This window comes from Candidatus Delongbacteria bacterium, assembly GCA_020634015.1.
Taxonomy (GTDB): domain Bacteria; phylum CAIWAD01; class CAIWAD01; order CAIWAD01; family CAIWAD01; genus JACKCN01.
The window spans coordinates 403,701-634,386 of record JACKCN010000002.1; the positions used below are offsets into that span (position 1 = coordinate 403,701).

The 230,686-nt window shown below is 63.7% G+C and carries 168 protein-coding genes, 2 tRNA genes and 2 pseudogenes (1 of these 172 running past the window's edge); 147 read left to right on the top strand and 25 right to left on the bottom strand.

The window, feature by feature from the left end; translation table 11 throughout:
* Positions 1-309: the 5' portion of a thioredoxin gene (gene trxA, locus H6678_05755; protein MCB9473296.1), read on the bottom strand. 57 nt of this gene lie to the left of the window's left edge; only the first 309 of its 366 coding nucleotides appear in the window; it begins with the start codon at positions 307-309; its stop codon lies beyond the left edge, outside the window.
* Between the two features lie 239 nt (positions 310-548).
* Here trxA and H6678_05760 point away from each other — a divergent pair, with 239 nt between their 5' ends.
* The 8 genes from H6678_05760 to H6678_05795 all read left to right on the top strand — a co-directional run bounded on the left by H6678_05760 (position 549) and on the right by H6678_05795 (position 10,494).
* A complete protein-coding gene (locus H6678_05760) occupies positions 549-1,319 on the top strand; it encodes a TetR/AcrR family transcriptional regulator (GenBank protein ID MCB9473297.1) in 771 nt (256 codons plus the stop codon).
* A 58-nt stretch (positions 1,320-1,377) separates the two neighbouring features.
* Positions 1,378-2,430 carry a 3-deoxy-7-phosphoheptulonate synthase gene (aroF, locus tag H6678_05765; protein ID MCB9473298.1) on the top strand — a complete coding sequence of 351 codons (1,053 nt, stop codon included), beginning with the start codon at positions 1,378-1,380 and terminating at the stop codon, positions 2,428-2,430.
* A 137-nt stretch (positions 2,431-2,567) separates the two neighbouring features.
* Positions 2,568-3,776: an isochorismate synthase gene (locus H6678_05770; protein ID MCB9473299.1), complete on the top strand. Its 1,209-nt coding sequence runs from the start codon at positions 2,568-2,570 to the stop codon at positions 3,774-3,776.
* On the top strand, positions 3,760-5,508 hold the full coding sequence (menD, locus tag H6678_05775; GenBank protein MCB9473300.1) for a 2-succinyl-5-enolpyruvyl-6-hydroxy-3-cyclohexene-1-carboxylic-acid synthase: 1,749 nt from the start codon (positions 3,760-3,762) through the stop codon (positions 5,506-5,508). The genes H6678_05770 and menD overlap by 17 nt, the downstream gene beginning before the upstream one ends.
* Positions 5,505-6,284 (top strand): alpha/beta fold hydrolase, encoded by a 780-nt coding sequence (locus H6678_05780; GenBank protein MCB9473301.1) that lies wholly within the window; start codon positions 5,505-5,507, stop codon positions 6,282-6,284. Before menD ends, H6678_05780 begins: the two co-directional genes overlap by 4 nt.
* A 23-nt stretch (positions 6,285-6,307) precedes the next feature.
* Entirely contained in the window at positions 6,308-7,129 is an 822-nt protein-coding gene (gene menB, locus H6678_05785) for a 1,4-dihydroxy-2-naphthoyl-CoA synthase (GenBank protein MCB9473302.1), read from the top strand.
* Positions 7,130-7,156: 27 nt separating this feature from the next.
* Positions 7,157-8,032: a 1,4-dihydroxy-2-naphthoate polyprenyltransferase gene (locus H6678_05790; GenBank protein ID MCB9473303.1), complete on the top strand. Its 876-nt coding sequence runs from the start codon at positions 7,157-7,159 to the stop codon at positions 8,030-8,032.
* On the top strand, positions 8,029-10,494 hold the full coding sequence (locus H6678_05795) for an AMP-binding protein (GenBank protein ID MCB9473304.1): 2,466 nt from the start codon (positions 8,029-8,031) through the stop codon (positions 10,492-10,494). The genes H6678_05790 and H6678_05795 overlap by 4 nt, the downstream gene beginning before the upstream one ends.
* Here the strand turns inward: H6678_05795 and H6678_05800 are convergent.
* Positions 10,475-10,876 (bottom strand): acyl-CoA thioesterase, encoded by a 402-nt coding sequence (locus tag H6678_05800; GenBank protein ID MCB9473305.1) that lies wholly within the window; start codon positions 10,874-10,876, stop codon positions 10,475-10,477. The genes H6678_05795 and H6678_05800 overlap by 20 nt on opposite strands.
* A gap of 75 nt (positions 10,877-10,951) precedes the next feature.
* Between H6678_05800 and H6678_05805 the strand changes: the two genes are divergently transcribed.
* Together H6678_05805 and H6678_05810 are read left to right on the top strand one after the other, a co-directional pair.
* On the top strand, positions 10,952-11,716 hold the full coding sequence (locus H6678_05805; protein MCB9473306.1) for a TSUP family transporter: 765 nt from the start codon (positions 10,952-10,954) through the stop codon (positions 11,714-11,716).
* A gap of 410 nt (positions 11,717-12,126) precedes the next feature.
* A complete protein-coding gene (locus H6678_05810; protein ID MCB9473307.1) occupies positions 12,127-12,663 on the top strand; it encodes a hypothetical protein in 537 nt (178 codons plus the stop codon).
* A 60-nt stretch (positions 12,664-12,723) separates the two neighbouring features.
* On the opposite strand, the gene H6678_05815 is transcribed toward H6678_05810, so the two are convergent.
* The 3 genes from H6678_05815 to H6678_05825 all read right to left on the bottom strand — a co-directional run bounded on the left by H6678_05815 (position 12,724) and on the right by H6678_05825 (position 17,126).
* The gene (locus H6678_05815; GenBank protein MCB9473308.1) at positions 12,724-13,644 is read right to left on the bottom strand and encodes an isoaspartyl peptidase/L-asparaginase; all 921 of its coding nucleotides are present in this window, start codon (positions 13,642-13,644) and stop codon (positions 12,724-12,726) included.
* Positions 13,645-13,733: 89 nt separating this feature from the next.
* Positions 13,734-15,152, bottom strand: a complete 1,419-nt coding sequence (locus tag H6678_05820; GenBank protein MCB9473309.1) for a hypothetical protein — start codon at positions 15,150-15,152, stop codon at positions 13,734-13,736.
* Positions 15,153-15,773: 621 nt separating this feature from the next.
* Complete coding sequence (locus H6678_05825) at positions 15,774-17,126, bottom strand: SpoIIE family protein phosphatase (protein MCB9473310.1); 1,353 nt, start codon at positions 17,124-17,126, stop codon at positions 15,774-15,776.
* A 268-nt stretch (positions 17,127-17,394) separates the two neighbouring features.
* Between H6678_05825 and H6678_05830 the strand changes: the two genes are divergently transcribed.
* Complete coding sequence (locus H6678_05830) at positions 17,395-18,927, top strand: DUF2235 domain-containing protein (protein MCB9473311.1); 1,533 nt, start codon at positions 17,395-17,397, stop codon at positions 18,925-18,927.
* Between the two features lie 43 nt (positions 18,928-18,970).
* On the opposite strand, the gene H6678_05835 is transcribed toward H6678_05830, so the two are convergent.
* Entirely contained in the window at positions 18,971-19,357 is a 387-nt protein-coding gene (locus H6678_05835) for a hypothetical protein (GenBank protein ID MCB9473312.1), read from the bottom strand.
* 207 nt (positions 19,358-19,564) lie between these two features.
* On the opposite strand from H6678_05835, the gene H6678_05840 reads away from it, so the two are divergent.
* Positions 19,565-20,254 (top strand): VIT family protein, encoded by a 690-nt coding sequence (locus tag H6678_05840; GenBank protein MCB9473313.1) that lies wholly within the window; start codon positions 19,565-19,567, stop codon positions 20,252-20,254.
* Positions 20,255-20,663: 409 nt separating this feature from the next.
* On the opposite strand, the gene H6678_05845 is transcribed toward H6678_05840, so the two are convergent.
* Positions 20,664-21,203: a hypothetical protein gene (locus H6678_05845; protein MCB9473314.1), complete on the bottom strand. Its 540-nt coding sequence runs from the start codon at positions 21,201-21,203 to the stop codon at positions 20,664-20,666.
* An 825-nt stretch (positions 21,204-22,028) separates the two neighbouring features.
* Complete coding sequence (locus H6678_05850; protein ID MCB9473315.1) at positions 22,029-23,066, bottom strand: cytochrome-c peroxidase; 1,038 nt, start codon at positions 23,064-23,066, stop codon at positions 22,029-22,031.
* Between the two features lie 421 nt (positions 23,067-23,487).
* Between H6678_05850 and H6678_05855 the strand changes: the two genes are divergently transcribed.
* The gene (locus tag H6678_05855) at positions 23,488-25,518 is read left to right on the top strand and encodes a hypothetical protein (GenBank protein MCB9473316.1); all 2,031 of its coding nucleotides are present in this window, start codon (positions 23,488-23,490) and stop codon (positions 25,516-25,518) included.
* A gap of 2 nt (positions 25,519-25,520) precedes the next feature.
* On the opposite strand, the gene H6678_05860 is transcribed toward H6678_05855, so the two are convergent.
* The 4 genes from H6678_05860 to H6678_05875 form a co-directional block, all read right to left on the bottom strand.
* A complete protein-coding gene (locus H6678_05860; protein ID MCB9473317.1) occupies positions 25,521-25,889 on the bottom strand; it encodes a hypothetical protein in 369 nt (122 codons plus the stop codon).
* A complete protein-coding gene (locus tag H6678_05865) occupies positions 25,890-27,779 on the bottom strand; it encodes a methyl-accepting chemotaxis protein (GenBank protein ID MCB9473318.1) in 1,890 nt (629 codons plus the stop codon).
* A gap of 100 nt (positions 27,780-27,879) precedes the next feature.
* Positions 27,880-29,139 carry a substrate-binding protein gene (locus H6678_05870; protein ID MCB9473319.1) on the bottom strand — a complete coding sequence of 420 codons (1,260 nt, stop codon included), beginning with the start codon at positions 29,137-29,139 and terminating at the stop codon, positions 27,880-27,882.
* A 40-nt stretch (positions 29,140-29,179) separates the two neighbouring features.
* A complete protein-coding gene (locus tag H6678_05875) occupies positions 29,180-30,283 on the bottom strand; it encodes a hypothetical protein (GenBank protein ID MCB9473320.1) in 1,104 nt (367 codons plus the stop codon).
* Positions 30,284-30,676: 393 nt separating this feature from the next.
* On the opposite strand from H6678_05875, the gene H6678_05880 reads away from it, so the two are divergent.
* Genes H6678_05880 through H6678_05895 form a run of 4 tightly spaced genes read left to right on the top strand, consistent with a single transcriptional unit; the run spans position 30,677 to position 37,103 of the window.
* A complete protein-coding gene (locus tag H6678_05880; GenBank protein MCB9473321.1) occupies positions 30,677-31,285 on the top strand; it encodes a TetR/AcrR family transcriptional regulator in 609 nt (202 codons plus the stop codon).
* 41 nt (positions 31,286-31,326) lie between these two features.
* Positions 31,327-32,508, top strand: a complete 1,182-nt coding sequence (locus H6678_05885) for an efflux RND transporter periplasmic adaptor subunit (protein MCB9473322.1) — start codon at positions 31,327-31,329, stop codon at positions 32,506-32,508.
* Positions 32,509-32,523: 15 nt separating this feature from the next.
* On the top strand, positions 32,524-35,706 hold the full coding sequence (locus H6678_05890) for an efflux RND transporter permease subunit (protein MCB9473323.1): 3,183 nt from the start codon (positions 32,524-32,526) through the stop codon (positions 35,704-35,706).
* Positions 35,703-37,103: an efflux transporter outer membrane subunit gene (locus tag H6678_05895; protein ID MCB9473324.1), complete on the top strand. Its 1,401-nt coding sequence runs from the start codon at positions 35,703-35,705 to the stop codon at positions 37,101-37,103. The genes H6678_05890 and H6678_05895 overlap by 4 nt, the downstream gene beginning before the upstream one ends.
* A gap of 109 nt (positions 37,104-37,212) precedes the next feature.
* On the opposite strand, the gene H6678_05900 is transcribed toward H6678_05895, so the two are convergent.
* A tRNA-Arg gene (locus H6678_05900) sits at positions 37,213-37,286 on the bottom strand.
* A gap of 258 nt (positions 37,287-37,544) precedes the next feature.
* Between H6678_05900 and H6678_05905 the strand changes: the two genes are divergently transcribed.
* The 3 genes from H6678_05905 (at position 37,545) to H6678_05915 (ending at position 41,486) form a co-directional block, all read left to right on the top strand.
* Positions 37,545-38,750 (top strand): hypothetical protein, encoded by a 1,206-nt coding sequence (locus H6678_05905; GenBank protein MCB9473325.1) that lies wholly within the window; start codon positions 37,545-37,547, stop codon positions 38,748-38,750.
* Complete coding sequence (locus tag H6678_05910; protein ID MCB9473326.1) at positions 38,747-40,084, top strand: cation:proton antiporter; 1,338 nt, start codon at positions 38,747-38,749, stop codon at positions 40,082-40,084. The genes H6678_05905 and H6678_05910 overlap by 4 nt, the downstream gene beginning before the upstream one ends.
* Before the next feature lie 73 nt (positions 40,085-40,157).
* Positions 40,158-41,486, top strand: coding sequence for a cation:proton antiporter (locus H6678_05915; protein MCB9473327.1), 1,329 nt, complete (start codon positions 40,158-40,160; stop codon positions 41,484-41,486).
* 319 nt (positions 41,487-41,805) lie between these two features.
* Here the strand turns inward: H6678_05915 and H6678_05920 are convergent, their stop codons facing one another.
* Positions 41,806-45,516, bottom strand: coding sequence for a T9SS type A sorting domain-containing protein (locus H6678_05920; protein MCB9473328.1), 3,711 nt, complete (start codon positions 45,514-45,516; stop codon positions 41,806-41,808).
* Positions 45,517-45,990: 474 nt separating this feature from the next.
* On the opposite strand from H6678_05920, the gene H6678_05925 reads away from it, so the two are divergent.
* The 11 genes from H6678_05925 (at position 45,991) to H6678_05975 (ending at position 55,068) form a co-directional block, all read left to right on the top strand.
* Positions 45,991-46,491: a DUF177 domain-containing protein gene (locus tag H6678_05925; protein MCB9473329.1), complete on the top strand. Its 501-nt coding sequence runs from the start codon at positions 45,991-45,993 to the stop codon at positions 46,489-46,491.
* 36 nt (positions 46,492-46,527) lie between these two features.
* The gene (gene rpmF / locus H6678_05930; GenBank protein MCB9473330.1) at positions 46,528-46,704 is read left to right on the top strand and encodes a 50S ribosomal protein L32; all 177 of its coding nucleotides are present in this window, start codon (positions 46,528-46,530) and stop codon (positions 46,702-46,704) included.
* 148 nt (positions 46,705-46,852) lie between these two features.
* On the top strand, positions 46,853-47,887 hold the full coding sequence (plsX, locus tag H6678_05935; protein MCB9473331.1) for a phosphate acyltransferase PlsX: 1,035 nt from the start codon (positions 46,853-46,855) through the stop codon (positions 47,885-47,887).
* A gap of 62 nt (positions 47,888-47,949) precedes the next feature.
* Positions 47,950-48,939 carry a ketoacyl-ACP synthase III gene (locus H6678_05940; GenBank protein MCB9473332.1) on the top strand — a complete coding sequence of 330 codons (990 nt, stop codon included), beginning with the start codon at positions 47,950-47,952 and terminating at the stop codon, positions 48,937-48,939.
* Positions 48,940-48,964: 25 nt separating this feature from the next.
* On the top strand, positions 48,965-49,903 hold the full coding sequence (fabD, locus tag H6678_05945; GenBank protein ID MCB9473333.1) for an ACP S-malonyltransferase: 939 nt from the start codon (positions 48,965-48,967) through the stop codon (positions 49,901-49,903).
* Positions 49,900-50,631, top strand: coding sequence for a 3-oxoacyl-[acyl-carrier-protein] reductase (fabG, locus tag H6678_05950; protein MCB9473334.1), 732 nt, complete (start codon positions 49,900-49,902; stop codon positions 50,629-50,631). Before fabD ends, fabG begins: the two co-directional genes overlap by 4 nt.
* A 178-nt stretch (positions 50,632-50,809) precedes the next feature.
* On the top strand, positions 50,810-51,049 hold the full coding sequence (locus tag H6678_05955; protein MCB9473335.1) for an acyl carrier protein: 240 nt from the start codon (positions 50,810-50,812) through the stop codon (positions 51,047-51,049).
* Positions 51,050-51,166: 117 nt separating this feature from the next.
* A complete protein-coding gene (gene fabF / locus H6678_05960; GenBank protein ID MCB9473336.1) occupies positions 51,167-52,414 on the top strand; it encodes a beta-ketoacyl-ACP synthase II in 1,248 nt (415 codons plus the stop codon).
* Between the two features lie 16 nt (positions 52,415-52,430).
* Complete coding sequence (gene rnc / locus H6678_05965; protein ID MCB9473337.1) at positions 52,431-53,207, top strand: ribonuclease III; 777 nt, start codon at positions 52,431-52,433, stop codon at positions 53,205-53,207.
* Positions 53,204-53,824: a YigZ family protein gene (locus H6678_05970; GenBank protein MCB9473338.1), complete on the top strand. Its 621-nt coding sequence runs from the start codon at positions 53,204-53,206 to the stop codon at positions 53,822-53,824. Before rnc ends, H6678_05970 begins: the two co-directional genes overlap by 4 nt.
* Positions 53,821-55,068: an HlyC/CorC family transporter gene (locus H6678_05975; GenBank protein ID MCB9473339.1), complete on the top strand. Its 1,248-nt coding sequence runs from the start codon at positions 53,821-53,823 to the stop codon at positions 55,066-55,068. Before H6678_05970 ends, H6678_05975 begins: the two co-directional genes overlap by 4 nt.
* Before the next feature lie 11 nt (positions 55,069-55,079).
* On the opposite strand, the gene H6678_05980 is transcribed toward H6678_05975, so the two are convergent.
* Positions 55,080-56,033 (bottom strand): helix-turn-helix domain-containing protein, encoded by a 954-nt coding sequence (locus H6678_05980; GenBank protein ID MCB9473340.1) that lies wholly within the window; start codon positions 56,031-56,033, stop codon positions 55,080-55,082.
* Between the two features lie 673 nt (positions 56,034-56,706).
* Between H6678_05980 and H6678_05985 the strand changes: the two genes are divergently transcribed.
* The 22 genes from H6678_05985 to H6678_06090 all read left to right on the top strand — a co-directional run bounded on the left by H6678_05985 (position 56,707) and on the right by H6678_06090 (position 80,094).
* Positions 56,707-57,414: a peptidoglycan DD-metalloendopeptidase family protein gene (locus tag H6678_05985; GenBank protein MCB9473341.1), complete on the top strand. Its 708-nt coding sequence runs from the start codon at positions 56,707-56,709 to the stop codon at positions 57,412-57,414.
* A gap of 18 nt (positions 57,415-57,432) precedes the next feature.
* Positions 57,433-57,882, top strand: coding sequence for a polymer-forming cytoskeletal protein (locus H6678_05990; GenBank protein MCB9473342.1), 450 nt, complete (start codon positions 57,433-57,435; stop codon positions 57,880-57,882).
* A gap of 6 nt (positions 57,883-57,888) precedes the next feature.
* Positions 57,889-58,125 carry an AtpZ/AtpI family protein gene (locus H6678_05995; GenBank protein ID MCB9473343.1) on the top strand — a complete coding sequence of 79 codons (237 nt, stop codon included), beginning with the start codon at positions 57,889-57,891 and terminating at the stop codon, positions 58,123-58,125.
* Positions 58,118-58,414: a hypothetical protein gene (locus H6678_06000; protein ID MCB9473344.1), complete on the top strand. Its 297-nt coding sequence runs from the start codon at positions 58,118-58,120 to the stop codon at positions 58,412-58,414. The genes H6678_05995 and H6678_06000 overlap by 8 nt, the downstream gene beginning before the upstream one ends.
* Complete coding sequence (gene atpB, locus H6678_06005) at positions 58,411-59,541, top strand: F0F1 ATP synthase subunit A (protein MCB9473345.1); 1,131 nt, start codon at positions 58,411-58,413, stop codon at positions 59,539-59,541. The genes H6678_06000 and atpB overlap by 4 nt, the downstream gene beginning before the upstream one ends.
* 50 nt (positions 59,542-59,591) lie before the next feature.
* Positions 59,592-59,813: an ATP synthase F0 subunit C gene (gene atpE / locus H6678_06010; protein MCB9473346.1), complete on the top strand. Its 222-nt coding sequence runs from the start codon at positions 59,592-59,594 to the stop codon at positions 59,811-59,813.
* A gap of 54 nt (positions 59,814-59,867) precedes the next feature.
* The gene (gene atpF / locus H6678_06015) at positions 59,868-60,371 is read left to right on the top strand and encodes a F0F1 ATP synthase subunit B (protein ID MCB9473347.1); all 504 of its coding nucleotides are present in this window, start codon (positions 59,868-59,870) and stop codon (positions 60,369-60,371) included.
* Positions 60,368-60,910 (top strand): ATP synthase F1 subunit delta, encoded by a 543-nt coding sequence (gene atpH / locus H6678_06020; protein MCB9473348.1) that lies wholly within the window; start codon positions 60,368-60,370, stop codon positions 60,908-60,910. Before atpF ends, atpH begins: the two co-directional genes overlap by 4 nt.
* An 81-nt stretch (positions 60,911-60,991) precedes the next feature.
* Entirely contained in the window at positions 60,992-62,533 is a 1,542-nt protein-coding gene (locus H6678_06025) for a F0F1 ATP synthase subunit alpha (protein MCB9473349.1), read from the top strand.
* A 3-nt stretch (positions 62,534-62,536) separates the two neighbouring features.
* On the top strand, positions 62,537-63,403 hold the full coding sequence (atpG, locus tag H6678_06030; protein ID MCB9473350.1) for an ATP synthase F1 subunit gamma: 867 nt from the start codon (positions 62,537-62,539) through the stop codon (positions 63,401-63,403).
* Between the two features lie 59 nt (positions 63,404-63,462).
* A complete protein-coding gene (atpD, locus tag H6678_06035) occupies positions 63,463-64,938 on the top strand; it encodes a F0F1 ATP synthase subunit beta (GenBank protein ID MCB9473351.1) in 1,476 nt (491 codons plus the stop codon).
* Entirely contained in the window at positions 64,935-65,345 is a 411-nt protein-coding gene (gene atpC, locus H6678_06040) for an ATP synthase F1 subunit epsilon (GenBank protein ID MCB9473352.1), read from the top strand. Before atpD ends, atpC begins: the two co-directional genes overlap by 4 nt.
* 695 nt (positions 65,346-66,040) lie before the next feature.
* Positions 66,041-68,236, top strand: a complete 2,196-nt coding sequence (locus tag H6678_06045) for a tetratricopeptide repeat protein (GenBank protein MCB9473353.1) — start codon at positions 66,041-66,043, stop codon at positions 68,234-68,236.
* A complete protein-coding gene (locus H6678_06050; GenBank protein ID MCB9473354.1) occupies positions 68,233-73,125 on the top strand; it encodes a tetratricopeptide repeat protein in 4,893 nt (1,630 codons plus the stop codon). Before H6678_06045 ends, H6678_06050 begins: the two co-directional genes overlap by 4 nt.
* Positions 73,126-73,129: 4 nt before the next feature.
* On the top strand, positions 73,130-73,465 hold the full coding sequence (locus H6678_06055) for a hypothetical protein (protein MCB9473355.1): 336 nt from the start codon (positions 73,130-73,132) through the stop codon (positions 73,463-73,465).
* The gene (locus H6678_06060) at positions 73,466-73,864 is read left to right on the top strand and encodes a hypothetical protein (GenBank protein MCB9473356.1); all 399 of its coding nucleotides are present in this window, start codon (positions 73,466-73,468) and stop codon (positions 73,862-73,864) included.
* 56 nt (positions 73,865-73,920) lie between these two features.
* Positions 73,921-74,571 carry a MotA/TolQ/ExbB proton channel family protein gene (locus H6678_06065; GenBank protein ID MCB9473357.1) on the top strand — a complete coding sequence of 217 codons (651 nt, stop codon included), beginning with the start codon at positions 73,921-73,923 and terminating at the stop codon, positions 74,569-74,571.
* Positions 74,572-75,207, top strand: a complete 636-nt coding sequence (locus H6678_06070; protein MCB9473358.1) for a biopolymer transporter ExbD — start codon at positions 74,572-74,574, stop codon at positions 75,205-75,207.
* 9 nt (positions 75,208-75,216) lie between these two features.
* Positions 75,217-75,744, top strand: coding sequence for a biopolymer transporter ExbD (locus tag H6678_06075; protein MCB9473359.1), 528 nt, complete (start codon positions 75,217-75,219; stop codon positions 75,742-75,744).
* 10 nt (positions 75,745-75,754) lie between these two features.
* Positions 75,755-76,792 carry an AgmX/PglI C-terminal domain-containing protein gene (locus H6678_06080; protein MCB9473360.1) on the top strand — a complete coding sequence of 346 codons (1,038 nt, stop codon included), beginning with the start codon at positions 75,755-75,757 and terminating at the stop codon, positions 76,790-76,792.
* A 132-nt stretch (positions 76,793-76,924) separates the two neighbouring features.
* A complete protein-coding gene (locus H6678_06085) occupies positions 76,925-79,444 on the top strand; it encodes a hypothetical protein (protein MCB9473361.1) in 2,520 nt (839 codons plus the stop codon).
* Positions 79,444-80,094 (top strand): RpiB/LacA/LacB family sugar-phosphate isomerase, encoded by a 651-nt coding sequence (locus H6678_06090; protein ID MCB9473362.1) that lies wholly within the window; start codon positions 79,444-79,446, stop codon positions 80,092-80,094. The genes H6678_06085 and H6678_06090 overlap by 1 nt, the downstream gene beginning before the upstream one ends.
* A gap of 51 nt (positions 80,095-80,145) precedes the next feature.
* Here H6678_06090 and H6678_06095 read toward each other — a convergent pair whose 3' ends face one another.
* Positions 80,146-80,379, bottom strand: a complete 234-nt coding sequence (locus tag H6678_06095; GenBank protein MCB9473363.1) for a hypothetical protein — start codon at positions 80,377-80,379, stop codon at positions 80,146-80,148.
* Positions 80,380-80,883: 504 nt separating this feature from the next.
* Here H6678_06095 and H6678_06100 point away from each other — a divergent pair.
* The 7 genes from H6678_06100 to H6678_06130 all read left to right on the top strand — a co-directional run bounded on the left by H6678_06100 (position 80,884) and on the right by H6678_06130 (position 88,652).
* A complete protein-coding gene (locus H6678_06100) occupies positions 80,884-82,542 on the top strand; it encodes a SpoIID/LytB domain-containing protein (protein ID MCB9473364.1) in 1,659 nt (552 codons plus the stop codon).
* Positions 82,543-82,596: 54 nt separating this feature from the next.
* Positions 82,597-83,695 (top strand): peptide chain release factor 2 gene (gene prfB / locus H6678_06105; GenBank protein ID MCB9473365.1). Its coding sequence is split into 2 segments (ribosomal slippage): positions 82,597-82,668 and positions 82,670-83,695, totalling 1,098 coding nucleotides; the frame shifts between segments, so codons are not numbered across the junction.
* 37 nt (positions 83,696-83,732) lie between these two features.
* On the top strand, positions 83,733-85,289 hold the full coding sequence (gene lysS / locus H6678_06110; protein MCB9473366.1) for a lysine--tRNA ligase: 1,557 nt from the start codon (positions 83,733-83,735) through the stop codon (positions 85,287-85,289).
* On the top strand, positions 85,286-86,521 hold the full coding sequence (locus H6678_06115) for an ABC transporter permease (protein MCB9473367.1): 1,236 nt from the start codon (positions 85,286-85,288) through the stop codon (positions 86,519-86,521). Before lysS ends, H6678_06115 begins: the two co-directional genes overlap by 4 nt.
* Positions 86,508-87,197, top strand: coding sequence for an ABC transporter ATP-binding protein (locus H6678_06120; GenBank protein ID MCB9473368.1), 690 nt, complete (start codon positions 86,508-86,510; stop codon positions 87,195-87,197). The genes H6678_06115 and H6678_06120 overlap by 14 nt, the downstream gene beginning before the upstream one ends.
* Positions 87,198-87,240: 43 nt before the next feature.
* Positions 87,241-87,627 carry a hypothetical protein gene (locus H6678_06125; GenBank protein MCB9473369.1) on the top strand — a complete coding sequence of 129 codons (387 nt, stop codon included), beginning with the start codon at positions 87,241-87,243 and terminating at the stop codon, positions 87,625-87,627.
* Entirely contained in the window at positions 87,624-88,652 is a 1,029-nt protein-coding gene (locus tag H6678_06130) for a hypothetical protein (protein ID MCB9473370.1), read from the top strand. The genes H6678_06125 and H6678_06130 overlap by 4 nt, the downstream gene beginning before the upstream one ends.
* A gap of 11 nt (positions 88,653-88,663) precedes the next feature.
* Here the strand turns inward: H6678_06130 and H6678_06135 are convergent, their stop codons facing one another.
* A complete protein-coding gene (locus H6678_06135) occupies positions 88,664-89,299 on the bottom strand; it encodes a hypothetical protein (GenBank protein ID MCB9473371.1) in 636 nt (211 codons plus the stop codon).
* A gap of 966 nt (positions 89,300-90,265) precedes the next feature.
* Here H6678_06135 and H6678_06140 point away from each other — a divergent pair.
* The 8 genes from H6678_06140 (at position 90,266) to H6678_06175 (ending at position 103,966) form a co-directional block, all read left to right on the top strand.
* Positions 90,266-91,333, top strand: coding sequence for a HAMP domain-containing histidine kinase (locus H6678_06140; GenBank protein MCB9473372.1), 1,068 nt, complete (start codon positions 90,266-90,268; stop codon positions 91,331-91,333).
* A gap of 83 nt (positions 91,334-91,416) precedes the next feature.
* Positions 91,417-93,741: a HAMP domain-containing histidine kinase gene (locus H6678_06145; GenBank protein MCB9473373.1), complete on the top strand. Its 2,325-nt coding sequence runs from the start codon at positions 91,417-91,419 to the stop codon at positions 93,739-93,741.
* Between the two features lie 183 nt (positions 93,742-93,924).
* The gene (locus tag H6678_06150; protein ID MCB9473374.1) at positions 93,925-95,367 is read left to right on the top strand and encodes a sigma-54-dependent Fis family transcriptional regulator; all 1,443 of its coding nucleotides are present in this window, start codon (positions 93,925-93,927) and stop codon (positions 95,365-95,367) included.
* A 170-nt stretch (positions 95,368-95,537) separates the two neighbouring features.
* Positions 95,538-98,357 carry an SUMF1/EgtB/PvdO family nonheme iron enzyme gene (locus H6678_06155; GenBank protein MCB9473375.1) on the top strand — a complete coding sequence of 940 codons (2,820 nt, stop codon included), beginning with the start codon at positions 95,538-95,540 and terminating at the stop codon, positions 98,355-98,357.
* Between the two features lie 1,089 nt (positions 98,358-99,446).
* The gene (locus H6678_06160; GenBank protein MCB9473376.1) at positions 99,447-102,146 is read left to right on the top strand and encodes an SUMF1/EgtB/PvdO family nonheme iron enzyme; all 2,700 of its coding nucleotides are present in this window, start codon (positions 99,447-99,449) and stop codon (positions 102,144-102,146) included.
* Positions 102,147-102,329: 183 nt separating this feature from the next.
* Positions 102,330-102,734 carry an HRDC domain-containing protein gene (locus H6678_06165; GenBank protein MCB9473377.1) on the top strand — a complete coding sequence of 135 codons (405 nt, stop codon included), beginning with the start codon at positions 102,330-102,332 and terminating at the stop codon, positions 102,732-102,734.
* 211 nt (positions 102,735-102,945) lie between these two features.
* Complete coding sequence (gene avd, locus H6678_06170) at positions 102,946-103,284, top strand: diversity-generating retroelement protein Avd (GenBank protein MCB9473378.1); 339 nt, start codon at positions 102,946-102,948, stop codon at positions 103,282-103,284.
* Positions 103,271-103,966: a group II intron reverse transcriptase domain-containing protein gene (locus tag H6678_06175; GenBank protein MCB9473379.1), complete on the top strand. Its 696-nt coding sequence runs from the start codon at positions 103,271-103,273 to the stop codon at positions 103,964-103,966. Before avd ends, H6678_06175 begins: the two co-directional genes overlap by 14 nt.
* Here the strand turns inward: H6678_06175 and H6678_06180 are convergent.
* Positions 103,963-104,385, bottom strand: a complete 423-nt coding sequence (locus tag H6678_06180) for a hypothetical protein (protein MCB9473380.1) — start codon at positions 104,383-104,385, stop codon at positions 103,963-103,965. The two genes, H6678_06175 and H6678_06180, sit on opposite strands and share 4 nt — an antisense overlap.
* Between H6678_06180 and H6678_06185 the strand changes: the two genes are divergently transcribed.
* Together H6678_06185 and H6678_06190 are read left to right on the top strand one after the other, a co-directional pair.
* Positions 104,270-104,608 (top strand): SUMF1/EgtB/PvdO family nonheme iron enzyme, encoded by a 339-nt coding sequence (locus H6678_06185; protein ID MCB9473381.1) that lies wholly within the window; start codon positions 104,270-104,272, stop codon positions 104,606-104,608. The two genes, H6678_06180 and H6678_06185, sit on opposite strands and share 116 nt — an antisense overlap.
* 66 nt (positions 104,609-104,674) lie before the next feature.
* Positions 104,675-105,952, top strand: coding sequence for an SUMF1/EgtB/PvdO family nonheme iron enzyme (locus H6678_06190; protein ID MCB9473382.1), 1,278 nt, complete (start codon positions 104,675-104,677; stop codon positions 105,950-105,952).
* A gap of 208 nt (positions 105,953-106,160) precedes the next feature.
* Here the strand turns inward: H6678_06190 and H6678_06195 are convergent, their stop codons facing one another.
* On the bottom strand, positions 106,161-108,419 hold the full coding sequence (locus tag H6678_06195) for a hypothetical protein (GenBank protein ID MCB9473383.1): 2,259 nt from the start codon (positions 108,417-108,419) through the stop codon (positions 106,161-106,163).
* 1,690 nt (positions 108,420-110,109) lie between these two features.
* Between H6678_06195 and H6678_06200 the strand changes: the two genes are divergently transcribed.
* The 48 genes from H6678_06200 (at position 110,110) to H6678_06435 (ending at position 172,573) form a co-directional block, all read left to right on the top strand.
* Positions 110,110-113,505 (top strand): SUMF1/EgtB/PvdO family nonheme iron enzyme, encoded by a 3,396-nt coding sequence (locus H6678_06200; GenBank protein ID MCB9473384.1) that lies wholly within the window; start codon positions 110,110-110,112, stop codon positions 113,503-113,505.
* Between the two features lie 1,081 nt (positions 113,506-114,586).
* Positions 114,587-115,864, top strand: a complete 1,278-nt coding sequence (locus H6678_06205) for a tetratricopeptide repeat protein (GenBank protein ID MCB9473385.1) — start codon at positions 114,587-114,589, stop codon at positions 115,862-115,864.
* A 136-nt stretch (positions 115,865-116,000) separates the two neighbouring features.
* Positions 116,001-123,233 carry a gliding motility-associated C-terminal domain-containing protein gene (locus tag H6678_06210; protein MCB9473386.1) on the top strand — a complete coding sequence of 2,411 codons (7,233 nt, stop codon included), beginning with the start codon at positions 116,001-116,003 and terminating at the stop codon, positions 123,231-123,233.
* Positions 123,230-125,089, top strand: coding sequence for a hypothetical protein (locus H6678_06215; protein ID MCB9473387.1), 1,860 nt, complete (start codon positions 123,230-123,232; stop codon positions 125,087-125,089). The genes H6678_06210 and H6678_06215 overlap by 4 nt, the downstream gene beginning before the upstream one ends.
* Positions 125,086-125,829: a MotA/TolQ/ExbB proton channel family protein gene (locus tag H6678_06220; GenBank protein MCB9473388.1), complete on the top strand. Its 744-nt coding sequence runs from the start codon at positions 125,086-125,088 to the stop codon at positions 125,827-125,829. The genes H6678_06215 and H6678_06220 overlap by 4 nt, the downstream gene beginning before the upstream one ends.
* A gap of 3 nt (positions 125,830-125,832) precedes the next feature.
* Positions 125,833-126,261 carry a hypothetical protein gene (locus H6678_06225; protein MCB9473389.1) on the top strand — a complete coding sequence of 143 codons (429 nt, stop codon included), beginning with the start codon at positions 125,833-125,835 and terminating at the stop codon, positions 126,259-126,261.
* Positions 126,261-126,809: a hypothetical protein gene (locus H6678_06230; protein MCB9473390.1), complete on the top strand. Its 549-nt coding sequence runs from the start codon at positions 126,261-126,263 to the stop codon at positions 126,807-126,809. Before H6678_06225 ends, H6678_06230 begins: the two co-directional genes overlap by 1 nt.
* Positions 126,806-127,816, top strand: coding sequence for a hypothetical protein (locus H6678_06235; protein MCB9473391.1), 1,011 nt, complete (start codon positions 126,806-126,808; stop codon positions 127,814-127,816). The genes H6678_06230 and H6678_06235 overlap by 4 nt, the downstream gene beginning before the upstream one ends.
* Positions 127,817-127,854: 38 nt before the next feature.
* Positions 127,855-129,375, top strand: a complete 1,521-nt coding sequence (locus tag H6678_06240) for a hypothetical protein (protein ID MCB9473392.1) — start codon at positions 127,855-127,857, stop codon at positions 129,373-129,375.
* 188 nt (positions 129,376-129,563) lie between these two features.
* Complete coding sequence (locus H6678_06245) at positions 129,564-131,186, top strand: hypothetical protein (GenBank protein ID MCB9473393.1); 1,623 nt, start codon at positions 129,564-129,566, stop codon at positions 131,184-131,186.
* The gene (locus H6678_06250; protein ID MCB9473394.1) at positions 131,183-131,911 is read left to right on the top strand and encodes a hypothetical protein; all 729 of its coding nucleotides are present in this window, start codon (positions 131,183-131,185) and stop codon (positions 131,909-131,911) included. The genes H6678_06245 and H6678_06250 overlap by 4 nt, the downstream gene beginning before the upstream one ends.
* Positions 131,911-132,945 (top strand): SUMF1/EgtB/PvdO family nonheme iron enzyme, encoded by a 1,035-nt coding sequence (locus H6678_06255; GenBank protein MCB9473395.1) that lies wholly within the window; start codon positions 131,911-131,913, stop codon positions 132,943-132,945. Before H6678_06250 ends, H6678_06255 begins: the two co-directional genes overlap by 1 nt.
* Entirely contained in the window at positions 132,942-133,679 is a 738-nt protein-coding gene (locus H6678_06260; GenBank protein MCB9473396.1) for a formylglycine-generating enzyme family protein, read from the top strand. Before H6678_06255 ends, H6678_06260 begins: the two co-directional genes overlap by 4 nt.
* Before the next feature lie 134 nt (positions 133,680-133,813).
* A complete protein-coding gene (locus tag H6678_06265; protein MCB9473397.1) occupies positions 133,814-136,417 on the top strand; it encodes an SUMF1/EgtB/PvdO family nonheme iron enzyme in 2,604 nt (867 codons plus the stop codon).
* 323 nt (positions 136,418-136,740) lie between these two features.
* Positions 136,741-137,430: a TetR/AcrR family transcriptional regulator gene (locus tag H6678_06270; GenBank protein ID MCB9473398.1), complete on the top strand. Its 690-nt coding sequence runs from the start codon at positions 136,741-136,743 to the stop codon at positions 137,428-137,430.
* Complete coding sequence (locus H6678_06275; protein ID MCB9473399.1) at positions 137,427-138,725, top strand: TolC family protein; 1,299 nt, start codon at positions 137,427-137,429, stop codon at positions 138,723-138,725. The genes H6678_06270 and H6678_06275 overlap by 4 nt, the downstream gene beginning before the upstream one ends.
* Positions 138,726-138,743: 18 nt before the next feature.
* Complete coding sequence (locus H6678_06280) at positions 138,744-139,640, top strand: efflux RND transporter periplasmic adaptor subunit (protein ID MCB9473400.1); 897 nt, start codon at positions 138,744-138,746, stop codon at positions 139,638-139,640.
* Complete coding sequence (locus H6678_06285; GenBank protein MCB9473401.1) at positions 139,637-140,560, top strand: ABC transporter ATP-binding protein; 924 nt, start codon at positions 139,637-139,639, stop codon at positions 140,558-140,560. The genes H6678_06280 and H6678_06285 overlap by 4 nt, the downstream gene beginning before the upstream one ends.
* Positions 140,557-141,303 carry an ABC transporter ATP-binding protein gene (locus tag H6678_06290; GenBank protein MCB9473402.1) on the top strand — a complete coding sequence of 249 codons (747 nt, stop codon included), beginning with the start codon at positions 140,557-140,559 and terminating at the stop codon, positions 141,301-141,303. Before H6678_06285 ends, H6678_06290 begins: the two co-directional genes overlap by 4 nt.
* The gene (locus H6678_06295) at positions 141,300-142,406 is read left to right on the top strand and encodes an ABC transporter permease (protein ID MCB9473403.1); all 1,107 of its coding nucleotides are present in this window, start codon (positions 141,300-141,302) and stop codon (positions 142,404-142,406) included. The genes H6678_06290 and H6678_06295 overlap by 4 nt, the downstream gene beginning before the upstream one ends.
* Positions 142,407-142,415: 9 nt before the next feature.
* The gene (locus H6678_06300; GenBank protein MCB9473404.1) at positions 142,416-143,528 is read left to right on the top strand and encodes an ABC transporter permease; all 1,113 of its coding nucleotides are present in this window, start codon (positions 142,416-142,418) and stop codon (positions 143,526-143,528) included.
* Between the two features lie 1,191 nt (positions 143,529-144,719).
* On the top strand, positions 144,720-145,076 hold the full coding sequence (locus H6678_06305) for a winged helix-turn-helix transcriptional regulator (GenBank protein ID MCB9473405.1): 357 nt from the start codon (positions 144,720-144,722) through the stop codon (positions 145,074-145,076).
* A 53-nt stretch (positions 145,077-145,129) separates the two neighbouring features.
* Positions 145,130-146,395, top strand: coding sequence for a permease (locus tag H6678_06310; protein MCB9473406.1), 1,266 nt, complete (start codon positions 145,130-145,132; stop codon positions 146,393-146,395).
* A gap of 31 nt (positions 146,396-146,426) precedes the next feature.
* Positions 146,427-146,672 carry a TM0996/MTH895 family glutaredoxin-like protein gene (locus H6678_06315; GenBank protein ID MCB9473407.1) on the top strand — a complete coding sequence of 82 codons (246 nt, stop codon included), beginning with the start codon at positions 146,427-146,429 and terminating at the stop codon, positions 146,670-146,672.
* Positions 146,673-146,679: 7 nt separating this feature from the next.
* Positions 146,680-147,153, top strand: a complete 474-nt coding sequence (locus H6678_06320) for a hypothetical protein (GenBank protein MCB9473408.1) — start codon at positions 146,680-146,682, stop codon at positions 147,151-147,153.
* A complete protein-coding gene (locus H6678_06325; protein ID MCB9473409.1) occupies positions 147,153-147,854 on the top strand; it encodes a sulfite exporter TauE/SafE family protein in 702 nt (233 codons plus the stop codon). Before H6678_06320 ends, H6678_06325 begins: the two co-directional genes overlap by 1 nt.
* Positions 147,855-149,166: 1,312 nt before the next feature.
* Positions 149,167-149,523, top strand: a complete 357-nt coding sequence (locus H6678_06330) for a winged helix-turn-helix transcriptional regulator (protein MCB9473410.1) — start codon at positions 149,167-149,169, stop codon at positions 149,521-149,523.
* The gene (locus H6678_06335) at positions 149,511-149,984 is read left to right on the top strand and encodes an arsenate reductase ArsC (protein MCB9473411.1); all 474 of its coding nucleotides are present in this window, start codon (positions 149,511-149,513) and stop codon (positions 149,982-149,984) included. The genes H6678_06330 and H6678_06335 overlap by 13 nt, the downstream gene beginning before the upstream one ends.
* 53 nt (positions 149,985-150,037) lie before the next feature.
* A complete protein-coding gene (arsB, locus tag H6678_06340) occupies positions 150,038-151,192 on the top strand; it encodes an ACR3 family arsenite efflux transporter (GenBank protein MCB9473412.1) in 1,155 nt (384 codons plus the stop codon).
* Between the two features lie 366 nt (positions 151,193-151,558).
* Positions 151,559-154,090, top strand: a complete 2,532-nt coding sequence (locus H6678_06345; protein ID MCB9473413.1) for an ATP-dependent Clp protease ATP-binding subunit — start codon at positions 151,559-151,561, stop codon at positions 154,088-154,090.
* A gap of 131 nt (positions 154,091-154,221) precedes the next feature.
* Complete coding sequence (rlmD, locus tag H6678_06350) at positions 154,222-155,619, top strand: 23S rRNA (uracil(1939)-C(5))-methyltransferase RlmD (protein MCB9473414.1); 1,398 nt, start codon at positions 154,222-154,224, stop codon at positions 155,617-155,619.
* A gap of 4 nt (positions 155,620-155,623) precedes the next feature.
* Positions 155,624-156,607, top strand: a complete 984-nt coding sequence (locus H6678_06355; GenBank protein MCB9473415.1) for a D-glycero-beta-D-manno-heptose-7-phosphate kinase — start codon at positions 155,624-155,626, stop codon at positions 156,605-156,607.
* A 302-nt stretch (positions 156,608-156,909) separates the two neighbouring features.
* Positions 156,910-157,536, top strand: coding sequence for a ComF family protein (locus H6678_06360; protein ID MCB9473416.1), 627 nt, complete (start codon positions 156,910-156,912; stop codon positions 157,534-157,536).
* 115 nt (positions 157,537-157,651) lie between these two features.
* Complete coding sequence (locus tag H6678_06365; protein ID MCB9473417.1) at positions 157,652-159,901, top strand: LysM peptidoglycan-binding domain-containing protein; 2,250 nt, start codon at positions 157,652-157,654, stop codon at positions 159,899-159,901.
* Positions 159,898-160,197 carry an HU family DNA-binding protein gene (locus tag H6678_06370; protein MCB9473418.1) on the top strand — a complete coding sequence of 100 codons (300 nt, stop codon included), beginning with the start codon at positions 159,898-159,900 and terminating at the stop codon, positions 160,195-160,197. The genes H6678_06365 and H6678_06370 overlap by 4 nt, the downstream gene beginning before the upstream one ends.
* Positions 160,198-160,498: 301 nt before the next feature.
* Complete coding sequence (xseA, locus tag H6678_06375; GenBank protein MCB9473419.1) at positions 160,499-161,926, top strand: exodeoxyribonuclease VII large subunit; 1,428 nt, start codon at positions 160,499-160,501, stop codon at positions 161,924-161,926.
* Positions 161,923-162,216 carry an exodeoxyribonuclease VII small subunit gene (gene xseB / locus H6678_06380; GenBank protein ID MCB9473420.1) on the top strand — a complete coding sequence of 98 codons (294 nt, stop codon included), beginning with the start codon at positions 161,923-161,925 and terminating at the stop codon, positions 162,214-162,216. Before xseA ends, xseB begins: the two co-directional genes overlap by 4 nt.
* Positions 162,213-163,112, top strand: a complete 900-nt coding sequence (locus H6678_06385; protein ID MCB9473421.1) for an NAD(+)/NADH kinase — start codon at positions 162,213-162,215, stop codon at positions 163,110-163,112. Before xseB ends, H6678_06385 begins: the two co-directional genes overlap by 4 nt.
* A complete protein-coding gene (gene ftsY / locus H6678_06390; protein ID MCB9473422.1) occupies positions 163,109-164,032 on the top strand; it encodes a signal recognition particle-docking protein FtsY in 924 nt (307 codons plus the stop codon). Before H6678_06385 ends, ftsY begins: the two co-directional genes overlap by 4 nt.
* Positions 164,025-165,368, top strand: coding sequence for a 30S ribosomal protein S12 methylthiotransferase RimO (gene rimO, locus H6678_06395; GenBank protein ID MCB9473423.1), 1,344 nt, complete (start codon positions 164,025-164,027; stop codon positions 165,366-165,368). The genes ftsY and rimO overlap by 8 nt, the downstream gene beginning before the upstream one ends.
* A 40-nt stretch (positions 165,369-165,408) precedes the next feature.
* Positions 165,409-166,707: a GWxTD domain-containing protein gene (locus H6678_06400; GenBank protein ID MCB9473424.1), complete on the top strand. Its 1,299-nt coding sequence runs from the start codon at positions 165,409-165,411 to the stop codon at positions 166,705-166,707.
* Complete coding sequence (locus H6678_06405) at positions 166,707-167,678, top strand: LD-carboxypeptidase (protein MCB9473425.1); 972 nt, start codon at positions 166,707-166,709, stop codon at positions 167,676-167,678. The genes H6678_06400 and H6678_06405 overlap by 1 nt, the downstream gene beginning before the upstream one ends.
* A 67-nt stretch (positions 167,679-167,745) precedes the next feature.
* Positions 167,746-168,525, top strand: a complete 780-nt coding sequence (locus H6678_06410; GenBank protein ID MCB9473426.1) for a triose-phosphate isomerase — start codon at positions 167,746-167,748, stop codon at positions 168,523-168,525.
* A gap of 20 nt (positions 168,526-168,545) precedes the next feature.
* On the top strand, positions 168,546-168,950 hold the full coding sequence (gene secG / locus H6678_06415) for a preprotein translocase subunit SecG (protein MCB9473427.1): 405 nt from the start codon (positions 168,546-168,548) through the stop codon (positions 168,948-168,950).
* A gap of 9 nt (positions 168,951-168,959) precedes the next feature.
* A tRNA-Leu gene (locus tag H6678_06420) sits at positions 168,960-169,043 on the top strand.
* 133 nt (positions 169,044-169,176) lie between these two features.
* Positions 169,177-170,217, top strand: a complete 1,041-nt coding sequence (locus tag H6678_06425; protein MCB9473428.1) for a tetratricopeptide repeat protein — start codon at positions 169,177-169,179, stop codon at positions 170,215-170,217.
* 91 nt (positions 170,218-170,308) lie between these two features.
* Positions 170,309-170,941 carry a carboxymuconolactone decarboxylase family protein gene (locus H6678_06430; GenBank protein MCB9473429.1) on the top strand — a complete coding sequence of 211 codons (633 nt, stop codon included), beginning with the start codon at positions 170,309-170,311 and terminating at the stop codon, positions 170,939-170,941.
* A gap of 72 nt (positions 170,942-171,013) precedes the next feature.
* On the top strand, positions 171,014-172,573 hold the full coding sequence (locus H6678_06435; protein MCB9473430.1) for an endonuclease: 1,560 nt from the start codon (positions 171,014-171,016) through the stop codon (positions 172,571-172,573).
* A 245-nt stretch (positions 172,574-172,818) separates the two neighbouring features.
* Here the strand turns inward: H6678_06435 and H6678_06440 are convergent, their stop codons facing one another.
* Positions 172,819-176,472 carry a right-handed parallel beta-helix repeat-containing protein gene (locus tag H6678_06440; GenBank protein MCB9473431.1) on the bottom strand — a complete coding sequence of 1,218 codons (3,654 nt, stop codon included), beginning with the start codon at positions 176,470-176,472 and terminating at the stop codon, positions 172,819-172,821.
* A 336-nt stretch (positions 176,473-176,808) separates the two neighbouring features.
* On the opposite strand from H6678_06440, the gene H6678_06445 reads away from it, so the two are divergent.
* On the top strand, positions 176,809-177,060 hold the full coding sequence (locus H6678_06445; protein MCB9473432.1) for a hypothetical protein: 252 nt from the start codon (positions 176,809-176,811) through the stop codon (positions 177,058-177,060).
* A 227-nt stretch (positions 177,061-177,287) separates the two neighbouring features.
* On the opposite strand, the gene H6678_06450 is transcribed toward H6678_06445, so the two are convergent.
* Entirely contained in the window at positions 177,288-180,944 is a 3,657-nt protein-coding gene (locus tag H6678_06450; GenBank protein MCB9473433.1) for a right-handed parallel beta-helix repeat-containing protein, read from the bottom strand.
* Between the two features lie 419 nt (positions 180,945-181,363).
* Here H6678_06450 and purL point away from each other — a divergent pair, with 419 nt between their 5' ends.
* The 14 genes and pseudogenes from purL to H6678_06520 all read left to right on the top strand — a co-directional run bounded on the left by purL (position 181,364) and on the right by H6678_06520 (position 204,539).
* Complete coding sequence (gene purL / locus H6678_06455; protein MCB9473434.1) at positions 181,364-183,607, top strand: phosphoribosylformylglycinamidine synthase subunit PurL; 2,244 nt, start codon at positions 181,364-181,366, stop codon at positions 183,605-183,607.
* Positions 183,600-186,995 (top strand): hypothetical protein, encoded by a 3,396-nt coding sequence (locus tag H6678_06460; GenBank protein MCB9473435.1) that lies wholly within the window; start codon positions 183,600-183,602, stop codon positions 186,993-186,995. Before purL ends, H6678_06460 begins: the two co-directional genes overlap by 8 nt.
* A gap of 124 nt (positions 186,996-187,119) precedes the next feature.
* Positions 187,120-187,719: a DUF1318 domain-containing protein gene (locus H6678_06465; protein ID MCB9473436.1), complete on the top strand. Its 600-nt coding sequence runs from the start codon at positions 187,120-187,122 to the stop codon at positions 187,717-187,719.
* 21 nt (positions 187,720-187,740) lie between these two features.
* Positions 187,741-194,670, top strand: coding sequence for a PD40 domain-containing protein (locus H6678_06470; GenBank protein ID MCB9473437.1), 6,930 nt, complete (start codon positions 187,741-187,743; stop codon positions 194,668-194,670).
* Positions 194,621-195,556, top strand: a complete 936-nt coding sequence (locus tag H6678_06475; GenBank protein MCB9473438.1) for a CHAT domain-containing protein — start codon at positions 194,621-194,623, stop codon at positions 195,554-195,556. Before H6678_06470 ends, H6678_06475 begins: the two co-directional genes overlap by 50 nt.
* 40 nt (positions 195,557-195,596) lie before the next feature.
* Positions 195,597-195,996, top strand: a pseudogene (locus H6678_06480) (VOC family protein).
* Positions 195,997-196,047: 51 nt separating this feature from the next.
* Positions 196,048-196,918 (top strand): annotated as a pseudogene (locus H6678_06485) (hypothetical protein).
* 143 nt (positions 196,919-197,061) lie between these two features.
* Complete coding sequence (locus H6678_06490) at positions 197,062-198,015, top strand: hypothetical protein (protein MCB9473439.1); 954 nt, start codon at positions 197,062-197,064, stop codon at positions 198,013-198,015.
* Between the two features lie 78 nt (positions 198,016-198,093).
* Positions 198,094-198,537, top strand: a complete 444-nt coding sequence (locus tag H6678_06495) for a hypothetical protein (GenBank protein ID MCB9473440.1) — start codon at positions 198,094-198,096, stop codon at positions 198,535-198,537.
* The gene (locus H6678_06500) at positions 198,534-198,785 is read left to right on the top strand and encodes a PqqD family protein (GenBank protein ID MCB9473441.1); all 252 of its coding nucleotides are present in this window, start codon (positions 198,534-198,536) and stop codon (positions 198,783-198,785) included. The genes H6678_06495 and H6678_06500 overlap by 4 nt, the downstream gene beginning before the upstream one ends.
* Positions 198,785-199,909: an ATP-grasp domain-containing protein gene (locus tag H6678_06505; protein MCB9473442.1), complete on the top strand. Its 1,125-nt coding sequence runs from the start codon at positions 198,785-198,787 to the stop codon at positions 199,907-199,909. Before H6678_06500 ends, H6678_06505 begins: the two co-directional genes overlap by 1 nt.
* On the top strand, positions 199,906-201,345 hold the full coding sequence (locus H6678_06510; protein ID MCB9473443.1) for an alanine racemase: 1,440 nt from the start codon (positions 199,906-199,908) through the stop codon (positions 201,343-201,345). The genes H6678_06505 and H6678_06510 overlap by 4 nt, the downstream gene beginning before the upstream one ends.
* A complete protein-coding gene (locus tag H6678_06515) occupies positions 201,342-203,531 on the top strand; it encodes an urea transporter (GenBank protein ID MCB9473444.1) in 2,190 nt (729 codons plus the stop codon). The genes H6678_06510 and H6678_06515 overlap by 4 nt, the downstream gene beginning before the upstream one ends.
* Before the next feature lie 60 nt (positions 203,532-203,591).
* A complete protein-coding gene (locus H6678_06520) occupies positions 203,592-204,539 on the top strand; it encodes a hypothetical protein (GenBank protein ID MCB9473445.1) in 948 nt (315 codons plus the stop codon).
* A gap of 380 nt (positions 204,540-204,919) precedes the next feature.
* Here H6678_06520 and H6678_06525 read toward each other — a convergent pair whose 3' ends face one another.
* Entirely contained in the window at positions 204,920-206,335 is a 1,416-nt protein-coding gene (locus H6678_06525) for a hypothetical protein (protein ID MCB9473446.1), read from the bottom strand.
* 509 nt (positions 206,336-206,844) lie between these two features.
* Between H6678_06525 and H6678_06530 the strand changes: the two genes are divergently transcribed.
* Positions 206,845-207,933, top strand: coding sequence for a hypothetical protein (locus tag H6678_06530; GenBank protein ID MCB9473447.1), 1,089 nt, complete (start codon positions 206,845-206,847; stop codon positions 207,931-207,933).
* A 26-nt stretch (positions 207,934-207,959) separates the two neighbouring features.
* Here H6678_06530 and H6678_06535 read toward each other — a convergent pair whose 3' ends face one another.
* The 3 genes from H6678_06535 to H6678_06545 all read right to left on the bottom strand — a co-directional run bounded on the left by H6678_06535 (position 207,960) and on the right by H6678_06545 (position 214,955).
* On the bottom strand, positions 207,960-210,320 hold the full coding sequence (locus H6678_06535) for a hypothetical protein (protein MCB9473448.1): 2,361 nt from the start codon (positions 210,318-210,320) through the stop codon (positions 207,960-207,962).
* Positions 210,321-210,480: 160 nt separating this feature from the next.
* Positions 210,481-213,834 (bottom strand): AAA family ATPase, encoded by a 3,354-nt coding sequence (locus tag H6678_06540; protein MCB9473449.1) that lies wholly within the window; start codon positions 213,832-213,834, stop codon positions 210,481-210,483.
* Positions 213,831-214,955, bottom strand: coding sequence for a saccharopine dehydrogenase NADP-binding domain-containing protein (locus H6678_06545; GenBank protein ID MCB9473450.1), 1,125 nt, complete (start codon positions 214,953-214,955; stop codon positions 213,831-213,833). The genes H6678_06540 and H6678_06545 overlap by 4 nt, the downstream gene beginning before the upstream one ends.
* A 240-nt stretch (positions 214,956-215,195) precedes the next feature.
* Here H6678_06545 and H6678_06550 point away from each other — a divergent pair, with 240 nt between their 5' ends.
* The 13 genes from H6678_06550 to H6678_06610 all read left to right on the top strand — a co-directional run bounded on the left by H6678_06550 (position 215,196) and on the right by H6678_06610 (position 230,641).
* Positions 215,196-217,778, top strand: a complete 2,583-nt coding sequence (locus H6678_06550) for a PAS domain S-box protein (GenBank protein ID MCB9473451.1) — start codon at positions 215,196-215,198, stop codon at positions 217,776-217,778.
* 264 nt (positions 217,779-218,042) lie between these two features.
* The gene (locus H6678_06555) at positions 218,043-221,975 is read left to right on the top strand and encodes a T9SS type A sorting domain-containing protein (protein MCB9473452.1); all 3,933 of its coding nucleotides are present in this window, start codon (positions 218,043-218,045) and stop codon (positions 221,973-221,975) included.
* 30 nt (positions 221,976-222,005) lie between these two features.
* Positions 222,006-224,666 carry a T9SS type A sorting domain-containing protein gene (locus H6678_06560; GenBank protein ID MCB9473453.1) on the top strand — a complete coding sequence of 887 codons (2,661 nt, stop codon included), beginning with the start codon at positions 222,006-222,008 and terminating at the stop codon, positions 224,664-224,666.
* Positions 224,667-224,693: 27 nt separating this feature from the next.
* The gene (locus H6678_06565) at positions 224,694-225,107 is read left to right on the top strand and encodes a hypothetical protein (GenBank protein ID MCB9473454.1); all 414 of its coding nucleotides are present in this window, start codon (positions 224,694-224,696) and stop codon (positions 225,105-225,107) included.
* Positions 225,108-225,160: 53 nt separating this feature from the next.
* Positions 225,161-226,213, top strand: a complete 1,053-nt coding sequence (locus H6678_06570; GenBank protein ID MCB9473455.1) for an alkaline phosphatase — start codon at positions 225,161-225,163, stop codon at positions 226,211-226,213.
* Between the two features lie 236 nt (positions 226,214-226,449).
* Complete coding sequence (locus tag H6678_06575; protein MCB9473456.1) at positions 226,450-226,824, top strand: DUF2255 family protein; 375 nt, start codon at positions 226,450-226,452, stop codon at positions 226,822-226,824.
* A 57-nt stretch (positions 226,825-226,881) separates the two neighbouring features.
* The gene (locus tag H6678_06580; protein MCB9473457.1) at positions 226,882-227,424 is read left to right on the top strand and encodes a GNAT family N-acetyltransferase; all 543 of its coding nucleotides are present in this window, start codon (positions 226,882-226,884) and stop codon (positions 227,422-227,424) included.
* Between the two features lie 183 nt (positions 227,425-227,607).
* Entirely contained in the window at positions 227,608-228,345 is a 738-nt protein-coding gene (locus H6678_06585) for a hypothetical protein (GenBank protein MCB9473458.1), read from the top strand.
* A gap of 104 nt (positions 228,346-228,449) precedes the next feature.
* A complete protein-coding gene (locus H6678_06590) occupies positions 228,450-228,887 on the top strand; it encodes a hypothetical protein (protein ID MCB9473459.1) in 438 nt (145 codons plus the stop codon).
* A gap of 145 nt (positions 228,888-229,032) precedes the next feature.
* Positions 229,033-229,248 (top strand): hypothetical protein, encoded by a 216-nt coding sequence (locus H6678_06595; GenBank protein MCB9473460.1) that lies wholly within the window; start codon positions 229,033-229,035, stop codon positions 229,246-229,248.
* A 109-nt stretch (positions 229,249-229,357) separates the two neighbouring features.
* Positions 229,358-229,780: a nucleotidyltransferase substrate binding protein gene (locus H6678_06600; protein MCB9473461.1), complete on the top strand. Its 423-nt coding sequence runs from the start codon at positions 229,358-229,360 to the stop codon at positions 229,778-229,780.
* Entirely contained in the window at positions 229,773-230,096 is a 324-nt protein-coding gene (locus H6678_06605) for a nucleotidyltransferase domain-containing protein (GenBank protein MCB9473462.1), read from the top strand. The genes H6678_06600 and H6678_06605 overlap by 8 nt, the downstream gene beginning before the upstream one ends.
* A 101-nt stretch (positions 230,097-230,197) precedes the next feature.
* Positions 230,198-230,641 carry a hypothetical protein gene (locus H6678_06610; GenBank protein ID MCB9473463.1) on the top strand — a complete coding sequence of 148 codons (444 nt, stop codon included), beginning with the start codon at positions 230,198-230,200 and terminating at the stop codon, positions 230,639-230,641.
* Positions 230,642-230,686 lie beyond the last annotated feature (45 nt).

The following is a 230,686-nucleotide window of genomic DNA, read 5'->3' on the forward strand; positions in this document are numbered from 1 at the left end:
GATCTTGCCGATCAGGTCCTCGAATGCGGCCTCGGGCAGTGCGCCCGCCTGACGGAAGACCATGATCCCGTCGCGGAAGCCCATGATCGTGGGAATCGACTGGATCTTGAGCTGCGCGGCCAACTGAGGATTGTTCTCCGTATCCAGTTTTCCGAAGACGTGGTCGGGATGCTTCTCGGCAGCGGCTTCGAAAATCGGGCCGAACATGCGGCAGGGGCCGCACCAGGAAGCCCAGCAGTCCACCAGCACGATGCCGTCCTTGGTCACGGTTGCTTCGAAGTTTTCCAGGTCCAGATTTTGAGTTGCCATTGGTGGCCTCCGTTGTTTTTGAATTGCGCCCTATATAACCCAAAAGTTATTCAGATGCAAGTGGCAACGAGATTTTTTGTCCAATTGTGGCCTCTGTCCGGTCGTGGCCCTGGAATGCCTGTCCATCCCGATTGAGGATCCGGAGCGTCGGCAGTAGATTGACCACCCGGTCACTGACCACCTGGTCAGTCGTGCCGATCGATCCGGAACAGGCACTGCATGTATGGAAGGCCCGGCCGATGTCGCTGCCCGATCCAGACCTCGACCTGAGTCCCGTAAAGGTCTCACCCGAGCTGGCCAACGCCACCACGGCCTACCAGCAGCTGGACCCACGCAAGCAAGCCAGTATTTTCGCGGCGGCTGCCGAAGAGTTTTCTCGCAAGGGCTACAGCTCGGCCTCGATGAATTCGCTGGTGCGCAATGCGGGAATCAGCAAGGGAAGCCTGTTCCAGTACTTTCGCAGCAAACAGGATCTGTTCCTGGGCTTGCTGGAACTGGCGACCAGCGAGGTGCGCCACTGGCTGCGTGCCGTGCGCGACGAAACCCGCGAACAGCCATTGCCCCTGAGGCTGAGACGCCTGCTGTCCAGCGGGCTGGTATTCATCGACGGTCATCCACGCCTCGCGCGTCTCTATTTCCAGTTGCTGCAATCGGGCGACGCGCCCTTCGGCGGCGAGCAGCTGAAAGCCCTGCATCGCCGCAGCCGCCGCTTCCTCGCGGGAATCCTGGAAGAGGCGGCCGCGCGTGGAGAACTGCGCCCCGGGCTGGACATCGAGCGCGCGTCCTTCCTGGTCAATTCGGTCTTCGAACGCTTCCTGCAAGCCTGTTACATGGAGCACCTCTCGCCCATGGATCACGGCAAGGACCATGACCCGCTGGCATTGGAAGCCTGGATCGATGATCTGGTGGACATGATGACCGGCGGCCTCTGCCAACAGCCCGAACCGGGCGCCGAGCCCAGCGACACTCACCCTTCTGCCCCGTCCGGAAAGGATGCCCCCAATGGCTGATCGACCCGCGTCCTCCCAGGGCGCTCGCCGTACCCTGCTGGTGCTGGAATTCGTCCCCATGCCCGATCCGGAACTGCGGGACCGCCTGCTCGAGAGGGCACGCCAACTGGGGCTGGACCTGCAACTGCACTTCCAGGGGGCCCGGCCCTTCGCATTCGCTGAGCTGGCCCAGGCCGATCCACGCCTCGTGCGCGAACTGGCGGCCCTGACCGGCATCCGCCGGGCCTGGACCCAGTCGCTGCCCTGGATCCTTGCGGGGCGTGACTGGCAGAGCGAGGACACCCGGATTCCCGTGGGGCGCATCACGTTCGGCGGAGACCAGCTGGTCCTGATGGCCGGCCCCTGCAGCGTGGAAAGCGCTCCGCAGATCCTGGAGCTGTCCAGTCTGCTGGCACGCGAGGGCGCGCACATTCTGCGCGGAGGAGCGTTCAAACCCCGCAGCAATCCCTACTCCTTCCAGGGCTTGCGTCACGAAGGATTGACACTGCTGCGACAGGCTTCCCAGGTCTCCGGCCTGCCGGTGGTCACCGAGGTGATGAGCATTGCGGACCTGGATGCCGTGGCCGCTGTGGCCGACGTGATCCAGGTGGGCGCTCGCCTCTGCCAGCACTTCGAGCTACTGCACGAGCTGGGCCGCATCCAGCGACCGGTGTTGCTGAAGCGGGGCTTTGGCACCACGCTCGAGGAACTTCTGCTGGCCGCCGAGCACATCATGGCGCACGGAAATCCCCGTGTGATGCTCTGTGAACGCGGGATCCGCACCTTCGAGACCGCGGCACGCTACACCTTCGACCTGAATGCGATTCCCATTCTCAAGCAGTGGAGCCACTTGCCCGTGATCGCCGATCCGTCACACGCCACGGGCAACGCCCGCTGGGTGGGGGCGGTGGCCCGGGCCGCGGTGGCCGCCGGCGCCGATGGCCTGATGCTTGAAGTGCACGAACGCCCGGACACGGCGCTCAGTGACGGGGAGCAGAGTCTCACACCCGCGGCATTCTCCGGCCTGCGGCGCGAACTGGAAGCACTCTGCGAGCCTCTCGGACGACGGATGGCCCCCGTGGGCCAGGGTGCACCCGGCCCGGAGCGATATCTGGCGGGCAGCCCGCGGTGACCGAGCGCGGACATGAGCCCTGGCGGGAGCTTCGCGATCGATTGGCCTCTCAGCAGCCACTGAGTTGCCGCGGGGCCAATGGATTCCGACTGGAGTGGCTGCTGCCGGCGATGGCCCCGGAAGGCTGGATCCGCTGGATGCGACAACGCAATGACGGCTCGCGGTGGTTCTGGCAGGCCCGGGAAGGACACTGGCAACTGGGGCTTGGGCAGGCTCGCCGTGTGGACCTGTCTGCGCCCGACGCGCGCCTGCCCGCCGAGATCCGGGGACTGCTGATCTGGCCTTTCTCCTCGAGTCCGGAGAATGGAGACTGGGGCGAACTGGCCCATCCGCGCCTGCTGGAGCCCAGGTTTCATCTGTGTGGTGACTCTCGCGGGCTGGAGCTGAGCTGGACCTGCGATGCCCCTGACACGGCGTCTGCCCTGGCCAGATTGCAGGCGCTGCTGGCCGAACCGGTGTCCGACAGGCCCTCGCGTGTCCTCAAGGCGCACCTGCTGGCCGACTCATCGCGCGAGCAGTGGAATCAGGGCGTGGCCAGGATTCTGGAAAGATTCGACTCGGGCGCGCTGGAGAAGTGTGTGCTGTCCTGCTGGCGCGACTACCAGTGGGATGCGGCACCCGATGTCTTCGAACTGCTGGAGCGTTTGCCCGCCGACCAGGGCACACGATTGGTGGTTGCCGCGGGCGACGCGGGCTCCTTTCTGGCGCTCAGTCCCGAGAAACTCTACCGCCGTGGCGGTCACGAACTTTGGTGCGATGCGCTGGCCGGCACGCGCCAGGCCGGACACGCAACCGCCAGCCCGGATCTGGAGTCCGAGCTGATGGACTCGGACAAGGATCGGCGCGAACAGGCTCTGGTCAGCGCGGCACTGGTGCGCGAGCTGCGCGAGGCCGGCGCCACCCGGATCGACTGCGGGCCCGTGCACACCAGCCAGGCGGGTTCCCTGCTGCACCTGCGCAGCACGGTGCACGCCGGACGGACGCCCGACTCGGGCGACCTGGCGCTGGTGCGGACCCTGCATCCCACACCCGCCCTCTGTGGCACCCCGCGGGAGGCCGCGCGCACATTGCTGGCCAGTCTGGAAAGCCACAGTCGGGGCCTGTACGGAGGACTGGTCGGGCCACTGAGCCCTGACTGGACCGAGTTGAGCGTGGGGATTCGCAGTGCCCGACTCCAGGGGCGCACCCTCAGGCTGTACGCGGGTGCCGGACTGGTGCCCGGGTCCGATGTGGACGCCGAATGGCAGGAAACCCGCCACAAGCTGGCCGTACTGGAGTCGGCGCTGGGGCTGCAGCCCGAGTCATCACCCCGTTCGAGGAGCACCATGCATGCCCATCGGCACTGAGAACCGCAGCCAACTGGTGGCCAGCCTGGTGGTGGAAGAACTGCATCGCAAAGGCCTGCGCTTTGCCGTGCTCTGCCCGGGCAGCCGCAACACGGCGCTGACCATCACACTGGTGGAACACGGCGGCTTTCAGCTTCAACGCGCGCATGACGAGCGCGCCGCTGCCTTCATGGCGCTGGGGTGGGCGCGGGCCAGCGGTCAGCCAGCCCTGGTGCTGACCACTTCGGGCAGCGCGGTGGCTCACCTGCTGCCCGCGGCCGTGGAAGCCGATCAGGATGATCTGCCGCTGCTCTTGCTTTGCGCCGATCGCCCTCCTGAGCTGCGTCACACGGGTGCCAACCAGACCGTGGAGCACGCGGGACTGCTGGCCTCCGTTCTGCGCGCGTCTCTGGACCTGCCCCTGCCCGACGACCGCCGCCCGCTGGACTGGCTGCTGGCCTCGGTCGACGAGGCCGTGGACCGCTGCAAGGGCCCACAGGCTGGCCCCGTGCTGCTCAATCTGCCCTTCGAGAAACCTCTGGAACCGACGCCGTCCCCGCTTGAAGTGGCCTGTCTCACGGGACTTGAGAGCTGGCGTGCCAACGGACAACCCTGGCGAGCCGGTGGCTACGGAGCACCCGCGCCCAACCCCGATGCCAGTGCGCAACTGGCCCGCTTGCTTGCAGATGCTCGCCATCCGGTCTTCCTGCTGGGATACACGCGGCGTCACGAAGATGCGCTGGCGGTCGCGGCACTGGCCAGCTTGCTGGGGGTGCCCCTGCTGGTCGATCTGCTCTCGGGCCTGCGTCTGGATGGCACACAGCGGAATCTGGTCCGACACGGCGACTTGCTGGCGCGTCTGAAATCGCCCCTGCTGGAGCGCTGCGACGCGGTGATCCAGTTCGGCGCGCGCCTGGTGTCGTCCGCGCTGGGCGAGTTCGTATCCCAGCGGGAGACGCGTGCCCTGGCCTGTCTGGATCCTTCGCCCCGGCGTCTGGACCCCACCCACAGCCAGGCCCTGCGGCTCTGTGTTCCGGCCGGGCAGGCTGCGGACCTGGTCGGCAATGCCTTCGCAACGGCAGGACAGCCGGATCGAGCCTGGGCGGACGAGCTGATGAACGCGGATCGGCGGATCGAACGGAAGCTCAGCCAGGAATGCGACACACTAGGTACCGGGGGTGAAGTGGAACTGGCGCGCCTGCTGGCTCGCGAGCTGCCTGCCGGACACGCCATCTGGTGTGCCAACAGCATGCCCGTGCGCGACATGGCGCGCTGGGCCGGCGAAGGGCAGTGCCGTCAGGTGCTGGCCGCGCGAGGTGCCAGCGGCATCGACGGCACGCTGGCCTCGGCCCTGGGAGCCTGCCAGGCCCTGGCTGGGCCGCTGACCCTGTTCTGCGGCGACCTGAGCCTGCTGCACGATCTCAACTCCCTGCTGCCCGTGGCCCGCAGTTCGGCTCCACTGACCATCCTGGTGGTCAACAACGAAGGCGGCGGCATCTTCCATCATCTGCCCGTGGTTGCCAACCGGCACTTCCATCCCTGGTTCGACACCCCGCACGATGTAGATATCCAGCAGGTTTGCGGGGCCATGGGACTGCCTTCGTGGTGCCCAACCGGGCTTTCCGGCTTGCGTGATGCGCTGGCGGCCGCCTGGAGCAGCGGACGGCCCGGTCTGGTGGAATTCCGCTGCCCGCCAGGAGCGGCCGCCACACGCCAGCGGGACCTGCTGGAAGCCTTGGCGAACCTGGCATGACCCGTGACACGCGCGCCACCGACGCGCCACGCCCCAGCCTGCTCCTGCTGCACGGCTTCATGGGATCCGCGGACGACTGGAGCCCGCTCCGACTGCAGGACGTGGCGCGTGTCACCGCGCTGGACCTGCCCGGACACGGCCTGCCACCCCAGAGCTGGCCTGCCGGTGGCTCGGGTTTCGAGCGCACGCTGGACTGGCTCGAATCCGCGCTGCGCCAGTGTGGACCGCGGCCCCGCTTTCTGGCCGGCTATTCCCTCGGAGGGCGCCTGGCGCTGGCGCTGGCCCTGCGCTGTCCGCATGAGCTGGACGGACTGATTCTGCTGGCATCGTCCGCAGGACTTGCCGGAAATGACGCACGCACCGCACGCCTCCGGCTGGACGAGCAACGGGCGCGTGAGTTGGTGCAGGACTTTCCGGGATTTCTGGACAGCTGGTACCGCCAGCCATTGTTCGGCGAGCTGAGACACCGTCCCGGATTCCCGGCGGTGCTGGAACGGCGCCTGCGCAGCGATCCCCGTGAACTGGCGCGCGCGCTGGTCTTCTTCAGCCCGGGCAAGCTGCCCGTGTTCCAGGAAGAACTGGCGCGCCTCGATCTGCCCGTGCTGCTGCTGGCGGGCGAAGAGGATGCGGCCTATGCCACGCTCTCGCGGAGTTTGCAGCAGCAGCTTCCCCGGGCACAGCGAGTGGTGTTGACCGGCGTCGCCCACGCCCTCCTCGAGGAGGACCCCGCGGGCTGTGCGCGGGAGATCACACGATTCATCAATCAGATCGGCTGACGGTCAGCCAGAAGGAGGACGGCATGAGTGCGGTGGACTGGCAGGCCAGCGGAAGCTGGCAGGACATTCTGTACCACAAAGCGGAAGGCATCGCCCGGATCACGATCAACCGGCCCGAAGTGCGCAACGCCTTCCGGCCGAAGACGGTCATGGAAATGCGCGCCGCGCTCCAGGATGCGCGCGAGGACAGCCAGATCGGAGTGATCATCCTCACCGGTCAGGGGGAGCTGGCGTTCTGCTCCGGGGGCGACCAGCGTGTGCGTGGCGATGCGGGTTATGACGATGGCAGCGGCGTGCTGCGACTGAACGTGCTGGACTTCCAGCGTGAGATCCGCAGCTGCCCCAAGCCCGTTGTCGCCATGGTCGCGGGCTATGCGATCGGCGGCGGCCATGTGCTGCACCTGCTGTGCGACATCACCATCGCGGCCGACAATGCGCGCTTCGGCCAGACCGGTCCGCGCGTGGGCTCCTTCGACGGCGGGTACGGAGCCAGTTATCTGGCGCGCTGCGTGGGGCAGAAGAAGGCCCGCGAAATCTGGTTCCTCTGTCGCCAGTACGACGCCCAGCAGGCCCTGGAGATGGGCCTGGTGAACACGGTGGTGCCATTGGCCCGGCTGGAAGAGGAGACCGTGGCCTGGTGCCGCGAGATGTTGGCCAATTCGCCGCTGGCCCTGCGCTGCCTGAAGGCGGCCTTCAACGCCGACTGCGATGGCCAGGCCGGACTGCAGGAGCTGGCCGGCTGCGCGACGCTGCTGTTCTACATGTCGGAAGAGGGCCAGGAAGGACGCAATGCCTACCTGGAGAAGCGAGCCCCCGAGTTCGGTCAGTTCACGCGTCACCCCTGAGCACTCGCGGATTTCGTGGAAGGTGAGATGCACAAGCTGACACTCTGGCTGGGCGCCTTTCGTCCGCGCACTCTGGGAGCGGCGCTGGCACCCGTGGCGATGGGAGTTGCCTGGGCGGCCGCGCATGGCACACGCCAATGGATGCTGGCGGTCCTGGTGCTGCTCTCCGCCCTGCTGATCCAGATTGGCACCAACCTGGCCAACGACTACTTCGATTTCCGCAAGGGCGCGGACACGGCGGAACGCATCGGGCCACGACGTCTTTCCCAGAGCGGGTTGATGTCACCCCGGGATGTGCGCCGGGCCTTCGTGCTGGCCTTCGCGCTGGCCGTTGCCATTGGCGCGGTCCTGCTGGCCCGGGGCGGGTTGCCGATCTTCGTGATCGGTGTGCTCGCGGTCGCCTTCGGGGTGCTCTACACGGGCGGCCCGTTCCCGCTGGCCTACAATGGACTCGGTGACGTGTTCGCCTTCGTGTTCTTCGGGCCGGTGGCGGTGGCCGGCACGGTCTGGGTACTGGCGCTGGAATGGGTGCCCCGGGCGGCTCTGGCCGGAGTGGGTCCGGGACTGCTCTCGGCGGCCCTGCTGGTGGTGAACAATCTGCGCGACCGCGAGCAGGACCGGGTGGCCCGCAAGCGCACCCTGGTGGTGCGGTTCGGTGTCGGTTATGCCCGTTCGCAGTACATGGTCTGCCTGGTGGGGGCCGCGTTGATTCCCGTGTTCCAGGTCTGGACGGGCGCGGCGGGACCGGCCCTGCTGCTGGCCAGCGCGTCCATTCTGCTGGCACTTCCCGCGGCCCGGCTGGTCCTGACGGCCCAGGGACCGATTCTCAACCAGGCCCTGGCGGGCACCGGCAAGACTCTGCTGCTCTACGGGCTGGCCTGGTCCGTGGGAATCCTGGTGTGAGCCACCTCAATCTGGAATGGGGCAGCCTGGAGCTTCCGCTGGTTCGCCCCCTGCCCGTGCGTGGACGCGCCGTGTCCCGCCGAACCGTGCTGTACCTGCGCTGGCGCAATGCCCAAGGACACGAAGGCTGGGGCGAAGCCGCACCCCTGCCGGGCTTGCACCGCGACACACCCGCACAGCTGCAAGGTCTGCTGGCACGCCACGCCCGAGCCTGGGGCCAGCAACTGTCGTTGTGGCTCGACAGTCCCCAGCAGCCCCTGCCCGGATGGTCGCCCGCGGCACCCGCCTGTCTGGAGTGCGCCCTGGACCAGGCCGCGCTCGGTCTCTGGGGAGATATCCACTCGCAACGTCCATGGCAGTGGCTGGGCGCGCCCCGCGAGAGCACCCTGCACGTGGCGCCCCTGCTGGATCACGCGGGTCTTCCCGCCAGAATCCCGGTCCAGCCCGCGGTGTACAAGATCAAACTGGCAACGGAATCCCTGGTCGAGCAACGTCTGCAGCTGACTCGCCAGCTCCAGCGACTGGAGCTGGCGCCCGGCTCGCTCTTGCTGCGTCTGGATGCCAATTGCCGCTTGACCGAGCATCATCTGCCGGAGATCGCGCGCTGGCGGGATGACTTGCCCGTGCAGTGGCTCGAGGACCCCTGTGCATCACCGGCACTCAGTCGCGCCTTCTGTGATGCGCTGAATCTGCCGCTGGCCCTGGACGAAGGGCTTCCGCTGGACGCCGATCAGGCAGAGCAGGCGGCCTTCATCGCTCGACACCGTCCGCAGGCAGTGATCCTGAAACCAGCCCTGGCCGGAGGAGTGAACAGGCTGCGCCAATGGCATGCGCTCTGCGCGGACGCGCGCTGTTCCCTCGTGTTCTCCAGTTGTTTCGAAAGTGCCTGGGGACTCCAGCAGCTCGCGGGCTGGGCAGCCGCGATTGCGGCGCGGACCGCCCACGGTCTGGGCACCCATGGCTGGCTGGCGCCCGAGCCCGGCACACCCATGCAGCGTATGATGACTCGTTGGCCACTGTGGCACGAGCCTCGGCGTCCGGTTCTGGCCTGGCAGCGCGTGCGCAGCTGGTTCCGTTCCCAGAAGCCTCTCGTGCTGGGCCAACTTCCGGGGCTGTCGGGTGCCGTGGCTGGGCGAGGTCCGGCGCACGCCCTGGGTCTTCCACTGCCTTCCGGGTTCGTGACACCTCCGGCGGGCCACCGGATCGCCTGCCGCTGGCCCGCACCGGGCATGCTGCCCCAGGCTCCGGGCCAATTGCTGGAGCTGCTGCACGCCGGATGTGATGTGTTTCCCCAGGACGCGCGCCAGCCGCTGGTCCAGGCCGACGCGCGTGCACACCTCGCGGGCTGTGATCTGCGGCTCGAGCTTGAAACCGGTCAGTGGAGTCCCTTCGAGCCCGGCCCGGCGCGGGTCCCGATTCCCGGACCGGCGCCCCATCTGCTGGTGGCCACCGGGGGATCCAGCGGACGCACACGCATCGTCTGCCATGGCCTGCGCTCGCTGCTCGCCAGTGCGGCGGGAGCCAACGCACGCATGCCCTTTGCCCCCGGCGATCGCTGGTTGCTGGCCCTGCCCCTGCATCACGTGGGGGGGCTGGCCCTGCTCTTCCGGGCCCTGCTGGGCGGTGGGGCGCTGGTGTTGCCCCGGACTGGCGAAAGTCTGGCTGCCGCTGTGATCCGCACCGTTCCCAGCCATCTGAGTCTGGTGCCGACCCAGTTGCGTCAATTGCTGGCCAACCCGGCCTGTGTGCCTGCGCTGCGGGCCGCACGCCTGGTACTGGTCGGGGGCGCCGCGCTGCACGAGGAGCTGCGCAGGCGATCGCTGGCCCTTGGGGTTCGGGTCGCACCGTCCTGGGGACTGAGCGAGAGCGCCAGCCAGGTCTGCACGGCTGTGCCCGGAGCGGCACCCGCGGGATCAGATGTTCGGGCTGGATGTGGCGAGGTGTTGCCGGGCAGGGAGGTGCGTGTCCGAGCCGGGGAGCTGCAGATTCGCGGCAGCATGCTGTGTGAAGGCTGGATCGAGCAAGGAGGTTTTCGCCGGGCGCCCCGAACCGATGGCTGGTTCCCGACTGGCGATCTGGGACGCGTGGATCGAATGGGACGCCTGCAGGTCCTGGGGCGCCGCGACCGGATGCTGGTTTCCGGCGGCGAGAACCTGTATCCCGAGATGATCGAGAGCCATCTGCTGGCCCATCCATTGGTCGAGGAGGCCTGTGTGCTGGGCATTCGGGATGAGCACTGGGGACAACGGCCGGTGGCCGTATTGCGCCTGCAGTCCGGTGTGATGGAGTTGCCCGCTGACTGGCGAATCTGGCTGAACTCACAGCTGGCCCGCCCGGCTCAACCGGATGCATGGTACCGCTGGCCCGAAGGACCTGGCGCATTGAAGACACCCTGGGGTGAGCTGGAGCGGCGGCTGGCACGGGGCGAACTGGACCGCTGGCTCAGTCCTGGAGTGCGCTGAGTCCCTTCCGCAGGGAGTCCGGCAAGGGCCGTGGGCGTTTGTCATCGGCATCGAGGAAGACATGCCAGGTATGGATCTCGCTGGCCAGGGTCTCATCCAGCATCAGGCTGCTGCGGAGGGTGAAACTGGACTCTCCCAGTCGCGCCGGCACGATCCGGATGCTCAGGGCATCGCCCATGCGCAAGGGATGCCGATAATCGGCTTCGACGCGCACCACCGGAAGCAACCAGCGCCCGTCCGTGAGCATGCCTTCGATGCCCCAGCCCAGATGGCGCATCAGCTCTTCGAAGGCGATGTGTGCCAGTTCCAGGTGCCGGGGAAAGAAGACCACACCGGCGGCATCCGTGTGTGACAGGTTGACCCGGGTCTTGACTTCGAACATCTGGACTCCCTTGGTTTGGGATGCAATGTATCCAGCGGCAGTCGCCCGGACAAGGCGACAGACAGAGGAGACGGAATGCTGCCGGTTCTCGCGGATTCACCCATGCTGCTGCTTCTGCTCTTCGGCACGGGCTTGCTGGCCGGGTTCACCGACTCGATCGCCGGGGGTGGCGGTCTGCTGACCGTGCCCGTGTTGCTGGCTGCCGGTCTGCCGCCCCAGGTGGCGCTGGCCACCAACAAACTGCAGAGTTCCTTCGGCAGTGTGACAGCCAGCACGGTCTATCTCCGCAAGGGGGTCGTGAGCTTCAAGGGCCTGCGCCCGGCGATCCTGCTGGTGATCCTGGGAGCTTCAGCGGGCACTCTGCTGGTGCAGCGCCTGGATGGCAGCCTGCTGCGTTCCATGATCCCCTGGCTGCTGCTGGCCGTGTTTCTGTTCTTCCTGTTTCGCCCCCGGCTGGGCCTGGTTGAATCGCGCAGCCGCCTTGCCCTGTATCCGCTGCTGCTGGTCTTCGCGCCGCTGCTGGGGTTCTACGATGGGTTTCTGGGTCCGGGCACGGGCAGTTTCTGGACCTTCGCCCTTGTGCTGCTCGGTGGACTGGAACTGCGTCGCGCCACGGGCCTGACCAAGGTGCTGAACATGACCAGCAACCTGGTGGCCCTGTTCTGGTTTCTGCTGGGAGGGCAGGTCTGGTTTGCCGGGGGCCTGGTGATGGGGGCGGGCCAGCTGCTGGGCGCGCGGCTGGGCGCGGGGCTGGTGGTGCGCCGTGGTGCGGGATTCGTGCGCCCGGTCTTCCTCGTGGTGGTCTTTCTTACCCTGATCAAACTGTGGAGCAGCAACTGACCCTCGTGCACCCGGTTGACCGGGAGTGTGGCAAGCGTGTGTCGGCCGCGAATTATACCCTTTCCAGAATTTTCCCGGAAGTCAGGGCCGTGTTATTCGTGTTCCCGGAAATCGCTGCGCCGCGAGAGTTCCATTTTGATCCGGCATGACGTATTATGGGACCTGCGCGGGAAAGCACCGCTCACCGGCGCGCTGCGGCCACTGCACTGAACATTTTCTACGGACGAAGATGGCAGTCGCTGACGCTGCGTTTCTGCAAGGATTCTTGCGTTGACGGAAGAAAATTGAATGTGGCCGGTCTGTTTCGTTGTAGCACATTGGCGTTACACAGCTTGCACAGTTAAACCGGTTTCACCCCGCGACAACCCCACTCGCCCCGGTCCGGACGGGAGAATTCCAGGAGGTACTTCATGGCCCGCAAGTTCGGAACGGTAACTGCCGCCATTGCCGAAGCCCTGCGCCACCACTACCGCAAGGATGACGGTATCGAGATCTTCAACGACCCCAAGCAGAAGCGCAAGCGCATGGAACGCATTCCGCGGGTCTATTCGGCACCCCGCTTCGACGAGGAATCCGTGCTGGTCGGTCTGGACATCGCCGTGGTCAAGGGCAAGCAGGTGCTGGCCCTGGCACGCATCTTCGAGGGCGTCCAGACCGAAATCAGTGAGGTGCTGGGTGTGCTGAACGCGATCATGCTGTCCGACAAGCTGCGCGTTGACGGACGCAGTTTCGTCCTGCAGGATACCCGGGTGGTGGTGGCCATTGCCACCTCGGGCCGGGGAGTGGGGCAAGGTGTCTATCCGCGTCTGGAAAAGCGCCTTCAGGCCCAGCTCGATGCCCTGCAGAAGCAGGATCAAGCCAAGGGAATCGGCAGCCTCAGCCTGGCTGTGGCCACCGCGGCCGGCATCGAGAACCTGATTCTGGAGTCACCCGCCCGGCAGGACTGAGAGTTCGCGACCCCGCAACGGCGCCCCCCACGATCAGCCCGGTCGTGGGGGGCGTCGTGCTCAGGGAAACCGCAGCGGAACGCATTCCTGCACGGAACCGACCTCACCCGCGAAGTAGCGCGCCACCGTGCCTTCCAGGTCGTTGGCTGCCACGCATATTTCGCCCGCGGCGCTCATCAGGTGCAGGAACACCGGGCCAAGATACCCGCCTTCCAGGCTGCGAAGATCTTCGAGCGCCAGGCGACAGGCATTGCGCACAGAATGCCCCTGCTGAAGCAGCGCCACCGCCAGACGGGCCGTGCCCGCACGGATCGTCATTTCCCCCGTGTGTGTGCAGGCGGCGGCGCCGTAGCGCTCATCCACGTACAGGCCGGCACCGATCACGGGCGAGTCACCCAGCCTGCCCGGATATTTCCAGGCCCAGCCCGTGGTGCTGGTGCCACCCGCCATGCGGCCCTTTCCGTCGCGGACAAGCAGAATGGTCGTGCCCCGCGCGATGTCCGGGCGTGCCCCCGGCCAACTGAGCGGTGCCAGGGGGCGCGGTTCCTCCACCCCCGAGGCATCCAGCCCGAGTCCCGACAGCCACTTGACGTGCTCCTTGGCTGCCTCGTGTGACAGGGGAGGTTCGGTGGCCAGGCCACACTCGCGCGCGAAACGTTCGGCGCCCTCGCCCGCCAGCAGCACATGGGGCAGGCGCTGCATCACCTGACGGGCCAGGCTGATCACGTGCAGGCAATTGCCCACCGCGGCCACCGCACCACTGAGGCGGCCCGCCCCTTCCATGATCGCCGAATCACACTGCATGCCGCCCAGCAGATTGGGAGAGCCGCCCAGCCCCACCGAGCGCACGGCGGGGTCCGCTTCCACGGGGCGAATGCCCGCCTCGACCGCATCCAGTGCGCTGCCCCCGGCCCGCAAGACCTCTTCCGCAGCCCGGATGCCGGGGCCTCCTTCACTGCCTGCCAGGATCAGACTCGCCATGCTTGCTCCTTGTGTGTCAGGCGCTGACAATACAAAACGGGGTCCGGAAATCCGGACCCCGTCTTCAGGTCGATTCGAGATGCTGCGGACTACTGCAGGCTGTTCATGTAGTCGATGGCATTCTGCAGCAGGGACATCGAGTAGGCCGGGTTGTGGGCGCCACGGCTGCCGTCCACGGTCACGAACTCGTAGGCATAGGCGGCCATACGCATGTCGGGGGTGGTGGCGGTGGGGCTGCCCAGACTGTCTTCGGGCACGCCGATGGCGGCCAGCAGCTCAGCCAGCTTGTTCTCGATCTCGGTCTGGAAACCGTTGACGTTGAAGTCAGGCGGGTTCTGGTGGCAACCGGCGCAGGCGGCGACACCCGGGTTGAAGTCGTGGATGCGCTCGGTGCTGCCCTGCACGGACACCATGTGGCAGCTCAGGCAACCCTTGCCCAGGTTCTGGTGGGTGTGGTCACGGTCGTAGGTATAACCGGCGATCTCGTAGCTGCCGTCGCCCAGGAACATGTCCATCTGGGGACTGCTGTGGGGGCCGAAATGGGCGTTGCCGTTAGCAATCTGGCCTTCGACATTGGCCACGTTGCGGCGGGCATGGTGGCACTGCACGCAGGACTGGCCCGTGCCATAGCCGGTATAAGTGCGGGCTTCGTTGGCGTCATACACGACAGTGTAATCATTCAGGTCGCGCAGCTGAGCTTCGTTGGGGCCGCCATGAGGATCGTGGCAGGCCACGCAGCCGATCAGGCTGGCGTTCTCGGGGTTCGGGGCACCCGCGTAGTCGGGGTCATTCAGGCGAATGAAACCTTCGGCGGTGTGGCATTCCACGCAGGAACTGCGGTTGAACTCGCTGTCGAATTCTTCCTGATCGGTGAAGCCATGGGTCTCATAGACCATGCCGTGACCGGACTCGGCCCACTGCTCGATCTGGTGGGTGTGGCAGCTGCCGCAGATCGCCTGGGATTCGCCGTTGACGAAACGGGTGGCGAAGGAGATTTCGGGATCATGCTGGTAGATCGTGGGGCCCATGTTGCCGTGGCAGGCTTCGCACTGCACACCCTCGAGGGCAGCCATGCGGGACATGTCTTCGGCGGTCTCACCGGGCCAGAAATCGTCGAATCCGCTATTGTCCGCGCCGTTGCCGGCGGTCAGCACCGTGTCACCGAAGGCGACGGGGGCGTCCCAACCGGTGGTGTGGCAATGCAGACAGTAGGGATTGTTCTCGTTGCCACCGTCCACCAGAGTCTGGTAGGCCATGGCGTGACCCGTGGTCGCCCACTGGTCGATGGTCTCGGAATGGCAACCATGGCACGATACCGCATCGTTGCCGACATACGTGTAGGCCGGATATCCCGGACCCATCGGACCTTCGGGACCAGCGGGACCCTGAGGTCCTTCGATACCCTGCGCACCCTGCAGCCCGTTCGCACCGTCGTCACCCGCGCAGCTGAACATCATCAGCGAAAGGCCGCACGCGATCAACAGCGACAGGTTGAGTTTCTTCATCATCTCACACACCTCCAGTTTCCAATTGCTTCGCGCGCTCTATCCTGATTGTCACGGAAGCGTCTCGCGATTGGCCCCAGAATAACAATCCGGGCTTTGGGAGGAAATTGACTTTGGTCAAGAGTGGGGGGTATGTGGTGAAAAAATTCACATTTCGATGACTTTCTTGCGGGAGCCACACGCGCCAACACCCTCTAAAGCCAACAATGGCAGGGATTTGTGCCGAATCTGTCTCCATTGTGTGTGCCTGTTTCAACAGGCATTGCAACACATGGCAATCAAGGGCTGGATTTCCGGAGATCCTGCCGTCAAGTCTCGGTTGTGGGAAGTTTCCGGCTGGATTCTGTGCCGCAAGCAGGGCGACATGGTGTGGTCGCACACCCTCGCTGGATGATTGGGGCAGTTCCCTGGGCAGAGGCGGCATCCATTACATCATATGGTGAGCATCAGGGACCCGGGGCGCGTGGGCATTCTGGTCACGTTCCAGCATTGACGGGCATTGCGGCCAGGCAGGCGTTCATTCATGGGCTTGAGGAGGGGGCAGGGCGGCTGGACAGCGTGCGACAGGAGCCGGGCGAGGGGCCCGGGTCCGTTGCTGGCCGGAAGAATCCGGTCAGATCCAGGTCACTCGGCGGGTTCGGGCTGATCCAGGACGAGCATGGTCAGGTCATCCAGCTGGGGCTGGTCGCCGGTGAACTCGGCCAGGGTCTCGAAGAGTTCCTCGATCACCATGGACGGCGAGGTGCCGGCCTGCAGATTGCCCAGGCGTTCGATCAGGCGGGCTTCGCCGTACTCTTCCTCTTCGTCGGCCTGGGCTTCTGTCACACCGTCGGAGTAGACGACCAGTCGTTTCCCTGGGCTCAGCACAAGACTGCCCGATTCATAGCCGACTCCGTCGAAGGCCCCCACCAGCATGCCGCCACAGTGCAATTCCTCGTAGGTCCCGCTGGTGTGATCCAGCAGCAACGGCGGATTGTGGCCCGCGTTCACATACTCGAGTTCGCGAGTTGCGGGGTCGTAGACGGCGAAGAACAGCGTGGCGAACTGGCCGTCGGTCGTGTCCCGCACGAGTGTCCGGTTGACGTGCGCCACCACCGTGGCCGGTGATTCACAGTGCTCGGCGTGGGCCCGCAGACTGGCGCGCAGAGTGCACATCAGCAGTGCCGCGGCCGGACCCTTGCCGCAGACATCGGCCAGGGCCAGTCCGATGCGTCCTTCCGGCAGGGGAAAGAAGTCGTAGTAATCACCACCCACATGGCTGGCGGGAATGCTGATGCCGGCCACGCGCACACCGCCGCTGAACTTCTCAGGACGGGGCCAGAGACCGTTCTGGATTTCGCGGGCCAGTGTGAGCTGTTCCATCACGCGGGCGTGTGCCAGGGATTCCCCGTGCAGACGTTCCCGTTCCAGGGCAATTGCCGCCTGATCGGCCAGGGCTTCCAGCAGGGCGCGGTCCTCGCCATCGAAGGGGCGATTGCCCGAGCGGTTGAGGGCCTGCAGCACGCCGATCACCGCACCATCCGGGCGCCTTACGGGCACGCAGATCAGGTTGCGCGTCACGAAGCCGCCGCGGGAGACATCCCCGAAGAAGCGCGGATCCGTGGCGGGATTGTTGATCGTGACGCTCTCGTCGTGTGCGGCCACCCAGCCGCAGATTCCCTGCCCGGCAGGAATGCGCACTCCCTGGATCTCGCCCCGGGCCGGGCCCGTGGGAATCTGAAGCACCATTTCCCCGGTGGCCGGGTCATGCAGGAAGAGCGAAGCCGCTTCGCTTTCCACGATGCGGGCCACGGAGTTGAGAATCGAGAGCAGCAGTTCGTGGGTATCGGGGCTGGAACTGATCAGGGCGATCTGCTCGACCAGCATGCTGAGACGTTCCTTGGAGCAGCGGGACAGCGCCAGACTGAGGGCGATCCTCGAGGGAGTGGTTCCAGGAATCAAGGCCCGTTGTGCCGAGGAGGAGAGTGAGGGGTCCATGGGATTCCTTGCCTGCTGAACCGGCTTTCCGCCGGCACGGATGTCCAGTCGATCCCGGGCGCCTCGCTGTGTGACAGGCTGCCCGGGGGGTGGGGGCCTCAGCCGGCAATGATCGTGAAAGCCCTTACAATAGACAAGGATTTCACGACCCGCCATGATTGGCAGCGTCTGGCAGCCCCTGTCCACGCTTGCTATTGTTCGGTGCCCCAGGGCATATTGACCCGCCCCCCACGACGCTCAGCCTTGATTCAAATCGAAAGGACCTCCCATGCGCGATCTCATCGTCTGCTGTGACGGTACCTGGAACACTCCGGAACAGATGGACCAGGGGGTGCCGGTACCCACCAACGTCGTGCGCCTGTACAATTCCCTGGCCGAGCGCACCAGCACGGGACGTGAGCAGCTGCGTTACTACCACCCGGGTGTCGGCACCGAGGGGGGCTGGGTCCAGCGCCTCAAGGAAGGCGGCATCGGGGACGGCCTGGCCCGCAACATCCAGAGTGCCTATCGCTGGCTGGCGGGAAACTGGCAGCCCGGCGACCGGATCTTCCTCTTCGGATTCAGTCGGGGTGCCTACACTGTCCGCTCCCTTGCGGGCATGCTGGGCACCTGTGGTCTGGCGGATCTGCGCGGCTGCGAGGAGGGTGTGCTCTGGAAACGCGTCGAGACCGTGTTCACCCAGGGCTACCGCAAGGGCAGGCCCGCGGCCGACTGGGGCAAGGAGTGGGTCTTTCACGAGCCGGTGCCCGGGGACCGGCGCATTCCCATCGAGCTGGTGGGCGTCTGGGACACGGTAGGCGCGCTGGGCATTCCCGACGACATGGCCCTGCTGAATGTCTTTGATGACCGCAACCAGTACACCTTTCACGACACGCGGCTGGGAGCGTCCATCCGGCATGCCCGTCACGCGATCGCGCTGGATGAGCGGCGCGAGACCTTTGAACCCACCCTCTGGGAGGACGCCAACGACGGCGACCGTGTGATCCAGCTCTGGTTTCCGGGCGTGCACAGCGACGTGGGAGGTGGATACGCCGAAACCGGGCTCTCCGATGGTGCGCTGAGCTGGATGATCGAGCAGGCCCGCACGCTGGGGCTGGAGTTTCGTCCCGGCATGCTGAAACAGATCCATCCGGACCCGCGTGGTGTGCTGCATGACAGCGCCACGGGTGTGTTCAGTCACCTGCGGTCTCGCCCACGCTCGATTCCCGATCTGAACGGATCTGCCGACTCACTCCTGCATGCCAGCGTGATCGATCGGCGCGAGGATCCCCCGATTTCCCAGGCGCCCTACCGTCCCAGCCGTCGCCTGGACGCGGGGCAGAGCATCGAGCTGACCGTCTGGGCCAACGAGCGCTGGAATGCGTCCGAGTTGTTCCTGGAAGCGGGTGTGCCGCTGGAATTGACGGCCAGCGGCCAATGGCTTGACCGCAAGGTTGCCTGTGGCCCCGCGGGGACCAGCGATGGCAAGTTCCAGGTGGCCGAGCTGGCACACCTCGGAGGAGCGCTGATGGGCAAGCTGGAAGGCATGTTCAAGTCTCTCAGCAAGAATCGCCAAGCCGACTTCATCGCCACTCGCCGAGTTGAGAAGCAGCCCTGGATGTGTCTGCTGGGCATGCTGCTGCCCGCGCCAGACGCACTGGGGCAGGCAGTGGGCAAGGAGCCGGAACTGGTGGTGATAAAGGAAGGCGTGCGCTGGACACCCAGCGTGTCGGGCTATCTGTACACCTTTGCCAACGATGCCTGGCACTTCTATGGCAACAATCGCGGCAGCGTCCGGTTGCGGATCACACGCTCGGTCTGAGCATCGAGGGCCAAGGAGTCGACCCGGTCCGGAGGAGTCAGGTTCAGGACAGCGTGACACCTTCGGGCAGTGTTTCGACAACCATGTCCGCAAGGTCTTCCAGGGGCGTGTCCGGCGCCAGGACTTCAGCACGCAACCATCCGCGCAAGGATGACTCCGCCAGTTCCACCTCGACCCACAGATGGGTATCGCCTCCGAAGGCGAAGTGTCGGGACTGGATCACGCGCACCGCCTGGCCCGGAGCCAGTTCGGCACGGACCACGAATCCGTCGGGGCGATCGAGCATGGGCGAGTTGAACACCAGCGCGTGCTGATGTCTGGCTGTGACGACCGCCGGTCGCTGCAGTTCGGGTGGTGTGAATCGGATCTCAAGAAAGGCCAGGGCAAGCGCGAGCACAAAGATGCCGCCGACGACGACGAGGGGTTCCATGAGTACCTCCGTGGGGTGAGGACTGTGGCTGCGAACAACGAGCTTCCGCGTTGAATCGGCTTGCGCAGACAGTTTGTTCAGGCGATCGCATGACCCGCAAAAGCAATGATCAAGGTGCCTATATCGACAGCGCCAAAGCAAGATGAACCTCGCCGCCACAAATTTTTCTGATTCCTGCCCCGAATCCAGCCTGGAGATTCCATGAGCATGTCCCATCGCGAGCGCCACCGCTCCCATCGCAGCGGTTGGCTGCGGGCCGCCGTCCTTGGAGCCAACGATGGTCTGGTCTCCACCGCCAGTCTGGTGGTGGGAGTGGCCGCCGCGGGAGCCGATCGTTCCAGCATTCTGCTGGCGGGCGTGGCCGGGCTGGTGGCCGGGGCCATGTCGATGGCCGCGGGCGAATACGTCTCGGTCAGCTCCCAGGCTGATACCGAAGGCGCGGATCTGGCCCGCGAGCGGGACGAACTGGAGCACGACTGGGACTTCGAAGTGGAAGAGCTGGCCCAGATCTACCACCAGCGTGGAGTCGAACTTGAACTGGCCCGGGAGCTGTCCGTGCAGCTGATGGCCCACGATGCCTTGGGTGCACACGCGCGCGAAGAACTGGGCATCAGCGAACTGACCACAGCGCGTCCTCTGCAGGCGGCCCTGACATCCGCCGCGACATTCGCGGCCGGAGCTGCTCTGCCACTGCTGCCGGCAGTTGTGATCCCCGTGACCTGGCTGGCCTGGGCCGTCAGCGGACTGACCATTGCCTGTCTGCTGCTGCTGGGCAGTCTGGCGGCCCGCACGGGAGGTGCACCGGTCTGGACCGGAGCCTGGCGTGTCACGCTCTGGGGCGTGATGGCACTGGTCCTCACGGCGCTCGCCGGCCACTTTGTGGGCACGGGCGTCTGAGCGGACCCGTGCCCGGCGAGAGTTCAGAATCCGGCGGGACTGGACACCTGCCGCTCTCACAATCATGTGCGTCACGAACAATCGCCAGGGCCGACAACAAGTTGCGTGCTGGGTGGAACTTCTGAGAATTCAAGTGTCCAACAGCCACTTCGCGATGCGTCGGACACGCCGGATTCCCACACGGACATCGTAGGGACTCGGAGCGCACGCGGGGTGCGTCTGGCCCGCGAATTGCTTGGCCAGCCAAGGGTCCGCGCAGCCCGGGCTGACTCCGGGCAACCGCGTTCGCTGCCTGGTTCACCATTGTTCTCATCAGCGTACACACAGCGTGGGGGCGTCCGGCTGGGACGCCCCCTTTTTGTTTCTGGGCGCCGGGACTCCCAGCGGCGGGGCATGCGCGACTGCGAGTTCAGTTCCTGTTCAGGTGTCCGATATCCAGTTCCCGATTGGCAAGGCGCAGTTTCTCACCCGGGCTCAGCTTGCGATAGTCCCTGGGCAGTGGGTCACGCATGTGCGCGTATCGCGGATTGAGGTCCGACCATTCGAAATGGTCAGGGCGCACACACAGCCCCGCGATGGACGGCACGCAGTGCATCTCGCGCAACGCTTCGTCCAGTTCGTCCGGCGGGATCTCCTGGATTTCGTAGGGGCCGTCCCACAGAGGGCCTCGGCGCATGAACCAGGAATTGTAGCGCCGTGTGTGCCGGATCTGGACATGGTTCATCAGGCCGGAAATGCTGCCGATTTCCCGCTGTGACACCATCAGCGCAGCCATGCCCGGCATCAGGCACCAGGCGTGGAGTCGGCAATTGTGCAAACGGCAGCCGTCCTCGAGCAATTGCAGGTATTCCAGTGCATTCCAGACTTCCCGGTAGAGCATTTCGCGTGCCACCACCCAGGCCTGTATCCGGTAGACCCGATCCTGAACCAGTTCCCTTCTGCGTGCCATGCCGCCCTCCATTTCCGTGTGACGCCCCAAGGACGGATCCGCCTTTCGACTGCACAAGATCCGGCCGGCGTGGGACAGCAATCGCCGGGGCGCGTGTCAGGGGAACTGGACGGTGGCGGCTTTGTGGCGGGCGCACCTGTCAGAAGATTCCATGGCCCGCGCGCCCAGCATTGTCCCGGCGAAATCTGTACCCCCCACGCGCGTCATGCCTCCCAGCGTACTGGCGGCCGCCACTGGATGGCCGTGCTGATCTTCATCGGATTCATGCTGGCGGTGGGTTGGTTGTGTCACCAGTCGCTGCGCGAGCCACCCTTCGACCTCTTCGGGCTCACGGAACGGACGATCACTTCGAAAAGACCCCAGCCGATGTCTGACACGGAACCCCGCATTGGCTTATCGCCCCCATGGGCAAAGGGTGACTGCAGAGCTTTCAAGCGCATCCATGCTGCGGGGCAGAGGCCATTGCGCAGCGCCACGATGACGGATCATTTCCCTGGAGTTTGCGTGAAGGGTCACAACCGAATGAATGCAACAGTCTCTCATTGCGCTGAATCGCGGGGTCGGGAGTGACGTCGTTCAAGCGTTCACACGTGTCCACATGATTCCTGAGTGATTGGATGTGAGACCGTCCCGGCGCCTTCGTGCGCTGCAGGAAGGGCGGACCCGCGCCTGCCACAGCAAGATCCAGCGGGAGTGGGACAGCGATCGTCGGGCAGGCAATCAGGGGAAGTGGACTGTGGCGGCATCCGGGCAGGCGGGCTTGTCGGCGAAAATGTCACGCGGGAAAGGTGTCTTTCCCGCGTGACATGCATGTGAACCGGACGGTCAGATTCCGCGGTCGGGTCTGGGAGTGTCGACCGTGGAAGGCGGCAGAATGGGCAGGGTGATCTGCGGCTGCTCGCCCGTCAGGGTCTTGAGGAAGGCCACGATGCGGGTGGCTTCCTCGTCCGTGACGGGCAATCCCAGCTGGATGTCGGCCATGGTCATCACGGCTTCCTTCAGATCCCAGACACTGCCGTCGTGGAAGTAGGGATAGGTCAGTTCGATGTTGCGCAGAACGGGCACCTTGAACACGAAGCGGTCGGCCTCGTTCGCGGTGACATTGAAGCGACCCAGGGTCGTCGAATCGCGATAGGGCTTCTTGAGGCCCATCTTCTGGTACATGGCGCCACCCACGGCGAGGCCGTTGTGACAGGTCACACAGCCCTTCGCCTTGAAGAGGCGATATCCTTCCAGTTCGGTTTCGGTCAGAACTCCATCGTCGCCGTAGAGCCAGCGGTCGAAACGGGAATTGGGCGTGGTCAGGGTTTCCTCGAAGGCCGCGATCGCGTCCTGGACCGCATCCATCGTGGGGGGCGCGGAGTAAACGGCGTTGAACTGTGCCACATACTCGGGGATGGTGACCAGCACGTCGAGGGCGGCTTCATGCGTGAAGGCCATTTCACCGGGGTTGGCCACCGGTCCGCCGGCCTGTTCCTTCAGGTCCGCCGCTCGGCCATCCCAGAACTGGGCCAGATTGTAGCGCGCGTTGAGCACGGTGGGGCTGTTGATGGGACCCAGCTGCCAACCATGGCCAATGGAACTGGGCAGGTTGTCCACTCCACCCGTGGCCAGATTGTGGCAACTGTTGCAGGAGAGGAAACCGCTCTTGGAGAGGCGCGGTTCGAAGAACAGCTGCTTGCCCAGTTCCACCTTGGCCGGGTTGGCCACGGTCTCGGTCAAGGGCAGGGGTGCCAGGGGCTCGCCTTCGCGGATCGTGGGTGTTGTTGCGGATTCGGCCATCGGGGCGCCGGACTCCTGCTGACTGCAAGCGGTTGCCAGGCCCATTGCAGCCAGGCAGATCAGGAACAAGGATCGGTTCATGGTGGACTCCATGGTTCGGAAGGTGGTCGGTGGGCTGGCGGGATGCAGCTCAAGGCAAGAAAGTCCGCCCGCCCCAAGTCTTTACGTCACAATGATTTGTGGCGTGTCACAAAGGTACGGAGGGGGTCGGTGTCGCACAAGCGCGTCGGGCACTCGATCGCTGGTCTGCGTCGAATGCGGGATCAGCGGACGGCGTGCGAATGTTTGCTCAGGACACGATTTGTTGGCGATGTCATGGTCTCCCGGGACCATCACCGATGGCAAGGGTGCACGTGCGAAGTGTGTCCAGTGAAGGATTGAGGCAGGCATCGGGCATCCGTTCCATTGACACCCGACCCGGGGAATCGAATCTTCGGCGGCAGAAAAACAAGACCGCGCCCCCACAACAACCGTCAGCGCTCAAGATTCCCGGGAGTCCGCCATGCACGCCTCTGCGTCCTCGTTGTCCCTTCGTCGGCTCTGCTCCAGCGGCTGGATTCTGGCGTTGCTGATTCTGCTGCCATTGCGCGGTTCCCTGGCCACCGAAGTATTCTCCCAGCCTTTCAATGGCACGGGCACGATCCATCGCTCCTGCTTCATGGATCCCGACGGCAGCAACTGGGACGAGTTCGCCTGGGACAGTTTCCAGCTTGCCAGCGCCGAGGCGATCACCGAAATCCACTGGCGGGGCGGTTTCTCGCCCGCCTACAATCATTCGGGTGGTCCGGTTCAGGAGTTCGAGGTGGCGCTGGTGGCCAACAACCTGTCGCTCTGGGAACCCGATGTGGTGCATCCTCCGCTGGTTCGCTGGTTCTCGGGCGACAATTGCGGGCAGACCCTCGTGGGCACTTTCGGTGGCACCCAGCTCTACGATTACCACTTCACCCTGCCCTCGCCCTTCCAGGCTGCGGCCAACACTCGGTACTGGATTCACATCACCGCGTATCAGAACGGTGTGCCCGACTGGGGCTTCGCGGCCGCCAGCGGGGGCAACGGCTCCCATTTCCGCAAGCAGTCGGAATACATGTACCAGTCGGTGCCCGGGGACTTCGCCTTCAGCCTGTTCACGTCCGCAGCACCCACGGCCCTGATCGTCGCGGATGTCAATCCGGTGAACGGCGGTTCGGTCTTCGGAGATGGAGTGTATCCACTGAATGCCAGCGCCCTGCTCAGCGCGACTCCTGCCTCGGGCTTTGGCTTCGATCGCTGGACCGAGGCCGGCAGCACTGTCAGCCATTCGGCCAACTACACGTTCACCGTCACGGGGGATCGCGACCTGGTGGCCAACTTTCTGCCCGCCTGGCAGGTGAACACGGTGTCCTGGCCCAGCATGGGCGGCACCACCAGCGGTGCGGGACTTTACAACGCGGGGGCCAGTGTCACGGTTGAGGCAACGCCCGTGCCGGGCTACGAATTCGTGCAATGGCTGCAATGGGGAAGTCCCGCCAGTTCCACTCCAGTCTGGACCTTTCAGGCCACGGCGCACGTGGAACTGGAAGCCCGGTTCGCCCAGTTGCCGGCTACGGCCACCTTCGATTTCGACACGGGCACGCCGGCCTGTTTTCCGTCCCAGATCATGCCTGCCTCCCAGAGCCATTCCGGGCTGACAGCCTTCCTCAGTCCCTGGAGCGGCTCCTGGTCGATCCAGAATTCCTTCCTGGGCTGGGTGCCGTCCGTGTTCGACGGGAACTTCCTCTATCCCTCCAGTTTCAACTGCACCCTGTTGATCCAGTTCAGCCAGCCATTGACCGACCTGGGGCTCTGTTTCATGAGTGGCGAAGTCTCCAGCGAGTTCGACACCGCCTCGCTGCTGAGGATGACGGCCTACATGGACTCGCCGGCCTCTCCGGCTCTGGCCAGCGTGTCCGGTCGGGGAGACTGGATGTCCGGTGCCTACCCCGAAGGCCGGCTTGAACTGGCGTCCGCCCAGCCGTTCAACACGGTGATTGTGGATGTGCCGTCGGGGCAACCCTATCCCGTGAGCAACTGGTTCTTTCTGGACAACCTGATCGCCCAGCGCTGGCAGGCACCGCCCGTGATGCTGACGGTGACTGTGATTCCTGCGGGAGCGGGCACTGTGGAGGGAGCGGGAGTGTATTCCGCGGGTGACACCGCCAGTCTGCTGGCCAGTGCGGCGCAGGGCTTCGTCTTTTCAAGCTGGAAGGAAGCGGGCCTCGAGCTGGGCAATCAGTCCGCTCTGGACCTGCTGATGGACGGGGACCGGCAGCTTCAGGCCGTGTTCGCTCCGGTGCTGGGTATCAGCCGTGATCCACTGGCCGACCCCGGGCTGCTGGATCTGGGCTGGGCCTGGCCCGCGGAGGGCTTCGTGCTTCAGCAGCGCAGCGACTCGCCGCCCTTCGCCTGGTCCGATGTCCTGCTGCCGGTTGAGGTGGTCAACGGGCGCAATCGGGTGCAGGTGCCCGAGGAGCTGGGCGTACATGTTTTCCGTCTGGCATACGTGCTGGCACCATAGACTCAGAAGCGGAAGCGCGAGATCGTCTCCTGCAGTTCGCGGGTCACGGCATCCAGTGCATTCGCTGAATCACGGGTCTGGCCGGCGCCCTGATTGGTCTGTTCCGCGGCACTCGCCACCCGTTCCATGCTCTGGCCGATCCGCTGATTGTTGTCCACGGCGCTGCCCATCAGGCGACCGATCTCGTTGGTGGTCACGCTCTGCTCTTCCACGGCGCTGGCGATGGTGGTCTGGGTTTCATTGATCCGATCGATGATCGTCGAGATCCGCACGATCGCCTCGGCCGTGCCGCAGGAATCCTGCTGGATCGTCTGCACCAGCCGCGCGATTTCCTCGGTAGCGCCAGCGGTGGCTTTGGCCAGTTCCTTCACCTAGTTGGCCACGACGGCAAATCCCTTGCCCGCTTCCCCGGCCCGGGCCGCCTCTATGGTGGCATTCAGGGCCAGCAGATTGGTCTGACCCGCGATCGTGGAAATGACCGTGATCACCTTGCCGATCTCCTCGCTGCTCACCCCGAGACGCTCGATCGTCTCGTTCGTCTCACGCGCGGAGTTGACGGCGTCACTTGCCGTGGTGGCCGCGACCTGGGCATTCACCGAGATCTCGCGAATGCTGGCACCCATTTCGGAGGTGGCCGCCGCCGCCGCCGTCGTGGACTCATTCACCTGCTGGAGCGCATTCACCGTATCCGCCGCTTCCGCCAGCGTGGTCCTGGCCTTTTCGCCCATGCCGTCGCTGGTACCCCGGATGTCGTGCGAAGCCGATTCCAGATCCTGCATGAAGCGCCCCAGCAACTGGATCACGCCACTTGTGTTTTCCACCGCGTGATTGATGCCCTGGCAAAGGCGACCGATGGCGTCTTCGCGTTCCACCGCGATGTTCACCGAGAGGTCTCCCTCGGCGAAGCGGTTCACTCCATCCAGAATCCGGATCACCGATTGATTGAGATAGGCTTCCTGCTGCTCGATCGCTGCCTTGGCACGGGTGGCCTCCTCGGCAGCCAGTTGGGAGTCTTCGGCGGCCCGTGTGATGGTCGCCTGCTGTTCGTGCAGGGCCAGGCGCGACTGCTCGGCCTGTTCGGCAGCCTCGCGGCTCTGCTGCAGGGCCGTGCCGATGTGTTCCACCATCTGGTTGAATGCGCCGGAGAGTTCGCCCAGCTCGTCGGACGTGGTCACGGGCACACGCACATCGGTCTCTCCACCGGTGACCTTGCCCGCGAAGTCCTTCAACAGGGCGATGGGTTTCAGAATCGTGGTGATGCGTGCCAGCGTGAACAGGATCACGCTTGCCCCCAGCAGACAGAAGAACAGACTCATCCAGAACAGCCGCGTGGCCTCACCGAGGATCGCCTTGCGCGGCAGGCTGGCCAGCAGTACCAGTTCGGGCGCATTGGCACGTTCGCCCAGAGTGCCCAGAGTCAGCGGTTCGTAGAGTGCGAAGACCTTTCTGCCCTCGGCGGTGACTTTGGTGATCTGGCCGTTCTGGGTGCTGTCGGCCAGGAAGCTTCTGAACGCCTCGGTCATGCCGGCATGGCTCCCGGCATTGCCCTCGATCGTGTCCAGCAGCAGTCGGGTGTTCTTGCGGTCGACACACATCAGTTCGGTGCCCGTGAGGCCGCGCCCGGCCATGTCGGTCGCGATGTCGGACAGCCGATCCGAGATCGAGGCCATGTCCAGCCAGGCCACCAGAAAGCCGTTGCTGTCGCCGGAAAAGCTCTGGCAGGCGAAGCTCAGACAGAAGCCACCTTCGTCCAGCGCGCCCAGATTGCGACCTTCGGCCGCCGTCTCGAAGCTCAGGCACTGGGCGCCGGGACTGAGGCCCAGCCCGGCGGCAAAGTCCAGCCGCTGCCCACGGAGTTCCTCGAGCTCGCCGGACCGGCCTGCCGCCCGCAGGATCGTTCCATCCGTATCACAGAGCATCAGCCCGGTGATACCATCCTGGGTGGACAGCATCTCGCCGAAACGGGCGACCAGATCATCCACCGTGTCGAACTCGATCGACATGCCGTAGATGTCTTCCTGAACCCAGCCCTGGAAGCGCTGGACCTGCTGATCCAGGTAGTTTCCAATCGTTTCGCCCGTGCTGTGCATCGAGAACCCCGCCAGATTGCGGGCCCCGTCAAGGGCCTGCCTGCGGGCGCTCGAGTAGTACATGATGTTGATCATGAGAATGATCAGCAGGGTGGGCGACACCGCCAGCATCACCTTGTGTCCGATGGTGCCGCGGGCGGGAATCCGGAGAGTGCTTCTGAAGTCCGTCATGATGAGTCGTCCTGCAAGCGAATGGAATCAACCGGTGGTCAGGAACGCAATCCACGGGCGGAGCCGCACTGGCGCCACTCCGCCCGTGGACGTCACGCGATCAGTTGAGTGCTTCAAGCGTGGTGGGCAGACCGGCGGCCTTGCGGGTGGCGTCCCATTCGGCACGCGTCTTGAAGGCCTTGCTGCCGTTCATGGTGGCGATGATCTCGAAGTAGTCCAGCTTGTACTTGTCCTTCAGCACCTCGGCTTCCGGCTTGCAGCGCACGGCGTAGACCGTCTGGATCGACTGATGGTCGAAGTCGCGCCAGACCTGCTGGTCCTTGAGCATGGTGTAGGCGTGGCCCTCGAGTTGTTCGATCACGCCCTTGTCATCAAAACTGCCCGCGCGCTCGACCGCCAGTTTGTACTGGAAGAGGATCGTGTAGGCCGACCCGCCCGAGCTGCTGGGATAGCGCCCGTACTCGGCGGCATAACTGTTGACGAATTCCTTGCCCTGCGGGTAGTTCTTGGCAAAGGGAACCTGCCAGCACCAGGGCAGCGCACCGACCACGCCTTCCATCACCTTGGGGCCCCCGCCTTCGGCCATGCCCAGAGTCAGGTTGGGTACCACGATCTGCATCTGGGTCTTCAGGCCCATGCTGGTGGCCAGGCGCACCGCGTTGACCATGTCGTCACCGAAGAGCACCAGCACCAGCACATCGGGCTTGATTATCTTGGCAAAGCTCAGCGCCTTCTTGAAATCGGCTTCGGTGGCACCGGGGAAGGGGGTCTTGACACCCTTGTGGGCCGCCTTGTCCTCGGTGCGGGTGAACTTCCTGAATGACTCCTCCGTGGAATGCCCCCAGGTGTAGTCGGCCGTGATGTAGGCGTAGCTCTTGCCGGAGAAATTCTGGTTCATGTAGTCGGCAAGGACCTTGGCCGCGGACCAGGAGTCGTAGCATTCGCGGAATGTGTGACGATGCGCCTTGGTGTCGGTGGTCTCGTTGGAATAGGTCAGGGTGCCGAAGAACGGCACCTTGTACTGCTCGCAGACCTCGCCCACCGCGACGGCCACGCCGCTGGAAGACCCGCCGAAGATCATCTTCACGCCATCCTTGGTGATCAGATCGGTGGCGTTCTGGCGCGAGAGATCCGCCCTGGACTGACTGTCCTTCCAGACCAGTTCCACCTGTTCACCCAGGATGCCGCCCCCGGCGTTGATCTGCGACACCGCCAGATTGGCGGCACGCCACTGATCCAGCCCCTGCACGGAGTACGGGCCGGTCTTGGGATAGTTGAGGCCGATCTTCACCGCCTCGGCCGCGGACACCATCACGGTGCAGCCCAGCAGGGCCATCATGAGTGTCTTGCATGCATTCATCGTGATTTCTCCTGTGATGTCGGAATCCGGTGGCCCTGGCTCAGAATGAGAACAGCAGGGACGACTGAAGGCGCAGCGCATCCACGGATGTGGTGGCGGTGGCCGTTTTGTACTCGGTGCTCCAGCTGCCGGCTTCCAGACCAAGCTTGGTGTTCCTGTCCAGCGTGAACCAGCCGTTGAGCCAGATGGAACTGTTGAGGGCCCGGGCATCCACGGCCAGATCCTTGTCGTCCGGGTCATCCTGGCTGTAGCCCAGATTGCAGCTCAGCCGGGGGCTGAGGGCCAGCGAGGCCATGAACCAGAAGCCGGTCGCCTGCAGAGTCTCGCCCGTGGCCGTGAGACCCTGCCCGATGCCTCCCGTGTAGGCGGCCAGATTCTCGCCGGTCCAGTATTCGCCGGACACGCCCAGAGCGCTGGTCAGTGGCACGCTCAGGTCCACGTTGACGCAGTTGGAACTGAGGGTTCCGTCCTTGTCGTAGTCTCCCTGCATGCCGGACACGCCAAGAGTGGTCTTTCGTTCGGTCAGTCCGCTGAAGGACCAGGCTGCGCGGTACTGGAAGGTGGGCATGCCGGAGGCTTCGCCCCCGATGGTACGGGCCAGCGCGACGGCCGTTGTGATGCCGCCGAACTGCTTCGTGACACGCACCTGCGGGCGGCGGAAGCCGATGTTGCCTGCCCACCAGGCCACGGGAAAGTTCACCGTGTTGGGGTAGAGCGGTGAGACCAGATCCCAGGTCTGGCCCGCCAGCAGGTTCCAGCCCGAGTCCTTCCAGTCCAGCTGCATGTAGGCGTGACGCATGCGGGGAGTGGCCTTGTTCTCGGTGCCACCGGCACCGTAGAAGTCCATCTCCACATTGGCGGAACTGTGGAATGTCTCACTGGGGCCTTCCAGCCTGAAGCCCAGTCGGGTCTGGTTGGCGGTCATGCTCAGGTGGGGTTCCGCCTCGGCATCCGCGGCCCGTACCGAGACCCACTGGGTGTAGTTGTCCAGGCTGGTGGGCTCGGAGGTCCAGGACAGGTCTCCCTTGACATAGCCATAGAAGGTGATGGGAATGGACGAGGAGAGGGACTCGGCCGCGAGAGGCGTCTCCAGACAGACAAGGCACAGCAGACCGAACACAATGCAATGGCACAATTGTTTCATCGATCACTCCATCATTACAAGCGGTTTCCCGGTTTTACCGCTATCGCGAAGATTGATCTTGAGGCTCGCAGTCAAGTGCTGGAGCCAGTTGGCGGATGCAAAGCTGATATCCCGATGATTTCGCTGTTATGATTGTGCGTGATACGCATCCTGTCGGCGGGGGACAAAGGCGCATTCTGGTCACGCTGCAACAGGGTGCAACGCTCAGCATTCCGGCATTTCGGGGCCCATGCGGCACCCAGTGCATCGGGAATGTGGGTGTGCGTGAAGCGGGAATCCCGGGGCTTGGGGATCCGGAACGGTCTGCTATCTTGAGCGCAAATTCAAAATCTGAACAGGCATTCAATGAATGAACAGTCTGTCAATTCTTGCGCTGGGTCCGTGAATCGACGGGTGCCGACACGCAAGGAACGGGAGCGTCTGGCGAGACGGGCCGAGATTCTGGCGGTGGCTCGCGAACTGTTCGCCGAGAAGGGCTTTCACAATGTGTCCATGCAGGAAGTGGCGGCCCGCTCCGAATTCTCCACCGGCTCGCTCTACGCATTCTTCGAAAACAAGGATGCCCTCTATCACGACATGATGCTGGATCTGACCGACGACTTTCATCAGCGCATCGCCCTTGCACTGGATGAGGCCGAGGATGAGCTGGCCGGTCTGCGTGCCTATCTGGCCGCGAAGGCCGAGCGTTTCCAGCAGAATGCCGGGCTGCTGCGTCTGTATTTCAAGGAGTCCGGCGGGCTGAGCGCCAGCATTCGCGAGGATCTGCGCGAGGAGATGTGCACACGCCACAATCGTCTGATCGAACGCTTGGGAGCGATTTTCCAGTCCGGCATCCAGCGGGGCGTGTTCCAGCCGGTGGCCCATCCCCGCATGCTGGCACTGGCACTGGTCTCCCTCAGTACGGCGGTCCAGCTCGACGGCTTCGGGATCGGGCCGGACGACACGATTCCCAAGGATCCCGACAGCGTGTTGAATGTTCTCTTCAAGGGCTTGCTGGCATGACACATTCCGCCCGCCCGTCTTCAAACATCACAGGAGTTTCCATGCGGAATCACAGTGCAGGACCGTTTCGACTCATCACGGCCGTCGCCCTGGTGTGCAGTGCCCTGCTGGCAGGATGCGGCGCCCCGCCCACTCCTCCCCAGCCCGGCGGTGTCCCGGTGAGCGTGATCCCCGTGAGCCTGCAGGATGTGAGCCTGACCACGAGTCTCACCGGGCGCATCCAGCCCTTCCGGGTGGCCGAGATCCGGCCCCAGGTCAGCGGTGTGATCCAGGAACGTCTTTTCGTTGAAGGCAGTCTGGTCAGCGAAGGCCAGGTGCTGTACCGAATCGACCCTGCCCTCCATCAGGCCGCGCTGGACAATGCCAGCGCCGCTCTGGCCCGGGCTCGCGCCAGTGAAGGGGCCATCAGTGCCCGCCAGCAGCGCATCGAGGGCTTGCTGCCCACCAAGGCCGTGAGCCAGCAGGACTTTGACAATGTGGTGGCCGAACTGGATGCGGTGCGTGCCGAGATCCAATCCTGGGAAGCCCAGGCAGAACTTGCCCGGATCAATCTGGGTTACACCGAGGTCAGATCGCCCATCGCGGGGCGCATCGGGCGCTCGGCAGTCACCGAAGGAGCCGCGGTCACCGCCTACCAGCCGATTCCGCTGGCTACCGTGCAACAGCTGGACCGCGTGTATCTGGATCTGCCCCAGGCCACCTCGGATGTCCAGCGCCTGCGCACCCAGCTGGCCGCGGGCCGTCTGGTACAGGAAGAGAATGCCGAAGGCAACGTGCGGATCACGCTGGAGGACGGCAGCGAGTATCCCCTGGCGGGCACTCTGCGCTTCCGGGATGTGAGCGTCAATCCCGCCACCGCTTCGGTGATCCTGCGGGCCATCGTGCCCAATCCGCAGGGCGTGCTGCTGCCGGGCATGTTCGTGCACGCCGAGCTGACCGAGGGTGTCAACACCGGTGCGGTGCTGATTCCGCAGCCCGCCGTGTTGCGTGACCCCAAGGGCAATCCCTTCTGCTGGGTGGTGGCCGAGGACCAGACCGCCGCGATGCGCACCCTGGTGCTCGACCGGGCCATCGGCGACCAGTGGGTCGTGCTCGATGGGCTCAGTGGAGGCGAATCCCTGATCATCGAGGGACTCCAGCGCCTGCGCCGTCCGGGCACCCCTGTGGTGGTCACGCCCAGGGATGATGGGGCCACCGCGAACACGCCCGCCACCGGTCACTGAGCGAGGAGCCCGATGCTGTCCCATTTTTTCCTCAAGCGCCCGGTCTTCGCGTGGGTGATTTCCATCGCCTTGATGGCCGCGGGCCTGCTGGCGATCCGCAACATGACCGTCTCACAGTACCCGCCCATCGCGCCGCCCTCGATCGCGATCCAGGCCTACTATGGTGGTGCCTCGGCCGAAACGGTGGAGAACACCGTGACCCAGGTCATCGAGCAGAAGATGACCGGGCTGGACGACCTGCTCTACATCTCGGGCAAGAGTTCCTCCTCAGGTCTGGGGCGTCTGGAACTGACCTTCGCGCCTGGCACCGACCCGGATCTGGCCCAGGCCAAGGTCCAGAACAAGCTGCAGCTGGCGATGGCCAGCCTGCCCGAGGTGGTGCAGCGCCAGGGTGTCTCGGTCAGCAAATCCACGCGCAACTACCTGATCATCGTGGGGCTTGTCTCACCGGACGGCACCCTGGATGGTGACGCCCTGCGCGACTACGCGGCCACCAACCTCGAGAAGGTGCTGGCCCGCGTCGAAGGTGTGGGCGAGGTGCAGAACTTCGGCACCCAGTACGCGATGCGGGTCTGGCTGAACCCCGACAAGCTGGCCCAGCTGCAGCTCACCTACGAGGATGTGGTGGCCGCGCTGAAGACCTACAACGTCGAGATCTCGGCGGGCCAGTTCGGCAGCCTGCCCGCGGTGGAAGGCCAGCGGCTGAACGCCTCGATCGTGGTCCAGCACCTGCTGCAGACCCCCGAGGAGTTCAACGACATTCCCCTGAGATACAACGCCGACGGCTCGGCCGTGCGCATCCGGGATGTGGGTCGTTGCGAGGTGGGCGCCGAGCGCAGCGACATCGTGGCCCGCATCGACGGAGCCCCGGCGGCCGGCATCGCCATTCGCCAGGCGGCGGGCGCCAACGCGCTCAAGACGGCCGAGGCGGTCAAGAAGACCATGGAGCGCCTGAGCGAGGACTTTCCGCCCGGGATGCAGGTGGTGTATCCCTTCGAGACCACGCCCTTCACCCAGGTGGCGATCCACGAGGTGGTCAAGACCCTGTTGCTGGCGATCCTGCTGGTGTTCATCGTGATGTATCTCTTCATGGGAAACATCCGTGCGACACTGATCCCCACCATTGCGGTGCCCGTGGTGATTCTGGGCACCTTCGGCGTGCTGGGGCTCTTCGGCTACTCGATCAACATGCTGACCATGTTCGCGATGGTGCTGGCCATCGGACTGCTGGTGGACGACGCGATCGTTGTGGTCGAGAATGTGGAACGCGTGATGGCCGAGGAGGGCTGCTCGGCGCGTGAGGCGGCCGAGAAGTCGATGCTCGAGATCACCAGCGCGCTGATCGGCATCGGTCTGGTGCTGGCCGCCGTGTTCACTCCCATGGCATTCTTCCCCGGATCGACGGGCATCATCTATCGCCAGTTCTCGGTGACCGTGGCCTCGTCGATGCTGCTCTCGGTGGTGGTGGCGCTCATCCTGACTCCCGTGCTCTGTGTGGCCCTGCTGAAACCGGTGGCCGCGGGACACCAGCCCTCGGACCAGGCGCTGCCGCTGTTCAGGCCCTTCTTCCGCTGGTTCGACCGCGGGTTCTTCAGCCTGCGCCGGCGCTACATCCACCTGACCCGGCTGGCGATCACGCACCGCTTCATCACGCTGTTCATCTTTCTGGGCATCTTCGGCGCGATGGCCTTCTTCTTTCTGCGCATGCCCACGGCCTACCTGCCCGACGAGGACCAGGGCACGATGATCGTGATGGCCATGCTGCCCACCGGCTCGACCCTTGAGCAGACGGAGCAGGTGCTGGCCAAGGTGCGCGACTACCTGCACGCCAATGAGTCCGAGGCGGTGGCCTCCTTCCTGAGCGTGGCGGGCACCAGCTTCGGTGGCCAGGGACAGAACATGGGCTTCGGTTTCGTCAAGCTGAAGGACTGGGGACTGCGCCAGGATGCCCGGCTCAAGGTGGGCGCACTGACCCGGCGCACCATGGGTTTCTGCATGAGCATCAACGAGGCCATGGTGTTCGCCTTCCAGCCTCCGGCCGTGTCGGAGCTGGGCAACGCCACCGGTTTCGACTTCCAGCTGCAGGATCGCGGGGGGCTGGGTCACGCGGCCCTGATGGCCGCCCGCAACCAGATGCTGGGCATGGCCGCGCAGGATCCGCGTCTGGTGCGTGTGCGCCCCAACGGCATGGAGGATGAAGCACAGCTCAAGATCGATGTGGACCGCGACAAGGCCGGCGCGCTGGGCGTGCCGATCTCGGCCATCCACAACACCATCGCCATCGCCTTCGGCAGCGCCTATGCCAACAACTTCATCCAGAACGGCCAGGTCAAGAAGGTCTTCGTGCAGACGGACACGCCGCAGCGCATGCTGCCCACGGATCTCTCGCGCCTTCACATGCGCAACATGGCGGGGGAGATGGTGCCCTTCGCCTCGCTGGCCAGCATGCGCTGGGAATCGGGCTCGCCCCTGCTCGAGCGCTACAATGGCTTTCCCTCGGTGGACATCTGGGGCGAACCGGCTCCCGGGCTGAGTTCGGGCACCGCGATGGACGCGATGGAAGAACTGGCCAGCAGATTGCCCAAGGGCTTTGCCCACGAATGGACCGGGTTGTCCTACCAGGAACGCCAGTCCTCCTCGAGCGCCGGGCTGCTCTACGCCTTTTCGATCTTCGTGATCTTCCTGACCCTGGCCGCGCTCTACGAGAGCTGGCCGATTCCGATCGCGATCCTGTTGACGCTGCCGCTGGGTGTGATCGGTGGTGTGCTGGCCTCGGGCCTGCGCGGCTATCCCAACGATGTGTACTTCCAGATCGGTCTGCTGACCGTGCTGGGGCTGACCACCAAGAACGCGATCCTGATCGTGCAGTTCGCCAAGGACAAGGTGGATGAAGGCATGGGCCTGCTCGAGGCGACCCTCGAGGGTGCCCGTCTGCGCCTGCGCCCGATCGTGATGACCTCGCTGGCCTTCGGTTTTGGTGTGCTGCCGCTGGCGCTGGCCTCGGGCGCGGGCTCGGGCGCCCAGCGCGCGATCGGCACGGGCGTGCTGGGCGGCATGATCACCTCGACCCTGTTGGTGATCTTCTTCGCACCCTATTTCTATGTGATGGTCTACCGTGTGCTGGGCAAGCACCGGGAAACGGCAGAAGCCATCCCGGCACCGACCACGGGCACCACTTCCGAAGGGAGCACGCGATGAAAGGCTTCCGTCTGGCCCTGCTGCTGGCTCCACTGCTGGTGAGCTGTACCATGGCCCCGCGATACACGCGACCGGAGGCGCTGGTGCCCGGGAGCTGGCCCGAGGCCGATTCCCTGGCGCTCAGCGAGCTTGCGGCCGTATCACAACCCTCGGTGGAGGAGTTCTACCGGGACCCGCGCCTGCGTTCGCTGCTGGAGCTCACGCGGGAGCACAATCTGGACCTCCGCCTGGCGACCCTGAATGCCGAGACCGTGCGCGCCTACTATCGCATCGAGCGCGCCAACCTGTTGCCGGCGGTCTCCGCCGTGGGCGCCGGCACGCGCCATCTCACGCCCGCGGATCTGGCGTCCGGTGGCACGGCCACGATCAGCGAGCAGTACAGTGTGCAGGGTGGCATCAGCGCCTGGGAGCTGGACCTCTTCGGCCGGCTGCGCAGCCTGAAGAAACAGGCGCTGGAACAGTATCTGGCCTCGCGGGAAGGCGAGCGCGGCGCGCGCCTGGCGATCACGGCCGCCGTCGGCCAGGCCTGGCTGGGGCTGGCGGCATCCCGCGAGCAATTGGGGCTGGCCCGGTCGACCGTGGTGTCCTTCGAGGAACTGTATACGCTGGTGGAGAATCGCTTTCAGGCGGGTCTGGCGTCCCGTCTGGATCTGCTGCGCGCCCAGACACAGCTGAATGCGGCCCAGCAGGCCGAGGCTCGCTATCGCCAGCTGGTGGCCCAGGACCGCAATGCTCTCGCCCGCATCGTGGGCGCACCGATTCCCGAAGAGCTGCTGCCCGCCAGTCTGGACGATGTGCTGGCACCCCTCGAACTTGAGGTGGGTCTGTCCTCGGCCGTGCTGCTGGAGCGCCCCGACATCCAGGCCGCCGAGCACCGACTGCGCGCGGCCAACGCCTTCATCGGAGCCGCGCGCGCGGCCTTCTTCCCGCGGATCTCGCTGACCGGTCTGGCCGGCACCGCCAGCGCCGAACTGAATGGCCTGTTCGGTCCGGATTCGCGAACCTGGACCTTCAGCCCCCAGGTCACGCTGCCGCTCTTCGACGCGCGCGTGTTCTCGGCACACTCTGCCAGCGCCCTGTCCCGCGAGAGCGCGCTGACCCAGTACCAGGCCTCGATCCAGAGCGCCTTCCGCGACGTCTCCGACGCCCTCGTGACACGCCAGGCCCTGTGCGAGCAGGCCCGCACCCAGGACGAACTGGCCCGCGCCAGCGAGCAATCCCTGGACCTGGCCCGCCAGCGCTACGACTCGGGTCTGGATTCCTACTTGAGCGTGCTTGACGCCCAGCGCAGCTGGTACGCCGCCCGCGAGAGCCAGGTGGCCCTGCATCTGGCCGATCTGGCCAGCCGGATCCAATTGTACACGGTGCTGGGAGGGGCGGGGCAGGACGAGGACTGACGGTCCAACGGCAGCGGGCCAGGACGCATTCGACAGTCCTGGCTTTGGGCAGGGAGAAACGTGAAAGAGAAAGGGGTCCGCAGCTGCGGACCCCTTTTGTCTGTCCAAGCGCACCCAGGAGGATTTGAACCCCCAACCTTCTGATCCGTAGTCAGACGCTCTATCCAGTTGAGCTATGGGTGCCTGTCGCGCGCGGGATGCGCCGCACAGGAAGCCCGGAATTTAAGCCGTGGCATTGATGTATGCAAGGATGGGGGCATTTTTCCCTTGAAATTCCGGGTATCGGAGCGGTTCGCGGGATTCTCGGTACAGCTGACGGAGGGCCTTGGCTGCATTGCCAAGAGGGAGAGAATGCTCAGCGGCTGGCTTGAAAATCCCTATTTTCCATGCGCTTGCTCAACGTTCTGTCGTTTGTCAACATCGCCACTCCGGAGACGCCGCGTGAGTTCACCCTACGTCATCCTGCTGCTCGCGCTGCTGGTGTTGCTGGCGGGGACCCACGTGCTCACGAGGCGGCGCATGCCGCGGATCCTGCAGCCCTTGCTGGCCGGTGGTCTGGGCTACATGGTGCTGGGGGTGCTGATGGGGCCACATGTCGGGGGGCTGGTGGGCGATGATGCGCTGCGCGAGCTGGACCCCGTGATCAACCTGGCCATCGGGTGGGTGGGGCTGGTGCTGGGCCTGCAGCTCAAATGGAAGGACCTGAAGTTGATCAGCTGGCCGGACCTGCTGGGCAGCATGATCCACTTCCTGGTGATCGCGGGCGCCACCTCACTGGGTGTGTTGGTGGTGCTGGTTGAATACGGGCACGCCGCTCCTTTGGGCACCGCGCTCACCCTGGGGCTGATCGCCGGCACCAGTTCGCCCACTTTCCTGCTGCTGCTGGAAGGAGCCAGGGCCGCGCGCACGGCCACGGGGCGCCGGATGCTGCTGTACGCCAATCTGAGTTGCATCTACGCCATCCTGCTGCACGGGCTGCTCTCGGTCTGGGTCTTTCCCCAGACGGACCTGGCCCAGTGGTTGGCACCCGCGCCACGCATCGGCTTCACTCTGCTGCTGGCGGGCATGCTGGGCATCATCTTTCACTTCTTTCTCTCGCAGGGTGCCGCCAACAAACGCATGGCACTGCTGCTGATCGGAATGATGGTCTTCTGCGGGGGCATTGCCGCGGTCACCCACATTCCGCCGCTCTTCCTGAACCTGCTGATCGGCGCCTGGTTGATCAATCAGGCCCGGCACGGCTACCGCCTGTATCACTTTCTGGTGGTCTATGAACGGCCACTCTTTCTGACCCTGTTGCTCGTGGCGGGCCTGCTCTGGGTGCCCATCCCGGGGCTCTGGCGGGTCCTGATCGCACTGCTTGTGCTACGAACCCTGATCGTGGCGGCCACCCGCAAGCTGGATTCAGGGCTTTGGCCCGGGAACGAGGAACGAGCTCAGGGCCAGGACCAGGTCCCGCCCTTGTCCTTGCTGCCATTGGGCGGTGTGGCATTGGCAATGGCGATCAGCCATGACCAGTTGAATGGTCAGGAGTCGGTACTGGCCCTGGCGGTGCCTGCCGTGCTGGTCTTCGCGCTGGTGGCGGTACTGTTCCGCAAGAAGAGGGTCGTGCCCGTGTCACCTTCCTCCGGGGATGGTTCCAGGTGAGGCTGACGATTCTGCTGGCCTTGCTGGGGGTCATGTACGGTCTGGGGCATTTGGCTCCCGGCGAGACGGATGTACTGCTGCACCAGTCCACGGTGGCCTTTGGGTTCATGATTCTGGCGGGAGTGGTCTTTGGTGATTATGCCCAGCGATTCGGCATGCCCGCGATCACGGGCTACATTCTGGCGGGGCTGTTCTGTGGCCCGGATCTGCTGGGCCTGCTCTCGCCCGCCGTGGTGCAGCACCTTTCGCTCTTCGACACTCTGGCGCTGTTCCTGATTTCCATGGAGGCGGGCGGCGAACTGGACCGACAGGCCATCCGGCGCCAGTTTTCTCTGCTGATGGCTGGCACCCTGCTGCAGCTGGTGGTCGGCCTGGCGGTGATGACTCCCGTGCTCTGGGCGCTGTCGCGCTGGATTCCATTTTTCGGGGGGCTGTCGCACGCGGGTGTCTGGGCATTGGCCCTGATGCTGGGGGTGATTTCGGTGGCCAAGTCGCCCATCGGCACGATTGCCGTGATCATCGAGACCGGAGCCCGCGGACCCGTGCGCGATTTCATTCTGGGGGTCACCATCCTGATGGACGTGGCCGTGATCCTGGTCTTTGCCCTGCTGGCCTCGTTCTGTGTGCCGTTGATTTCGGGGGTGGAGTCCCACTCGCATTTCCTGCTGGATCTGCTGCACATCGGGCTCAGTCTGCTGCTGGGGGCGGGCATCGGCGGGCTGTTCATCGTCTACATCCGCCAGGTGGGCAAGCAACTGCATCTGGCGATCCTGGCCGTGGCCATCCTGATGGTGAACGTGTGTGCCACCTTTCATCTGGAAGCCATGCTGCTGGCGATCGCCGCAGGCTACGTGATCTCGAACCATTCCGACCATGGCAGGGAGTTCATTCACTATCTGGAGCAGGTGTCGCTGCCCGTGTTCGTGGTGTTCTTCGGCATCGCGGGGGCATCGGTGCAACTGGGCGGGCTGGGGCGGATCTGGCCGCTGGCGCTGTTCTTCGTGCTGCTGCGTGGTGTTGCCAAGTGGTTCAGTACCGAACTGGCCGCACGCTGGACCCATGCCGGCAGGCTGGTGGCGCGCCAGGGCTGGAAGGGGTTCATTGGCCAGGCGGGTCTGACTCTGGGTCTGGCCACCCTGCTGGCTGATGCGGTGCCCGTGTTGGGTTCGCAGATCCGTGATCTGTTTCTGGCCGCGGTGCTGGTGAATCTGCTGGTGGGGCCTGTCCTGCTCAGGCAGGGCCTGGTGGCAGCAGGCGAAGTTCCGGGCATGCGGCAACGCCGCACCGGCCCACGCGTGGGTGAACCCGCATTCGGCACGGGAGAACTCCAGTGACACCAGCGTGTCCTTTCACACCGCTGAGCCGCATGGGCATTGTAACGGTCGAGATGTCGTCAGGAGGTGCAACATGGTCAGCCTGACCGTCCTGCTGGCGCTGCTGGGCGTGATGTTCGGCCTGGGCCGGCTGGGCCCCGGCGCCGCCGATGCGGTGATCCATCACTCCACAGTGGCCTTCGGCTTCATGATCCTTGCGGGCTTCGTGTTCGGGGACTGGGCGCGACGCGTCAAGTTGCCCTCGATCACCGGATACATTCTGGCGGGACTGTTCTGCGGGCCGGATCTGCTGGGCCTGCTGTCCCCGGAAGTCGTGCAGCACCTGAGTCTGTTCGATACGTTGGCGCTCTTCCTGATCTCACTGGCCGCCGGTGGCGAGTTGGACCGCGCTGCGATCAAGCGTCAGTTTCCTCTGCTGAGTGCCAGCACGCTGGCGCAGGTCTTCGTCGGACTGTTGCTGGTGACACCCGTGTTCTGGGCGATCTCGGGCTGGATTCCCTTCTTCGACGGTCTGGATGGTCCGGCGCGCTGGGCGTTGGCGTTGCTGATCGCCACCATCTCAGTGGCCAAGTCGCCCATGGAGACCATTGCAGTGATCATCGAGACGGGTGCCCGCGGACCGGTGCGCGATTTCATCCTCGGGGTGACGATCCTGATGGATGTGGCCGTGATCCTGGCTTTCACCATGGTGGCCGCACTCTGTGTGCCGCTGATTACGGGGGAGGCGGCCAGCCAGAATCCGCTGACCGAAATGATTCACATCCTGTACAGCATCCTGGCTGGCATCGGGGTGGGCGCCGGATTCATCGTCTACATGAATCGCATTGGTCGCCAGCTGCCTCTGGCCATTCTTGCCGTGGCGATCCTGATGGTGAACCTTTGCGCCAGTTTCCATCTGGAACCCTTGTTGGTGGCGATCGCTGCGGGCTATGTGATCGCCAACCATTCCAGTCATGGGCGTGATTTCATCCATCACCTCGAGGAGGTGTCGTTGCCCGTGTTTCTGGTGTTTTTCGGCATCGCGGGTGCGTCGGTACGGCTCAATGGCCTGGGCCGGGTCTGGCCCTTCGCCCTTCTGTTCGTGTTGCTGCGCATTCTGGCCAAGTGGGGCAGCACCCAGCTTGCGGTGAAGTTGACGGGAGCGCCCCGACCGATCGCACAACACGGCTGGAAAGGCTTCATCGGTCAGGCCGGGCTGACCCTCGGACTGGCCGGGATGGTCGCCAGCTTGCTGCCCGGAGTGGGCGCACAGGTGCGCGAGATGTTTCTGGCCGCCGTGCTGGCCAATCTGCTGATCGGGCCGATCCTGCTCAAGCAGGGGCTTGGGGCGGCCGGGGAAGTGCCTGTGGTATCCCCGTCCGCATCGCAGTCCCGGAAGGCAAGTCCTCAGGGCGAGCGCTGATCAAAGGCACAGCCGCGAGGTGCCCCCTCAAGCCTCCAGGGGGCCCCGCATGCACATGGGGGAAACCCTCCGGGTCCGATCCGCCCTGCCACCGCGAAACCAGCTCCTGATTTCCACAAGGCCGCCCTGCAGAAGAGCCTGCCAGCTGTAGTGTCGGGGCGTGTGCCCGGGATCCATGCGGCTCCAGCTGCAACAATGCCCCCAGGGCTTCGGCACTCGTGAATCGCCCCTGTGTGTGTCCCCGATTCTCCGAAGACCCAAACAGAACGCCCCGCCAGCAGTGCTGACGGGGCGTGCATTGATTGGCTCGGGGAAGGTGTTACTTCAGCAGCATCATCTTGTGGCTGTCTTCGAAGTCGCCGGCCTTCATGCTGAGGATGTAGACACCGCTGGAGACCTGCAGCCCCTGGGCATTGGTGCCGTCCCACTGGAAGCTGTGACGACCCCAGCGCAGTTCGCTGCCGGAGGACAGGGTGGTCACGAGCTGACCCTGAAGGTTGTAGATCTTCAGATCCACGATGCTGTCTTCGGGCAGCACCACATCGAAACTGGTGCTGGGGTTGAAGGGGTTCGGATAGTTCTCGCCCAGCGCGAAGTCGGTCGGCTGCTCGAGGGACTTGATGTGAACCGTGAGGTCGTAGAAGTTGCTGGTGCCGTCCAGGTCCACGGATTCCAGCTTGTAGCAATAGAGGCCGCCGGCTTCCACCTGCTCATCCACGAACCTGTATTGGGTGGTGCCATTGTAGGTATCACGTCCCAACAGGGTGTTCACGGTGTTCCAGTCGCCCAGGGCCACGAAACGGGAGGCGGGCGGAACGACTCCGAGGGCCTCACTGGGGGCGCGCCAAACGCGGAAGCCCAGATTGTTCTCCTCGCTGTCGGTGCGCCAGTGGAGGCGGTTGCTGCCGAAATCGGGCGTGCCTTCGAAGAGGCTGATTTCCACGGGCAGCGTGTAGTCGTTGGTGCCGGAAGGCTGCGGGAAGACGCCGCTGTCGCCGACCACATTGTCGTTGGTGTTCTGGACGAGGACCCGGCTGGCGCTGGTGATTTCCATGCCCAGGGTCTGGTTGACGGAGGCGGCCGCACTCAGGTCCACCGTGAGCCAGAGCACCGTGGGACCGTTGACGCCGGTGTTGGTGACATCCACGGTCAGTGCGGAGAAGGTGGGATTGACCGTGCCGCTGACCGTCTTGAGCAGGGTTTCGGTGCCCGAGCCGTTCCAGGTGCCGTTACCGTCGTCCGCCCAGAGCTTGAAGTTGGAAATGTGCGTGTTGGTGGCGTTGGAGGTCCCCGTCTTGCTGAAGCCGATTTCCGTGACCCGGATCGTGGCACCCACCATTTCGGAGGTCAGGTCCAGCCGCGTGATCAGGTTGGACGTGGAATTGGGCAGCATGTTGGAACCCACATCGGTGCCCAGGACGGTCAGAGTGGGATTGACCAGGGTCACCAGCGGGGCGGTGTAGATCGGATAGCCGTCCACAGGGTTGCCCTGGGCGTCGGTACCGCTGACCCACCACAGCATGTAGTCATAGGCTGCGCCGTTGTCGAGGGTGGTGCTCGAGACGAACTTGTCGACGGTGCCGGTACCGGAAATCACCGCGGCGCTGTCGCGGATGGCCAAGTCATAGGCGGCCGTCGTGCTGTCGTTGTCGAAGCCCCAGACGATGTGCAGGCTTTCGTTGTTCTCATCGATGTCGGCCAGCAGGAAGATGCCGGGATTTCCCACCTGCGCGTTGATGTGAGTCAGCCTGGCAGGGAAGGGGCCGGAAACGGTGGGGGCGTTGACCGCGATGGTGACCGTGTCGGTGATGTTGGCCACGTTCTCGGCCAGGGTGCTGGTCGCGTTGATCGTGTAGGTATTCGAGGATCCCGTCAGCTTGATGCCGATGCTGGTGAGGTCCGCGATGCCACTGACGAAGTCGGTGTTGAGATCGAGGATCGCGTCACCGCGGCCACCCACATTGATGGTCACGCCCGCGCTGGGAGTGGCGACCACGGTCAGCGGAGTGACACTGGCGTCGAAGGAGGTGGCCGTGTTGCCCCAGGAATCCTGAACGGTCACGGTGTTGGTGCCCGTCCAGTTCGCGTTGCTTTCCTGGCCGGAGTCCGTGATTGAGAAGACCAGGTTGTCGGCTGTGCCGTGCGCCACGCTGACCGCGGCGGAGGCGACAGGTGACAGATTCGGGCTGCCCGAGTTGTCGCCGGCACTGAGGGTCGGGGTTTCGCTGGAATTGACGAACACCACCGGTACGTTGACACTGACTCCGTCGGTGAAGCTGATGCTCACGTTGTTCCACGAGCCGGATTCGACACCATTGATGGTGGGGTTGTCGCCCAGGGGACTGGCGCTGGCCGTGCTGCTGAAGTCCAGGTCACGGGCACCGTCTTCCGTGGCCACGACATAGTTCGCACTGTCGGTGATGTAGAACACGGCGTTGAAACTGGATCCGGCGGTCTGCGCACTGGCGGTTCCCGTGATGCCCGTTCCGTCCACGAAGGATTGGCCGGGCAGCTGCACCAGAATCTGGGAGGCGGCACCGGCGGCGATGGTCACGGCCAGTGTGTCGGCAACCAGCCCGGCCGTACCGGCCCGCAGACTGTGCGCGCCCGTCGCATCCGATTCGTAGTAGAAGGTCTGGCTGGACGCGGCCGAGATGTCAATGGTCGCATTGTTGATGCCGATGGACCCACCGCCCTGTGTGGCGCGGAAGGTGATGTCGCCCGTGCCGCTCACGCGTGACAATGAGACCGTGTGAGTGGCGACTTCCAGGTTGCCGTAGGCATCATGGATCGAGACCGTGATCTGGTCTTCGTCCTCGTTCACCGGCTCGCTTGTGTCACCGGAGAACACCAGGCGCTGCTTGGCCTGGAAGCTGCCCACGGAGGCGCTGTAGGCCGCGATGCCCTGGTCGTCGGTGGCCACCAGGCGATAGTAGGCATACTGGGTGCCCAGTGTGTAACTGCCGGTGTAATCCGTGTCGCCCGTGTTGGAGTCGGTGCTGCCCACGGAGACGAAGGTGACATCGTCATTGGATCCCTGCAGGCGCAGGCTGGCCAGCGAGGCATCGGTGGCTCCGGCATCGGCGGTACCCGTCCAGTTCACGGTGCCACCACTCAGGTCGGTGGTGATGGCGGGCGTGGTGAGGACCGGATCGGCCGGCGGAATCTCTTCCTTGGTGGTGGCAATGTTGTGCCCGTTGGCCACTTCATTGCCACTGGCGTCTTCCAGCTGATTGACGCTGTTGGCCTGATTGTAGGTCACCGTTCCCTGCCAGTCGCGGTCCGGAAGATTGCCGTCCAGGGCGACCATCCAGGTGTTGCCGCTGACCAGTGTCATGTCCGTGCCGAAGATCGTGGCGCCGATGCCATCGCCCGTCAGTTCGAAGGCCGCGCCGCAATCCCCGCCCACTTCCGTCACGGTTTCGTCAAACACGACCTGTAGCGAGTCGAGGGCGGTGGCGTAGGTATTGGCGGCCACCATGGTGGGGGGGGTGGTGTCGATGACCGGAATGCCATAGCCGAAGCCGGTTCCGGAACCGGGGTTCACATTCAGCAGGGTCGTGGCTCCACCGGCGGCCACCATGGTTTCAGCGGTATTGATGTAGTTGCCGAAGCCGGAGGCCTTGCCGTCCATGAAGACGGTGAAGGAGTTCTGACCCGCGGTCCAGATGGGCGCCGTGATGGCGAAGCTCAGCTTCTTGTTGGTCTCGCTGAAGCTGACGGAGGAGATGTCGGCATTGTTGTACTCGGTCGCACCACCCCCATCGGCTCCGCCCAGTGTCGGCGGATTCGTGCCGTTCGGCACAATGTAGAAGCTGTTGACGGGCGTGGTGGTGTTCCACGCTCCGGACGCGATTCGGCAGACCACCGTGATGGTTTCACTTGCGTCGATGCTCTGATCCGTTCGTCCGCCAGACCCATAGACATAAAGACTGTCGATGGTGTAGGTGGTGGCTTGAACCGTTCGGGGAAGCAGGAAACCCGCACACAGCAGGAACATCCCCACAAACAGACTTGCCAGGCGTTTCATCGGCCCTCCGGTGGTCGCTGTGATCCGCAACATTCGACTCCCTCCCTCCAGCCCGGATCCGGACTGGTTCGTTTTTCCGGCACGATACCTACGGTCGGTTCCGACTGTCATCGGAACCGGATCTTCAAGATGGTGCCCGGTCCGCTGGACCCTGGGGGGATGGTCGGTATGAACACTGCCGCGCAATTTAGGTAAGGTCAGGGGTTTGTGGAACCGCAACAATCACAATTTCATGTGTTTGGCCCCACCTTCTCCCGAACTTCATCGATTCCTGGTCGGTCAAGCGGGTACGCGCCCACTTCCCGCTGCAAACCCACGCTTGGGTGCTTTAGGGAGTTACGCCAATTCCCTTCACTATCGGCAGCTGCTTGATTCATCTTTATGCACTCTTTGCGACCCGGGGACCGGAAAGAACCGCACTGTCTGGAGCTTGCTCTTGACTCCGGCTTGAACCCGGCGGTATATTCCCCGGCTATGAAACTCCTGCTGAAAAACCTGCGAAACGGGCAGGTCCGCTTTGAGGACCATCAGAATCCTGCTTTGCTGGACCTGGATCAAGCGGAGTTCAGCGATGCGGTGGACAGCATTCTCGAGGTGAAGCGCGGCGAACGCTGGCTTCGATTCGAGCTGTCAGTGGCCACCGTGGCCCGCACGATCTGCGACCGCTGCGCCGTTCCCGTGCAGCGGCGCCTGCAGACCGACTTCGTGCTGCTGGCCCATGAGGGCGAGCAGTTGCCCGGCGGAACCGATCCCGATGAGGTCCATCTGATCCGGCCCGAGGATGACATCCTTGACCTGTCTCTGGATCTCCGCGATGAAATCATGATTGCCCGTGAAAGTCCCTGCCTCTGCAAGGAAGAGTGTCGGGGGCTTTGTGCGGGTTGCGGCCGCGACCTGAATACCGAAGAGTGCGCCTGTTCGAATGACGGACCGGCCAATTCTCCTTTTCAGGCATTGGCGAATCGAAAGATCTGAAACACTCAACGCTTCCAGCATGCAGGAGACGGGCAGATGCCGGTACCCAAGAAAAAGACATCGAAATCCAGCCGGGACCAGCGTCGTTCCCATCACGCTCTGGTGCCTTCGGGCTGGTCCACCTGTCCCAACTGCGGGCAGGCTCGTCGCAGCCATCATGTCTGTGCCAACTGCGGTCACTACAAGGGCCGTCAGGTCATCGCCGTCAAGTAGACGACGACGTCCGGGAATTCTCCCGGTGAACGGGCGGATCATACCGCCGACTTGAAACCCTTGCCGGCGCTCCGGACCCGCATGGGTCCGGTTCCAGTTGTCCGGGCCGGGCTGTCCGGATCCGCCCCCGCTGTGGAAGGCCAACGCAATGCGTCTTGCCCTTGATGCAATGGGTGGGGACCACGCTCCAGGCGTGGTGCTGGAAGCGGTCCGCCTGGCGGTGGTCCGCTGGCCCGAGCTGTCCATCAAATTGGTCGGTCTTCCCGACCAGCTGCCGGATCTGAACCTGCCCCAGGTGGAGCGGGTTGCCTGCGGGTCCGTGATCACCATGGATGATTCCCCGCTTGCCGCGCTGCGCCAGAAACGCGACAGCTCGATCGCGGTGGCTCTGGATCTGCACCGTCAGGGGGTCGTGGATGCCGTGGTCTCCGCCGGCTCCACGGGCGCCCAGGTGGCCGCGTCGATGAAACATCTGGGGCGCATCGACAATCTGCGCCGCCCGGCGATCATCAGTGTGCTGCCCACCAGCGGCGGACCACTTGTGCTGCTGGATGTGGGCGCCAGCAGTGACGCGGGCGCAGCCGACCTCCTGCAGTATGCCTGGATGGGGCACTGCTACGCCAACACGGTTCATGGAATCAAACAGCCCAAGGTGGGCCTGCTCTCCATTGGCGAAGAGCCGGGCAAGGGCAACCGCGTGGTCGTGGAGGCCCATGCCCTGCTGAGGAGCAGCGGGCTGAACTTCATCGGCAATCTCGAAGGTCGTGACATCCTTGCGGGCAAAGCCGATGTGCTGGTCTGCGATGGCTTCACCGGCAACGTGGTGCTCAAGTTCGCCGAGTCGATCCTGCCCTTGCTCAAGTCCCGCCTCGGAGGGCATATTCGTGGCCATTGGCTGCGACTGGCGGGAGCCCTGCTGCTGCGTCCCGCGATCCACGAGCTGAAACAGGAATTCAATTACGAAGAATATGGCGGCGCTCCCCTCGTGGGCGTCAATGGAACCAGCATCATCTGCCATGGCAGCTCCTCGGCGGCCGCACTCGTCAGCGCCATCGGTGTGGCACGCAGCATGGTGGATGGCGACCTCAATGCGCGCATTCGGGCCGAACTGGAACGCACCGTGGCCGCCCTGGCCGCGGACACCGCCCGGAACGGCACCCCGGGTGACACACCCGCGGCCTGAGGCCCGCCCATCCGGCGATCCGGTATCACGCCCGGAACTCCGGTCCAACATCAGGAACGACAATGATCACCCGCTCTCGCATTCTTGGCACGGGCTTCCAGACCGGCCCCACCCTGCTCACCAACGATGATCTGGCGAAGAAGGTCGATACCAGCGACGAATGGATCTTCAGCCGCACGGGCATCCGCCAGCGCTACATCGTGAGCCCCGAAGATGGCGTGGTCACCTCCGACCTGTGTGCCGATGCGGGGCGCAAGGCGCTGGAAGCCGCCGGGCTGGAGGCCACGGATCTGGACCTGATCCTTGTGGGCACCGTGACCGGTGACTGCAAGTTTCCCGCTACGGGCGTGTTCGTCCAGGCCAAACTGGGTGCCTCCAATGCCGCCGCCATGGATCTTTCGGCCGCCTGTTCCGGATTCGTCTACGGTCTGGAACTGGCCGATGCCATGATCCGCTGCGGAGTCAAGAAGCATGCCCTGGTCATCGGTGGCGAAGTGCTCACGAGCATGATCGACTGGAACGACCGCACCACCTGCGTGCTCTTCGGCGATGCCGCCGGGGCCGTGGTGCTGGGGCCGTCCACGAATGACACGGGCGTGCTGGCCACCTACAGCAAGAGCAATGGCGATCTGGCCGAACTGCTCTGGACACCGGGCTGCGGCTCGCTGCGCCGGCTCAGCCCCGAATCCCTGGAAGCCGGGGATCACACCGTGAAGATGAACGGCCGCAAGGTCTACACCAATGCGGTGGCCTGCATGGCCGATTCGGTCGAGCAGGTGCTGGCCAGGGCGGGAATGACTCCGGACCAGATCGACCTGCTGGTACCACACCAGGCCAACATCCGGATCATCGAAGCCACGTGTGAGCGCTTCGGCTTTCCCCTGGAACGCACCAAAATCAATGTGGACCGTTTCGGCAACACGAGCGCGGCCTCGATTCCCATCGCGCTGGACGAAGCCATTCGCGAAGGACGGGTCGGCCCGGGTTCCACCTGCCTGATGACGGTCTTCGGTGGTGGCTTCACCTGGTCCTCGGCCATCGTGCGCCTCTGACACACGCATTCTTGCAGGAGTATCCATGTCTCTTTCCCATGCCTGGCTGTTTCCCGGCCAGGGCGCTCAGTATGTGGGAATGGCCGCCGATCTGGTGGCTGCCCATCCCCGTGTCGCACAGTTCTACGAGGACGTGGAACAGCGTACGGGACTGCCCCTGCGACGCCTGAGCGCCGAAGGCCCCGCCGAAGAGCTGCGCAAGACCGCGATCACCCAACCCGCGATCTATGCCCACAGCCTGGCACTGGCGCTGCTGTTGCAGGAAAGGGGGTTCAGGCCCGCGGCGGTAGCCGGGCATTCGCTGGGCGAGTACAGTGCCCTGGCTGCGTCGGGCTGGCTGGACCCGGTCGACGGGGCCGAGCTGGTCGCCACCCGGGGTGCCCTCATGTATCAGGCGGGTCTGGATTCACCGGGGACCATGGCCGCCGTGATCGGCATGGACGACGCCGTGATCGAAGCGGTCTGCACCCGGGCCAGTCAGGAAACCGGCGTGGTCCAGATGGCCAATTTCAACAGTCCCGGCCAGGTGGTCATTTCGGGCAGTGACGCAGGCGTGGATCACGCGCTGGCCCTGCTCAAGGAAGCGGGCGGTCGCCTGCTGAAGAAGCTGGTGGTCTCGGGCGCCTTCCACAGTCCCCTGATGGAGAGTGCGCGCCAGGGGCTGCTGGAGAAACTGGCCAGCACGACGATCCGTCAGGGCGAAGCTCCCGTCTACTGCAACGTGACCGGAGCACGGGCCGACACCCCCGAAGAGGTCCGCGACCTGCTGGCACGCCAGCTGACCGAACCGGTACGCTGGACCCAGGCGATGCAATCGCTGGTGGCCGACGGACACGCCCGCGCGCTGGAAATCGGCCCGGGCAAGGTTCTGGCCGGCCTGATGAAACGCATCACGGACGAGTGCCCCGTTCGCAGCCTGGACACGGCCGCGGATCTGGAAAGTTTCCTGGAGGAGAACGCATGAGCACCCAACTGGCGCTGGTCACCGGCGGAACACGGGGCATTGGCGCGGCCTGCGCACTGCGGCTGGCCAAGGCCGGGCATACCGTCTGGATCACAGGACGCAACGAGGAAAGCGTGGCCCAGGCACTGGTCGCGGCCCCGGGCCTGCCCATGAAGGGCGCCGCCTGTGATGTGTCCGATTTCGCGGCCGTGGGTGAACTCATCGCCCGCATCGAAGCAGAGGAAGGTGGTGGGCTGGATCTGCTGGTGAACAATGCCGGCCTCACCCAGGACATGCTCGTGATGCGCATGACCGAAGCCCAGTGGGATACCGTGATCGACGTGAACCTGAAAGGCTGCTTCAACACCGTGCGCCATGCGGTGAAAGGCATGATGAAGAAACGCGGTGGCGCGATCATCAACATGACCAGCGTGGTGGCGCTCACCGGCAATCCCGGTCAGGCCAACTACACGGCGGCCAAGGCCGGCGTGATCGGTCTGACCCGCACCTTGGCACGCGAACTGGCAAGTCGCGGAATCCGCGTCAACGCGATCGCCCCCGGTTTCATCGAGACCGACATGACCGCCGCCATCGCGGACAAGGCCGCCGACGAGATGCGTTCCTCGATTCCGCTGGGCCGCATCGGCACGGCGGAGGACATCGCGAGCACGGTGGAGTTTCTCGCCTCTCCGGGCGCGGCGTACATCACGGGACAGGTCCTGTCCGTGGATGGCGGGCTGGGGCTCTAGGAGGCTGTCGAGCCTGTGTGCTCGTGATCTGTGGCGCCCATATGGCCACCATGTCCATTCATGCTCCCGGGTCCGAGAGGCTTCCGGGTCGCCCATTGTTTCAACGGCCCTTCATGAGTACTTTTGCGCCTTCATTCCGGGCCACCCCACGACACTGACAGCAACACAGGAGAGAGGCATGTCCAAGTACTTTGATGAAGTGAAGCAGATCATTCTGAACAATCTGGACATTGATGACGAAGCCAAGATCACCATGGAAGCCACGTTCGACGGCGATCTGGGTGCCGATTCCATCGCCCGTTTCGAGATCGTCAACGAAATGGAAGACCGCTACAGTGTCGAGGTGGACGATGAGACTGCCCAGAGCCTGACCACCGTCGGCGCTGTCTGCAAGTTCCTCGAAGAGGCTGTGGGCTGAGGCCTGCATCGCGCATGACACGCACATGGCGGCGAAGGGAGCTTTCCCGTCGACCGCCGTTTGTTTTTTACCCCTGTGCGGCCGAACGGGCCCGGGGACAGGTTGGGGAACCGGACCATGCACGCTGAACGTCGAGTCGTGATCACCGGAGCCGGGGTGCTGAGTCCCATCGGCACCGGCGTCGAAGCATTCTGGCAGGCGCTCATCGAAGGGCGTTCGGGAGCCGGTCCTTTGACACTGTTCGATTGTACGGGCTACGACACCACCTTTGCCTGTCAGCTCAAGGACTACGATCCGGAGCAGTATCTGAAGCGGGTGGAAGCCAAGCGCATGGATCCGTTCTGCCAGTACGGCATGATCGCGACCATGCTGGCCATCGACGATGCGGGTCTTGACCTGTCCGCCCTCGACATGGAGCGGGTCGGAGTGATCATGGCCAGCGGCATCGGTGGCATGACCGTGCTGGAAAACACCCACCGCATCCTGATGGAGAAGGGGCCCGGCCGGGTTCCCCCGATGTTCATTCCCATGATGATCTCGGACATCGTGGCTGGGCAGATCGCCATGCGTTTCGGCTTCAAGGGGCCGAACTACGTCACCGTGAGTGCCTGCGCCTCCTCTTCCCATGCCCTGGGCAATGCCTTTCGCACCATCCAGTACGGCGAGGCTGATATGGTCATCAGCGGTGGCTGCGAAGCCAGCATCACTCCGCTGTCCGTGGCCGGATTCAACGCGCTCAAGGCGCTCTCGACCCGCAATGATGCCCCCCTGACCGCCAGCCGGCCCTTCGACCGTGACCGCGATGGTTTCGTGATGGGCGAAGGCGGTGCGGTGCTGGTGCTGGAAGAGCTGGAGCATGCCCTCAAGCGCGGTGCCCGGATCTATGGTGAGTTCCTGGGCCGCGGGTACACGGCGGATGCCCACCACCTGACCGCGCCTGCCCCCGAAGGTGAAGGGGCCCAGCGCTCGATGCGGATCGCCCTCAAGGATGCGGGGCTTCAGCCCGCGGACATCGGCCACGTGAACACCCACGGCACCTCGACCCCGGCCGGCGACATCGCCGAGATCCAGGCCATTTCCCGGGTATTCGGCGAGCAGGCCGGCAAACTGTTGATCAACTCCACCAAGTCCATGACGGGGCACCTGCTGGGCGCCGCGGGAGCCATCGAGTTCCTCGCCACCCTGCTGGCGGTGCGCGAAGGACTGGTACCGCCCACCATCAACATCGAGAACCTGGATCCGGACGTGACCTTGCACATCGTGCGGGACAAGGCTGAACCGGCGTCGATCAAGGCTGCGCTCTCGAACACCTTCGGCTTTGGCGGTCACAATGCCAGCCTGGTGGTCGGGCGCTACGACAACTGAGGAATCGGCCGTCGGCATGAAGTTTTTCGGTCTGTTCTCCCGTCGACGCCCACAGCGGGATCCAGAGCTCCAGGGACTTGAAGACCGCATTGGCTACCGCTTCCGGAATCCGGAACTGCTGCGTACCAGTCTGCGCCATCGCTCCATTCTGGGGCAGGGTGAGGCCGTGTCGGACATCTCGAACGAACGGCTGGAATTTCTGGGCGACGCGGTCCTGGACCTCTGCGTGGCCGACCACCTCTACCGCACCTTTTCCACCTCTGCGGAAGGGGATCTTACCCAATTCAAGTCCGTGATCGTTTCCGGCGGCTATCTGGTGGGGCGTGCGCGTCACATCGGGCTGGGCGACTGGTTGCTGCTCTCGGAGTCCGAAATCCGCACGGGCGGGCGTGACCGGGCCTCGATCCTCGAGGATGCCTACGAGGCCCTGATTGGTGCCCTGTATCTCGACGGCGGCATCGATGTGGCACGCGAGTTCATCCAGAAGGCCATCCTCATGGATCTGGATCTGGAAGCGGTGCTCGATCGCAACCAGAACTACAAGAGCCAGTTGCTGGAACTGAGCCAGCGCCGCAATCATGGCACTCCCGTCTACCGGGTGATCGACGAGATCGGCCCCGACCACAGCAAATTCTTCGTCGTGGAAGTCCAGATGGCCGAGCGTGTTCTGGGCAAGGGCACCGGCAGCAGCAAGAAACGGGCGGAACAGGATGCGGCCCGCGCCGCACTGGAACAGTTGAGGCAACGGGGAGGCGATTCCGGCAAGCGGCGCGGATCGACTTCCGCGGAATGAGCACCGCCCTTCACGAACTGGATCACTATTGCGTGCCGACGTCGGTCGCCGAAGCGGAGCTGGTGGTCCAGCGCAGCCGGTTTCTGGCCATCGCCTGTCCAATCCAGTCACGCGACCAGGCCCACGAATTCCTTCAGGCCCAGCGTGCACTGCATCACAAAGCCACACATCACTGCAGCGCGGCCCGATTGGGGCACCCTGAAGAAGCCGAGGCCTGGTCTTCCGACGACGGTGAGCCTTCGGGCAGCGCCGGATTGCCCATGCTGCGCGAGATCCAGGGATCGGGATTGAGTGATCTGCAGGTGGTCTGTGTGCGCTGGTTCGGAGGTATCAAACTGGGTACGGGAGGACTGGCCCGCGCGTATGCCGACACTGCACGGCTGGCCCTGCAAGGCCTGACCCGTGATACGCGCGTGCTGCGACTGCCCCTGCGTGTGCGCATGCCCTGGTCGGCCCTGACCCGGGTGAAACGCTTGATGAGCGAACTCCATGCGCTGGAGCTGAGCACCCAGGCCGCCGAGGATCTGGTGCTGGAACTGGCCGTGCCCCGTTCGCTGGTGACACGGTGCCGCGAGGATCTGGAACTGATCCTGCAGGGCAAGGGAGAAATCCTGTGAGCGCGGCTGAGATCCTGCTGGGCATTGTCCTTCTGCTGTTCTCCGGATTCTTCTCCGGGGCCGAGATCGCATTCACCAGCCTCAATCCACTGCTGCCGCGCCTGTGGCACAAGGAGAAGCGTCTGGGGTCCGGGCTGACCCTGCGTTACCAGGAACATCCCGAGAACTTCCTGGTGACGACCCTGCTCGGGAACAACCTCTTCAACGTGGGCTTCAGCACCTTGATGGCCCTGGCGCTGCTGGACTCGGGCCTGTCTTCGCTGTTCACGCTCGTGCTCACCACGATCCTGCTTTTCACCTTCGGCGAGCTGCTGCCCAAGATCGTGTTCCATCTGCTGCGCAACCGGATCTTTCCTCTGATTTCATGGCCGGTCTGGCTGGTCCAGCTGGTGCTCTCGCCTTTCATCCCGCTGATCCGCAGCATTTCACGCCTGGGTGTGCGCAAGGCGGAAAATCGCAGCGCCGTGCTCTTCCGGGAATTCAGGGCGCACATGGACCTTCTGCTCAGCGCGGAAACCCCCGGCAGTTCCCGCGACCGCGAAAAGCAGATGGCGCGACGGGTCTTCGACCTGCGCGAAACCAGCCTTGAGGAAGTGATGACGCCCCGGACCGAGATCGTGGCCCTGGAAGAACACGACAGCCTCGAGGATTTTCGCGAAGCCGTGATCCAGCATGGTTACACCAAACTGCCGGTCTACCGGGATTCACTGGATCACATACTGGGTTACGTGATGGCACCGGATCTTTTCCGCAAGCCCGAAAGTCTCAAGGCCATTCTGCGCCCGATTCCGGTTGCGCCTCACAGCCGCAGCGTGAAACAGCAGCTGGCGGAGTACAGTCGTGCCAACACCCAGATCACGGTGGTGTTGGACGAATTCGGCGGCACGGCGGGCATCGTCTGCCAGGAAGATCTGGTCGAAGAATTGCTGGGTGCCATCGACGATGAGCACGATACCGCCGGACCCGCGCCGGTGGTCCTGGCCGACGGGCGCGTATTCACCGATGCCCGGATCTCGGTCGAGAGTTTCTTCGAGCGCCTGGGCAAGCCCTGTCCGGACACGGAGTGGGAAACCCTGGGAGGATGGCTCACCAACGAACTGGGCCGGATCCCGGCCCGGGGCGAAAGCGTGACCGTGGACGGCCTGCAGTTCCAGGTGGTCAGCGCCACTGCCAATCGTCTGGGCAACCTGATGCTGGGGCCATTGACGGCGGAGGACACCTCCGCGCGCGGCGAGCCGTCCTGAGGCCAGCGGTCTCAGCGTGCGGTTCCGGCCGTCGGCGGTCGCCGGCCCAGTTTGGCGTACAGTGTCTGCCGCGTGATTCCCAGGCTTTCGCAGGCCCGGGTCTTCACTCCGCCATGATGGCGCAGCACCTCCAGGATGTAGCGTTGCTCCAGTTCGTTGACGTACTGCCGCAGAGGAATCACGCCGCAGGACTCCGCGTCACGCGCGTTGACCCAGTCGCCCACGAGCGTCTTCCATTCCAGTCGCAGACCTGTGTATCCATCGGGAACCGAAGGCACCCGGTCGTGGAGCAGCAGCACACGCCAGTTGCCCGCAGGCAGGTGATTGTCGGGTGGTACGTGTCCATTGGGGCTGTGCACCACCAGAGTTGCCATCGGCAGGGAGTCGGCCTGATCGGGCAGGGAACAGGGCAGGCAGGACACAGGCACTTCGCTGAAGGGTTGGCAGGCACCCGCCAGCAGGCTGACCAGCAGCGGACGCAGGGATTTCCAGCCATCCGGATCGATGCTGATCTCCAGACGATGGCTCCGCCCCAGCACGTCCAGCAAAGACGCCAGAGCACCGCTGCCCAGCCCGCGCACCAGCACATCGAGTCGGGCCAGATCACAGCCGGGTTGGGGCTCCAGTTGGGCCGGATGGAACAGAATGCCCTGCTCGCGTGACCCACGCAGGATGGGTGCCAGAAAACGCGCCGGTTCCCCCAGGCTCTGCCAGCGTGCCCGTTGCTGGCGCCAGCCGCTGCCCAGTTCGCTGCGCAACATGAACTCCCGGTCCGCCGCCTTGCGCGCGAGCGGGCCGAGCCCGCAGCGGCATTGCCAGAACAGGTGCAGAATCTCACAGTGGAAGAGTCGGGAATGGTCACTGCGCGCGATTTCCCGGTCCAGGCGTCGCGCCAGCCCGGTGCGGTTCTGGTTGGCCAGCAGCTCGCGGTAGTGACACAGGCGCAGCAGCTCGGACTTGTTCATCCCGAGTGCCTGTTCCGGCAGTTCATGGCGGAACTGTTCGTAAAGTGGCATGGCGTCGCCCAGCAGCGGACCCTCCGCATCCAGCAGCATTCCGAAGAGACCTTCGGGAGAACTGGGCGTCGTGTCGGATGAGTCGCTGTCGCCCCGTGGTTGCCAGCCAAGTGCGAAGCGAATCCAGGGGGGCAGAGGGCCATCCGGGGACGGGCTGAGGTCATCACGGGAAGCGCAGGCTTCCCGCAGGGTGGGGCAGAGTGAGTTCAAGGTGTTCTCCGGCTTGGCCGGGAGAACAGGATCGCGTGTCGCCAACATCCCAAGTGAGTGGCAGGGGAACAAGCCCGGAAAACCAGCACAGCATTTTTCTGGCCCGTGGTGTCAGGCAGAGTGGACACCCTCGGCTGGTTAGAATTTCAACAGCCTGCTTGCGGGATCCCGTTCGCCAACCAGGCATTGATCCTGGCCTTTCCCGGGAAGTCAGTGCAAGCGCAGAGGGTCCAGCGTGCATCAAAAACTACGCGTGACCACGATTTCGGACGAAATGGCGAACCGCGGTGGTTGCTTCTAAGCATCAGAATCTTTTTTATGTCAGGTTTTCCGGCGACCCCTCCCACAACGGACATGTTAAAAAAAGAACATGGCCGCGGGACCGGTCCCGGAGGATTTCGCGGAGACAGGGTTGAAGCTGAACAAGCCACTCTGGGCGCTGCTTGCGGGCGTGATCCTGACGCACTACGGCTGGTTGCTTTTTCACAAGTCCCGCGATCTGTCGCTGTACCATGAAAACCGACGCTTGCGACATGAGGTGCTGCGCATCGAAGGACTCAGCAGGGACATCGACGCCCTGCGGGACCTGAACAGCGACCTGCGGAAGCACCTGGGTCTCAGCCTCGCCGAAGCGCGGGCAATCGGTCGACACGTGCCGGCGGACAGTCTGATCAACCGGCTCAAGGCCATGGCGGGCGGTACGCCACCTCTGCAGGGCGGAGTGCCCAGAGGAAGTCCGGTGACCGGAGTGGCCAGTCGCGGTTTTCAGCTGCGCAGTCATCCGGGGGATCTTGAACACCCGGGTTACGACCTGGCGGCCCGTGCGGGAGAACCGGTGTACGCCACCTCCAGCGGGAGAGTGCTCTTCATGGGCCACACCCAGAACTGGGGCTGGCTGGTGATACTGCAGCACGGCGAAGACTGGTCCACCTGGTACGGACACCTCCAGCCGCCGCTGGTGCGTCTCGGGGAATCCGTCCGGCGAGGCGAATTGCTGGGCATCGTGGCCGCGGCCACCCGCAAGTCGGGGGCCCACTTGCATTACGCGATCCAGCGCCAGGCCCGGTTCGTGGACCCCGCCCCTTTTCTGGCGACGGCCCCGCTTGAACCGGTCAACTGAGGAACAGAGGAGAAGCAGATGGAACCCCAGACTCCCGGCCAGAACGTCACGGTCATTTCCAAGGACGCCGTCTTCGAGGGCACCATCGTGTCCAAGGATTCCGTGCGCATCGACGGCCGTCTCACGGGCCAGGTGACCTCCGAAGGCACCATCACCGTGGGAAGCACGGGCCGCGTCGATGGCAATCTGAGCGCCAAGCAGATCGTGACCGCCGGTACCATTTCGGGTGGCATCAAGGCCAGCGAGAAGGTCGAGCTGAAGGGCACGTCCCGTCTCGAAGGCGATCTGGTGACCGTGCGCCTTGTGATCGAGGACGGCGCCCGATTCGAGGGCATGTGCAACATGGGCAGCGCCGCCACGTCCGACAGCGCCACCCCTGCCGCCGCCAGTCCCGTGTCCGCGCCGGCCGCCGATGACAAGGGCGAGAAGAAGCCCGACGGCAAGAGCCTCTTCGGCGGCTCACGTTAGCCGCCCATGAGCGCCCCCGGCAGCGGGTATGCCAAAGCCGGCCAGCTATTGGAAGTGGGCCTGCGTTTCGGGCTCACCGTCGCACTGGGTGCCTGGGGTGGTTACAAACTGGATGCCTGGCTGGGCTGGCGCCCCTGGCTCATGATCCTGTCCACGGCAATTGCCGGAGTGGCGGGGTTCTACTGGTTGCTGCTGACAGTGAAGAGCGTCCAGCGCCGGGACGAGGAGTCCCGAGATGAATGAACTGTTGGCCGGAGGATTGTCCGGTCTTGGACTGGCCATCCTGAGCTGGTTGCTGGTGCGGCCCGCGGTGGGCCGTGATCCCCTGAGCATGATGGCCCGCCTGGTGTCGGCCTTCCTGCTGAAACTGGCGCTGGTCACCGGCGCGCTGATCGTGCTGTCGCGTGTCATGGCACACGAGAAGCTGGTGCGCTTCGCCCTTGTGTTGCTTGCGGTGTTGCTGCTGGCCAGCCTGTTGCAGGTGCTGGTCTGGGTCCTGATTCTGAAACGCAAAACGGGAACCGATTCGTGAAGTTGAACCTCCCCATTCTGCTGTTGTTGCTGGGCCTGAACCTGGCGGTGTCACCCCTGCGGGCTGAAGAGCACCCGAGCGCGGATCCGCATGCGGTGACCACCGAGACCCAGCCTGCCACGGATGCCGCAGCCTCACACGAGGAGGCCGTCGTTGACCCGCATGCCGCTCCCACCACCGAGTCACACGCCACTCCCGCACACACGGATGCGGCACACGGCACCGCTGGCGGTCATGGCGATGCCGGCGGACACGGCGAGGGTGAACACTCCAGCGGCGAACTGATCAAGCACAACATCGAGCACCATCTGGTGGACCTGCAGAAGGTGGAACTGCCCTTCGTGGCCATCGCAACCGATGGCTGGAAGATCCGTGCGCCATTCCTTGACGGCCTGCACGCGTCCACCAGCGTGGGCAACCCGATCATCAAGTGGCGTGTCGACAGTCCGGCGGGCGAGGCTTGGATTCCCGTGAGCAAGCACATGCTGTACATGTGGTTCGGCGGCCTGCTGGTCCTGCTGGCACTGCTTGCCGTGCGCGGCAATGCGGGAAGTGCCAGCCCGCGAGGCATGGGCAACCTGGTGGAAGTGTTCATCATCTTCATTCGCGATGATGTGGTTCTGCCCAACACGGGCGAGGAGGGGCTGAAGTACATGCCCTTTTTCCTGACCACCTTCTTCTTCATTCTGGGCATGAACCTGCTGGGGCTGGTGCCCTTCGGGGCCAGTGCCACGGGCAACCTCAGCGTGACGGCCGGCCTGGCCCTGAGCGCTTTCGTGATGATCCAGCTGGCGGGAATCCGTGAACACGGCGTCGTCGGCCATTTCAAGGGCCTGATGCCCCATGGCGTGCCTCTGGCGGTGGCCCCGATCCTGCTGCCCATCGAGTTTCTGGGCATGTTCACCAAGCCCTTCGCCCTCTGCGTGCGACTGTTCGCCAACATGATGGCGGGACATGCGGTGCTGGCGGCATTCATGGGCCTGATCCTCGTGCCCCTGCTGGCGCTGGGCATCGTGCCCTTCGCCACGCTGCTTTCGGTGCTGGAGCTTTTCGTGGCCTTCCTGCAGGCCTACGTTTTCGTGATGCTGACGGCAATCTTCGTGGGTGGAGCGATCCACCAACACTGATCGAACACAACACAAACACTTTTTCCCCCAAACCTCTGGAGGCTTGACAGATGGAAACTCTCGGACTCATGGGCGCCGGTATCGGCGCGGGTCTCGTGGCACTGGGCGCTGGTCTGGGCATCGGCCGCATCGGTGGAAGCGCCATGGACGGCATCTCCCGCCAGCCTGAAGCCGCCGCCAAGATCCAGACCGCCATGATCATTTCCGCGGCGCTGATCGAAGGTGTGGCCTTCTTCGCCGCCGTGATCTGCCTGCTGATCGCTCTGGGTTAATCAGGGACCGGTCGGAGTCTCCGACCGGCCTTCGGAAGACGAACGGGAGCGATGATGAAACTCAACCAGATCTTCTCGCTGGATCCCGGGTCCGTGCTCTGGACCCTGCTCACCTTCGCCCTGCTGCTGTTCCTGCTGGGCAAGTTCGCCTGGGGTCCCATTCTGGCGGGTCTGAAGGCACGCGAGCAGGGCATCAAGGACAGCATCGACAAGGCGCGCAGCGATCAGGAAGCTGCCGCCCGGGCGCGTCAGGACCACGAGCGCGAGTTGGCCTCGGGTCGTGCGGATGCCCAGAAGCTGCTGGCCGAGAGCCGCGATCGTGCCAAGAAGTACGAGGCGGAGCAGGTCGAGCTGGCCAAGGCCGAAGCGCAGAAGCTGAAGGAGAAGGCGAACGAAGAGATCGCCCTTCAGGGTCGTCAGGCTCTGCAGAATCTGCAGGGCGAGCTGGTGGACCTGACTCTGGACGCTGCCGGAAAACTGCTGGGCAAGAACCTGGATCCGGCCACTCACGCTGAGCTGGTGCGGGATTCCCTGGCCAGCCTGGGACGCCGCTCATGAGCGTCACGGGCATCGATCGCAGCTACGGGCGCGCCCTGTACGAAACGGCCGTGGAAGCCGGTGAGCTCGAGCAGAGACTGCTGGAAGTACAGGCTCTGCGCTCCGCTCTGGACACGGAGCTGGACAGCTTGCTGCTCAGCCCGAAAGTGCCCCTGGCCACACGACTGACGGTGCTCTCCGAGGTCTTTTCGGGTACCAGCCCCCAGTTTCTGCGTTTCCTGACCCTCGTGGTCAGCAAGGGACGCGCGGCCTGGCTCAAGGGCATCGCCGAGGACTTCGTGCTGAGACATGAAAGAGGCCGCGGCATTCTGCGTGGTCAGCTGGAGTCGGCCATCGTGCTGGATCCGGCACTTGAAGAGGAAATTCGCAGCGCCCTTTCCGGCCCCCTGGGCGGAACGCTGGAGCTGAGCCGCAAGGTGCGTCCCGATCTGTTGGGCGGCTTTACGGTGCGCGCGGATGGCCGGTTGCTGGATGCGTCGCTCAAGGCGCGTCTGGAAGCCTTGCGCCGTCATCTCAAGGCGGCTCGAGCCAGCGCCTGACCGGTTCCGGGAGGATCCCCGGTGCCAGCGCGGTGGTCTTCGCGGACCCGCGCCTGAACCAACGGACTACCAGGAGTAGCAATGCAAATCAGACCCGAGGAAATCACCTCGATCATCAAGAAACAGATCGCCGATTTCTCCAGCACGCTGAATCTGGAGGAAGTCGGTGAGGTGATCATGGTGGGTGACGGCATCGCGCGTGTCCATGGCCTGGACAAGGTGATGGCCGGCGAGCTGGTGGAGTTCCCCGGCGAAGTCTACGGCATGGCGATGAACCTCGAAGAGGACAACGTCGGTGTCGTGATCTTCGGTGGTGAGACATCCGTCAGCGAAGGCGACACCGTGAAGCGCACCCGGCGCATCATGGAGATCCCCGTGGGGCGCGCCCTGCTGGGCCGTGTCGTCAACCCGCTGGGCCAGCCCATCGACGGACGCGGCCCCATCGATACCAGTGAGTCCGCCCCCATCGAACGCAAGGCCACGGGCGTGATCACCCGCAGCCCCGTGAACCAGCCCCTGATGACCGGACTCAAGGCCGTGGACTCGATGATTCCCATCGGCCGGGGCCAGCGCGAGTTGATCATTGGTGACCGCCAGACCGGCAAGACTGCCGTGGCCGTGGACACCATCATCAACCAGAAGGGCAAGAACGTCGTCTGCATCTACGTGGCCATCGGCCAGAAGGGGTCCACCGTGGCGAAGGTCATGAAGACCCTCGAGGAGCACGGCGCCCTGGATCACACGATCATCGTCACGGCCAGTGCCGCCGACAGTGCCCCGTTGCAGTTCCTGGCGCCCTATTCCGGCGCTGCCATCGGCGAGTACTTCCGCGACAACGGCGAAGACGCTCTGGTGGTCTACGACGATCTGACCAAGCACGCCTGGGCCTACCGCCAGATGTCGCTGCTGCTGCGTCGTCCGCCCGGCCGCGAAGCCTATCCCGGCGACGTGTTCTATCTGCACAGCCGCCTTCTCGAGCGTGCCGCCAAGCTGGACGGCACCATGAACGAGCAGATGCGCAAGCAGGGCATCCGCAAGCCCGGTGGCAGCCTGACCGCGCTGCCGATCATCGAGACCCAGGCCGGCGACGTGTCCGCCTACATTCCGACCAACGTGATCTCGATCACCGACGGGCAGATCTTCCTCGAGAGTGATCTGTTCTATTCGGGCGTGCGTCCTGCGATCAACGTGGGCATCAGCGTGAGCCGCGTGGGAGGAAACGCCCAGACCAAGGCCATGAAGAAGGTGGCCGGTACCCTGCGCCTCGATCTGGCGTCCTACCGCGAGCTGGCGGCCTTCGCACAGTTCGGCAGTGATCTGGACAAGGCCACCCAGGCCCAGCTGGCCCGTGGCGAGCGTCTGGTGGAACTGCTGAAGCAGGGCCAGTACCAGCCCATGGAGAACCAGGACCAGGTGCTGCAGATCATGCTGGGCGTGAACGGTGTCTTCGACCGCATCGCTGCGGCCAGGGTGCGCGAGTGCGCCAGCCAGTTCGTGGATCACTTCCGCAGCGCGAACCCTGCGGTGTACGACAAGCTGCGCGACACGGGTGTACTGTCCGACGACATCCGTGACGCCGTGCTGGCTGCCGGACGCGAGTTCGTGGCCAACTTCGAGGGGTAGTCCATGCCCAATCTGAAGCAGATCAAGCGCCGCATCGGCAGCGTGAAGTCAACCCAGCAGATCACCAAGGCCATGAAAATGGTCGCGGCGGCAAAGATGCGCAAGGCGACCGAAGCCATCCAGATGGCCCGGCCCTACGCGATCAGCCTCCAGGAGGTGCTGGGTACCACGGCGGGGTCCGTGTCCGACTTCTCGCATCCGCTGCTCGAGCAGCGACCGCTGAAACGTGTGCTGTATGTGGTGGTCACGGCCGACCGTGGCCTCTGCGGCGGGTTCAATTCCAACGTGATCCGTCGTACCCAGCAGGCCCTGCGCGAGACTCCGCCCGGAGTGGAAGCCGTGCTGTTCTGCGTGGGGCGCAAGGGGCACGACTTCTTCAAGCGTCGCCCCACACCCATCGTGGAGAAGATGACCGGCCTGTTCAATGCACTGGATTTCAGCCACGCCACCTCCATCGGCGAGAGCATCCGCACCCTGTACACGTCGGGGGAAGTGGATCAGGTGGTGCTGATCTTCAATGAGTTCCGCAGTGCCGTGCAGCAGATTCTGCATCAGGATGTGCTGCTGCCGTTCAGCGTGAGCGCCGCGGAAGGTCACGGACCACACGCCACCGGCAACATTCTCTTCGAACCGGATGCGGCCACTCTGTTGGGACGCCTGTTGCCCATGCACGTCAATCGCCAGCTCTGGCGAGTGCTGCTGGACTCCTACGCGGCCGAGCAGGGTGCCAGGATGACCGCGATGGAAAGCGCCACGGAAAATGCGGGCGAGATGCTCTCGCAGCTCACCCTGCAGTACAACCGCAGCCGGCAGGCGTCCATCACCCAGGAAATCGCGGAGATCGTGGGCGGCGCCGCAGCCATCTCCTAGGACAGTTTGTGTCACGGGTCCGCGGACCTGCTTGCATCGAACGCACAGAAGGAATCGAGATGAACACAGGCAAGATTGTGCAGATCAACGGGGCGGTGCTCGACGTCGAGTTCCCCGAGGGCGACCTGCCCGCCATCTACAACTCCCTGGCCGTTGAGCGCGAGGGGGACCGGCTGATCCTGGAAGTCCAGCAGCACCTGGGCGAGAAGAAGGTGCGCTGCATTTCCATGGACGCCACCGAAGGTCTGGTGCGTGGCACCAGCGTGATGGATCTGGGCGTGCCGATCACGGTTCCCGTGGGACCCGCGACCCGTGGCCGCCTGCTGAACGTGATCGGCGAGGCCATTGACAACCTGGGCCCCGTGAACACGGACAAGCGCAACCCGATTCACCGCGAAGCCCCCAAGTTCGACCAGCTGGACACCAGCAGCGAGATCCTCGAGACGGGCATCAAGGTCATCGATCTGCTCGAGCCCTACGCCAAGGGCGGCAAGATCGGCCTCTTCGGCGGTGCCGGCGTGGGCAAGACCGTGCTGATCATGGAGCTGATCAACAACATCGCCAAGGCCCACTCGGGTCTGTCGGTGTTCGCGGGCGTGGGCGAGCGTACCCGCGAAGGCAACGACCTGCTGCGCGAAATGCTCGAGTCCAACGTGGTCAACTACGGCGAAGCCTTCGCCAAGCATTATCACGACACGGGCGAGTGGGACATCACCAAGGCCGATCCCGCAAAGATCAACGATTCGAACATCACCCTGGTCTTCGGCCAGATGAACGAGCCGCCCGGCGCGCGTGCCCGTGTGGCCCTGTCCGGTCTGGCCATCGCCGAGTATTTCCGCGACGTGGAAAATCGTGACGTGCTGTTCTTCGTGGACAATGTGTTCCGTTTCACCCAGGCCGGTTCCGAAGTGTCCGCCCTGCTGGGCCGCATGCCCAGTGCCGTGGGATACCAGCCGACTCTGGCCACCGAGATGGGCGCGATGCAGGAACGCATCACCTCGACGCGTGACGGATCCATCACCTCGGTGCAGGCCATTTACGTGCCCGCGGACGACCTGACGGACCCGGCCCCGGCCACCACCTTCATTCACCTTGACGCCACCACGGTGCTCTCCCGCAAGATCGCCGAGCTGGGCATCTATCCCGCCGTGGATCCGCTGGATTCCACCAGTCGCATCCTTGACCCGCACGTGGTGGGCGAAGAGCACTACAGCATCGCCACCGGTGTGCAGGAGATTCTGCAGCGCTACAAGGACCTGCAGGACATCATCGCCATTCTGGGCATGGACGAGCTGTCCGAAGAGGACAGGCTCACCGTGTCACGCGCGCGCAAGATCCAGCGTTTCCTCTCCCAGCCCTTCCATGTGGCCGAGCAGTTCACGGGCATGGCCGGCAAGTTCGTCTCGCTGAAGGACACGGTGCGCAGTTTCAAGGCCCTGCTTGCCGGCGAAGTGGATCATCTGCCCGAGCAGGCCTTCGCCTATGTGGGCACGATTGAAGAAGTGATTGCCAAAGCCAAATCGATGGAATCATGAGCGACACAATCTTTCATGTCCAGATCGTCACCCCGTCGGGAGGAGTGGTCTACGAGCACGGCGCGACCCATGTGCGCCTGCCCGGAGAAGATGGCTACTTCGGTATCCTGGCGCATCACGCCGACCTGATGGCCAGCCTGGGTACCGGAAAGGTGGAAATCACCGAGTCCGGTGATACCCGGGTGGAGCTTGCGCTCTGCAACGGGTTCGTCCAGATCCGGGATGGAGGCGTGAAGGTTCTTGCCGAGGCTGCGGAACGACGCGAACGCATCGATGTCGAGCGTGCGCGGGAAGCGGAAGCCCGGGCCCGCAAACGCCTCGAAAATGATTCGAACATCGATCGTGGGCGAGCCGAAGCAGCCCTGCAGCGCGCTCTGATGCGCCAGCTGGTCGCTCGCGGAAACTGAACCATCTGCCCTGATCAGAAATCGGCGGCCCCGGCGACCAGACCGGGGCCGTTCTTTTTCGCCTGGCATGGGACTTCCCACGGCATTTCTGTCGGGAATGGGAGACTGGCTGGCGGAATGTCCACCGGATCCCGCGGATGCCGGACCGCAGCCTTCAACCGGCTTGGCGAACTCTTTCGCTATTGGCCTAAAATTCGTAGAATCACGGCCCTAGCGGGGGCTTGCGGGAATGGGATTCCGCGTTCGCCCACCCCCTTGCAGCGAAGGCACTTTCAGGCAGCTGATGCCAGAAAAGGCCAGAAACTGCCACTGGATCCTGTTGGCCGGCTTCACCATTTTTCACCGTCCAGGCAACTGGAGCGTGCTTTTTCTGCAGTTACACCGTGCCCGTGACGATAACGCAAGAATTCGGGGACATCCTGACGCGGCCAGAAGCGCCCATCGTTCCCCAAGCCGGCTCCTGGCCGGTCAGAACCAGCAGCGGATGCTGCCGATGAACCGGGATCCCGCCGGACGCCACAACGCGATGCTCCTGTTCCTTTCCCCCGGGCGATCACTGGCCCGGCTGCGTCCCGATGATTTCCCCGGAGTCCCGGGCGGTGCGCAGAGTCGGAAACTGGAACACGGAACGGTAGCGTGAGTGTTCGACGGAGAACCGGTACGGCTGGACAACCCCAAGCGAACTGGAATCAGGCGTGAAACAACGCGGAACCCTGGTCTGCAGCCTGGCGGTCTGGTGTCTGTACCTGCTGGCAGGGCTCAGCCCCGTCCAGCTTGCAGCCTCTTCCGAAGAGCCCGCAGCTCCGGATTTCATCAGCGCACGACGGGACTTTCTGGCCCGGCGTCTGCACGACTTCAACTCCGAGCAGATCCTGCTGGAGAAGCAACTGGTGTGGGAGCTTCACAGCATTTACCATGCCCTCACTCTGCCCGGAGCCCGCTCGGTCTATCCCGCTTCCCAGATCACTCACATCCTCAGCAAGGAACTGCAGAGTCCGTTGGTTCTGCCCGACAGCACCCAGTCCCCGGTGGCCCGCCTGGACACCTGGGTCACGATCCAGCAGACCGATCTGGTACAACGCCTGATGCTGGCCGACGAAATCCGCACCCGCCTGCTGGCCGGTCTGGGCCCCGATGAGCTGAATCGCCAGTTCCGTCAGGATCTTGGCGAAGCGGTGGTGTCCTATGCCCGGGGCGACTTCGAGCTGGCGGCCCGCCTGCTGCACACCATCCGGATGGCCTACCCCTACACCAACGTGGATGACCTGCTGTTCTTCGAGGGCGAGGCCTGTTTCGCCGAGAACCTCTTCGACAAGGCCGGCGATCTTTACAGGCAGCTGCTGCGCCAGTACCCCGGATCCGAATTCCGGCTGGATGCCCTGCGGCACCTGTTGTACATCGAAACCTATTTCGGGCATTTCCAGCGCGCCCAGACCGAGTACACGGAGTTCCGGGACACAGCCGCCGACGGCGATCCCGAAATCTCCTACATCATGGGCATCGTGGCCTTCCAGTTGAACAATGTGCCCCGCGCCCAGGAAGTGCTCGGTCGCATTCCCCGCGACTCCTCGTACTACTACCGGGCGCAGCACCTGCAGGGTGTCTGCTGGATCCTCGAGAGCGAGTACGACAAGGCCATCGCGATCTTCGAAAGCCTGCTGGAATTGCCACTGAGCACGGTCGGGCTGGGAGATGTGGCTTACATGCACGAAGACGCCCGGATCAAGCTGGGGCATCTGTACTTCGAAAAGGGCGACTTCGAGGGCGCCGCAAGCATGTTCTCCAGCATCGATCTGGGCAGCGAGTGGTACGACGATGCACTGATCGGCCAGGCCTGGTCGGATCTCAATCTGGCCGACTACGAGAACGCGGCCCAGCGTGCCCGTTCCTTGGCCGAACACCTTCCAGAGAGCGAGTACCTCTACGAAGCCCGCACCCTGGCCGGCTATGCCAACGAGAAACTTGAGAATTCCGAGGAGTCGGCCGCGGATTACAGCGTGGTGCTGGATCACGCCGAGCGCAGCGAAGAATTGCGCACGCTGATGGCCGAACAGGGCGAGATCCAGACCCAGATCCGCCGGATGGCCCAGCTGGAGGAAGATGTGTTCGTGACGGGCAACTCCGCCAACTGGCAGGAGTATCTCGATCTGCGGGCATCCCTGCGCCAGACCTTCCGCCGGATCAAGTACACGGAACTGGCTGCCGCCAACAAGGAGATGAAGGACTATCTGGACGAGCGCAAGCTGATCCTTGACATTCGTGACCAGCTGGGCACCTTCGATGGTCCCATGGACAGCTGGGATGGCAGCACCACCAACAGTTACATGGAACTGCGTGAACGTGTCCAGCAGCTGATGGGGCAGATTCGCGTCGCCGGTCTGGTCCAGATCCGTCGCAATCCGGTGGTTCTCAAGGAGAACGAAAGCCAGATGGCCAAGGCCATGGTCGACAGCCTGATGTTCAGCAGCAAGGTGGAACTGGAGCAACTGGACCAGCGCCAGAATGAATTGCGCGAGAGTCGCACAATGACGGGGACGGCCAGCGTGACACAACTGGAACGGGCCGTACTCACCGAGCGCTTCGCCAATCTGGGCGAACGCCTCGATCGCTGGCGTGTGTCCACCGAGTCACGACGTGACGCTCCGTTCTCCAGCGATCTGCCCCACTGGTCCAATCTGGCCTTCTCGCGCCTGGTGCTGGGGGACATCCGCTTCGACGAACTGGAAAAGCTGGATGAACGCATCCGGGAACTCGAAGGGTACCTCGAACGCATCGATTCCCTGCTCAAGGGAGATTCTGCTCCCGCACCGGGTGGTACCGGTACGTCGGTGTCCGCTGACCAGGAACAGGGACTGTTGCCCGCAGGCGCCAATGGGGAGGCGCGCGAATGAGGCACTCGCTCTGGTTGCTCTATCTGCTGCTGTTGACCGGATCCCTGCACGCCCGTGAAATCGCCGAAATCGACGAACCGGTTCTGGCACGCTGGCAGGAAATCTCACAACTGCAGGTCAGCGAGAAGACACAGTCGTACATCGCCGAAGGCACCAGGATCCTGGAGCGCTATCGCGAACTCCAGGAGCTGGAGAAGTCCGCGTCCGACAATACCGATCACACCAGCATCGGAATCGAGGTCGCCAAGCTGAAACTGAAGCTGGTGAGCCTGCTCAAGACCATTGAGGAGGCCGCGCTCTTCGAAATGGATGCACGCCAGCTGGACGATCTGCGTGTGCGCTACGAGGCCGAGCTGGAAGAGCTGCGGAAGCTGCGCGAAGATCTGCGGGCCGATATTCTCAGCAAGGGCGAGAACTTTCTGGCCGACTATCGCCGCAAGCTGAGCCTGCAGAAATTCCGCCAGCGTGATGTGGTGGCCAAGCTCTGCCTGCAGCTTGCCGAGCTGTATTACGAGAAGACCCAGGACGACTACTTCGCCCGCCTGGATGCACAGCTGGACCGCGTGGACAAGGGGCTTCCGCCCGGTGCCGAACCGATCCGGAACTTCTACGATGCGGTGAACAAGTACCAGCGCATCGTGGACGAATTCCCGTATTCCGAGTACATGGATGATGCCCTCTACAATCTGGCCTACATCCGCGAGAACTCACTGGATGAGGCGGAACAGGAAGCCAGTCGTCGGCTCTACGAGCAGCTGGTGCGTGACTTTCCCCAGAGCCGCTACGCTCCCGAATCATGGATGCGGCTCGGCGAGTTCTGGTTCCGCAACACCGAGACCGATTTCGATACGGCCATCGGTCGGGCCATCGAGAGCTACGGACACGTGCTCGAGTATCCTGATTTCGATGCCCGTGAGAAGGCCCTCTACAAGCTGGGCTGGTGCCACTATCGCAAGGGCGACAACGAGCGCAGCGTGGAGTACTTCTCCGAGGCCGTGCTGCACGCCATGGGACTGGGCGAGGAGCGCCAGGACCTGAAGGACGAATCGGTCACCTACATCGCCGTGAACTACGCCGATCCCGATTGGGATCAGGCCGACATTGGTCACCTCACACCCTTCGTGCGCGACAACCCCGCCGTGCGCGCCGGATATGGCTTCCAGTTGCTGGAAACCTATGGTGACATCTACCAGACCCAGATCCAGGATTGGGGCAAGGCGGTGGCGGCCTACGACAGCCTGCTGACCCTGTACCCGGACGAGGCGCGCGCGCCCTTCATCCAGGAGAAGATCATCGCCTGTTATGGGCCGGGCGCACTCAACGACCCTTCGATGGCATACATCGAAAAGAACCAGCTCTTCGACCAGTACAACCCCGAGACGGCCTGGGCCGCCAATCAGGATTCCGCCGACGTGGCCGAGCTGCCCGCCCTGCTGAACCAGAACCTGCGGGAAAACGTGGTCATTGCCTTGCACAAGGCCTACGACACCCACCAGCGCGAGAACTTCGACGCCTACGTGGATCTCAGCCGCAAGTACCTGCGCACCTTCCCGGAAGACACCTCGGCGTTCAACATCCACTGGAACCTGGCCAAGGTGCTCGAGAGCGAACTGAAGCAACCGGAACTGGCTTACGACGAATACATGGCCATCGCGGCGGCCTATCCTGAGCGCAATGTGCGCGACGCGGCCTACAACGCGATCATCATGTCGGAAACCCTGGTGGGCAATGAAGGGACGCTTGAAGCCGTGCTGTTGCCCGGCCAGTCCCCCGATCAGGAATACCAGGCCAGCGAGCTGACCCCGATGGAGCAGAAGAAGCTGACGGCACTGCTCAGTTTCGTCGAAGGTTTCCCTGAAGACCCCGAAGCTGCTGGCTATCTGATGGTTGCAGCCAAGCTGTACTACAACCACAGCGATTTCTCGGCGGCCGGTACCCTGTTCGATCGTCTGATTGCCGAGTATCCCGACGCCAGCACTCACGAAGAAGCCTACGCGCTCAAGCTTGAAGGCCAGTTCGCCCAGCGCGACTTCGCCGCGGCCGAAGCCACCGCCAAGACCATCCAGCAACTGGGGCTTTCCGGCGCCACCCTGGACAAGGCGCGCGAGCGGCAGGCCCAGAGCGTGTATGCCTCGGCCCAGGACCTGCAGAAGGGGGACGATCACCTGGCCGCTGCCCGCGAGTTCAAGCGTGTCGCGCTGGAGATTCCCGATGCCGAGTTCGCTGACGCGTCGCTCTTCGATGCGGCCGACGAGTTCAAGAAGGCCGGCGTCTTTGATGAATCCGCCGAGACCTATCTCTACCTGGCCGACACCTATCCCCAGTCCAGTTTTGCCGACAGGGCCGTGTCCCTGGCCGCGTTCATCCAGATGCAGGAGCTGGAACAACCCGGGAAGGCCGCTCAGACCTTCGAACGCCTGGCCATGGACTATCCGCAGAGCGAGCACGCGCGCACGGCGATTCTCAACTCGGCCTACACCTACGAGCAGGAGAAGGACTGGACCAGCACGATCCGCATGAACCAGCTCTACGTGGATCGTTATCCCACGGCCGAGGACGCCAACGCGATCCTCTTCGCCAATGCGGGACTGTATCTCAAGCTGAACGACATCACGAACGCCAACCGGATCTACGCGGACTTCGCGGCCCGCTTCCCGGGCGATCCCCGCACCGTACAGGCCTTCACCGAGCGTGGCAACTGGTTCATGGAAAACGACCAGCGGGAGCAGGCACGTGCCGAGTACGAGTCCGCCGTCCGCCGCAACCGCGATCTGGTGGCCGCCGGTGGCCCGGGCAACCCCTTCTATGCCTCCAAGGCTCTGCGCCAGACCGTGGAATGGGCCGTCGAGAGTTACAACGCCCTCGCCCTGCACCAGCCCGAACCGGTGTTCAATCAGGATGTGGCGGAGAAGAAGCGCCGGCGTGATGCGATTCTCGATGACCTTGCTGAACTGCTGGCTTTCGGCACGGGTGACGTGTTCCGTGCCCGGTACCTCATGGCGGATGCCCACGCGGAGTTCGCACGGGCCTGGCGCGATCAGGAGCGTCCCGCGTGGAAAACGGACGAAGAGCGCGTGCAGGGCGAAATCGGCATTCAGAACACGGCACACGATCTGGCCCAGGTGGCCCTGACGTCCTTCATCGCCACCACCAAGGAGCTGGAAGGCGCCATCGAGTCCCTCAAGAAGCAGCAGTTGGCGCACGAGGCACGTGTCCAATCCCTGCAGGACTGGCTGACGGCCAGCATGGGCGACAGCACGGCCGCCCGCAAGGACAGCCTGAACCTTCAGCCCCGCTTGACCAAGGCCGGAGATGAGTTGACGCGCTCTCTCGAAGAAAGTCAGCTCTGGACGACCCGCAGCCGCGAACAGGTGCCCGAGATCGTGCTGGCGGACATGAGCCTCTACGAATCACGAGTGGATCTGGCTCTGGCCCTGCCGTCCCGCCAGACGGATCTCTTTCTGCGTGCGGCGGACATCGACCGCAACATTCTCGGCGGGGCAGCCCTCGTCACGACCCAGTCGGCCATCGAAGGCTGGAACCAGGGACTTGAGACCATCGCCCAGGTCGGACTGGCCCGGATCTGGCGCCCCAGGGTCCAGGAACGTGTCGCGGTATTGGCGCAGAAACTGCCGCGAGCCTACCACCAGTTCGCGCTCGCCAATGAGCGTGACCTGCTGGCCCAGCTCGAAGCCTACGAGACCGTGATCGGCAAGGGCGAAGACTACAAGGATCGCCAGGGCCGCGACGAAGTGGATTACGGCAATGACCTGCTGGACATGGCCGAATTCAATCAGGGGTATGCCCGCAACTCGCTGACGATCCACGGCAGCGTGATCGAACTGCTGGATGCCAACTCCCTGTCGCACGATCTGAGCCAGTCACTGTGCGACAGCATGCTTGCGCGCGCCTTCCGCCTGGAGCAGGGTGCCCGCGCATTGCTGGACACGCTGAGCATTCACAAGGAGACCTTCTGGCAGCAGTTCACGGAAACCGCCAGCTTCGTCTACGAAGATGCCCACAACACGTGCGAGGATGCGATCTACTCCCTCGAGAAGAGTGGTCAGGACCTGTTGCTGGCCTGTGAGCCGGTGGTGACCGCCTGGAATCCTGACGGTCTGGAAAGCCGCAAGCTGCTTTACAGTCTGGCCAAGATCGACCCGCAGCAATTCGGCGATCGTTTCGGGCTCGGCGAACGCAATGTGACCCTTGGAAGTGGGCCGGACTGGCTGGTGACACCCGTATACCGCGAAGGCTTCGATGCCGGGGAAACGGACCTGACCGGCTGGGATTCGGCCGTGACCAGAAGTCTGCCCGCATTGACGGCCCTGGTGCCCGAGGCGCGCCCGATCTGGAAACCCATGACACGCGCGATCGACACTCTAACGGTGGCTCTGTCCGCACTTGAGCCCGGTGCCAACGTGCTGGATACCCTTGGAGTCCAGCCGGACGGGGAGACCCTGCTTCGGGTCCTGCAGGAATCCCGCGGACAGGCCGGGGTTGCCGACACGGCCTACTTCCGCAGTTCATTCGAGCTGACCGGGACGCCGACCTCGGCGAGCATCGCGATTGCCGCGGATGACAACTTTTATCTTTTCTTCAATGGTGAGTACATTGACGAGGTCCACACGCAGCCTGGATCCATCACCGACCGCAAGGAATACGACCTTGGCGAATTCGTTCGCGAGGGAAGGAACACGATTGCGGTGGAAGTCGAAGATGCTGACGGCAGCAGCGGTGGTCTGAGTGTCTGGATTGACGTGCGCGAAATGCAGCGCCTGACCGATGATCTGTTCGAGGAACAGATCCGCCGTGAGACGGCAGAACGGGAAACCCTGAGAAAGAGTCAACAGAAGAACCGGATCTATGACAAGAACCGTGTGGATTAGCCCCTTGCTGGCCCTGGTTCTGGCGCTTTCCGCCCGGGCACAGGACGATTACCTGATTCTGGACGAGGTTGCCATCGAGGGAGAGGTTCGTGAACCTTCGGTGGAGATCATCGCGTCGCGCATGAAACCGGTGCTTTCGACCTTTCGCCTGGAGAAGTCTTTTCTGGCCAAGCTCAAGACTCCGGATTCCCACATTGTCAGCCTGAATCCTGGCATCCGGCTGGAGCAGCGGATCACGGATCCCGATCCTCTGCTGCGCCGCGAACGGGAGCTTGGTCGGTCGACCGCGCCTGCAACGTCTTCGACCCCGAAGAGTTCCAGTCCCAACGAGGAGAAGTAAGTGAGCAGCACCCCCGAAAGACCTGCGGTTCCATCCTCCTCCCTCGGCACCCGCATGGTGGAACTGTGCAAGGACAAAGCCGAATTCCGGAAGGCGCTGGATGGCCTGAAGCCCATGGAAGTGCTGGAAGTGCAGACCTTCTTCTGGGACTTCTGTCTGCGCCTTGCGGAGCAGAAGGGTGCCACCCTGCCGCGTGCCCGCATCACGCGAGACATGATGCCCACAGGCAGCTATCAGCATTCCGTCGGCTGCAACGAGCGCATGGATTATTGCCGCGCCAACATCTGTGTTTTCACCAACCCCAACTGCGCGAGCACGAAGCTGCGCGGAATCATCGAGAACCTCCGGCAGGTGATTGTGGAACTGCTGGAAGAATCACCGGACAGGCCAAAGGACTGAACCCAGTGTTCAGCACACAAGAATTCAAATCGCCATCGTGACACGGAGGACGACCCATGACCGTACTAGTGAAGCTCCTGAGCCAGTTCAGCCCGTCGAATGACGGCGCGTTCTTCTTCTGGATTCTGGCCATCTTCGGATTGTTGGCCTTCAGCCTCGCCATCGAGCGCCTGTTGACCGTGAACATCAAGTCCAACATCGACGCGGAGAAGTTCTCGAGCGATGTGCGCGCCATGATCCAGAAGGGCGATCTGAAGAATGCCCACGAGCTGGCGAAGGCGAATTCCGAAAAGGCGCTGGCCTATGTCTACTCCCGGGCCCTCCAGGTTGCCGTGGGCATGGAGTACATCGACTATCGCAACATCCAGAATGCGGTTGACGAAGCCACCCTGGAGATCATGCCCCGTCTCACCAAGCGTACCAGCTGGCTGCAGACCTTCGCCAACGTGGCGACCCTGATCGGTCTGATGGGAACGATCTACGGTCTGATCCTGTCCTTCGAGGCGCTGGCCTCCGCCGGTGCCGGCAGCAGCAACGCTCTGGCCGCCGGTATCTCCACCGCCATGCTGACCACGCTGGCCGGTCTGATGGTCGCCATTCCCTGCATGCTGTGCTTCAGCCTGATCAACAACAAGACCAACCAGATCATGGCCGAGATCGACGAGTACTCGGTCAAGCTGATCAACCTGATCACCGGGAGCAAATAAGTGGCCTTCAAACCCAGCGCCAAGCGGAAGTATGCCCCCACCTCGGAAGAACTGGATCTGACTCCGGTGATGAATCTGGTGGTGGTGCTGATTCCCCTGCTGCTGGCCTCGGCCGAATTCGTGAAGCTGGGGCTGCTGGAGTCGCGCCTTCCTTCCGCGGGCGCAGCAGGTCCGGGTGGCCTGCCGCAGCAGGAGGCTCCCAAGGAGAAGATGAACCTGATGGTCAACGTTGACAGTGTCGGGTTCTCGATTTCCGTGTTCAATCAGACCGAAGCCAGTGATCCAAGTGGCAGGTACTTCCAGAAGGTTCTGCGACTGTCCGATGGCGAACTCGATTTCGACGGACTGGGCGAAGTCCTGCATGAGATTCATTCGACCGTGGTGGCACCTGCCCTGCTGGGCGAAGTGCAGAACAAGGATGACGCCGGGCGACCGGTCTTCAACCTTGATGGTACACCCCAGATGGTCAATGACTACAAGTACGAGGACGCGGAGAACGTGGTGATCACCGCTCCCAACGCACTGGAATTCCAGGATCTGGTATCGATCATGGATGTGGCCCGCATGTGGAAGAACGAGGATGGCACGGAACAGGTCGTGATGTTCCCCACCCCCTTGCTGGGCAAGATCCAATAGGAGAGCTTCATGGCCGCTGCACCTTCGCATATGAGGAAACACCGGGGATCGCAGGAGGAAACGATTCCTCTGGCATCCATGATGGACATGATGACCATCATCCTGCTGTTTCTGCTGAAGAGCTACTCGACCTCCGGTGGTCTCGTGACACAGGTCGACAAGCTGGAATTGCCGGGATCGAGCAGCAAGATCGCCCCCAAGAGCGCCCTGTCGATCGCTGTGGATGCCGGACGTTCGGGCAGTGCACCGGGCATCTACGTGGAAGTGAACGGCACTCGTACCGAAATGCTTGACGGGGGCGAGGTGCTTGACGTGAACGCGACCTCAAGCATGGAACTGCCCGTGTTGAAGGCTTTTCTCACCGAGAAGGCCAGCGAGGCGCGGGAGAGCGAGAGCCGCTATGGAATTCCCTTCACCGGAACGATCACGATCCAGGCGGACAAGGCCATCAACTACAACTCGGTACTGAAGGTGCTTCAGACCTGCGCGGATGCTGGCTATCCCAAGACCGATTTCGTGATCATCAAAGAGGAATAGGAGGGCGGTCGTGGCCGCATCATCGACAGCCTTGGCTGTATACAACCGCAAGCTCTTCAAGAACCCGGACTGGACGCTGATCATCATCACGGCGGTTCTGGGTGTCTGTGAGCTGCTCCTGATTCTCTGGGGAATCAACACCGAACTGCCGCAGATGAGTCAGGATCAGGCGAAGGAATTCTTCGCTCGCCGCTACCAGACCATCCAGAAGGTGGAAGCGCCTCCCGTGGAAGTCACCGCCGAACCGGAAGTGGCTCAGGTGGCCAATCTTCCCGCGGAAGAGACGGCAGTGCGTCAGGAAGAAGCGACAGAACAACTCGAGAAGCCCGCCGAGCGCCAGCAGCAGAGCGTGCAGGAACAGCGTGAAGCCCGCCGTCAGCGAGGCGAGGAACGCCAGTCACGTCGTGCCGCGATGGAGCAGCAGGTCATCAACAACCAGGGTGGAGTCGCCCTTGTGGTTGGCCAGGGCACCGGATCCGGCGCCAGCGATCTGGTGGACGCCGCCCGTGTGACCGCCGGCGAAGGCATTGGCATGACGGGTGTCACAGGGCTGGTCACCGGCAGTCAGGCCGAGGATGTGCGCCGCCTGCGGACCGATGCTCCCACCGGGGGCGGCAGCGGAGGCGTGGATCTGGGCTCGGCGATTTCCGCCGTGGACGCGGGTGTGGCCGGTGGCACCGTGGGTGACCTGCGCATGGGCGAAGTGGAAACCTACGACCGCAGCGGCAAGTTCACCGCCGAAGCCGCACGCAGTCCCAAGGCCCTCGACGGTGTCATCTCCGGATACACGCCCGGCCTGAAGGATTGCTTCGAGCAGCAGTTGCGCCGTCAGGCGGGGCTGAATGGCTCGATTCTGGTCCGCTTCACGATTGCTCCCGACGGCTCGGTCAAGGACGTCAACTTCACCCAGAACCGCTGGAGCGACGAACGTGCTGGCGAGCGGGTTGAATCCTGCATGAAGCGCAAGGTCCAGAGCTGGCAGTTCGATCCCGTGGACGCCAGCCTCGGGGACTTCAAGGCCGGCCGGAAATTCACTTTCGGCTCGTGATGCCTTTGACAGGAAAACCGGGCGGGGCCTGTCGTGGACAGGTCCCGCTTTTTTTGTGATCCCGGCCGGGCCCACCGGATCCGACCGCTGGCCTTTTGTACTTTCGGCCTTTCCAGAACAAGTCATGGATCCATGAAGCTTCTTCTTCTGCTGCTGATCTGCCAGGTGCTGGGGGCGACTCCCCGCTTCCTCCAGCCCCCCGCGTCCGACTCGCGCTGGCATCTGCCCGGCGACAGTCTGGACTATCTCCAGCTGGCTCTCAACGGCAATTGGAGCTGGCACGATCCTGCTGACGGAAGCAGCGGGTCGTGTACGGTTCCCTCCTGTTTCCCCGAGCCGACCGAAGAACTGGTTTTCTCCAGGGACTTCATCCTGCCCGATCCCGGAGCGAACCGCGAAAGCAGCCTCTGGTTCGGGGCCATGAATCACACGTGCCGCGTGTATCTCAATGGCGAGTTCCTGGGCAGTCACGCCAATGGCAGCACCAGTTTCGAGCTGCCGATTCCCGAGAGCCTGCTGAAGCCGCTGGACAGCAATCGGCTGGAGATCCAGGTCGAGCGCGGATTGTCCTCCAAGATCTCGCTGCCGCTCAAGGTGCAGAGCTGGGACCCTTACAACTATGGTGGCATCTACCGTGAGGTGGTGCTGCTCCAGCGCCCGCGTGTCCGGATTGAGGATCTCAACTGGAATCTCGTCAGTGGCAACCGGCCGGGACTGGAACTGAACGCCCTGCTGCGCAGCCTTGAACTGGTGAAGATCGGCCAGGACAGTCTGGCGGGGCCCCTGCCGCTTGAATTGCAGGCTCGGCTCCTTGACCAGGACGGCACCGAGATGGGCCGTGTCACCGTTCAGACCCGGCTCAATCGCCAGGAGAATCGTGCTGTGCCGCTCTCGCTGGGGGCAGCTGGCATTGAAAACTGGTCGCCTGAATCCCCGAGACTGTACACGCTCGAGGTGTCCCTCTTCCAGGGCACCGAGTTGCTGCATCGTGTCCGGCGCACCACGGGATTCCGGGAACTTCAGGTCCAGGGCAGCCGACTGCTGCTGAATGGAGCGGATCTCGAGGTTCGTGGCATCCGTTACCTCTCGCAGCATCCGGTCAGCGGCAGCGCGATGAGCGTGCGACAGTACAGCCAGGACATGGAAACCATCAAGAACCTGGGAGCCAATCTGGTCTTGCTGGCGGCCGGTGCCGGGCATCCCGGATTGATCGAGCTGTGCAACCGCATCGGGCTGCTTGTGATCGAGGAATTGCCGGCCTGTCAGGTGCCACCGCCTCTGCTGGCCCAGGACGGCTTCCTGCCCCTGGCGCGCAGTTATCTGCAGGAAATCATCTTGCGTGACCGCAACCAGCCCTGTCTGCTGGCCGTCAGTCTGGGCAGCGGACTGGACCTGGGGGACAGTCGGGGCCTGGACTTCGTCACCGGACTTCAGGATCTGCGCGCGCTGGATCACAGTCTGTTGTTCACCGGCAGCGTACTTGGACTGGAAGGCGCCCAGGCCAGTGGACTGGATCTGCTGCTGGTGGAAGACCGCGAGCCCGAGCTGCCGGCCGACCCCGGCCTGCCGATGATTCTGGCCGGAATCGGACTGCCCGTGGAGCCGGAGAATCAGGAAGGCTACGCCAACCCCTGGAGCAGCCTGCGCCAGGCACGACACATTCAACAGCGGCTGCTGGAGCTGCGTGAGCGCAGTGATATCGACGGTGCCCTCATCGACAGTTATGCCGACTGGCGCGGGGGGCGTCCCCTGCTCTGGGTACCACCCGGAAGTGATGCCTACAATTGCCCGCGTGGCATCGTCACGGCCGACCGTGTGACACGCGCGGCCTTCAACGAGGTGCGCAGTCTTTTTGGCAACGGCACCGGCACGACGCTGACCCGGGGCGAGTTCCAGCCCGATCGCCCGCTCGAGTATCCCATGGCGGGCTTCCTGCTGCTGATCCTGCTGCTGGTGGGACTCAAACAGAACAAGGTCTTCGCCCAGAATCTGAAACGCAGTTTCGTGCACAGCCACGGATTCTTCAGCGATGTGCAGGACAACCGGGTTTACCAGCTGGGGCAGTCCTTCTTCATTGGCCTGCTGATCTGTGGCGCCAGCGGAGTGCTGTTCTCGAGTCTGTTGTACGACATGCGCAAGTCCCTGCTGGTGGATCACCTGCTGGGGCAGATCCTGGTCTTCAACGAACTGAAGGAATGGGTTTCGGCACTGGCCTGGCAGCCGGTGGTCTCCATGCTGACTCTGGCGGCCGTCACCCTGGCGCTGGGACTGGCCGCCACGGTAGGGCTGCGCATTCTGGGGTTGCTCTTCAACGCGCGATTCAGTTTCGGACAGGCCCTGACCTTCATGGCCTTCGCCTGTGCGCCACTGCTGTTCTGCATCGTGCTGGGCAGCCTGCTTTTCCGCTTGCTGCAGATTCCCAGCCTGCTGTTGCCGACCCTGATCACGGCGCTGCTGCTGCCCACCTGGTCGATTCTGCGTCTGGTCAAGAGCCTGCGCATCGCCTTCGGATCCAGTTTCCTCTGGGCCGCCCTGCTGATCGCTGTCGTGCTCTCGGTGTTGCTGGCTCTGGTATTCGCCTATTACGAGAACAGTCACAGCCTGCTGGAATACTGGAACTACTATTCGCGTGCGTATCGGGGAGGTGTCTGATGGCCGGAGGCGTGTCACGTCTGATCACTGCGGAAGTGGTTCTGGAGGCGCACCGCACCGGACGAAGCCTGGCCAGGGATTCCTCGACCCGGATCACGGACGAGGCCCGGGACCTGGCGGCCCGTCTGGGAGTGGCCATTGGCAGCCCGGCCCCCGAATTGCCCGGAGAGACACCCGTGCGCGGCGGTGACACCAGAGTCCAGGTCGTGATCGGAAGTGATCACGGGGGCTATGAACTGAAATCCGCGCTCAAGATCGTGCTGACCAAGGCCGGATACACGCTCAAGGACGTGGGATGTCAGGGTGCTGCCGCGGTGGATTATCCCGACTTCGCACGGGAGGTGGCGAGCTGTGTCGCACGCGGAGATGCCGCGCGTGGAGTGATGATTGACACCATAGGGGTGGCGTCCGCGATGGTCTGCAACCGGGTGGCCGGATGCCGGGCCGCCGCCTGCGAATCAATGACGAGCGCTCTCTCCAGCAGACGGCACAACGACGCCAACATCCTGACCCTGGGCGCCAGTCTGCACACGGTGGAGCAGGCCGCGGCCATGCTGCTGGCCTGGCTGGGCGAAGCCTACGAAGGTGGCCGGCACCAGCGCCGCGTGGACAAGATCATGGCACTGGACTCACGCACTCGTCCCCGCTGAGCACGGGCGGTGGCCATTCGAACAGAATGGTCCACGCGTCGACGCACTCCCTCAGGCCAGTCGCTCGCGCAGGTCCAGATAGGGCAGACCGTCAGCCAGTGCCTTGGCCACCACCGCCAGCAGGTTTCGGGTCTGGTCCAGGTCCCCGCCTTCAATGATGATCTCCTCCCGTCCCTTGAAGAACAGGCCGAAGGTGTCGCTGTGCATGATGGGGCGAACCGTGATCGATTCCACGCGGGAAGAGTCACAACTGAACAAGTGGGTCGGACTGGATTGAATCCACATGGGGGCCTCCTGAAGTATGACTCGCCAACTTAGCCGATTTCTGGCGCTCCGCGTACCGGAATCTCAGCAGCAGCGAGAAAAGGCGCTTTCCGGGGAGGAAAGCGCCCTGACGTTTTGGGGTATGTGTCCAGGAGGATGGCGCACATATCCAAAGTGCCTCGCACCAAGCTTATTGCAATCGGTGTGCCAGAATGACATGCAGCCCACGATCCGATTTCAGCTTGGAAGTTCAGCACTTGCTGGCTTTGAAACTGTCTCCGTGCCGCGATCGCACCCTGAATCGGGTGTGACTTGCCTGTGGGCCCGGCATGATTTTCCCACCTCCGGGGGGCTGAAAGCGGGTTTCTTGATTGTATAGAGCTTGAACGATAGATTCTCAAGCTTTATTCGCGCGTCCGGAGCTTTGCCCGGCGTGTTCTGAGAATGCTTGTCCCAATCCGGCCGTTTGGTTTCACCCGCTGCGGAAAATCAAGTCAACAGGTCCCCCAGCCAGCGAGGTCTGCCGTGAGCATGGATCCGGAAACACCCCCGGTCCTCGTCATCCGCGATCCCGAGCGTCCCCTGCATCTCAAGTCCCGTCCCTTGTTGCGGATCGGCTTGGCGCAGGGGCTGCAGAAGATTGATTTCAAGGTCAACGGTCCCTTCCGGCTGGAAAACCTCGATGGCCATACGGTGCACGCCTCCAATGGGTCCGAGTTGCGCTGGAGAGCGCGCTGCCAGCAGACCCAGTCCGCCCAGTATCACACCAGCGTGCTCGTCGACAGCTTTCACCACGAACCCCAGGCCCTTGCCCTGGCCCGTCGCCTGCTGGATCAGGGCTACGATGCCTGGATCCGCTGCATCGGCATGCCCGTGCATTTCGAGAACGGTGTGCAGCACAATGCGCTGCGCTTCCGTGTGCTGGTGGGGCGTTTCGAGAACGAGAGTCAGGCTGCCGATGTCCAGACCCTGCTCAACAATGACTGGCGGCCCCGGCTGGTGCGCGAGAAGACCGCCGAGCCCACGGGACGTGTCGAGTATCTCGATGCCGAGCTGAGCCAGCACCAGGAAGTGGAGCGCGGACTGCGCCTGGTGCCGGGTGCGCCCGACGGGCTGATCAGCCTGTTCCAGCTGCCGACCCTCAAGGGCGAGCAGGACGAATACCTCGAGGACCGTCAGTACAGCGGTGTCATCGAGTTTCGCGTGGACAATGGCGGCATGCTCTCGGTGATCAACGAGATCCACATCGACCGCTATCTCAAGGGAGTGCTGCCCGCCGAACTGGATCCGGCCTTTCCGCTGGAAGCCCAGAAGGCCCAGGCCGTGGTCAGCCGCAGCAATGTGCTCTGCATGCTGGGCCTGAAGCACATGAATGATCCCTTTGATTTCTGTGCCTTCGCCCACTGCCAGTGTTACAGTGGCACCACGCGCGAACAGGAACTGTCCAGCAATGCGGTGCTGGAAACGTCGGGTGAGGTGATGGTCTGGAACGAGCAGGTCTGCGATGGCGTATCCACGGTCTGCTGCGGAGGCCATTCGGAGTCCAAGGAGAACATCTGGTCCACGCCCCCGCAGGACGTGCTCAGCGGGCGGATGGACGTGATGGGCTCAGCCCAGAAGCGCAACGGGCTGGACCTGTCCAGCGAGTCCGTCTTCCGGGAATGGGTTGACTCGCCGCCCGACGTGCTCTGCGACCTGCGCCGCAGCGACCTGGGCGTTCTGGAAGACTGGTCACGCCGTTATTTCCGCTGGCGCGAGGAACTGCGCCGTCAGGACCTGGAAGAACTCATCCGTCGCAAGACCGGGGTCGATCTGGGCACGCTCTTCGAGATCCTGCCGATCAGCCGGGGAATGAGTGGACGCCTCAAGGAACTTGAACTGATCGGCAGCCGTCGCAACCTGCGGCTGCAGAAGGAACTCAAGATTCGCGAAGCCCTGGCGCCCACGGCCCTGTTCAGCAGCGCGTTCTGGGTGGAAAGCAAGGGCAGCGAAGCCGGCGTGCCCACCAGCTTCGTGTTTCACGGAGCCGGGCGCGGCCACGGTCTGGGGCTCTGCCAGCTGGGCGCGGCCGCAATGGCCCTGAGCAAGCAGACGTACGACAAGATCCTGCTCCACTATTTCCCCGGTGTCCGCCTGATGCCCTTCTACACTCTCCGGCCCGAGTCGGTGGAGCACAACGCCTGAACCCGCAGACCGGCCGCCGGACCCAGCGTTCGGCGGACCCAAGCCGAGAGACCCATGACATCCAGTGAACTGAAACGCCTCCAGGAAGAGAATGCCCGTCGTCTGACTCAACTCCGGAGGAGTCTTTGACTACGACGGCAAGAAGAGCCGTGTCGAGGACCTGGAACAGCAGAGCCTGAATCCCGATCTCTGGAACGACCCCGCGTCGGCCCGTACCCTGCTCAAGGAAGTGGCGGAACTCAAGCTGGTCGTCGAGGGGCTGGAACGGGTGAGTGGCGACAATGAGACCCTGGCCGAGTTTCTCGAGATGGCCTCGGAAGGCGAACTGGGCGAACTCGAGGAGCTGGGTCTGCGTGTGCGTGCGCATGTGGATGAGATCGAGCTCAAGACCATGCTGTCGGGCGTGGATGATGCCAGGAACGCGATCCTGACCATCAACCCCGGGGCCGGTGGTACCGAGTCGGAAGACTGGGCTGCCATGCTGACCCGCATGTACCGCAGTTTTTTCCTCCAGCAGGGCTGGAAGACCGAAGTGCTGGATGAGCAGCCCGGGGAAGTCACCGGGGTCAAGCTGGTCACCTTCCATGTGTCGGGCAAGGATGTCTACGGCACACTGCGCTCCGAGATCGGTGTGCACCGGCTGGTGCGCATTTCCCCCTTCGACAGCCAGGCCCGTCGCCACACGAGTTTCGCCTCGGTCTATGTCTATCCCGAGCTGGATGACGAGATCGAGATCGTGATCGAGGACAAGGACCTGCGCGTGGACACCTATCGCGCCTCGGGGGCCGGCGGCCAGCACGTGAACAAAACCGACAGCGCGATCAGGATCACGCACCTGCCCACCAACATCGTGGTGCAGTGCCAGAACGAGCGCAGCCAGCTGCGCAACCGCCAGTCCGCCATGAAGATGCTGCAGGCGCGGCTCTACGCGGCCCAGCGCGAGGAAGAGCGAAAGCGGCTGGCCGAGCTGGAAGGCAAGAAGGCCGACAACACCTTCGGCAGCCAGATCCGCAGTTATGTGCTGCACCCCTACAACATGGTCAAGGACCACCGCACGGGTCAGCAGACCAGCGACACGGGCGGAGTGCTGGATGGCGACCTGCTGCCCTTCATCCGTGCCTTCCTGTTGAACCCCGACTACAACCTGGGCTGATCTCCGCGCGAGCATCCGCCCCAGCCAGAGGATCACGATGGATTCCAATACCCCCGGCACACCCGTTCCGCCGCGTGCCCCCAAGCTGCCCCCCGTCTTTCGCCAGCGCCTCGAGAAGGTGGACAAGCTGCGCTCGATGGGCGTTGAACCCTGGCCCTGGACCTGGGAGCGCAGCCACCGGGTGAGCCAGTTGCTTGAAGATTCCGACGGCTTCGTGACCCGGGAGACCGAGGTGCGGCTGGCCGGCCGCCTGATGGCCTGGCGCCGGATGGGCGGGGCAAGTTTTGCCCAGCTGGAGGATTTCTCCGGCAAAATCCAGCTGTTCATCCAGAGAGAAACGGTCGGTGCCGATAGCTTTGACATCATCAAGCTCTTTGACATCGGCGACATAGTGGGAGTAAGGGGAACGGCCTTCGTGACGAAGACCGGCGAGTTCACCCTCAACGTGGTGGAAGCCACGCTGCTGGCGAAGAACGTGCACCCCCTGCCCGCTGTCAAGGAAAAGGACGGCCAGGTTTTCGACGAGTACAGTGACAAGGAAGCGAGATACCGCCAGCGGTACATCGATCTGCTCGTCAATCCCGGAGTGCGTGAGACCTTTGTCCAGCGCACCCGGATCATCTCGCTGATCCGCCATTTCCTCGAGGAACGGGACTACTTCGAAGTGGAAACCCCGATCCTGCAACCGGTTTATGGTGGAGCGGCGGCCAGGCCCTTTGTGACCCATCACAACAGCCTGGACATGAAATTGTATTTGCGGATCGCCAACGAGTTGTATCTCAAGAGGCTGATCGTCGGAGGCTTCGAGCGCGTCTTCGAATTCGCCCATGATTTCCGGAACGAGGGAATCGACCGCTTTCACAACCCCGAATTCACCATGATCGAACTGTACTGCGCTTACAAGGACTACCATTACATGATGGACCTGGTGGAAGAGCTGGTCAGTTCCCTCGCGGAGAAACTGCTGGGGCACACGGAAGTGGACTGGAACGGACACCGCATCCAGCTCAAGGCGCCCTGGCGCCGGGCCACGATGATGGATCTGATCCAGGAAGCCACCGGCCAGGATCTTCTGGGAGCACCGCGTGCGGTGCTGGAGGAAGCGGCCCGCAAGGCGGGCGTCGAGGTGCTGGCCTCGCACAGTGATTCCACCCTGCTGGATGGCATCTTCGGTGAGAAGGTCGAACCCTTCCTGATCCAGCCCACCTTCGTGATGGATCACCCGGTGGAGATGAGCCCCCTGGCCAAGCGCCATCGTCACGACGCGCGTCTGACCGAGCGTTTCGAGGCGGTGGTGGGCGGCAAGGAACTCTGCAATGCCTTCACCGAGTTGTCCGATCCCTTCGACCAGAAGTCACGCTTCGTGGAGCAGAACGAGCTGATCGCCCGGGGTGACCTGGACGCCCAGCCCTACGACGAGGATTTCATCAAGGCGCTGGAAGTGGGCATGCCGCCCACGGCCGGGCTGGGCATCGGCATCGACCGTCTGGTGATGCTGCTGACCGGTCAGGATTCCATCCGTGACGTGATCTTCTTTCCCACCCTGCGCCCCGAAGGCGGTGCCCGGAAAAGCAAGGACAACAAGCGATCGTGAGATCCATGGGCTGGGAGCTGTTCGTAGCCACACGCCAGTTGCGCTCCGGACACAGTCTCGGATTCATCTCGGTGATCACCTGGTTCTCCGTGCTTGGCATCACCATCGGCACGGCGGCACTGATCATCGTGATCTCCGTGATGAGTGGTTTCGAGACCGAGGTCCGTGACCGGATCATCGGGCTGGACGCGCACGTGCGGGTCCGTTCCTACCTTGAAAGCGGCATTGTCGATCCCTCGACCGTTCAGACCATTCTTGCCGGGATTCCCGAAATCCAGGCCAGCAGCCCCTATATCCTTGAAAAGGGCATGCTGAGCCATCGGGGGGCCACGGAAGGAGCGGTCATCCGGGGAGTGGATCCCGAGAGTTATTCGCGTGTCACGGATCTTTCGCAGCACACGATCGACGGCGTGCCCGACCTGGTGACCCACCAGGGCAGCCTGCCACCGATCGTGCTGGGGCGTTACCTGGCGGCCAATCTGAGTGCGACGCCCGGTGATACCCTGCTGTTGATTTCCCCCGTGGGCGTGGTCAGTGCCTTCAGCCAACCCGTCGTGAAGCGTTTTGTCGTGAGTGCGATTTTCGAACTCGGGATCTACGAGTTCGACGATGTGATCGCGATGGTGTCCATCACCGAGGCCCAGTCCCTCTTCCGCATGGGAGAATCGGTCACGGGTTTCGAGTGCCGACTGAAGGACCTGGATCGCGCCAGTGCCGTGAAAGCGGCCATTGAAGAACAATTGCAGTACCCGTACTGTGCCTGGACCTGGTTCGAGATGCACAAGAACCTGTTCAGCATGATGAAACTGGAAAAGTGGATGATGTTCATGATGCTGCTGCTGATCCTGCTGGTGGCGGCGTTCAACATCGTGGCCACCCTGACCATGACGGCCATGGAGCGCAGACGCGACATCGGCATACTCAAGGCCATGGGAGCCAACCGGACCAGCATCCGCAAGGTCTTCGTGATCCAGGGTCTGGTCCTGGGCGGAGGCGGCACCCTGCTGGGTACGGCCATTGGTCTGCTCGTTTGCTGGATCCAGATTCGCTGGCAGGTGCTGAGCCTGCCCCCGGACGTGTATTTCATCAATGCTCTGCCCGTCGAACTGCGTCCTCTGGACATTGCCCTGACCAGCCTGAGTGCCCTGGTGCTGAGCCTGCTGGCGACCCTGTATCCGGCCAACCGGGCGGCAAGCCTGGACCCGGTGGAGGCGATCCGTGACGCAGACTGAGTCCACCGTGGTATTGAGTGCCCAGCAGCTGGGCAAGGCCTTTCCGATTCCCGGAGGAGAGCTGCGGCTCTTCGAAGGGCTGGATCTTGACATCCACAGCGGCGAACTGCTGGCTGTGACCGGACGCAGCGGGGCGGGCAAGTCCACCCTGCTGCACATCCTCGGGGGCATGCAGGCCCCCAGCGAAGGCCGGGTGCTTGTTGGCGACGAAGACCTGTACCGCTGTGGTGAGAAGCGGCGTGCGGCGATCTGCGGCCAACGATTCGGATTCGTGTTCCAGTCCCATCACCTGCTGCCCGGCTTCGATGCCCTGGAGAATGTGCTGCTGCCCGCCGCGATCGCGGGGACGGCCATGCACACCGCCAGGGAACGTGCCCGGTGGCTGCTGTCACGTTTTGGCCTGTCGGGGCGCGAAGATCATCTGCCTTCCCGGCTGTCCGGTGGCGAGTGCCAGAGAGTGAGTCTGGCGCGGGCCCTGGTCAATTCCCCCTCCATTGTGTTTGCCGATGAACCGACCGGAAATCTGGACCTGGCCAACGCGGACAGTGTCCTGACGGCTCTTTCCGAGGTGGTGCGCGAAGACGGCGGCAGCGTCGTGATCGTGACCCACGACCCGCGCGTGACCCAGGTCGCGCACCGGGTGCTGTCTCTGGATGACGGTCGAATCAACGGATAACGTGTGGACGTCCTCGGGCGCTCCGCACAAGTGGAGGTGTCCGATGATTTGCCAAGGTTGCAATCAGAATCCCGCAGTCGCGGAACGGGGCATCGGTCCCCACCGACTGCACGTGTGCATCCAGTGCCTCGCGCGCCCCGGACTGCACCATCTAACCCACTGGCGGCTCACGCTGCCCTCGCCCGACACGCGGCGCTGTCCCACTTGTTATCTGGGCTGGGACGAGTTCGCCCGCACTCTCCGCTATGGCTGCCCCGACTGTCGCACGGCCTTCGAACCCGCGCTGGCCTCGCTGCTCTCCGCCTTGCACGACAGCCCCGGAGAACGTCCCACGGGATCACGCGAAGTCCAGGAGATCGAACTCTCGCTGGCGCTGCTGATCGAAGACTATGAACTGGCCGCGCGCCTGAGAGACGAGATGGACCAATGAATACTGACGAATTGATTCCCACCCTGCGCCGCCGACTGCCCGCCTGGTCCCCCGCGGACTCGGGAGAACTGCTGTACGGTCGCCTGCGCCTGAGCCTCAACCTCAACGGACTGCCCTTTCCCGCGCGACTCGGCTCGGCGGAACGGCAGGCCCTGCACAGTTATGTGCTGGGGCGTGAGGATCTGCTTGAAGGCCTGGAGTTGCGCTGCACCCTGGGCGAAATGCCTCCCGATGAGCAGGAGTTCCTCGAGGAACGCTGGCTGGCCGAGCCCGGTGGCATCGGTCAGGGCGACGCGGAGCTGCTGCTGGCCTGCGACGAGCACGGCGGCATGCTGGTGGGAGCCCATGATCACCTGAGTTTTCATGTGATCGGCACATGCGAGGAATTGCTGAGCGGACTGAACTGGCTGGACAGCCGCCGCCGCATGCTGGAGCAGAGCCCGGGCCTGGCCCTGGGACGTCAGGGCGAACTGGTGGTCAGCTCACCCTTCCTCTGCGGACACGGCACCCTGCTCTCCCTGGTGTTGCACCTGCCCGGCCTGGCCTGGTGGGGCCAGATCGAGAGCACGCTGGATCCGCTGTACGACGAAGGCTTCAGCTACCGCACCTGGCAGGAAGGCTTTGGCGACTTCATCCTGCTGGAGAACCTGAGCGCCCAGAACGATCCCGACCCGCGCACCCTGCTCAACCGCGCCCTCGAGATCCTCAACCCCGTCTTCGCGCGCGAGTCCAACGCCCGCGCCGAGCTGCGCGCCCACCGCGAGCTGGAACTGCAGGACCGGATCCACCGCGCCCTCGCCCTCTGCGCCGGCAGCCGGATGATGTCCTACAGCGAGTTCGTCGAGCACGCCTCGATGCTGCGCCTGGCCAGCCAGATGGGCCACAGCCTGCCCTGCCCGATCAGCCCCCTGCTGCTGGAACTGGCCCCCGCCCACCTCCAGCAATCCTCGGGCGAGAGCGGCGACGGCCGCCGCATGGCCCGCCTGCGGGCGGATCGGCTGCGGGAGGTGTTTGGAAAGGGCTGATGATCTGCGACTCACTTTGGATTGACAGAACGACCCGACACTCCTGAATGGATTGTCGGGCCGTTCTGTTCTGTTCTGCCGCACAGGACCTGCAAGGATTCGGCGGCGCCCTTGAAGTCTCCTGGAAACACATGCATTGCTCTGGTGTGGGCGATTCGTGCGTTTGGCAGTATCGATTCTGGCTGAACCATTCCAGGTCTTGTTCCCGCCGTCCGATTGGTCCATATTGAGGAACGTTCCTGTCGCTTCAAGAACTCCCCGGACCCATTGTGCCAGACCCTGACCACAGCCCGCGCCTGCGACGACGAAAGCTGTTCCTGCAAAGCTGGCGGGATGTGCTTCTCCGGGGACTCAGCAGTCTGCTGGCCTTCGGTTGCCTGTTCGGGGTCATCGCTGAACTGTGGTTGAATCCATCTCCGCCCTTCGCTCTCGAATTGCTCGAAACCCGCCACGCATCCTCCAGTGTCACCTTTGCGGATATGGATGGTGACGGCTTGCGGGATCGCCTGATCGCCGTGGAGGATTCGGCCTATGCAGCCTCTTTCATCACTCTGTACGGAACACATGATTTGCGCAGGGGGGAGGCGCAGACCTACTTCCGCGGCAAGCAGATCATTGGACGGCTGTCCGTGCTGCACGATCGCCATGGGCACCTCCTGCTGGTTGCCAATACGGTGGAAGACAGCCTGGCGCGCATTGGTCTGGCCCTGGAAGATTCCACGGGTCAGACAGTCTGGCATGACATACTGGTTACGCCGATCACGGCTGAGCAGCGCCGCCGCAGGATCTTTCCGATGGCTGCCCAAGCTGTCTGGACCGCGGATTCAACACGAATCGTGCTGCCTGTCTTCGGGAACTATCAGTCCTGGCGTGGAACGATCGTTGTAGACCCAGCGCATCCATCTGACCCCATGATGTTTCCCAACGGACTCGGCATGCAGGAGATGTCGGGGCCAATTCCGGCACCCAATGGACGAGCATGGTTCGCCTGCGGCCGCAGCGCGGCTGGAAACAGGGTTCTGCTTGGGGGCTTTGAAGATGATCACGCCCGCGTACACGGATTCGACCCCGATTCCGGTTACACCACCTGCCTGGATCTGATCGGATTCAAGGATCTCACCTATGCAAGCATTCCCGGAAATCCTCGTGTCCTGATTCTGGTGTCTGGGTATGAAAAGGGAAATCAAACTGTAGCGGATTGCTTCATCTGGAATCCGGTCAGTGATTCACTGCTTTGGAGTGGTGTGCTCCATGCGGGCCGAGGTCAGTTCCAATTGATGGGTGAGTCCATCTGGTTTCTGGGCGAAGATGGAGGCCTGTGGACGCTGGCTCCCAACGATTCGCAACCACGGCAGAATGCACGGTTGCCGTTGCAGGATACGTGGACGAGTCGGCCCGTGGGCGGAGCATGGCTTTCTGTCACCCCAGCCAAACATGCCAAGTTGTTCAGCCACGAGGGACGGCAGCTCGCGTCAATGCCCTTCGATGCGAGGGTGTTGTCTGCTGCTCTCGAAGAGGGGCATGTGCTTGCTCCAGGATCCATCCTCCTGATTCATTGTCTATCCACGAACGATCTGTATACGGTCCTTCGTTTGCGACTCCTGGAGATCCCGTTGATCGAACGGGTGATGTCAAACGCCTTGTCCCGCTGGGCGCTGGCCATAGCAAGTCTGGTTTTCCTTCTGCTGCTGGCCCGCAGGCTTGGCACCCAGGAAACTCTGTTGCGTCAGGTTCTGCAACCGGGCAATCGTGCTGTTGGAATCTTCGATGGATCGTTGCGGCTGGTCTATGAGAACTCAGCTTTCGCCGAGGAGCTGTCCGATCCAGCCCGAGTCGCATCTTTGTTGTCTCTGGCCGATGGATCACAGCCGGCTCCACTGCGCCTGGAGGATGGACTCCGCCGGATGATCTGGCATCGCCGGCTGCATGTGCGCAGCCGTGGACGAAAGCCCTGGACCATCCTCGAAGGAGAAGACCTGAGTCTTGAGCGCGAGAACGAGCAGCAGCGACTCTTCCTGATGAAACTGGCCGTGATGGCCCACGACCTGAAGGCACCTCTCACGCCCATCCGCCTGCAGGCCGAAGGTATTGAAGATGCACTGCCCATGTTGCCCCCTGAAGTGGCAGGGAGAGTGCGACACGCCCTGGGCGAGATCGACCGTCAGGTCGAACGCAGCCTGCAGCTGATCACCCGCTTCATGGGCATGGCCCGAACCGAATTCGAGCTGAGTCCCGTAAGCCTGCCCGACATCGCGCGAGCTGCAATGAACGAACTTGAGAGCATGGGATGGCCCGAGCTTGACACACGCCTGGTGTACGACAGCTCAGTCAGCCATGTGGCCGAAGCCGAAGGCGATGTGCTCCAACTGGCTCTCTTCGAGCTGCTGTTGAACGCGGCTCAGTCAATGGAAGGTCAGGTCAGTCTGCTGCTGACTCTGAGCAGTGGTCATGAGGGCAGCACTCTGAGAGTTGAGGACAATGGCCCGGGTATTCCCGAAGCCGATCTGGCACGCGTGCTTGAGCCCGGCTACACCACGCGCGCCAAGGGCACCGGATTCGGCTTGTACTTCGTCAAACGAGTGCTGGAGAGGATGGGTGGCGGAATCGAGATTCACAATCGACCTGAGGGAGGTGTCGCGGTTCGGGTGAATCTGCAGGCGCCAGGCAAGGAGTCACGATAACGTCGCGCCCCTGGATTCAAATCCGCCGAAGGAACTTTTTCCTGCAATCCCTCGGCAGCTGGTTGCTGCGGGGAGTCGGGACATTGCTTCTGTTCGCGCTGGTCGCAGGCCTGATTGGCGAGCTGTGGCTCAAACCAAGCCCCTTGTTGACAGCCGAGGTCCTCGAGGAATCCGATGTCGTCGAACCCTTCGGGACCTTTGACTTCAGCAACGACGGCTGGCTGGACTGGGTGTCACACACCATGAATCCGTCGTACAAGGCCAGCTTGGTCGTCAACATGCTCCCGGATGACTCAAGCCGGGCTGAGGCGGACTTCCAGTTCTATTTTCCTGGAAAGCATGTGGTGGGTCAGGCGGACCCGGTACAGGCAGCGACCGGGATCCTGATCCACACCACGTCGCGAACTGACTCAACCGTCTGGTTCTCGCGACTGACGATTGACAAGGAAGGGCATTCTTCAAGAGAGGACACCCTGCTGTTCGATGGAACACGAGCAGACTTGTCCAATATTGCATTTCCAGCCATTTGCGGTTTGCCGATCCGCTTCCCGGGGACCAGCCGCCTGTTGATTCCACTCTGGGGAAACTTCATGGCCTGGCGTGGTGCCGTCATCACGGACATGCAGGACTTCAGTCACCTCACGCTTGTCCCGGCCGGAGTGGGGATGAGCCTGGCAGATACCCTGGCCGTACGCATGCCGGATGGACGGCAATTGCTGCTGGCATACGGCAGTGGCTCGAACAACGGCAACACACTGGGCGGCTTTCCTGACACGGGCAGCTGGATGTTTCTGGTGGACCCAGACAGCGGTATTGTCAGGCACAGGCACATGGCTGCATTCAAGAGCATGCGTGCGACTCTGTTTCCGGATCAAAGGCATGTCATGCTGACCGGTGGCCAGCTCTATGATGGACAGGAAGCCACACCGACCCTTCTGGTCTGGGACAGCTGGACCGATTCTCTGGCACTCGCGGAAAAATTGCCACTGCAGAATCCAACACAGCCGGTTCGTTGTGGAGATGAGCTTCTCTGGTTCGACGGAGAACATCAGGTCTGGGTCGCGACACCTTCCCAGTTGCGGGCACGAAAACTCTACGAGTTGCCGCTGAGCCGTTTTGCCACCGTCCGCTCCAGCGGAGACAGCTGGGTGATCTGGGACGGTGCGAACATGGCACTTGTCCGTTGCCATGATGGGCGATTGCTCATGCGCTTGCCAAGTTCCATCAAGGGGGGGCGAGTATGGTTGGAGCAGCCGCCTGCGGCGGATCTTCCCCGGCGCTTGACCTGGCTGCGAAGCACGACACAGATCGGAATCAGTCGCGCCAGGACCTTTGTGCTTCAGCCTGTGTCATTCATCCATCGCTGGATCACACACCCTTTCCTGCTCGCGAGCTTGTTGCCGGGTATCGTGGTTTTCCTCTTGCTTCTGGGAATCCGGATGTTCGCCCAGGAGAGACTGTTGCGCAGGTTGGTGCCCCAGCAGGAGGCCGCGACCGGACTGCTGGACGACCGGAATCGTCTGGTGTATGCCAATGATCTGCTGGAGGAGATCCTCGAGGACAACGGAGATCGGATTCCGGATCCGGAATGGCTGTTGGCGCAACCCATGGAAGCCCAGTACCGAGGCCGGGATCTGCGCTGGAGCATGCGTCAGGTGCCACGTCGATTCGGGAGCTCCTGGATCCAGTTGATGGGCAATGATGTCACTCATGCACGCGAGAATGAGCAGCAACGCTTGTTCCTGATGAAACTGGCCGTGATGGCCCACGACCTGAAGGCACCTCTCACGCCCATCCGCCTGCAGGCCGAAGGTATTGAAGATGCACTGCCCATGTTGCCCCCTGAAGTGGCAGGGAGAGTGCGACACGCCCTGGGCGAGATCGACCGTCAGGTCGAACGCAGCCTGCAGCTGATAACCCGCTTCATGGGCATGGCCCGAACCGAATTCGAGCTGAGTCCCGTAAGCCTGCCCGACATTGCGCGAGCCGCAATGAGCGAACTGGAGAGCATGGGCTGGCCCGAGCTTGACACACGCCTGGTGTACGACAGCTCAGTCAGCCATGTGGCCGAGGCCGAGGGCGATGTGCTCCAACTGGCCCTGTTCGAGCTGCTGTTGAACGCGGCTCAGTCAATGGAAGGTCGGGGCAGACTGCTGCTGACTCTGAGCAGTGGTCCTGAGGGCAGCACTCTGAGAGTTGAAGACAATGGCCCGGGCATTCCCGAAGCCAATCTGGCACGCGTGCTTGAGCCCGGCTACACCACGCGAGCCAAGGGCACAGGATTCGGCTTGTACTTCGTCAAACGGGTCCTGGAGAGGATGGGTGGCGATCTCCTCTTGAGCAATAGCGGAGCGGGCGGGCTGACGGCCATCGTCACATTCAAGGGCCAATCGTCCGCTCGGTCCTGAGTTGATCATTGTGCTCTTGCATGGCTGCGCTGCCGTTGCGGAAACTCCTGCGCCAAACCGTCACCAGACTTTCCACAATGCCTGCTCGCCAGTACAATTTCATTCAAAACAATCAGTTGCCCGAATGATGGCTGCACGCATCAATTGGCACGGTTCTCGCCAATCCCTGAGGAGATGACTCCAATGATGACCCACTCCGACTCCAGCCCGGATACGCACGACCCATCGCTGGAAGATGATGGTCTGCGTGGCCGAGTGCTGATGATCGATGACGACCCCAGCATCTGTGAGGCGATTCGAAGCCTGCTGTCACCGTACGCCATCCGCTTTCGATCCTGCCTGGATCTGGCGCACGGACATCGGGAATGTACGGAGTGGAAGCCCGATGCCCTGATCCTGGATCTGGACTTCAGGGGCCAGCAGGAAAGTGGTCTGGATCTGCTGGCACGCTTGCGTGCTGAAGGGCTGGATGTGCCGGTGCTGATTTTCACCAGTGAAGTCAGCGTACAGAACTTCCAGCAGGCGATCCGCCACGGCATCTTCAATTTTCTGGCCAAACCGATCCGTCGCAATCCTTTTCTCATTGCCTTGCGCGGTGCGCTTGAGAATCAGCGACTCAAGCGGGAGCGCATCTTCCGGCCAACGGATGATCCAGTGTTGGGCATCAGTTCTCCAATGCTGGAACTGAAAGCCCGGCTGCGCAACATCGCGCCCTGGGAGAGTCCGGTGCTGATCACGGGGGAAAGCGGGACCGGCAAGGAACTTGTCTGTCGTGAGCTGCAGCGTCTGGGGCCTCGCGCAGACAAGCCATTCCGGGTCTTGAACTGCGCAAGCCTGCGCGCCGAAACCATTCGCGACGAACTCTTCGGCCACGAGCGCGGAGCCTTCACGGGAGCCGATCACAAACGGCCCGGGATGGCTGACGAAGCCGATGGGGGCATGCTCTTCCTGGACGAGATCGGCCTTCTTCCCATCGAGACCCAGGGGGTATTGCTGCGCTTTCTTCAGGAGGGTGAGATCCATGCCCTGGGCAGCAACCAGGTGAGGCGTGTGGATGTACAGGTGATCGCCGCCACCAACGAGGACCTGAGGGCCCGCGTGCAGGAAGGTGAATTCCGCCAGGACCTGTATGAGCGTATCTCGATCCTGCAGCTCCACTGCCCTCCTTTGCGTGAGCGCGGGCGTGACATCCGCCTGCTCGCCGAGGCTTTCCTGTATCAGGAACTGAGCAAGCGCAGCCTGCCCTTCCGTCCGATCAGTGAAGATGTGCTCCAGTTCCTAGAAACACGTCTATGGCCTGGCAATGTGCGCCAGTTGCACAACACCGTGCTCAATCTGATCGTGCACTACTATCACCAGGAAGGCCAGATGGGAAGCCCGGCTGAACTGATGGCCTTGATCCCGGCGCTTTCACAATCAAACGATCACACTGCATCCTCGCTTGTATCAGTTGATCCTCTGTCGGTATTGGTTCCGGACATAATGCCGTACATCGAGGCGAAGCGCGTGTTCACTCGCGCCTACTTCCACAAGGCTGTGGATGCATTGAATGGAAACATAACGGCGGCAGCGAAAGCTCTGGACGTGAACCCTTCGACAATCCATAGAGCATTCATGAACTATTGAACTTGCAACACATGAGCACTCATTTGCTGAAGTGATAGAGACATGAAAACGAATTGCATCGGGAGGAGGTGCGTGAAAGATCCTGGTGCTTCGCTCATTGAGGCTGGCCGATTTGTCTCACGCAGTTTGGATACGGCTCAGACATTGTCAACCATATTTCGGAGGCTTTCATGACACAAATGTTTCCAGTACTCTCTATTGTTTTGACCCTCGCTTGCGGTGCGCAAGCCCTCGACACTCCGCAGTTGTCGCTTGGTGCAGTGAGTGATGGCGTCAACACACAGGTGCAGCTGAGCTGGACGCCGGTGGAGGGTGCCAGCTACTACCAGGTTCGTGGGCGGACAACCTACGCGGGCACTGATTCACTGCTGACGACTACTACTGCAACAAACTGGGAGCTGACATTGCCAACAGGGTGGGACTGGCAGTCCCAGGTTTCAGTCTTGGGCTTCTACTCGGTGACAGCAATCAGCCATGATCCTGAATCCCTGATGGTCATGATCCCGGCCGGCGAGTTCATGATGGGCCAAGAAGACGTGGCCACGCCTGAGCACTCTGTTGCGCTGACTCACGATTTCCTTCTGGGACGCACGGAAGTCACAAACATTCAATATCTGGAGGCCTTGAACTGGGCAATGGAACAAGGTCTGGTATCGGTGGTTGGGGATTATGTGCAACAGTACAATGAGAACCTCCTGCGGATCGACCAAAGCGGAGTTGATAGCTACGAGATTCGCTACAATCCAAGTTCACAGCAGTTCTATTTGAATGCGGGAACTTACAGCGCGGGTGGGGGATGGGGGCCCGGCTTTGCCTATCCCACAAGCTATGAGTCGGCGAACCACCCCGTCAAGTTTGTGTCCTGGTACGGAGCTGCGTGTTACTGCGACTGGCTGAGTCAGATGAACGGATTGCCCCCCTACTATAACGGTGCTTGGAACCAGATTCCCATTCCCAATGATCCATATCTGGTGACTGGTTATCGCTTGCCGACAGAAGCAGAGTGGGAGTATGCTGCTCAATACAATGAGGAGCGGGAATACCCTTGGGGTTCCGACCTTCCCTCCTGTGAGCTGGCTAATTTTGCCAACAGCGATTACTGTGTGGGCTGGACCAGTCCGGTTGGCACACATCCCGCAGGTGCCAGCTTTCTTGGCCTGCAGGACATGGCGGGGAATGTGATCGAGTGGTGCAATGACTGGGTATCGGACTACAGCAGTGTCGCACAAACAAACCCAGCTGGTCCGAGTGGAGGCACTTATCGCGTCAGGCATGGAGGCAGCTGGTTCAACGGTGCTAACTACTTACCAAGCGCACGTCGCGACAACACAGCTGTTCCTTCATACGGCGCAAACAATCTGGGTTTCCGAGTTAGCAGGCTGAATTCCCCACAAGCAATGGTCATGATCCCGGCCGGCGAGTTCATGATGGGCCAAGAAGACGTGGCCACGCCTGAGCACTCTGTTGCGCTGACTCACGATTTCCTTCTGGGACGCACGGAAGTCACAAACATTCAATATCTGGAGGCCTTGAACTGGGCAATGGAACAAGGTCTGGTATCGGTGGTTGGGGATTATGTGCAACAGTACAATGAGAACCTCCTGCGCATCGACCAAAGCGGAGTTGATAGCTACGAGATCCGCTACAATCCAAGTTCACAGCAGTTCTACTTGAATGCGGGAACTTACAGCGCGGGTGGGGGGTGGGGGCCCGGCTTTGCCTATCCCACAAGCTATGAGTCGGCGAACCACCCCGTCAAGTTTGTGTCTTGGTACGGAGCTGCGTGTTACTGCGACTGGCTGAGTCAGATGAACGGATTGCCCCCCTACTATAACGGTGCTTGGAACCAGATTCCCATTCCCAATGATCCATATCTGGTGACTGGTTATCGCTTGCCGACAGAAGCAGAGTGGGAGTATGCTGCTCAACACGATGACGAGCGTGCCTATCCCTGGGGCTCTGCCATCCCAACATGTGAATTGGCAAACTACAATCCACTCCCCCATTGTCTGGGCTGGACCTGTCCGGTAGGGAGTCACCCCAGCGGCGCCAATGCTCTGGGTCTGCAGGACTTGGCGGGTAATGTTTGGGAGTGGTGCAACGATTGGTCCGCTAGTTACAGCAGCAACGCTCAAGTAAACCCCGCAGGACCTGTTACCGGCTCAACACGTGTAATTCGTGGAGGCAGCTGGGATGGTGGCGATGTATACCTTGCTTGTGCCAAGCGCAACAGTACTGCACCATCTGACATCAATCGCCGATATGGATTCCGTCTCTGCAAGTCCGAGCCATATTTGGGGAGTGGATTGGCAGCTTACTTTCCATTCAGTGGATCAGCAATGGATGAGAGTGGGAATGGAATTAATGGACTGGTGCAAGGGGCGGTGTTAGTTGCTGATCGGTTCGGTTCACCTGTGTCCGCGATGCAGTTTCTTGACAGCACAAGCGTGATAAGCATGCCGACCTCGCCGGCGCTGGATGCGATCACGGAAGCTGTTTCGATCTCCTTCTGGATTCGTCGCAGTGGTTCCTCCTTGGCGGAAAGCTTCCCAGTCGTGAAACGGACTCCGAGCGAAAATGGGATCCATTTCCTTTGCGGGATCAAGCCGGACGGGCGAGGACTGAGTTTCAATTTCTCGGTTCCTTCGGGCTCTCCTGCTCCGGCCTATGGCTCCTTCCATACTGTGAACCAGTATGCGCGAATCAATGACGGGCAATGGCACCACATCGTGGTAAGCCACGACTACACCAGTCGGAGCAATTCTCGATTCTGGATCGATGGCGAGGAAACAGTCGTCGTCTGGTCATTGGTTCCAAGTATCTTGCCTGCTGTCTCGTCTGGGTCCGCATTGCAAATGGGCCAGCAACCGGGTTCCTTCCCAGGTCCGTTCAACGGAATCTTGGACGATGTTCGAATCTATCGCAGGCTGCTGACAACGACAGACGTGGAGCAGTTGTTCACCGTTGGAGGATGGCAATCATCGAACTAAGAGTCAGGGTGACTTCAGACCAGACTCTAATCCCGTAGTCTGGACGAGTCAGCAGTCCTCGGGCGAGAGCGGGGACGGCCGCCGCATGGCCCGCCTGAGGGCGGACCGGCTGCGGGAGGTGTTCGGGAAGGGACAGCCGGCTCTCTGACCAGAAGGGATGGACTGCAACGACAAGGCGGGGGCAAATGCCCCCGCCTGTGTTTTGGTCGCGGAATCGGTGTGGTCGCTCAGTCCTCGCGGCGGAAGGCGCTGCGCGAGGGTGGCAGATTCTCCGGGGCGAAACCGCTCAGCCGGTGGGACTGCGCTCCGGGGGCCGCAGGGGCGAGGGGGCCTGGGCACGCGCCGGGTGCGGCCCCGCTCAGGGGCGAGCGCGGACGAGTATTGGGCGCTCGCGGCGGCTTGCCGCCGCGAGCGCGCGATGAGGTAAGCCTTATGCCAGTACGCATTTTCACCCTGCCCTTCGACGCCCAACATGAGCCTTCCAAAAGAATGGACCCTTGCTGCGTGACACGTTGCTCGCCGTGGACTCCGTCGGCACGATAGCACGAAGCATAGGCTCACTGTGAAGCACCGCCACGAAAATGGCAATCAGGGAGTGTGTTCTCGTGGTGATGGCCGATCAGGTGGAAACCAGGTCATGTTGGCGCGCATGGAAGTGCAGGACTGCGGATCATGTCGGGATCTTCCGGATTCGAGTTCGATCTGAGTGGGCCAGTGCAGCAATCGCCCTGAGCAGGCCGCCCGAACCAGCGCACCGTTATGAATTGATAAGCCACATGTTCTGGCAGCGATCGAAGGAACAAGCCACTGCCGATCGGGAATGAGATCTGTCCATAGCTGGGTCCGCTCGACATGAGGCACATGCCGGCATCTCGCCGCGTGATTCCCCGCGGCCGCAGATTGCAAAACTTCGAGCGCCAGCCGGGAATTGCACAGGAAGGGTGTTTCTGGTATCATTTAAAATGGAGATCCGGATCTTCAGCGGGTACGTGTGAATCCCCAGAAAACCTTCCGCTGGTGTTTACTTCTCTTCTGCTTCCGTGTCTCAAATCGGACGTTCAGAAGTAATGCTTCGATGCGAGGATCAAAATGAACCAACCCGAACTGCTTCAGTCGATTGGCTTGGTGTTTTTCCTGTTTGGCCAGTGCCACGCCACCACAAGCATCCAGGAAATCGACAGCCTAGAGATTGGAGTGGCCAGAAGCCGAGCTCAGTACGAAAGAGTATTGACGGATCCGGGAGCTTCCGGGATCCGTGCGGGGGACTCAGAAACTCTTGTGCTGGATGATCGAATCCTCACCGCAGTTGGGATTGGCAGCGGTGACCGGGAGCAGGCGACAAACTTCCTGAGTGGACCTTCGGTCAGTACGGAATTTGTCACAATTTCCGGGGAGGTCTATCAAGGTTGGGGAACACCGATTCCCGGTGCGACGGTCAGCTTTTCTGGGCTCGGTACCATCGCCATCAGCCCAACAGGCCAGTACTCCCAGCAGGTTCCGTATGGATGGTCCGGAACCTCGAGCTCGTCGGCACACTGCATGCACATGCATCCATCCGGCTACTCCTACACGAATCTTGTCGCAGATGTACCCTACCAGGATTTCGAGGGAGAAGACAACCCACCTTACATTGTCAGCGGATCCGCCCTCGATGAAAATGACAGTCCCATTCCCGGCGTTCGGATGAGTTTCCCGGACTCCGGTGTGTCGGTGTATACGGATGATGGAGGATACTTCGAACAGTGGCTGGATTGCGGCTGGTCTGGCATGTGTGTACCAAGCCGGTCAGGATGGACATTCACGCCTTCGTACAGTCTGATAACGGATCTCAGCGGCGATCAGTACCTCGGAGACTTCATTGGTCAAGAAACGGGTTTGGAGATTTCAGGATGGGTACATGATCCTTCCTCGGCGGGTCTTTCGGATATTGAGATCGAGTTCAGCGGACTGGGCAGCGCGCATTCAGGTCCAAGCGGTGCGTACACGAAAACGGTTCCACTCGGCTGGACGGGGATTGCCACTCCCCTTGCTGAGGGATTGAATTTCAACCCCGTGAGCCGGAGCTATAGCAACCTGGGGGGCAATCGGACTGGCGAAGATTACTTGGCGTACACTTACGAAATGCAGTTTTCGGGTACGGTCCTCGACTCGGAAGGTCAACCCCTCGTAGATGTACTCTTGCAGTTCAGTGGTCTGGGCACCACGAACAGCAACGAATTCGGTGACTACAACATGATGGTGCCATATGATTGGACCGGGACGGTCACTCCGGTCAGGTTCGGCTGGAGTTTCGATCCGCCATTGCGCTCATACACTGGGCTAGCGGTAGATGTGTATGAACAGGATTTCTCGGGTTCAGTTCAGCAATACAGCCTTTCCGGTATGATTCAGGACGAACAAGGGAATGGTGTTCCGGATGTTGGGATCAATGTCAGTGGGATCGGAGTAATGCAATCGGATGCTGGTGGCTGTTTCTCGATCCTTGTAGAACACGGGTGGTCAGGAACCTTGACGCCTGCCAAAGAGGACTGGGAGTTTGTTCCGGCCAGCCGGGCGTATTACCAGATGTTATCAAATCAGACCGGACAGAATTTCGAAGCACAAGGTTCACTGCTTCACGAGCCGGTTGTGCTTACGATCAGGGTCTTGCCTGAGTCCGAGCCTGCAACGGTTCAACTCTGCTGGAACCCAATCCCCAATGCTACTCGATATCATGTATACGGGCGAACCCGGCTCGAAGCATCGGACTCGCTGTTGGCGATGATTCCTGATACGAGTTTCACATTGGATCTTGCTGAAGGTTGGGGACCAGAGGCGTCCAATGGAATCGGCATTTTCCATGTTGTTGCCGGTCATTCAACCAGACCTGTCGGTTTGAGTTTCCCCGCAGGCAGTTTCATGATGGGCCAGGAAGGCTGGGAGTACCCTATTCCTCAGGTAACCCTGACTCACGACTTGCTGCTGGGTCGCACCGAGGTCACCAACCAGGAGTACCTGGAAGCCTTGCAGTGGGCCTTCGAGCACTCTGATCTGACAGGCGTCAGTGTGACAGCGAATACGGTGCAGGCCTACGGGGTGGAACTACTCGACCTCGACGCAATCGACTATTGCGAGATCGCCTTTGACAGTGGTACTCAGCAGTTCGCCCTGGTGGCGCGAACCTTCAGCACATGCTGCTCGGGTCCAGGCTTTGCCTATCCCGGGGGGGGGTACGACCCCGGACCTCACCCCGTGAAGGAAGTCTCGTGGTACGGGGCAGCTTGTTACTGCGACTGGCGCAGCATGATGGAAGGGCTGCCTCCGTACTACAACGGGCAGTGGAACCAGACGCCGAGTCTCAACAACCCCTACATGGCAGCGGGCTACCGGCTTCCAACGGAAGCCGAGTGGGAGTACTCGGCAGTGTGGGAGGAGGCCATGTACGGGTTCGACGAGCGTGAGTATCCGTGGGGGCCGGAGTCACCGGACTGCAGCCGCGCGAATCACTGGACGAACGCTGGCTGCGTCGGGTGGACCGTCCCCGTGGGCAGTGATCCGGCAGGAGACAGCGCGGCAGGACTGCAGGACATGGCGGGAAATGTGTACGAGTGGTGCAATGACTGGCACGCGGACTACAGTGCAGGGACGATATCGGATCCGCAGGGCCCGGAAAGCGGCTACTTCCGTGTCCTCCGGGGCGGGGCCTGGGTCAGCGACCATAGCGAACTCCGTTGCTCCTCGCGCTTTCTCGCCCCCCCCGCGCACATGGACTTCTTCATCGGCTTCCGTCTCTGCAGGACTCTCGAGTAACCCTATGCGCTCTTACCCTCTTACCCTTTGCAGAGCGCGTGACTTGGCCCCCCACACCCGGCGCAGCAGGGGCGAGGGGGCTTGGGCACGCGCCAGTCGCGGCCCTGCTCAGGGGACGAGCGCGGACGGGTCTTGGGTGCTCGCGGCGGCTTGCCGCCGCGAGCGCGCGATGAGGTAAGCCTCATGCCGGTACGCATCTTCACCCTGCCCTTCGACACCCAGCGAGAGCTGTTTCAGGAAGACGAGCTCAACCGCTTCTGCCTGAGCCGACAGGTGACGCAGAAGCGCGCGGAGTTCTTCAGCTGGCGGTGCAAGGCCTGGTGGACAGTCCGGCTGGAGGTCGAAGAGGCCGAGCGCAAGGTGATCCTGCCTGAGAGCCTTGACGAGGAGCAGACCGCGCGCTTCAAGCGCCTGCGCGAATGGCGCTTCGCCGAGGCCGAGCGCAAGGGGTTGCCGGCCTATGTGATCGCCACCAACCGCGAGCTGGAGGAACTGGCCCGGAGGCGGCCCCAGTCGCTGGAGGCGATGCGCTCGATCCACGGCAGCGGCAAGGCCAAGCTGCAGCGCTATGGGCCGGCGCTGCTCTAGCTGCTGCGAAAAGATGCATCGGCTGCCGGTGTGGCGGGCAAAGCGAGCCCGCAATCGCAGGCGGCCCCGGCGAGTGACAATTCCCTGGAGGGCCAGCTGACCAGCCCGGGTGATGAAGAGCTCAGGGACTTGGAAACTGGCGAAGCGACTGACAGGGGCGCACTGGGCGGCCCGACCGCGACCGACGTCGACACGGCTGTCGAGGCCCCCGATGAGCTCTGAGCTGCCACTCTTCGAGCACTGGAACCGTCTCCTCGACTGGCTACTCGACCGGCTCGAGCGCTTCCCCAAAGACGCGCGATTCACCCTGGCCCAGCGCATGGCCAATCTGGCACTGGACGCGCTGGAGGCGGTGATCGAGGCGACCTATACCAAGAATCGGCTGCCCATCCTGCAGCGACTGAACCTGATCCTCGAAAAGCTGCCCGTGCTGGTGCGGCTGGCCCATCACCGGCGCTATCTGAGCGACGCGCAGTATGAGTTTGCGGCCCGCGAATTGCTGAAAGCCGGGCGCATGGCGGGAGGCTGGCTCAAGCATGCCGCCAGTTGATGAACCGCTCAAAGTGCCTGGCTTCGATCAAGCCTTCTCCTTTTCGACTCTGCTTGAGGCCTGGCGGCGCGCCCGGCGCGGGGCGGGCGGCAGCGCGGCCTGTCTGGCCTTCGGCTTCCAGCTCGAACCCGAGCTGCTGCGCCTGGAGGATGAGCTGCTCATCGGTCGCTACCGGCCCGGTGGCTACCGCTTGTTCACCGTACGCGAACCCAAGCTCCGGCTGATAGCCGAGGCGCCCCTTCGCGACCGTGTGGTGCATCACGCCCTTGTCGCAATGCTCGAGCCGCTCTGGGAGCCGGGCTTCGATCCAGATTCCTACGCCACGCGCAAGGGCAAAGGCACCCACCGCGCTGTGCGCCGCGCCCAGGGCCTGTTGCGCGAACATCGCTGGTACTTGAAGAGCGACATCCGCTCCTGCTTTGCCAGCATTGATCTGCAGACACTGCTGCGCCTCGTGGCCGAGCGCCTGACGGACACGCGGATGCTCGAACTGCTCATGCGTGTGCTGCATGCCGATCCGCGTCTGCCCGGCCTGCCCATCGGCAACCTGACCAGCCAGTTCCTGGCCAATGTCTACCTAGACGGCTTCGATCGGTGGTTGGCAGACGAGCTCGCCCTGCCTGGCGTGGTGCGCTACATGGACGACTTCGTGCTTTCCAGGATGACAAGACCGTGCTGCTAGAGCTGCGGCCGCGGCTGGTCGAGTGGCTGCGCTGCGAGCGCGGCCTCGAACTCAAGCCAGGTGCCACGCGCCTCAACCAGCGTTGCCATGGGATGGGTTTCCTGGGAATCAGGATTTTTGCCGGGACCAATCGCCTGCGCCGTCAGAACCTCAAGCGAAGCCTGTGCAAATTGGCAAGGCGGGAATGGGCGCATTGGCAGGGCCGGGTGGACGACGAAGCTCTGATGGCAAACGGCCAAAGTCTGCTTGCCAATCTGAAATACTGGAACACTACGCTGCTGCGGCGGCAGATTTTCACGGGCGATCGTCCAAGGCGGCTCCAACCGTGTCATCCGGGGCGGCAACTGGAACAACAGCGCGACCAACCTGCGCTGTGCCAACCGCAACAACAACACCCCGTCGAACACGAACAACAACATCGGCGTCCGTCTCTGCAGCACCCTTGACCGGCCGTTCCGCGGCCTCCACGGACGCCGCGGCCGTGCGGGCCGGTGTTCCGGTTCGCTTCCAGCGAGGGTCCCGACGATTGTCCGGTCCGCCCATACTGTGGCGGCAATGACCCGCTGGTGGCCATATGCCACCGGCGGTATCCCCCGCTTGATCCGGATCGCTCAAGATCGGGCAGGTTCACCGGAGAATTGAAACAGGACAACCCCTTGTCGAAGAGTCCGAGTATTCACGTCCGTCTGTAGGCCAGGGAGGTGCATCATGGTGCGACACGATACATTCCGCATGCCCCGGCTGCTGCTGGTCACCATGACCTGCCTGCTATTGACTCTTTCCTGCGAGGACGACAGCGACGGCAGTGAGGGCGGACCCTTGGAGCTGCAGTTGAGGGCGATCCCCGCCACCGTGCCTCCGGGTGGACTGACGACCTTGAGTTGCGAGGTCACACATTCGGGCTGGAACACGCCGGAGTGCAGCTGGAGCAGTACTGAAGGCTACTTTCCCTCTGGAACCGCAGGGATGACGGTGCTGTGGAGAGCGCCTCCGACATCCGGAGCCTATTCGATCACGGTGGAGGTCGACGATGCCGTGGAGGTGCATGTCGGAACGATGCGTGTGACAGTACGGGGCGGCGTAGGAAACCTGCCAGCCATGGTCAGCATTCCTGCTCGCCAGTTTACGATGGGAGATCCTGCTGTTGCAGAGTCACCGCGCCAGGTCGCACTAAGCAACGCCTACCTGCTGGGAATTCATGAGGTGACCAACAAGGAGTACTGCGAGGCTCTGCAGTGGGCGTACGACCAGGGTCTTGTCACTGTCGAGGGAGAGTTCATCAAGCAACACGGGGAGTACCTGATCCATGTTGGGGATTATGTTAGAGGGAGGCTGGAGATCCCTTTTGATGCAGAAAGCGAACGGTTCGGGATCCATGCAGGAACCGATGACACGATGGGTTACGGAGTTGGCCCCGGGAATGCCTATCCGCATGGATATGATCCGGCGAATCATCCCGTACAGTTCGTTTCCTGGTTCGGCGCGGCCTGCTACTGTGACTGGAAAAGCCAGATGGAAGGGTTGCCATTGACATACGATGGCAATTGGGAAGTGCTGCAAGCCAACAGTCCATACGAATCACGGGGTTACCGCCTGCCTACGGAAGCCGAATGGGAATACGCGGCCCGATACGATGACAACAGAATCTATCCCTGGGGTGATACCGATCCTGTGGAGTGCATGCACGCCAATTTCAACCTGTGTGTTGGCTGGAGTACCCCTGTCGGTAGTTACGGGATGGGAACGAATACACTGGGATTGCAGGATATGGCGGGCAATGTGTGGGAGTGGTGCAATGATTGGTATGGAGACTATTCCAATGATGCGCAAGTGGACCCACTGGGGCCCGGAAGCGGTTTCAATCGGTGTATGAGGGGCGGTGGCTGGGGCCTCACAGCAGACAATATGCGCAGCGCCAGCCGCGACTCGAGAGCTCCGATACGTTTGACCTATGGCCTGGGATTCCGAGTCTGCAGAACACGGTAGCACGCGGGGTATTGTCCCGGGATTCCTGGTATTCCCCAATGGTCGGAATCCACACTGCTTGCCACACGTTGAGCAACCCAGTGACCAACGCTCGGGACTCAATCCCTGCCGGTGCAGTCTTGGGTCCTCGGAATGACAATCAGACAACAGAACAGGCGGGGGCAAATGCCCCCGCCTGTGTTTTTCGAAAAAGGATGTCGCACCGCGCTCAGTTCGCGAGGCGGAAGGCACTTTCTTTTTGGAACGCCGGGCCGAAACCCATGCCGGACACGGGATGGGTGCTGTCATCGGGAGCCGCGGGGCTGCCGCCCAGGCCGTAGTCGGAGCAGAAGGGGCGGTCGTCGACGCGGGTCAGCAGGCTCCAGTTGCCGTCCTGGTAGGTGACGAAGAGGTTGTTGCCCCAGCGCACATAGGCCAGGCTCTGGTCGGACTCGGGGAAGTGCAGGAACAGCGAGTCGGCGCTCGCGGTCCAGCTGCCGGCTTCCTCGTAGCACCAGGTTTCCTGGAAGTTGGCGTAGGTCAGGCCGTAGTCGCCGTTCTGGGAGTACTCGACCGTGTACTCGAAAACGCCCGGATTCGCGCTTTGCCAGATGCCCACCGGAGGACCGCTCTCCCAACCGAAATCCGTGCAGTAGCGCATGTCCTGCACGCGCTGGTAGCTGGCATTGCCCACGCCGGGGGCACTGAGCACCAGACTGGATCCGCCGGAGGAGAAGCGCCAGGCAAGAGGGCCGAAGTTCTGGGTGTAGGTGATCCGCAGGGAGTCGCCGTCCTGCTGCCAGGTGCCGATCACCTCGAAGCAGGTCTGTTCCTGCAGTTCGCCTACCGTGACCAGGAAGGTGTGGTCTTCCAGAATGCCCACGGTTTCTTCCCAGACTCCCGTGCCGCCGCGTTGCCAGAAGCCGTAGACATTGGCCAGCGGGTCAAAGTTGTAGTCGTCACAGCTGGGCAGTGTGTTCACCGAGTGATAGGTCCGGCTGCTGCCGCCGAAGTCAATCGTCAGCATTCCGTTGGTCAGCGACCAGCTGCCCAGGGTGACCTGGTTCGCCCCGGTATCGGTATAGATGTGGGTCGCGTCCGAGGACCACACGCCCGAGGTGCTGCCGCATTCCCCGGCAATCCAGTCCGCCTGCACGCGCGTGTAGCTGCCGCCCTCGGCGAACTCGATCGTGTCCTCGTGGTCATTCAGCACACTGGACTGCCACAGACCCGCGGGTGTCGGCTCCGGCGGCATCTGGATGTTCACCACGCCATTGCTGATCGTGATCGCGTCGCCCGTGGCGTTGGTGACCACGAAGGAGAAGCTGCCCGTCAGCTGTGTGGCCGAGGCCTGCGTGATCACGATGGAACCGCTGGCTCCGGGGAAGTTCGTGTTGTACTCACCGACCGGGTTGCTGTAGTCGTAGCCCGGCACGCTGGTGTCAGGCACATAGCGCCCCATGCCCTGGTCGCCGGCGAAATTGGCTGAGTACGTGCCCGGGCTGGCGTTGGCGATGTAGAATTGCAGCTGGTGATCGCCCGCATCGCCGATGACCCAGGCGTCGCCGCCCATGATGGTTTCCAGCCAGACATGCGAGCCGAACTCCATGGGTGTGCCATCCACGGTGGCCGAAAGCGTGCCGGTCCAGCCGGTGCTGCTGCCGAAGTCATAGTCCTCGCAGCTGGGCATGCTGCCGACAGCCTGGAACACGACGGCGGGCGACACCTCCGCATTCCAGACGCTGAGGGTGCTGCCTTCCAGCGACCAGGCCAGGCGATCGGTCTCCGCGCCCAGGGTCACCACCAGCGTGTCGCCATCGAGGGTCCAGCTGCCGTTCTCACTGTCACAGCTCCGGTCAAGGTAATCGGCGTAGACCTCGTGGACGGTTCCATTGGCCAGAAACTCCAGCGTTTCCTGCTCCACTCCGGCTTCCGTGTATTGCCAGATGCCCACCGGGCTGTCGGGAGTGGCCGGCGGGCCGTAGCTCAGATCGAAGTGCCCATCGGAAATGTACAGGGTGTCACTGCTGCTGGGGTCGGACAGCATGTAGAACGCGAAGCCACCAGCAAACTGCGACGCAGTGGCCGTGGTGACATTGATCCAGCCGCTGACGATGCCCGGGATGGTGCTCAGCTGGCCTGCGCGCGTGTGGTAATCGTAGTTGGAGATGCCGGTATCCGGCACATAGGCGCCCATGCCGCCGTCGTCGGTGCTGAACATGCCCGTCGCGTAACTGGGGAGGTAGAACTGCAACTGGGTCTGCCCCGAATTGCCGATCACCCAGGCGTCGCCGCCATTGATTTCCTCCAGCCAGACCTGGTCGCCGAAATCGGTGACGACGCCAGCTACCCTGGCGGTCATCGTGCCCGACCAGGCGTAGTTGGCAGTGTTGTCTTCCGTGCTGTCTTCCGTGCAGCCATGCAGGACGGAGAGACTTGCCAACAGAAGCCCATACCCCAGAGCTCTGGTGATTTTCCAGTTCATCATGCTGTTTCCTATCACTGACCGTGTTTTCTGTGTGTGAGGGGGAATTCCAGAATAGGAAACGGAAGCGAATACCAGAGAATGAAACTTGATTCCTGAAGAAAATGTCAGTGCGCTCAGCGAACGGCCAGATCCCGTGGGTTGCAGAAACTGTTGGAACAAGCGCAAGGTGGGCTTCTGATTCGCAGCCACCCTGTTGGCCCAGCTGGCCATGCAAAGACTTCAAACGGGCTTGCAGAATTCCGGCGGTGTTGATTTTCTGCAACAGGGAGATCTGGCAATCAGGACACTATCCAGTTGCGGCATCAAGGCCCAAAGCTGATTGCGACCGGATTTTCAGGCAATCAATGGCACAGCTCTTGCGAAGCGATTCGGCAGACCAAAGCAGCGAAGAGTTCTGGCGGCAGGCTGATTGGGTAGTGATGAACGGTCCGGTAGATGGCGCCTTCCATACCGGATCATCAGTGTCGGCCCGTCCCCCGGCGGGCCGGCGTATTCATTTTCAGGGTGCCGTCAGAATGCTCGATCAGCTTTGAGCCATGTTCGGTTCTGCTTTCATTGGTCTTGAATGGGAACGGTGAGTTCACAAGATTGGCGACTCGGGTGCCAAAGGAATTGATTCGATCCTGAAACTGATGCAGCGCTGCATACATGGCTTGGCTGGCGAAGTTCGGGTCCGGATGGAGATGCAGGATCAGTCTGAAGTCAGTGGTTGCGCTTGCTCAATCAACACTCACTTTCCGCATTGTCGACAGCGGCTCCGATAGGGACTGACTCTGGGCTGTCGACTATTCCATTCGGCCTTGAGTTGATTGTGGACTGCACTTGGGCCTGGTCGTGACTCACAGCAGTCCGGATGGGACTGAGATTCCGGGATGGGCAGTGACAATACTCCGCCAGAGCGGGCAACCCACGATGCAAGTCATCGCTGAACTCAGCAGGGTACACATTCCTGTTCCTTTGCCCGGAAGCAGTGCTTGAGTATTCCACCAGAATCGTCCGGTACCCGCGGGCACGTGATGCAGATTCCATCGAGGAAGAGGGCAGGCCAGGGTTTGCTGCCTGATGTTGCATGCCCGACCGGAAACACTAATCAAAAATCACCTGAATTCAGCAACTGCCAGTCCAGGGCGCATTATCGGAGAGGAGCGAAGGAATGAAAACTTGTGGATGGTTTTGGGTTCTGCTGATGGCATCCAGTGCTTTCGGCGAGTACCAGATTGACTTCGACCCATTGCTCCTGCCTGCAGGACATGGAGCACCGCAGGTAATTGGATGCATTGATGCCTTCTCGGGCCAGCCTCTGGGGTGTTTCAATGCCGTGATGTCCGGTCCTTCCGGCTTTCCCGAGATGTACCATGCCGTGTGGACCAATGACTCCCAGGTGGGCGCGGGGTACTTCACCAGCATGACACTCAGTTTTGAATGCGGAAACAATGTGGGCAGTTCCACCATCAACTTCGCCCCGTTCGAAATGGTCTTTTTCGAGGGACCGGCGGATCCGCCGAATTCCCCCATCGTTTGGCCGGGTCTGGATGGAAACATGGATTGTGCGGCCCCGGAAATACCTGCGGCATATTCCGAGAATTTCGATCACACGGGAGCTCTGCCCACAGGGTGGACCGTGCAGTCAATCAGCGGACAGAGAACCGTTCCCTGGGCACCGCTGAATCTGGGTGGTTCCAATTGGGCTGTGTCCACCAGCCACTCTGCATTCGATCCGGTATCCGAGGAATGGCTGATCAGCCCGACCCTGGACATGTCATGGTGGCGTGATCTTCAGCTCACATTCGAACACGAATATATCGAGGCAGGGTCCACTGCAAGCGTGCGTTATTCTATCAACAACGGCCTCTCGTGGAACAGTCTGCAGGTTTTTTCTGGTTCTGTCTCGGGCACTTACAATGGTGACATTTCTTCCTGGGCCGATGGCTCGTCCTTCATCAGGCTGGCGTTCCAATTCACTGCCGCGCCCGAGATCGGGGGGGCGTCCTGGTGGCTGGACAACCTGCTGCTCAGCGGTGTGCCTGTTGAACCTGTCGCGTCCAATCCGGTGCCATCCCAGCCTCCTGCTGTCTGGACGCAGGTCACTGGTCAGATTGGATGCACCTGGAGCCACCCGCTGGGGGTGGCTGGAAGCCAATTGCAGATGCGTGTGGATTCCAATGGAGATGGGGACTATCTGGATGGTGCGGCGGAATCATGGGTATTCGTGCCACCGTACACATCCGCGTCACAGATCGATCTTGCAGAAACCGTCGGATTCAACTCGAATGGCATGTTCCGATATGAATTCAGAGCACGCACCGATGGCGGCGAGTGGGGATATTCGGGAGACGGATCCATCGAGGGCATCAGCGACGACTGGTTCGTGCTGATCTTTGCCGATCTGGATCCACCGGCTTTCTCGAACTTTCTGCCCAGCGGTCAACCCGAGCCCGCCTGGCAGCCTTCGCTTGCAGCCACTGTCGGCTGTACGATCAGTGACAGTGGAACAGGCATCGACGGATCCACGATCGAATGGCGTGTGGACTGGGATCACAATGGTGGATTTGGTGGGGGTGCGGAAGACTGGCAATCGTTGGCGGGATACGGCAATGGGCCGATGATCGTTGTACAGGAGCCGCTTGCCCTTCCGGAAGATGGTGTGTACCGTGTCGAGTTTCGCGCCAGCGATCTGTTCGGGAATACTGCCTCGACCGGTGCTGGCATCATCGTCAGAGCCGATACGACTCCGCCGCCAACCAGTACACTGTTCGCCACGGGGGCTGGCAACAACTCCATCGAATTGTTGTTCTCCCAGGTCCAGGACCTCAGTTTTGACCGATACGAGATTCATGTGTCACAGGATGATCAGGTCACACCTGATGACCCGGTCTGGGGTCCCCAGCAGGATCCATTGCTGTCCAACCAGAATCAGGGTTCCACCATCGTCGCCGGCCTGCAGCCGGGTACGGAGTACTGGTTCCGCCTGTGGGCATTCGACAGTGCGGGAAATGAAAGCAATGGTTCCAATACGGTGCGACGTGTCACGTCGGGAACACCGTTGGCAAGAATCAATGATCTACATGCACAAGTCGATTCCCTTGGTGTACTGCTCAGCTGGTCGGAGCCACTCGTGGACATCAACGGAATCGCTCCGGTCGCAATTCAGAACTATGAAGTACACGCTTCGGATCAGCCATGGTTCCAGACCGGTCCTGAGACGCGTGTGGCCATCACGACTGAGCCGGAGTATCGCGTGCCTCAGGCCCGAACCAACAATCTGCTGGCGAACTATCGCGTGGTCACGATTGGCAGTGGGCTTGGGTCGCCAGTGACTGGAATGATCCAGGTTCCGGCGGGAAACTTCACCATGGGTCCCGACCCACTTGGGCGTGGGTCCGCCCATGCGGTCCAGATTTCACGCAGTTTCTGGATGGATGCCACGGAAGTGACCAATGAGGATTTCCGCGAAGCGCTGCAATGGGCACTGGACAACGGAATGGTTGCCGTTAGTGATACAAGTGTGACAGCGTACGGGCGTGAACTTCTCGACCTCAACGACGAGGATTGTGAGATAGCATTCGATGGACTCGCCGGAGAATTCAACTTGCGCCAAGTGAATCATTCCACGGAATACGGTGGCCCTGGCCATGCGTATCCAGATGGGTACGAAGTCGCCCGCCATCCCGTCAAGGAAGTCAGCTGGTATGGTGCCGCCTGCTATTGCGACTGGCGCAGCATGAGGGATGGTCTTCCGCCATTCTACCTGGGGAACTGGGACGTGAGTCCTGCTCATGATCCGTATCCTGCCGCAGGATATCGTTTGCCTACGGAGGCGGAATGGGAATACACAGCCAGGTTTGACGACGGGCGGGAGTACCCCTGGGGAAGTACGGAACCTTTGGGATGCGGACTGGCCAATCTCAACTGCATTGGATGGTCAAAATCCGTGGGGCTGTATGAAGATGGAAAGTCCCTGCTTGGGCTCTATGATTTGATTGGCAACGCACTCGAGTATACGAACGACTACTTTGCGACTGAGTATGTGCTGTCCGAACCAGTGGATCCCATCGGACCGCCGTCCGGCCTGAACAGGGCTTGCAGGGGCAGCGACTTCGGCAGTGCGCCACTTGTCTATGCGATGGCTACCACACGTCAAGCCAGCAGGCCCGCCGGGAGTGCTGCGTGGATTGGTTTCCGGACCGTCAGAACGAATCTGGCGCCCACCGTCACCATCCCGGAGATGTTGCCGGTTCCTGCTGGAAGTTTCGAGCAGGGGCAATTGGGATCTTCAAATGCCACGCCCGTGCATGATGTCACACTGACTCATCCCTTCGAGCTGAGCCGGACGGAGATCACCAATCGTCAGTATTTGGACGCACTGGTCTGGGCCCTGGCTCATGAGCTGATCCAGGCCACTGAAACATCGGTCATGGCGTACGGCATCGAGCTGTTGGATCTTGACAGTGGCGACAGCCAGATTGCCTTTGACGGTGAGCACTTTCTGTTGATTCCGGTGCTTGATGGTATCTACCAGGGCGGCCCAAGCGACGAATTGCCGGTGACGTCGGTCAGCTGGCACGGAGCCGCGTGTTACTGTGACTGGTTGAGCCTCATGTCCGGACTGGAGCCGTATTACAATGGTGAATGGTCGCTTGTCCCCGGTACCCACAATCCGTATGAGGCGGCGGGTTACCGCTTGCCAACAGAGTCGGAATGGGAGTTTGCGGCACAGTACAACGATGAGCGGCCCTTCCCGTGGGGATCCGATGTTCCCGATTGTTCGATCCTGAACTATGACAGTGGCGATTACTGCGTCGGGTGGCTCGCCCCGGTGGGATCGACACCAGCCGGTGCAACCAGTCTGGGTTTCCTGGACATGGGTGGTAATGCCTGGGAGTGGACCAACGATTGGTTCAGCCTGTATTCGAGCAGTTCACAGATTGATCCCGTGGGACCGAGCACGGGTCTCGGCAAGGTCCGTCGCGGCGGAAGCTGGAGCAATACTCTTGGGTATCAGACCTGTGGAATCCGCTTCCACCCCTACAATCCCGGGCTGCCCCACCGTGACGTAGGCTTCAGGATTTGCCGGACACTGGATTAGAATGATCACCTGAATCATGCGTTGTCTGATTCAGGCTGATGTGCGACAACAGGATTCCGGCCCACCAACGATGGTGGGCCGGAATTCTTCAAGGTGAAAAATCTCCTGTGACTTCTTCGGGGGCCCGATCGGGCACTCTATCCTTTGACAACCAGTGGAATTGAATTCCACCTGCTCTTCCCCTTTGGTGTAGTAGTAGACTCCATGTTGCTTGACTGGCGACACAGGAATTGGCCATCAACAGGTGTCGCAGTTATTAGTACCTGTTTCGGTTCTACTCACTCCGCCCAGCCAGAATTCCATTTCGCCATGAAGAAGCCCGTGTGCAAGAGGGGTGTTGCAACAAAGCAACGTGCGGACTGCATGCTGGGGGGAAGTCGGCTGGCCGCACGAACCCACCGGCACAATCGAAGCTCAGGGTAAACCTGAAATCCATCGTATTCCTCGAGGAGAATCTGGCACTGACTTTGCAATCAATGGAATTCGGCAGGCACTGCCACCAGATTCTGAACGTATTTCCACGTGCCGTATTCGCGCATTTCAGCGGAGTGATTCTGTGCAGATGCCGGGTCTAGCTGAATGGATCCCAGCCCTACACGGTCCCGCATTTTCAGAAATCCGGCAGAAGGAAATGGGAACAGTCGTGCAGTGCTCCGATCCGTTCCGGAAATCCTGAAACGCTTTTTCCTGTTCATTTTGCAGGGTCAATCACGTTGCACTATTCGGAAAGCATTCTGAAGTTGGTGCAAACCGGTGCAGCAGCTTGCTTAGGGCTGTCATAAGCTTGGAAAACAATCCGGAAGCAGCTCAAAGATTCATGATGAGCCATCCAAGCGAATGATCATTCGACCCGGATCGTCAGGATTCATGCGTCTGACTGGTCATGGGCTCATATCTGAAGCGTGCGCAATTCTACCCCCACCAAGGTGTGAAGTCCGGATCTGCTGAACCTTCAATCAAATATCCCAGCCACACTTGACAAGCAGCAATCTGCCTGAGGGGAGTGGCCATGCAAGGAATGAGACACGTCGTGATCAAGGCTCGGACCGCCTGTGCCATCCTGTGGGCAGGAACATTTCAGATGCGACACACCTGCAAGCAGTTGTCCATCGTTTCTGTGTGCGCGCTCGTGTTCCCAGGCCTCTTCCAGGGCTGCCTGAGTCGTGGGTATCGCAATGTGTACGAGGCCTGGGCACGGCAGGACTACCCGGGTGTGACCCGTATGGTCGCAGAGCATCCGGAACCGGGAGCCGAACTGTGTTTTCTGCAGGGGGATGCCAACCGGAATCTGCGTGCGTACGCGGAGATGCTGGCAGCATTTCAGCGCTGTCAAGAGCTCAGCAGTGAATACGATGCACTCATCACAAACCGACAGGAGGTCGCCTGGGGATTTGAACACCATGAACTGGACAGCCTGGTGGCCAGGAACGCACTGGAAGAGTCGGCGGAACGTTTTCCCGTCGTGGATCCACTTGGCGCAGGACGACTGGACTATCTGGAGCTGAAGGCATTCGTGCTGGATTCCCTGCGCAGAGACGAGGAGGCACGAAGCTGCTACAGACAACTGCTCGACAGTGGGCAGGGGGATGCGGACCGCTGGTCTGATCGACTGGTTTTGTGCTTCACCAGAGACCGGATGTGGAATGAAGCATTGGAACTGGTCCAGTCGCAGTTGTTGCGTCACCCCCGCGAACTCCGCTACCATCTGGCACGCATCACCCTGTTCGAGGTGCTGCAGCAACACGTTGAGGTGGTCGCTGCCATTCAGTTGGCGGAGGGACTCTTTTCGGATAGGTTGGAATTCAGCATGGCGGTGGGAGTATACTATTTCAATCAGCGAGACTGGACAACGGCGGCCCATTATTTCGACAAGGTGGTGACCGTAGACAGTACGAATCCACTTGCCTGGTACCGGCTTGCGCAGTGCCTCTTCAACAGTTACGACTTCCTGGAAGCCCAGAAGAACTTTGACCGTGTGCTGCAGCTGATGCCGGATTTTCTGCAGATCCGTTCCTATTACCGTGTACTCGCGCTCCATCTGGGGCGCGAAGATGATTATGCCCGGCACTTTGGTGAGCAGCTGCTTGAATTCGATGTGTCTGACCTTGGCAGTACAACCATCAGTGACCAGGACGTGGACCGACTGCTACGGGAACTTGAACAGCCTTTCTACGATGCGGTACGGGAATGCGCCGCTGCACGTGCACGGCCCCTGACTGCCGTAACCGCCGTCCCCGATGCAAAGCCGCTGTCGCAAATGCCGGAAAGCCTTGATCCCACTTTGATGCACGACAAGCAGGCCATGCCGGCGGACAGTCTGGGCCGTCTGACAGGGCCGCCCGAAGGATCGAACAATTGAACTCCTGCACCGAACCGAAATCTCCGGGGGCTCCATGTTCCTGAGTCCGTGCTGTCTGTTGCTGAATGCCCTTGAAGTGTTCTGTCAGGTACCGACGCCCGGGTTCCATGCAGCGCACATTGATCCTCTCACTGAGATGAATTCGATGCGTGTCGCGGGCACGCCTGGCTGGGACGTGACCAATATGGATTCGGACTTTCGTGTCCGGGGAGTGCTCAGCGGCGATCTGACAGATTTCTACCAGATAGCCATGCAGGGGACAGACCTGCTTCTGTCGGCGGATCCGGCGGACCTGATCCGGAATGTCCAGCCGGGTGACTGGATCACGGTGGAAATTCTGCCGGGCATCACGGAAGCCGGCGGAACCTATTCGGGGTCGTTCCAGTGGAAGTTCCAGTCCGGGGGGGGCGGTTTTCACGACTCAGCTTCCCTGGCCGACATGGTCGATGTGCAGCCAGCTCTTTCGCAGAGCCTGACCATGTCCCACACCGTGGATCTGAACAACGATCACCTTCCAGATCTGGTGCTGCTGGCCGGAACCCAGATCCACTTCTACACGTCCTCCTACTGCCCGTCGGACGTCAATTCGGGACGACTGCTCAACTGGTCCCAGACCCTTGATGGCATCAGCGATGTCAACAGCAGAGGGCGGCTCTATTACATCATCGACGGTGACATAGACAATGATGGCTTCCCGGACCTGTTGCTCTTTCACCGTTACAATCTCAACGAAGCCTACTACCTGCACAATTTGACCACGGGAATTGGAAATCCGGTGGAGTTTACCGCGCCATCCGTCAACAATCTGGATTTCCTCACGCCCGGCGATGGCATCCTGAAAATGGCCGACATCGCGGATGTAACGGGAGACGGGCTTCCCGATGCGATCATTCTGCGTGAATCCACCCTGCAGATCCATCCGGGTACAGGCAACTTCAATGCACCTTTCCAGATACCCGCGCCAGCCGGTGCCAGCTACAGTCACACGTACTACCTGACTTCCTTTGCCGTGATGGACGTGATGGACGAATTCGGCAATCCCGGCGCGGACGGCAAGCTGGAGATCCTCGTGGGCCATCTGCAGCAGCCGGCCTCCCGTTCGCCAGCCTTCGGCCAGTTCTTCCGCTGGGATGGCAACGGTCTGGTCAACACAGGGGTGGGATTCCAGATTGAAGCCGCTGCCAACGATGAGCGCCTGGCTTACCAGTTCGAGTTGCTGCCTGACACCAGAGGCGCGGGGGGGCCGGATCTTTTCTACCGAGAATTGCCCGGCCCATTCCACCGCTTCCTTGAATGGGATGGAAATCCTACGGGCCTGTATCCAATGCCCACGGAAGAATTCCTTGGCGGCGCGGGCAGTCGCAAACTGGCCTCCATACTGGGACAGGGCGGGAATCCGGGACTGCTCTACCTGCGTGACGTCAACCCGGCGAATCCAGCCGAGGGGCAGATCCTTGAGGTTGTGGACGATGTTTACAACGCCGTGGAGCAGCCCATTTCGTTTCCCACCATCCTCGAGGATCCGCTATCTGCGGGGGCGGTTCTCAGCGTGGCCGATTTTGATCTGGATGGGGACCAGGATGCGCTTGTGATCCATGAGGAAACACTGACAAACACCTGGGAGTTTCACTATCTGATCGATGGCGGACGCTGGAACCTTCCAACACTGCTGCGCTGGCAACTGCATGGTGGCGGAGATGCACCGGGGTACATCTTTCCCGACATCTGCCTGGGGGACACGTCGAGCATCGAAGTGGACCTGTATCTGGACCCGGACGAAGCCCCGGGAGTATCCGTGATCATCGACGCACTGGAAATCACGGCAGGCGGGGATCCGGATTTTCCCGATGTAGCCAGTTTCGATGTCGTCACAGTGAACGGTCAGCCCTGGTCCGGTGCACCGCTGCCGATGTCGCACGGGGACACCTTGCACGTAGTACTGGATTTCAGCACCCAGGAAGCACGGCCGCATGCGACACAACTGGAATGCCGCTGGCATGTTCCTCAGGGTGCCAGTGACTGTTACTGGATGGAAAGACGCATTCTCACCGGTTCGGCCAGTGCGCTGGCGCTGGCCTGGAACTATCTGCCGGATGGTTCAGGTCCGGTGGCAGTGAATCAGTTCGACTGGGAGACGGTCTGCGCGGGAAACACCTTCGATCCGGTTCAGGATGGCTGCCCCGTGGACCCGGAGGCGGAAGGCTGTGTCGGTAGAAACTTCCAGCTGGTCAACACCAGCGAACTGCCGGTTGTGCTTACGGGCCTTGTGGTGGAGCAGGACGGAAACCGTGAAGGTCTGATTCCATTCTGCACCGGGACGGACCTGACACTGCCCTTGCACCTTGAAGCGAATGAGGCACGGGATTTCAGTCTGTGGTTCTGTCCCGGACCCGGTGCCCCTGCCAGCTACCTGTTCGAGGATGGCTTCTACCTGCGAGCGGAATTCGAGGAATGTGGCACGGAGTGGAATATGGCCTATTGGTCGGATCCAGCCAACAGACTGTTGCTGCAGGCCAGCAATTTCTGCGACTGCCCGGTGCTTGCCTTTGATCATGACCCGGGCACCGTTCTCCCGCTGGTACCCTGCTATGACCAGATCGGTGAAACCTGGCCGGCCTGTGATCCGACCGGTACACATCGTAGCTCGTGGGAGGTCCAGGCGGCACCTTTCCGCTCGCACTATGTCTGCGATTCCCTGAGTATGGCTTTGCGGGATGAGAGTACCGGCGAGTTGCGACCCGCACCCTGGCGGAATGCCTTCTGCTTTCAGGAACGGGGTGCTGGCGGAGTCTGGCAGCCCCTGAATTCCCCCATCGATCTTGTGGGCGGGATCGTCAGCCTCTCGTTGTTGGTGCAGCCCGAAGAGGATCCGGACTTTCCGTGCGGCACTACCCGGGTGGTGATCGTGGCACACAACCGCTCGTGTGGCGTGGATCCGGATGGAGATGGACAGTGGCAGCCCGGCGATGAATGGGTACCGGACGTGTTCACCTGGGACGTGGACGTCTGTTATGTCTGTGACCCGAACCTGACCTGTCTGGATGTCCGGGACCGCACGGACTATTCGGATCCGGCTTGCGGTGGTGTTCCGGGAACCGTCCCTCCCCAGGTCCAGTTCAATGACGAGAGCAACGCCGCCTGCGACACTCCCATCTCCACCTGCTTCACGTTCTACAACAACAGTCCCTGGTCCATGCAGATCACGGACTGGTCCTCGGAACCCGGCCTCTCCATGTTCGCGATTGACGGTCAGGACCCACAGCGATTCGTGTTGCCGCCCGTCTCCGTCGGCTCTCCCTTGCGGATAGATGCCTACAGCGATTTCGACCTGGTGCTGGATTATCTGCCTGGGACCACCAATCCACTGGGTGAGTGGCACACGGCCACGCTGACACTGTCGGGTGGCCCGGCGTGTCCGGGCCAGGTGCTGCTGGAGCGTGATCTGGCCGCATTCTCCCGCTGTGATCTGACCTATCCAGTCGTATTGCTTGGACCGGCGGAGGTGTGGTTTCCCGGCACCCAGATCTGGGATCTGGGCGAGCTGTGTTATCAGGGACCTCGCACTTGCGACGTCCTTGACGAGAATGGTGGATTGTTCTGGCCCCTGACGCTGCTCAACCCTTCCGCGCAGTCCACACGGGCTTTCACGCTGTCCGATGCCACGCTCGGCGACACGGACAATCTGGCTTTGTGGGTTCACCCGGATGGAGAACTCTGGCAGCCATTTGCCGACGGGGGGGCTCGCACCGTGCAACTGGACGACTCCCTGCATCTGGCATTGGTGGGGTGCTGGACCTGTGCCTGTACCGGCACCACCCTCTCCGATTCCCTGGAACTGGTGATACCGGAGCCGCGCTACGACACCGATCAGTATCTGTCCGACGAGCCGATGCGAGTCCGGATGGAAGCCAGTGTGGGCTGCGACGGCCAGGCCGTGGCGGAGATGGATTCACTGACCCTGCAGATCTGTGCGCTGCGTTCCGTGGCACTGAATGTCTGTGATGCCGCAGTACCTGCGGCGATGGACACGGTACGACTTCAGAACACCTGCGCGATCGACCTGCAGATTCTGTCCTGGACCCTGGATGCCGCGCTGCAGCCGGAAGTGTGCGTCACACTTCTGGATGCACTGGTACCCGCCGGTGTGTTCGGTGACAATCTGCAGGTGGCATTCCGCCCTCAGTTCGGTGTACAGGCACCTCATGTGTCGGGCTATCTGACCATTGTGCTTGAGGCCGCGGATGGTTTCTCCGTGGCACCGGGTCCGCTGCAGATCTGGATTGACGCTGCCGGTGAGTTGCCAGCCGTGACCGAAGATCTGCCTGCCGCAGGGGATAGTCTGTTCTTCACGCCATTGTGTCCGGATCGTCCTGAAGGCAGCCCGATCGGTGCCCCCTGGGCGCAACGTGTTCTGGATTTCGGACTGGCAACCGCCTGTGCCGAAGGCCAATTGACGTGGAGCGCCAGTCTTTCCGGTCCGGACAGGGACCAGTTCAGTCTGGTGTCGCTGCAGTCAACTGTCGACGGAACCGGTGGGCTGGCTGAACTGAGTCTGATCCATTGCCCCGAGATCGGTCTTGCTGGTGAGCATCACGCCACCCTGGACATACAGGTATTCGGTGACTGGGACCCAGGAACGATTCTTGCCAGTTTCACACGCCAGATCAGGGGTGAGAGTTACGGCAGCGGGTCCTCGCTCACGGGAAGCTTCGCCCTGGAAGATTCACCCGTCGCCACGGTGTCCTTCTGTCCCTTCCGATTCAGCGACCAGGCCGCAGGACTGGACCTGCAGCTTTCACTGCAGAACACTGCGGCGCCGGTGACTGAACTGCAGATTGCAGGATCCGTGATCGCCACAGGTTTCAGTGGCTCCGTTGAGACGATATCACCGCCCGTCGACGTGGACGGCAATGGGTCTGCTCAGTGCGGGGTGCGCTTGCTGCTGGATCCACTGACCGGGGATTGCCTGGATCCACTGGATGGTGCACTGAATCTGCAGCTGGATTGGCAAGCATGCGATGGTCCGCGTGATACGCTGCTTGTGCTCCCTTTCACCCTGTCCTGTCTGACGTCCAACCTGACACTTTCCGGCGGCCTCGTTGAAACCGTGGCCATGTGTCCACCCTGGGATGGATTCAGCACGGCACAGGGCAGTCTGTCCCTCACGAATGAAGGGGATCCCCTGGCGGGCCAGGCGTTCAGGATCCGGGCGGCCGATCACGACTGGCCTGGAATCCCTGGAGACTGGGAAGTGTTGGCGGACTGGACCGCACTGCCCGAATGGCTGCCGGCGGGCGACAGTGGTGTGTGGCCACTATCCCTGCAACTGTATCCGGGTGCGGATCTGGCGGTCCAGCAGCAGCAGCTGACGGACTGGCCCCAGGCCTGCAGTGGTCCTTTGACGGGACTGGAGTGGCCGTTGCAATTCGAGCGGGCCTGCATCGTGGAAGAACCCGTGCTGGCCACACCTGGCCCACTGGATCTTTGCGGTGATCTGGACGGTCAACCCGGCCCGGACAGGGAACCGGAGCGGGGTCTGGAAACGCTCCAGTTGAGACTGCAGCCGACCACAGATACCGGCGTTCCCCTTGAAATAACTGGCTGGCGGTTGAAACGCGGCGGTACCGATTTTCCTGCCACACAATGGGGAGACACAACACTGTTCGCCGACGAGTTTCCCGGAGAACTGGAGTATGAAGGTCTGGGACTCTGGCAACGGCTGCTGGCACTCCCCGCGGATACACTGGATCCAGGAAGCACGGTGCAGATCGACCTGGAAAACCAACTGGTGGGTTTCTGGCCCGATTGGCGGATCAATCCTCCCGAAGAACCATTGCTTCTGGGCAATCTGGCACTGGAGCTGGACTGGAAGTCCATCTGGGACACACAGGTGAACACACTGACATTCAGTGTGCCGCTGCGCCGTGTGTGCGAATTTCCGGAACTGCTGATTCCGGACAATCTGGATTTTTCCTGGGCATGTCAACCAGTATTGCATGCGCCACTGGCACTCGAGCACGGTCTCCGGGATGTTCCCCTGAACGTCTGGCTGGAGTTGCCAACGGGGGGGCCGTTTCATTTTGAATATGGGCTTGCGCCACTGGCCGCTGCTGTACACAAAGGCGGGAGACGGACCGCATCACAGGTGTGGCGACTGGATGCGCTCCCCGTACCCATGGAAGGGCTTGCCGTCGACATGGGCTTCACGGCACCCGTCAGCCGCGACTTCGACCAGTCTGCCACACTGAACATCTGGTCCAATCATCCCCGCAACCACTGGAGTGTGTTCGGTGAACCGCTGACCATCGATCTTCATGCGCAGCACGTGGCGGCAGTGCCCCATGCGGAGGCGATTCCCGCGAATCCCAGTCTGCAGGATCCCGGATGTGATGCACAACCCCAGAACTTCACGGTGCAGGTGCAGGGCTGGAACTGTCGCTCCCTGCGTGCTTTCATCGACAGTCCCGCTGGTCCCTATCGGCTGAGTCTGGCCCTCGCGGAAGACTGCAGTGCTCCGCGGGATACACTGGACATTCCTTCCTGGCAACTGGATGATTTTGAGCTTTGTCTGAATCTGACCACGGTGGACGGCGTTCCCCGCACACTGGATGCCTGGACCGGCCAGTTCATGCTGCATCTTGAAGACGAACAGGGCGAAGTGCTGGTGTTGCCCATCCCGCTGGATGTGCTGCCCTGCGATGTGAGCCTGCGTCTGTTCCTGGGCACACCGCCGGGCACCAATGGCGACGAGTTCAGAGGGGAACCCTGGGAACGCCAGTTCGAGCTGCCCTTTGGTGTTGAAATCACCGGTGGGCCCGTGGCCGCACCCGTGCTGGTGCGGATACACGATTCTCTGCACTTGACAGGTGGTTCCAGCGTCAGCAACCCGGACCGGGAATGGATCGGTGGCGCAGGGTTGACCTGGCTGCAGGATACGGTGCTGACGGGAACCGCCCTGTACGATTTCATTGGCATGGGCCAGGCCCAGGCCTGTCTGGATCTGCTGCGGCCCATCAACCTGCAGCACGAGTGGATCGTCTTCCAGGACTCACTGCTGTGTCTGAGCAATGACACCGACGTGCAGCCATTTGAGCTCAATCGCAACGTGGTGACACCCAATGGTGACGGAATCAACGACGAGATCTGCTTCGTGTTCCAGCGTGGGTATGATCTTTCGCGAATGAAAGTCGGTGTGTATTCCCTTTCGGGGGTGGAAGTCCATCGCGCCCGTCCGGACGATTCACAGCCGCGTGTCTGTTGGGATGGCCGGGGACCCGACAACGGAGAACTGCTTCCCGGGCCCTATCTCTACGCGGTCTGGATCGGCAGCGAGGTGAAGTATCGCGGTCAGTTGGTGCTGATCAAATGAAATGCCCCATCCTATTCATCGCCGGGTTGCTGGCTCTGTGCGACATGGCCCATGCCCAGGGCGCATACGTTACCGCGGACCCGACCCATCGCAGTTCACCGGGGTCGGTTCTTGGCAACCCGGCCCTGGCCATCGGCAGCGAACAGTTCGTGGTGGGCATGAAAAGCCATCAGATGGGCGCGACGGGTTCGGCGTTCGGATTGCGCACGCTCTTTCTCAGCTATGCCTCCCCGGGATTCCTGCCCACGGGAGCAATGCTGGGTGTGGAAATGTTCAGCACAGGACAGTACCAGCGCAATCGACTGCTGGTGGGATATTCGACAACCGTGAGACGTGATCTTGATCTTGGACTTTCCCTGGGTCTGCATCACATAAGTTATTCGGGATTTTCCGGGGACGAGCTGCAGAGTAATGATCCGCTGTTGAGCAGCCCGTCAAAACTGGTCGCGGTGGTCAATGCAGGAGCCCGTTACCGCTGGAATGATCTTGTGCTTGGCCTGGGACTGGAAGACATCAATCGCCCCAATGTGGCCCTGGGCAGTCAGACCAGCCGTCTGCCCCTGAGATACAGTCTTGGATTGAGTCTGGAACTGGGAGCGATCAACCCTTTTCTGCAATTGAGCAATCGCAACACCTGGCTGGCCAACCCCGGTCTTTTCGGCAAGGACATGACCATTGGCATCGGTTTGAATCTTCAACTGGGCAGCCAGGGATACCTCAGTGGAGGGTTCCAGGACCGTTCACCCTCCCTCGGGGGTGGGGTGATGGTTTCCGACAATCTGCAGAGCACGGTGCGCTACGAGCCCGCTCCCCGGGAGCTGTCGGACTTTTCATTCGGTTCCACGACCCTGGCCCTGGTCTGGGATCTCGTGTGGCTCAGTGAATTGTCCGTGATCCCGGGCGGCTCGGTACCGGTTCATGGTCTGCTGCCGATTCGTCCCCTGCAGGATCATGTCGTGGAGGACAAACGGGAGTTTTTCATTCTTTCGCCCATTTCCGAATTGTCCGTGGTGCAGACCGAAGTCAGCCGTGAAATCGACTTTGACGAACTGCGACGTCTGAAGCAGACGACCCTGCCCATCTGGGCCCTGATCCCCGCGGATGCACAGGGCAACATGGTGCACACGGGCACCGCCCTGCCCGACAGCGTGGCCAGTCTGTCACTCACCCAGCGCCAACCGGGCATGGAACTGCCGGATCAGTGGGGATTCTCCTCGCGGTATTACACCGAAATGCAGACGTCCCGCATCGAAATGGACCGTCAGCGCACCAAGGTGGGTGTGGTGGCCCTCACTGGGGATGCGCTGGACCAGGCGCTGGTGCTGCGCGACGTGATGGAAAGCCCCATGGGTGGACTTGAAATGCGTTACCTGCTGGATCCGCGGGGGCGCGTGCCCATTGGGGATCTGGAAAGTATCGTGGAACGCCTGCGATCCGAGCGGCGCTACCATCTGAACCATCGTGAGTACAGGCTCTGGATTGTTCCGATCCACATGGAAGATTTTGCGGGCAACTGGCAGGTGACCGTGGAGGACGCACTGGGATCCACGGTGAAGAGCTGGGTCGGTCATGGTCTGCCGCCGGAACATGTGGACTGGGACTGGCGGCTGGCCAGCGGAGAGTACCTGGCACCGGGGGACTACACGGTAAGCATGAATTACGAGGATGGTGGCGAGCGCCGTCTCACAAGACCCCAGTATCTGCAGGTTGACCTTCTCAAGTGCAGCAAGCGCATCGAGATCAAGAGCAAAGCACCCGAATACAAACGAAACGTGGAATCGAAGACCTTCTTCCTGGGCTTGCAGGATCCGCCCGCTGAAGAGTCTGTCAACCCCAATCAAGGAGTCGAACGATGAAAGCGACGAGCATGGACCGTTTCCCGGTTCGCTGGCTGCTGACTGCGGCGGGTGTGGGAGTGCTGAACCTGGTCTCGATGGCAGCGGAAGTGGTGACGGATGGCGCCGGTGATACGGAGGGTACGACTTCGGTCATCATCAAATACTGGACCGACTGCCAGATTTTCCAGTATCCTTTGGGTTTTGTGTTCGTCTTCGGGCTGCTGGCCGCGTTCTACAAGTACTTGCTCAATCTGCGCCAGGCGGCTGTTGAGCAGGAACTTCTTGACAAGGTCCAGGCCAGCAGCGGCCACCTGGCAGAGCTGGTGGAACGGGCCCGCACACTGCGGGACAATCTCTTCGCTGTGATGATCGTCACCATCGCCAAGGCCGTGGATCACAATCAGCCCGAGCGCGTGGATGATCTGGTCTCCAGCTACCGCAGCCAGGAGGAGGAGCGCATGCGCAATTTCAGTCGCTGGATGACCTATCTCAGCGGTGCGTGTGGAGCCCTGGGTCTGATGGGAACGGTGCACGGACTCACAAGCACGTTCAACGGGGCCAACTGGGACAAAAGTACCGCGCTCAAGGGCATGGGTGTTGCCCTGGCCACCACCTTCGTCGGTCTGGTGTTCTCCCTGGTTCTGGATGCGGCGGCGGCCAGTGTGAACATGGCCCGGGAAAAGCGTGCACAGCGCAATCTCTCCCGCGCTGCGGATCTGAAGATTCTGGTCTATGATGCACTGGGAACACGGGAGTAATCCATGCTGCGACTGATCGACGTCGTCCTGATCGTGCTCTTTGCCGTCATGATGATCACCTCCATCAACGACCAGTTCGAGGTACGCCTGGTGCAGACCAGCAACATGCTGCCCATGCCCGAGGATGCACGGGGATTCATCATGGTGGGTCTGGGCGAGAACTCCAGCTTTCTTTTCAAATTCGGACGCGAAGTATACGGCCGTGCGGATCGTGAGAAGATGCTGGAGGAAATCCTCGCGGAGAAGGAAGCGATCCTGCAACACAACCGTGAGCAGACCGGTCAGCAGGCCAGCATGGAACCCCAGGTGCGTATCTGGGCCGACAGTCTGGCCCGCTGCGAGGACATCAAGCTGCTGGTGGACATCTGTCGGCAGGCTGAGATCGCCTGCGGACTGCTGACCGTGAAACAACGGGAGAAAGGGACCAACTGATGGATTCCAACGGACCCGGTGGTTCGATGGTCGTGCGCCTCATCGATGTGTTGTTCATTCTGCTTTTCGGCTACCTGATGATCGCGCGTTTTGATGTGAATGCGGAAACGGACATGCCCACCCTCGGCGATGGCAAGGTGTCGGACAACAGCAGGATTCTGGCTCTGACCCTGACGGTCTTTGGCGAGAACGACCGCTTCCTCTACAAGCTGGCCGTGAAGAATCCGGATCGTCCGGATCTGGCGGGAGCCATCGGTCTGGACCCATCCGGCTTTTCGGGCGAGTACAGTCTGGAAGGTCTGTGGGCCGTATACTTCAACGATCCCCAGCTCTTCGATCGGACCCTGGACTATCGCATCCACACAGTGGGGGATCAGCAGTTTCTGGTCAAATTCCAACCAAAGGACCGGGCACGTACCACGGACCTGTTCCGCATGGTGGACCTTTGCGCGCGCTACGAAATGTATGCTGCCAGCCCGCAACCGAAGCTTGGTGAAGAGCCCATTCCGCCGCGGATCGGCTTTGATTTCAGTGTGGAGTCGCAATGATGACGAAGGACGCTTCCACCGGACCCCGCCCCGGGCAAAGCCGATTGGCCCGTCTCAGCGAGGCCCAGATCCGTACACTGGCCGTGACCCTGACACTGTGTGCCGTGCTGTTGATGCTGCTGGTGGCGGTACTTGTTCAGTTCCCTGAGATCAAGGATCTGGTCGCGCCCAAACCGGAAGATTGGATCCCGTTTGTGACTGAACACGTGGTTCCACCACCGCCGCCCATTGATACGGCACAGGAGGAAGAAGCGGTGGAGGAGCAAATCGAATCCATTCCTCTGCCGGATCTTCCTTCCGTGGTTGATGAGCCGGACCAGCCGACAGCTGCGAGAACTGTGCAGATTGCATCTTCCCCCACAAGTGAGACAGCCACTCAGATCGACGATGCCAACCCAGACCGCACAGTCAAGTCAGATGCTGCAACCGTGGTCGCGATTGGCAAAAGCAGTTCCACCCAGGGAGCCCTCATCGAAAGTGATGACAATGGCACAGGGCATGGTTCAGACACGGACACCGATGTCACGCGCAGTGGTAGCCACATAAAGAAGAGCAAGAACGACGGGACCAGAATCGGACACACATTGAGCGGGCTGAGCAGGGGAATCTGCGATCGCAATGATCCCACCATGCATCTGGACGAACGCCTCGCCGCCGAACTAGACTGGCACAACGGTGACTGTCTGTATCAGGGTGAGGTGATGCACGAGGGTGTGCGCTGGGCTCTGTTCTTCTGCGCCAACCAACTCACACACAGTGTCTCCGTGCTGGCAGTCAAAGACTACAATGTACACGTTCAGGGCAAGCAAATTGCGAGGTTGTCCCGACTCAGGCTCGTCTCCGGCGGTGAGCAGATGGAACTGTCTGGTTATCGTAGTGGAAATATCCAGATCAACACAAATGGTACTTGGTATTGTGGGCTGAAAGACAATTCCGGTACAGGTGGAACAGCCCTCGAGACAAAGGCGATGATCGAGAACTGGTGGATTGCCGAGGGGCAACGATGAGTGCAGGGCGGCACATCCACCCACTCAGGTTGGTCCTGGTGATACTGCTGCTGTCCGGCCTGCGGTTTGCCCGGGCCGCAAGTGAGGAGCCACTGTGTCTGGACCTTGCCCATCTGCAGACACTGCTGGCCCGGGCGGACAGTACCCGGCTGGTCAGCGCGCGCCAACGCCTGCTGGCCGACACCTTGCGCAGCACAGCCATGGAACAACTGAACCGTCTGGATGCGGGACCTTATGGCTGGATGCTGGCCTGGGATGCCACGGAATCCCGGGAGAGTCGAAGCAGTCAGGACCAGATCCGGACACAGGATTCCCTGAGACAGGTGGCCGTGAGCCAGGGCTGGGCCACTGCAACGGAATCGGCGCGGGCTCAGGTCCAGCAGCACTGTGGCAAGGAGCTGGAACCAGCGCTACTGGGATTGCTGGAGTCCTGGCGCAACAATCCCTGGGATCTGGATGTGCTGGATCAATTGGTGCTTGGATACGCACGGCTGAGCCGTGTCTACCGCTCTGCTGATGTGCTGGACCAGTGCCTGGCATTGTTTCAGCATGCCATCCGGCGCAATGCGCAGTCCTATACGGCTCGTTTTCAGCTGGCTCGGGTGCTGCACGCTCAGGGACGTCCGCGGGAAGCGCTGCCATGGCTGTACCAAGCCGAAGATGAGTTCCTTCATTCGGTTTCCCTGTTCACCAACGACAGGGGAGTACGGCGGCCACCTGGCTTTCAGGGCATCCCCAAGTCGGCAGCGGGCGCACCCGGGGATGTATACCGGGACAATTACCGTGCCATTCTCTGGGAGCAATTCGCGTGTGAACAGGAAGCAGGTCTGGTTGACAATGCACTGGCCACACTGGAGCGCCTTGCCCCCTACACCGATCTGACCCAGGAAGAAGTGTCGGGATGGCGCCAGAGCCTGCAGTGGGGCGGGACACCACAATCCCGCCTGGACTGGCAGGCGGCAAGGGAGGCGGAAAGCCGCCTGGATTATGTACTTGCTGCCGAGTTGTACACGCGTTCACTCGAAGGGGTGCGCAGCGGGTCGGAGGCACAGCGTGTGACCTACGACCTGGCCTGGGTCACGGCCTACAGGTTGGAGCAACCGGTTGCGGGCATTCGTCTGTTCCGGCGGATGGTGGACCTGGCACCGTTGCTGGACAATGCGGGGCAGCCACTGGACACGGTGGCCGTTGAACGTCTGACTCGCTTCGGAGATGCACTCTTTGACTATGCCAGCATCCTGGATGGCAGTGGTCAGTCCGAAGACGCGCTTGAACTGTACGATGAACTGTGCCGGGTGCCCAATCCCCGGACGGGACTGGCCCTGCTGGCCAGTGCTGTGATGACTCAGGCCAATCACCCCGATGAAGCACTGGCCCGGCTGGAACGACTGGAAGCCATGATCGGGCAGAATGGCTGGGGCTTGCCGGTGCAGCCAGAGGAGCGTCGTACCCTGCGCCGCCAGACCTACATTTCCCTGATGCGAATCCATCGCCTGGCCGGACGACTGGATCAGGCCGAACACTACCACGCACTGGCCACCAGGGAATCTGACTCGTGATGCGGACCACGATGTATCCCCACTTGGCCATGGGATTGCTGGCCGTGATCCTGGGATCCTGCGCCAGCCCATATCATCGGCAGGTTGCGGATGCCGGGATCGTGGTGAACACTGCTGTGGATTCGATTCGGGTCACGGCACCCGAAGCCATTTCAGCCATGGAACCAGTTGGTCAAGAAGTCTTGCCTGTGGCCGCCAGCGTGGGTGTGGCGGACACGATCGAGACCGATGCCAGGGTGGCCGATGAGGCAGTGGAATTACTCCGGCCCGCCGATATGTCCAGCCCGGAAACGCAGTATACACCCGCCCTGGACGTCGCGTCAGAAGGCAGGGTGGGCCTTCCGGTGTGGGACGGCCGGACGCCTACGCTGGAGTGGTACATCAGGGAGCTGGCCTGTGAGCCGGTGGATCTCTGTGCCCGTCCCGAAGAATCGAAGGAAGACCTGACGGCTGAGGAACGCCCCTGGCGGACTGAGAGCCCGACCCCGCAATTCGCAGCCTGGCGAGCCGGTTCAGCCCTGCTTTCCGGCAGAAAGGATGAAGGAATCAGCAGCGCTTCAAGCGCCGTATCCGCCATCAACCTGGCCTACACCGAATTGCCCGAATGTGGTTTCGAGCTGACGAAGAAGGCGCAGATCGCAAGCCACCCCCAGTATCAGGACATCATGGAATGCTACAAGGTACGTTGCCGGAAGATGGCGGCGATCTACCTGGCCCATCCCGTTCCTGATGTCTCACGTGTGCTGGATTATGTCACTGCCGCCCTTGTTGCGGTCCGTCGCCAGGCAGGGGATGCCCCCGGTCTGGCACAGGATGCGATGGAGCGGGCCTGGTTCTGCCTGCTCCAGCGGGATGGAACTGGTGCGAAAAGTGCTCTGAGCAGTCTGTCCGGGGTCGTGTCCACGCCGGTCGAGGTGTATGTGTTCTGCGATTTCATGCTTTCTCGCAGTGCCACACCGGGGATTCGTCGCGCGGCATACGGACACCAGCTCGAGTTGTTGAAGCAGGGAATGAGCGAGCAGTGGCCCGGATTCGAGGATCCTGCGTACCTGACTCACCTCGTGCGGACCATCAAGCAGGAAGGTCTTCAGCTCGAAAATCTGAGCAGTGCCCATCAGCAGCTTGACCGGGACAGAATATGGGGCGGGCAGGAATTGCTGGAACGCTATCAGACCCTGATCACGCGATACAATGCCCTCACCATACAGGGCGGGGCGGCGGCTGAACAGCACCAGCAGTTGCGCCGGGATCTTGAAGATCTGCTGTGCGATTGCCCTACCGCACAGGCCTGGGACCAGACCCTGGAGTTGCTCACACGTTCCGTGTGGAGTATGGGGCAATTCCGGGATGTGCTGGTGTTGCAGGATCTTCAGGAGCGCTCTGCACCTGCGCCAGCAGGAAGTACTGCGGCCGAAATGGAAGGGGACGCGCTGATGTCCCTGGGGCTGGAGCTGTTGCAGGCGGATCAGGATCCCGGGCGTGTACTGAACCTGTTTGAGCGGGCGGCTTCGCGCTCGCCACAGCTTGAGGCACGCGCACAATATCTGCGAGCGCGGGTTCTGGAAAGCGGCCCACCGGAAATGGTCCTTGATGCTGCCTTCCAGGTCCTGACCGCTTGTGAGGACCTGCAGGACGAGCTGCCACCCATTGTGGCACGCCAGTATCCAACCGATTTTCTGGCCCGGGTCTATGACCTGATCGCCCTGCAATTCGAGCGCATGCCCCAGCAGGACCTGGCCGCATCACAGTATCACAGGCGTGCTGCCGAGGCCCGCTCTGCTGTCACCGGCACACAGGAGACCACTCCATGAGACTGATTCTGCCCATTCTGCTGCTTGTGGGGATGTCCGCACACGCCCAGGAGTCCATCGAGGCGGATTATGTGCTGCACAGACACATTACCCTGCGGGAACCTCAGATGGTCCAGAAGTTCCTGGACGAATTCAAGTTCGATCTGGCCGAGGTGGATCGCAGTAAGGTCACCCACATCGAATATGTGGACACCATGAATGACGGTTATACCGTGAACGACATCTTCGTGGTACGTCCCCAGGGACTGCAGGTGCTCGTGACTCATCTGTCAAACGATCTGAAGCGCCTGATGGAGAGCTGGGCCGATCCCACACCTTTGCAGGTGGAACGCTTTCCCCTGTCCAGCGAAGGGTTCGCCCAGTACGAGAGTGATGAGGACTCGGATCTGGAGGATTCCTGCCTCAGACTGCGCATGCTGACCGCGCTGCAGCAGTCCTACGATGGTGCCGAGATCGGCTTTCACGTGACCCTGAATGCGGATGGCTATGCAGTCCAGACCTGGAAGGTCAACCCTGCCGACATCATACCCCCCGAAGGGGGATGCCTGCAACCAACGGGTAGCGGTGGCAGAAGACTGGATCTGCTGCTGGCCCAGTCACAGGATACGGTCTGGGTGCCGGATACGGTGATGGTGGACTTGCTGTACATCGTGCAGACCCAGACCGATTCGATCTTCACCAGCAAGGGGCCGGGGCGCCGTCTCTCCTTCGAGGAGCAGGAGTGATGGATCACCGACGAAGCTGTTCCTGGCTGCTTGCCGGACTGCTGCTGGGGGCCGTGCCACTGTGGGCCCTGGAAGTGCTGGAGCTGGACGATCACAGTGTGGTGTTGTACGGTCATGAACTGCAGGCGACTGATGGTGTGGAATTGCTGCGTGTCTCAAACCTGGGGGACAGTCTGTGGCTCTACCTGGATGGCTTGAAGGCCTGGGTCGTGGATGGTGATCTGCAGCCGGAAACCACCTACGCGTGGAGTTGGCGAGCGGGCGAACGGACGGGACACCTGGATGGCATGCGCAAGCACACGGTCGTCCGACCGCTGGGACTGCTGTTCCTGAACGGCTTCAATGGCGGGCATGCCCTGGTGTACACCCTGGCCGAGACCGGTTGCGGTGAATACATGGATTATTGCGCACTCACCGGCTGGCCCGTACCACCCGAGCAGAACTTTCCGCGGATGCGCAATTATCTGCAGTTCTTCCGGAGTTACCCCTTGGTCAATGTGGACGATGCCGACGCCCGCGCATACTGCAACTGGCTCAGTGGCCAGGATGGATTGCCGCCTGCATACAACGCTGACGGCCTCGACATGGAGTCCGTGGGTTGGCGACTTCCCACTGTCCGCGAAATGTACTGGCTTGCGGATCTGCAGCGTGACCCGCCCCATTGGGCAAGCGAAGATGTGCCCCAGACACCCATTCCGCATCGGGAGAGCAGTTCCGCGGACGGCCCGCAGAATGTCACCGGCAATGTCTGGGAATGGTGCGAGAATGGTTTCGGTCATGCTCCGGCCAGCGGAAGTCCGGGCCGCAGCGCGTATTTCGACCCGGCGGGCCGGGATTCCCGGTTGGTCTTCGGGGGCAGCTACAACAATACGGAAGCAGAGTTGAGCAGTCTGGTCACGGCCCAGGATCCTGGAGCCCGGTTGTCCACCCTGGGATTCCGCACTGTGCGCTGGTTGCTGCCGGAAAGTGCCCGGCGCACCGATGAGATTCTTGCGCAGAACCCGTCCCACGAAATCGGGAAGGATACACGATGAACCGCCTGATGCGCTGTCTGTGTCCGCTGCTCGGATTCTGGGTCCACTGTTCCGTGACACAGGCACAGGCCTTGCCCGTACCCTCGGGGCGCTATGCGCTGGGTTCAGCAGATTCGGCTGGTGGACTGCTGCCCGACAGTGATTCCCTGGTCACGCTGGGCGCATTCACACTGGAGCGCAACGAAGTCAGCAACGACGAGTTCTGCCGTTTCCTTAATGCCGGTCACGGCAACCGCTTCGATCGCCGAATGGAAATTCTGGAACTGCCGGATGGGTACGTCTGCGTCCAGGGGCGTCAACGATATCCCGTGCATCACGTCAGTTGGCATGCGGCACGTGAGTACGCTGGCTGGGTCGGCGGTCGCCTGCCCACCGCCAAGGAGTGGGAGGCGGCTGCGCGTGGTCGTGCGGAGGAGGAGAACGGGGCCACACGCTGGTATCCCTGGGGACCTAAACCATCGGGTGGCAGCCAGGCCAATTGCCAGGAAACCCAACGCCTGGGTGTGCTCTATACCTGGCCTGCCGATACCCTGGTGGGGCCCGGGCCGTTCGGGCACGTCAATCTGGCGGGCAATCTGGCGGAGTGGATCTCCGAGGTGTCCGCAGATTCAGGCTGGGCATCGGTCAAGGGTGGCTGCTGGGCCGACCCGGAAATCCTGCTGCGCTCTGCCGTGACTGTGCGACGACCGGCTGGAGAAGGTTTCGCGATGATCGGCTTCCGGGTAGCACGGTGAGTGGTCGCTCCACCAGGTGTCCTGCCTTTGTCCAGTGGGTGCTCATATTGTTGCTGGCGGTCGGCACCCCGGATGTCCGTTCTGCCGCGGAATCCCCAAATGCAGAACAGGAGCGTCTCCTTTCGGACAGTCTCATGACCAGTCCGGACAGTCTGGGGCAGCACTCGCTGGCTCAGGCAGCCATACCTGATCCTCCCGATAGCCAGTTGCCTGCGCTCACAGTCCGCCTTTCGGGCAGCGCGGTGGTTCTGGCTCCCAAAGGGCCACTCAGGGAGCCCGCTCTGGTTCAGGTGCGAAGAGACGGAACCCTCGACTTTCATACAGCAGGGCGACTGGTTCCAGGAAATGAACTTGAGTTGGACGACCTGCGGTTCAGCAACGATCTGCATTTTCGCCTCGCCGCGCCCGTTGATGGCATCGCCTGTCGTTTCGGACCAGAAGTTGTCTTTGTACCACAGTGGCCCGCACCGGCCGTGATCCTGTCCTGCCAGGACAGCGACGATGGCATCGAATTGAGTCTGCAGTCAAACGAACTGCCCAGTTCCGGTACGGGACTGGCCCTGATTCAACTGCAACCTCAGAATCGGGAGATTCAGGTGGCGCTGCTGTCCGGGCAGACCCAGCAACTGCTGCTGCCACCGGCCACCCGACGCATCCGTGTGCGAACGGCCACTCGTGCACTGGGTCATCTGGGCGACTGGCAGGATCAGGTCGAACGGGATGTCCCACTGCACCTGCCACCGTATCTGCAGGATCTGGCCCGTATCCAGGCCGCCATTCAACCCACGCTGGAAAAGACCGTCGAAGCCGGGCTGACCGTGTCACCTGTTCCGGCCCGTCTGGCACTCGAAGTCTGCTGGGATCCGACGGCGATGCCGGAAGGCTTCCGACTGGAACGCCGGATTGCAGGAAGTGGTGCATTCCAGACTCTCATGATTCCTGATGGTTCGCACTGCCTTGCGGACACGGATCTGAGTCTGGAAACGGACTATGAATATCGTCTGATCCATGTGGGGCAGGGCCAGCGTACACTTTCAGAAATGGTGAGTGCCGCGGTAAGTTTGCCACGCCTGGACTCCCTACAGGTGGTGGTTCTGGATGACCAGCGAGTTCAGTTGTGCTGGCAGGCCCGCAACGATGTGGATCACTACGAGCTGGAGGAACTGCGCACTACTCTGGATCCAGCCACGGGTCTGGCCGCGGATGCACATGCCGGGTTCCGGCTGCTCGCCAGTCCGACTGGAACGGACAGCAGCTGGCAGGTGGAAGGTCTGCTCTCGACACAACGTGTGCGTTGGCGCTTGAGCCCTGTGGTGGACGGCAGACGCGGTGTGCCAGCGGTTTCGGCGGATGTGCGTACCGAGTTTCCCAGACCGCGCTACGCTGGCGTGGATGACCAGTTTCCCGGTGGTCGAGTCGACATCCACTATGCCATGGTGCCGGACCAGCCGAAACGGGTCACGGGTGTGATCCTGGAACGCAAGGAGCTGGATTGCTGGCGAACGGTGCAGGAACTGCGCGATCTGACGCAGCCTGTGTTCACCGACACCCTGGACGCAGATGGCAAGGGGTCCGTATACAGACTGATCAGCTACAATGAGGTCAACCGGCTGGTTTCGGAAGAATTTCTCGTCTCGCCGCAAAGTACTCTGGAAACGCCGCGCATTCTGGGTGCTCGCTTGCTGGATCTGTCACGTGTGCAACTGCTCTGGCGCCTGCCTTCCCGACTGGATGTTCTGTCCGGATACCGGATCGAGAGATGCAGTGGCGATGAAACGGAATTCCGTGAGTTGGCGGTGGTTGCCCGGGAAGACAGCATCTGGGTGGATTCTTTGGTAACCCCCGGTCTGGAATTGTGGTATCGGATGTCCAGTCTCTCGGGAACACGACTCTCCGCCGTGACTCGCACACTGCACTACAGCGTGCCCATCCCCGATCAGAGGATGTTGCTGATCACCGGGGGTATTGGATGGCGGGGTGCGAATGGTCCGGGTGTTCTACCTGACGAAGGGCCGGCTCGCCAGGTACGGATCACGTCGTTCGAACTGGGAGAACGGGAAGTGAGCAATGAGGAGTACCAGATTTTCTGCGAAAGCACGGGGCATCCATTGCCGCCCGATCCGGAACTGGCGGGCAATCAGGATGCCATGAAGCGCTGGCCCCGCGCAGCCGTGGTCAATGTGAGCTGGTACGATGCGGTGAGCTATTGCAATTGGCTCAGCCAGATTGCCGGGCTGGAACCTGCCTACACACAAGAAGGAAAACCCCTGCCGGATAGCCAGGGCTATCGACTTCCCACAGAGGCGGAATTCGAGTACGCGGTGCGTGGGCCAGGTTCCGTGCTCAATGAAGTGGAGGAGTTCTGTGCTCTGGCCGAAGTCAACCTCTACAGCGTGGAAGACGGGACCACCGGTATCGACCTGTACGGAAGCGACCATTGGGCGCAGAACGCCCAGGGTGCGCAGCATCTGCTGGGTAACGTCTGGGAATGGGTACAGGACTGGTATCACCCCGAGTACTACCTGTTGTCAGCAAACTGGATTGACCCCCGCGGTCCAAGCACTGGTGTGGAAAAACTGCGGAAAGGGGGCGCATTCGATCTGATTCCCGAAGCATGCCGTGTGAGCGAGCGCATGGCCAGTCGCCCCGCCGTGCGTCTGGCTGATACTGGCTTCCGTGTCGCACGGACCAGCCCCCCGAGCTCTTTGTCCATCGCCGCCGGCACGGATGCTCCCTGAGGGATCACCGTTCCGCAACTGTGCATCCTTGCACCGCGGTCCTGGATGGGCATTCTGGTGGGTCTTCCATTCCGTGGGTTCGAGCTGAGTAGCAGGTGTGCCACATGCTGCGGTGAGCCATGCTGGCCAGGTTCGGATTTCATCCATCACGACCATCTGGATTCAGTGGCGGCCCTGCCCACGGCCAGCTGTTCGACCACCTGCGGGTCGAACTGAGTCTTTCCTGCCTGAGTTTCCAGCTCAAGATCCACCCGCATTGCACAATTGCCATGGATGATTTATTATTCGACCGCCTTAATCACTTGGTTAATGCGGATGGTCAAATGAGTTCATCGCTGCCCGGTCCACAGGACATACCTGAGTTGGCACTGCCGGAGTCTATCAGCACACCCCAGCCGGAAACTCCGGCCGGGCAACTGTTTGCGGCGGCCCGTCAGGCGTTCATTGAACTGGGATTCGAAGGCGCGACCACCAGGCAGATTGCCGAACGAGCCGGCATGAATCCGGCGCTGATCCACTATTACTTCGGCACCAAGGAGAAGCTCTACCGGCGTGTGCTGGCCACGGAGCTGCTGCAGCTGCTGCGCTTCCAGGTGGCCGAGCGGGTGGGTGTTCTGCCCATCGAGGAGGTGCTGGTCACCTTTCCCACGCGCATGCTGGACTGGTTGCGTCATCATCCGGACACGGCCCGGCTGATCCGGCGCGAACTGGGCTCCGGAGGAGAACGGGCGCGCAGCCTGGTGCAGGAGCTGGGCGGACACGGTCCGCTGGGGCTGAGTCAGCATCTCAAGGGACTGGTCACAACGGGCATCGAGCAGGGGCGCGTGCGCCCACTGAACTTCGAAGCCCTGCTGGCCAGCCTGCTGGGACTGGCCTGGGGCATGGTACTGATCGAACCGATCCTGGAGCTGATTCTGGAGCTGGACCTGCGCGACGAAGACTGCTGGCAGCGCCAGCGTGAGACACTGGAAACCCTGCTCTCACGGGGTCTGAAGCAAGGAGACACACGATGACGGCCCGCTTCTGCTACGGCCATGCGCTCTGGCTGCTTCTGTTGCTGGCCGGAACACCCGGGACCGCGGCGGCGGCGGATACGGCTGCCCTCCCCGATTCACTGGGGCTGTCCGGCCTGATCGAGCGTGCCCTGCCCGAGGCCCTGCGCCTCCAGGCCACACGGGCCGCGCTTGACGGCGGGCGCGCAGCACGGGAGCTGGCGCGCGTGCAGCGGCTGCCCGGTCTGGGGCTGGATGCCAGCGCGGGCTGGGTCAGTCAGGTCCAGGAGATCAGCCTGCCCGGCAAGACCATCCAGTTCGGCGACGGCAGCAGCGCCGATCTGGCCCTGGGCACCTCGTGGACACTCTACGCCGGTGGCACACTCAAGGCGGGAGAAGCGGCGGCCGAAGCCGAGCTGCAGGCCCGCGGACACGACCTGGCCTCGGACAGTCTGGGGCTGCTCGGCGAACTGCGCGGCGTCTACATCCAGGGCCTGACGGCCAGGGTGAGCGTGTTGACCGCGCAGAACAGCCTCAGCCGCCTGGAACGTCATCTCGAAGACGTGCGTGGCGCGCGCCGGGCCGGGCTGGCCGGAGCCGAGGAAGAACTGGCCGTGGCGGGTCGCGTGCAGCAGGCCCGCCAGGAACTGCTGCAGCGCCAGGGAGAACTGGAGCAACTGGCATTCGAACTGGGGCGCCTGTGTGGCACGCCCGAGCACCCGATTCACCCTGCGGGATCCCTGGATGCAAGCCTGCTCGAGTCGCGCGCGATTCCGGAGAGCCTGCCGTCCGAACGGGCCCTGGCCGCACGTCAGCAGGGAGCCGAGGCGCGCGTGCGCCAGGCCACGGGGGCGGCGCGTCCCCGGGTGGAAGCCCGCGCGGGCTGGCATCTGGGGCGGCCCGGGGTGGACCCGATCCGCAATGACTGGATGACTTACGGCACGGCCGGGCTGAGCCTGCACTGGCCGCTGCTGGATCACGGGCGCGTGCGCCAGCAGGCGGCGATCAACCGGGCCGACGCCCTGCGCCTGCAGCGCTCACGCGAGGAGCTGGCCCGCCAGACCAGCGCGCGCCGCATTCAGGCGAACACCTTGCTCGAGAGCGCGCAGCAGGTGCACGAGGCGGCCGCCGCACGCACACGCATCGAAACGGAACGTCTGGCGCTGGTGGAACAGCGCTGGACACAAGGACTGAGCAGTCAGCAGACCTGGCTGGACGCCAGCGACGACCTGGTGCTGGCCCAGCAACAGCAAGCCCTGGCCGCGGCCCGGGTACGCCTGGCGGAAGTGCGGCTGCTGGCCGCCCGGGGACAGTAAGAGATGGAGACTTCAATCATGCAGACCCTGCGACGGATCACGGTGCTACCTTTCGCGTGGCTGGCCCTGGCGGGTTGTTCGGGCGGGCACGGACCGGCAGCCCCTTCGGGAACCCTGGAAGCCACCGAGATCCGCCTCGCTCCGGCACTGGCCGGTCGTGTGCTGCAGGTGCGGGTGGCCGAGGGCGAAACCATGGCCGCCGGCGACACCCTGCTGGTACTGGATGGCGACCTGCTGCGTCTGCAGCGGGCCCAGACCGCCTCGGGACTGGCGGGGCTGGACGCGCGCCTGAAGCGCGCCGGGGATGCCGTGCGCCAGGCGGAACTCAGCCTGGAACTGGCCCAACGCACGCTGGCGCGTCTGGAGGAGTTGGAAGCCCAGGGCAGCACGACCGCCCAGCAGCTGGACGACGCCCGCAACGCGCGCGATCGGGCCAGGCTGTCGCACACGGCCGCCGGACACGACCGTGAGGCACTCAGGGCCGAGCGCGAAAGCCTGCTGGCCGCCCTGGCCACCCAGGATCGTCAGCTGCAGGATCTGGTGCTGCGGGCACCCGGGCCCGGCACTCTGATCGAACGCTATGCGGAACCCGGTGAGTGGATTGCCCCCGGGCTGCCCGCGGGCCTGCTGGCCGACCTGAGCACGCTGGAGCTGCGTTTTTTCCTCGATGAAACCGAGATGGGACTTGTCGCCCCCGGGCAGGCTGTGTCGATTTCCGTGGACGCCTTTCCCGACGAGACACTTCAGGGACGCGTGAGCTGGATTTCCTCGCGTGCTGAATTCACCCCCAAGAATGTCCAGACCCGCCAGGCGCGCAGCCAGTTGGTGTACGCCGTCAAGGCCACCCTGGACAACCCTGATGGCCGCCTGCAGATCGGCATGCCGGCCCAGGTGCTGCTGGACGCCCGCCCGTGAGCCAGCCCGCCCTGGAACTGGAGCGCCTCGCGCGCAGCTGGGACGGTGTGCCTGCCCTGCACGAGCTCAGCCTGAGCCTGCAGCCCGGCCGCACCATCGGTCTGATCGGTCCCGATGGAGCCGGCAAGACCACCGCCCTGCGCATCGCCTGTGGCCTGCTGGCCGCCGACGGGGGACACGCGCGTGTGTTCGGTTTCGACAGCACCACCCAGACCGACCGGATTCGCGATCTGCTGGGTTACATGCCCCAGCGCTTCAGCCTCTATCCCGACCTGAGCGTGGACGAGAACCTGCGCTTCTTCGCCGAGCTGCACGGTCTGCCGCGCGAGCTGCGCCTGCAGCGCCGTGAGAAACTGCTGGCCTTCAGCCGCCTGGAACCCTTTGTCACACGTCGCGCCGGCGCACTCTCCGGCGGGATGAAACAGAAGCTGGCGCTGGCCTGCACCCTGATTCACGAGCCGCGCCTGCTGCTGCTGGACGAACCCACCACGGGCGTGGACCCGGTGAGCCGACTGGAATTCTGGGCCCTGCTCAAGTCGCTGGCCGAGGAGGGCATGGCGCTGTGTGTCAGCACGCCCTACATGGATGAGGCCGAACGGCTGGACGAGGTGCTGCTGCTGCACCGGGGACGCGTGCTCAGTCGCGGCACCCCCGCCGATGTGGCCGCAGCCTTTCCCGGAAAGATCCTCGCGGCGCGCGGAACTGGCCTGCTGGACTGGAAAGTGCGCCTGGAAGCCCTGCCAGGAGTGGAGGTCTGGCGCTTTGGCGATGAGTTGCATCTGGTGTACAGGGAGGCCGCACAGGAGCGCGCGATCCGCACTCTGCTGGACGGCAGCGGTCTTGAACTGCACACGGGCGAACCGGACATCGAGCACACCTTCTTCGCCCTGGTGGAAGCCAGTGAGGAGGAGTCCGCATGAGCGCCCCCCTCACGCAGACCCCGGAGTTTTCGGTGCGCGCCCAAGGGCTGACCCGTCATTTCGGCTCCTTCACGGCCGTGGATCACATCGATCTGGACGTGACACCCGGCGAGATCTTTGGCTTTCTGGGCGCCAATGGCGCGGGCAAGACCACCGCGATCCGCATGTTCTGCGGCCTGCTGGCCCCCAGCGAGGGCGAGGCCTGGGTCGACGGTCTGCCGCTGAGCGTGAGTGCCGAGCAGATCAAGCGCCGCATCGGCTACATGAGCCAGCGCTTCAGCCTGTACGACGACCTGGACGTGGCCGAGAACATCCAGTTCTTCGGGGGAATCTACGGGCTTTCCGGTGAGACGATTCGTGAACGCAGCGCCGAGTTGCTGCCCCGGCTGGGTCTGGAAGGCATGGAGGACCGGCGCACGGGCAGCCTGCCCCTGGGCTACAAACAGCGCCTGGCCCTGGGAGTGGCCACCCTGCATCACCCGAAAATCGTCTTCCTGGACGAGCCGACCGGAGGTGTCGACCCGGTGGCCCGCCGCCGTTTCTGGGACCTGATGTACGAGATCGCCGCGGGCGGCACCACCGTGTTCGTGACCACCCATTACATGGACGAGGCCGAATACTGCGAGCGCCTCTCGATCATGGTGGCTGGCAGGATCGTGGCCCTCGGCCAGCCCTCGGCGCTGAAGAAGGAATGGCAGGCGCGCACCATGGAGGATGTTTTCCTCAAGGTGGTGCAGCGGTGAGAATCATTCTGGCGATCGCGGCCAAGGAATTTCTGCACATCCTGCGTGATCCGCGCAGCCTGACCGTGGCCCTGCTGATGCCGCTGATGATGGTGCTGCTCTACGGTTACGCCATTGACATGGAACTGCGTCACCTGCCCGTGGCCGTGCTGGACCTGGACCAGAGCACATCCAGCCGGGCCCTGATCCGCGACATCACCTCCAGCGACTTCATTCGCGAGGCGGGGCGGCTGTCCTCTCGCGAGGAGATCGAGCCGGGATTCCATCGTCAGCAATTCCTGGCCGCGCTGGTGATTCCCCGCGGACACGCGCGCGCCCTGGCCCACGGAGAAGACGCACCCGTGCAACTGGTGGTGGACGGCGCGGATGCCGCCACGGCCAGCGCCGTCTACAATTATCTGCAACAGGCCCTGCAACTGCACAATCTGGGGCGGCTGGAATCGCAGGGTCTCAGGCCCGCCGCCAGCATACAACCCGCGCCCGTGTTCCGCTTCAATCCGCAGCGGGTCAGCGCCTGGTTCATCGTGCCCGGGCTGGCCGCCATCGTGCTGATCATGATCTGTGCGCTGCTCACCAGCATCGCCATCGTGCGTGAAAAGGAAACCGGCACTCTGGAGCAGGTGCTGACCACGCCCATGACTCCGCTCCAGCTGATTCTGGGCAAGCTGCAGCCCTACCTGCTGATCGGGATTCTCGATACGGTGATGATCTTCGCCGTGGGGCGCTTCGTGTTCCAGGTGCCCATGGTGGGCTCCTGGTGGGCGCTGGCCGGCTACACCCTGCTCTATCTCTGGGTCTCGCTGGCGATCGGGCTGCTGATTTCGGCGCTCACGAAGACCCAGCAGGTGGCCATGCTGGTGGCTCTGATGGTGACCCTGCTGCCCACCCTGATGCTCTCGGGATTCATCTTTTCGGTGTCCAGCATGCCGCTGCCTCTGCAGGTGGTGAGCCACGCGATTCCGGCCACCTGGTATCTCCGGATCGTGCGCGGAGTGATGCTCACCGGAGTCAACGGCTGGCCGCGTGAGGCGCTCGTGCTGCTGGGCATGGCGCTGGGACTGACGGTGCTGGCGATGAAGCGCTTCTCGCGCAGACTGGCTTAGGAGCCGAGCATGGGACCTGTTTCACGCCTGGTACAGAAGGAGTTTCGCCAGATCTTTCGCGATCCGGTGATGTTGCGCCTGATCATCCTGATGCCGCTGGTGCAGCTCTTCGTGCTGGGCAACGCGCTCAGCACCGATCTCAAGGGGGTGAGGGTCAGCGTGCTCAACCAGGACCCCGGCCCCGCCAGCCGCCAGCTCGAGGAGGCGCTGCTGGTCTGTGACACCTTCGTGCCCGGGCCGCAGGTCCATACTCCCCAACAGCTGGATTCCCTGCTGATCCACGGTCACACCGATCTGGCGCTCTGGATTCCCACCGACTGGCGCTCGCGGCTGGCCCGCGGCGAGAGCGTCCCACCGGGACTCTTCCTGGATGGCCGCAACTCCTCCCAGGCGGGACAGGCCGCCGGCCAGGCCCTGCAGATTCTGGGCACTCCCCGCCTCCACCCAGTGCCCGCAAGCGCCGGGACACGCTCCCCGGGCCGCGTGGTGCTGCGCGAGCGCACCCTGTACAATCCGGAACTGGTGAGCAAGTACAACATGGTGCCGGGCATCGTGGTGGTGCTGATCACCGTGATCTCAGCGATGCTCACCGGCATGACCGTGGTGCGCGAGAAGGAGCTGGGCACGCTCGAGCAATTGCTGGTGAGCCCGCTGACCGCCGGCCAGCTGGTGCTGGGCAAGACCCTGCCGCTGGCGATCCTGGCCTACGGCGAGCTGATCCTGGCCACCACCATCGCCGTGATCGGTTTCCAGTTGCCATTGGCCGGTTCGATTCCCCTGCTGGCGCTGGCCGTGGCATTGTACCTGCTGGTCACCATCGGCGGCGGCCTGCTGGCCAGCACGGTCTCGCAGACCCAGCAGCAGGCGGTGTTCACCGTCTGGTTCTTCCTGATCTTCGCGATCCTGCTCAGTGGATTCTTCTTTCCGGTGGCCAACATGCCAGACACGCTGCGCTGGCTCACTCTGCTCAACCCGATGCGCTACATCATCGAAATCGTGCGCGGCATCTTCCTCAAGGCCTCCGACCTTTCCGATCTCTGGCCGCAGATGGCCGCTCTCGCCGGGCTGGGCTCGCTCTCCTTCAGCCTGGCTCTCTGGCGCTTCCGCAAGCGGCTGGACTGATCCTGCCAAAAATCGTCATTTCCGCGAAAGGGGCGCACAGCATGTGGCGGCCAGCATGGCGACCCACGTGAATGCCCGACCGTTCCGTCTAGATGGTTCCGCCACCGGCGTCACCGCTGCGGAAGTGACACAATCAGTGTCATCCCCGCGAAGGCGGGGATCCCGAGCGGGTTGTTCCGAAACTCTCTCGCGTTCGGAGCCACTGTGCGACTGATGGTGTGCTTGTCCCGGATGCTGCCGCCGGTTGCCGGCAATGCACTCCCCTGCGCGGGGGGCGCTCTCTACCTTTTCTTCGCGAAGAAAAGGTAGGCCAAAAGAAGGCTCAGCAGGCCTCGCGCCGCGCAAACTTGGCCCGCGATGCGGTCCTTCGGGCCAAGCGCGGCGGCCCACGCTCCCTGCCCGACCGTTCCGTCTCGATGGTTCCGCCACCGGCGTCACCGCTATTGTTGGGGATTGAATCTGAGGGGAAAGGTCGGCCTCTCGCGTACTCGTATTCATGTCTAGCCATGTTCGCGCTGCGGGGGCGAAGCCAGGCTTCCCTTCCCTCGCGCAGCGGGGGAAGGCGCAGCGCTTGCGCTGCGGGGGATGGGGGCACTTTCGCGCGGCACGACACTTCGCGTTCATCCTGGCACGAAAGGCCCCCATCCCATCACGCCTTCGGCGTGCCTTCCCCCGCTGCGCGAGGGAAGGGGACTTTGGCTTCGCCCCGGCACACAATCGCTGCCAGCCAAGCCCCGAACGGGGCATGACAGATCATAGCCCGTGGGGAATCCACGTGCGGGTGCGAGGGGCTGGCGGCATCTCCGTGGGGCAAGACATCCTGGGGCGATCTCGCCACACATGGCCCCCATCCTCTCACGCCTTCGGCGTGCCATCCCCCACTGGCGCTGGGGAAGGTGGTCGTGGCTTCGCCCCGGCACACAATCTCTGCCAGCCAAGCCCCGAACGGGGCATCATGCATCCGTAGCCCGTGGGGAATCCACGGGTGGGTGCGGATGAACCGGAAGATGATGGGTGTGCGATGCAACTGCCGGGGCGCCATGCAATGGGTCGCCATGCTGGCCGCCCCATGCTGTGCGCCCCTTTCACGGGAATGACACACCTGGGTGCGGATTCTCTGTTCATCCCCCGCGCAACACTTGTCTCAGATCAAGGGAGCACCGACCGCGGGCATCTATCCTTGTTTCCGAAATGGGAAACAAGGGAGGCGTCGTGCAGAAGTCATTGCTCAGGGAGCGGGCCCGGGTGTTCAAGGCCCTCGCGCATCCGGTGCGCTTGCGTCTGGTCGAGGAGCTGCGGGGCGGGCCGGTTTGCGTCTGTGAACTGGCGGCGCTGTTTCCAATTGGCTTGCCAGCCATTTCCAAGCATCTCGGTTTGCTGCGCGAGGCGGGTGTGGTCGCGGTACGGAAGGAGGGCACTCGCAGCATCCATTCCCTGGTGATGCCCTGCATGCTGGAGTCCTTCGCCTGCATCGACCGGCTGATTCTCGAGCGGTTGGATGAGCAGGAGTCCTTGCGCGAGCAGATGAGCGAACAGGTGATGGCGTGAGCCGGACCTGGCCTTCCAGCCGTTGGCAGGGACGCGGCAAGCCGGCGCTCTGGTTGCTGGCGGCGCTCGGGCTGGCCTGGAGGTTGCCTGCGGGGGTGCCTCGTTTCGAGAATGCAATCCATGAGGCGCTGGCGCTGGTGCGCTGGTATGCGCATGAGCATGTGATCCTCTGTCTGTTTCCGGCCTTCCTGATCGCCGGGGCGATTACGGTTTTCATCCGCAAGGATGCGGTCCTGCGCACGCTGGGGCCGCTGGCGCCGCGCTGGTTGGCCTATGGGGTGGCCTCGCTCTCGGGCAGTGTGCTGGCGGTGTGTTCCTGCACCGTGCTGCCGCTCTTCGCGGGCATCCACAAGCGCGGGGCCGGGCTGGGGCCTGCCATCGCCTTCCTCTATGCCGGACCGGCGATCAATGTGCTGGCGATCATCCTGACCGCGCGCGTGCTGGGCTGGCAGCTGGGGCTGGCCCGCGTGATCGGCTCGATCCTCTTCAGTGTGATCATCGGATTGATCATGGCCGGTCTGTTCCGCCGTGCCGAGGCCAGCCGGGAAGCTCGCGCTCCGGCCCCGGAAGCGGAACACACGGAATCCATCGGTCCCGGCCGCGGTCTGCGACTGCTGGGCCTGTTGATGGCGATACTGGTGATCGCCAACTGGAGCGGCGCGGGTGAGCCGGGCAGCCTCTGGGCCGTGATCCACGACCTGCGCTGGCCGCTCACCGCGGGACTGGGTGTGTTGCTGGCGCTGCAACTGGCGCTGGACTATGGCGTCTGGTGGCCGGGGCTGCTGGGGTTGGTGGTCGTGCTGGCCGGTCTGGCCGTGGGTACATCGTTGGCACCACCCCTGCTGGTGGCGCTCGCCATGGGCGGACTGGCGCTGCTGCTGCTGGGACGGGACGACGAGGCGGGCGAGTGGCTCGACGAAAGCTGGGGCTATGCCCTGATGATCCTGCCCATGCTGCTGGCGGGCGTGTTCGCGGCCGGGCTGATGCTGGGCACACCCGGTGGAGAAGGGCTGGTGCCCGGGGCGTGGGTAGAATCGGCCGTGGGCGGAAACTCGCTGGCGGCCAATCTGTTCTCGGCCCTGGCCGGTGGGCTGATGTATTTCGCCACCCTGACCGAGATTCCCATCCTGCAGGGCCTGCTGGGCGCTGGCATGGGGCAAGGGCCAGCGCTGGCGCTGTTGCTGGCGGGACCCGCACTGTCCCTGCCCAGCTTGTTGGTGATCCATCGGGTCATCGGCATCAGCCGTACCCTGGTCTTCGCCGGACTGGTGGTGGGATTGTCCGCCTTCGCGGGCTGGATCTTCGGTATGATCGTATGACACGAACGAGTTCAGGACCAGGAGGAGAACGATGAAAGTCGACGTGCTGGGCACGGGCTGCCCCAAATGTACCCTGCTGTACGACAGGGTGGCCCAGGCGGCCCGCGAGGCCAATCTGGAGATTGAGCTGGGCAAGATCAGCGACATCGAGCGCATCATGGAGCATGCCGTGATGGCCACGCCCGCGCTGGTGATCGACGGCCGGGTGCGCCTGAGCGGGCGGGTGCCGGCGGTGGAGGAGTTGAAGAATCTGCTGGAAAGTGTATCCAATTCCTGAGGCATTCATGGACACACGACTGATTGCGCGGAATGCTCTGCTGGGGCTGTTGCTGCTCAGCCTGGTGGCCTTCGGTTGGAAGAGCCTGTCCTCGGTACAGGACACGAAGGATCCTCTGGCCGGACTGGAGGACGCCGACCGCAGCGCGGCCGTGCAGGCGGTGTACTACCACGGAAATTTCCGCTGCGAAACCTGCAACTCGATCGAGGCCCAGGCGGGCCAGACCTTCGAGGACGTGTTCGCCGGCGAGTTGGCGTCGGGGCGACTGGCCTGGTCCAGCTGCAACATCGACAAGGCGGGCAACGAGCATTTCGAAGAAGACTTCCAGCTCACCTCGGCCAGTCTGGTGTTGAGTGACGGAAAGGGAGCCCCGTGCCACTGGAAGGTCCTTGAGAAGACCTGGGAACTGGTGGGCGACAGCCTGGCCTTTCGCGAGTACGTGGTTGCCGAGACGCGCGCCTTCCTGAAGGACACCCCCTGATGGACCCTCTGGCCTGGATCGGCGGAGCGCTCTGGCTGGGCTTGCTGACCGCGCTCAGCCCCTGCCCACTGGCCTCCAATCTGGCCGCCATCGCCTGGCTGGGGCGGGATGCGCGTCCCCTGCGCGTGCTGGCCGGAGGGTTGTTCTACGCCGCCGGGCGCTGTCTGGCCTATGTGGCGCTCGGGGTGCTGCTGGCCTGGGGGCTGCTCAGCGCACCCGGGCTGTCGGGTTGGCTGCAACGGGTGCTGGCACCTCTACTGGGGCCGATCTTGCTGCTGGTGGGCATGATTCTGCTGGGCTGGATCACGCTGCCTGTGCTTGGTTCGGGTCTGAACACGGAACGTTGGGAGCGGCGCCGACAGTTCTGGGGACTGTGGAGCGCGCTGCCCATGGGAGTGCTCTTCGCCCTGGCGTTCTGCCCTTTGTCCGCGGCTCTGTTCTTCGGCAGCCTCTTGCCGCTGAGTATGAGCAGCGGGCAGAGTCTGCTGGTGCCCGTGATCTATGGTGCAGGAACCGCTCTGCCCGTGGCGCTCTTCGCCCTGGTGATGGCATTTGGCGCACGGCGACTTGGCGGGATCTTCACTCAGGCTGGCCGACTGGAGCGGGCAATGCGCTTGGGGACTGGAGTGTTTCTGGTAGGGCTGGGGCTGGTGCTGCTCTGGACCCGGATCTGGGCGCCGCTGCTGGGGTTTTCGGGCTGAGACCATCCCTGGGCCGGATTGGAGGTGAATGTGTCCAATCGGCTGGTCGGAAATGTGGACGTATTCATTTTTTTCTGAATTCGCCAGAATTTCCGGGAACAAAATGCCTGTTCCATACTGCCCCGGGTGGGTGGTGGAGGCGGTAGGCTGGACGAACAGCCTCAAAATTCCGAGTGTCCAGTATGCTTGTCATACCGCACGGACTTGGCCATTCGGAATAGGCATTTGTCCAGGTTGCAGGACAGTATTCCAGGAGTTTTCCCCTTCCCTGAAATCGCCGGGAACAAAATGCGTGATCCACCGTGCCCCGGGTGGGTGGTGGAGGCGGTGGGCGGGAAGGGGACCCCAAAGATCCGACCGTCCAGATTTCTTGACACTCTGCACTGATTGTGTCGTCTCAGTGGTTTGTGACTTGCAGGTATTACTGCGCATGTTCTCCCTGCCGAGGCCTGCGGTGATCCAGGTCGAACCGGAACGGACAGGTCACGTGGAAGTGACTTTCGTCCAGAGTGCTGGACAGAATTCCTGGTATTTTCCCACATCCCTTGAATCGCCAGAAACGCCGGGAACAAAATGCGTGATCCACCGTGCCCCGGGTGGGTGGTGGAGGCGGTGGGCGGGAAGGAGACCCCCAAAATCCGACCGTCCAGATTTCTTGACACTCTGCACTGATTGTGTCGTCTCAGGGGTTTGTGACTTGCAGGTATTACTGCGCATGTTCTCCTTGCCGGGGCCTGCGGTGATCCAGGTCGAACTGGAGCGGACATGGCCACGTGGAAGTGACTTTCGTCCAGAGTGCTGGACAGAATTCCAGGTATTTTCCCACATCCCTTGAATCGCCAGAATCGCCGGGAACAAAATGCGTGATCCATCGTGCCCCGGGTGTGTGGTGGAAGCGGTGGGCGGGAAGGAGACCCCAAAAATCCGACCGTCCAGATTTCTTGACACTCCGCCCGGATGAGTCACACGCCCCCTGGCCAACCCCCACAACATCACGTCCAGCCAGACTCGATGAAACTCCCCATCCGTTCCATCCCCCCACACTTCCTGGTGCATCGGGTCGCCCGGAATGGTCGCCCATAATCGGTCGCCCGGAATGCATCATCGGGATCGAGTCCCCACGGAGTGCGCCTGCCCTCGTGTACGGCCGCACCCCAATGGCGCGTCGACCGCCACCACCCCCGACATACCGAACCGGACCAAAGCTGGAATCTAGATCACAGACCCAGCCACCGTCCAGAAACCCTGTCACTTTTTCAAGACGGAGCTTGATCCACAGACAGTTCATTTCTACAATCCCGCAACTGTTGAAATGAGGAATTCCATGGAAACCCTGCGCCGCCGCTTCCTGGCTCTTGGAGATGAAACTCGCCTGCGTGCCCTGCTGTTGATTCTCAGCGCAGGGGAACTCTGCCTCTGCCACCTGGAGCAGCTGCTGGAGCTACCGGCTTCCACCGCCTCCCGTCACCTGGGCCTGCTGCGCGAGGCGGGACTGGTGAGTGCTCGCCGCGCGGGGCGCTGGGTGCACTTCGGGCCCGGAACGGGCGAAGCGCGTGCCTGGCTGGACTGGCTGGTCCAGTTGCCGGAACTGGCCGCGGAGCGCGAGCGGGCCGTGCAGACATTGGCACAATGGCGCAACGACACCGGAGGAACCGCATGCCCGATCTGAACGGAAAACCCGTGGTGCTCTTTCTCTGCACGGGCAACAGCTGTCGCAGCCAGATGGCCGAAGGCTGGGCTCGCCATCTGCATGGAGCGCGAATGGTCGTGCGCAGCGCGGGCATCGAAACACACGGGCTCAACCCTCGTGCTGTTGCCGTGATGGCCGAGGCCGGGGTGGACATCAGCGGACACAGTTCGGAACAATTGAGTTCGCAACCCCTGGATGACATCGATCTGGTGATCACGGTCTGCGATCATGCCGCCGGGCATTGCCCCGTCTTTCCGGGGCGAGCCCGGGTCGTGCATCACGCCTTCGACGACCCGCCTGCCCTGGCACGGAAAGCGAGCTCCGAAGAGGAGGCGCTGGCTCCCTACCGCCGGGTGCGCGATGAAATCCGCGATTTCGTGCAAGGCAGTTTGCCCGGTCTGCTGCCCGGGCTGCAGCAGGGAAAGGACACACCGGCGTGAGTCAGATCATCAACTCCACCTGCCCGACGGGCCAGACTCCCGTGCGCCGCGACCTGGGGCGCTTCGAGCGCTGGCTGAGTCTGTGGGTGCTGCTCTGCATCGCGGCGGGCATCCTGCTGGGGCACTGGTTTCCCGGGCTGGCGTCCAGCCTGGACCGGATGTCGCTCACCGTGGACGGCGCACCCGTGATCAGCCTGCCGATTGCCGCGTGTCTGTTCCTGATGATGTATCCGATCATGGTCAAGATCGACTTCGCGGCCGTGTTGCGCGCCGGACGTTCCTGGAAGCCGGTGGCGCTGACTCTGGTGCTCAACTGGGCGATCAAGCCCTTCACCATGCTCGCGCTGGCCTGGTTCTTCCTGGGCGTGGTGTTCCTGCCCTTCATCGGACCTGAGGCCACGGACCTGGTCAGCCTGCCGCTGGGGCTGGATCTGCCCGCGGGCAGCCGTTTCGGTGCGGGAACCGTGGTGGAGCAGGGTGGCCGCCTGCTGCTGGAAGTGCCGCTCTGGCGCAGTTATCTCGCGGGCTGCATCCTGCTGGGCATCGCACCGTGTACGGCGATGGTGCTGGTCTGGGGCTGGCTGGCGAAAGGCAACGACGGACACACCCTGGCCATGGTGGCGATCAATTCTCTCGTGATGCTTGGGCTCTATGGACTGATGGGTGGCTGGTTGCTGGGAGTGGGGCGGCTGCCCGTGCCCTGGAAGGCGCTGGCACTGAGCATTGGCGTCTACGTGGCGCTGCCGCTGGTCGCGGGCTGGATCTCGCGTCAGGCGATTCTGGCGTTCAAGGGCGACACCTGGTTTCACGAACGCTTTCTGAAGTGGCTCAGCCCGGTATCGATCGCGGCCCTGCTGGCGACGCTCGTGCTGTTGTTCTCCTTCAAGGGCGCAGTGATTCTGGCGGCGCCCCTGACCATTCTCTGGATCGCGGTGCCGCTTTTCGTCCAGACCCTGTTGATCTTCGGCCTGGGCTGGTGGTTGGCCCGCCGTCTGGGACTGGGATACCAGGATGCGGCGCCCAGCGCGCTGATCGGTGCCTCCAACCACTTCGAAGTGGCCATCGCCACCGCGGTGATGCTCTTCGGCCTCGGTTCCGGCGCGGCTCTGGCCACCGTGGTGGGCGTGCTGATCGAGGTTCCGCTGATGTTGTGGTTGGTGCGGCTCTGCCTGCGGGGGCGCTCCCGTTTCGCTCCGGCGCACGAGTGACCGGCAGACGGCTGGATTCTCGACTCAGCCGAAGCAAACAGGCATGATCCCGCAGCTTGATAGCAGACCCGGCGCACCCGATAACCGGAACGTGTCGGCCGAGAGCAAGGCTTTCCGGGCGACGATTGAGCCCAGAGCACTATCTTCGGCGGCGTTTGCGCCGGAGTGAGTGGGGCAGGACAGGACAAGGCCCCGGAACAGCTTTGAGGGGATTGGATTCAGGCCGAACAGCCTGAGATCGGACCCGGAAAGCGGATCTCAGGATCCCGGAAGGTCACAACGGCGTTATGGATCCAGCCGGGTCGGGGGGAAAGACCCGGTGGTCGCGGACACCGTCCGCAGAGGTCAACAGACAGCGAGGCACACATGCACAGCAAGTTTTCCGCGCGGGTCCAGAAGGTGATACAGTTCTCCCGCGAGGAGGCCCTTCGGCTCGGACACGATTTCATCGGCACCGAGCATCTGCTGCTGGGAATGGTTCGCTTGGGCGAAGGCCGGGCCTGCCAATTGATCCAGGCTCTCGACGTGAGTCTGGATGCGATTCGCGAAATGATCGAGGAGATCGTCGAATCCAGCGACGCGGTGATGAAGATCGGCAACATCCCCTTCACCAAGAAGGCGGAGCGCGTGCTGAAGGTCACCTATATGGAAGGCCGCAACTTCAATGCGGAGCAGATCGGCACCGAACACCTGCTGCTGGCCATCATCAAGGAGGATGACGGCATCGCGCGTCAGGTGATGACCCAGTTCAACCTGACCTACGACGCGGTGCGCGAGCAGCTGGAAACCCTGCTCTCGGGCAGTGGCGACAAGGGCGCTGCCGGCATCAAGGGTGCTACCCAGGCCGGCAAGTCCTCCACCCCTGCGCTGGATCACTTCGGGCGTGACCTTACCGAAATGGCGCGCGCCGGTCAGCTGGACCCGATCATCGGCCGCGACAACGAGATCGATCGCGTGGCCCAGGTGCTCTCGCGACGCAAGAAGAACAACCCGGTACTGATTGGCGAACCCGGCGTGGGCAAGACCGCCATTGCCGAAGGCCTGGCCCTGCGCATCATCACCCACAAGGTCAGCCGTGTGCTGCACGACAAGCGCGTGATCGCGCTGGATCTGGGCGCAATGGTCGCAGGCACCAAGTACCGGGGCCAGTTCGAGGAACGCATCAAGAGCGTGATGACCGAGCTGGAGAAGAACCGCAACATCATCCTCTTCCTCGACGAGCTGCACACCATCGTGGGTGCCGGCAGCGCCTCGGGCAGCCTGGACGCCAGCAACATGTTCAAGCCGGCCCTGGCCCGCGGCGAACTGCAGTGCATTGGCGCCACCACTCTGGACGAATTCCGCCAGCACATCGAAAAGGACGGAGCGCTGGAGCGCCGCTTCCAGAAGATCATGGTCGAGCCGGCTTCGGTCGAGGAGACGATCCAGATTCTCGACGGCCTCAAGACCAAGTACGAAGAGCATCACAGCATTCGCTACAGCGACGAGGCCCTGCGCCAGGCCGTGCTGCTCTCCGAGCGCTACATCACCGACCGCATGCTGCCCGACAAGGCCATCGACGTGATCGACGAGACCGGCAGCCGCGTGCATCTGGCGCACATCATCGTGCCCGATCGCATCGTGGAACTGGAATCGCGCATCGACGAGCTCAAGCGCAGCAAGGAGATGATGGTCGAAGACCAGAACTACGAGGCCGCCGCCGAGTACCGCGACCAGAAGCTCAAGCTCGAGAGCGAGCTGTCCTTCGAGCGCGAGAAATGGGAGCGCGAGGCCGAAGAGCACATGGTGGAAGTGGGTCCCGAGGAAGTGGCCGAAGTGGTGGCCCAGATGACGGGCATCCCGGTGCAGAAGGTCTCGCTGGACGAGAGCGACCGCCTGCTCAAGATGCAGGACATTCTGCGCCAGCGCATCGTGGGCCAGGATCCGGCCATCGACATGCTCTGCCGTTCCATCCGCCGCAGCCGCGCCGGATTCAAGAATCCCGACCGCCCCATCGGCTCCTATCTGTTCCTGGGCCCCACGGGCGTGGGCAAGACCGAGCTGGCCAAGGTGATGGCCGCCCATCTCTTCAGCGACGAGAGCGCCCTGATTCGCGTGGACATGAGCGAGTACATGGAGAAGTTCGCCGTCAGTCGCCTGATCGGTGCGCCTCCCGGTTATGTGGGATTCGAGGAGGGCGGCCAGCTGACCGAGAAGGTGCGCCGCAAGCCCTATTCGATCATCCTGCTCGACGAAGTGGAAAAGGCGCATCCCGAGGTCTTCAACCTGCTGCTGCAGGTGCTGGACGAAGGTCAGCTGACGGACAGCGGCGGCCGCAAGGTCAACTTCCGCAACACGATCATCATCATGACCTCCAACCTGGGCACGCGCGAGCTGGTCAAGGATTCGGTGATCGGTTTCGGCAGCCGCGAAGGCGAGATGCCCAGCTACGACAGCATGCGCAATGAGATCATGCGCAGCGTGAAGAAGCACTTCCGGCCCGAGTTCGTCAACCGTCTGGACGATGTGATCGTCTTCAACATGCTGGGCGGCACCGACCTCGAGAAGATCGTGGGCCTGATCGCCGACGAGACCTTCGCCCGCCTGCGCGAGCGCAAGATCGAGGTCAGCATCAATGAAGATGTGCGCAACGAGCTGATCGCCAAGGGCTACGACCCGGCCACCGGTGTGCGCCCCCTGCGTCGCACGCTGGAACGCATGATCGAGGACCCCATCGCCGAGGAGATTCTCAAGGGCACACTGTTTGCGGGCTGCGTGGTCAAGGTCTCACTGGCCGACGGCAAGCTGGACTTCGAGATCGTCAAGCCGGCACTGGCTCTGCCCGAAGCGGACACCGAGGAGCTCCCGGCCCTGCCGGCTCCCGCGGAACCGGCGGGACTGCCCGGATCCAGCAACTGATTCATCACCAGAGCATGCCAACGGACGGCTTCGGGTTCTCCCGGAGCCGTCTTTTTCATTTGGGGACACGCTCCCTGCATCCGCTGCCGGTTTTCTAGCTTGCGGGCCTCACTGGCAACTTCAGGAGCCCCATGGCCACCAAGTTTCGCACCGCCGACCTCCGCATCGAAAGCATCGCCTACGGGGGGCTGGGTGTGGCCCGCCCCGAAGAGGGGCCCGTGGTCTTCGTCGAGGGCGGCCTGCCCGGCGATACGGTGCGCGCTGTGATCACGAAGAAGCGCAAGCGCCACCAGGAAGCCCGGGTGCTCGACCTGCTGGAACCGTCGCCCCTGCGCATCTCCGCCCGCTGTATCCATCAGAACGTGTGTGGCGGCTGCCCCCTGCAGACTCTGGAGTATGCTGAGCAGCTGCGCCAGAAACAGAAGATGGTCGAGGATTCATGGCGTCGCGTGGGTGGCTTCGAGCACGTCGAGGTGGAACCGATCCTGGCCTGCGAAGAACTCTGGCACTACCGCAACAAGATGGAATTCACCTTCTCGGACCGCCAGTGGGTCGAGGACCGCGACGACCCGCGCGGCCTGCGGTTCGGGCTTGGCCAGCATGTGCGCGGCATCTACAGCAAGGTCTTCGATCTCACGGAGTGTCACCTGCAGTCGGAACTGACAGCGCCGCTGCTTGAGGCCATTCGCCGCTTCGTGGATCCTGGCCCCGGACAGCTGGCCGATGTGTGGCATGTGCGCGAGCAGCAAGGCTTCTGGCGCTTTGTCGTGATTCGCGAAGGCAAGCACACGGGCGAGCGCATGCTGAATCTGGTGACCAATGGCCCCGACGACGGCCGCGTGCGCCAGTTGGCCGATCGGCTGCTTGAGCAGTTTCCCGGAGCGCTGAGTACCATCGTGCACACCATCAGCGAACGCAGTGGGGCCGTGGCCAGCGGTCGGGCCGGCGACGTGCTGCATGGCCCGGGTGTGATCCACGAGGACCTGGACGGGCTGCGCTTCCGGCTGGCGCCCCAGGCCTTCTTCCAGACCAATACACGCCAGGCAGAGCGCCTCTTCGCGCTGGCCCGTGAGATGGCCGGCACCCTCGAGGGCGTCCGGATGCTCGATCTCTACTGCGGATCGGGCGCGATCGCAGCCTGTTTCAGCCGTTTCGTGGAGCACGCGGTGGGCATTGAACTGGTGCCCGAAGCCATCGAGAATGCCCGCGAGAACGCGCGCCTGAATGGACTGGACAACCTGGAGTTCCACTGCGGGGATGTGCGCCACGCCCTGGCCGAACACGCACAACGCCCCTTTGATCTGGTGGTCGTCGATCCGCCACGCGCGGGTCTGCATGCCGACGTGACCCGGCAACTGCTGGAGATGAGCCCGCAGCGGCTGGTCTATGTGTCCTGCAACCCGGTGACCCAGGCCCGTGATGCGGCCCTGCTGGCCGAAGGCGGGTATCGCCTGCGACGCCTGCGTCCCGTGGACATGTTTCCTCATACCTTCCACGTGGAAACCGTGGCCCTGCTGAGCAAGGACTGACATCATGTATCTCGACACTCTCGATTCGCTGCTGGCCGGAGCCCGCTCGCTGAAAGTGGCCGTGGTGGGCGATCTGATGCTGGACCGCTACATCTGGGGCCGTGTGCAGCGGATCAGTCCCGAAGCCCCCGTGCCCGTGGTGAGCGTGCAGCACACCAGCCACTGCCTGGGTGGCAGCGCCAACGTGGTGGGCAACCTGCGCAGTCTGGGCGCGACTCCGGTTCCCGTGGGCGTCACGGGCGTGGATCACGACGGCCAGATCCTGCGCGAACTGTTCCGGGATTCGGGCATTGGCGGCGACTGCATTCTCGAAGACCCCAGCCGGCCTACCACGATCAAGACCCGGGTGATCGCCCACGACCAGCACGTGGTACGCGTGGATGCCGAATCCACGGGCTTGCTGTCCCCCGAACTGGTCGAGCGGCTGCTGCACCAGGTACGCAGCCTGGAGGGTCTGGATGCCCTGATCTTCCAGGACTATGACAAAGGCGTGCTCGGTCCCGAGATCATCGACGCCCTGCGGGATCATTGCGCGCGCAACGGCATCTTCAGCGCGGTGGACCCCAAGTTTCGCCACTTCCATTGTTATGGCGCGGTGGACCTGTTCAAGCCCAACGAAAAGGAACTCTGCGAGGCCATGGGCGCGGGTCTGGTCAGCGATGACGAACTGGACGCGCTGGCCGACGCCTTCCGCCAGGACAGCGGCTGCCGCGAACTGGTGGTCACCCGGGGCGGCAAGGGCATGACCAGCTACCGCGAGGACGGTCAGGACAGCGCACCCGCGCTCAGCCGCGCCATCGTCGATGTCTCGGGCGCCGGTGACACGGTGATCGCCGCCCTCGTGCTCGCCCGCCTTCAGGGCGCCAGCTCGTCCCGGGCACTGGCCTTCGCCAGCCTGAGCGCGGCGGTGGCCTGCGCCGAGGTGGGCGCGGTTCCCGTGGGTCCCGAGGCCTTGCGTACCCTCAACTCCCGACTGGCCCCGCTCTGAACGACCGGTGCGTTCAGTCGGTCCCATATCGATTGCCAGGTTGAAAACTCCCTCGCCTCGTGATCCACATAGGCAGGGCGCAAAGGTTGCGTCGCCCACGCACTCGTGCGCTCGGGTCTCATCTGTCCACTCCGGCTGACACAGGGGCACGAGAAGTCTGGGGGGGCCTGCGAATTCTCCCCGCCCATCGATGGAACCTGCCAGATTCCGGCATGCATCACGGTCGATCCATTCTCCAACGTGCCGTGGAGTGTCTTGTCCCGGTACTGTTCCCGGCGGTCTGTCAGGAATGCGGGCAAGCCTTGGCCGCAGGTCGCAGCATCTGTTGTGATGCCTGCCTGGAAGGGCTGGTGCGCGGGGGTGGACTGCACTGGACCGGTCAGGAGTCCGGAAGACTTCCGGTGCTCTCCCTGTTGCCATACCGTGGTCCGGGGCGGAGACTGGTCACGGCCGTGAAATACGGCGGCGCGCACGGGCTTTCCAGGCGAATGGCGTGCCTGTTGGCCCGTCAGGCCCGTCGGCTGGCCCCGGAGGCGGATTTTCGCCTGCTCTGCCCGGTGCCCTCACGGCCCGCGCGGCAGCGCGAGCTGGACGGCAATCCCGCGGCACGGCTGGCCCTGGACCTCGCTCGCGCGCTTGATGCACGGTACGGGGAGCTGCTGGTTCGCCACGGGCAGGGCGGGCAGCAGAAGAACCTGAACCGCACGGGGCGACTGGGCAACCGTTCCGGGGGTTTTGCCCTTCACCGACGAGCGGGCATCCTGGCGGGGCAGGCGGTCTGGCTGGTGGACGATGTGGTCACCACGGGAGCCACGCTCGCGCGGTGTGCGCGAGAACTTCGGCAGGGCGGCCTGACAGTGGCGGGTGCGTTCGTGCTGGCCCGGACGCCAACGGCGGATGAAAGTGGGGGACTGGCCGATGCCCCCTGAGAGTGTGCTGAATCGTCGACCGAAGGGGTCATGGCGAGGGGCACTGTTTGTGAATAGGCTCCCAAGTCCTAGCTTGGCGGGTTGAATTGTCGGGAAACACCTGCCGGAGACCCCTGTGATTCCTTCGGGCATCCATCAGACGACTCATGGGGGACGCCCGTTGTGGAGCGCGCCCAGGCTCGTCCTCTGTGCACTGCTGGCCTCCATCGGCCTTGCCTCCTGCACCTTTCGTCCCGCGCATTCGCCTGACTCTCGATCGGGCGAGGCAGGCATTGCCGACGACAGCCTCTCGGTGGAGCTGGAACTGAAGCGCCTCGAGGCCGAGTTGGCCCGGGCCGGTGAAAAGGGCGCCAGCATGAGCGAGCTGCGCCGTCTGTTCCTTGACATCCAGTCATTGAATCCTGATCTGGCAGGCCCTCGCCAGGATCAACTGAGTCTTGATGTGGCGCGGCTGATCGTGGACGAGATGGACGAAGAGCCCGGGCTGGAAACCGAGCTGGAAGCCGGAACCGGCATCCACTCGCTGGATTTTGCCGTCGAGCAGTACGGCGACTCCCTGGAAGCCGACAGCCTGCTGGCCGGCCTGATGCTGCCCAATGAAGATTCGGGCGAACTTGACAGCGTGCTGGTGCGCGAGCTGGACAGCCTGACCGTGCCCGGCATTCCCGATGCCGACCAGCGCAGCGTCGAGCAGATGATCGAATACTTCGTGAACGGCAAGGGACGCAAGCACTACACGGTCTGGATGGAACGCTACCCCACGGTGGCGGGAACCATCCTGCCCATCCTGCGGGAAGAAGGCGTGCCCGAGGACCTGATCTTCCTTTCCATGATCGAGTCCGGCTTCAAGCTGCACGCACGCAGCAAGGCCAGGGCCGTGGGAGCCTGGCAGTTCATCGCCGAAACCGGTCGCCGCTCCGGCCTCCAGGTCGATCCCTGGGTCGACGAGCGCCTGGATCTGGAGCTGTCCACCCGGGCCGCTGCACGTCTGCTGAAGTCCCTCTACGGCAACTACGACGATTGGTATCTGGCCTTCGCGGCCTACAACGCAGGTCCGGGCCGTGTCAACCGGGCAATGAAGCGCGCCAATGGCGATCGCAACTACTGGAACCTGCGTCTGCCCGCCGAAACCCGCAATTATGTGCCGACCTATCTGGCGGCACGTGAAGTCTTCCGGCGCCGCGAGGAATTCGGTTTCATGCCCGGCGAGATCGAGTCGCCCATGGTGCACGAGCGGGTTCACGTGCCCGGCGCGTTGACTTTCGCACGACTGGCGGAAATGCTGGAACTGCCCGAAGCCGAACTGCGCGAACTGAACCTGCATGTGCTGGGCAACAATACGGCTCCCCGCGGCTGTGACCTGCGGGTTCCGCCCGACAAGGCCGACGGCTTCCGGCTTGCGTTGGCCGAACTGCCCAAGGATGCCTTCGTCACCATCCAGCATCACACCGTCAAGCGCGGTGAGACCCTGGGCAGGATCGCCGCTCGCTACGGCATCAGCCTGTCCACTCTGCGGGCGGCCAACAATCTGGGCAGCCGCTCCTTGATCCACCCGGGCCAGAAGCTGGTCATTTCAGGTGGCAACGGCGGTGCCCGCCAGGATACGGACATGGATGCCCTGGCCGTGGAGAAGGATGGCCGTCGGGTCTGGACCGTGCACCCCGGCGATGCCCTGTCCCTGATCGCCTCGCGCAGCGGAGTGAGCGTTGCGCGCCTTCAGGAATGGAACGGTCTGAAGAATTCCCGGATCTACCCGGGGCAGAGACTCTGGCTGTCGCCCCCCGAGCACGCCCGGACACAGGATGCGGACCTCAGCCAGAACCGGACGGCGAATGGTGCGGTGCGCACCTACACCGTCAAGGCGGGGGACACCCCCGGCGAGATCGCCGACACCTGGGGCATTCCCCTCAGCCGGCTGCTGCAGGCCAACGGCATGAGCAACCGGGCCGTGATCCATCCGGGACAGCGTCTGGTGCTGCCCGATCTGGATTTCCGGGCCAGTGACGGTCAGGCCACCGGAAGCCGCAAGAATGAGACGTACCGTGTGCGCAACGGCGAGACCATCGAAGGCATCGCCCGCAAGCTGTCCGTGTCCACCGAGGATCTGATCGCGGCCAACCGGCTCAAGCGCCCCGACCGCATCAAGGTAGGGCAGACGCTTGTGGTGCCCGGCAACCCGGTGGGCAGCGAATCGCGCGCCACGGCCAAGGCCCGGACCCATGTGGTGAAGCGCGGTGAGTCCCTCTGGGAGCTGTCCCAGAAGTACGGAGTGAGCATCGACCAGCTCCGGCAGTGGAATTCCCTGTCGTCCGACGAGATCAAGGCGGGAACCCGCCTCAAGGTCAGCCAGGACGGCCAGGGATGAACAAGCTGGATCTGGTATCCCGGTTGGCCCGGGAGAGCGGCATCCGTCGTGAGGAAGTACAGACCGTCCTCAACGGGGCTCTGGAATTGATCATGGAAGAATTGTCCACCGGAGGCCGGGTGGAATTGCGTGGATTCGGCATCTTCACGGCCGAGGAACGCAAGGCCCGCCCGGCGCGAAATCCCCGTACGGGGGAGGAAGTGTGGCTGCCCCAACGCAGGGTAGCGGCCTTCAAGGCGGCTGAACGACTGAAATCACTGATGGATAACCCGTCGACACAACGACAAGGAGGGTAAGTTGCCCTGCGGAAAAAAGCGCAAACGTGCCAAGATCGCCACTCACAAGCGCAAGAAGCGGCTTCGCAAGAACCGTCACAAGAAGAAGTAGCATGTGGCTGGCGTGAAGCTCCGGCAAGCCGGAGCCTCACGGAGCAAGGGACTTTCCGAAAGCCCCTGCGACGGATGGTGTCATTGAATGCCACCCGTTCCGGCAGGCTGCCGGCAGCCCCTGGTCGCGCGAAGGGAAGTCTCTGGCTTGCCTGTGGCGCGACCAGGGGTTTTTGTGCTCCCATCGGACATTCACGGCGGAACAATGGTCATGGCTGAATCGGCAGTCCTGAGCGTGGCGGAACTGGCCCAGCGGCTGAGCCTGCACCTGGAACGCGAGTTTCCCGCGGTCTGGGTCCGGGGCGAGCTCTCGGGGTACAAGCGCCATTCTTCGGGACATCACTATTTCACGCTCAAGGACAGCGATGCCCAGTTCAGTGCCGTGCTCTGGCGCAGCCGTGCCGAGCGGCTGAGCTTCCGTCCGGGTGACGGACAGGCGGTTGAAGCGCTGGTCCGCATCGTGTTCTACGGTCCCGGCGGACGACTGCAGCTGGATGTGCAGAACATGCGCCCTTCGGGCCTGGGGAATCTGATGCAGCGATTCCTCGAGCTGAAGGACAAGCTGCGCGCCGAAGGCCTGTTCGACCCGGACCGCAAGAAGCCCCTGCCCAGCTGGCCTCAACACATCGGGCTGTTGACGGCCCGTCGGGGAGCGGCCCTTCAGGACATCCTCAAGGTGCTGCGCCGCCGTCGTCCCGGCCTGACTCTGACCCTGCGTTCCACGCCCGTGCAGGGTGCGGGAGCCGGGGAGGCTCTGGCCGACAATCTGCGCCTCCTGCAGGCCGTGCCAGGACTGGACCTGATCATCCTGGGGCGCGGCGGGGGATCCTTCGAAGACCTTTTCGCCTTCAACTCCGAGACTCTTGCCCGTGTCATCGCGGCTTGCCCGATACCCGTGATCTCGGCGGTCGGGCACGAGGTGGATCTCTCGATCAGCGACATGGTGGCCGATCTGCGGGCGCCCACGCCCTCGGCGGCCGCCGAACTGGCCGTACCCGAAAGCCGCTTGCTGGCCCAACAGCTGGACGGCCTGCGTCGCGAGCTGGGGCGCGGTGTCGCGCGGCGCGTGCGGACTGCCCGCCTCAGGCTGGACGGACTGGCCGGGCATCGCGGACTGGAAAAGCCGCGCCAACGGTTGCTGCAGGCTCGTCGCGCTCTGGATGATGCCATTTCCCGCAGCCTGGCCCTGCTTGAGCGGCGCCTGGCGGCAGCGGGCGACCAGTTGCCCGGCCTGTATCACCGTCTGCGCCAGGTCCTGAAATCCCGGGCCGCCGAGACGGCCCTGCGTCTGCACGGACTGCGGCCCCGGCTGCGCGCGGGATTGGCCCTGCGTACGCAGCACTGGCGACGGGGACCGGACGGGTCCCGTCGGGCCCTGGAACGGGCGCTGGCCCTGCAGCTCGAACGTCGCCGTGAGCGGCTGCAGGCCGTGGGCGCACGCCTTGAACGACTGGAAACGGGACGCCTGCGCGAGTGGGCGCTCAGACTTGGATTTGCTGAATTGCACGGCCCCGATGGACACTGGTTGCGGCGCGCCGTCGACCTGCCCATCGAGGGCGAGCTGGAACTGGTGCTGCGCGACGGGCGACGCCAGGCCCGGCTGGTTCCTCCCACCGAAGCCCAAGGAGACACCGAGTGAGCCCGAAGAAGACCCCGGCACCCGCCACGACGGAATCCTTCGAAAGCGCGCTGGCCCGACTGGAGGACATTGTCCACGAACTGGAAGAGGGCGACATCTCCCTCGAGGAATGCCTGGCCCGCTATCAGGAAGGTCTGCGCCTGCACCGGGTCTGTCAGGAACGCCTGGGGCGGGTGGAGGAAGAACTGGCCCGCCTGCTCGAGGACGACGGCAGTCTCAGTACCTGGAATCCGGATGACGAGGGATCGCAGGACTCCGCCGGTCCCGATTCGGGACTCTTCGGCCAATGATCTTCGGCATCACAGGCAGCGCGCGCTCCCGGGACCTGCGCAGCGTACTTCCCGAGCTGCTGGAGACTCTCGAGCGGCTGGGGCAGCAGGCGGTGCTGGATCACGCCCTGGCCGTGCGCTGCTGGCCCGAGGATCTACCCGAGGATCTGGAACTGGTGGACGCCCGTGAATTGTCGGCCCACTGCGACCTGGTGATTTCGATGGGGGGCGACGGCTCCATGCTCGGCGCTGTACGCCAGATGGTGGTGGACCGCCCCGTGCTCGGTCTGCACATGGGGCGGCTGGGGTACCTGACCGCCCTGGCACCGGAGGAGCTGGAATCCGGCCTGAAGCGAGTGATCGCTGGCCGGGCGATCGAGCAGCCCCGGATGATGCTGCAGATGGAGATCGGCCCGAATCTGGCTGACGCGAGCGCCGGGAAAGTGCGCGTGCGCCGCGATGCGCTCAACGACATCGTGATCCACAGTGCGCGGCCGGCACGCATCCTGCGCCTGCGCACGCGCATCGACCATGTGAATGTGTTCGGCCTGGAAGGCGACGGCCTGATCCACAGCACGCCCACGGGCAGCAGTGCGTACAGCCTGAGCGGAGGAGGACCGATCATGGATCCCTCCATGCAGGCGATCATCCTCACGCCCAGCATGGCCCATTCGATTTCCCACCGGCCCATGGTGATCGGTGCCGAGTCGGTGATCGAGAGCTGGATCGGCACGCCCTCGAGCCCGCTGATCGTCACCGTGGATGGTCAGGAGACCTTCAGGCTCAAACGGTCCGAACATGTGCGTGTCAGGCGCAGTTCACGGATCTGCCGCCTGATCACGCTGGACGAGCAGGGCTTTCTCAAGACCCTGCGCAACAAGTTGAAATGGAACCTGGAAGGGGACGAGCCCGCATGAGCCTGCTTGGAAAATTCTCCAGGGCCCTCAGCCGCACCCGGGAGAACCTGGGGGGGCGCATCCGCCAGCTGGTGGGTCTGGGCCGTGTCATCGACCGGGCCATGCTCGAGGAGCTGGAGGAGATCCTGCTGGCCGCCGACCTGGGAGTCGATACCACCGAGGCCGTGATCCAGCGCCTGCGCGAGGTGGCCCGCAACGATGCCGACACTCCATTGGTGCAGCTGATCGAAGCACAGATCCTGGCCGAAATGAACGCGGGCGCCAGCACCCTGGCTCTGCCCGCCGACGAGGGGCTGCGGGTGGTGCTGGTGGTGGGCGTCAACGGCGCCGGCAAGACCACCACCATCGGCAAGCTGGCCCACCGCTGGGGCCAGGAAGGCCGCAAGGTGCTGATCGCCGCCGCCGACACCTTCCGCGCCGCAGCCATCGAGCAGCTGGAAACCTGGGCCCGGCGCTCGGGAGCCCAGTTCGTCTCCAGTGTCCCCGGGGCCGATCCCGCCAGCGTGGCCTTCGATGGGCTGTCCGCGGCCCGGGCACGCGGTTGTGACACACTGCTGGTCGATACCGCCGGACGCCTGCAGAACAAACGCAACCTGATGCAGGAACTGGAAAAGATGAGCCGGGTACTCTCCCGCCAGTTGCCCGGTGCGCCCCATGAAGTATTGCTGGTCCTGGATGGCACCACCGGCCAGAACGCACTGTCCCAGGCCCGCCTCTTCACCGATGCCACGGGAGTGAACGGTCTGGTGATCACCAAACTGGACGGTACCGCCCGCGGGGGCATTGCCCTGGCGATCCACCGCGAACTGGGCATTCCGGTGCGCTGGGTGGGAGTGGGCGAAGGCCTGGACGATCTGCAACCATTCGACGCCGGGGCCTACGCCCGTGCTCTCTTTGAGGAACTGGAACTCGATGCCTGACAACCAGACCAAGTCCCCGCTGCCATCGATCTACGTGCACACGGTGGGCTGCGCCAAGAACCTGGTCGACAGCGAGATGCTGCTGGGCCTGATGAAGGGCAAGGCACGCCTCGTGGAGTCCGGCGAGGACGCCTCGTTGATCGTGGTCAACACGTGCGGATTCATCGACGAGGCCAAGGCCGAGAGCATTGACGCGGTCATGGAAGCCGTGCAGCTCAAGGCCGATGACCCCGCTCGCCGCGTCTACGTGATGGGCTGCCTGAGCCAGCGCTACCGCGAGCAGATCCAGTCGGAGATTCCCGAGCTGGACGGGGTCTACGGCATCGGCGAGTTCAAGGCCATCCTGCGCGACACGGGCCTGGACGGTTCCACGCCCCTGCCCGCCGAGCTGGAGATCTTCGAGCGCCGCGAGCTGCTCAGTCCCGGACACAGCGCCTACCTGCGGATCTCCGATGGCTGCAACCAGCACTGCACCTATTGCAGCATTCCCTCAATGCGCGGCCGGATGGTGTCGCGGCCCCTGGACGATGTGGTGCACGAAGCCTTCAGCCTGGCGCGCCGCGGCGTGCAGGAGCTGAATGTGATCGCCCAGGAGATTTCCTCCTACGGCGAAGATCTGGGCACCAACCGCATCTGCGAGCTGTTGCGGCGATTGAACGATGTGCCCGTGCCCTGGATTCGCCTGCTCTACAGCCATCCGCCCAAGGTGGACCGGGCCTTCGGCGAAACCATCGCCGCCTGCGACCGGATTCTGCCCTGGCTGGATTTTCCGGTGGAACACGTCTCGGGCGAGATGCTGAAGAAAATGGCCCGCCGGGGCGACGCCGCCAGCCTGAAGGCCACCATGCGCATGCTGCGTGAGCTGAACCCGGGCATGGTGATCCGCACCTCGATCATCGTGGGCTTCCCGGGCGAGCAGGAACGCCATGTTCAGGAGCTGCTGGAATTCATGGAGGACTGCCCCTTCGATCGGCTGGGCGTCTTCTGTTATTCGCCCGAAGAAAACACGCCCAGTATCAACTGGCCCGACCAGGTGCCCCGTGAACTGGCCGAAGAGCGCAAGGCCCGCGTGATGGAAAAGCAGATGGAGCTCAGCCTGGCGGCCAATCAGGCTCTTGTGGGCAGCGTGGAACGCATCCTGATCGATGAGGTGGATCCCGCGAGCGGCATCAGCGAAGGCCGCACCTGGCGGGATGCGCTGGAGATTGACAACACGGTGGAGCTGCGGGGCGTGCGCCAACCGGGCACCTTCGTCGACTGCCGCATCGTGGACGCCTCGGAGTATGACCTGATCGCCGAGCTTCTGCCCACCGAGGGCAAGGGCGCACGCGGCTGAGCAGCCGGGCCAGGCCCCCGTGCCGGCCCAGGAGAAGACCATGTTTCGTTTTCTGAGTGCCATCCTGATGCTGAGTGCCCTGCTGGCCTGGCCCGTTTTCGCCCAGGTCGGGCCGGGCATGCCGGAGTGGTTGCCCGAGGTCCAGGTGGACATCGCGGACCACTTCACCGACGGCAATTCGATTCCCGAAGTGGTCTTCACCTGCCTGATCCGCAGTTCGGACCTGCAGTTCCGGCGCACGGGCGATGGTCCCGCCATGCTCAAGGCCGACCGCGATCGTGACGGCAACACGCCCGTGTACAGCGCGCTCTATGAAATCAGCCTGGAGATCTTCCAGGACGAACGTCCCGTGGTCAGCCGCTACGGCCGCTGGCACGCCGGTGCCGAAGCCTACCGCGAGACCAATCGACGCGACGACCTGCGCTGGCACCGCTTCGAGATGGATCTGGAGCCGGGTGAGTATCACTGGTGGGTGGAATTCCAGGACCTCAACACCCGCCGCAGCCGCCGTCTGGAGGGCAACTTCACCGTGGATTCCCCCCCGGACGGCTGGAACCTGAGCCGTCTCTGGCGCAGTGTCCAGGCCGATTCCACCACCGCCTCGCCCCTGGATCTGGAACCCATCGGCCCCGACGAGCTGGACGAGGAGCACAACCAGTTTTCCGTGTACTATCAGGTGCTGACCGACCGGGATCGCACACTGACCCTGGATTCGCGCATCGAAGACCGCCGCGGCAAGGCACGCCACGAGAAGTCCGTGCAGCGTAGCTACGGCTCGGGCGTGTCGCACAACCAGTTCCGGATTCCACTGGACAAGCTGGGTGCGGGCGAGTATCGGCTGGTGCTCTCGCTGTCCGATTCGACCCACACGCTCACCCGCAGCGTGGATTTCAACGTGCGCTGGCGCAACGTGCCCCAGACCGTGGATGACCTGGAGAGCGCGATCGCCCAGCTGCGCTACATCGCGCCGCGCAAGGAACTCAAGCTGATCCAGAACGCGCGGCCGCCACACAACCAGACCCTCTTCGACCGCTTCTGGCAACGCTACGATCCCGACCCCGAGAGCGAGGAGAACGAGCTCAAGCGCGAGTATTACGAGCGGGTGGGAATCAGCAACAACAGCTTCTCCTGGGCCCGCTTTCCGGGCTGGAAGAGCGATCGCGGGAGGGTTTACATCCTCTACGGCGAGCCCAGCGTGCGCGAGCGTTTCGAGAGCACTTTCGACCAGCCGGCCCTCGAGCGCTGGGTGTACCACGAGTCGGACCGCAGTTTCGTCTTCGTGGATGAATACGGCTTCGGCGAGTTCCGCCTGGTCCCCGATGCCCAGCTGTCCCACTGATGCGGACGCTTCGCCTGCCCCGCCACCCGCATGGCACTCCTCCCCGCGTGGGCCTCGTGGCACCCGCGGGGCCCGTGAAGGCCGAGGCGCTTGACGCCGGAGTCCGCTGGTTGCGCGAGCAAGGGTTCGAGGTGTGGCTCTCGCCCGGGATTCTGGATGTGCATGGCCACCTGGCTGGCCGGGATGAGTCGCGCGCCGCACATCTGCAGACAGCCCTCTGTGATCCGCGGCTGGACATCGTGATGGCCGCCCGGGGTGGATTTGGTTGTGCACGCCTGCTGCGTCACCTGGACTTCGAGGCCATCGGTGAGCGCGCACCCCTGCTGGTTGGCTACAGCGACCTGACCGCCCTGCAACTGGCACTGTTGGCACGTTGCGGTCTGGGCAGCCTGCACGCTCCCATGGCTGCCAGCGAGCTGGGCGCGGGACTGGATGAGTCCAGTGCGCAGTCATTGCGGCCCTTCCTCCAGCACGGATTCGTGGCTGCCGCGCGTCAGGAGATTCCACTGGACGACCTGCGCACGCGCGTCCCGGGAAACGCGACCGGATTCATCGCGGGCGGAAATCTGAGCGTACTGACCAGTCTGGTGGGCACCCCCTGGTTTCCCGACCTGCGCGCGGCGATCCTGTTCCTTGAAGATTACGGGGAATATCCCTTCCGCGTGGATCGCCACCTCTGCCAGCTGCGCAATGCCGGAGTCCTCGAGGGGCTTGCGGGGGTGGTGCTGGGGCATTTTCCCGAGTGCGACGAGCCCGATCGTGAAAAGTCAACTTTCAGCCTGAACCAGCTCTTCGAGCAGTACCTTGATGGCCTTGGTATCCCGGTGCTTCAAGGGCTGAACTTCGGACACAGGGCCCCGCGCCTGTCCCTGCCCATCGGGGGCACGGCCCGCATCGATGGGGCTGGCGGAGTCCTGGTCCTGGAACCGGAAACTGACGGATACCTTGCATCTGCGGACAGAATCCGCTAACATCCGTGCTCATTTTTGTCCCGGATTCCGCCCACGTCGGGCAACGGACCAGGACCTGGAGGAAACCATGCGCCGACCGCTGATCGCCGGCAACTGGAAAATGCACATGCCCAACGCTGAAGCGGTCACTCTGGCACGCCAGCTTCGGGCTCGCCTGCGTGGACTGTCGCACTGCGAGGTGCTGGTCTGCCCTCCGTTCACGGCCCTCACGGCCGTGGCGGAGATTCTGACCGACACCGAGATCGCCCTGGGCGCGCAGAACCTCCACGATCGTCGCAGTGGAGCCTTCACGGGCGAGATCAGCGGCGACATGATCCGCAGCACGGGGGCATCCTGGGTCCTGATCGGCCACAGCGAGCGTCGCCAGTTCTTCGGAGACACGGACGAATGGGTGGCCCGCAAGCTGCTGGCAGCCCTTGAGAGTGGGCTGAATCCCATCGTTTGCGTGGGTGAAAGCCTCGAAGAGCGGGATGGAGGCAAGCTGGAGAGCGTGATCCAGCGTCAGGTGCATCAAGCGCTCGAAACCCTGAGTGACGACCTGCTGGCCCGCGTGACTCTGGCCTACGAGCCGGTATGGGCCATCGGCACGGGCCGTGTCGCCAGCCCCGAGCAGGCCCAGGAAGTGCACGCCCTGATTCGCGGGCTGCTGTCCCGCGTCGGCAACAGCCGAGTGGCCGACAGCGTGCGCATCCTCTATGGCGGCAGCGTGAAAGCCGACAATGCGGCGTCGCTGCTGAGTCAGCCCGACATCGACGGTGCCCTGGTCGGCGGAGCCAGTCTCGAGGTCGAAAGCTTCAAGGGCATCGTGGACGCCCTGCAGCCATCGTCAACAAGCTCCTTCCAGTAATCTGAATCGCGGAGAGTCCCATGCTGTATTCGATCGTATTCGTCCTGGCCGTCCTGGTGGCCGGATTGCTGATGGTGGTCATCCTCATGCAGTCCAGCAAGGGCGACGGACTCTCCAGTGCCTTCGGTGGCGGTGGCGGCGCGGTCAATGCGGCTTTCAGCACTCGCCAGGCCACCAACGCCCTGCACAAGGTCACGATCAATCTGGTCGCCGCCTTCATGGTGCTCAGCCTGCTGGCCACCGTGCTCTCGCGCGCTCCGCGTGAAGGCACTTCCGTGGTCACCCGCGAAGCCCTGGAGCAGAAGCGTCTGGAAACAGGCTTCAGCGAAAGCATCCCCACCCTGGAACTGCCCGTGACCGGTGATCCTGCTCCCGCAGAGACCGCACCCGCTGGCGATTCCGGCGACAAGGAATCCGACAACTAGCATTCGTTTGCCCGAGTGGTGAAATTGGTAGACACGCCATCTTGAGGGGGTGGTGTCCTAACGGACGTAGCGGTTCAAGTCCGCTCTCGGGCATGACCCCGTCGGCACCGGGAACCGACGGGGTTTTTTGCAGGTTTGAACGGGAAGTCATCCGGACCGTTCGATCCCGGTGACCTGCCATGGTGCATCCGCAACGGATGTTGCCTTCCAGAGAGGAGAATTCAGCGTGCGAATCCACACCTCCCCCTTGCGAACGACCATTCTGACGATTCTGACCAGCTTCCTGCTGTCGCTTGGTGTCCAGGCCCAGACCCCCGCCATTGATGCCAAGAAGGCCGAGTTGGACAAGGTCGTCAAGGAAATGGGCACCGCGGCCAACAAGGACGAATACGACAAGCTGCTGGTCCGTTACAATGCGCTCAACTCGGAGATCCGCACCCTGATGGCCAATCAGGGCTCGGCCAACGACAAGGACAAGGCCTGCAAGGTCAGCATCAACAGCGCCAATGAGTCACTGCGCAACAAGGACTACTCAGCTGCCCGGACCCATGCCCAGAAGGCGATCGAGCTCTGCCCCGACAATCCCAAGGCGTTCTATGCCCTGGGCCTGGCCGAGAGCCGTCTCGGCGAAACGGGTGCCTCGATCTCGGCTTTCCGCAAGACCACGGAGCTGGATCCCAGCTACGCCCGGGCCTGGTTCAGTCTGGGTCAGGCCTACGTGGATGCGGGCAAGCGCAGCGAGGCCGTGGCGGCCTTCACCCGTGCCGGCACCGAGGATTCCAGCTACGCCAAGGCCTGGTACGAGCTGGGCAACCTGTATTACAACACCAAGGAGCTGGAATCGGCTCTCGAGAACTACCGCAAGGCCACCCAGGCCGACGATACCTATTATCTGGCCTGGGAAGGGCTGGGGCGCACCTACATCGACCTGCACCGTTGCCAGGAGGCGATCGGTGCTCTGGAGAACGGCCTGCGCGACAAGGGCAACAAGGAAATCGCCGCGGCCTGGTTCTACCTGGCCACCGCCTACAACCAGTGCGAGCAGTTCGAGCAGGCCATCTCGGCCAGTGACCAGTGCCTGGCGAACATCGATCGGCTGGGGGCCCGCAAGAAGTTCGTGCGCGGGGGAGTGCATCTGGAGAAGGGTCTGGCCCTGGAGCACAAGGGTGACATTGCCGGAGCCCGCTCCCAGCTGACCCTGGCCGCCGAGGAGCGCGATTGGCGTGATCGGGCCAACTGGGAACTGGACCGCATCAAGAACAACTGAGCGCCCGTTTCCGTTCGGGAGCCAGTCCCGGAACTGACAGAGTCACACGGCGCGTACCTTCGGGTGCGCGTCGTTTGCATTGGGGGTGACCATGGGGAGCGAGCTCACCGAAAGGCTGGAACCGGGCACCCTGCTCGAGCTGGTTCGTTGCAGCCTGGAGCTGCAGGCCGGACACCTTGAGTCCGCCGCCGTGACCCTGAGAGCGCTGGTTCACCGGGGAACCAATCCCCGGGCTCTCAGGGAATGGGCGCTGCAGTTGCTCATCTTCGACGGCTACCCGACCACCATCGAAGCACTGCGTCTGTTGATGGAGGCTCTGCCTCCGGAGCTTGCCCTTGAACTGGCGCACGAAGACCTGGAATCCCCGGATGCCGACACCCGGCGCGGGGAAGAGCTCTTTGCCAGGGTCTACGGCCCGCACGCCCCGATCGTGAAGGCGGCCCTGGGCGCGCGCAGCACGCTCCTGCTGCGCTGGATCCTTGAGCACGGTTATGGGCGCGTGCTGTCCCGTCCCGATCTGGCTGCCGCGGACCGGGAGCTGCTGGCGGTATGCATCCTGGCCCGCAAGGGCTGGCGCCAGCAACTGCGCGCCCATCTGCGCGGTGCTCATTCCTGCGGGGCTCGCCGTGACGAGCTTGAACAGGTGCTTGGGGTCGCCTGCAGCGACACGGGCCTGCTCGATGAGTCATTGAAGCTGGTGGAGAGAATCTGCAAAGCTGAATGAGACTCTCGCAAGCTTTGCTTGCAGTCCTCATCCGCGTTCTTTACTGTCTGCGATGTCAAAAACGGAGGTCCTGTGGGACAGCACGCACGGTTCACTCGATTGTCCCTGGGAGTTCTGCTCGCCCTGGGTACCGCCCCTTCCGCCCTCGCCGATCTGGCCTGGAATCCCACCAGTCTGAATCTGGGCACCCGCGCCACGGACCAGGTTCACTCGGGCAGCCTCTGGCTGCGCAATACCGGGGATGAACCGGTGCTCGTGCAGGATCTGGTCTCCAGTGTGCCCGGAATGGCACTGTCGCCCGCCTCGGCCCTGCTGGCCCCGGGCGACAGCATTCAGGTGGGCTGGCAGTTCCAGCCCGTGCAGAACATGCCCTATGCGGGCGCCCTGGTCGCGTCGAGCAGCGGGGATGCGGCCGCTTGCGCGATGAGCGCTGCCGGCGACTGGCCGGGCACGATCTGGGATTCGACCTATGGGCTGACGGGCGAGGCACTGAAAAGCCAGTTGTACACCCTCGAGCGCGTGCATACCGAGCTGTCCTACGACGCGGCCCGAGCGCTGATGTTCGGCACCATCGACAATGTGGGAGGATGGGTCGAAGGTGTGTACACCGGTTTCCTGGTGCAGACCTCGGGCATTCCTGATCCCAACGTCATGAACACCGAACACAGCTGGCCCCAGAGCATGTTCGATGGGCGCGACAGCATTCGCACCGATCTGCATCATCTCTTTCCGTCCAAGTCCACCATCAATTCCAGTCGCGGCAACCTGCCCTTCGGGATGGTGGTCAACTCGTCCAGCGGCTTTCCCCAGTTTGGCTGCGATCGTGGCACCGACTCCAACGGTGTGACGGTCTTCGAACCCCGTGACCAGCACAAGGGCGATGTGGCGCGCGCCATGTTCTATGCATCCATCCACTACAGCAACCCAATGGGCTTTCTGGATTACATGGAACCCACGCTGCGCGCCTGGAGCCTCCAGGATCCCGTGAGCACCAAGGAAAGCAGCCGCAACACGGCCATCCAGTCCGCTCAGGGCAATCGCAATCCCTTCGTGGACCATCCCGAACTGCTGGACCGCATGGCCAGCATCAGCGGCAATGCCAACCTGCCGTCCCAGCCTGCCCTGGCCGTCTGGCCGCCCGCGGGGCTGGACCTGGGCGCCGGTGACTCCGGTCTGCTCAATGGTCACCTGGTTCTGGTGAATTCGGGCAACACCACCCTGCATCCCTCGGGCCAGCAGGTGAGCCCCGCCGGCTTCAGTGTGAGCGGTCTGCCGACCAGCCTGGCTCCCGGACAGAGCGTCAGCCTGAATGTGATCGCCGATGGCGCCGTGCCCGGCGAGTACAGTTCCATCCTGTCCTTCAATACCGAAGCCGGGTCGGTGGCGTTGCCCCTGCAGGCCACCGTGGGGGCGGCCGTGGTGCTGCCGGCTCCCGTGCTGCATATCGCACGGGTCAGCAGTTTCATTTCGCTGAGCTGGGCGGCCGTGGAAGGTGCCGGTCAGTACCGGGTGGAACGCCAGTCGCCCGGTCAGGCCTGGATCACGGTGGGCACCTCCAGTCAGCCGGGTTACGCCGAACTGATGCCCGCCAATCCGTCCCAGCGCCTCTACCGGGTCATTGCCCTGCCCTGATCGGAGGATCACGCGACCGACTGTCAATGGGGCCATTCACTGGTGCGTGAATGGCCCCATTTCCTTTGACCGGAGTCGGGCCGGAGAAGGGAGACCCGCGCTGCGGGAGGCAGAGCGTCTCACTGAGTCCGCTGGGCCAGCCTGCACGGTGACAGAATCCCGCAGACCGGGGTGTCCTGCGTCAAAAGAAATGGGGCTGGATCCCCGAAGGAAATCCAGCCCCGAGAGACCGAAGCTGAAGGTCTCTACTCAAGAATCGCGGTGATCCGATAGCAGTGCAGGTCGGAGGGGCGCGGCGCCATCCACTGCGTGCCCATGTACACTCCGCTGGTATCTTCGGTGAATGTACCCCACGGGGTGGCGCTGCTGTAGACGATGTAGCCGGACGCACCCGCCACGGGCAACCATTCCAGCGTGACCACGTCATTCACCGCCGTGATGCTGGTGATCACGGGCGCGCAGCCGTTGGTGTTGAAGCCGCTGAAGTCCACGGCACCCAGGGTCTGAACCTCGTCGTCATCGAAGATCATGGCGTCGATGCTGCTTTCGTCCGCGCTGCCCCAGAAATTGCCACAGGCTTCGATCGGGTTGCTGGTATTGTTGTACAGCGCGTAGCCCTGATTGGCGAGGATGCAGTTGCCGCCTCCGTTTCCTGAACAGGAACCAAGATTCGCCGTGTTTCCATTGTGGAAAATGCCATTGCCCAGGTTGGCCGCGATGAGGCTGCCGCCCAGCGAGAAGCTGCAGTAGTCGGCACGCAGACCGTGGCTGGCGCTGAAGAGCAGACGCGACTCGTTGATGTTCAGTGCATCGCAGTACTGGGCTTGCAGTGCCGATTGCCCATTGCCGGCAAAATCGATGTAGCACCAGTTCAGATTGCCGATGCCATCATTGCTGGAATAGCCATTGAGTGTCACGCCCTTCCAGTCTCCGGGCATGGGATTGATCGCGCCGTCGCCACCCGTATCGCCGCCCACGCTGTCGTCCTGCAGCGAGGTGAGATGCACGGGGGCTGAGGCCTGACCGCTTGCATTCAACGTGCCAAAGACATAGAACTGGCCGGTGAGCTGGCTCTTGCAGACAAGACCCGGGGCAAGGTTCAGACTGACACCGGCGTCCACGGTCACCGTGCCGGTCAGGATGAACGGGAAGCTGGCGTCCGGGTTCTGCCAGGTCCGGTCGTTGTGGACGGTGCCCCTCAGGCCCAGACCGTTCACCCCGTTGCCCACCCCGGTGTTGCCACTGTAATCCGTCAGGGTGGCTGCATCCAGCCAGACTCCCCAGGAGGTGTTGTGCTCGAAATGGTTGTCCAGCAGATCGCAGGCGGACCCTGTGGCCGTCAGACCGCTGGCCAGATTGTACTCGCTGAGACAGCGGGTGAATGCGGGAGAACAGTATTCCACGCTGATTCCATTGGAACTGCACTGACCGATGGTGCAGTCCTCAAAGGTCGCCGTGTCGCAGTACTGCAGGCGCAGGCCCGCCTGACCGCCCGTTGCGCCACCCGCATGTCGGATCACGGTATGATCCAGATCGGCGATGCCGTCGCTGCTCGAGTATCCGTAACAGGTCACTCCCAGCCAGTCACCCGGACTGCCGCTGCTGGGACCGTCCCCGTTGGTGTCACCGCCCTGACTGTCGTCCCGGAAGGAGACGAGCTGCACGGGGGCTTCGGGAGTTCCCGGGCAGATCAGGCTGCCATACACCAACAACTGGCCGTTGCTCATGCATTTGAGCAGAGTGCCTGCCGGCAGGGTCAGGCTGGCGTCGTCGTTCACGAGGGTGCTGCCCGTGAGCACGAAGGGAAAGCTTGGTGAAACTTCGTTCCAGATCCGGTTTGCGGAGACCGTGCCGCTCAGTCCGAAGCCATTGATGCCATTGCCGGTGCCCATGTTGCCACTGTAGTCCAGCAGTGTCACGGAACTCAGCAAGGCGCCCCAGCCCGTGTTGCCATCGAAGGTGTTGTCCGTCAGCTGGGTGGCCGTGGAGTTGCCGGCATACAGACCGTGGCCCCGATTGTCGTTGAACAGGCAGCGCTCGAACACAGGACTGCAGTACTCGACGACCGAACCACTGGAGCTGCAGGACTGGAACGTGCAGTCGTCCAGCTGGGCCCAGTCGCAGTAGGACAGGTACAGCCCCCCCTGACTGCCGCTGCTGCCACCGCCATGCTGGATGATCGTCCAGTCCAGATCGGCGATGCCGTCGAAGTACGTATAGCCGTAGCATTTCACGCCCAGCCAGTCACCGGGGCTGCCGCTGCTGGGGCCGTCTCCGTTCGTGTCCCCGCCGAATGCGTCTTCCTTGAGCGACACCAGACGCACCGGATCCATTTCGGTGCCCGGGCAGATGAGACTGCCATTGACCAACAGCATTGCATGGTCCGCACCCTTCACCAGGGTGCCCGCCGGCAGGGTGAGACTGACATCGTCGTTGACCACCACGGTGCCCGTGAGCACGAAGGGAAAGCCCGGATCCGGCTGGTTCCAGACACGGTCGGATGTCACGGTCCCGTTCAGGGCCAGACCATTCATCCCGTTGCCCGTTCCCGTGTTGCCGTTGTAGTCCGTCAGTGTGGAACTGACCAGCTGGGCCCCCCAGCCACCGTTCTGGTTGAAATGGTTGTCGGTCAGCACCGTGGGCCCGTTGCCATGGCCGTCCAGACCATGGCCCAGATTCTGTTCCAGCAGGCAGTCCACCAGCACGGGGCTGCAGTATTCCATCACGATGCCACTGGCACTGCATTGACCGATGGTGCAATGGCTGAGCTGGGTGTCGTCACTGTAACTGGCGAACACACCGCCCGTGCTGCCCGTCGTACCGCCCGCGTGCCGGATCACGGTCCAGTCCAGAGCGAGGATTCCGTTGGCGCCGGAATACCCGTAGCCCTTGATGCCAAGCCAGTCACCGGGAAATCCCTGACTGGGCCCATCGCCATTGGTGTCGCCGCCCTGGCTGTCATCCTTGAGCGAGACGAATTGCACTTCATTGCCCGATGATCCCGTGCAGTACAGGTTGCCATTCACCAGCAGCAGTGCCTGGTCCGCGGCTTTCACCAGGGTGCCCGCAGGCAGGGTCAGGCTGACCTCGTCGACGATGTTCACGGTTCCAACGAGAATGAATGGGAAGCTGGGGTCGGCCTGGGTCCAGGTGGCCGAGGTGTTCAGCGTGCCATTCAACAACCCCAGCCCGTTGAATCCATTGGCCGAGCCGGTATTGCCGCTGTACGCCGTCAGGCTGGCGGAAGCCAGAACGACGGCCCAGCCACCGTTGTTGGTGAAGGTGTTGTTCACCAGTTCCGGGGCCCCACCCCCTGACGTCATGCCTCCGCTCGTGTTGGCATCCAGCAGGCAGCCGCTCAGAACGGGGGAGCAGTTCAGACTGTTGATGCCCCATTGGCCGCTCTGGGCCACCACGGTGGTTTCCAGCAAGGCGCTGTCGCTGTAGTACAGGTATACGGCAGAACTGCCTTCCGCTTCGGCGCTGCCACCGTACAGCACCTTGCCGTGCTGCATCGAGATGATGCCGTCGTAGCCCGAGTAGCCGTAGCAGTACAGACCTTTCCAGTCGCCGGACATGGGTGAGCCTGTGGAGCCATCGATGGTTTCGCCCGTGAAATCGTCATTCGAACTGGTCAGGACGACCGGCTGATCCGACAGCCCCGGTGCATTCAGGGTGCCGTACACAAGCAGCTGGGTTCCCGGGCTGAACTTCAGTACGGCACCGGGGTCCAGATTGAGGGTCGTTTCATCGTCCACCTGCAGGTTGCCCACAACATGGTAGGTCCCGGCACCCCAGGTCTGACCGGATACATTGCCGCTGACAATCGTGTAGGCCCGTGCTTCGGGCAGCAGGGCCAGGCCCAGCAGGAGGGCGGGCCAGTACAGGAAGCGTTGCATGGTCGTCGTTCTCCATGTTGCTGGGCGGGAAGGCATGAACATCGGCCCGGCCAGAAAAATTCTTGGTGTGCAAGGTGCTGCGAAGGGCAGAATGTGAATCAGCCATGAAATTCTTGTCAAAACTTGCAAGTTTCATGCCCCTTGCCCGATTCGGCTTGCGCAGCAATGTTCTGATGCCAACAGATTGATTTTCTGAAAGATGAATTCGGCCATCCCGCGTCCTGATTCCGGCGAACCGCCCGAAATCGTACAAGGGAACAGGATGCGGCCTCTGCCGCTCCAGCCCGCGAATCCTGTCGTGCGCCGTCCCCCGAACAGAGGTCACAAGCCGGGAGCGTGGCGCTGGCGTTGTCGGCCACCGTCGGCCAGGCCGTGGTGCTGCCGGCTCCCGTGCTGCATATCGCACGGGTCAGCAGTTTCGTTTCGCTGAGCTGGGCGGCCGTGGAAGGTGCCGGTCAGTACCGGGTGGAACGCCAGTCTCCCGGTCAGGCCTGGATCACGGTGGGCAGTTCCAGCCAGCCGGGTTTTGCCGACCTGATGCCTGCCGCCCCGTCGCAGCGGCATTGCCGGGTGATTGCCCTGCCCTGATCCGCCTCACTGCACCGACAGTCCATGGGGCCGTTCACTCCCAAGGGTGAACGGCCCCATTTTCCGTTCAGGATCCTGTGGCTGACGCCGCAGGGCTGGTGGCGCGACACGCCGGAAACGGCTCGTCCCTGCCGCCTGACATCCTGTTGGGCAAGGGATTCCGGGGCAAGAGAAAGGGCTGGATTCCCCTCAGGAAATCCAGCCCCGGAGACCGAAGCTGAAGGTCTCTACTCGAGAATCGCGGTGATGCGGTAACAGTGGAGGTCGGAGGGGCGCGGCGCCATCCACTGCGTGCCCATGTACACTCCGCTGGTATCTTCGGTGAAAGTACCCCACGGGGTGGCGCTGCTGTACACGATGTAACCGGACGCACCCGCCACGGGCAGCCATTCCAGGGTGACCACGTCATCCACCGCCGTGATGCTGGTGATCACGGGCGCGCAGCCGATCACGCTGAAATTGCTGAAGTCCACCGCACCGAAGCTGGCATTCTCGTCGTCATCGTGAATCATGGCGTCAATGGTGGCCGGATCGTCGCTGCCCCAGAAGTTTCCGCAGGCCTCGATCGGGTTGACCGTGTTGTTGTACAGGGCCCAGCTGCCGTTGCCGAAGATGCAGTTCGAACCCGCATCGCCCGAACAGGAACCCATCGTGGCCGTGTAACCATTGTGGAACACTCCGGCACCCTGGTTGGCCGCCACCAGGCTGCCGCCCAGGCTGAAGCTGCAGTAGTTGGCGCGCAGGCCATCGCCCGCGCTGAACATCAGGCGCGAATGCTGGATGTTGAGGTTGTCGCAGTAATCGGCCTGCACGGCGGCCTGGCCATTGCCGGCGTAGTCCAGGTAGCACCAGCTGAGATTGCCATTGCCGTTGTTGCTGCTGTATCCGTAGAGGTATACTCCGACCCAGTCGCCGGGCGCGGGAGCCACGGAACCGTCGTTGGCCGTGTCGCCTCCGATGCTGTCATCCCGCAGCGAGGTCAGACGCACGGGAGCCGTGGCCTGTCCGGAGGCGTTGAGATTGCCGTAGACCAGGAAACTGCCCGCAGGCTGGGACTTGCAGACCAGACCGGGAGTCAGGTTGAGGCTGACATCGTCGTTGACCGTGACCGTGCCGTTGAGCACGAAGGGGAAGTGGTCGTCCGGATGCTGCCAGGTCTGGGTGCTGCTCACCGTGCCGCTGAGTCCCAGCCCATTGAGCGCATTGCCCGTGCCCGTGTTGCCGCTGTAGCTGGTCAGGGTCACGCTGTTCAGATAGACTCCCCAGCCGCCGTTGTGGTCGAACTGGTTGTCCAGCAGATGGCTGCTCGAACCGGGGTTGCTGTACAGGCCGTGGGACAAGTTGTATTCCATGAGACAGCGGCTGAGAACCGGCGAACAGTTTTCCACCGTCACCCCGCTGGCGCTGCACTGGCCAAAGGTGCAATCATCGAGGCTCGCCTGGTCGCTGTAGGCCAGATGCAGCCCACCCTGGCTGGCGCCGCTTCCTCCCGCGTGCCTGAGCACGGTCCAGTCCAGATCGGCGATGCCATTGTTGCTGGAGTAGCCGTAACAGTACACACCCTGCCAGTCGCCGGGAGCGCCCTCGCTGGGCCCGTTGCCGCTGGTATCACCGCCCTGGCTGTCGTCCTGCACCGAGACCAGCTGCACCGGGGCCTGCTCGGTTCCCGCGCAGACCAGATTGCCATAGACGAGCAGCTGGGACTGGTCGGCGGCCTTCACAAGCATGCCCGCAGGCAGGGTGAAGGTGACATTGTCATTCACGGTGATCGACCCATTCAGCACGAAGGGGAAGGTGTGGGAGGGCTGGGACCAGCTGCGATCGGAGTACAGCGTTCCGCTGAGACCGAAGCCGTTGATGCCGTTGCCCGAGCCCGTGTTGCCGCTGTAGTCGGTCACGCTGGCGCTGATCAGCAGGACGCCCCAGCCCGCATTGTCCGTGAAGGCATTGTCCACCAGCGTGGTGGCGCAGCCCGCTCCGGCATACAGCCCGTGACGCAGGTTGCCGGAGCTGCTGCAGCCCGTGATCACGGGGCTGCAGGACTCGATGAGCACTCCGTCGGCGCTGCAGTCCCTGAACTGGCAATTGTCGAGAGTGGCCTGATCGCAGTAGGCAAGGAACAATCCGCCCTGGCTGCCGCTGCTGCCACCCGCGTGCCTGAGCGTGGTCCAGTCCAGATCGACGATTCCGTCGCTGGATGAATAGCCATATGCATACACGCCCAACCAGTCTCCCGGGCTGCCCGTCGAGGGGCCGTCGCCGTTGGTGTCGCCCCCGGATGTGTCATCGGCGAAGGACACCAGGCGCACCGGGTCCTGGGCGGTGCCCGCACAGAGCAAGGTGCCATGGACCATCAGCTGGGACTGGGACATGCCCTTGATCAGCATGCCCGCGGGCAGGCTCAGGGTGACGTTGTCATTGACCGTGACCTGGTTGGTGAACACGAAGGGGAAGGACTGCAGGGGCTGATTCCAGCTCTGGCTGGAACTGAGGACGCCGGCCAGGCCGAATCCGTTGATCCCATTGCCGCTGCCCACATTGCCCGAGTAGGAGGTCAGGGTCATGCCCAGAACCCGGATGCCCCAGCCGCCGTTGTCGTTGGCGGTGTTGTTCTCGATCACCGGCGCTCCACCGCCTCCGGCGTAAAGGCCGTTGCCCGCATTGTCACGCAGGGTGCAGCCGCTCACCACGGGGCTGCAGGCATCGATCACCAGACCCGAGGCGCTGCATTCGCCGAAGGTGCAGCCGACGAAAGTCGCCTGGTCGCAGTAGGCCGCATGCAGTCCACCCTGGCTGCCCGTGGAGCCTCCGGCGTGCAGGATGGTGGTCCAGTCCAGCATTCCGGCGCCCTGGTTCGAGGAGTAGCCGTAGAGGTAGATGCCCTGCCAGTCGCCCGGCGCTCCGCTGCTGGGCCCATCGCCATTGGTGTCGCCGCCGTGGGAGTCATCATTCAGCGAGACGAAGAGCACCGGAACGCCCTGGGTGCCCGTGCAGACCAGACTGCCATTGACGAACAGCTGGGCCTGAGGACCGCCCTTGACCAGGGTTCCGGCGGGCAGGGTCAGGGTCACATTGTTGGAGATGGTGTTGACGCCGTTGAGCACGAAGGGGAAACCGGGATCGGGCTGGTTCCAGCTCAGGCTGGAGTACAGGGTGCCGTTCAGCCCCAGACCATTCACCCCGTTGTACCAGCCCGTGTTGCCGCTGTAGTCGCTGAGCGCCACCGAGTTCAGCAGCGCGCCCCAGCCGCCGTTGCCGATGAAGAAATTGTCGGTCAGCTGGGGGGTGCTGCCGGTGCAGAACAGGCCGTGGCCCAGGTTGGCCTCCAGCGTGCAGCCACTCAGCGAGGGACTCACCGAATCCGTGGCGAGGCCGTGACCGGCTGACTGGGCCACCCGGGTCTGGGTCAGGCTCATGCTGTCGCAGGCATTGCCATACACGGCCGCCCCGCCCGGACTGTTCACGCCGCCGCCGTAGAGCACCTGGGTCTGCAGCAGCTGCAGCACGCCGTCGTTGGAGGAGTAGCCATAGGCGTAGATGTTTCGCCAGTCACCCGCGGTCGGGGAGGCGTTGGAACCGGGGATCTGCTCGCCCTGCAGGTTGTCGTTGACGCTGGTCAGGATGACCGGTTGGCCTTCGAGTCCGCTGCTGACCAGTGTTCCGTAGACATCGATGCCGACTCCCGCATTGAACTTGAGCACGGCACCGGGCTCCAGGGTCAGGCTGCTGTTGTCGTTGATCGTGAGGGTGCCCACCACATGGTAGGTGCCCGCTGCCCAGGTCTGGCCCGAGACATTGCCACTGACCGTGGAGTACGCCCAGACGGGCGAGAACAGACCGAGCCCCAGCAGAAGGGCCGACAGAACGTGAGTGAGTCGCGACATCGCTGGTCTCCTGGCTTGAGGGCAGCATCACGCCACCGGGTGCTCCGACCCGTGGGAACAAGGGGGTGAATGCTGGTGGATTGGCGCCCAGACGAGCGCTCTTTGCAAGGTCTGCCAAATCTTGCAAGTTTCGTGCCTCTCGCTCTCTTAGGGCAGGGTTCGAATCGAGTTGACGCAAGTGGTTGATTTTCATTGAGCTGCCCGCGGACCGCATTCTGTCCCATTCCAGTTGGCCGCCGGATGCTGAACAGCCGAAACAGCGAAGGGCATCTGCCGCCCCAGCCCGCGAATCCTATATTGCGCCGTCCCCCGAGCAGATGTCACACGGCCCGGGACTGGCCGATCCCAATCCAGACGAGCAGCCGCACGGTGGCCCGCGCCAACCGCAGGGCACTCCGAACCCAAGAGATTCCCCACCCATGCACGATCACAATGACACTCCGGTCACCACGGAACTGGCCCGGGAACATGGTCTGAGCCCCGAGGAATTCCAACGCATCCAGCAGATCCTGGGCCGCATGCCCAATCTGACCGAGCTGGGCATCTTCAGCGTGATGTGGTCCGAGCACTGCAGTTACAAGAACTCCATCGCCCAGCTCAAGACCCTGCCCCGCAGCGGGGGGCGCCTGCTGGTGGAGGCCGGGGAAGAGAACGCCGGTCTGGTGGACATCGGCGACGGCCTGGCGGTGGCCTTCAAGATCGAGTCGCACAACCATCCCAGTGCCGTGGAACCCTACCAGGGTGCCGCCACCGGAGTGGGCGGCATCATGCGTGACATCTTCACCATGGGTGCCCGCCCGATCTGCAGCCTCAACAGTCTGCGCTTTCCCAGCCCCGAGCATCCCACCACCCGCTGGCTCGTGGATGGCATCGTGCGCGGGATCGGCGACTACGGCAACTGTCTGGGCATTCCCACCGTGGGTGGCGAGGCGGCTTTCGAGACGTGTTACAACGGCAACCCGCTGGTCAACGCGATGACCGTGGGCGTGGTCACCCACAGCGGCACGGCCAGTGCCATCGCCTGCGGCACCGGCAACCCGGTCTTCCTGATGGGCGCGTCCACGGGACGCGACGGAATTCATGGCGCCACATTCGCCAGCGAGGAACTCTCGGCCGAATCGGAGGAGAAGCGCAGCAACGTCCAGGTGGGCGATCCCTTCATGGAGAAACTGCTGCTCGAAGCCACACTCGAGCTGATCGCCAGTGGCGATGTGGTGGGCATTCAGGACATGGGAGCCGCGGGCATCACCTGTTCCTGCAGCGAGATGAGCGCCAAGGGAGAGTCCGGGATTCGCATCGAGATCGCCGAGGTGCCCCAGCGCGAGCCGGGCATGAGCGCCTACGAGGTCCTGCTCTCCGAAAGTCAGGAACGCATGCTGGTGGTGATGAAGAAAGGCCGCGAGGCCACCGTGCGGCGCATCTGCGAGCGCTGGGACATTCATTGCGCCCGGATCGGCGAGGTCACCGACACCGGCCTGTTCGAGGTGTACCACAACGGAGAGCTGAAAGCCTCGGTGCCCAGCCACGATCTGGTGCTGGGTGGAGGGGCGCCGGTGTACATCCGCGAGTGGCGCGAGCCGGAGGAATTCGCGGTGCTGGCCCGGCCCCGGCTCGAGGATCATGCCTGCCCGGCTGACCTCAACGCCGTGCTGAGCATGCTGATGGCCCACCCCAACATCGCCTCGAAACGCTGGATCTACCGCCAGTATGACCACATGATCGGACTGGCCACCACCGTGCGCCCCGGCGGCGATGCGGCCGTGGTGCGGGTCAAGGGCAGCGGCAAATCCCTGGCCGTGACCACCGACTGCAATTCACGCCTGGTCCGGCTGGACCCGCGTGCCGGTGCCCGGGCCGCGGTGGCCGAGGCCGCGCGCAACATCGCCTGCACGGGGGCGCGCCCGCTGGCGATCACCAACTGCCTGAACTTCGGCAACCCGATGGATCCGGAAATCTACTGGCAGTTCCGCGAGGCCATTGCCGGCATGGGCGAAGCCTGTCGCGCACTGGACACACCGGTGACCGGGGGCAACGTCAGCTTCTACAACGAAAGCCCCGCCGGGGCCGTGAATCCCACACCCGTGATCGGCATGGTGGGTTTGCTGGAACACGATCGCCCGGTGCCCTCGGCATTCCGGGGCCCCGGGGACAATGTGTTCCTGCTGGGCCTGCCTCGCGGTGAAGCCGGTGGCAGCCTGTACTTCGAGAGTCTGCACGGCAGCCTGGCCGGGCAGGTGCCCGATCCGGATCTGGCCCACGAGAAGCGTCTCCAGGAATTCCTGGCCCTCGCGGCCGAGCAGGGCCTGCTGCAGAGCGCACACGACGTGTCCGAAGGTGGCCTGGCGGTCTGCCTGGCCGAAGCCTGCCTCATGGATCCCGATCGCCGGGTGGGCCTGAGGGCCCGTCTGCCCTTCGAGGGGCGTCCCGACGGTCTGCTGTTCCTGGAAAGCCCGGGGCAGGTCGTGATCAGCGTCCGTCCCGCCAGGCGCGAGGCGATTGAGGCGCTGGCCGCTTCGCTCAAGCTGCCCTGCACTCAGCTTGGCACCACGGGCGGCGAACGATTCTGCGTGGGCGAGTGGCTCGACCAATCGCTGGACACTCTGGCCGAGCTCTGGTGGCACAGCCTGGAAGCCTTCGTGGAGCGTCGCACACACCATGGCTGAGCCCGGAATCCAGGCCCCGGATGCACCGGAGGAGGGCGACTCTCCCGGACGCCCGCCCACACACCAACCAACAGGGCGCTGGCGTCGCCTCCTTCTCTGGTCGGGGCTGGTTCTGCTGGCCCTGCTGGCCGGTCTGTGGCTGTTCCTTTTCTGGTTCACCCAGCCCCGTCGGCTGGCCGCCTTCATCGGCCCACGCATCGAGGCGGCCACGGGCATGGAATTCACCGTGGCCAGCATCTCGCGGCGCGGTCTCTCGCGCTTTCGTCTGGACAGCCTGCAACTGGGTCACGAACACCCTTTCCTGCGCCTCGACCGGCTGCAGCTGGACTGGCAGCCCTTTGATCTGCTGTCCCGCCGCCTGCTGCTGGATTCCCTTGTGATCGAAGGTCTTCAGGTGAACCTGGTCTGGCGCGACAGCCTGTTGCTGCCCGACTGGCTGCAGGCCGGCGAGAGCGACTCCGTGCTCGTGGACAGCAGCGCAAGCACTGCGTTGCCGGCCTGGCTGGTGGACGAGCGTGTACGCGTGGAACCGGGCGCGCTCATCGTGCGGCGCTTCCAGGTCAATCTGGACGTGCAGTCTCCGGGTGAGCCATGGGCGATTTCCAGTCCACCTCTGGGACTGACCGTGCAACTGCCCGGCCTCAGCGGGCCCCAACTTCAGCTCCTGGCCAACGGGGAACTGCCGCGAGGCCTGCGAACCGGCCTGCAGCTGGACTGGAGCGGCGGCTGGCCCGGCGGCCCCTTGCCCAGCCCCGGAATGGATCCACTGCTGTTGGTGTTGCCGGGCACACCCTTGCAGGATCTGTCATGGAAGGCGGGACTGCGCCAGGACAGCCTCAATGTGGCTCTGGACTGGGCGCTGGCAATGCCCGGCATGCACCTGGAGCAGGGCGACTGGCGCCTGCCGCTCCCCGACAGTCTGGCACTGGGTCTGACGGTCGCGGCCAGCGTGCGCGACAGCAGCCGGATCCGCGTGGATGCCGACTGGGCCCTGTTTCCTCTGGGTGGAAATGGTCGGCTGGGGCTGGATCTGAGCGGACCTCTGATTCCCGATCGTTATGCCCTGAGCGTGCATCACGCGCTGGATCCCTCGCTGGCCGGCCCCTGGCTCGCCTGGGCGGATCCCAGTCTGGCGGACCTGCAGCTGGCGCCAGCACCCATCCAGCTTGATCTGTCCCTCGCGGGCCAGCTGGATTCGCTGGGGCAGGTCCAGCCCGTGACCGTGGAGCTGGCCAGCCACTGGAGCCTGCCCACTCTCGATTGGCCCAGTTTCGGGCTGCACATCGACGAGCTGGAACTGGAGTCCATCAGCCACGCCCGCATCGACCCCGCCCGACCCGACGCTCCGGGTGCGCTGGACACCCGGCTGGATCTGGGCCTGCGGCGCCTCGTGCCCGCCCTGGATCCCTGGCTGGATTCCACGGGCATCGCCGCCCTGCCCCCCGCACTGCGCGCACCCGTGCTTGAGGGACTGAACCTGGGCTTGAATTGGCGGGCCGCCTCCCTGGACTCCCGGTCCTCGCTGGATGCCGACCTGGGCATCGATGGGCTGCTGGCCAGCTCACTGTTGCTCAGTGCACGCCTCGACCTGCCGCCCGTCGACCGGCTGGCCGAAGGCGAGCTGCCCGTCCTGCGCCTGGACCTGCAGAGCGAGCCCTTTGCCCTCGAACAGTTCGACCCCAGTCTGGGCGGCGCTGCCAGCCTGGGCGGCTGGATCGAACTCACGGAACCTGAGTTCAGCTGTCATCTTGACCTGCTGCCCCGCAACTGGACCGTGCTGATTCCGGGGGAGGCCAGCCCGATGGCCATTCCGCTCTATGGCCTGGCGACTGACATGGCCGGTCGGATGGAGCAGGGCATGCCGATTCTGGAACGGATAGACCTGGCTCCCGAACCACTGGCTCCGATCCACATTGAGGGCGCACTGGATTTCTTCAAGGGCGGGTTCCTTGAAATGGACTGGCCCGGACTGGAGCTGGCGATGATCCAGCGGCGTCTGCCCGACAGCGCGGCCATCCTGACCCATCTGGAAGGGCAGATGAACACTCTGCTGAGCGTGACTCTGGACAGCACCCTGATGCCGGTGCGCATGGACGCGCTCATTGTGGCCCAGGGGCTCTCGCTCAAGCTGGAGGAGACGGCCGAGGTGGACGGACTGGGTCTGGAGCTGGGTGGCTGGTGGACGCCCGACAGCGCGGCGGGCAGCCTGGATTTCCATCTGGGGCGCTCGGTCATCAGCGGCCTGCCGACAACTCTGAGCGGCATGGGAGGACGGCTGACCGGCGAACTGCGGACCCAACTGGATCTGCAGGGCACGATCGCCGTGCCCGACTATGCCAGCACGGTGCACCTGACGGCGCGCGCCGATTCGCTGAATGCGCTGCCCCGCTCGGAGGTCGTGATTCAGGTGCTGATGGATACCCAGCAGCAGCCGCTTGAAGTCTGGCCCGGGATTCTCCTCACCGGCAGCCAGGATCTGGGAGCCGTGCTGCAGGTGCGCGACGAGCGCTTCATCCAGATGGATGCCTGGTCCTTCGGGGCCATTCAGACCCTGCAATACGAGGACATGGCCACCATCAGCCGGATGGATCTGGACCTGAACCTGAGCCAGCTGGTGGACCTGGAGCACCCGGACTACCTGGCCCTGGGCAGTCTCGAACGCCCGCCCGCCGACTGGAACAGCCAGCTCAGTCTGGGACGCAGTTCCAGTGGCGTGGCCAGTTTCAGTCCCGAAGGCTGGAGCGTGCAGATCGGTGAGATCAACGCCATGGACTGGATTCTGGAAGACCTGGCCATGGACCTGCGCATCGCGGGGCGGCGCCTCGACTGCCCGCAGCTGCAGGCGGTGGCCTACGGGGGCACCATCGCGGGCTCGGCCTGGCTGGATCTGCCCGGGGCCCTGGACAACCCGGCCTACGGCATGGAACTCTGGGCCAGCGGGCTGGACAGTCGCCGCTTCCGCTTCAGCGGGACGGAGACCCAATCCAGGGGCTCGCTGTTCACGGGCAAGGCCGCCGAGCTGAACCGCCTGGATCTGGTGATCAATCTCGAAGGTGCTGGCCTGAGCCTTGAAGCTCTGGATACGGCCACCGGGCGCCTGCGCCTTCCCGCGCCAGGCCGTCAGGTGACCCTGAACCTGCTGTGGGCGCTGGACGAGCGCGGGGCGGACCCCACCATCGGTCGGATCCGCAAACTGCTGGATCTGCCCGGCTTCAAGTATTCGGTGGAAAGTCTGGACTTCGACCTGAGCAACGGCTTCGTCAAACCCCGGGTGGCTTTGCGCAAGAGTCCATTCTCGCCCCTGCCCAACGTGGTCTTCCCGATGAGCCCGCTGCCCCTCGGATTCCTTGTGCGCACCTTCGCCCTCACGGAAGAGGAAGACTTGTGAGGCAGCAAGCAACCGCGTGCAACGGACGGCGCTGCGCACCGCCGCTGACGCAGGACGGTTCACGATTGGAGCTTGCCGCCAGCGGATGTCCGGTGCGCACCCATTGCCTTGCGGAGGACACAGAATGAGACCATCAGCCACCCGCATGCAACGGACGGCGCTGCGCACCGCCGCTGATGCGGGACGCACCTTCATCGCCCGCGCTCTGCCGCCGGCTCTGGCCCTGTTGCTGTCGGCCTGCTCGATCCACGCCCCCGAGGTGCGCATCACGGGTGAGCGCAGCGCGCTGGAGAAGCAGATCCTGGGGCAGTATCAGGCGCTCAGCCAGGATCTCTGGGCCGTGGGCAGCACGCGCCAGCAGGCGGACAGCACGGGAGTCGAGAGCACCAGCCAGGGCGTGAACGAAGCGATCCGGGTGCGGCGATTCTACCTGGACGATCGCCTGCGCTATCTGGCCGAGGGACGCATTGGCGAGAAACTGGACGGCACGCTGGAGCAGCGCAAGGACGAGACCCTGCCCCCGATGACTCCGCTGGAGCTGGGCAACTTCAACAATTTCTGGTACCCGGAACTGGCCGCACGGGCCACGATCCTCGACCGGCTGAAACGGCTCAACCCAGGACAGGAGGACGAGGTGGTGCGCATCTTCGCCGGCATCCAGCGCGACGAGGCGCCCCCCGGAGCCTGGGTCCAGTCCACGGGTGGCCGCTGGGTCCGCAAATGATGCAACGGATTTGATCTGAACATGAAACGCCATAACAATCAATGGCTTGTGTTGCTTGGATTTCTGGCGGTTTCCCTCTGCCAGCCCCCCCTGCAGGCCCAGATCTCAAGCGAAGAGCTGCGGGCCCAGCAGCTGGAAAAGCTGGTGCTGGAACCCCAGGCGCCGCTCAGCGGACGGCTGGTGGAAGAGGATCCGGCGCTCTCCCCGGATGGAGTCTGGCTGGCCTATACCTCCGAAGACCAGGGCAACCGGGACATCTGGATCCGCACGGTCGACCCCGGCGTGCTGGGCGACCTGCCGGTGCGGGTGACCTCGCATCCCGCGCCCGACTGGAAACCGGCCTGGTCCGAGGACGGGCGCTGGCTGCTGTTCGTGAGCAATCGTGACGACGCCCTGGGCGACATCTGGCGCGTGCGGGTCCGCAATCGATTCGGCAGCCTCAAACTGGGCAAGGCCGAAGTGGTCGTGCGCCGCGCAGGGCCGCAGGACAATCCGGCCCAGGCACGCAACGGGACTCTCTACTGGGATGAAGCCGATCCCTCGGGTCAGCGCATCATGTCGCTGCCGAAGGTGGCGCTCTTCGGTCCCACCGAACTGTTCAAACCCGCGCGTCGTCTGCGCGTCCTGGGCGATACGCTGACCTTCATCGCGCCCCGCGCCGATGGCCAGGCCGGTCTGTTCCGCCGGGTCAATGGCCGCATCGAGGAACTCTGGAGCCCCCCGGGCGGAGTGCTGGACCACGAGACCGGTCCCGAAGGCGTGATCTGGCTCTGCGGCCTGCGCGATCCCCGCCTGCCCCGTTCGGCCGGTGACGATGCGGGCGACCGCCATCGGGGACAGGGCACGCGGCGCGCGCTGGAATCGCGCACGGGAGCCGGGCTCTGGCTGCTGGACCGCGACGGCCTGCCCCACGAACTGGTCCCCGCCAGCACCGACCCGCGCCAGCTGAGCGTGCGCCCGCTGGATGGTCCGGTGGAGTCGGCCCGACTGATCACCACCGAAGGACGCGAGCGGCCCGGCCTCTGGTTGCTGAATGGTTGGGGACGCCTGGGCCCGGCGCCCAGTGCCGAAGACCTGGAATTCCTTTTCAACCGTCACCGGGGCGACGAAATGGGCGACCTGGTGCTCAGCCGCCTGCGCCAGGACTTTCCCGGGTCCCCGGCTGCCGAGCGCGCCATTCTGGAAGAACTGCGCCGCCTGCTGGCCGACAGTCTGAACACTCCCGCCCTCTTCCAGCAGGACGCCCTGCGCCGGCTGGCCGAATTGCAGACTCCCGACGCCCTGCTGCGCGGCCGCAGTCTGGCTCAGCTGGGCCTCTTCACCGATCCACTGCCCCCCGCGCGCGCCGATTCGGTGGCCCGGGTCCAGGAAACCCTGGCCGACTCCCTGGCCCGTGCAGGTCATACCGGCCCGGCCGCCGAAGCCCTGCTGGCCCTGGCCCGCCGCCAGCGGGCCATTGACTGGCCGGATGCCTGCCTTTTGAGTGTGCTGCGGCTCGAGGAGCTGGCCCCTGGCGAGCCCGAACGGGCCGATGCTCTGTTGTTGAAGGTCTGGGCCCACGAGCAACTGGGCCAGGAAGATGCCGCCTTCGGCTCGCTGGAGGAGTTGGGCAATGACTTTCCCGAGCGCGCCGACCTGCTGATCCAGTGGTTCCGCGCCGACCGGGTCAGACTGGATCTGCTGCCCCGGAATACCGCCCTGCGCGACCTCCAGCATCGCCTGGCGCGCTTGGGCCGGGTGCGGGAATTCCGCCAGGCCTGGCTGGTGGAACTGGCGCGCCGCGAGGCGGGAGGCGTGGGCAAGGAAGCCGCTCCCCTGGTGGCCCTCGAGGATCTGGAGCTGGTGCTGGCCCAGGAACGGGCCGACTGCGGGCCGCTGGAAATCTGGGTAATGACTGAGGCCCGAATTCAGAAAGCCTTGATGCTGAAGCAGATCGGTCAACTTGATCAAGCACTTGATCTGCTCGCCCAAGAACCACCCTGGCGCGATCTGGCCGGTCAGGCCCAGCTGGCCAACCTGCGAGTGGCACTGCGCCTCGAGCGCGGCCAGCAGACCCTGCGTTCCGGGCATCCGGTGCTGGCTGAGGCGGATTTCCGCCAGGTGCTTGCCGAGCAACCCGAGGATGTGGAAGCTCTGCGCGGTTGGCTGGAATCGGCCGCCCGTGCGGGACATATCGAAGACCTGATCCCCGACCTGCGCCTGGCCGCCGAGAGCGACAGCGCACGGGCGATCGACTTCCATGCGCTGGGGCTGGCGCTGTCCTGGCAGTCTTCCAGCAACCCGGCGATGCTGCCCGAATCGGACTGGTGGCTGCAGCGCGCTCTGTCGGCCAGCCCGCGCACCGTGCGCCCCTGGCAGACCCTGGCCTGGAATCTGGCCGAGGAGCGTCGCCTGCAGATCGAACGCCCCGAAGGTCTGGCCAGCCTCTTCAGCCAGGTGGGCAACAGCCGCGAACTCTTCAACCGCTGGCGTTGGGACTCCCGCGATCGTGATCCGGAGGAGCTGCTGGATCGGGCGGTGTTTCTGCTTCAGCGCGCCATTGACCTGTCGCGCCTGGAAGGACGACCCGGGCTGGAAGCCGAGCTGCAATGGAACCTGGGCAACCTCTACTTCGCCCGGGGCGAGTTCGGTGCCGCCCAGAGCCTGGCGGCCTTCGAGCAGGCCAGCGAACTGGGACTGCAGTTCCACGACAATCGCCAGCGCCTGGCCTGGCAGGAGAAGCTGGGCATCACGCGCCAGTGGAACGGGCATTATGAGGGAGCCGTGCAGGCCCTGGACAGTGCCCAGCAGCTTGCCGCCCGTCTGGGCGAAAGTGCCCAGCAGCGGATGTTGCTCGGGCGGCTGGCCCAGTTGCATTCCAGCCAGGGACGCTGGAATCCGGCCATCGCCTCCTGGGACCGTGCCCTGGCCCTGGAAGGCGTGACGGGCCAGCAGGCGCTGATCCTGCGCAACCGGGCCGCCTGCCTGATCGAACTGGGCGATCTGGAGGCTGCCCGCCAGGATCTGGCCCAGTCGGCGGCCCTGCTCGACGAGGCGGAATGGCCTCTGAACGAAAGCGGCAACTGGCTGAGGCTGAAGTTCCTGGGCATCACTTTTCCCGTCTGGAACTTCAAGGATCTTTACACCGGTTCGGGTCGCCTGCACTGGCGCGAGCAGGACGAATCCCTGCTGCGGCAGGCGCTGCTGGCCCGCATCGAAGGTCTGGAAGGACGCCCCGATCGTTTGCTGGCCAGCATGAATCTGCGCCGCAAGCTGCTGCGCCGCCAGGGCGATTCCGAAGGCATGGTGCGCATGGATCTGGCCATTGCGGCCTTTCTGGCGCGCAGTGGTCGCCCCAGCCAGGCGGCCGCCCGATTCAAGGAAGCCCGCCGACTGGCCGGCAACAATGAGCTGGGCCTGGGTCTGGAAGCGCAGGCCTTCTGTGGCGAACTGCAGTGCCGTCTGCTGGCGGGCGAGGAGGATCTGGCCCAGAAGGGGCTGCCCGCTCTCGAGCAGATGCTGACCCGCGTGACGGCAGGTGAAAGCCTGCCCCGGCGCCTGCGGCTTGAACTGGCCTGTTACCAGGCGGAACTGCTGCTGCAGTCGGAGCAGCCCAACAAGGACCTCCCGGGAGTCGTCGACCTGAACGCGCTGATGCTGCGGGCCCAGGCGCTGGACGCTCTGGATGCCGTGGATGCGGCCGCCCAGCCCGCACTGCCCGATCGCTTTCAATTGTACCTGGCCCGAGCGCGCGTGCACCTGCTGCTGGCCGAACCCCGCAAGGCCAGGGGCCAGCTGGATCTGGCTGGCGAGCTGCTGGGTGACGATGCGCCAGCCGCCTGGACCATGGCCCTGCTGGAACTGCGCAATTCGGTCGATCGCCAGGCGCCTGCCCTGAGCAAGGACGAGCCCAGCCCCGTGGCCGACCTGGATCTGCGTGCCCGTCTCGAGAGTGAGTTGCTGCTGGATACCCAGGACCCGGTGCGTCTGGCGCGCTGGCGTCGGCAGCTCGAGGACGGGCGAACCCGCATGCTGGAGGCCGGGGACAGTCTGGGCGCGCAGGAACAGGAACTCTGGCTGCGCTGGTGGACCTCGAGGCTGCCCTTCGCGCGCAAGGGGCTGCGTTTTCCCGAGGAAAGCCAGAGCAACCTCTGGAACAACTGGATCGCCGACCGTCAGGACCTGGATGCCGCCCAGCTGGGCCTGCGTCAGGAAGCCTTGCGCCTTGAGACCGTGCTGGCCTCGGGCCAAGCGGTGGACAGCAGCGCCTGGCAGGATCTGCTGAGCCGCGGGCAACGCCTGCAGGGCTGGCTGGAAGAGGATCGCAGCAACCTGGCCGCCGACCCATTGCTGGATCTGCTGGCCAGTGCCACGGCGCTGCCGTTGGACAGTCTGGAACAATGGCCCGCCGCGGGGTTGCGCCTGATGACCTCGGCGGGACCGGCAGAAGGCGGGGGGCGACACTGCGCCGATCCGCGTCTGCTGGAACGCATGGCGGCCGCGGCCAGCCCGGGTGGCGATTACATCAGCTGGAGCGGCCCGCGGGACGCCTGGCCCATCGGGGACAGCCTGCGCACCAGCCCCGGAGATTCGCTGCTGGCCGAGGACAGCAAGCGCGAGGGCCGGGTTCTGGCTCTCGATGGTGTGTTGCGCATGGATCCCGGCATGCCTCTCGGAGCCTGGTTCGATCTGGGCGGTCAGCGCGTGGAACTGCGCCGCCTGCTGGAGCGCACCTGGCCCACCGAGAGCCTCGTGCTGCGTTCCGTGATCCTCTCGCCCGGAGGAGCCGAGGCTCTTGAGGGCTGGCTCTGCCTGGAGCGTGTGCTTGCGATAGCGGGCATCCGGCGGCTGGTCTGCCCGCTTCCCGGCGGCGAACTGAGCCATGCGCGCCTGCTGGAGGTTGCCCGCCACGAACTGAATGACCCCCAAGCCAACGAGGCCGACGCGAACCTGGTGGTGCTGGGGGCGGCGGCCATGGAGCCTGCCGAACGCCGTCTGCGTGCCGAGCAGAGTCTGGAACAGCTGGCCCGGCTGGGCGCGCGCCACCTCAAGGATGACAACGGCGAACGGGCCTGGCATCTATTCCGTCAGGCCCTGGGGCTCAGCCAGCGTCTGGAACTCACCGAGCGCAGCCAGGCCCTGCTGGAACTGGCCGCCCGCGCCGCCGACACCGGGGCGTCCGCCCCACGCCTGGCAGGGCCGGCGCTGGATGTGCTGCTCAAGCGCGCGCGCACGGTGGAACAGACCCAGGAGAGCGAAGCCAGGCTGCTGGCCCGGCTGGTGCTGCTGGCCGACCTGGCCGGGCGTGAGCGTCAGGCCGACAGCCTCTGGGCAGCCGCCTCGGATCTGCTGGGTGCCAAGGCGCGGGCCAGCTTCCCCGATCGCCGGATCAAACATCTGGCCGACCAGCGTGAGGCGGTGGCCGCCGCTTCTCTGGCCGCACGCCAGCAGAGTCTGCCCACCGACCTGGATGGGCGGCGGGCTCTGTTCCTGGCCAAGGTCTATCTGGATGGTGAGCGCACCAGCGAGGCCCTGCGCTGTTTCGAATGGCCCGGGCTGGAACTGCAGCGTCTGGACAGTCTGGCCTGGCTGGACTGGCTGGAGCTGGAGGCCCTGGCCCGGATGCGCAATGGTGAGCTGGAACGGGCCCAGGTTCTGCTGGACAGCTCCCTGAGCCAGCAGGGGCGGCTGGAGGTGCCCGCCGCACGCACGGCGCTGACCCATCTGCGTCGGGCCGACCTGGCCTGGGAGCAGGGACTGAACAGCCAGGCTTTCCTCGAGCTGAATCAGGCTCGTCCCCTGCTGGACGATGAGGATGACGCCCGCCTGCTGCTCTGGGAGAACAGTTCGGGCCTCGTGCGTCACAGCGTGGGCGAACTGCCCGAAGCCATCGGACATTTCGAGCGCGCGCTGGAACACGCCACCGCACTGGGCGATCACCGTGAACTGTCCGCCGTGAACAACAACCTGGCGCGCAGCCTGACCCGGATGGGGCGCCCCGAACTGGCACTGGAAAAATTGCTGGAAGCGGGCCGCCAGGACTCGCTGGCCGGCGCCCGCCTGAATCACGTGGCCACCTTGCGCAATCGGGCCGAAGCGCTGCTGGCCACCGGCCTGGAGGGCAACACCTCCGACTCTGCTCTGGAAGCGGCCCAGGCCTCGCTGTCGCTGGCCCGCGAGCTGCAGGCGCGCATTGAAGAAGGCCGCTGCCTGGACGTGCTCGCCCGTGTCCGCCTCAGTCGCCGCGAAGGCAGGAAACTGGGCGACGTGGCCCAGCGCATGCAGGACCTGGCGCTGAGCCGCGGAATCGAGCCCCTGGTCTGGAAGGCCCAGCTGCGCATGGGTCAGGCCAGTGAACTGGATGGCAAGCTGGATCAGGCCGACGAGCACTTCACGGCCGCCTTCCGCGAGCTGCAGAACCTGCGCATGCGCCAGAGCGGAGTACGCTTCCGCAGCGGCGTGGACAGCGAACAGGAAGAACTGGTGGCCGCGCGCCTGCGTGTACTGGTGGCCGGCAGAAAACTGGAACGTGCCCTGCTGGTGGCCGACCGCTCCCACGGGCGCGGTTTCGAGGATCTGCTGACCCTGCGCGAGCGCAGCCTGCCCGTGGATTCGCTGCTGGCAGCCCGTCGCGACAGTCTGATGAACCAGCTCACCACCAGCCAGAACCTGCTCTCGCGCGAAGAGAATCCCGAGCGACTGCGCACGCTGCAGAGCCAGTATGAGGAACAGCGTTCCAGTCTGGACCGCCTGCTGCTGACTCTGGAAGCCGAGGGCAGCGGACTGGCCCCCGGCGATGACCTGGCCCGGCCACCGCTGCTGCGTGAGACAGATCAGTTGCGAACCCTGCAGGCGGCCCCTCGCGCCCGGCGACCTGGTGCTGTTCTATCAGTTGGGGCCAAAACTTGGCCAGGTCTTCGGCATGAGCCGCGACAGCCTGACCGTGCGCTCGCTGGACTGGAGCACGGCTGAGCTGGAAGAGCGCGCCGAAGAGCACCGCAGCCGCATTCTGGGCCTGTTGAGCGCGGGCGGCAGCGGGCAGGAACTGTACACGCAATTGATGCAGCCCGAGCTGGCCTCGCGCCCCACGACCAAACGTCTGTTCGTGGTCAGTCACGGAGCCCTGCACCGCCTGCCCTTCGCCTCCCTCGAAGACAGCACGGCCACCCCGATCATCGGTCGAATGGCCCCTGATCCAGGTGCCCAGCCTGGCCTTGCTGGACTGGTGCCGCCAGCTCTCCCCGTGGATGGACCCGGTCTGGTGCTGGCCGAACCCGTGGACTCGGGCCTGGAATTCGCCGCCCTGGAAGCCCAGGCCATGCGCGCCTCCTGGCCCAGCATGCTGGTCAAGCAGGGTCCACTGGCCGAAGAAGCCCTGATCGAAGAGGATTCACAGCCCCGGCGCTTCCGCCATTTCTCCTGCCACGGTGTGATGGACCCGCTCAGCCCGGCCGCATCGGGCCTGCTGCTCACGCCCGGGCGCGGTGCCGACGGCCGGCTCTCCGCCACCGAGATCAGTACTCTGGACCTGCCCACCGGACTGGTGATGCTCTCGGCCTGTGACACGGGCCTGGGACGCAGTCAGGGCGGGGACGAAGTGGCCGGCCTGCCGCGGGCCTTCATCGTGGCGGGCGCCCGTGAGGTGGTGAGCAGTCTCTGGAAGGTGGACGATCTGTCCACGGCCGTGCTGGTCAAGCATTTCTACCGCAATCTGGCGGCGGGCAAGGACAGTGCCGAAGCTCTGCGCCTTTCCATGATGGAGGTGCGCCGCGTGCTGAATCCCCACCCCGCCTACTGGGCCGCCTTCACCCTCTGCGGTTGGCCCGGATCAGCGGCCCGTGTCACGGCCTCACGATGAGCACGGGCACCGTGAGCACCCGGCGTGAAGGCACCGGGCCATGACGGCGCGCCATCTGGGCATGACGGCTCTTGTGGTGCGCGACTATGACGCGGCCATTCATTTCTACGTGGACATTCTGGGCTTCCATCTGCTGGAGGATACCCGGCTCTCCGGACCAAGCGCTGGGTGGTGGTGGCCCCGGATCCCGCTCGCGGAGCCGCCCTGCTGCTGGCCAGGGCGGCCAGTCCGGAACAGTTGTCCCGGGTGGGCGACCAGACCGGCGGCCGGGTCTTCCTGTTCCTGTACACCGACGACCATGATCGGGACCGCGCAGCCTGGACCGCGGCGGGAGTGCGTTTCGTGCGGGGCCCCACGATGAAAGCTGGGGCCGCGTCTCGGTGTTCGAGGACCTGCACGGCACCCTCTGGGACTTGATTCAACCGGTGGATGCGCCCTGACCCGCACCACCGCCCGCTTCGACATCTGCATCCTGCACCCCTGGAGACCCCATGAACGGCACCATCGCCTTCCTCAGCATGGATCACAGCGAAGGCTACTTCATCTATGACGAACTCTGCCGCGAGCCACTGGCCGAACTGGGCTGGCAGCTCGAGACCGTGTCCTGGTGCAGGCCGGGTGTGAATGGAGCCGCTACGCGGCCGTCGTGATCCGCAGCACCTGGGACTACCACCAGCGCCTGCCCGAATTCCTGGCCACGCTCGAGCAGATCAGCCGGCACTCTCTGTTGTTGAACCCTCTGGAGCTGGTGCGCTGGAATGCCGACAAGCGCTACCTCAAGACCCTGGACAGCCTGGGTGCCGAGATCGTGCCCACGCTCTGGGGCGGGGCTTCCAGCGCGAAAGCCTGCTGGCATTGCCCACCCGGCTGAAGAGTGCCGAGATCGTGATCAAACCCCGGGTCAGCGCCAATGCCATGGACACCGTGCGCGTGACCGCCGACGAGCTGGGGGAGCGGGCCGGGACATTGCTTGAGCTCTATGCGGGGCGGGACTGGATGGCCCAGCCTTTCATGCGGTCGGTGGTTGATGAGGGCGAAACCAGCCTGTTCTATTTCGGGGGCGAGTTCAGCCATGCGGTGCTCAAGACACCGCGGGCCGGAGATTTTCGTGTGCAGGAAGAACACGGCGGGCTGTTGCGTGCGGTCGAGGCGGAGGTTGCCATGCACGAGGCGGCCGAGATCGTGATGGACGCGATTCCCATTCCGCCCGTCTACGCCCGGGTGGACCTGGTGCGTTCGCCCGGGGGCCGCTTCCAGTTGATGGAACTGGAACTGATCGAACCCTCGCTGTACTTCGCCCTGGATGGCGACGCTCCCGCCCGTTTCGCCCGCGCACTTGATCGCCGCCTGGCCAGTCGCTGAGTGTCCGCAGCACCGGGTCGCTGGCAAAATTTCAGACTTCTCTCCTGCGAATCAGCTTTGGTGATGGAAAAAATTGCCAAATCGCCGACACCACGCAATATTCTTCCCGATTGGGCGTTCAGCAGTCAGGCCGGAACTTGAGGATGCACCCCGCGTTCCGCCGCCTGATCCGTGGTCGCCAGCAGAATGTCAAGAGGAATCCATTGAAACACTGGATCGGCACAGGACTCCTGTTCCTTGCACTCTGTCCTGCACGACCCGCGCTCGCGGCCGGGGGCCTGAGCGAGCCCACGGGGCGCTGGCTGTCATTGATGGCCGCGCAGGAGTGGAACCGCTACCAGGACGACGACCCCTATCGCTTCCAGAAGGCGACGGCCAGCACCCGCTCGCTGTACCTGTCCACGGGCAGCACCCGGGGCCATCTGCTGGCACTGGCCGTGAATCAGTTGCAGCTGGAGCAGGAGTACTGGGCGCACGACACACGCCGGGGCCTGCTGCTGGCCGAACTGCCCCTGTCCGGTGCGACCCTCGGCCTGCAGGCCTTCGCGGTCCGCGGTGACCTGGACGTGGACGGTCGTGGCTTCGGGATCTCGCACGAGCGTCGCTGGCTGGAGAATGGCCCCGCACTCAGGCTCCAGACCGGTTGGCAGCGCGTCTGGATCGAACAGAGTGTGTATGACGCCGTCCTGCTGGAGCAGGGCGTGACGGATGCCCGCCAGCGGGAGCTGTGGGTGGGCGCGCTCACCGTGCGCGACGGGCTGGGCAAGGCAAGCTGGGAACTGGGTTGGCTGGGCCAACGCCGGACGGGCGCGATTTCCCATGCCCTGCGCGCCCTGCTGCGGGTTCCGCTCTGGACGGGTGCCGTGATGCAGATGCACGGTCTGGGGGGACACCAGGAAAACTGGTTCGATGCCGACCGGCTGGTCCTGCACGACAGCGGCCAGGCCCTGACCGGCATGGCCAGCGCGGGGCTCGAACAGACTCTGGGACCCGCCTTGAGGCTGTCGTTGGGTGCGGGTTGGGAACGGGTCGAGGACCACTCGTCCCGCTGGGTGTTCGTCGGCCTGGGCTGGCACCGTACTGTCTGGACATTCTGACTCACGCATCCGCTGCGGCCGGCATCGTGATGCGCCATGATCTGACAACCACGCCGGACCGCCGGCAAGGGAGACTCCATGATTCAAGGATTTCGTCAACCCGCACGCATGCTGGCATCCATCGGTCTGACCCTGCTGCTGCTGGCGGCCGTGCCCCGGGCCGGGGCCACCGACGAACTGGGCATGACCCTGGCTTTCAAGGACGCACGACCGGTGGAGGTGGTCATTGATGCCCGCAGCGAACAGAAGACCTGGCTGGGAGTGTCCTGGTACGCACCGGGCATCACGGATGCGGGCAGCCAGGGTGAGCACCAGATCTTCGAACTGGCGCCCCAGCGTGACCGCAAGACCTTTGAAGTGCCCTCCCGCATGGTGGGCGGCTCACTGGAATGTGCGCTCTGGGGGCGCAAGGTGCTGCGCAAGGACTGCGCCACCGACTGCGACTGGTGCCAGAAGAATGGCTACCACCTGGAACAGCGCAAGGCCTATCTGTTCGGCAGTCTGAGCGAGGGCGGAAAATGACACCCCATGACACACTGGAACTGAGTGACGATGGCTTCCTGTTCGACCACCGGCGTGGTGCGAGCTACGTGCTCAACCCCACGGGAGTCCTGTTGCTCAAGTGGATGAACCAGGGCCTGTCGCAGGCCGACGTGATTCACCGAATGGTGGAAACCTGGGCCATCGATGCCCAGCGCGCCTCGCGCGATCTGGCCGGATTCGTGCAAAGACTTGACAACCAGCGCCTGCTGGGCGGAAGGGAGAACTGATGGTCGGCAACACACCCATCCCGGGTGACTGGGTATCGAAAGTGATCGCGGTCAGCGGACTGAATGCGGGCGAGAATCCTGCCCCCGGCATCGCCGTGGCGCGCAGCCTGCGCGAAGGTGGGCACCGGGGCCGTCTGATCGGACTGGCCTACGACAGCCTGGATGCCGGGATCTATACCGAAGGACTCTTCGACGCCGTGTACATGATGCCCTTCCCGTCCGCGGGTGCCGAGGCCGTGCTGGGGCGCGTGGAGGAGATCCAGCGGGATTGCGGGCTCGAGATCCTGCTGCCCACCCTGGACAGCGAGATGGACCTCTACGGGTATCTGGAAGATGGCCTGGCCCACCGCGGCATCGCCACCTTCCTGCCCACTCGGGAGTCCCTGGCGCTGCGTTCCAAGGCCCGCCTGGCCGCCTTCTGCGAGGAGAACGGCTTTCTGGCCCCACCCACGCGCGTGGTATACGACGCCGCCGGACTGGAGAAGGCCTTCAAGGAACTGGTCGACCCGGCGGGCAAGCAGCCCGTGTACGTCAAGGGCCAGTACTACGAAGCGAAGAAGGCCTTCACCCTCGAGCAGGCCTATGCGGCCTGGGCCGACATCAGTGCCCGCTGGGGCCTGCCCATCGTGTTGCAGCAGGGCCTGCCCGGCAACGAACTGGATGTCTGCTGCCTCGGCGATGGCCTGGGGGGTCTGGTGGGCGCGGTGGCCATGCGCAAGCTGGGACTGACCTCCCAGGGCAAGGCCTGGTCCGGTGTCACCGTGGGCGATCCGCGCCTGGAAGAGCTGTCGCGTCAGATGATTCACGCCCTGCGCTGGCGCGGCCCCTGCGAGCTGGAAATCCTCTGCCACGAGACCAATGACCAGCTCTACCTCATCGAGATCAACCCGCGCTTCCCGGCCTGGTGTTATCTCTGTGCGGGCGCGGGAGTGAATCTGCCCGCAGCCCAGGCGGCCATGGCCAGTGGTGCGTCCACGGTGGATCTGCCCCAGCCCCGCAGCGGCGTGGTGTACACGCGCATGGCCAGCGACCAGGTCTGTGACCTGAGCATTCTCAAGGACCTGAACACGAAGGGGCAGACCGTGCACGCTCGCACGGACAGCCAGGAAGGAGACCCCCAATGAGCCAGGATACCACCCCCAAGACCGCATACCAGGCCCCGACCATCGTCAAGCAGAAGGCCGGAAGCGGAAACATCTTCGGCAATTCTCCGCGCAGCAGTTATCACGATGCGATCGCGGGTGTGCCCATCAGTGATCTGGTGCAGACCCACGGCAGCCCGCTCTTCGTGCTCTCCGAGGGGGAGATCCGCGCCCGGGTGCGTGAGTTCCACATGGCCTTCGGCTCGCGCTATCCGCGCGTGCGGCTGGGCTGGTCCTACAAGACGCACTATCTGGCCGCCGTGTGCCAGATCATGCACCAGGAAGGCAGCATGGCCGAGGTGGTCTCGGGCACCGAGTTCCGCATGGCCCGCCAGCTGGGTGTGCGTCCGGACCAGATCATCTACAACGGTCCTCACAAGGACGACGCCAGCCTGATCGAGGCGATGCACGGCGGCACACGCATCCATCTGGACAACAGCGAAGAACTGCTGCACCTCGAGGAACTGGCGCGCGCCCAGGGTTTTGGCCCCCAGAAGAAGCTGGCGGTGGCGATCCGGGTCAACATGCAGCTGGACGCCCAGCACTGGGACCGCTTCGGTTTCAATCTGGAGAGCGGTCGCGCCCATCAGGTGGCACGCCGGGTGGAGGAAAGTGACAGTCTCTGCCTGCGTGGGCTGCATTGCCACATCGGCACCTACGTGGACAATGTGGACATGTACCGCCGGGCGGCCCTCAAGCTGGTGGAGCTGGCCAACTGGCTGCGCCGCGAGCTGGGCGTGCGGCTGGAATGGTGGGACCTGGGCGGCGGTTTCGCCAGCCGCAACACGTTGCACTGGGCCTACCAGAACGGCGATGTGACCTGCCCCACCTTCGCGCGCTACGCTGAGGCGATCTGCGGGGAACTGCGCCAGCTGGAACGTGAGGAAGGCGAGGCTCTGCCCGAGCTGTTCTTCGAATCGGGCCGCGCGCTCATCGAGGAGTGCCAGGACCTTGTGGTCAGCGTGATTTCCGAACGCCGGCTGGGCGACGGGACCCGGGCCCTGGTGCTGGACGCCGGCGTGAACCTGCTCTCCAACAGTTACTGGTACCGTTACGATGTGTGCCCGACCCGTGATCCGGGTTCCACGGTGCTGGAGGACACCACCTTGTTGGGCAACCTCTGCATGCAGATTGACGTGCTGCGCAAGTCGGTGCCGCTGCCTCCGCTGAACACGGGCGATACTCTCGTGATCCGCAAGGTGGGGGCGTACAATCTGAGCCAGAGTACCCAGTTCATCCACGGGCGCCCCGCGGTGCTGCTGGTGGATGAGCAGCAGGGTGTGCACGTGGTGCGTGTGGCCGAGACCGCCGAGACCATGCGCATCCAGGACCGCCTGCCCGCACATCTGCGCAGCGTGGCCGACTCCGATGCCCTGCCGCGCTTCCGGGCCGACGGGGACGGCGGCGGCGGCCGATGACCGGCCCTGCCACGGGAGCCCTGCTGCGCGAGCTGCCCAACCGGTTGGCCACGGCCGCCGGGGTGATCCTGTTCACCGGGCGGCGGCGCAGCGGGCTGCTCTTCCTTGCCGCACTGGCGCTGGATCCCTCCCGCCTGGTTCTGGGACTGGCGGGGGCATTGGTGGCGATGACCGTCGGCGGGCTGGCCGCGCGCTCGCCCGTGTGGCAGAAACTTGGCTTCTTCGGCGGCTCGGGAATGCTCACGGCCCTGGCGCTGTCCGCCTATCTGCCGGTATCCGGAATGATGGTCGCCTTCACGGCACTCTGTGCGGCATTGTCCGCGATGGTGCTGCTGGCGCTGGTTCCCCTGCTGGGCAAACATGACATGCCCATTCTGGCCCTGCCTTTCGTGAGCGCCAGTCTGGTGGGATTGAGCGCGGCCCCCGTGCTGGGGCTGAAGATCCAGGCCGGGCACGGCATCGACAACTGGCTGCTGCCCGTCTTCGAGCACGCCAATCACGCCCTCGCGGTGTACGCTCCCCATCTGCTGGACGCCTTCCTGCGTACCATCGGCAGCCTGCTCTTCCTGCCCGAACCGCTGGCCGGTGTGCTGATTCTGGTGGGGCTTGTGCTGGGCAGCCGGATCACGGCGCTGGCAATGGCCGGTGGTGCATTGGTGAGTGTGTTCCTGCTGCAGTTCATCAGCGGACAGCATCTCAGTTCCAGCACCCTGGCGCTGCTGGCATTCAATGGTGTGCTGATCGCGGCCGCCTTCACCGGAATCTTCGTGGCGCTCACCCGCCAGGCTCTGGTGTACGCCCTGCTGGCCGTGATCACGGGTGTGGTGCTTACCGCGGGCATCCAGGGTCTGTTCGATCCCATGGGACTGCCCGTGCTGGCGCTGCCCTTCTGTCTGGCCAGCTGGCTCTTCCTGCTGCCGCTCAAGACCGGCTCGGGGGCTCTCGAACGGCACGCGATCTGGGCTCCGCCGCTGGCGCTGATCGGGCGCGCCGAGGACAATCTGCGTGCCTTCGAGCGCTGGAAGCGCGAGCAGCAGCAGCCCCAGCCCGTGTTGACCATGCCGCTGCACGGGGTCTGGACCATCACCCAGGGCCCGATGGGGAATCTGACTCACAGCACGATCAACGGCAAGCACGCCTGGGACTTCATGCTGCTGGACGAGCAGGGGCGGGCCGCCAGTGGTCTGGGTGCCGAGCGCGAGGACTTTCACGGCTTCGGCTGTCCGGTGCTGGCTCCCGCCGACGGTGTGGTGACCGCCATGGAAGGCCGCATGCGTGACAACGCCGTGCACGCGGTGGATACGGAGCATCCCTGGGGCAACTGGGTGATGATCACCCACGAGAACGGCATGGTCAGCCTGCTGGCCCACCTGCGGGCGGGCAGCCTGCGTGTCCTGCCCGGGCAGGGCGTCCAGCGTGGCCAGGAAATCGCCCAGCTGGGCAACAGCGGGCGCAGCCCCGAACCTCACCTGCACCTGCAGCTGAACGATGGTCCCTGGCTGGCGTCGCGCAGTCAGCCCGCGGTCTTCGGCAGCTGGCTGGAGCTGCGCCCCGGGCAGGGTCCGCTCTTCCATCCGCTGGGCACCCCGCAGGAAGGCATGCGCGTCTGCACCCTGACTCACATGGACTGGCCCGACTGGAGCGCCTGCCTGCCCCTTTCGGTGCCCGGTCGGCGTTTCGTGTACACCGACGTCGACTCGCGCGACGAGGTGGTGCTGGAGGTGATCGCTGGCAGCTGGGGCCGCCTGCTGCTCGACGATGGCCTGCAGCGTGCCCAGGTGGTCTACTGGCCGGGCTGGATCCAGTTGCTGCCGCTGCGCGAGGGAGATCCTGACTGGCGCTGCCTGCATCACGGCCGGAGTCTGGTCCAGGCCTTGCTGGAATTCAGCTCCGTGCTGCCCCTGATGGGCAGCCATGAGCTGGAGGTTCGCCAGGACGTGCACTCCACCGGGCTGGCCGGAGGGCTGCGGCGCTCATTCAGCCTGGAAGGGCGTGGCAAGTTGAGCCAGCTCTTCCGGCGCGAACCGGGCCCGCTGAGCCCCTTGACCTGCAGGAGCGAGCTGGTGCTGTCAAACGGTCGCAGCTGGACCAGTGGTTTTGTTGCGGAACCCGGGCGTGGGCTGGTGGAAATCCAATTGAATCAGGGCGGTCGTCACAAGCGCATCCTGCGCCTGCGTGAAGACTGATCCCAGACGGGGCATGTTTTCCCGAAGTACCGACATGAGTCACAGACAAGGAACAGAACAATGAGTCTCCTGCGCGGGCTGGCCTTGGTGCTGCCCCTCACACTGCCTTTGCTGGCCTCGGCCCAGCTGGGCCTGCTCTGGTCGGCCGACCAGGGAAGCATGGAAGCGGGCTGGCTGTACACGGATCTCAATGGCGATGGTCTGGAAGAACTGATCAAGGAAGACGGGCTGGGCACGGTCTTCCTCGACGGCGACGGTTCCTATGCCACGGTCTGGTCTGTGGTGGACCCCGCCCCGGACAGCAATGCCTGGTTCAGTCTGGCTGCCCGCGAGGGCAACTCCTTCATCTTCACCCGGGTCAACACCACCAGCCAGCAGAGCGAAGTTCTGGTCTACAACGCCATGGCCAATGCGCCTGCCTGGACCAGCGGCACGCTCAGCGGTGTCCTGTACCGAACCACCAGCGACGACCTGTACGGCACGGGCCAGAAGCAGCTTGCCGCGGCCTGGAACCGCCTGGTGGGCACTGCCTATGCCTCCGGCTGGCGTGTCTGGAACCTGGCCACCGGTGCGGTGTCCTACAATCCGGGCGAAGGGGCGGGCTACCTGATCGGTCCCTGGAGTGGTCCCATGGAAACCACGGCCGCCAGCCAGCTGATCTTCAACCGTTACCCCAGCGCGGGCAGCCCCACACTGGAGTGCTGGGGCATTCCGGTGGTCGCGGTCGCTGCGCCCGCTGCCCGTCCTGAGCAGCTGGGCCTGCAGGCCTGGCCCAACCCCTTCAACCCGGTCTGCCGCATTGCGCTGGCACACGCGCCCGCGGGCGATTTTTCCCTGCGCATCACCAACGTGCGCGGCGCCCTGGTGCGCGAGATTGCCCTCGTGGGCAACGGCGGTCCGCTGGAACTGGTCTGGGACGGCCGCAATCAACAGGGCCGCCCCCTGCCTTCCGGCAGCTATCAGGTCATGGCCGCCGGCGAAGCGATTGGTGTGACACTGGTCCACTAGGCTTCCGGAATCCTCCGGACACGGACATCCCCGCCTCGGTGGAGATGTCCGTGTCCGGGCCACCTACCGGGGGTGCTTCGGTGGGCGCTTCCTTGCCTCCCGCCTCGCCCCCTTCCTCGCCACCCACCGCGGGTACCACCAGGACGTGTGATCGTGGCAATCTCGTCACCCAGCGGTTGTCATTCGGCCGATGCCGCATGAATGGCGGTGCTCGCGGCGACTGACCGTGCGGGCCCTCGGCCCCGGCTGGGGCGTGGCACGATCCGGCCTGTGACCTGTCCGATCGGGTGTGCGTGCAGGGCAGGGGCGAGCACGACCAGAAAAAAAGGGGGAGGGCTTTGCCCTCCCCCAGATCTGGATCCGTTGCCAGCGCGGTGCGCTCAGTGGCTCACGCAGACCACGCGGTAGAAGCGCTCCTCGTCGGGGGTGCCGATGAGGTCATCGTACTCGGTGGCAGCCTGATCGCCCAGCAGGGTCCACTGGGCGGGACGCGCATCTGCGCTGGGCATGCTGTACACCAGATAGCTGCTCACGCCCTGCACGGGGCTCCAGCTCAGGTGAGCCTGATTGCCGGCCAGACGCACGATCTGCAGGTCGGCGACGGCCGCGGCGGGAGCCGGGCTGCCGTGGGGACCGTTGCCCATGGGGATGTCCGTGTGACAGACCGTGCACTGCGCCAGGGTTCCGGCATGACCCTGGAGGCTGATCACCTGCAGGTTGTCGTTCTCTTCGCTGCTGGGCAGAATGGCGTGCGGGCTGCCGTGGCAGGCGCTGCAGTACAGGCCGCCGTGGCCCGTGCTCATCCTGAAGAGAGTATTGGGCTGCTCGGCATAGTTGCTGCCGTGGCAATTGGAGGCGCCGCAGCTGGGCTCGTCCAGCCAGGGACGCCGGCCTTCACTGATGCTTTCGGCCACATCGCGCATCGTGCCGTGGCAGCTCTGGCAGATCATCGGCTCGTCGATTCCTGTGGCCATCACTCCACGCAGGCACTGGGCCTGGTTGCCCGGGTGACACTTGTAACAGGTGGCGATGGAATTCGTGGGGCGAATGTCCTTGTGCTTCTCGTGCAGGCGGTAGCTCAGGGAACGGGCTTCCGGAATGCCGGGCGTGCCCAGCGCGTTCGAGGAGTGGCAGCGAGCGCAGAGAATCGGGGTATCGTTGGGATCGAAACCTGCCTCATCATCATGATGGTTCAGAATGCTCTGTTCCGAGGAATGGCAGCCCGAGGAGACACAGCCGATTTCGTTGGAAACGGGAATCACCACCTCGGTCATCGCCAGCAGGAAGTTGTCGCTCTCGCGCCGGGCTTCCAGCCGGATCAGCTGGAAGGGCTGCTCGTTCACAAGGTCATCGTCCTGGAAGGGCGTGATGGGCACGCCCGTGACTTCAAAGAAACCATCCAGGGCTTCCATGCTGCCTGTCAAGCCATTGCCGGTCAGGCCCACATCGGGAGGCAGGGGCGCGGGCAGGTCGAAGATCTGCTGGGCATAGTCCCAGAAATTGGTCTTGGTCACCGAGGTGGTGTTGCCGGGAATCGAGTAATCAATGCGTACGCCCTCGGTCACCAGCTGGGGAAGTGAGCCTTCCTGGCTGTATACGAGCTGCGCCCGGACATTGTTGTAGGGCGGCAGCACGACGAACGAAGAGAAGTCCCCGTTGGCGCAGTGCATGCCCAGATCGTTCCAACCCAGCAGCACGTACTTTTCCGCCTGCGCGGAACCGGCCAGCAGCAGTGCAGGGACCAGTCCCTTCACGAGCAGCGCCAGCGCCGTTCTCATCCTGTGTTCAATCAACATGATTCCTCCCGAAGTGGTTGAGCCGGGACGAACATTCTTTGCGTCCAAGCAGTATGATTGATGTGCTGTCGTGTCTGGGGGGGTGGTGTTGGACGCCCTGAAGATGCCGCTTGTTCAGGACACAATCTGTCCTCTGGAGAGAGGAAGTCGCGTTCTGTGTCGCATGGCCGATGGTCCTCGGGCCATTCGGCTTTGAGTCGGGCGCAGGCATGCGTCATGCGACACGTTATCAGGATTGCATGACAGTTCCAGCTTTGATAACGGCGTTTGAAAACCTCTGGAAAATGACCGGACTGTCAGAAATTCTCGGCTTGTCCCGGGTCATTTTCCCCGCTGCTGTTCACGGGAGAAGAGGACACTTTCGCGCCTTTGGCCCCTTGGCACCGGAAAACTTGTTGAGACGAGTGAATTTCTCCGTGTTCCCGCTGCCGGCTTTCCTTAGGTTTGGCACCTCGGCTCCGGGCGGGGCGCCACAGGAACTCCCACAGCTCAACAACACGGGACTCACCATGTCTAGACCTACCATCGCCACGCAGCTGGCCCTGCTGAGCTGCCTTCTGGTCGGGCTGCTGATGCTGGCCTGCGACAACGACGACGCTGAGACGGCCCAGGCCAATCGGGCACCGGTTCTGGCCGATCGTCAACTGCTGCTGGACGAGCAGACGGCTGAGACCGTGGACTTCCTGGGCAGCGATCCCGACGGCGATTCGCTGTCCTACCACTTGCTGCAGGCACCCGCCCATGGCACGCTGGTGGGCAACGTGCTGCAGCCGGACAGCGGGTTCACCGGGGATGACGCGTTTCTGCTGCGGGCCTGGGACGGGCAGGACAGTTCGCGCACGGCGCTCTTCAGCATCACGGTCCGTCCGGTCAATGCTCTGGAAAGTGCCGTGATCATCGGCGAGAGCATGGCGCTGCTCACCGGTGGCGCGCTGGAAGCCCTGGATGCCGTGGCGCGCCTGGACCTGTTGCCCCAGCCGCCCCAGCAACCGGGCAAGGGCTCGCGGGTGGCCACCGAGAGTTTCGACCCCGATTCCTGCATCTGGGATCTGGGAGCCCACCGCGACCACCTGAGTGAGCCCGAGGATTCGTCCGGTTTCAGTTTCGAGGAGGCATGGCGTGTCTGGCTGCGTGACGAGGCCAGCGAATGCCTGCAGTACGCCGACAGCACCCTGCGCTGGATGGACATGCGTCGCGACTTCAACGGCTCGGGCTGGAACGGCACCTTCACGGGCCAGCGCGACGGACACGACTCCTTCCATCTGACCGAATTCAATGCCGGCCTGCCCGGGATTCTGGTCAACGGGCGCCACGAACGCCGCGGTGATGGCATGCTGCTGCGCCGTGACCAGTGGGTGGAGCACGAGTTCGAGCTGGAGCTGGAATTCGAGGATGTCCGGATGGTGCCCGTGGGCGATCGCCTGCTGCCGGTCTCCGGTCAGGTCAGTCTGGACCTGCGGACCCGGCGGGACGCTGTGGACGTGCGGCGGCGCGCCGTGATCGAATTCACCACTCCGGGCGAAGGCGGCATCCGGTTCGACGACGGCGATGAATGGATCATGAACATCTTCACCGGCTCGGTCAACCCGGCCCAGTAGGCCTCGGCCGTGCGCGGCACACGCGCTCAGGGAATCGAGAGGACGCTCACCCGGTACAGTCCCACGCGGTCGCTGCCGTACTCGCCGGGAAGGTCCAGCGCAGTCTCCCGGGTCTGGGCCAGCAGGATCTCCTGCCCCTGCGCGTCCCGGCGATGGATGAGGTACAGCGGCTCGTTCAGGGGAGTGCCGTTCTCGAACTGGGTCACCGCCTCCCAGTGCAGCCGGACCCGGTTGGCCACGATCGCGATCCGCAGATCGCGGGGAGTCCGCGGAGTGCAGCCCGGGCACCACAGCGTGAGACTCGCGAACTCCTGGGCCTGATCCATGTCCAGCGGGTCCACATCGGGGCAGCCGGGCTGGTCTTCGGACTGCCAGGCGATGCGATGCAGCAGATCGGGCTGCCCCGCGATGCGCAGGCGCAGCAGCTGGTCGTGGCCGGGCAGCCCGGTGTGCGACACGGCCAGCCGCAGGCGCGTGGCGCGCCATTCGGGCATCCAGCCATCCCAGTCCCGGGCGGTCTGCCAGTGGCCGTCCTGCAGCACCTCCAGTGCCACCGCACGCAGCGCGGAGCCGCCATCACCCACTCCGTCCTCCGGATGATGCAGCAGGTCCACACGCAACAGCTGGGCCGGCTCGACTCCTTCGTTCAGCAGTGGCACCGTCTGCCAGAAGGTGCCGCTGCGCAGGGGAGCCTCGGGCCCCGACCAGTCGGCGCAGGGCCAGCGCGGTCCATCCAGCCCGCTGGCCAGTCCCACCCGGCCCACCGCATTCCAGGGAGTGCCCGAGGGCGGAATGAGCGCCACCGGGACCTGCAGATGGATCACCGGATTCGAGGTGATGTCGCCTTCGCCCAGTGCCGAGTCACCCGCATCCAGGTCGCGGATGAAGCTCAGGTGCAACTGCCCCTCATGGACGCGGTCGGCCACGCTGGGCCAGTCCTCGGCCTCGCAAAGCCAGGTGTCACAGTCAGGGCTGGTGCTGTTGGTCAGATTGACCGCAGGCCCCCAGGTCTGGCCGTTGTCGGCCGAACAGCGCGCCAGGATCTCGCCGTTGTACCAGCCGTAAAAATTGCGGTCTTCCGGGTCGTACTGCGACCAGATGCAGTACAGCCATCCGGTGCTCTCGTCCAGTGACAGCTGGGGCCGGTCGACGCACATCCGCCCGCTCTGGGGGGTGAGCCGTGAGGGCGGATCGCGCAGCACCGAGTTCCAGCCGGCCAGATGGCTCCACTGGCCACTGTCCACATTCAGATGCCAGATCTGGCCCCGGTCGGTGTGCCACTGGTACGCGACCCGGCTCAGCGAATCCCCGCTGGCGGTTCGCACGCGGCTGGTGTCGTCGTACATCACGGCGGTGGAGAAGACCAGATGGAGGTTGGCCTGCGGCGTGGTGTCAAAGAGTCCGTCCAGGTCGCAGAAGGCCCGGCAGCCGAAGTCGCCGAAGGGGCTGCTCGAGCCTGGACCCCAGTGCGTCAGGTTGACCCCGGCTCCCGGATGGACCAGCGGGGCCAGATTGCCATCCTCGGCGATCAGGGCCAACACATCATGGTGCAGCAGACGTCCGATCTCGCCCTCCTCTCCTTCCCAGGGCATATCCAGCGAATCGGTGGGCTGCAAGTAGACCAGGGCCGTGCGCGCCGTGTGATGGGAGGCCACCGCGATGGCCGAGACGGTGCGACACTCCTGCGCCAGCAGCAGGGAGGGGCCCGGTGGCACCATCATGTCGGTGACGGCCTGTCGGTACCACAGGCTGTTGGGCAGCGCGGCCTGCGGGCCCGCCTGGGTCAGGATGTGGATCCGTTGCTGGTTGTCCACGGCCAGCTGGGGCCAGGACTGGTCAGGATCCCCGGCCCAGTCGGTGCTGAAGAATCCGATGCATTCCGAGACGTCCACATTGTACGAGCTGCGGGAGGCATTCTCGTGATGCAGCGCAAGTACCATTGAATTGGGCTCCACGGTGCTTGAACCCGGGCCGGTGAGAGCCATCGATGGGAATCGCGAGGGCACATTGTCGGGGAGCCAGGGACCCGATACGAGCTCATCATCTGACAGATCATGACACCAGAACACGACCGTGGGCAGCGTGTGGTTCCAGACGATGCGACCCCAGACGCCGTGCACGATTCCGGTGGGTGAGACCACGATGTTGCGCCCCATCGATCCCGGATGCTGTGCGTCCAGAGTGGTGATCCCGAGCTGGAACGCGCTGCCCAGCCAGTCGTCCACCAGCCGCCCGTCCGGCTTCTGGACAGGCTCCACGTCGATCCCGGGGTGTCCACCGGACACGGCATCGGAACTGCGGGCAGCGGGCGGGGCGGCTCGCAGTGCGGATGTCAGACAGAGGAGAATCAGCAGCCAGGGCAGCGGCAAGGAGGAGGCGTTGCGCATGATGGGCACTTTCCAGTGGACCCGGACGACACCCTGCGCTTGACAGGGTCTCGCGGGATGCGTCCCGGGGCGGGCAAAGGATCAATCGCGAACGGCGGGAACATGGTGAAGCCCGGGACGCGAGCAAAGAGGAAAGACACGCCGGCACATGACACCGGGCTCAGCGCGGCGGGCCGTCCAGCAGTTCCCTGGCCCGTCGCGCGGCGGAGTCCAGCTTGCTCTCCACCAGGCGAGGCAGAGCGTCTTCCAGTCGCTCCCTCAAGGCCGGGGGCAGCGGCCCCTCTTCGCACTCTGCCAGACCCAGGACACACACGGCCATCGCGCGGGAATCCGGCTGGCCCTCCAGCAGTGCCAGGGCTTCGGTCCAGGCAGCGCGGGCGCGGGCACGCTCGCCCCGCTGGAGCCGCAGCTCGGCCAGACCGCACAGGCATTGTGTCACGGCGGGACGCTGCCCCTGGACGCGAAAGAGTTCCAGCGCTTCCTGAGTGAAGGCTTCGGCCGCCTCCAGCCGACCCTCGCTGGCGGCAAGTCGGGCCAGGTCGGTAAGGGCGAAAGCCTCGCCCTTGGCGTCTCCCAGCACGCGGCGCAGGTCGCGGCTCTTGAGGAAACAGTCGCTTGCCCGTGTGGCATCACCCAGCTGCAGGGCCAGATGACCCTGGCTGCGCAGCACGACGGCCCGGCCATGCAGGTCGCCCAGCTCACCGAAGAGGGCCAGCGCGTCGGCCAGTTCCTGCTCGGCGCTCTCCAGTTGCCCGTCCAGCAGCAGCAGATCGCCCAGGCTGCGGCGCACGGCCGCTTCCTTCTCGCGCAGTCCGAGGGCCCGGCTGTGCTGCAGCGCCTGCTGGTAGTGCTGGCGTGCTCCCGCCAGGTCGCCACCCAGGCGGGCCAGATCGCCCAGGGACTGCTGGCAGCCGCAGAGTCCACGCAGGTCGTCCAGCTGGCTGAACAGCCGTTGGGCCGCTTCCAGGGCTTCGCGCGAGCCGGGACTGTCGCCGATCGCGCGTCGGCAGCTGCCCAGGCCCATCAGGCAGTCGGCGCGCTGGGCCGGCGATTCCTGCAGGGGCAGCCGCAGCAGAGCGTCTTCATAGAGCGCGATCGCCCGGGGCAGATGACCACGGATGCGCGCCAACCGCGCCAGTTCGCTGAGGGCCAGTGCCTGCTCTCTGGCCGTGCCAGTGGCCTCGGCCAGGACCAGTGCCTCCTCGAGGCTGGCCCCGGCCTCTTCGCGCCGGCCCTGCAGCGCCTGCAGGCGTCCCTGAAGCACAAGGACCTCGCTGCGTGCTCCCGGGGGCAGCGGGCCGTGGTCGCCAGCGATCAGGCGCTGGCAGCGCTCGAGGGCCTCGCCCCACTGGCCCAGACCTTCCTGCAGCGCGGCCAGCTCACGCTGGAGGCTGGTCAGGGCGGGTTCCGTGCTGATTCCGGGAGCCGCCTCCAGCCGCCGGGCCAGACGGGTCCCCAGATCCAGTCTCAGTCGGGGATCGGTATTGCAAGCGCCTTCCCGCCAGGCGCGGGCCAGCCAGTGCCCCGCCTCGGGTGCCAGATCCGCCTCGTCGAAGTGGCGTGCGATCAGCAGGGTCCGTGCGGGGTCATCCGGCCAGCGTTTCGCCGCCTCGCGAGCCGCCAGACCATGGATCAGGCGTCGATTGTGTCGCAACAGGGTGGTGTAGCACACTTCCTCGACCAGGCTCGAGACCACACACAGCTCGCCGTGCTCCAGTTCGCGCAGCCAGCCACCCCGCAGCAGCTCCTGCAATGGGTCGTGACCCTCGGTGGCGTCCGCCAGCCGTGCCAGGCAGTCCAGCAGCAGTTCCCGCGGAAACTGGCCACCCAGCACGGCCGCACATTGCAGGCCGCGCTTGAGGCTGGCGGGCAGCAGGTCCACGCGGCTGAGCAGCAACTGGTTCAGACCGTGTGGCAAAGGCAGGCGGCGACTCTCGTCGCGCAGCAGCCATGCACCTTCGCGGCGCACCAGCAGGTCACGTTCCTGAAGCAGAACCAGCAACTCGCGCAGCACCAGCGGATTGCCCTGGGCTCTGGGCAAGAGCAATGCGGACAGCCCCTCGGGCAGACGCTGGCAATCCAGCGCGTGCAGCAGCAGGCGCCGGGATTCCTCGTCGTTCAGCGGAGGCAGGCGCAGGTTGTCCACACCGGGCAGCGCTCCCGGATTGCCAATGCCCTCGCCCCGGTGCAGCAGCAGCAGGAACAGTCCACCGCGAGCCTGCTCGCGATCGCGGTCGCGATTCCAGTTGCTGGCCAGGTGTTCGAGCAGTGTGTGACTTAGGGCATCGGCCCGGTCGAGATCTTCGCAGATCAGGGTCAGCGGTTGAGGCGACCGGGAGGCCAGCTGTTCCAGCAGGTGGCGCAGGCAGATCGCCAGGCGCGCCGGCAGACCGCCCGGATCCATGGGTGGCTGTCCGCTCGGCCAGGGCAGTCCCAGCAACAGACCCAGCAGGTTGGCCCGCTGCATCACATCGTCCCCGGAATCGGACGAGTCACTCCCCATGCTGGCCAGGGTCTGGCGGAGCAGCGCGCGACAGGACTCGTCCTGGTCGGCGTCCCCCAGTGGCAACAGCTGCGTCAGCAGGCTGCGCCAGAGGCTGCCGGCCGTGCCGCCCGTGGTGCCCGGTGCCACCCGCAGGGGCACGGGAACCAGATGGCTGGACTCCTGTGTGAGACGGCCCAGGAACTCGCGCACCAGTCGCGACTTGCCCTGGCCGGCTGGCGCCAGCAGCTCGCGCGCCACCAGGGTGCCATTGGCGTGCCCGGCGCAGGCCTCATCCCAGGCCATGGCCAGTGCCTGCAGTTGTGGTTCCCGCCCGATGAAGTCCTGCTCGCTCTCGCTGCCCAGGGGCAGGGGCGTGCTCTCGAGCGCGTGATCCACGGTCCAGACGTGCAGCGGCTGCGCCTTGCCCTTGACCTGCAGCTCGCCCCGGTCGGTGAAGCGGAACCGGTTGGCGACCAGTGCCCGGGTCTCCTCGGGAATCAGAATGCTGTTCAGCGGGGCGTGGCTTTCCATGCGCGAGGCCACGTTCACCGCATCGCCGTAGACGGTGAAATCCCCTTCGCGCTTCTTGCCCACGCGTCCGGTGGTGACCAGTCCCGTGTTCACTCCGATCCGGATGCTGAGCGAGGTGCCCAGCAGGCGGTTGACCTCCGGCAGGTCCCGCAGCATCTTCAGCCCGGCCAGCAGCGCGCGCTCGGTGTCCTGCTCGCTGGCATTGCGGCTGCCGAAGAGCGCCATGATCAGGTCGCCTTCGTATTTGTCGATGTAGCCCGAGTACTTCTCGATGGAGTTGGTGAACACGGTCAGCACACGGTCCAGGATCTGCTGCACGTCCTCGGAGTGCAGGCGTTCACCCAGTTCGGTGAAACCCTTGAGGTCCATGAAGAGAATCGCCACCCAGCGGTTCTCGCCTTCGCGCAGACGCTCCTCGCCCCGGGCCACCGGGTTGAGGATCCGGCCCAGGGACTCCAGCTCAGATCCGAGCAGGCTGTCGGCCAGGGGCAGGGTCACCCGCGGATCTCCGTGTGATGCAGGGTGACATCCCGTTCGGCCAGCAGGGCCAGAATGCGCTCGAAGGCGCGGGCATTGCGGGCCACGGTCTCCGGAGGGGAGATTCCGGGCACGTCGTACAGGCCTTCGGCCAGGGCTCGCAGGGTGGCCGTGCAGGTGTAACCGGTCGTACGGGCCATGGAGGACACCCCCGCGGCCGTGGTGCGGTGGTCCAGGTCCCAACGGTGCAGCAGGGGGCCGCGCTCGTCGTGCCCCTGTACGTCCACACGCATCACGGTGAGTTCGGCCTCGCCCGGTTCCAGTTTCCACTGGGGCAGCAGCAGGCGTGCGCTCAGCTCCAGCGGCGTTGGACCTCCGGGCATGCCGGGCAGTGGAGTGGTATCCAGAAAGCCGCCATCCCGCAGCAGGCGGATCGCGTCGTAGTGGCCCGGCCAGCGCAGGGTCTTTTCCACCATCTCGGGCACCGGCAGGCTGAACAGCAGGCTGCGCAGGCCATCGGTATTCACCGCTTCCATGGTGCCCAGACCGGGAATCTCGACCCATTCCGGATCGGAGAGCGCCGGTTTTTCAACCAGCTTGCCATTCTGGCGCAGGCGCGCGGGCCGTGTGTACTCTTCCAGCACATCGATGGGCGAGAAGGGTGCCTTGTACTGCCAGGGCAGCCTGCGCTCGATGGGCAGCCCGCCCACCAGGCAGAGGTAGCGGCTCACGGTCATCGTGTCCCAGTGGTGGCCCAGCAGCATGTGGCTCAGGCCGGGGGCCACCCCGCAGTCCACGATGGCCACCCGTCCCCGCTCGCGGGCGAGGGCGTCCAGTTCGAACGGGTCCTCGGGAAAGAAGCTGATGTCCACGATGGACTTGCCCGCTCCCAGTACCGCCTCGACCGTGGTGCGCCCCATGAATCCCGGCACGGCACCCACGACCCAATCGCTGTCCTTGACCAGTGCGCCGATCCGGGCCGGATCGGACAGGTCGGCGCGCTGGGTCTGCAGTCCGGCCTCAGCCAGCGGGGCCAGCGCGGCGTCGTCACGGTCCACCACCCGCACCCTGAAATCGCGGGCCAGGTCCAGAGCCATCACCGACCCCACCATGCCCGCACCTAGAACCGTCACGTTCTGCATTGTTGTCCCTTTCTGCTGCAAGTCGCCGAAGATAGGATTGAGCGCGGGGAGGGCCGCGCAAAAGTCCAGCTTTGGAATCCAGAGGCCCCCGCCTGACCCGCCCTGCGAAGAATCTGGCGGGAACCGCGCGATTCAGGTTCAATCCCTCGTTCGCCGGGTCGATATAGCCGTTTGCCCCCTCGGTCCTGCCGGGAGTGCAAAGCTGGAACACCACGATTCCCGGCTCATTCAGGAGGTGCCTTGCAGACCAGTCAGGAACACGGAACCGAACCGAATCTCCAGGGCACCGGCATGTTCAACTCGGACAGGCTCCGGGCCGGTGCCGACCAGAATGATGTGTCAGGACTGGAGTGCACGCTCGAACGCTCGCTGCGCTCGCGCATTTCTTTGCTGGAGGCCGAACTGCGGGCTCTGCGCGGGCGCGGATCCACGGATCCGCTGGGTCTGCTGGACAGTCTGGAGGACCGGACCCTCTCCGACGGCGACCAATACCTGATTCAGATCCGTCGCCATCTCGCCAGCCGGGACAGTTTTCTCTCGGCCCTGTTCAACGATGCCCCCGAGGCGATTCTGCTGAGTGACAGCCAGGGCATCATTCTGGACGTCAATCCCGGGGCTGCCGAGCTGTACGGATACACGCGCGAACAGCTGATCGGCCAGCCCGCGTCGATCCTGGATGCCCACGGGGCCGGCGAACTCTTCAAGCAGGTCTGGGAAGAACTGACCCGCGTGGGCAGTGTATCCATCGAAGGCGAGGACCGCCGCGGCGACGGCAGCCTGATCCATGTGGAAACCCGCATGCGGCGCCTGGTGGTCGGCGAATCGGTCTGGTATCTGGCCTTCGTGCGTGACATCACCTCGCGCGTGCGCGCCCTGCGTGAGCTGGAGCGCAGCAAGGAACGCTACCGCAACCTGATCGAGAACAGCAACGAATCGGTCTGGCGACTGGAACTGGTTCCGGGTGTTCCCACCTCCCTGCCCGTGGCCGAGCAGGTGGATCGCATCCTGCGCCAGGCCGTGCTCGCCGAATGCAACGACCGCTGCGCGCAGGACTATGGACACAGCAGTGCCCTGCAGGTGGAAGGCAGTCACTACCGTTCCCTGCTGGAATCCCCGGAACGGATCCGGCCCCTGCTGTCCCATTTCGTCGAGAACGGACATCGGATGGTCAACCGGTTGGTCTGCAACCGCAACCGTCCGGGCAGTGTGCGCTGGTGGCAGAACAATGCGGTGGGCGTGATCGAGAATGGACGACTGGTCCGCATCTGGGGCAGCCATCAGGATGTGACCGAGGCCGAAAGCCTGCGCCAGAAGCTGGTGGAGAGCGAAGCGATGGCCCGTGCCGTGGCCGACATGGCACCGGTCGGCATCTTCCGCCGCTCTCTGGACGGCCAGGTGACCTATGCCAATCCTCAGGCCGAACGGATCACGGGCCTGTCGCTGGGGCCCCAGACCGCTCGCCAGTTCGCGCGGAACGTTCACGAGGAAGACCGCGAGCGACTGGACCAGAGCTGGAAGCGCATGCTGGCCACCGGCGAACCCTTTCGCGAGGAGCATCGACTGCGCCGTCAGGATGGCAGCGAAGTCTGCGTGATCGGCGAGGTGCGGCCCGTGCTGGACGAGAATGGTGAGACATCGAGTTGGGTGGGCACCCTGACCGACATCACCGAGAACCGCCGGCGTGACACGGAAATGCTCAAGATGCAGAAGCTGGAATCCGTGGGGACTCTGGCCGGCGGCATTGCCCATGATTTCAACAATCTGCTGACCGGCATCCTGGGATCGGTGTCGCTGGCCCAGGCGTTGCTGCCTTCGGGCAGCGGACGACTGGCCGAGGTGCTCTGCGAAGCCGAGAAATCCTGCGACCGGGCCGCCAGACTGACTCAGCAACTGCTCACCTTCTCGCGCGGGGGCGCGCCCGTGACACATCCCCTGAAACTGACCGAGCTGATAAAGGAAACCCTGCGCTTCAGTCTGCGCGGCATGGAGACACGGCTGCAATTCGACCTACCCGAATCCCTGCCCGAAGTCCAGGGCGACGAAGGGCAGCTCTACCAGGTGCTGCACAATCTGGTGAGCAACTCGATCGATGCGATGGAAGGCAAGGGCACCCTGAGGGTCAGCGCGTGTCTCAGCGGCCCCAACTGCGTGCTGCCCCCGGGTCTTGCGCCCGGCCAGTGGGTCCGGGTGCGCTTCCAGGACACGGGACCGGGCATTCCGGGCGAGCGGGCGGCCCAGATCTTCGACCCCTATTTCACCACCAAGGAAATGGGCAATGGGCTGGGCCTGGCCACGTCCTATTCGATCATCAAGAAACACGGGGGACTGCTGCGCTTCGAGCCCAGCGTGGGTCCCGGAGCCTGTTTCGAGTTCTGGCTGCCCGTGGCCGGCAACGGAACCGAGACGGCCGGTTCGGGCGCGTCCACGCCCAGCGGCAATCTGGCCCGCGTGCTGGTCATGGACGACGAAGCCACCATTCGTGGTCTGATGAAGGACCTGCTGCAGGTGCTGGGCTGCGAAGCCGACACGGTGCCCGACGGGGCCAGCCTGATCGAGAAGCTGGAAGCCGTGAAACGCATGGGGAACGACTACGACCTGATCTTCATGGATCTGACCGTGCCGGGCGGCATGGGGGGACGCGAGGCCGCGCGCATCATCAGCAGCCGCTGGCCCGAGCAGCGCATGGTGGTGATGAGCGGCTATTCCGATGACCCGGTGATGGCCCAGCATGCGGCTTTCGGGTTCGAGAACCGCCTCAGCAAGCCCTTCCAGCTGGATCAGTTGCGACGCGTGCTGGGAAACATCGAGAAGACCGTGCACTGAGCGGCGCGATTTCCTGACAGCTGTCTGTTCCAACAGCCCGCCGCGCGTTCCACGAGACGCCGGCGGGCTGTCGGCGTTCTCCGCGTCCCCTTGCCATGCCAGTGCCGGAGCCATTTCTCCCCGCATGGGCATTGGCCGGCTTGCAGGGCAGTGCGCGGGCATGTTTATTGCTTCTCATCGTCTGTCGCGAAGCGCTTGATCCCGAATGATTCCCAACGACGTCCATGGACCGCCGCCGGTGGTCCCGAACACATACGAGGCCCCATGACCGCCATCCGTTCCTTCCTGAGTCCCGCTGCGCTGCTGTTGACCATGGGCCTGCCCCTGCTGACCTCCGCCTCGGGCGACGCTCTGGTCCCCTGGCGCGACCTGCCCCAGGCAAGCTGGCGCATGGATCTCAATCGCCAACCGCAGGCCGGCCCGGTCTGGCAGCAGTTTCTGGCCAGCAATCCCGGTTTCCGGATCATGGACTGGGACCGCCACAAGGCAGCCCCCCACCGGGTGATCGGCGGCAAGCTGGCCCTGCCCGGCGGCCCTCCGACATCCGCCGAACAACTGGACCAGAGCCTGCGCACCTTCGTGGGCCAGAACCACGAGCTGCTGGCGGTGACGCCTGCCGAACTGGTCACCGAATCCATTTCGCTGCACGGCCAGGTGTGGTACGCCCACTATCATCAGCAGCTCCACGGTCTGCCCGTGGTGGGCAGCGAGGTCACCTTTCGCGTGTCCGCCGCGGGCAACCTGATGCTGCTGGGCAGCGATGCCTGGAGCGCGCTTGAACTTCGGCCCGCACACTTCGGCTCACAGGAGCTGGAAGCACGCCTGCGCGCCGCCTCCTCCCAACCGGTGCTGCTGAGCCTGGCCGATGAGGGCAGCTGGCTGGTGCCGATGGAGGATCCGGATGGTCGTTTTCGCGCGGCGGAACCGGCCCGGGTCTACGAACTGGCCAGCGAGGACGGGCTGCAGCGCGACCGGGTCTGGATCTCCGAGCACACGGGCGAGATCCTGCGGGCGCACTCACTGATCCGTCACCTGACCGTCAACGGCCAACTGCTCTGCGCGGTGGAACCCCAGGCTCCCGGTGATGCACTGGAAAACTGGCCATTGGCCTGGGCCGAGCTGAGTGTCAATGGTGTGTCCACCACCACCGATGAGAACGGCGACTACAGCGTGGATGTACCGGGCACGGGGCCCTGGACGGTGACCGGCCAGTATCGCGGTCTGTATGCCGACGTCAACCGCCAGGACGCGGCCGACACCCAGTGGAGCCTGAACCAGTCGGTCAATGGGGCCACCATGGTGCTGAACCAGGGCCAGATCACCGAGCGCGATGCCTACATACATACGGGTGTCACGCACGACTTCATCAAGGACATGGACCAGATCTTCGACGGGCTGGATGAACCGCTGCCTGTCAACATCAACATCGGTCAGACCTGCAACGCCTTCTGGGACGGCAGTTCCATCAACTTCTTCATGGCGGGCAACAACTGCCCCAACACGGCGCGGGTGGCCGGTGTGGTCTACCATGAATACGGACACGGCATCAACGATCGCCAGTACCGCCAGGCGGGCGCCCAGTGGGGCATGGAGAACGGCGCGATGCACGAGGGGCTGGCCGACGTCAACGCGATCTACATCCAGGACGAGAGCTATGTCTCACCGGGCTGGAACATCCGCAATCTGAACAACACCAACAGCTATCCCTGGAACATCTCGGGCGAGGTGCACGCCGACGGCATGATCATTGGCGGAGCCATGTACGATCTGCGCCTGCTGCTGCCGCTGGACACGGTGCGCCCGCTGTATCACTACGCGCGCTGGGGCCGGCCCGACGACTCCGAGACCGGCCGGGCCTTCTTCGAGTACTTCCTGGAACTGCTGGTGGCCGACGATGACAACGGCGACCTGAGTGACCTCTGCCCCCATTTCGACGAGATCGACCAGGCCTTCAACGAGCACGGCATCGGCAGCGTGCTGGCCTGGACCGTGACCCAGTTCACTCTCGAAGATCCCGTGCTGACCACCCCGCCCGAGCTGGATCACGGGCTGCTGTACACCATCGATACCCCCGAGTGGATCTCCGTGGAGCAACTGATCCTGCACTGGCGGATCGCCCCCGATGGCCCCTTCGCGGATCTGCAGGCCACTCCCCTGAACCAGAGCCAGTGGCAGGTCAGTCTGCCCGCACAACCGGCGGGCACCTGGGTCGAGTACTGGGCCGAAGCCCTGAACGGAGCGAATGTGCCGTTGAGCTGTCCCACCGGTGCGCCCGAGACCCTGTATCGCCTCTACTTCGGACCGGCCAGCCTCCAGCTGGTGGATTTCGAGGCCGACGATGGCGAGGGCCAACCCGACACCCCCTGGCAATGGGGAGTGCCCGACAACGGGCCCAGCCAGGCTTTCAGCGGGCAACGCCTCTGGGGCACCAATCTCACCGGGGCGTACACCGACAATCTGGATGCCGGGCTGGTCTTTCCCACGCGCACCGTGTCGGGCAATGGCCCCGTGGGCCTGCGCTTCATGCACTGGCGCTCGATCGAAGCGGGCTGGGATGGCGGCACCGTGGAAGTGTCGATAAACAGCGGCCCCTGGCAGGTCGTGACACCCGCGGGCGGGTATGATTTCAGCACCCCCGACAACAGCGCGCGCCCCGGCACTCCCTGTTTCACGGGCAGCGTGGGCTGGGAGCAGGTCGGCATCGACCTGAGCCTCCTGGTGGGCGCGGGGGATCAGGTGGCCCTGCGCTTCAGTCTGATCACCGATACCTTCGTCACCGAGGCGGGTTGGTTCATCGATGATCTGGAGTACATGGGCTTCACCGGGACCGGCGACTTCGTGCACACTCCCCTGCCGGACACGGAGAACGTCGCTCAGGAGAGCTTTGACGTGGTGGCCCGGTTGAATGCCCCGGTGGTTCCCGAGAGCGTCACGCTGGAATGGCGCTTCAACCAGGACGATGCGGTGACGGTGGCCATGAGCCCGGGCGAACTTCCCGGCGAATGGAACGCGACCATCCCCGGCCCGGGCGCCGAAGGTACCGTCTACTATCGCCTGCAGGCCAGCGGCCCCGACGGGTATCACAGCAGCGCTCCACCCTTCGAAGGTGAGTGGTACTCCTTCTCGCTGGGCGAAGACCGCGAGCTGCCCACGGTGGCCTGGCGCAGGTATCCGGTGAACACGGTCTTCGAACGTGCCACCTGGCAGCTTGAGGCACTGGCCCAGGACAATCTGGGAGTGGCCACCGTCCAGCTCTTCAGCCGTCCCAGTGGGGGCGAGTGGCAGGCGGACGTGTTCCTCGAGCCCGCGGAAGACGGGCTCTGGCGGACAGAAGTCGAAATCTTCGACGGATTCGGTGTCCATGAATACAAGCTGGTGGCCACCGATGCGGGCTCCCTGGCCAATACCGCCGATACCCCGGTGGTCGAAGCCACCTTCGGGGCGGCGATCGAGGACGGATTCGAAGACCCCGCCCTGCCGCTCTGGTTCGCCGAAGGAGCCTGGACGACCAATGCCCAGATCCATCACGGGGGAGAGGCCAGCCTGTCTTACGGAGTGCCGGGGCAGTTGCCCCTGGACGCGGATGCCGCGCTGACCTTCGTGCAGTGTCTGGACCTTGGAATGTGCGACGCAGGCAGTGGAGTGCTGCGGTTCTGGCGTCTGCACAATCTCGAGACCGGTGACGATCGACTCTGCCTTGATGTGCGGGAGGACGGGGGTGAGTGGTCGGAACGGGACAGCTGGACCGGGCAGTCCAACGGCTGGCAATTCACCGAGGTGGATCTGGGAGGCTGCATCTGGGGCTGTGTGGAACTTCGCTTCAGGGCTTCTCTGGATGGCGACAACGACCCAACCCAGAGCAGCATCCTGCTGATTGACGATCTGCGCATCGAGTACGCGGCCACCGCCGTCGATCCCGCACGCGAAGGCCCCGAAACCTTCGGCATCACGGGCGCCTGGCCCAACCCCTTCAATCCCAGTACCCGGGTGGCCTTCAGAATGCCGCTCTCCGGCGCGGCGCGGCTTGAGCTGTACAATCTGCAGGGCCAGTTGCTGCGTGTGTTGCACAATGGCCCGCTGCCCGCCGGCGAGCACACGCTGATGCTGGATGGCAGTGGGCTGGCCTCGGGCCTCTACCTGCTGCGCCTTGAGAGCCAGGGCCGCCAGGACACGCGCAAAGTGATGCTGGTCAAGTAACTCAGTCAATTCCTGTTCCACGGAGAGTGCATGCGAGCGAGTCGAATCACGGCGGGACTGACGGTGGTCGCGTTGCTGGCCGGGCTGGGTCTGTATCGATACACGGTGGAAGGGACGGACACGACGGTCCGCCGTCCGCAGCCCACCGAAACCTCGCTGCGGCAACGCAGCCATGCGCTGGGTGGCGCCGACCGCGCTCGTCTGCGCGAAGAACGCCGCGAGTACAAGGCGGAGCGCAAGGCCTGGATCGACAGTCTGCACCGCGCGGCCCCGGGCACCGACTGGCGGACCCGGGACAGAGTCAACCGGTTGCGCCTGCAGGATGAACGCCTGAACCGTGTGCGCCTCGAGGGTGTGCAGGCACTGGACCGACCTGTGCCGCTGCGGGATGGCCAGCGCGAGGTGGAAGGCAGCTGGACCGAACGGGGCAGCTCCAACCAGGCCGGCCGCATCCGTTGCGCCATGCTGGTGGACAGCACGGTCTGGGCGGCTTCCGATGGTGGCATCGTCTGGACGGGGCCGCTGGATGGCTCGAACTGGGTGTCCCTCAACGACTGGCTGGTCATGCCCGACATCGTCAGCATCGGGCGGCGGGCGGCCCGCGAGGCCCGTCCGGCCAGGCTCTGGGTGGCGCACAGCGGGGGCAGACTGTTCGACTTTTCCGACGACGAAGGTCAGCTCTGGCAACACGCACAGGGCCTGGACGACCCCGAGGACTGGGGGGGCTGCATCCGCGCCGAGGCGCTGGACGCCGCGTCCGACACCCTGCTGCTGCTCGCGCGGGAGTGGGACTACACCAACTGGGTCAGCCGCGCCTCCCTGTACACCAGCCGCAATGGCGGGGTGAACTTCCTGCGGGCGCACGACTGCAGCTGCGAACCCCAGCTTGCCGACATCTGGTCCGCCGGGGACGGCAGCGGCGGATTCCTGCTCGAGAACCTGCAATGCTGGGCCATCGCACCCAGTGGTGAACTGACCGCCCTGGGCCAGCTGCCCCAGAATCACAGCCCGTCGGCCGTGGGTCGGACTCACCTGCGTGGGCGTCACACGGCCCAGGGGGTGGAACTCTTCGCCGCGCTGTCGCTGGGCAATGCGAGCATTCTCTACCACAGCACCGACGGGGGCCAGAGCTGGAGCCAGAGCGGCAACGCGCCCACCGGGACCTTCATGATCAACAGTTTCGGCATCAGCGCGCTGGAAGGCGGGCCGATCTGGATCGGTGGCGTGGATGCCTACCGCAGCGAGGACGCGGGCGCCAACTGGACCCGTCCCAACATCTGGTGGCAGTATTACGACGACCCCGATAATTTCCTGCACGCCGACATTCCGGGCCTCCAGGCCGTGCCCGCGCCCGCCGGGGCCGACTGGGCCGAAGGTGTGTTCATCAGCACGGACGGCGGCCTGTATCTCAGCACTGACGGTCTGCAGAGCGTGAAGAACCTGTCCCTCCGGGGGCTGAATGTCAGCCAGTACTACGGCAGTTACAGCCACCACCAGTTCCCGGACATCGTCTACGCGGGCGCCCAGGATCAGGGTTTCCAGCGCAGCACGGGGGACCAGGGCGGGCTGATCGCCTTTGACCAGCTGATCAGCGGCGACTACGCCCAGTTGGTGTCCGGCGATGGCGGCAACAGCCTCTGGTGCGTCTACCCCGGTTTCGTGATGCATTATCCCGAGGCCACCGCCAGCGAGCAGGCGCTCTTCTGGGACTTCACCACCAGCGGCCACTACTGGCTGCCGCCCCTGATGGCCGATCCCCTTGACCCGACCGTGGTCTGGATGGCCGGCGGCGGCGAGAACGGCGGCACCCACCTCCAGCGCATCCAGCGGGTGGGCAATTCCCTGCAGCACAGCGAGCATCCCTGGAACTTCGCCAACGGCAATGGCGGTGCGCTGTCGGCCATGGCCTGTGCGCCCGACGACCCCCAGCGCTGGTACGCCATGACCGGCCAGGGCCGGTTCTTCAGCAGCGCGGACGCGGGCGACAGCTGGACCCAGAGCGCGGGCTTCGATGGCCCGGATGCCCACTACTTCCACGGCAACGACATTGCCGTGTCACCCAGCGAACCGGGCCGGCTCTGGGTCTGCGGCAGCGGTTACGACAACCCGCCCGTGTACACCAGTGCCGACTTCGGCGCCAGTTTCCAGCCCATGGACGCCGGCCTGCCCGGCACGCTGGTCTACGCGCTGGCGGTCAGTGACGATGGTCAATGGCTTTTCGCCGCCAGCGAACTGGGCCCCTGGGTCTGGGACGCCGCCGAGCAGAGCTGGCAGAGCATCGCCGGACTGGCCGCTCCCGACCAGGTCTACTGGAACGTGGAGTGGATCGAAAGCCGCCAGACCGCACGCTTCGTGACCTACGGTCGCGGCATCTGGGACTTCGAGCTCACCCATTCCACATCCGTGGATGACAGAATGCCCGAGCAGCCGGCGAGCTATCAGCTGAGCGCGGGTCCCAATCCCTTCAACCCGGACACGCGCATCCGCTATCGGCTCGAAGCCCCGGGCATCGTCCAGCTGGAGTTGTACAACCTGGCGGGCCAGCGAGTGCGGATTCTCGAGCAGGGCATGCGCCAGGCTGGAGAGCACAGCCTGCTGCTGAACGGATCGACGCTGGCGTCGGGCAGTTACCTGCTGACGCTGGAGGGTCCGCAGGGGCGGCAGACCACGCGAGTGACCTTGCTGAAGTAGGACCCTGCGAACGATAGGGAGAAAGCCATGCGTGCACGCGGACTCTGGCTGCTGTGGTGTGTCCTGCTGCCCCTGAACCTGTGGGCGCTGGATCTGGCCACCAGCATGGGCCAGGAGGACTTCACCCGCTGCGGCCTGCAGAAACTGGACAGCGCCGAGTTGCAGGCACTGGAAACCTGGATCACGGACCATACGCGGCCGGACTCAACCCAGGTCCCGCAGGAAACGACGCTCCTGTCCAACCACTCGGTGAATCTGGGGCAGGCCCCCTTCGACCAGGCGGGTCCGCTGGTCTGCTTCAGTTCCCGCAACCGCAAGTATCACTGTCCCGACTGCCGCTGGGCCTGGCCCGACAAAGCGGAAACGGAACTCATCACCCGGCTGGAGGCCGTCCGCAAGGGGGGCGCCCCGTGTTTCACCTGCAATGGCCGCTGTGAATGACAGCGCCCCCGAAGACTCAATGCACCCTGTTCGACTTGCCCGGAGGATGGACCATGATCGCCAGACTGCTGCCCCTGCTTCTGCTTGCGCTGAGCCTCCGCGCCGGTGCGGCCCCGACCCGGGTGATCCTGATGATCGGCGACGGCATGGGCGTGGGCCAGCTGACCGCCACCCGCGAAGCCCATCCCGGGCTGAACATGGAACGTTTGCGCAGCGGAGGCCTGGTCTTCACCGAGGCCGCCGACCAGCGCGTCACCGACAGTGCGGCCGCCGCCACCGCCCTGGCCACGGGCGTGTCCACCAACAATGGCGTGATCGGTCTCTCGCCCGCGGGCGACACCCTGCGCACGGTGCTGGAACTGGCCGCCGCACGGGGCATGGCCACCGGGCTGGTGGTGACCTGCCGGGTGACGCACGCCACCCCGGCCTCATTCGCCGCGCATGTGCTCAAGCGCGACATGGAGGACGCCATCGCGGCCCAGTTGGCCCTGGCCCCGCTGGACGTGCTCTTCGGCTATGGCTGGGGCCAGTTCGTGCCCAGTGGAGAACAGGGCTCGCGTCGCCATGACGACGTGGATCTGCGCCCCACGCTGCGCCAGCGCTTCCGCAGTCTGGCCTTCAGCCCGGCGGAGTACACGGCCGCCCGCTGGCAGCGCCCGGCCCTGGCCCTGCTGGCCGCCGACCACGGCGGCCCCGCCGCGGAGCGCGAGATCAGTCTGGCGCGCATGACCCAGGACGCGCTGGCCCTGCTGTCTCTCAGCGACGGCTTCTTCCTGATGGTGGAAGGCAGCCAGATCGACTGGAGCGGACACGGCAACGATTTTCAAGGCGTGATCAACGAAACCCTCGACTTCGACGCCGCCGTTGGTGTGGCCCTGGACTTCGCCATCGCCGACGGCCACACCCTGCTGGTGGTCACGGCGGATCACGAAACGGGTGGACTTTCCCTGCCCGAGTCAGGTCCCGGCTGGGGAGCCACGCATCACACGTCCGCCGCCGTGCCGCTGCTGGCCTGGGGCCCCGGCTCCGAGAACTTCTCCGGCCTGATGCCCAACCACGCCCTCGGCGCCGCCCTGATTCAGGCAGTCAGTGCGTCCACTCCCTGACCCTTGTGCCGATCCGAACGCACGACGCCACGACAGGACGACGCAACATCCAGTCGGGCCCGCTGAAGCTCGTTACCCGACCCGCTTTCACATACTGTCCGCGTGATCGGGTCGCCCGGAATGGGTCGCCCGGAATGGTAAGACACACTTCTATGCTTATGGCCCACTTCTCAATCGTTCCCCTCGCATCACGCCACGACTGATGGATCAAACCAACCCATGAACAGGCCCCCGCAATGATCCCCATCACCTTCCTCGACGCCGTGCACGCAAGCAATCTGACCGGTGTCCGTGCCGGCCCTCCCGTGCGGGACTTTCTTGAGATCTGGGTCGTGGTGGTGCAGGGTCGCCTGTTCGCGCGCTCCTGGGGATTGGCAGAACGGAGTTGGTATACGCTCTTCCTGGCTGGCGAGCCGGGTGTGCTGAGCAGCGGGGGGCAGGAAGTTGCGGTGCGCGGGATCATTCCTCCGGATCTGGAGGCGATGTCCGCGGCCATCAGCGCCGAGTATCTGCGCAAGTACGACCAGGGTGCGAATTCCAGCTACGCCCGGGAAATCGTCGCGGATGTGCATGTGGCACGCACCATGGAATTCATTTCCGCGGACTCCTGATGCTCCGCGCATGGATGGATCACTGACAAGTCCGAATCCCTTTGCCAGGAACAGACCATGGAATCAGGAAACCTCATCCTGCGGCCCCTGTGTCTTGAGGATGAAGCATCATTCCTCGATGCGATCGCTGCGTTCCGGAATGACACACCGCCCTTTTCGTTCGCATCCCATCATGACGCAACCAGGGATTTTCAACACCATCTCCGATTGCTGGAGGACTGGAGCCAGGGCAGGTCATTGCCCGCTGGGTGGGTGCCCAATTCGTTTCTGGTGGGTGTGGTGGACGGGCGCATCGTCGGGCGGATCTCCATTCGACACCACGTGAACGACAGTCTGGAGCGAGTGGGAGGGCACATTGGTTACGCTGTGATTCCCGATTGCCGTCGGCGGGGCCATGCTCGCGCGATGCTGAGGCAGTCCCTGCCGATCTGTGCCGGACTGGGTCTGAAGCGTATCCTGCTGACCTGCGATGAGGACAACCTGGCCTCTTGCCGGGTGATCGAGAGGTGCGGCGGGGTATTCGCGGGCTTGTGCGACGAACCCGAAACGACATTGCAGAAACGGCGCTACTGGATCGAGCTTGAGTCTGCCGGGGCGTGAAAGCTGCCCATCCGGCACCCTTGGACATTCGCGTCCGTTGATTTCCCCGCTGAGCCGCCCGCTGACCGCACGAGCCGATATGTTCGCGCCAGCGCAATAGTGTTTCGATCCGTGCCGCCATTGGTCTATTTTGGCCGCTGTTCTCGCCCCATCCTGAATTCAAGCTTCAAGGCGGAGACGCTCATGCACAAGCTGCGCGCCCTGGTCCGGTTAATTCCATTGACTCTCCTTCTGGCGCTGCTTGGGCAGTTTTATGGCTGCTCGAGCACGTCGATTCCCGAGCAGGCGGCCCTCCAGGCGCGCATTGATTCCCTGACCCGCGAGCTGGACATGGTGTCCCACGATCGCGACCTGTTGCTGGATCGACTGGAGCGTGTGTCCGACCGGCCCGAACCGTCGGCTGGCGAGGCGGACGTGGAGTCCTGGAAGGACACCTCCGGGACTCCCGACCGGGCGGACGTCGTGGACAGACGGGCCGCCCTGGCCCCCATGCAGATGCGCGTCGACTCGGTGGAACACGTGAGCTGGTACCGCGACCGCAGTTCCCCGGGCTACACCAACGTGAGCGGATTTTTCCTGTACATCGGCCAGCGCGAGGACAGCGACCCCTGGCTGCGCCTGCGGATCCAGGTCAACGAGGGCGAATGGTCCTTCATCGAGTCCTTCATCATCGAGGTGGATGGCAAGACCTGGCATTACCGCAGCACCGAATTCGACCGCGACACCGGCCGCAGCGAGTGGGAATGGTTCGACCGCAATGCCGACCGCAAGGACCTGGAGATGGCCCGCGCCGTGATGAATTCCTCCACCGCCGTGATCCGTTACAAGGGCCGCCAATTCCAGAAGGACCGCGAGATCACCGCAGAGCAGAAGCAGGCCTTGCGGCATGTCTTCGCAGCTTATGACGCGCTGGGGGAATGAAGGCTGGAGTTCGGGCGAGTTCCCTGAAGGAGTCCGACCTCACATATCCGATCAGCTTGTTCAGTGCGGACTCGGTCAGGCACGTCAATCTGGAAGCAAACTGAATGAAGCGATCTGTCACCCTGGCTATGGCTTGTCTAGTGGGTTTTCTATTGTCCTTCTTGTGTCTGGTGCAAGCCATGGATGGTATCTATTGGGGGATGGCAGAGTCCAGGCATGACAGGATGATTCAGGGATTTCTGATCGCCGTGTTCGGTCTTGGTGTGATCGCGGGCGTGCTTGTCCTCGCCGGAAGATTCTGGCTGACGATACGGAAACTTGTCAACGGATTGATTCTGGGAATGTGCAGCGGGATTCTGATTGTCCTGAACCTGACCTTCGATCTGATGGGAGTGTTGGTCCTCAGTCTGTTCTTCGCGGTGGTAGGGCTTGCAGGAATTGGAGCGGGTCTGCTGCTGGGACTTCCGATGGCTTGCGTCGTCGAACGCAAACGTCGTCGTGCTGCATCACGCTGGGGAGACCTCCCGGAGAACCACACTTGAAGTGGACAGAGCAGAATCCCGTCCCCTGTAGTCTCTCACATGCAATCTGACCGATCAGTCAATGGACCCTGTATGACATTCCGGACCGAAGCTCGCAAAGAGATCACCGGCTTCCATTTACAAGCAATTGTGAATGGAGGATCCCATGCCTTTGTGTTCCCGCTATCGCACGCTGCATACCTTCAACGAGCAGCGCCAGTTTGCCGCCACGGTCTGCAACGACCTTGAGCTTCCGATCCGGGTGCGGGGCCGGCGCCGGCCCTGGCACCTGCCTTCCAGCTTCGATGACTTCTACCGGGAGCGCCGCCGCAACTGGAAGAACTACCGCCGCCAGCAATGGAAGATGTCGCCACGCGCGTGAGGCAATCTCCTGCTGGATTCGGGGATGACCTTTGAATGGCGATTCCCTAAGTTCGGGCCGTTGACTTTCACGCCATTCGAGTAGGTCCGGATCAGGATGGAGTCGCCACATGTCCCTGAATCTCGAACACTTCCTTCGAACGGTTTCCACCCTCGAGCAAGCCCTGCTGGCCTTGCGGAATCCTGACAACAGCGAGGTGTTCCATGATCTCTACCGCAATGCGGCCATCAAGAGTTTCGAGCTCTCGATCGAGACGGCCGGCAAGTTGCTGCGCAAATCCTTGAAAGCATTCGGTGCCACTCCCCGACAGGTGGACAGTCTGGTCTTCAACGATGTGTTGCGCCATGCGGGCAAACACGGATTGCTGAGTCTGGATGAGGTCGAACGCTGGTTGTCCTACAGGGCGAACCGGAACACGACGGCTCATGACTATGGAGAAGGCTTCGCCAATCAGACCTTGACTCTGTTGCCAGAATTCGTCAGCGATGCACGCGCCCTTGCGAAGACTCTGGAGTCGCTGCCTGATGCCTGAACTGGGTTTGACTCAAGCTTGCCTGACTCTACTGGTGGACCTGCTGCAACAGCACGTGCCCTCGGCCGAGGTCTGGGCATTCGGCAGTCGACTGGAAGGAACCTGGCACGAAGGCAGCGACCTGGATCTGGTGTTGCGCAACCCGCGTGATCCGTCACTTCCACTCGAGGATTGGAGTTCGCTCGTCACGGCTCTGCAGGAGAGCCGCTTGCCGATCCTGGTGGATCTGCATGAGTGGTCCCGGTTGCCGGACTCCTTTCAGCAGGAAATCCAGCGTCATCACGCCATTCTGAAGCCTGCCAGCGCGTCGTTTTGAGTGTCCGGCAGCGCGAACCGCCGCACCCGGCTCAACCTGCCAGCTGTTCTCAACTCCGCACACAGCGTTCAAGCACTGCAACCACGCACAGGAGCTGTCCCATGGCCGCCATCACCACTCTCGTCCAGCGCGCCCGCTCGGGTGACCTGCCCCAGCTGATCTGCGCCCTGCCCTCGGGCTGGGCCGTGATGGGGGAGAGCCAGGTGCTGCGCGGCTACTGCCTGCTGCTGCCCGATCCCGTGGTGCCCAACCTGAATGCCCTCCAGGGAGCGGCCCGACTCCAGTATCTGGAGGACATGGCCCGCCTCGGGGATGCGGTGCTCACGGTCACCGGCGCGCTGCGGATCAACTACGAGATCCTCGGCAATGTCGACCCCGAGCTGCACGCCCACGTGATCCCCCGCTTCGCCGACGAAGCCGAGGAGCTGCGGCTGAAGCCGATCTGGTTTCATGACTGGGCGGGCGCGCCCCGCTTCAGCCCCGAGGCATTCGGCGAGCTGCAGGAAGGGCTGCGCCGCGCACTGGATTCCGTCATCCAAAGCTGATCGTCTTCGCCGGATTGCATGTCGTGCGGGCAAACGGATGTTTCT

Bases quoted from the DNA above. Each gene is read 5' to 3' on its own strand.
- H6678_06335 (MCB9473411.1), top strand. From the start codon at position 149,511: ATGCCCGATCTGAACGGAAAACCCGTGGTGCTCTTTCTCTGCACGGGC.
- H6678_06405 (MCB9473425.1), top strand. From the start codon at position 166,707: ATGCGGACGCTTCGCCTGCCCCGCCACCCGCATGGCACTCCTCCCCGC.
- H6678_06190 (MCB9473382.1), top strand. From the start codon at position 104,675: ATGGTGCGACACGATACATTCCGCATGCCCCGGCTGCTGCTGGTCACC.
- H6678_06250 (MCB9473394.1), top strand. From the start codon at position 131,183: ATGAGACTGATTCTGCCCATTCTGCTGCTTGTGGGGATGTCCGCACAC.
- H6678_06305 (MCB9473405.1), top strand. From the start codon at position 144,720: ATGGGAAACAAGGGAGGCGTCGTGCAGAAGTCATTGCTCAGGGAGCGG.
- H6678_06065 (MCB9473357.1), top strand. From the start codon at position 73,921: ATGACCGTACTAGTGAAGCTCCTGAGCCAGTTCAGCCCGTCGAATGAC.
- H6678_06280 (MCB9473400.1), top strand. From the start codon at position 138,744: ATGCAGACCCTGCGACGGATCACGGTGCTACCTTTCGCGTGGCTGGCC.
- H6678_06505 (MCB9473442.1), top strand. From the start codon at position 198,785: ATGGTCGGCAACACACCCATCCCGGGTGACTGGGTATCGAAAGTGATC.
- H6678_06300 (MCB9473404.1), top strand. From the start codon at position 142,416: ATGGGACCTGTTTCACGCCTGGTACAGAAGGAGTTTCGCCAGATCTTT.
- H6678_06205 (MCB9473385.1), top strand. From the start codon at position 114,587: ATGCGACACACCTGCAAGCAGTTGTCCATCGTTTCTGTGTGCGCGCTC.
- H6678_05885 (MCB9473322.1), top strand. From the start codon at position 31,327: ATGCGGAATCACAGTGCAGGACCGTTTCGACTCATCACGGCCGTCGCC.
- H6678_06075 (MCB9473359.1), top strand. From the start codon at position 75,217: ATGGCCGCTGCACCTTCGCATATGAGGAAACACCGGGGATCGCAGGAG.
- rpmF (MCB9473330.1), top strand. From the start codon at position 46,528: ATGCCGGTACCCAAGAAAAAGACATCGAAATCCAGCCGGGACCAGCGT.
- purL (MCB9473434.1), top strand. From the start codon at position 181,364: ATGCACGATCACAATGACACTCCGGTCACCACGGAACTGGCCCGGGAA.
- H6678_05955 (MCB9473335.1), top strand. From the start codon at position 50,810: ATGTCCAAGTACTTTGATGAAGTGAAGCAGATCATTCTGAACAATCTG.
- H6678_06520 (MCB9473445.1), top strand. From the start codon at position 203,592: ATGAGTCTCCTGCGCGGGCTGGCCTTGGTGCTGCCCCTCACACTGCCT.
- menD (MCB9473300.1), top strand. From the start codon at position 3,760: ATGCCCATCGGCACTGAGAACCGCAGCCAACTGGTGGCCAGCCTGGTG.
- H6678_06025 (MCB9473349.1), top strand. From the start codon at position 60,992: ATGCAAATCAGACCCGAGGAAATCACCTCGATCATCAAGAAACAGATC.
- H6678_06150 (MCB9473374.1), top strand. From the start codon at position 93,925: ATGATGACCCACTCCGACTCCAGCCCGGATACGCACGACCCATCGCTG.
- H6678_06470 (MCB9473437.1), top strand. From the start codon at position 187,741: ATGAAACGCCATAACAATCAATGGCTTGTGTTGCTTGGATTTCTGGCG.
- fabD (MCB9473333.1), top strand. From the start codon at position 48,965: ATGTCTCTTTCCCATGCCTGGCTGTTTCCCGGCCAGGGCGCTCAGTAT.
- H6678_06235 (MCB9473391.1), top strand. From the start codon at position 126,806: ATGATGACGAAGGACGCTTCCACCGGACCCCGCCCCGGGCAAAGCCGA.
- H6678_06000 (MCB9473344.1), top strand. From the start codon at position 58,118: ATGAATGAACTGTTGGCCGGAGGATTGTCCGGTCTTGGACTGGCCATC.
- H6678_06510 (MCB9473443.1), top strand. From the start codon at position 199,906: ATGAGCCAGGATACCACCCCCAAGACCGCATACCAGGCCCCGACCATC.
- secG (MCB9473427.1), top strand. From the start codon at position 168,546: ATGCTGTATTCGATCGTATTCGTCCTGGCCGTCCTGGTGGCCGGATTG.
- H6678_06605 (MCB9473462.1), top strand. From the start codon at position 229,773: ATGCCTGAACTGGGTTTGACTCAAGCTTGCCTGACTCTACTGGTGGAC.
- H6678_06370 (MCB9473418.1), top strand. From the start codon at position 159,898: ATGAACAAGCTGGATCTGGTATCCCGGTTGGCCCGGGAGAGCGGCATC.
- H6678_06400 (MCB9473424.1), top strand. From the start codon at position 165,409: ATGTTTCGTTTTCTGAGTGCCATCCTGATGCTGAGTGCCCTGCTGGCC.
- H6678_06230 (MCB9473390.1), top strand. From the start codon at position 126,261: ATGGATTCCAACGGACCCGGTGGTTCGATGGTCGTGCGCCTCATCGAT.
- H6678_06610 (MCB9473463.1), top strand. From the start codon at position 230,198: ATGGCCGCCATCACCACTCTCGTCCAGCGCGCCCGCTCGGGTGACCTG.
- atpD (MCB9473351.1), top strand. From the start codon at position 63,463: ATGAACACAGGCAAGATTGTGCAGATCAACGGGGCGGTGCTCGACGTC.
- H6678_05920 (MCB9473328.1), bottom strand. From the start codon at position 45,516: ATGAAACGCCTGGCAAGTCTGTTTGTGGGGATGTTCCTGCTGTGTGCG.
- H6678_06255 (MCB9473395.1), top strand. From the start codon at position 131,911: ATGGATCACCGACGAAGCTGTTCCTGGCTGCTTGCCGGACTGCTGCTG.
- H6678_05970 (MCB9473338.1), top strand. From the start codon at position 53,204: ATGAGCACCGCCCTTCACGAACTGGATCACTATTGCGTGCCGACGTCG.
- H6678_06165 (MCB9473377.1), top strand. From the start codon at position 102,330: ATGCCGGTACGCATCTTCACCCTGCCCTTCGACACCCAGCGAGAGCTG.
- H6678_06535 (MCB9473448.1), bottom strand. From the start codon at position 210,320: ATGCGCAACGCCTCCTCCTTGCCGCTGCCCTGGCTGCTGATTCTCCTC.
- H6678_06560 (MCB9473453.1), top strand. From the start codon at position 222,006: ATGCGAGCGAGTCGAATCACGGCGGGACTGACGGTGGTCGCGTTGCTG.
- H6678_06325 (MCB9473409.1), top strand. From the start codon at position 147,153: ATGGACCCTCTGGCCTGGATCGGCGGAGCGCTCTGGCTGGGCTTGCTG.
- plsX (MCB9473331.1), top strand. From the start codon at position 46,853: ATGCGTCTTGCCCTTGATGCAATGGGTGGGGACCACGCTCCAGGCGTG.
- H6678_06575 (MCB9473456.1), top strand. From the start codon at position 226,450: ATGATCCCCATCACCTTCCTCGACGCCGTGCACGCAAGCAATCTGACC.
- H6678_05800 (MCB9473305.1), bottom strand. From the start codon at position 10,876: ATGTTCGAAGTCAAGACCCGGGTCAACCTGTCACACACGGATGCCGCC.
- rlmD (MCB9473414.1), top strand. From the start codon at position 154,222: ATGGCCACCAAGTTTCGCACCGCCGACCTCCGCATCGAAAGCATCGCC.
- H6678_06500 (MCB9473441.1), top strand. From the start codon at position 198,534: ATGACACCCCATGACACACTGGAACTGAGTGACGATGGCTTCCTGTTC.
- H6678_06555 (MCB9473452.1), top strand. From the start codon at position 218,043: ATGACCGCCATCCGTTCCTTCCTGAGTCCCGCTGCGCTGCTGTTGACC.
- H6678_06495 (MCB9473440.1), top strand. From the start codon at position 198,094: ATGATTCAAGGATTTCGTCAACCCGCACGCATGCTGGCATCCATCGGT.
- H6678_05845 (MCB9473314.1), bottom strand. From the start codon at position 21,203: ATGGCACGCAGAAGGGAACTGGTTCAGGATCGGGTCTACCGGATACAG.
- H6678_06275 (MCB9473399.1), top strand. From the start codon at position 137,427: ATGACGGCCCGCTTCTGCTACGGCCATGCGCTCTGGCTGCTTCTGTTG.
- atpG (MCB9473350.1), top strand. From the start codon at position 62,537: ATGCCCAATCTGAAGCAGATCAAGCGCCGCATCGGCAGCGTGAAGTCA.
- H6678_06580 (MCB9473457.1), top strand. From the start codon at position 226,882: ATGGAATCAGGAAACCTCATCCTGCGGCCCCTGTGTCTTGAGGATGAA.
- H6678_05995 (MCB9473343.1), top strand. From the start codon at position 57,889: ATGAGCGCCCCCGGCAGCGGGTATGCCAAAGCCGGCCAGCTATTGGAA.
- H6678_06570 (MCB9473455.1), top strand. From the start codon at position 225,161: ATGATCGCCAGACTGCTGCCCCTGCTTCTGCTTGCGCTGAGCCTCCGC.
- H6678_06345 (MCB9473413.1), top strand. From the start codon at position 151,559: ATGCACAGCAAGTTTTCCGCGCGGGTCCAGAAGGTGATACAGTTCTCC.
- atpE (MCB9473346.1), top strand. From the start codon at position 59,592: ATGGAAACTCTCGGACTCATGGGCGCCGGTATCGGCGCGGGTCTCGTG.
- H6678_06475 (MCB9473438.1), top strand. From the start codon at position 194,621: ATGAGCCGCGACAGCCTGACCGTGCGCTCGCTGGACTGGAGCACGGCT.
- H6678_06430 (MCB9473429.1), top strand. From the start codon at position 170,309: ATGGGGAGCGAGCTCACCGAAAGGCTGGAACCGGGCACCCTGCTCGAG.
- H6678_05940 (MCB9473332.1), top strand. From the start codon at position 47,950: ATGATCACCCGCTCTCGCATTCTTGGCACGGGCTTCCAGACCGGCCCC.
- H6678_06225 (MCB9473389.1), top strand. From the start codon at position 125,833: ATGCTGCGACTGATCGACGTCGTCCTGATCGTGCTCTTTGCCGTCATG.
- H6678_05840 (MCB9473313.1), top strand. From the start codon at position 19,565: ATGTCCCATCGCGAGCGCCACCGCTCCCATCGCAGCGGTTGGCTGCGG.
- H6678_06450 (MCB9473433.1), bottom strand. From the start codon at position 180,944: ATGTCGCGACTCACTCACGTTCTGTCGGCCCTTCTGCTGGGGCTCGGT.
- H6678_05895 (MCB9473324.1), top strand. From the start codon at position 35,703: ATGAAAGGCTTCCGTCTGGCCCTGCTGCTGGCTCCACTGCTGGTGAGC.
- H6678_06530 (MCB9473447.1), top strand. From the start codon at position 206,845: ATGTCTAGACCTACCATCGCCACGCAGCTGGCCCTGCTGAGCTGCCTT.
- H6678_06195 (MCB9473383.1), bottom strand. From the start codon at position 108,419: ATGATGAACTGGAAAATCACCAGAGCTCTGGGGTATGGGCTTCTGTTG.
- H6678_05760 (MCB9473297.1), top strand. From the start codon at position 549: ATGTCGCTGCCCGATCCAGACCTCGACCTGAGTCCCGTAAAGGTCTCA.
- H6678_06585 (MCB9473458.1), top strand. From the start codon at position 227,608: ATGCACAAGCTGCGCGCCCTGGTCCGGTTAATTCCATTGACTCTCCTT.
- H6678_06545 (MCB9473450.1), bottom strand. From the start codon at position 214,955: ATGCAGAACGTGACGGTTCTAGGTGCGGGCATGGTGGGGTCGGTGATG.
- H6678_06410 (MCB9473426.1), top strand. From the start codon at position 167,746: ATGCGCCGACCGCTGATCGCCGGCAACTGGAAAATGCACATGCCCAAC.
- H6678_05815 (MCB9473308.1), bottom strand. From the start codon at position 13,644: ATGGCGAGTCTGATCCTGGCAGGCAGTGAAGGAGGCCCCGGCATCCGG.
- H6678_06385 (MCB9473421.1), top strand. From the start codon at position 162,213: ATGATCTTCGGCATCACAGGCAGCGCGCGCTCCCGGGACCTGCGCAGC.
- H6678_06130 (MCB9473370.1), top strand. From the start codon at position 87,624: ATGAATACTGACGAATTGATTCCCACCCTGCGCCGCCGACTGCCCGCC.
- menB (MCB9473302.1), top strand. From the start codon at position 6,308: ATGAGTGCGGTGGACTGGCAGGCCAGCGGAAGCTGGCAGGACATTCTG.
- H6678_05790 (MCB9473303.1), top strand. From the start codon at position 7,157: ATGCACAAGCTGACACTCTGGCTGGGCGCCTTTCGTCCGCGCACTCTG.
- H6678_06315 (MCB9473407.1), top strand. From the start codon at position 146,427: ATGAAAGTCGACGTGCTGGGCACGGGCTGCCCCAAATGTACCCTGCTG.
- H6678_06125 (MCB9473369.1), top strand. From the start codon at position 87,241: ATGATTTGCCAAGGTTGCAATCAGAATCCCGCAGTCGCGGAACGGGGC.
- H6678_06565 (MCB9473454.1), top strand. From the start codon at position 224,694: ATGCGTGCACGCGGACTCTGGCTGCTGTGGTGTGTCCTGCTGCCCCTG.
- H6678_05875 (MCB9473320.1), bottom strand. From the start codon at position 30,283: ATGAAACAATTGTGCCATTGCATTGTGTTCGGTCTGCTGTGCCTTGTC.
- H6678_06320 (MCB9473408.1), top strand. From the start codon at position 146,680: ATGGACACACGACTGATTGCGCGGAATGCTCTGCTGGGGCTGTTGCTG.
- rnc (MCB9473337.1), top strand. From the start codon at position 52,431: ATGAAGTTTTTCGGTCTGTTCTCCCGTCGACGCCCACAGCGGGATCCA.
- H6678_06270 (MCB9473398.1), top strand. From the start codon at position 136,741: ATGAGTTCATCGCTGCCCGGTCCACAGGACATACCTGAGTTGGCACTG.
- H6678_06135 (MCB9473371.1), bottom strand. From the start codon at position 89,299: ATGGCGATCGTGCAGCACGGACAGCCGTCCAATGATCTGCTTGCCGCG.
- H6678_06085 (MCB9473361.1), top strand. From the start codon at position 76,925: ATGAAGCTTCTTCTTCTGCTGCTGATCTGCCAGGTGCTGGGGGCGACT.
- H6678_05780 (MCB9473301.1), top strand. From the start codon at position 5,505: ATGACCCGTGACACGCGCGCCACCGACGCGCCACGCCCCAGCCTGCTC.
- H6678_06460 (MCB9473435.1), top strand. From the start codon at position 183,600: ATGGCTGAGCCCGGAATCCAGGCCCCGGATGCACCGGAGGAGGGCGAC.
- fabF (MCB9473336.1), top strand. From the start codon at position 51,167: ATGCACGCTGAACGTCGAGTCGTGATCACCGGAGCCGGGGTGCTGAGT.
- H6678_05770 (MCB9473299.1), top strand. From the start codon at position 2,568: ATGCGACAACGCAATGACGGCTCGCGGTGGTTCTGGCAGGCCCGGGAA.
- H6678_06180 (MCB9473380.1), bottom strand. From the start codon at position 104,385: ATGTTGTTGTTCGTGTTCGACGGGGTGTTGTTGTTGCGGTTGGCACAG.
- H6678_05915 (MCB9473327.1), top strand. From the start codon at position 40,158: ATGGTCAGCCTGACCGTCCTGCTGGCGCTGCTGGGCGTGATGTTCGGC.
- H6678_06220 (MCB9473388.1), top strand. From the start codon at position 125,086: ATGAAAGCGACGAGCATGGACCGTTTCCCGGTTCGCTGGCTGCTGACT.
- H6678_06465 (MCB9473436.1), top strand. From the start codon at position 187,120: ATGAGACCATCAGCCACCCGCATGCAACGGACGGCGCTGCGCACCGCC.
- H6678_06215 (MCB9473387.1), top strand. From the start codon at position 123,230: ATGAAATGCCCCATCCTATTCATCGCCGGGTTGCTGGCTCTGTGCGAC.
- H6678_06095 (MCB9473363.1), bottom strand. From the start codon at position 80,379: ATGTGGATTCAATCCAGTCCGACCCACTTGTTCAGTTGTGACTCTTCC.
- H6678_05820 (MCB9473309.1), bottom strand. From the start codon at position 15,152: ATGATGAAGAAACTCAACCTGTCGCTGTTGATCGCGTGCGGCCTTTCG.
- H6678_06155 (MCB9473375.1), top strand. From the start codon at position 95,538: ATGACACAAATGTTTCCAGTACTCTCTATTGTTTTGACCCTCGCTTGC.
- H6678_05855 (MCB9473316.1), top strand. From the start codon at position 23,488: ATGCACGCCTCTGCGTCCTCGTTGTCCCTTCGTCGGCTCTGCTCCAGC.
- avd (MCB9473378.1), top strand. From the start codon at position 102,946: ATGAGCTCTGAGCTGCCACTCTTCGAGCACTGGAACCGTCTCCTCGAC.
- H6678_06160 (MCB9473376.1), top strand. From the start codon at position 99,447: ATGAACCAACCCGAACTGCTTCAGTCGATTGGCTTGGTGTTTTTCCTG.
- H6678_06050 (MCB9473354.1), top strand. From the start codon at position 68,233: ATGAGGCACTCGCTCTGGTTGCTCTATCTGCTGCTGTTGACCGGATCC.
- H6678_05825 (MCB9473310.1), bottom strand. From the start codon at position 17,126: ATGGACCCCTCACTCTCCTCCTCGGCACAACGGGCCTTGATTCCTGGA.
- H6678_06600 (MCB9473461.1), top strand. From the start codon at position 229,358: ATGTCCCTGAATCTCGAACACTTCCTTCGAACGGTTTCCACCCTCGAG.
- atpF (MCB9473347.1), top strand. From the start codon at position 59,868: ATGAAACTCAACCAGATCTTCTCGCTGGATCCCGGGTCCGTGCTCTGG.
- rimO (MCB9473423.1), top strand. From the start codon at position 164,025: ATGCCTGACAACCAGACCAAGTCCCCGCTGCCATCGATCTACGTGCAC.
- H6678_05990 (MCB9473342.1), top strand. From the start codon at position 57,433: ATGGAACCCCAGACTCCCGGCCAGAACGTCACGGTCATTTCCAAGGAC.
- H6678_05805 (MCB9473306.1), top strand. From the start codon at position 10,952: ATGCTGCCGGTTCTCGCGGATTCACCCATGCTGCTGCTTCTGCTCTTC.
- H6678_06440 (MCB9473431.1), bottom strand. From the start codon at position 176,472: ATGCAACGCTTCCTGTACTGGCCCGCCCTCCTGCTGGGCCTGGCCCTG.
- H6678_06590 (MCB9473459.1), top strand. From the start codon at position 228,450: ATGAAGCGATCTGTCACCCTGGCTATGGCTTGTCTAGTGGGTTTTCTA.
- fabG (MCB9473334.1), top strand. From the start codon at position 49,900: ATGAGCACCCAACTGGCGCTGGTCACCGGCGGAACACGGGGCATTGGC.
- H6678_06290 (MCB9473402.1), top strand. From the start codon at position 140,557: ATGAGCGCCCCCCTCACGCAGACCCCGGAGTTTTCGGTGCGCGCCCAA.
- H6678_05925 (MCB9473329.1), top strand. From the start codon at position 45,991: ATGAAACTCCTGCTGAAAAACCTGCGAAACGGGCAGGTCCGCTTTGAG.
- H6678_05830 (MCB9473311.1), top strand. From the start codon at position 17,395: ATGCGCGATCTCATCGTCTGCTGTGACGGTACCTGGAACACTCCGGAA.
- atpC (MCB9473352.1), top strand. From the start codon at position 64,935: ATGAGCGACACAATCTTTCATGTCCAGATCGTCACCCCGTCGGGAGGA.
- H6678_05980 (MCB9473340.1), bottom strand. From the start codon at position 56,033: ATGAACAAGTCCGAGCTGCTGCGCCTGTGTCACTACCGCGAGCTGCTG.
- H6678_06525 (MCB9473446.1), bottom strand. From the start codon at position 206,335: ATGTTGATTGAACACAGGATGAGAACGGCGCTGGCGCTGCTCGTGAAG.
- H6678_05810 (MCB9473307.1), top strand. From the start codon at position 12,127: ATGGCCCGCAAGTTCGGAACGGTAACTGCCGCCATTGCCGAAGCCCTG.
- H6678_06210 (MCB9473386.1), top strand. From the start codon at position 116,001: ATGAATTCGATGCGTGTCGCGGGCACGCCTGGCTGGGACGTGACCAAT.
- H6678_06595 (MCB9473460.1), top strand. From the start codon at position 229,033: ATGCCTTTGTGTTCCCGCTATCGCACGCTGCATACCTTCAACGAGCAG.
- H6678_06515 (MCB9473444.1), top strand. From the start codon at position 201,342: ATGACCGGCCCTGCCACGGGAGCCCTGCTGCGCGAGCTGCCCAACCGG.
- xseA (MCB9473419.1), top strand. From the start codon at position 160,499: ATGGCTGAATCGGCAGTCCTGAGCGTGGCGGAACTGGCCCAGCGGCTG.
- H6678_06490 (MCB9473439.1), top strand. From the start codon at position 197,062: ATGCACCCCGCGTTCCGCCGCCTGATCCGTGGTCGCCAGCAGAATGTC.
- H6678_05850 (MCB9473315.1), bottom strand. From the start codon at position 23,066: ATGAACCGATCCTTGTTCCTGATCTGCCTGGCTGCAATGGGCCTGGCA.
- H6678_06330 (MCB9473410.1), top strand. From the start codon at position 149,167: ATGAGGAATTCCATGGAAACCCTGCGCCGCCGCTTCCTGGCTCTTGGA.
- H6678_06260 (MCB9473396.1), top strand. From the start codon at position 132,942: ATGAACCGCCTGATGCGCTGTCTGTGTCCGCTGCTCGGATTCTGGGTC.
- H6678_06355 (MCB9473415.1), top strand. From the start codon at position 155,624: ATGTATCTCGACACTCTCGATTCGCTGCTGGCCGGAGCCCGCTCGCTG.
- ftsY (MCB9473422.1), top strand. From the start codon at position 163,109: ATGAGCCTGCTTGGAAAATTCTCCAGGGCCCTCAGCCGCACCCGGGAG.
- lysS (MCB9473366.1), top strand. From the start codon at position 83,733: ATGGATTCCAATACCCCCGGCACACCCGTTCCGCCGCGTGCCCCCAAG.
- H6678_06090 (MCB9473362.1), top strand. From the start codon at position 79,444: ATGGCCGGAGGCGTGTCACGTCTGATCACTGCGGAAGTGGTTCTGGAG.
- H6678_05865 (MCB9473318.1), bottom strand. From the start codon at position 27,779: ATGACGGACTTCAGAAGCACTCTCCGGATTCCCGCCCGCGGCACCATC.
- H6678_06175 (MCB9473379.1), top strand. From the start codon at position 103,271: ATGCCGCCAGTTGATGAACCGCTCAAAGTGCCTGGCTTCGATCAAGCC.
- H6678_05870 (MCB9473319.1), bottom strand. From the start codon at position 29,139: ATGAATGCATGCAAGACACTCATGATGGCCCTGCTGGGCTGCACCGTG.
- H6678_05835 (MCB9473312.1), bottom strand. From the start codon at position 19,357: ATGGAACCCCTCGTCGTCGTCGGCGGCATCTTTGTGCTCGCGCTTGCC.
- H6678_06265 (MCB9473397.1), top strand. From the start codon at position 133,814: ATGACCAGTCCGGACAGTCTGGGGCAGCACTCGCTGGCTCAGGCAGCC.
- atpH (MCB9473348.1), top strand. From the start codon at position 60,368: ATGAGCGTCACGGGCATCGATCGCAGCTACGGGCGCGCCCTGTACGAA.
- aroF (MCB9473298.1), top strand. From the start codon at position 1,378: ATGCCCGATCCGGAACTGCGGGACCGCCTGCTCGAGAGGGCACGCCAA.